At 56.8% G+C, this 163,850-nt stretch carries 183 protein-coding genes and 7 tRNA genes; 54 read left to right on the forward strand and 136 right to left on the reverse strand.

Annotated elements, in window-relative coordinates; translation table 11 throughout:
• Nucleotides 1–131: 131 nt before the first annotated feature.
• On the forward strand, nt 132–1,721 hold the full coding sequence (locus DXY30_RS02930) for a photosystem II high light acclimation radical SAM protein (RefSeq protein ID WP_115093324.1): 1,590 nt from the start codon (nt 132–134) through the stop codon (nt 1,719–1,721).
• 18 nt (nt 1,722–1,739) lie between these two features.
• A complete protein-coding gene (locus tag DXY30_RS02935) occupies nt 1,740–2,387 on the forward strand; it encodes a sulfotransferase family 2 domain-containing protein (protein ID WP_170951112.1) in 648 nt (215 codons plus the stop codon).
• A 6-nt stretch (nt 2,388–2,393) separates the two neighbouring features.
• On the opposite strand, the gene DXY30_RS02940 is transcribed toward DXY30_RS02935, so the two are convergent.
• The 4 genes from DXY30_RS02940 to DXY30_RS02955 are packed head-to-tail and all read right to left on the reverse strand — an operon-like array spanning nt 2,394 to nt 6,301.
• Nucleotides 2,394–3,824: a sulfatase gene (locus DXY30_RS02940; RefSeq protein WP_115093326.1), complete on the reverse strand. Its 1,431-nt coding sequence runs from the start codon at nt 3,822–3,824 to the stop codon at nt 2,394–2,396.
• A complete protein-coding gene (locus tag DXY30_RS02945) occupies nt 3,818–4,702 on the reverse strand; it encodes a CPBP family intramembrane glutamic endopeptidase (protein ID WP_115093327.1) in 885 nt (294 codons plus the stop codon). The genes DXY30_RS02940 and DXY30_RS02945 overlap by 7 nt, the downstream gene beginning before the upstream one ends.
• Nucleotides 4,703–4,706: 4 nt before the next feature.
• Nucleotides 4,707–5,027, reverse strand: coding sequence for an ATP-dependent Clp protease adapter ClpS (gene clpS / locus DXY30_RS02950; protein ID WP_115022714.1), 321 nt, complete (start codon nt 5,025–5,027; stop codon nt 4,707–4,709).
• A 47-nt stretch (nt 5,028–5,074) separates the two neighbouring features.
• Entirely contained in the window at nt 5,075–6,301 is a 1,227-nt protein-coding gene (locus DXY30_RS02955; RefSeq protein WP_115093328.1) for an LL-diaminopimelate aminotransferase, read from the reverse strand.
• 53 nt (nt 6,302–6,354) lie between these two features.
• Between DXY30_RS02955 and DXY30_RS02960 the strand changes: the two genes are divergently transcribed.
• From DXY30_RS02960 to DXY30_RS02970, 3 genes are all read left to right on the forward strand, one after another.
• On the forward strand, nt 6,355–9,018 hold the full coding sequence (locus DXY30_RS02960; protein WP_115093329.1) for a TIGR03960 family B12-binding radical SAM protein: 2,664 nt from the start codon (nt 6,355–6,357) through the stop codon (nt 9,016–9,018).
• Nucleotides 9,019–9,275: 257 nt separating this feature from the next.
• Nucleotides 9,276–11,216 (forward strand): Rne/Rng family ribonuclease, encoded by a 1,941-nt coding sequence (locus tag DXY30_RS02965; protein WP_115093330.1) that lies wholly within the window; start codon nt 9,276–9,278, stop codon nt 11,214–11,216.
• Nucleotides 11,217–11,221: 5 nt separating this feature from the next.
• Entirely contained in the window at nt 11,222–11,821 is a 600-nt protein-coding gene (locus DXY30_RS02970) for a ribonuclease HII (protein WP_115093331.1), read from the forward strand.
• Here the strand turns inward: DXY30_RS02970 and DXY30_RS02975 are convergent.
• Complete coding sequence (locus DXY30_RS02975; RefSeq protein WP_115093332.1) at nt 11,768–12,364, reverse strand: DUF1997 domain-containing protein; 597 nt, start codon at nt 12,362–12,364, stop codon at nt 11,768–11,770. The two genes, DXY30_RS02970 and DXY30_RS02975, sit on opposite strands and share 54 nt — an antisense overlap.
• Nucleotides 12,365–12,395: 31 nt before the next feature.
• Here DXY30_RS02975 and pheA point away from each other — a divergent pair, with 31 nt between their 5' ends.
• Nucleotides 12,396–13,238, forward strand: coding sequence for a prephenate dehydratase (gene pheA, locus DXY30_RS02980; protein ID WP_115093333.1), 843 nt, complete (start codon nt 12,396–12,398; stop codon nt 13,236–13,238).
• A gap of 20 nt (nt 13,239–13,258) precedes the next feature.
• Here the strand turns inward: pheA and DXY30_RS02985 are convergent, their stop codons facing one another.
• The 9 genes from DXY30_RS02985 to DXY30_RS03025 all read right to left on the reverse strand — a co-directional run bounded on the left by DXY30_RS02985 (nt 13,259) and on the right by DXY30_RS03025 (nt 21,752).
• Entirely contained in the window at nt 13,259–14,191 is a 933-nt protein-coding gene (locus DXY30_RS02985) for a methyltransferase domain-containing protein (RefSeq protein ID WP_115093334.1), read from the reverse strand.
• Nucleotides 14,191–14,826 carry an LON peptidase substrate-binding domain-containing protein gene (locus tag DXY30_RS02990; RefSeq protein ID WP_115093335.1) on the reverse strand — a complete coding sequence of 212 codons (636 nt, stop codon included), beginning with the start codon at nt 14,824–14,826 and terminating at the stop codon, nt 14,191–14,193. The genes DXY30_RS02985 and DXY30_RS02990 overlap by 1 nt, the downstream gene beginning before the upstream one ends.
• A gap of 56 nt (nt 14,827–14,882) precedes the next feature.
• Nucleotides 14,883–15,203 (reverse strand): 30S ribosomal protein S10, encoded by a 321-nt coding sequence (gene rpsJ, locus DXY30_RS02995; RefSeq protein ID WP_011363346.1) that lies wholly within the window; start codon nt 15,201–15,203, stop codon nt 14,883–14,885.
• A gap of 121 nt (nt 15,204–15,324) precedes the next feature.
• Nucleotides 15,325–16,524, reverse strand: a complete 1,200-nt coding sequence (tuf, locus tag DXY30_RS03000; RefSeq protein ID WP_115093336.1) for an elongation factor Tu — start codon at nt 16,522–16,524, stop codon at nt 15,325–15,327.
• A gap of 44 nt (nt 16,525–16,568) precedes the next feature.
• Nucleotides 16,569–18,644, reverse strand: a complete 2,076-nt coding sequence (gene fusA, locus DXY30_RS03005; protein ID WP_115093337.1) for an elongation factor G — start codon at nt 18,642–18,644, stop codon at nt 16,569–16,571.
• Between the two features lie 90 nt (nt 18,645–18,734).
• Complete coding sequence (rpsG, locus tag DXY30_RS03010) at nt 18,735–19,205, reverse strand: 30S ribosomal protein S7 (RefSeq protein ID WP_115022733.1); 471 nt, start codon at nt 19,203–19,205, stop codon at nt 18,735–18,737.
• Nucleotides 19,206–19,246: 41 nt separating this feature from the next.
• Nucleotides 19,247–19,621, reverse strand: a complete 375-nt coding sequence (gene rpsL, locus DXY30_RS03015) for a 30S ribosomal protein S12 (RefSeq protein ID WP_006850614.1) — start codon at nt 19,619–19,621, stop codon at nt 19,247–19,249.
• A gap of 72 nt (nt 19,622–19,693) precedes the next feature.
• Nucleotides 19,694–20,020, reverse strand: coding sequence for an AIR synthase (locus DXY30_RS03020; RefSeq protein ID WP_115093338.1), 327 nt, complete (start codon nt 20,018–20,020; stop codon nt 19,694–19,696).
• 34 nt (nt 20,021–20,054) lie between these two features.
• Nucleotides 20,055–21,752 carry a phosphodiester glycosidase family protein gene (locus DXY30_RS03025; RefSeq protein WP_115093339.1) on the reverse strand — a complete coding sequence of 566 codons (1,698 nt, stop codon included), beginning with the start codon at nt 21,750–21,752 and terminating at the stop codon, nt 20,055–20,057.
• A gap of 102 nt (nt 21,753–21,854) precedes the next feature.
• On the opposite strand from DXY30_RS03025, the gene gltB reads away from it, so the two are divergent.
• From gltB to DXY30_RS03040, 3 genes are all read left to right on the forward strand, one after another.
• The gene (gene gltB / locus DXY30_RS03030; RefSeq protein WP_115093340.1) at nt 21,855–26,456 is read left to right on the forward strand and encodes a glutamate synthase large subunit; all 4,602 of its coding nucleotides are present in this window, start codon (nt 21,855–21,857) and stop codon (nt 26,454–26,456) included.
• Nucleotides 26,457–26,732: 276 nt separating this feature from the next.
• Nucleotides 26,733–27,740 (forward strand): hypothetical protein, encoded by a 1,008-nt coding sequence (locus DXY30_RS03035; RefSeq protein WP_115093341.1) that lies wholly within the window; start codon nt 26,733–26,735, stop codon nt 27,738–27,740.
• Between the two features lie 203 nt (nt 27,741–27,943).
• Nucleotides 27,944–28,228 (forward strand): YciI family protein, encoded by a 285-nt coding sequence (locus DXY30_RS03040; protein WP_244281235.1) that lies wholly within the window; start codon nt 27,944–27,946, stop codon nt 28,226–28,228.
• Between the two features lie 3 nt (nt 28,229–28,231).
• Here DXY30_RS03040 and DXY30_RS03045 read toward each other — a convergent pair whose 3' ends face one another.
• The 5 genes from DXY30_RS03045 to lipA all read right to left on the reverse strand — a co-directional run bounded on the left by DXY30_RS03045 (nt 28,232) and on the right by lipA (nt 36,115).
• Entirely contained in the window at nt 28,232–29,131 is a 900-nt protein-coding gene (locus DXY30_RS03045) for a class I SAM-dependent methyltransferase (protein ID WP_170951113.1), read from the reverse strand.
• A gap of 210 nt (nt 29,132–29,341) precedes the next feature.
• Nucleotides 29,342–30,307 (reverse strand): hypothetical protein, encoded by a 966-nt coding sequence (locus DXY30_RS13505; RefSeq protein WP_137006777.1) that lies wholly within the window; start codon nt 30,305–30,307, stop codon nt 29,342–29,344.
• A gap of 973 nt (nt 30,308–31,280) precedes the next feature.
• Entirely contained in the window at nt 31,281–31,997 is a 717-nt protein-coding gene (locus tag DXY30_RS03055; protein ID WP_115093345.1) for a sulfotransferase family 2 domain-containing protein, read from the reverse strand.
• A gap of 5 nt (nt 31,998–32,002) precedes the next feature.
• Nucleotides 32,003–35,185 carry a glycosyltransferase gene (locus DXY30_RS03060; protein ID WP_115093346.1) on the reverse strand — a complete coding sequence of 1,061 codons (3,183 nt, stop codon included), beginning with the start codon at nt 35,183–35,185 and terminating at the stop codon, nt 32,003–32,005.
• Between the two features lie 60 nt (nt 35,186–35,245).
• The gene (gene lipA, locus DXY30_RS03065) at nt 35,246–36,115 is read right to left on the reverse strand and encodes a lipoyl synthase (RefSeq protein ID WP_115093347.1); all 870 of its coding nucleotides are present in this window, start codon (nt 36,113–36,115) and stop codon (nt 35,246–35,248) included.
• Between the two features lie 88 nt (nt 36,116–36,203).
• Here lipA and DXY30_RS03070 point away from each other — a divergent pair.
• A tRNA-Pro gene (locus DXY30_RS03070) sits at nt 36,204–36,277 on the forward strand.
• Between the two features lie 66 nt (nt 36,278–36,343).
• Here DXY30_RS03070 and DXY30_RS03075 read toward each other — a convergent pair.
• The 4 genes from DXY30_RS03075 to DXY30_RS03090 all read right to left on the reverse strand — a co-directional run bounded on the left by DXY30_RS03075 (nt 36,344) and on the right by DXY30_RS03090 (nt 40,888).
• Complete coding sequence (locus DXY30_RS03075; RefSeq protein ID WP_115093348.1) at nt 36,344–36,871, reverse strand: hypothetical protein; 528 nt, start codon at nt 36,869–36,871, stop codon at nt 36,344–36,346.
• A 15-nt stretch (nt 36,872–36,886) separates the two neighbouring features.
• Nucleotides 36,887–37,642: a CsgG/HfaB family protein gene (locus tag DXY30_RS03080; RefSeq protein WP_115093349.1), complete on the reverse strand. Its 756-nt coding sequence runs from the start codon at nt 37,640–37,642 to the stop codon at nt 36,887–36,889.
• Nucleotides 37,643–37,741: 99 nt separating this feature from the next.
• A complete protein-coding gene (cobJ, locus tag DXY30_RS03085; RefSeq protein ID WP_115093350.1) occupies nt 37,742–39,469 on the reverse strand; it encodes a precorrin-3B C(17)-methyltransferase in 1,728 nt (575 codons plus the stop codon).
• Nucleotides 39,470–39,538: 69 nt separating this feature from the next.
• Nucleotides 39,539–40,888, reverse strand: a complete 1,350-nt coding sequence (locus DXY30_RS03090; protein WP_115093351.1) for a hypothetical protein — start codon at nt 40,886–40,888, stop codon at nt 39,539–39,541.
• A 403-nt stretch (nt 40,889–41,291) separates the two neighbouring features.
• Between DXY30_RS03090 and psaA the strand changes: the two genes are divergently transcribed.
• The 4 genes from psaA to DXY30_RS03110 all read left to right on the forward strand — a co-directional run bounded on the left by psaA (nt 41,292) and on the right by DXY30_RS03110 (nt 47,787).
• Entirely contained in the window at nt 41,292–43,595 is a 2,304-nt protein-coding gene (gene psaA / locus DXY30_RS03095; protein ID WP_115022747.1) for a photosystem I core protein PsaA, read from the forward strand.
• 22 nt (nt 43,596–43,617) lie between these two features.
• Nucleotides 43,618–45,831: a photosystem I core protein PsaB gene (gene psaB / locus DXY30_RS03100; protein WP_115093352.1), complete on the forward strand. Its 2,214-nt coding sequence runs from the start codon at nt 43,618–43,620 to the stop codon at nt 45,829–45,831.
• 502 nt (nt 45,832–46,333) lie between these two features.
• Entirely contained in the window at nt 46,334–46,984 is a 651-nt protein-coding gene (locus DXY30_RS03105; RefSeq protein ID WP_206749516.1) for a helix-turn-helix transcriptional regulator, read from the forward strand.
• A gap of 44 nt (nt 46,985–47,028) precedes the next feature.
• Complete coding sequence (locus tag DXY30_RS03110; RefSeq protein ID WP_244281228.1) at nt 47,029–47,787, forward strand: DUF3598 family protein; 759 nt, start codon at nt 47,029–47,031, stop codon at nt 47,785–47,787.
• A gap of 11 nt (nt 47,788–47,798) precedes the next feature.
• Here the strand turns inward: DXY30_RS03110 and DXY30_RS03115 are convergent, their stop codons facing one another.
• The 4 genes from DXY30_RS03115 to DXY30_RS03130 form a co-directional block, all read right to left on the reverse strand.
• Entirely contained in the window at nt 47,799–48,764 is a 966-nt protein-coding gene (locus DXY30_RS03115; protein WP_115093438.1) for a cupin, read from the reverse strand.
• A 41-nt stretch (nt 48,765–48,805) separates the two neighbouring features.
• The gene (locus DXY30_RS03120; protein ID WP_115093354.1) at nt 48,806–51,922 is read right to left on the reverse strand and encodes an efflux RND transporter permease subunit; all 3,117 of its coding nucleotides are present in this window, start codon (nt 51,920–51,922) and stop codon (nt 48,806–48,808) included.
• A gap of 109 nt (nt 51,923–52,031) precedes the next feature.
• Nucleotides 52,032–52,523, reverse strand: a complete 492-nt coding sequence (locus DXY30_RS03125) for a photosystem I reaction center protein subunit XI (protein WP_115022755.1) — start codon at nt 52,521–52,523, stop codon at nt 52,032–52,034.
• A 43-nt stretch (nt 52,524–52,566) separates the two neighbouring features.
• Nucleotides 52,567–52,683: a photosystem I reaction center subunit VIII gene (locus tag DXY30_RS03130; RefSeq protein ID WP_006851672.1), complete on the reverse strand. Its 117-nt coding sequence runs from the start codon at nt 52,681–52,683 to the stop codon at nt 52,567–52,569.
• Nucleotides 52,684–52,773: 90 nt separating this feature from the next.
• Between DXY30_RS03130 and DXY30_RS03135 the strand changes: the two genes are divergently transcribed.
• Nucleotides 52,774–53,241, forward strand: coding sequence for a HEAT repeat domain-containing protein (locus tag DXY30_RS03135; RefSeq protein WP_115093355.1), 468 nt, complete (start codon nt 52,774–52,776; stop codon nt 53,239–53,241).
• On the opposite strand, the gene DXY30_RS03140 is transcribed toward DXY30_RS03135, so the two are convergent.
• Both DXY30_RS03140 and DXY30_RS03145 read right to left on the reverse strand, forming a co-directional pair.
• Entirely contained in the window at nt 53,199–54,161 is a 963-nt protein-coding gene (locus DXY30_RS03140) for a glycosyltransferase family 2 protein (RefSeq protein WP_115093356.1), read from the reverse strand. The two genes, DXY30_RS03135 and DXY30_RS03140, sit on opposite strands and share 43 nt — an antisense overlap.
• A gap of 60 nt (nt 54,162–54,221) precedes the next feature.
• Nucleotides 54,222–54,950 (reverse strand): C40 family peptidase, encoded by a 729-nt coding sequence (locus tag DXY30_RS03145; RefSeq protein WP_115093357.1) that lies wholly within the window; start codon nt 54,948–54,950, stop codon nt 54,222–54,224.
• 17 nt (nt 54,951–54,967) lie between these two features.
• Between DXY30_RS03145 and DXY30_RS03150 the strand changes: the two genes are divergently transcribed.
• Nucleotides 54,968–55,882, forward strand: a complete 915-nt coding sequence (locus DXY30_RS03150; protein ID WP_115093358.1) for a serine hydrolase — start codon at nt 54,968–54,970, stop codon at nt 55,880–55,882.
• Nucleotides 55,883–55,898: 16 nt separating this feature from the next.
• Here DXY30_RS03150 and DXY30_RS03155 read toward each other — a convergent pair.
• Nucleotides 55,899–55,987, reverse strand: a tRNA-Ser gene (locus DXY30_RS03155).
• Nucleotides 55,988–56,024: 37 nt separating this feature from the next.
• Nucleotides 56,025–57,155, reverse strand: coding sequence for an alanine racemase (gene alr, locus DXY30_RS03160; RefSeq protein WP_170951115.1), 1,131 nt, complete (start codon nt 57,153–57,155; stop codon nt 56,025–56,027).
• A gap of 69 nt (nt 57,156–57,224) precedes the next feature.
• Between alr and DXY30_RS03165 the strand changes: the two genes are divergently transcribed.
• The gene (locus tag DXY30_RS03165) at nt 57,225–57,725 is read left to right on the forward strand and encodes an HNH endonuclease (RefSeq protein ID WP_115093359.1); all 501 of its coding nucleotides are present in this window, start codon (nt 57,225–57,227) and stop codon (nt 57,723–57,725) included.
• A 3-nt stretch (nt 57,726–57,728) separates the two neighbouring features.
• Here DXY30_RS03165 and prfA read toward each other — a convergent pair whose 3' ends face one another.
• The 30 genes from prfA to rplC all read right to left on the reverse strand — a co-directional run bounded on the left by prfA (nt 57,729) and on the right by rplC (nt 74,167).
• Nucleotides 57,729–58,826, reverse strand: a complete 1,098-nt coding sequence (gene prfA / locus DXY30_RS03170; protein ID WP_115093360.1) for a peptide chain release factor 1 — start codon at nt 58,824–58,826, stop codon at nt 57,729–57,731.
• A gap of 15 nt (nt 58,827–58,841) precedes the next feature.
• Nucleotides 58,842–59,093 carry a 50S ribosomal protein L31 gene (gene rpmE, locus DXY30_RS03175; protein WP_115022769.1) on the reverse strand — a complete coding sequence of 84 codons (252 nt, stop codon included), beginning with the start codon at nt 59,091–59,093 and terminating at the stop codon, nt 58,842–58,844.
• Between the two features lie 10 nt (nt 59,094–59,103).
• Nucleotides 59,104–59,505 carry a 30S ribosomal protein S9 gene (gene rpsI / locus DXY30_RS03180; protein WP_115022771.1) on the reverse strand — a complete coding sequence of 134 codons (402 nt, stop codon included), beginning with the start codon at nt 59,503–59,505 and terminating at the stop codon, nt 59,104–59,106.
• The gene (gene rplM, locus DXY30_RS03185) at nt 59,502–59,954 is read right to left on the reverse strand and encodes a 50S ribosomal protein L13 (RefSeq protein ID WP_115022773.1); all 453 of its coding nucleotides are present in this window, start codon (nt 59,952–59,954) and stop codon (nt 59,502–59,504) included. The genes rpsI and rplM overlap by 4 nt, the downstream gene beginning before the upstream one ends.
• A 157-nt stretch (nt 59,955–60,111) precedes the next feature.
• The gene (gene truA, locus DXY30_RS03190; protein WP_115093361.1) at nt 60,112–60,993 is read right to left on the reverse strand and encodes a tRNA pseudouridine(38-40) synthase TruA; all 882 of its coding nucleotides are present in this window, start codon (nt 60,991–60,993) and stop codon (nt 60,112–60,114) included.
• A gap of 25 nt (nt 60,994–61,018) precedes the next feature.
• Nucleotides 61,019–61,369 (reverse strand): 50S ribosomal protein L17, encoded by a 351-nt coding sequence (rplQ, locus tag DXY30_RS03195; protein ID WP_006851925.1) that lies wholly within the window; start codon nt 61,367–61,369, stop codon nt 61,019–61,021.
• A gap of 49 nt (nt 61,370–61,418) precedes the next feature.
• Nucleotides 61,419–62,357 (reverse strand): DNA-directed RNA polymerase subunit alpha, encoded by a 939-nt coding sequence (locus tag DXY30_RS03200; RefSeq protein WP_115022776.1) that lies wholly within the window; start codon nt 62,355–62,357, stop codon nt 61,419–61,421.
• Nucleotides 62,358–62,404: 47 nt separating this feature from the next.
• A complete protein-coding gene (gene rpsK, locus DXY30_RS03205) occupies nt 62,405–62,797 on the reverse strand; it encodes a 30S ribosomal protein S11 (RefSeq protein ID WP_006850182.1) in 393 nt (130 codons plus the stop codon).
• A gap of 35 nt (nt 62,798–62,832) precedes the next feature.
• Nucleotides 62,833–63,198, reverse strand: a complete 366-nt coding sequence (gene rpsM, locus DXY30_RS03210; RefSeq protein ID WP_115093362.1) for a 30S ribosomal protein S13 — start codon at nt 63,196–63,198, stop codon at nt 62,833–62,835.
• A 69-nt stretch (nt 63,199–63,267) separates the two neighbouring features.
• Nucleotides 63,268–63,381 carry a 50S ribosomal protein L36 gene (rpmJ, locus tag DXY30_RS03215; protein WP_006850859.1) on the reverse strand — a complete coding sequence of 38 codons (114 nt, stop codon included), beginning with the start codon at nt 63,379–63,381 and terminating at the stop codon, nt 63,268–63,270.
• 46 nt (nt 63,382–63,427) lie between these two features.
• Nucleotides 63,428–63,979 carry an adenylate kinase gene (locus DXY30_RS03220; RefSeq protein ID WP_115093363.1) on the reverse strand — a complete coding sequence of 184 codons (552 nt, stop codon included), beginning with the start codon at nt 63,977–63,979 and terminating at the stop codon, nt 63,428–63,430.
• Between the two features lie 52 nt (nt 63,980–64,031).
• Complete coding sequence (gene secY, locus DXY30_RS03225; RefSeq protein WP_115093364.1) at nt 64,032–65,351, reverse strand: preprotein translocase subunit SecY; 1,320 nt, start codon at nt 65,349–65,351, stop codon at nt 64,032–64,034.
• A 104-nt stretch (nt 65,352–65,455) separates the two neighbouring features.
• On the reverse strand, nt 65,456–65,911 hold the full coding sequence (gene rplO / locus DXY30_RS03230) for a 50S ribosomal protein L15 (RefSeq protein WP_115093365.1): 456 nt from the start codon (nt 65,909–65,911) through the stop codon (nt 65,456–65,458).
• Nucleotides 65,912–65,917: 6 nt separating this feature from the next.
• Nucleotides 65,918–66,562: a 30S ribosomal protein S5 gene (rpsE, locus tag DXY30_RS03235; protein ID WP_011363379.1), complete on the reverse strand. Its 645-nt coding sequence runs from the start codon at nt 66,560–66,562 to the stop codon at nt 65,918–65,920.
• Nucleotides 66,563–66,576: 14 nt separating this feature from the next.
• Nucleotides 66,577–66,945, reverse strand: coding sequence for a 50S ribosomal protein L18 (gene rplR / locus DXY30_RS03240; RefSeq protein WP_115022787.1), 369 nt, complete (start codon nt 66,943–66,945; stop codon nt 66,577–66,579).
• Nucleotides 66,946–66,978: 33 nt separating this feature from the next.
• Entirely contained in the window at nt 66,979–67,518 is a 540-nt protein-coding gene (gene rplF, locus DXY30_RS03245; RefSeq protein WP_115093366.1) for a 50S ribosomal protein L6, read from the reverse strand.
• 14 nt (nt 67,519–67,532) lie between these two features.
• The gene (rpsH, locus tag DXY30_RS03250) at nt 67,533–67,934 is read right to left on the reverse strand and encodes a 30S ribosomal protein S8 (RefSeq protein ID WP_006850769.1); all 402 of its coding nucleotides are present in this window, start codon (nt 67,932–67,934) and stop codon (nt 67,533–67,535) included.
• A gap of 19 nt (nt 67,935–67,953) precedes the next feature.
• Entirely contained in the window at nt 67,954–68,493 is a 540-nt protein-coding gene (gene rplE / locus DXY30_RS03255; protein ID WP_115022791.1) for a 50S ribosomal protein L5, read from the reverse strand.
• 40 nt (nt 68,494–68,533) lie between these two features.
• Nucleotides 68,534–68,890, reverse strand: coding sequence for a 50S ribosomal protein L24 (gene rplX, locus DXY30_RS03260; RefSeq protein WP_115022793.1), 357 nt, complete (start codon nt 68,888–68,890; stop codon nt 68,534–68,536).
• 2 nt (nt 68,891–68,892) lie between these two features.
• A complete protein-coding gene (gene rplN, locus DXY30_RS03265) occupies nt 68,893–69,258 on the reverse strand; it encodes a 50S ribosomal protein L14 (protein ID WP_115022795.1) in 366 nt (121 codons plus the stop codon).
• Entirely contained in the window at nt 69,255–69,551 is a 297-nt protein-coding gene (gene rpsQ / locus DXY30_RS03270) for a 30S ribosomal protein S17 (protein ID WP_115022797.1), read from the reverse strand. Before rpsQ ends, rplN begins: the two co-directional genes overlap by 4 nt.
• Nucleotides 69,552–69,567: 16 nt before the next feature.
• The gene (rpmC, locus tag DXY30_RS03275; RefSeq protein ID WP_038551201.1) at nt 69,568–69,777 is read right to left on the reverse strand and encodes a 50S ribosomal protein L29; all 210 of its coding nucleotides are present in this window, start codon (nt 69,775–69,777) and stop codon (nt 69,568–69,570) included.
• 2 nt (nt 69,778–69,779) lie between these two features.
• Nucleotides 69,780–70,256, reverse strand: coding sequence for a 50S ribosomal protein L16 (rplP, locus tag DXY30_RS03280; RefSeq protein ID WP_115022799.1), 477 nt, complete (start codon nt 70,254–70,256; stop codon nt 69,780–69,782).
• 16 nt (nt 70,257–70,272) lie between these two features.
• A complete protein-coding gene (gene rpsC / locus DXY30_RS03285; protein ID WP_115022801.1) occupies nt 70,273–71,001 on the reverse strand; it encodes a 30S ribosomal protein S3 in 729 nt (242 codons plus the stop codon).
• 20 nt (nt 71,002–71,021) lie between these two features.
• Complete coding sequence (rplV, locus tag DXY30_RS03290) at nt 71,022–71,387, reverse strand: 50S ribosomal protein L22 (protein ID WP_115022804.1); 366 nt, start codon at nt 71,385–71,387, stop codon at nt 71,022–71,024.
• A 3-nt stretch (nt 71,388–71,390) separates the two neighbouring features.
• Nucleotides 71,391–71,666, reverse strand: a complete 276-nt coding sequence (gene rpsS / locus DXY30_RS03295) for a 30S ribosomal protein S19 (RefSeq protein WP_006849645.1) — start codon at nt 71,664–71,666, stop codon at nt 71,391–71,393.
• A 35-nt stretch (nt 71,667–71,701) separates the two neighbouring features.
• The gene (gene rplB, locus DXY30_RS03300; RefSeq protein WP_115022806.1) at nt 71,702–72,565 is read right to left on the reverse strand and encodes a 50S ribosomal protein L2; all 864 of its coding nucleotides are present in this window, start codon (nt 72,563–72,565) and stop codon (nt 71,702–71,704) included.
• A gap of 15 nt (nt 72,566–72,580) precedes the next feature.
• The gene (locus DXY30_RS03305) at nt 72,581–72,883 is read right to left on the reverse strand and encodes a 50S ribosomal protein L23 (RefSeq protein WP_115022808.1); all 303 of its coding nucleotides are present in this window, start codon (nt 72,881–72,883) and stop codon (nt 72,581–72,583) included.
• Nucleotides 72,876–73,511 (reverse strand): 50S ribosomal protein L4, encoded by a 636-nt coding sequence (gene rplD / locus DXY30_RS03310; RefSeq protein ID WP_115022810.1) that lies wholly within the window; start codon nt 73,509–73,511, stop codon nt 72,876–72,878. The genes DXY30_RS03305 and rplD overlap by 8 nt, the downstream gene beginning before the upstream one ends.
• A complete protein-coding gene (gene rplC / locus DXY30_RS03315) occupies nt 73,511–74,167 on the reverse strand; it encodes a 50S ribosomal protein L3 (RefSeq protein ID WP_115022811.1) in 657 nt (218 codons plus the stop codon). The genes rplD and rplC overlap by 1 nt, the downstream gene beginning before the upstream one ends.
• Nucleotides 74,168–74,547: 380 nt before the next feature.
• Here rplC and DXY30_RS03320 point away from each other — a divergent pair, with 380 nt between their 5' ends.
• The 6 genes from DXY30_RS03320 (at nt 74,548) to recA (ending at nt 79,800) form a co-directional block, all read left to right on the forward strand.
• Complete coding sequence (locus DXY30_RS03320) at nt 74,548–75,009, forward strand: NAD(P)H-quinone oxidoreductase subunit N (protein WP_115022813.1); 462 nt, start codon at nt 74,548–74,550, stop codon at nt 75,007–75,009.
• Nucleotides 74,976–76,007, forward strand: a complete 1,032-nt coding sequence (locus DXY30_RS03325; RefSeq protein WP_115093367.1) for an LdpA C-terminal domain-containing domain — start codon at nt 74,976–74,978, stop codon at nt 76,005–76,007. Before DXY30_RS03320 ends, DXY30_RS03325 begins: the two co-directional genes overlap by 34 nt.
• Before the next feature lie 22 nt (nt 76,008–76,029).
• Nucleotides 76,030–77,658 carry an AAA family ATPase gene (locus DXY30_RS03330; protein WP_115093368.1) on the forward strand — a complete coding sequence of 543 codons (1,629 nt, stop codon included), beginning with the start codon at nt 76,030–76,032 and terminating at the stop codon, nt 77,656–77,658.
• Nucleotides 77,659–77,761: 103 nt separating this feature from the next.
• Nucleotides 77,762–77,833, forward strand: a tRNA-Gln gene (locus tag DXY30_RS03335).
• A 9-nt stretch (nt 77,834–77,842) separates the two neighbouring features.
• Nucleotides 77,843–78,592: an HAD family hydrolase gene (locus DXY30_RS03340; RefSeq protein WP_115093369.1), complete on the forward strand. Its 750-nt coding sequence runs from the start codon at nt 77,843–77,845 to the stop codon at nt 78,590–78,592.
• A gap of 86 nt (nt 78,593–78,678) precedes the next feature.
• The gene (recA, locus tag DXY30_RS03345; RefSeq protein ID WP_115022820.1) at nt 78,679–79,800 is read left to right on the forward strand and encodes a recombinase RecA; all 1,122 of its coding nucleotides are present in this window, start codon (nt 78,679–78,681) and stop codon (nt 79,798–79,800) included.
• A gap of 2 nt (nt 79,801–79,802) precedes the next feature.
• Here the strand turns inward: recA and DXY30_RS03350 are convergent, their stop codons facing one another.
• From DXY30_RS03350 to DXY30_RS03360, 3 genes are all read right to left on the reverse strand, one after another.
• On the reverse strand, nt 79,803–80,147 hold the full coding sequence (locus DXY30_RS03350; protein ID WP_115093370.1) for a DUF1815 family protein: 345 nt from the start codon (nt 80,145–80,147) through the stop codon (nt 79,803–79,805).
• 70 nt (nt 80,148–80,217) lie between these two features.
• Nucleotides 80,218–80,466 (reverse strand): DUF2839 domain-containing protein, encoded by a 249-nt coding sequence (locus tag DXY30_RS03355; protein WP_115093371.1) that lies wholly within the window; start codon nt 80,464–80,466, stop codon nt 80,218–80,220.
• A gap of 35 nt (nt 80,467–80,501) precedes the next feature.
• Nucleotides 80,502–81,947, reverse strand: a complete 1,446-nt coding sequence (locus DXY30_RS03360) for a helicase (RefSeq protein WP_115093372.1) — start codon at nt 81,945–81,947, stop codon at nt 80,502–80,504.
• Between the two features lie 83 nt (nt 81,948–82,030).
• Between DXY30_RS03360 and DXY30_RS03365 the strand changes: the two genes are divergently transcribed.
• Entirely contained in the window at nt 82,031–82,912 is an 882-nt protein-coding gene (locus DXY30_RS03365) for a prephenate/arogenate dehydrogenase (RefSeq protein ID WP_115093373.1), read from the forward strand.
• Here the strand turns inward: DXY30_RS03365 and crtD are convergent.
• On the reverse strand, nt 82,896–84,398 hold the full coding sequence (crtD, locus tag DXY30_RS03370; protein ID WP_115093374.1) for a C-3',4' desaturase CrtD: 1,503 nt from the start codon (nt 84,396–84,398) through the stop codon (nt 82,896–82,898). The genes DXY30_RS03365 and crtD overlap by 17 nt on opposite strands.
• Before the next feature lie 50 nt (nt 84,399–84,448).
• On the opposite strand from crtD, the gene DXY30_RS03375 reads away from it, so the two are divergent.
• Entirely contained in the window at nt 84,449–85,336 is an 888-nt protein-coding gene (locus DXY30_RS03375) for a fructosamine kinase family protein (RefSeq protein WP_115093375.1), read from the forward strand.
• A gap of 3 nt (nt 85,337–85,339) precedes the next feature.
• Here the strand turns inward: DXY30_RS03375 and DXY30_RS03380 are convergent, their stop codons facing one another.
• On the reverse strand, nt 85,340–85,726 hold the full coding sequence (locus DXY30_RS03380) for a CAAD domain-containing protein (protein ID WP_115093376.1): 387 nt from the start codon (nt 85,724–85,726) through the stop codon (nt 85,340–85,342).
• A 10-nt stretch (nt 85,727–85,736) separates the two neighbouring features.
• Between DXY30_RS03380 and DXY30_RS03385 the strand changes: the two genes are divergently transcribed.
• The gene (locus DXY30_RS03385) at nt 85,737–86,264 is read left to right on the forward strand and encodes a M67 family metallopeptidase (RefSeq protein WP_115093440.1); all 528 of its coding nucleotides are present in this window, start codon (nt 85,737–85,739) and stop codon (nt 86,262–86,264) included.
• Nucleotides 86,236–87,372, forward strand: coding sequence for a molybdopterin-synthase adenylyltransferase MoeB (gene moeB, locus DXY30_RS03390; protein WP_115093377.1), 1,137 nt, complete (start codon nt 86,236–86,238; stop codon nt 87,370–87,372). Before DXY30_RS03385 ends, moeB begins: the two co-directional genes overlap by 29 nt.
• A gap of 9 nt (nt 87,373–87,381) precedes the next feature.
• On the opposite strand, the gene DXY30_RS03395 is transcribed toward moeB, so the two are convergent.
• Entirely contained in the window at nt 87,382–88,530 is a 1,149-nt protein-coding gene (locus DXY30_RS03395) for a cob(I)yrinic acid a,c-diamide adenosyltransferase (protein ID WP_115022838.1), read from the reverse strand.
• 53 nt (nt 88,531–88,583) lie between these two features.
• Here DXY30_RS03395 and larE point away from each other — a divergent pair, with 53 nt between their 5' ends.
• Nucleotides 88,584–89,411 (forward strand): ATP-dependent sacrificial sulfur transferase LarE, encoded by an 828-nt coding sequence (gene larE, locus DXY30_RS03400; protein WP_115093378.1) that lies wholly within the window; start codon nt 88,584–88,586, stop codon nt 89,409–89,411.
• Between the two features lie 16 nt (nt 89,412–89,427).
• On the opposite strand, the gene speD is transcribed toward larE, so the two are convergent.
• Together speD and recF are read right to left on the reverse strand one after the other, a co-directional pair.
• Complete coding sequence (gene speD, locus DXY30_RS03405; protein ID WP_115093379.1) at nt 89,428–89,895, reverse strand: adenosylmethionine decarboxylase; 468 nt, start codon at nt 89,893–89,895, stop codon at nt 89,428–89,430.
• Nucleotides 89,896–89,926: 31 nt separating this feature from the next.
• Nucleotides 89,927–91,021 carry a DNA replication/repair protein RecF gene (gene recF / locus DXY30_RS03410; RefSeq protein WP_244281237.1) on the reverse strand — a complete coding sequence of 365 codons (1,095 nt, stop codon included), beginning with the start codon at nt 91,019–91,021 and terminating at the stop codon, nt 89,927–89,929.
• A 103-nt stretch (nt 91,022–91,124) separates the two neighbouring features.
• On the opposite strand from recF, the gene DXY30_RS03415 reads away from it, so the two are divergent.
• Nucleotides 91,125–91,198 (forward strand) — tRNA-Arg (locus DXY30_RS03415).
• Between the two features lie 17 nt (nt 91,199–91,215).
• On the opposite strand, the gene DXY30_RS03420 is transcribed toward DXY30_RS03415, so the two are convergent.
• From DXY30_RS03420 to DXY30_RS03455, 8 genes are all read right to left on the reverse strand, one after another.
• Nucleotides 91,216–91,671 (reverse strand): N-acetyltransferase, encoded by a 456-nt coding sequence (locus tag DXY30_RS03420; protein WP_115022843.1) that lies wholly within the window; start codon nt 91,669–91,671, stop codon nt 91,216–91,218.
• A gap of 6 nt (nt 91,672–91,677) precedes the next feature.
• Nucleotides 91,678–94,671 (reverse strand): phosphoenolpyruvate carboxylase, encoded by a 2,994-nt coding sequence (gene ppc / locus DXY30_RS03425; protein WP_115093441.1) that lies wholly within the window; start codon nt 94,669–94,671, stop codon nt 91,678–91,680.
• Nucleotides 94,672–94,703: 32 nt separating this feature from the next.
• On the reverse strand, nt 94,704–95,849 hold the full coding sequence (gshA, locus tag DXY30_RS03430) for a glutamate--cysteine ligase (protein WP_115093381.1): 1,146 nt from the start codon (nt 95,847–95,849) through the stop codon (nt 94,704–94,706).
• On the reverse strand, nt 95,846–97,363 hold the full coding sequence (locus tag DXY30_RS03435) for an anthranilate synthase component I family protein (RefSeq protein ID WP_115093382.1): 1,518 nt from the start codon (nt 97,361–97,363) through the stop codon (nt 95,846–95,848). Before DXY30_RS03435 ends, gshA begins: the two co-directional genes overlap by 4 nt.
• Nucleotides 97,364–97,423: 60 nt before the next feature.
• The gene (locus tag DXY30_RS03440; protein WP_115022846.1) at nt 97,424–97,855 is read right to left on the reverse strand and encodes a photosystem I reaction center subunit II PsaD; all 432 of its coding nucleotides are present in this window, start codon (nt 97,853–97,855) and stop codon (nt 97,424–97,426) included.
• 102 nt (nt 97,856–97,957) lie between these two features.
• Nucleotides 97,958–99,307, reverse strand: a complete 1,350-nt coding sequence (locus DXY30_RS03445; RefSeq protein ID WP_115093383.1) for a sensor histidine kinase KdpD — start codon at nt 99,305–99,307, stop codon at nt 97,958–97,960.
• Nucleotides 99,304–100,542, reverse strand: coding sequence for a rod shape-determining protein RodA (gene rodA / locus DXY30_RS03450; protein WP_115093384.1), 1,239 nt, complete (start codon nt 100,540–100,542; stop codon nt 99,304–99,306). The genes DXY30_RS03445 and rodA overlap by 4 nt, the downstream gene beginning before the upstream one ends.
• A gap of 2 nt (nt 100,543–100,544) precedes the next feature.
• Entirely contained in the window at nt 100,545–101,621 is a 1,077-nt protein-coding gene (locus DXY30_RS03455) for an Mrp/NBP35 family ATP-binding protein (RefSeq protein WP_115093385.1), read from the reverse strand.
• A gap of 115 nt (nt 101,622–101,736) precedes the next feature.
• Between DXY30_RS03455 and hemF the strand changes: the two genes are divergently transcribed.
• On the forward strand, nt 101,737–102,825 hold the full coding sequence (gene hemF / locus DXY30_RS03460) for an oxygen-dependent coproporphyrinogen oxidase (protein ID WP_115093386.1): 1,089 nt from the start codon (nt 101,737–101,739) through the stop codon (nt 102,823–102,825).
• Here hemF and DXY30_RS03465 read toward each other — a convergent pair.
• The 3 genes from DXY30_RS03465 to DXY30_RS03475 are packed head-to-tail and all read right to left on the reverse strand — an operon-like array spanning nt 102,822 to nt 104,665.
• Nucleotides 102,822–103,673, reverse strand: coding sequence for an N-acetylmuramoyl-L-alanine amidase (locus DXY30_RS03465; protein ID WP_115093387.1), 852 nt, complete (start codon nt 103,671–103,673; stop codon nt 102,822–102,824). The two genes, hemF and DXY30_RS03465, sit on opposite strands and share 4 nt — an antisense overlap.
• Before the next feature lie 3 nt (nt 103,674–103,676).
• Nucleotides 103,677–104,231: a cofactor assembly of complex C subunit B gene (locus DXY30_RS03470; RefSeq protein ID WP_115093388.1), complete on the reverse strand. Its 555-nt coding sequence runs from the start codon at nt 104,229–104,231 to the stop codon at nt 103,677–103,679.
• Nucleotides 104,232–104,281: 50 nt separating this feature from the next.
• The gene (locus DXY30_RS03475) at nt 104,282–104,665 is read right to left on the reverse strand and encodes a helix-turn-helix transcriptional regulator (RefSeq protein WP_115093442.1); all 384 of its coding nucleotides are present in this window, start codon (nt 104,663–104,665) and stop codon (nt 104,282–104,284) included.
• A gap of 115 nt (nt 104,666–104,780) precedes the next feature.
• Between DXY30_RS03475 and DXY30_RS03480 the strand changes: the two genes are divergently transcribed.
• Nucleotides 104,781–105,425, forward strand: a complete 645-nt coding sequence (locus tag DXY30_RS03480; RefSeq protein ID WP_115022859.1) for a ribonuclease D — start codon at nt 104,781–104,783, stop codon at nt 105,423–105,425.
• Between the two features lie 2 nt (nt 105,426–105,427).
• Here DXY30_RS03480 and DXY30_RS03485 read toward each other — a convergent pair whose 3' ends face one another.
• Together DXY30_RS03485 and DXY30_RS03490 are read right to left on the reverse strand one after the other, a co-directional pair.
• Nucleotides 105,428–105,685, reverse strand: a complete 258-nt coding sequence (locus DXY30_RS03485; RefSeq protein ID WP_115093443.1) for a hypothetical protein — start codon at nt 105,683–105,685, stop codon at nt 105,428–105,430.
• 19 nt (nt 105,686–105,704) lie between these two features.
• Complete coding sequence (locus DXY30_RS03490; RefSeq protein WP_115093389.1) at nt 105,705–106,925, reverse strand: lipid-A-disaccharide synthase-related protein; 1,221 nt, start codon at nt 106,923–106,925, stop codon at nt 105,705–105,707.
• 54 nt (nt 106,926–106,979) lie between these two features.
• Between DXY30_RS03490 and DXY30_RS03495 the strand changes: the two genes are divergently transcribed.
• Nucleotides 106,980–107,050 (forward strand) — tRNA-Cys (locus DXY30_RS03495).
• A gap of 11 nt (nt 107,051–107,061) precedes the next feature.
• Here DXY30_RS03495 and DXY30_RS03500 read toward each other — a convergent pair.
• Both DXY30_RS03500 and DXY30_RS13880 read right to left on the reverse strand, forming a co-directional pair.
• Entirely contained in the window at nt 107,062–107,535 is a 474-nt protein-coding gene (locus tag DXY30_RS03500; protein WP_244281230.1) for a hypothetical protein, read from the reverse strand.
• A complete protein-coding gene (locus tag DXY30_RS13880) occupies nt 107,535–107,693 on the reverse strand; it encodes a hypothetical protein (RefSeq protein WP_170951116.1) in 159 nt (52 codons plus the stop codon). The genes DXY30_RS03500 and DXY30_RS13880 overlap by 1 nt, the downstream gene beginning before the upstream one ends.
• On the opposite strand from DXY30_RS13880, the gene DXY30_RS03510 reads away from it, so the two are divergent.
• Nucleotides 107,692–108,708, forward strand: coding sequence for an aldo/keto reductase (locus DXY30_RS03510; RefSeq protein WP_170951117.1), 1,017 nt, complete (start codon nt 107,692–107,694; stop codon nt 108,706–108,708). The two genes, DXY30_RS13880 and DXY30_RS03510, sit on opposite strands and share 2 nt — an antisense overlap.
• A gap of 9 nt (nt 108,709–108,717) precedes the next feature.
• Here DXY30_RS03510 and DXY30_RS03515 read toward each other — a convergent pair whose 3' ends face one another.
• Entirely contained in the window at nt 108,718–109,350 is a 633-nt protein-coding gene (locus DXY30_RS03515; protein WP_115093392.1) for a histidine phosphotransferase, read from the reverse strand.
• Between the two features lie 119 nt (nt 109,351–109,469).
• A complete protein-coding gene (gene purM / locus DXY30_RS03520; RefSeq protein ID WP_115093445.1) occupies nt 109,470–110,513 on the reverse strand; it encodes a phosphoribosylformylglycinamidine cyclo-ligase in 1,044 nt (347 codons plus the stop codon).
• A 319-nt stretch (nt 110,514–110,832) separates the two neighbouring features.
• Between purM and DXY30_RS03525 the strand changes: the two genes are divergently transcribed.
• Nucleotides 110,833–111,372 carry a septal ring lytic transglycosylase RlpA family protein gene (locus DXY30_RS03525; RefSeq protein WP_115093446.1) on the forward strand — a complete coding sequence of 180 codons (540 nt, stop codon included), beginning with the start codon at nt 110,833–110,835 and terminating at the stop codon, nt 111,370–111,372.
• Entirely contained in the window at nt 111,369–112,886 is a 1,518-nt protein-coding gene (locus DXY30_RS03530) for a bifunctional pantoate--beta-alanine ligase/(d)CMP kinase (protein ID WP_115093393.1), read from the forward strand. The genes DXY30_RS03525 and DXY30_RS03530 overlap by 4 nt, the downstream gene beginning before the upstream one ends.
• On the opposite strand, the gene DXY30_RS03535 is transcribed toward DXY30_RS03530, so the two are convergent.
• The 9 genes from DXY30_RS03535 to DXY30_RS03575 all read right to left on the reverse strand — a co-directional run bounded on the left by DXY30_RS03535 (nt 112,870) and on the right by DXY30_RS03575 (nt 119,130).
• Complete coding sequence (locus DXY30_RS03535; RefSeq protein ID WP_115093394.1) at nt 112,870–113,346, reverse strand: low molecular weight protein-tyrosine-phosphatase; 477 nt, start codon at nt 113,344–113,346, stop codon at nt 112,870–112,872. The genes DXY30_RS03530 and DXY30_RS03535 overlap by 17 nt on opposite strands.
• 5 nt (nt 113,347–113,351) lie before the next feature.
• Nucleotides 113,352–114,755, reverse strand: coding sequence for a HEAT repeat domain-containing protein (locus DXY30_RS03540; protein ID WP_244281232.1), 1,404 nt, complete (start codon nt 114,753–114,755; stop codon nt 113,352–113,354).
• Between the two features lie 88 nt (nt 114,756–114,843).
• Nucleotides 114,844–115,437, reverse strand: coding sequence for a chromophore lyase CpcT/CpeT (locus DXY30_RS03545; protein ID WP_115093395.1), 594 nt, complete (start codon nt 115,435–115,437; stop codon nt 114,844–114,846).
• Nucleotides 115,438–115,515: 78 nt separating this feature from the next.
• Nucleotides 115,516–116,004, reverse strand: coding sequence for a phycocyanin subunit alpha (gene cpcA / locus DXY30_RS03550; protein ID WP_115093396.1), 489 nt, complete (start codon nt 116,002–116,004; stop codon nt 115,516–115,518).
• A gap of 42 nt (nt 116,005–116,046) precedes the next feature.
• A complete protein-coding gene (locus DXY30_RS03555) occupies nt 116,047–116,565 on the reverse strand; it encodes a phycocyanin subunit beta (protein ID WP_115093397.1) in 519 nt (172 codons plus the stop codon).
• A 176-nt stretch (nt 116,566–116,741) separates the two neighbouring features.
• On the reverse strand, nt 116,742–117,515 hold the full coding sequence (locus DXY30_RS03560; protein ID WP_115093398.1) for a phycoerythrobilin:ferredoxin oxidoreductase: 774 nt from the start codon (nt 117,513–117,515) through the stop codon (nt 116,742–116,744).
• Entirely contained in the window at nt 117,512–118,219 is a 708-nt protein-coding gene (locus DXY30_RS03565) for a 15,16-dihydrobiliverdin:ferredoxin oxidoreductase (protein ID WP_115093399.1), read from the reverse strand. The genes DXY30_RS03560 and DXY30_RS03565 overlap by 4 nt, the downstream gene beginning before the upstream one ends.
• Before the next feature lie 5 nt (nt 118,220–118,224).
• Nucleotides 118,225–118,836 carry a phycobiliprotein lyase gene (locus DXY30_RS03570; protein WP_115093400.1) on the reverse strand — a complete coding sequence of 204 codons (612 nt, stop codon included), beginning with the start codon at nt 118,834–118,836 and terminating at the stop codon, nt 118,225–118,227.
• 60 nt (nt 118,837–118,896) lie between these two features.
• Nucleotides 118,897–119,130 (reverse strand): hypothetical protein, encoded by a 234-nt coding sequence (locus DXY30_RS03575; protein ID WP_115093401.1) that lies wholly within the window; start codon nt 119,128–119,130, stop codon nt 118,897–118,899.
• A gap of 310 nt (nt 119,131–119,440) precedes the next feature.
• Between DXY30_RS03575 and cpeB the strand changes: the two genes are divergently transcribed.
• The 3 genes from cpeB (at nt 119,441) to DXY30_RS03590 (ending at nt 121,121) form a co-directional block, all read left to right on the forward strand.
• Entirely contained in the window at nt 119,441–119,995 is a 555-nt protein-coding gene (gene cpeB, locus DXY30_RS03580) for a class 1 C-phycoerythrin subunit beta (RefSeq protein ID WP_115022906.1), read from the forward strand.
• 61 nt (nt 119,996–120,056) lie between these two features.
• On the forward strand, nt 120,057–120,551 hold the full coding sequence (cpeA, locus tag DXY30_RS03585) for a class 1 C-phycoerythrin subunit alpha (protein ID WP_115022908.1): 495 nt from the start codon (nt 120,057–120,059) through the stop codon (nt 120,549–120,551).
• 135 nt (nt 120,552–120,686) lie between these two features.
• On the forward strand, nt 120,687–121,121 hold the full coding sequence (locus tag DXY30_RS03590; RefSeq protein ID WP_115093402.1) for a DUF2656 family protein: 435 nt from the start codon (nt 120,687–120,689) through the stop codon (nt 121,119–121,121).
• Nucleotides 121,122–121,128: 7 nt separating this feature from the next.
• On the opposite strand, the gene DXY30_RS13510 is transcribed toward DXY30_RS03590, so the two are convergent.
• A complete protein-coding gene (locus DXY30_RS13510) occupies nt 121,129–121,482 on the reverse strand; it encodes a hypothetical protein (protein WP_137006779.1) in 354 nt (117 codons plus the stop codon).
• 135 nt (nt 121,483–121,617) lie between these two features.
• Between DXY30_RS13510 and DXY30_RS03595 the strand changes: the two genes are divergently transcribed.
• Both DXY30_RS03595 and DXY30_RS03600 read left to right on the forward strand, forming a co-directional pair.
• A complete protein-coding gene (locus DXY30_RS03595; protein ID WP_115093403.1) occupies nt 121,618–122,937 on the forward strand; it encodes a HEAT repeat domain-containing protein in 1,320 nt (439 codons plus the stop codon).
• A gap of 77 nt (nt 122,938–123,014) precedes the next feature.
• Nucleotides 123,015–123,653: a HEAT repeat domain-containing protein gene (locus DXY30_RS03600; RefSeq protein ID WP_115093404.1), complete on the forward strand. Its 639-nt coding sequence runs from the start codon at nt 123,015–123,017 to the stop codon at nt 123,651–123,653.
• A gap of 11 nt (nt 123,654–123,664) precedes the next feature.
• On the opposite strand, the gene DXY30_RS03605 is transcribed toward DXY30_RS03600, so the two are convergent.
• Nucleotides 123,665–124,009: a Nif11-like leader peptide family natural product precursor gene (locus DXY30_RS03605; protein WP_115093405.1), complete on the reverse strand. Its 345-nt coding sequence runs from the start codon at nt 124,007–124,009 to the stop codon at nt 123,665–123,667.
• Between the two features lie 402 nt (nt 124,010–124,411).
• Here DXY30_RS03605 and DXY30_RS03610 point away from each other — a divergent pair, with 402 nt between their 5' ends.
• A complete protein-coding gene (locus tag DXY30_RS03610) occupies nt 124,412–125,563 on the forward strand; it encodes a HEAT repeat domain-containing protein (RefSeq protein ID WP_170951119.1) in 1,152 nt (383 codons plus the stop codon).
• A 32-nt stretch (nt 125,564–125,595) separates the two neighbouring features.
• Here the strand turns inward: DXY30_RS03610 and DXY30_RS03615 are convergent, their stop codons facing one another.
• From DXY30_RS03615 to DXY30_RS03645, 7 genes are all read right to left on the reverse strand, one after another.
• Nucleotides 125,596–126,561: a helix-turn-helix domain-containing protein gene (locus DXY30_RS03615; protein WP_115093407.1), complete on the reverse strand. Its 966-nt coding sequence runs from the start codon at nt 126,559–126,561 to the stop codon at nt 125,596–125,598.
• 3 nt (nt 126,562–126,564) lie between these two features.
• Nucleotides 126,565–127,641, reverse strand: a complete 1,077-nt coding sequence (locus tag DXY30_RS03620; RefSeq protein WP_244281233.1) for a helix-turn-helix domain-containing protein — start codon at nt 127,639–127,641, stop codon at nt 126,565–126,567.
• Between the two features lie 177 nt (nt 127,642–127,818).
• Nucleotides 127,819–128,715 (reverse strand): HEAT repeat domain-containing protein, encoded by an 897-nt coding sequence (locus tag DXY30_RS03625; RefSeq protein WP_115093408.1) that lies wholly within the window; start codon nt 128,713–128,715, stop codon nt 127,819–127,821.
• 157 nt (nt 128,716–128,872) lie between these two features.
• Nucleotides 128,873–129,742 carry a phycobilisome rod-core linker polypeptide gene (locus DXY30_RS03630; RefSeq protein ID WP_115093409.1) on the reverse strand — a complete coding sequence of 290 codons (870 nt, stop codon included), beginning with the start codon at nt 129,740–129,742 and terminating at the stop codon, nt 128,873–128,875.
• Nucleotides 129,743–130,092: 350 nt separating this feature from the next.
• Entirely contained in the window at nt 130,093–130,590 is a 498-nt protein-coding gene (mpeA, locus tag DXY30_RS03635; protein ID WP_115022927.1) for a class 2 C-phycoerythrin subunit alpha, read from the reverse strand.
• Between the two features lie 46 nt (nt 130,591–130,636).
• Nucleotides 130,637–131,173 (reverse strand): bleomycin hydrolase, encoded by a 537-nt coding sequence (locus DXY30_RS03640; RefSeq protein ID WP_006850273.1) that lies wholly within the window; start codon nt 131,171–131,173, stop codon nt 130,637–130,639.
• Between the two features lie 176 nt (nt 131,174–131,349).
• Complete coding sequence (locus tag DXY30_RS03645; protein WP_115093410.1) at nt 131,350–132,546, reverse strand: HEAT repeat domain-containing protein; 1,197 nt, start codon at nt 132,544–132,546, stop codon at nt 131,350–131,352.
• 251 nt (nt 132,547–132,797) lie between these two features.
• On the opposite strand from DXY30_RS03645, the gene DXY30_RS03650 reads away from it, so the two are divergent.
• The 3 genes from DXY30_RS03650 to DXY30_RS03660 all read left to right on the forward strand — a co-directional run bounded on the left by DXY30_RS03650 (nt 132,798) and on the right by DXY30_RS03660 (nt 133,697).
• Nucleotides 132,798–133,118, forward strand: coding sequence for a hypothetical protein (locus tag DXY30_RS03650; protein ID WP_115093411.1), 321 nt, complete (start codon nt 132,798–132,800; stop codon nt 133,116–133,118).
• Between the two features lie 2 nt (nt 133,119–133,120).
• Nucleotides 133,121–133,402 carry a Nif11-like leader peptide family natural product precursor gene (locus DXY30_RS03655; RefSeq protein ID WP_115093412.1) on the forward strand — a complete coding sequence of 94 codons (282 nt, stop codon included), beginning with the start codon at nt 133,121–133,123 and terminating at the stop codon, nt 133,400–133,402.
• 61 nt (nt 133,403–133,463) lie between these two features.
• Nucleotides 133,464–133,697, forward strand: coding sequence for a Nif11-like leader peptide family natural product precursor (locus tag DXY30_RS03660; protein ID WP_115093413.1), 234 nt, complete (start codon nt 133,464–133,466; stop codon nt 133,695–133,697).
• A 7-nt stretch (nt 133,698–133,704) separates the two neighbouring features.
• Here the strand turns inward: DXY30_RS03660 and DXY30_RS03665 are convergent, their stop codons facing one another.
• The 11 genes from DXY30_RS03665 to DXY30_RS03720 form a co-directional block, all read right to left on the reverse strand.
• On the reverse strand, nt 133,705–134,010 hold the full coding sequence (locus DXY30_RS03665; protein ID WP_115093414.1) for a CpeR family transcriptional regulator: 306 nt from the start codon (nt 134,008–134,010) through the stop codon (nt 133,705–133,707).
• A 1-nt stretch (nt 134,011) separates the two neighbouring features.
• The gene (locus DXY30_RS03670) at nt 134,012–134,626 is read right to left on the reverse strand and encodes a chromophore lyase CpcT/CpeT (RefSeq protein ID WP_115093415.1); all 615 of its coding nucleotides are present in this window, start codon (nt 134,624–134,626) and stop codon (nt 134,012–134,014) included.
• A 9-nt stretch (nt 134,627–134,635) separates the two neighbouring features.
• Nucleotides 134,636–135,178 (reverse strand): phycobiliprotein lyase, encoded by a 543-nt coding sequence (locus tag DXY30_RS03675; protein WP_115093416.1) that lies wholly within the window; start codon nt 135,176–135,178, stop codon nt 134,636–134,638.
• Nucleotides 135,179–135,460: 282 nt separating this feature from the next.
• On the reverse strand, nt 135,461–136,204 hold the full coding sequence (locus DXY30_RS03685; protein WP_115093418.1) for a phycobilisome rod-core linker polypeptide: 744 nt from the start codon (nt 136,202–136,204) through the stop codon (nt 135,461–135,463).
• Nucleotides 136,205–136,280: 76 nt separating this feature from the next.
• On the reverse strand, nt 136,281–137,927 hold the full coding sequence (locus DXY30_RS03690) for a phycobilisome rod-core linker polypeptide (RefSeq protein WP_115093419.1): 1,647 nt from the start codon (nt 137,925–137,927) through the stop codon (nt 136,281–136,283).
• Nucleotides 137,928–137,982: 55 nt separating this feature from the next.
• Nucleotides 137,983–138,867, reverse strand: coding sequence for a phycobilisome linker polypeptide (locus DXY30_RS03695; protein WP_115093420.1), 885 nt, complete (start codon nt 138,865–138,867; stop codon nt 137,983–137,985).
• Between the two features lie 172 nt (nt 138,868–139,039).
• Nucleotides 139,040–139,753, reverse strand: a complete 714-nt coding sequence (locus DXY30_RS03700; protein WP_115093421.1) for a pentapeptide repeat-containing protein — start codon at nt 139,751–139,753, stop codon at nt 139,040–139,042.
• 1 nt (nt 139,754) lies between these two features.
• Nucleotides 139,755–140,513, reverse strand: a complete 759-nt coding sequence (locus DXY30_RS03705) for a phycobilisome rod-core linker polypeptide (RefSeq protein ID WP_115093422.1) — start codon at nt 140,511–140,513, stop codon at nt 139,755–139,757.
• A 72-nt stretch (nt 140,514–140,585) separates the two neighbouring features.
• A complete protein-coding gene (locus tag DXY30_RS03710) occupies nt 140,586–141,161 on the reverse strand; it encodes a phycobilisome polypeptide (protein WP_115093423.1) in 576 nt (191 codons plus the stop codon).
• Complete coding sequence (locus tag DXY30_RS03715; RefSeq protein WP_115093449.1) at nt 141,158–141,583, reverse strand: hypothetical protein; 426 nt, start codon at nt 141,581–141,583, stop codon at nt 141,158–141,160. Before DXY30_RS03715 ends, DXY30_RS03710 begins: the two co-directional genes overlap by 4 nt.
• A gap of 109 nt (nt 141,584–141,692) precedes the next feature.
• On the reverse strand, nt 141,693–142,349 hold the full coding sequence (locus tag DXY30_RS03720) for a TVP38/TMEM64 family protein (RefSeq protein WP_115022950.1): 657 nt from the start codon (nt 142,347–142,349) through the stop codon (nt 141,693–141,695).
• A gap of 64 nt (nt 142,350–142,413) precedes the next feature.
• Between DXY30_RS03720 and DXY30_RS03725 the strand changes: the two genes are divergently transcribed.
• Nucleotides 142,414–142,887 carry a hypothetical protein gene (locus DXY30_RS03725; protein WP_115093424.1) on the forward strand — a complete coding sequence of 158 codons (474 nt, stop codon included), beginning with the start codon at nt 142,414–142,416 and terminating at the stop codon, nt 142,885–142,887.
• Here DXY30_RS03725 and DXY30_RS03730 read toward each other — a convergent pair whose 3' ends face one another.
• From DXY30_RS03730 to psbB, 11 genes are all read right to left on the reverse strand, one after another.
• Complete coding sequence (locus DXY30_RS03730; protein WP_115093425.1) at nt 142,888–143,127, reverse strand: hypothetical protein; 240 nt, start codon at nt 143,125–143,127, stop codon at nt 142,888–142,890.
• 22 nt (nt 143,128–143,149) lie between these two features.
• A tRNA-Phe gene (locus DXY30_RS03735) sits at nt 143,150–143,222 on the reverse strand.
• A gap of 30 nt (nt 143,223–143,252) precedes the next feature.
• Nucleotides 143,253–143,897: a ComF family protein gene (locus DXY30_RS03740; RefSeq protein WP_115093426.1), complete on the reverse strand. Its 645-nt coding sequence runs from the start codon at nt 143,895–143,897 to the stop codon at nt 143,253–143,255.
• A 54-nt stretch (nt 143,898–143,951) separates the two neighbouring features.
• Nucleotides 143,952–144,227 (reverse strand): DUF2470 domain-containing protein, encoded by a 276-nt coding sequence (locus DXY30_RS03745; RefSeq protein WP_115022958.1) that lies wholly within the window; start codon nt 144,225–144,227, stop codon nt 143,952–143,954.
• 181 nt (nt 144,228–144,408) lie between these two features.
• Nucleotides 144,409–145,647, reverse strand: coding sequence for an FGGY-family carbohydrate kinase (locus DXY30_RS03750; protein WP_115093427.1), 1,239 nt, complete (start codon nt 145,645–145,647; stop codon nt 144,409–144,411).
• Between the two features lie 3 nt (nt 145,648–145,650).
• Nucleotides 145,651–146,901, reverse strand: coding sequence for a methionine adenosyltransferase (gene metK / locus DXY30_RS03755; RefSeq protein WP_115093428.1), 1,251 nt, complete (start codon nt 146,899–146,901; stop codon nt 145,651–145,653).
• Nucleotides 146,902–146,924: 23 nt separating this feature from the next.
• Entirely contained in the window at nt 146,925–147,698 is a 774-nt protein-coding gene (locus DXY30_RS03760; RefSeq protein WP_115093429.1) for an HAD family hydrolase, read from the reverse strand.
• A 6-nt stretch (nt 147,699–147,704) separates the two neighbouring features.
• Nucleotides 147,705–148,796 carry a 30S ribosomal protein S1 gene (locus DXY30_RS03765; RefSeq protein WP_115022967.1) on the reverse strand — a complete coding sequence of 364 codons (1,092 nt, stop codon included), beginning with the start codon at nt 148,794–148,796 and terminating at the stop codon, nt 147,705–147,707.
• Nucleotides 148,797–148,914: 118 nt separating this feature from the next.
• A complete protein-coding gene (gene nrdR / locus DXY30_RS03770) occupies nt 148,915–149,397 on the reverse strand; it encodes a transcriptional regulator NrdR (protein ID WP_115022969.1) in 483 nt (160 codons plus the stop codon).
• Nucleotides 149,398–149,610: 213 nt separating this feature from the next.
• Nucleotides 149,611–149,706, reverse strand: coding sequence for a photosystem II reaction center protein T (locus DXY30_RS03775; RefSeq protein WP_011128841.1), 96 nt, complete (start codon nt 149,704–149,706; stop codon nt 149,611–149,613).
• Nucleotides 149,707–149,727: 21 nt separating this feature from the next.
• A complete protein-coding gene (gene psbB, locus DXY30_RS03780) occupies nt 149,728–151,287 on the reverse strand; it encodes a photosystem II chlorophyll-binding protein CP47 (protein WP_115093430.1) in 1,560 nt (519 codons plus the stop codon).
• Between the two features lie 182 nt (nt 151,288–151,469).
• On the opposite strand from psbB, the gene DXY30_RS03785 reads away from it, so the two are divergent.
• Together DXY30_RS03785 and psbM are read left to right on the forward strand one after the other, a co-directional pair.
• Complete coding sequence (locus DXY30_RS03785; protein WP_115093431.1) at nt 151,470–151,946, forward strand: 2Fe-2S iron-sulfur cluster-binding protein; 477 nt, start codon at nt 151,470–151,472, stop codon at nt 151,944–151,946.
• A 59-nt stretch (nt 151,947–152,005) separates the two neighbouring features.
• A complete protein-coding gene (psbM, locus tag DXY30_RS03790; RefSeq protein ID WP_115022976.1) occupies nt 152,006–152,110 on the forward strand; it encodes a photosystem II reaction center protein PsbM in 105 nt (34 codons plus the stop codon).
• 2 nt (nt 152,111–152,112) lie between these two features.
• Here psbM and DXY30_RS03795 read toward each other — a convergent pair whose 3' ends face one another.
• Nucleotides 152,113–152,961 (reverse strand): universal stress protein, encoded by an 849-nt coding sequence (locus tag DXY30_RS03795; RefSeq protein ID WP_115022978.1) that lies wholly within the window; start codon nt 152,959–152,961, stop codon nt 152,113–152,115.
• A gap of 83 nt (nt 152,962–153,044) precedes the next feature.
• On the opposite strand from DXY30_RS03795, the gene DXY30_RS03800 reads away from it, so the two are divergent.
• The gene (locus DXY30_RS03800) at nt 153,045–153,449 is read left to right on the forward strand and encodes an acyl-CoA thioesterase (protein ID WP_115093432.1); all 405 of its coding nucleotides are present in this window, start codon (nt 153,045–153,047) and stop codon (nt 153,447–153,449) included.
• Nucleotides 153,450–153,488: 39 nt separating this feature from the next.
• On the opposite strand, the gene DXY30_RS14665 is transcribed toward DXY30_RS03800, so the two are convergent.
• The gene (locus tag DXY30_RS14665; RefSeq protein WP_371638586.1) at nt 153,489–153,890 is read right to left on the reverse strand and encodes a hypothetical protein; all 402 of its coding nucleotides are present in this window, start codon (nt 153,888–153,890) and stop codon (nt 153,489–153,491) included.
• Between DXY30_RS14665 and DXY30_RS03805 the strand changes: the two genes are divergently transcribed.
• Genes DXY30_RS03805 through DXY30_RS13885 form a run of 4 tightly spaced genes read left to right on the forward strand, consistent with a single transcriptional unit; the run spans nt 153,837 to nt 156,245 of the window.
• Nucleotides 153,837–154,577 (forward strand): DNA-processing protein DprA, encoded by a 741-nt coding sequence (locus DXY30_RS03805; protein ID WP_371638584.1) that lies wholly within the window; start codon nt 153,837–153,839, stop codon nt 154,575–154,577. The two genes, DXY30_RS14665 and DXY30_RS03805, sit on opposite strands and share 54 nt — an antisense overlap.
• A complete protein-coding gene (prmC, locus tag DXY30_RS03810) occupies nt 154,574–155,461 on the forward strand; it encodes a peptide chain release factor N(5)-glutamine methyltransferase (protein ID WP_244281234.1) in 888 nt (295 codons plus the stop codon). The genes DXY30_RS03805 and prmC overlap by 4 nt, the downstream gene beginning before the upstream one ends.
• Nucleotides 155,461–156,075 (forward strand): L-threonylcarbamoyladenylate synthase, encoded by a 615-nt coding sequence (locus DXY30_RS03815; protein WP_115093434.1) that lies wholly within the window; start codon nt 155,461–155,463, stop codon nt 156,073–156,075. The genes prmC and DXY30_RS03815 overlap by 1 nt, the downstream gene beginning before the upstream one ends.
• Nucleotides 156,072–156,245, forward strand: a complete 174-nt coding sequence (locus DXY30_RS13885) for a hypothetical protein (RefSeq protein WP_170951120.1) — start codon at nt 156,072–156,074, stop codon at nt 156,243–156,245. The genes DXY30_RS03815 and DXY30_RS13885 overlap by 4 nt, the downstream gene beginning before the upstream one ends.
• 9 nt (nt 156,246–156,254) lie before the next feature.
• On the opposite strand, the gene DXY30_RS03820 is transcribed toward DXY30_RS13885, so the two are convergent.
• The 7 genes from DXY30_RS03820 to ctpZ all read right to left on the reverse strand — a co-directional run bounded on the left by DXY30_RS03820 (nt 156,255) and on the right by ctpZ (nt 160,937).
• Nucleotides 156,255–156,326 (reverse strand) — tRNA-Thr (locus DXY30_RS03820).
• Nucleotides 156,317–156,574 carry a response regulator transcription factor gene (locus tag DXY30_RS03825; RefSeq protein WP_115093435.1) on the reverse strand — a complete coding sequence of 86 codons (258 nt, stop codon included), beginning with the start codon at nt 156,572–156,574 and terminating at the stop codon, nt 156,317–156,319. Before DXY30_RS03825 ends, DXY30_RS03820 begins: the two co-directional genes overlap by 10 nt.
• A gap of 18 nt (nt 156,575–156,592) precedes the next feature.
• Nucleotides 156,593–156,880, reverse strand: coding sequence for a cell division topological specificity factor MinE (gene minE, locus DXY30_RS03830; RefSeq protein WP_115022992.1), 288 nt, complete (start codon nt 156,878–156,880; stop codon nt 156,593–156,595).
• 4 nt (nt 156,881–156,884) lie between these two features.
• Entirely contained in the window at nt 156,885–157,697 is an 813-nt protein-coding gene (minD, locus tag DXY30_RS03835; protein ID WP_115093450.1) for a septum site-determining protein MinD, read from the reverse strand.
• Nucleotides 157,698–157,753: 56 nt separating this feature from the next.
• On the reverse strand, nt 157,754–158,392 hold the full coding sequence (minC, locus tag DXY30_RS03840) for a septum site-determining protein MinC (RefSeq protein ID WP_115093451.1): 639 nt from the start codon (nt 158,390–158,392) through the stop codon (nt 157,754–157,756).
• Nucleotides 158,389–159,663: an HD domain-containing protein gene (locus DXY30_RS03845; RefSeq protein ID WP_115093436.1), complete on the reverse strand. Its 1,275-nt coding sequence runs from the start codon at nt 159,661–159,663 to the stop codon at nt 158,389–158,391. Before DXY30_RS03845 ends, minC begins: the two co-directional genes overlap by 4 nt.
• The gene (gene ctpZ, locus DXY30_RS03850) at nt 159,660–160,937 is read right to left on the reverse strand and encodes a carboxyl-terminal processing protease CtpZ (RefSeq protein ID WP_115093437.1); all 1,278 of its coding nucleotides are present in this window, start codon (nt 160,935–160,937) and stop codon (nt 159,660–159,662) included. Before ctpZ ends, DXY30_RS03845 begins: the two co-directional genes overlap by 4 nt.
• Nucleotides 160,938–161,004: 67 nt before the next feature.
• Between ctpZ and petB the strand changes: the two genes are divergently transcribed.
• Together petB and petD are read left to right on the forward strand one after the other, a co-directional pair.
• The gene (gene petB / locus DXY30_RS03855; protein WP_011363493.1) at nt 161,005–161,661 is read left to right on the forward strand and encodes a cytochrome b6; all 657 of its coding nucleotides are present in this window, start codon (nt 161,005–161,007) and stop codon (nt 161,659–161,661) included.
• Between the two features lie 39 nt (nt 161,662–161,700).
• Nucleotides 161,701–162,183 (forward strand): cytochrome b6-f complex subunit IV, encoded by a 483-nt coding sequence (petD, locus tag DXY30_RS03860; protein ID WP_115022998.1) that lies wholly within the window; start codon nt 161,701–161,703, stop codon nt 162,181–162,183.
• A gap of 76 nt (nt 162,184–162,259) precedes the next feature.
• Here the strand turns inward: petD and DXY30_RS03865 are convergent, their stop codons facing one another.
• Entirely contained in the window at nt 162,260–163,717 is a 1,458-nt protein-coding gene (locus DXY30_RS03865) for a glycoside hydrolase 100 family protein (RefSeq protein ID WP_115093452.1), read from the reverse strand.
• Nucleotides 163,718–163,850: the final 133 nt, after the last annotated feature.

Consider the following 163,850-nt stretch of genomic DNA (forward strand, 5'->3'; position numbering starts at 1 on the left):
AGGGCAGGAAAGCCCTGCCTGGTTGCGAGTGTAACGGAAGTTTGCGCTGTGTGTCGCAAGCTTTATGAAGCTCTTGTGAAGAGAGCCTCGGCGCCTTTGGGTGTCGCGCTTGTTAGCGTCCCGAAACCTCCATGGCAGCTGACTTGGCACCACAGCAAGAACGGGTGTTACTGGTGCGGCTGCCCTGCAATCCGATCTTTCCGATCGGTCCGATCTATCTCGCCGACCATCTGCACAAGTGCTTTCCAGAGATGCCTCAGCGCATCCTGGATCTTGCGGCTTTACCAGTGCTCGACGTGCATCGCGTGCTTGACGCGACCGTTGACCAATTTCAGCCCACGCTTCTGGTGTTCTCCTGGAGAGACATCCAGATTTATGCCCCGGTCGACGGGCGAGGGGGCAATCCTCTCCAGAATTCGTTTGAAGTCTTTTATGCCCGCAACCCACTGAAGCGACTCCATGGCGCCTTGGGCGGGCTTCAGTTGATGCGCAGTCATTACGGCGAGCTGAGCAGAAACCAGCGTTTGGTGCGTCAGGGCTTGAAGCGTGCACGCCGTCACCAGCCAAGCGCGCGGGCCGTTCTTGGAGGTGGAGCGGTGAGTGTGTTCTATGAACAGCTCGGAAAGTCGCTTCCCAAGGGCACGATTGTGTCCGTCGGTGAAGGTGAGCCGCTTCTAGAAAAGTTGATACAGGGTCAGTCTCTCGAGCAAGAGCGCTGCTTCGTTGTTGGTGAACCGCCCCGGTCAGGATTGATCCATGAGCAACCGGAGAGTCGTCCCAAGACAGCCTGTAATTACGACTACATCGCCTCGGTTTGGCCCCAGCTCGACTGGTATCTCGAAGGCGGTGACTTCTACGTCGGTGTTCAGACCAAGCGCGGCTGCCCTCATAACTGCTGCTACTGCGTGTACACAGTGGTGGAAGGCAAGCAGGTGCGCCTCAATCCTGTTGAAGAGGTGGTGAAAGAGATGCGCCAGCTCTACGACCGCGGGGTGCGTGGTTTCTGGTTCACTGATGCTCAGTTCATTCCCGCTCGGCGCTATATCGAAGACGCCAAGGAGCTCTTACGCGCGATCAAAGACGAAGGTCTTACGGGAATTCGCTGGGCGGCCTACATCAGAGCCGACAATCTCGATCCAGAGCTTGCTCAGCTCATGGTGGAGACGGGCATGAGCTATTTCGAGATCGGAATAACGTCAGGCTCCCAGGAACTCGTGCGAAAGATGCGTATGGGATACAACCTGCGGACGGTGTTGGAAAGTTGCCGCATGCTCGCGGATGCTGGCTTTCGCGATCACGTTTCGGTCAACTACTCCTTCAACGTGATCGATGAGCGGCCGGAGACCATTCGACAGACCGTGGCTTATCACCGGGAGCTTGAGGCAATTTTTGGTGCTGATCTCGTTGAGCCTGCGATCTTCTTCATCGGTTTGCAACCGCATACACATCTCGAGCAGTACGGGTTCGATCAGGGCTTAATCAAGCCGGGGTACAACCCAATGAGCATGATGCCCTGGACGGCGCGCAAGCTTCTCTGGAACCCAGAGCCGATGGGAAGCACCTTCGGTCGGGTGTGTCTCGAGGCCTTTGATCGCAATCCTGCCGATTTCGGTCGCACAGTGATGTCGATTCTCGAAAGGGATTACGGAGTGGCTCCACTTCAGGAAGCGTTGCGTGCTCCTGTTGCAGGACATGCGGCGATGGCAACAGCTGTTCGTTGATTCCAGGACATCATTGTTGTGATTTCTCACGATAAAAAATGTATTTTTATTCACATTCCTAAGTGTGGTGGGACGTCGATTGAGGATGTGATTTGGCCGAAAGAGCGCGGTCGTACTGAGAAGGATCTTTGGATGGGGTTTGTGAGCCGGTTTGAAAATAAATATCAGACTGGCGGCCTTCAGCATCTTTTGGCTTGGCAGGTTCGCGATGAGGTTGGTCTTGATGTTTTCGGCGCCTACTACAAATTTGCTTTCGTCAGGAACCCCTGGGATCGTATTGTTTCTCAATTTGCATACATGCAGCAAAGGCCAGATTTGATGGATTATCTGGGGATGACTTCAGGGACTGAATTTAAGTCTTACCTTGAATTGATTCGTCTAAAGGAGCATGTGCAGTGGATGCCTCAAGTACAGTTTCTGCTTGACCACGATGGATCAGTTCTCGTTGATCGAATTGGGCGACTGGAAGATTTCAATGAGGACTGCGCACAGATTTTTGCTGTTCTTGGGTTGAATCTGGATCATTTGCCGGGCCATGTCAATCGCTCTAAAAGGCGATCGTTCCGTCACTATTATTCAGACCGCGAAGCGGTTGATATGGTTGCTGATATCTTCTCGGAAGATATATGTTTTTTGGGTTATAAGTTTGTTGATGCTCCTTGGTAATTAGTCTTAGATTTTTGCCTTCCAGGGGTACGACCAAGCTATTGGGGCTCCCAGTCCAGTCTTGGAAATATGCTGTTGGAGTTGATACTTCTCAATGATTTGATCGCTTTCCTCGAAATCATCGTTTAAGTTTTTGAGTTTTGATCGGAGTATTTGTTCTAGCTCTTCTTTGATCCCTTTAGCGGCTTTGTTCTGTATTAGATTGTTCATCTGGAAGGGGTCATTGATGTTGTTAAATAAAAGCCAGGCGCCGCTTTCGTTCCGAACATAGGTATGGCAGCTTGTTCGCACCCCGCGATAGGCCTGTACTCCGTAAAGTTGAAGTGGACCTGCTTGCACTGGTGCACTAAGAAGTCCCGCATCTGAGCTGTTGCCAGGTTTTTGCCCTCGGATGATCATGCTCCAGTCTTGGCCTTGTAAGTGATCCTCCTGTTTGAGGTTCGCTAATCCAAGAAGTGTTGGCATCAGGTCAGGCGCGTCAATAGGTGCATTGCATTGCTGCCCGGCACGATGTTTGCTGGCTGGGTCTCTGATGATGAGCGGGACACGCACAGATTCTTCAAATGGGAATAGCTTTCTGGTTAAGCCATGGCTGAAAATCATGTCGCCATGATCTGATGTAAAGACCACAATGGTTTTGTCTTCAAGATTGCTTTTTTTGAGGCTACGCAGGATGATTTTTAAGCAGTCGTCGAGGGCAGAGATATGGGAGTAGTATCCATGTAATTGATCTCTCGCTTTTTTGTGATGCTCGCTCGGAACATTTTTAGGGATATTGATGTTTGATTTTTCGTATAAGTCTTGATATTCCTGGGGAGCTGAATGATACGGATCATGGGGTGGTCCCCATGAGATGGTGAGGAAAAAGGGTTGCGCATTCTGTGCGAATTTTTTGATCAGTTTTGCGGCGCAACGGCTTTGTGCTATGGCGTCATAGCCCTTCCAGAATTTTTGTTTGGTATCGTCATTCAAGAAGAATGGGGATTGGTTGTAGTTGTGGTTGCATTCATTTCCTTGCCAATGGTCAAATCCTGCGCGATTTTGTCTGGGAATTGGTGCGTTTCTTTGGTCAAATCCTCCGGTTGGTGACCCATGAACGTGCCATTTGCCAATGTATGCCGTTTGATAGCCATTTTGCTTGAAGGCCGAGGCGATTGAATTGTGTTTGGGTTTCAGGCAAGCGTCATTCACAAGGACGCCATGCTGGAGTGGATAAAGACCGCTCAGTAATGAAGCTCGATAAGGGGAGCATTGTGAACAGCCAGAGATCGCGTTTGGAAAGTTGATTCCCTGATTCTTAAATCGATCAAGCGTGGGTGTGTGGCACTGATCAATATCTGCTGTTCCTCGCCACTGATCAGCAAAAATAATTACAACGTTCTGAGGCCTTTGATTGGTCAACCTTTGATGAATCAGTTGCAGTTTTTGCTTCAGCATTGTTGTTCGTCGTAGGCTGAATTTGTCGACTCTCGAAGGCCCGTTGGTTTTGTGGTTTGAATCAGGAGGGTGACAATGGCTGTCAGGCTCAGGATCGCGACCATTCCTCCCAAAGGATTGGCGTTCGGGCTCCCTGGTCCCACCAGCCACATCGGTGCATTGGGATCAATCATCAAAAGGTTTTGATGAGCCAGGAACCACCCCCCCACAAGACCTCCATGAAGTCCGATGCATCCCCATAGAGAGCCTTGATCACGGATCCGGAGCAGGGCCAGGCTCAGCCCCAAGAGGAAGAGCCCCGTTAACAAACCCAGCATGGGCCCAAAGCCGAGGTTGAAGCGTGTGTGAACCAGGCTGAATAGGGCTGCCTGGCCGAGCATGCCTCCCCTGGGGCCGAGCATCCTCGTGAGTTCCTCCCAGAGCCAGGCGCGAAAGATCAGTTCCTCAGCAAAACCAACGCCGAGGGCCAGGAGGAGGCAGTTGAGCAATGCCTTGATCTCGAGATTCCCCTGCCACGAACTGTGCCCAATGAAGACAAGCAAACTCACAATCAAGCCAATGAGGGCGAGAGACATCAACAGGCCAATGCACAGTGAAGTCACGTGAGGAATGCGATTCCTTGGATTGCGACCCACCAGCCCTAGCCGTCGCCAAGGCTGATGTTCAGACCATCGCAGGGCAGCCCATCGGGGCATCACCAGCAGAAACAGCACAAAACTCAGAACGGTTCCTGTGAGCGAGACCTGATGTGCTGGCAGCCCAAGCAGTGTGAGAGGGACAGCTGTAATCCACCCCAACGCATAGAGCAGCGGAATGAACAGAAGCGTGGGCAGCCAGACCGGCTGAAGCAGGAGAAACCTGTCCAGCAGTTGCTTCATCTCACTAACTCTCGGGCTCGATGGAGCTTGTCAGCCCTTTGCCCTTCAGTGTTTCGCAATAGAACTCAGCTGGCTCGATGTCACACACGATCACCAAGCCAACACCTGTGTTGTGGGCTTCCAGCATCACGGCCATGCAGTCCTGCTCGCTGAGTTGGGGCACAACCTGTTGAAGGGTGGAAACCACATATTCCATGGAGTTCACCGGGTCGTTATGCAGAAGCACCTTGTAGCGAGGTGAGCGTTTGCGAACCCGTTCCGGAGCTTTGTCCAGAACAGCCGCACCTCCTGGGTTTTGGCTGGGAGCATCCACGGCCATGACCATTGATCCGAGATTTTTGAAATCTAAGGGGGATGCGAAGGAGGGGCGGCTCATAGAGCCTTGATGCGGGCCATGGCTTCGTCCACATTGGCGCGACTGTTGAAAGCGGACAGGCGGAAATAACCCTCTCCGGCGGCGCCGAAACCGCTCCCGGGCGTGCCGACCACATTGGCTTTGTTGAGGAGATGGTCGAAGAATCCCCAGGAGTCCATGCCTTCAGGGGTCTTGATCCAGACATAGGGAGCGTGTTCGCCGCCATAAACAGTGAGGCCTGCCTCACTGAGTTCGCGGCGAATGATCGCGGCGTTCTCCATGTAGAAGCTCACGAGGGCCTTCACCTCGGCTTGACCGGCTTCGGAGTAAACAGCTTCAGCTCCGCGCTGAATGATGTAGCTCACCCCGTTGAATTTGGTGCTCTGGCGCCGGTTCCATAGCCCCCAGAGTTCAACGTCCTCACCGCTGGCTGCCTTGCCTTTCAGCCCTTTCGGCACCACGGTGAAAGCACAGCGTGTGCCAGTGAAGCCAGCGTTTTTGGAGAAGGAGCGAAATTCGATGGCGCAGTCTCGGGCGCCGTCGATCTCAAAAATGGAGTGGGGGAGGGCTGGGTCCTGGATGAAGGCCTCATAGGCCGCATCGAACAGGATTAGGGCGCCATTGGAACGGGCGTAGTCCACCCAGGCATGGAGTTGCTCCCGGGTGGCGACTGCACCAGTGGGGTTGTTGGGGAAGCAGAGATAAATCAGATCGACAGGTTCACTGGGAATCTGCGCTGCAAAGCCGTTGTCCGCACTGATCGGGAGGTAGCTCAGGCCCGCATAGCGACCGATCTCACCGGCTTCACCGGTGCGGCCGGCCATGACGTTGCTGTCGACATACACCGGGTAGACGGGGTCGGTGACAGCCACCTTGTTGCCCTCGCCGAGGATGTCGAGGATGTTGCTGCTGTCGCATTTGGAGCCGTCGGAGACAAAAATCTCATCGGCACTGATGTCGCAGCCTCGGGATTGGAAGTCGTTCTTGGCGATGGCCTCCCGCAGCCAGCCGTAGCCCTGTTCTGGGCCGTAGCCGTGAAATCCTTCGGCTGTGCCCATCGCATCGATAGCTGTCTTCATCGCCTCACGGCAGGCGAGTGGCAAGGGCTCCGTGACATCACCGATGCCCAGGCGAATCAGTGCTGCATCGGGGTGGTCGGTGCTGAACGCCTTCACGCGCCGACCGATCTCAGGGAACAGGTAGCCCGCCTTGAGCTTGAGGTAATTGCCGTTGACCTGAACCACGGAACCGGAAGCTATGTCTGCGGGGCATCTTGCCGTGTCGGCAGCTCCATACGATGACTTCAGGAGTAAGGACATCCGACGTGGTCGTCTCAACCCCGGATCACCCGGTTGATTTCCATGCCCTGGTGGACAGCGGCATCAACAAACCCGCCCGCTACATGGGGCATGAGTTAGGGGTCGAACCAAGGGATTGGCAAGCCGCATCGGTGCGCTGGGCGCTCACTTACCCCGAGATTTACGAGGTCGGCTCCAGCAATCTCGGCCACATCATCCTCTATTCGATCCTCAATGCCGTGCCTGGGCAATTGTGCGATCGCGCTTATCTCCCGGCCGCCGATCTGGCCGGCCGCTTGCGGGAGCGGAGTCAGGCGCTGTTTGCGGTGGAAAGCCGTCGGCCCTTGCTCTCCTTCGACATTCTGGGCTTCAGCCTGAGTTACGAACTCGGCGCCACCAACATCCTCGAGATGCTGGACCTTGCCCAGGTGCCGATTCGAGCCGCCGATCGCGGCGACTTGCCGCTGAGTGATCCTGCAGCTCCTCCGCTGATCTTCGCGGGCGGTCCGACAGCCACCAGCAATCCAGAGCCCTACGCCCCTTTCTTCGATTTTGTTGCACTGGGGGACGGGGAGGAACTGCTGCCTGAGATCGGGCTAGTGGTGGCTCAGGCCAAAGCCGATGGATTGACCCGATCGCAACTGCTCCGCGATCTGGCCCAGGTCCCTGGCGTTTATGTGCCTTCTCTCTACGAGCTGGGCGCGGACGGAGTCACCCTTCAGCCGCTCCATCCTGATGTTCCGGAGAGGGTTCTCAGGCGTGTTGCGACGCCGATGCCCCACTACGCCATGGGCCTTGTCCCCCATGTGGAAACGGTGCATGACCGTCTCACGGTGGAGATTCGACGCGGTTGCACCAGGGGATGTCGCTTTTGTCAGCCCGGGATGCTGACGCGTCCAGCCCGGGATGTTGAACCAGAGGCGGTGATCGAAGCTGTTGAAACCGGGATGAAACAAACCGGCTACAGCGATTTCTCGTTGTTGTCACTTAGTTGCAGCGACTACCTAGCGCTGCCGGCGGTAGGGGTTGAGTTGCGGAACCGCCTCGCGGATCAGAACGTCACGCTTCAGCTGCCCAGTCAGCGGGTGGATCGCTTCGATGAAGACATCGCGCACATTTTGGGCGGTACGCGGAAAGCGGGCCTGACCTTTGCTCCTGAGGCCGGTACGCAGCGACTCCGCGACATCGTCAATAAGGGCCTGACCGATGACGACCTGCTGCATGGCATCCGCACCGCCATGCAGAACGGCTACCGCAAGGTGAAGCTGTATTTCATGATCGGCCTTCCGGGGGAGACAGATCCCGATGTCCTCGGAATTGCAGAGACCTGCGTGATGCTGCAGCAGCGCTGTCGTGACCTGGGTCGGCTGAACCTCAATATCACGATCAGCAATTTCACGCCCAAGCCCCACACGCCTTTTCAGTGGCACAGCGTCTCAACAGCTGAGTTTGAGCGGCGGCAGACCCTGCTCAGGGAGGCCTTCAGGCGTTTGCGCGGTGTGAAGGTGAACTTCACCGATGTGCGGCTGTCCGCCATGGAGGATTTTGTTGGTCGCAGTGATCGGCGCCTGGCACCGGTGATCGAGGCGGCCTGGAGGGCCGGTGCCGGAATGGATGCGTGGTTTGAGTCGCTGGATCGTGCCTATGCCGCCTGGACCGGAGCTATTTCGGACGCTGGTTTGGAAGGGCGTTATCGGGAAATGGAGGTCGGGGGCTGGAGTGCCGTGGCCGCGCTGGATCGGGAGGACCTAGAAGCCTTCTGTGCCCAGCCGCTCCCCTGGGACCACATCGATACAGGCATCGATAAGGCCTGGCTGACAGATGATCTGCAACGGGCTCTTGCCGCGGCGGTTGTGCCGGACTGCTCCTTTGACGGATGCAGCAGCTGTGGTGTGTGTGGCCCGGATTTGGGGCACAACGTGGTTGTCCCTGCTCCCGAGGTGCCGATCCAAGTGCCCACTCAGGCCCCTTCAAGCGAACGGGTGTGTCGCATCCGGGTGCGATTCGCCAAGACGGGATCGATGGCGCTGCTTAGTCATCTCGATCTGATGCGAATGCTGGAGAGAGCCCTGCGCCGCAGTGCTCTCCCGATCAGCTTCACTGGAGGGTTTCATCCCCTGCCTCGCGTTCAAATCGCTCTGGCCCTTCCCCTCGGCGCCGAGGCCCAGAGCGAGTGGATGGATCTGGAATTCACCGAGGTGCAGGACCCAAATCACTTCTGCAGCACGCTCCAGCCCTTGTTGCCGGATGGGATTCAGCTGTTAGCGGCAGCAGAGGTTCCCGTTAGTGGGAAAAGCCTCTCTCAAGAACTGACGGGCGCCGTTTGGTGTTTTGATCTCGTTCAGGACGAGCAGACGCAGATCCCTGTGGACTGGATTGCGGCTGTCGATCAACTTCTGCAGGCCAAGACCTTGGTATGGCACGACACTGATAAGAAGGGGCGCCCCAGAGAGCGAGATTGCCGCCCAGCTTTGAAAGCGCTTCAAGTGACGAATCAGAACTCCAGTGGGGCCGCTCGCCTTCGGTTGGAAGCAGCGGTGGATGACATGGGCCGAAGCTTGCGCCCTGCTCAGATTCAGCACTGGCTTGCCGAGACAGTCGGGCAGCCCTTGCAAGTACAACGCTTGACCCGTGAAGCTCTGATCCTTAGTGCTCAGTGCTAGTTTGAATACAGAGCAAGTGTTTTGTCCGTCGGGCCCACCCTTGTTCCGGTCTTGTCTGATCCCACACGGATATCGAGGTCCATATCACGGCTTGCGTGGCGGTCTATTTCGGAACCCCCAAGCTTGATTCATAGGAGTGCAAGCTCCGCATCCTTTTGGTCACATTGACCAGCTCAGATCTTTCCATCAACCCGTGAGTGCGGACCGGCAGGTTCCACAACGGATATGGCCCTGAATTGGGCTCAACCAGTCCTCCTATGCCCCAGCAAATTGTCATCGCGGAGCAGCTGCGCATCGCAGCAGTGCTGACCGATGAACGTGTTGACGAATTGATCGTCGCGCAGGGTCGTTATCAGATCGGAGATGTCTATCTCGGAACGGTTGAAAATGTTTTGCCCGGCATTGATGCCGCTTTCGTCAATATCGGTGAAAGTGAGAAAAATGGTTTCATCCACGTCACCGATCTCGGGCCGCTGCGTCTGAAGAAAGGTTCTGCCGGGATCACTGAACTTCTCGAGCCTCGTCAAAAGGTTCTGGTTCAGGTGATGAAAGAACCGACCGGTACCAAGGGCCCACGGCTGACTGGAAACCTTGCCCTTCCTGGGCGCTACCTGGTGCTCCAGCCCCATGGTCAGGGGGTGAACATTTCCCGACGCATCAGTTCCGATGCAGAGCGGAACAGACTCCGTGCCCTCGGTGTTCTGATCAAGCCGCCCGGGGCTGGCCTGCTGATTCGAACGGAAGCCGACGGCATCAGTGAAGATCTCCTAATTGAAGATCTGGAGTCGTTGTTGCGCCAGTGGGAGGCAATTCAGCAAGCAGCTGAGACAGCAGCCCCCCCTGTTCTTCTCAATCGCGATGAAGATTTCATCCACCGGATTCTGCGGGATCACATGGGGCCGGATTTGGCCCGGGTTGTGGTGGACGATGCCGCAGCAGTGGGCCGTGTCAGCAGCTTCCTTGGTGCTGATGCCAGCAATGTTCTTGTAGAAGCCCACGGTGAACCCAGCGAGTTGCTGGAGCACTACAAGGTCAATGCCGCCATCCGCGATGCGCTCAAGCCTCGGGTTGACCTGCCTTCCGGTGGATACGTGATCATCGAGCCCACCGAAGCGCTCACGGTGATTGACGTGAACTCTGGATCGTTCACGCGCTCGGCTAATGCTCGAGAAACCGTTCTGTGGACCAACTGTGAGGCTGCGATTGAGATCGCTCGTCAGCTCAAGCTTCGCAACATCGGCGGGGTGATCATCATCGATTTCATCGATATGGATTCCCGTCGTGATCAGCTCCAGTTGCTGGAGCATTTCACGACAGCCGTTCGTGACGATTCAGCTCGACCGCAGATCGCACAGCTCAGTGAACTTGGCCTGGTGGAGCTGACACGCAAGCGTCAAGGGCAGAACATTTACGAACTCTTCGGACGGGCCTGCCCCAGCTGTGGGGGCCTGGGCCACGTGGCTGTGCTCCCAGGCAAAGATCTTCTCCAGCCCCTGGCGACCGCCACGGGATTGGTTCGTTCCGCTGCTTCTGCCCGCGCTGAAGTGGTTTCTCCCGGAGAGAATGGGGGGAATGGCCGGAGGCGGCGTGGTGGCCGAGGGCGCGGCACGCAGGATGCTGTCCTTCCAGTCGATACCTCCGATACGACCGCTCCTGAGGTGTCGACGCAAGAGGCGCATGAGCCTGCGATAGCCCGTCGTCAGGACCCTGAATTGGTTGCCGTCCCCATGACCGACGAACAGCAGCAGTTGTTTGGCTGGCTTGGTTTGAATCCTGCCCTTTTGCTGGAAGAGCCTCCTGAATCCGACAATGTTGTTGTGAGGGTTGTCAGCCCTGGCGAGGATGAGCAGGAGGTGCTGGAGGCTGCTCGGCAGCAACTGGCGGCAACGGCAGGACGGCGGCGTCGTCGCGGTGGGCGTGGTGGCCGTTCAGGCGCACGTAATGGCGTCAGTCAGCCCGCCGTGACCCCTGCCGCGGAAACTCCAGTTGTCGTGACGTCTTCCACCCCGGATGAGACTGCACCCCTGATGGTGGAGATCACCCCCTTGGAGGCCGTTACCAATCTGACGATCAGCGAACCAGAGCCAACGATCGTTACGGAACCGGTTGAGTCGGAGCCTGCTCCGGTGCCGGAAACGGCTGAGTCAGAGGAGCCCCGCCGTCGTCGTCGCCGCTCCTCTGCTGTCGCCACGGTCTGAACCGGATGACTCCGCAGGAGTTCCTCCCCATCGGGAGGGATGTGGCTGGAGTGGATGAAGTCGGTCGTGGTTGCTTGTTCGGACCTGTTTTTGCGGCTGCTGTCGTGCTGGATGGCGCAGCCGCAGAACGCCTGTTGAAGGCGGGACTGACCGACAGCAAGAAACTCTCCGCCAAACGTCGGGCTGCTTTGGTTCCCTTGATTCATTCGCTCTGTGTTGCCTCCGGCATGGGCCAGGCTTCAGCGCGAGAAATTGATGCCAGTGGTATTCGCGTCGCCACCGAACGCGCCATGTTGCGTGCTCTTCAGCGACTGCCGCAATCCCCTGGCTTGGTGCTTGTGGATGGCAACCTTCCCCTGAGGCTTTGGCTGGGCCCGCAGTGCACTGTTGTTTCCGGCGACAGCCGCTCACCTGCCATCGCTGCCGCCAGCGTTCTGGCCAAGGAGGCCCGGGATGCACTCATTCGGCGTTTGTCCGATCGCTTCCCTGGTTATGGACTCGAGCGCCATGCGGGCTACGGCACGGCACAGCATCGTCAGAGCCTGATGGCCTCAGGTCCCACGCCCCTGCATCGGCACACGTTCCTGAAGCGGTTGCTCGGTTGAGACTTGCTCTTCTGTCTCCCGGCACCAGCTCCGATAGTCGTCAATGAGCTGCTGGCCGACACGGGTTTTGATGCCAATGAGGATGCCGCTCAGGATGGATTCCCCTGTTGACTCCAACACTCGTTTTGGAATCAGCTTCAGCAGGGAGGGTTGACTCACGCTGACTGACAGATGGGCGTTCCCCTCAAGCCCCTCGGGGGTGCAGGCGAGTCGTGCTTCCAGATTCAGCGCAAAGTCATCAACGATCCCTAGGCCTTCCAGTTCGCAATCCAGGGCGCGCATCACCAGAGTGTCCCCTTCCATATGGATCTGAAGCGACACCACGGGCTTCACATGGAGCTGAAAGACCTTCAGGCTGGTTACGACGTAGCGGTAAAGACCCGGCTGTAAGGGGGTGAGCTGGCGTGCATCTAGTAGGGCTCCGAGAACCCGTTCCTCCTCAAGCAAATAGGTGGGCAGCCGCTCTGCTCCGGTTTTGACAGGCAGATCAAGCTTTTGACTGGCTTCGAAGGCCAGGGGCATGGACTTCACCTGACGCGGCATGATCTTATCGAGTCCATGCAGTGCGGCTTCGATGCCTACACGTCTCGCATTCCTTGGTCCAGCCGGGACCTATGGCGAGCAGGCCGCCCGGGTGTTGATCGACCAGGACGCCCTAAATGATGTCCAGTTGATGCCGTGCACCGGTCTTCGATCGGTTGTGGAACAGCTGGCTCAGGGGCAGTGTGATGCAGCCGTTGTTCCGATTGAGAACTCGGTTGAAGGGGGAGTGACAGCGACCCTCGATGCGCTCTGGTCGCATCCTGAGCTTTGTATTCGAAGGGCGTTGGTGCTCCCGATTCAGCATGCGCTGCTGGGGAGTGGTCCACTCAGCAGAGTCACGGAAGTGCTCTCTCATCCGCAGGCCCTTGCTCAGTGCAGTGGCTGGTTGGCGCAGCATTTACCTGATGCCCTGCAGCTCCCTACCTCGTCTACCGCTGAGGCTGCTCGCATGGTGGCCGGCAGTCCGTTTCGTGCTGCGATTGCCTCCAAGACGGCTGCAAGCGAACACGGGTTGGATGAGTTGGCTTTCCCCGTGAATGATGTGGCGGGAAATCGCACCCGTTTTCTCTTGTTGCGCCGTGGTGAACGCAGTGAACATGGAAATGTGGCCAGTCTTGCGTTCTCGCTGCATCGCAATGCACCTGGGGCCCTGCTGGAGGCGCTGGCTTGTTTGGCTCAGCGGGGGTTGAACATGAGCCGAATTGAATCTCGTCCGTCCAAACGGGAGTTGGGGGAATACGTGTTTTTTGTGGATGTGGACCTTCCTGCAGCGCCTTCAACTGCGCTGGCTGAACTCATCGCTCAATTGCAGCCTCTCTGTGAGCATCTCGCCCATTTCGGCGCCTACCCCAGCAGTGACCTCAGTGGCTGTTGAAAATCAGTGGCTGTTGACGATCAGTCTCGACGGATCCGAAAAACGCCAAATTGCATCAGGCCGGTGGCGAAGGCCCAGTGCATTAGCAACAACGTCGGAGTTTCTCTCAGGCCTTGAAGCACTGCTTTGGGTCCCAGGCTGAGCACAGACCAGGGACGTCGGATGCCCTCGACGATGGAGTCAATCCATGAGGGCAGCGTGGCCTGGGTCCAGTCATCGGTGACGATCTGACCACGATGGTGGGCGCTGTCGTCGAGGTTTTGGCGGAACCCCTTGATGCTGGCGAATTCGGGATGGGCCCACTGGTTGAGCAACTGACGCATCACCCAGCGTTCGGGTCGCGTCATGCCGCCGTCGGATGGGTCGCGGCGGTTCCAGTCGGCAACAGCAAGCAGACCATCCGGGCGCATCACCCGTAGCAGTTCATCGGCGTAGCGCTGTTTGTCCGGCATGTGCGGGCCAGCCTCCACACTCCAGACCGCGTCAAAGCTCTGATCGGGCAGCTGAAGATCCAAGGCATCCATCACCTGGAAGCGGCAGGTCAGGCCTGATGGGGTGAGTTGCGTGGCCCGCTTCACCTGCGCCGGGCTGATGCTGATGCCGAGAACGTCCAACCCGTAATCCCGCGCCAGGATTCGGGCACTGCCACCGATGCCGCATCCCACATCAAGGACACGGCTGCCTGTAGGGAGTTGATCCAGACCACTCCAACGCACGAGCTCATGAACGAAAGCCTCCTTGGCTTCGCGGAAGTCGCAGGAGGTCGGTGGGGTTCCGTAATGGCCGAGATGGACATGTTCCCCCCAGAGTTGCTCCAACAAACGGTCTTCCGTCCAGGCGTCGTAGGCGGTGGCAACACTATCCGACGATTCGTAGCGCCGGTCGCGACGAAGCCATAGGGCAAGCCCGGTTGCTCCAGCCGCTCCCGCCACCACAAGCAGAGATCCCAACATCACTTCAGATCCATCAGTACGGTGCGGGCCGCCAACTGGCGTCGGGTGTGGTCCAACATTTCAAACTGCTGACTCAAACGCTCTTGGGTGTCGGTCAGTTCCAGAAGACTTTGTTGCTCCGATGCGGCCTGGTCGAGATGGGCACTGATCCAGAACGACAGCTCCCGCGGTAGATCAGGGAGATCATCAGGGAGTTCCACCTCTCGGTTCTGCAGCTTGCTTGTCAGCTGAACGACGTCGTTCAAGGCTTTGCTGACCTTGTCTCGCAAGCTGTTGAGTGCCTCGACATCGGCCACGGGCTCATCTTCCAACCAGCTCACCATGGCTGTTCGGTAGGGCGTTTCACGGGTGATGTTCAACAGGCGGAACCGCTGTTGGCCCAGCGAAACGATGTAGCTGCGACCGTCTTCAGTGGTTTGGTGCTGGAGAACCTCTGCGCAGCACCCGATTTCGGCCATCTCGCCGTTCTCAGGATTGATGCGAACGATGCCGAATCGTTTGTCGGTCTCCAGAACCGTCTGGAGAAGCATCCGATAACGCGATTCAAAAATGTGCAGCGGCAGGAGCTGCTGAGGGAACAACACGACGTCCGGCAGGGGGAACAGGGGAAGCTCCCTCACGGAAAAATCGGACACGAACGCCGTGTTGTAGGCAACTGAATCCTAGGAAAGTGAAGTCCTGATCGACTGGATCAGAGCTTCACTTCGATGTCCACACCACTGGGGAGATCAAGCTTCATCAGCGCATCGATGGTTTTGGCTGAAGGGCTGTAGATGTCGATGATCCGACGGTGCGTGCGGGTCTCGAAGTGCTCGCGGGAGTCCTTGTCCACGTGGGGGGAGCGCAGAACGCAGTAGATCTTGCGTTTGGTGGGCAGTGGGATCGGACCGATTGCGGTTGCAGCGGTGTTATCGGCCGTTTCAATGATTTTCTCGCAAGACAGATCCAGCATGCGGCGGTCAAACGCTTTCAAGCGGATGCGGATCTTCTGCTGAGCGATGGCAGTGGACATAGGAGAGAGGCGAAAGGGCTTCGAAGACGAAGCAGGACTTCAGTTGTCGAGGTTCTTAGAAATGTAGGAGATGGGGGGCAGAGCCCCTCCATCTCCTGCTTTGCGGTTCAGCTCGCGCTGATCACTCGATGATCTTGGAGACCACGCCAGCACCGATGGTGCGGCCGCCTTCGCGGATAGCGAAACGCATGCCGGTTTCCATCGCAACAGGACAGATCAGCTCACCGGTCATCTGGATGTTGTCACCAGGCATCACCATTTCGACATTGCTGCCGTCTTCAGCGGTGAACGCTGTGATCTGGCCGGTCACGTCAGTTGTACGGATGTAGAACTGCGGGCGGTAGCCAGCGAAGAAAGGAGTGTGGCGGCCGCCTTCTTCTTTCTTCAGCACATACACCTGACCTTCGAATTTGGTGTGAGGGGTGATGGAGCCAGGCTTCACCAGCACCATGCCGCGTTCGATGTCTTCCTTCTGGATGCCGCGCAGCAGCAGACCAACGTTGTCGCCAGCCATGCCCTCGTCGAGCAGCTTGCGGAACATTTCCACACCGGTGACGGTTGTCTTCCGAGGCTCGCGAATACCGACGATTTCGATTTCTTCGCCGACTTTGACGATGCCGCGCTCAATACGGCCGGTGGCCACGGTGCCACGACCGGTGATGGAGAAGACGTCTTCCACAGCCATCAGGAAGGGCTTGTCCACTTCCCGCTCAGGCTCAGGAATGCTGGCGTCAACAGCCGCCATCAGTTCCTCGATCTTGGCTTCCCAGGCAGCCTCGCCTTCGATGGCCTTCAGGCCAGACACCTGAACGACAGGGATGTCATCGCCGGGGAAGTCGTAGCTGGAGAGCAGTTCACGGATCTCCATTTCCACCAGTTCGATGATCTCTTCGTCATCGACCATGTCGCACTTGTTCAGTGCAACAACCAGAGCGGGAACGCCAACCTGCTTGGCCAGAAGGATGTGCTCCTTGGTCTGGGCCATGGGGCCGTCGGTGGCAGCACACACAAGGATGGCGCCGTCCATCTGAGCGGCACCGGTGATCATGTTCTTCACATAATCCGCGTGGCCAGGGCAGTCCACGTGAGCGTAGTGACGAGTCTCGGTCTCGTACTCAACGTGAGCGGTGTTGATGGTGATGCCGCGCTCACGCTCTTCGGGGGCGCCGTCGATGTCGGCATAGTTCTGAACTTCAGCCTGACCCTTCTTGGCGAGCACGTTGGTGATCGCGGCGGTGAGGGTGGTCTTGCCGTGGTCAACGTGGCCGATGGTGCCGATGTTGACGTGGGGCTTGTTCCTTTCGAACTTCTCGCGTGCCATGGGTGTTTAAAGAATCGAGGGTTGGGTTTGGAGGAGTTTAGAGATCAGGAATTGCCCTGATTCTTGGAGATGATGGCCTCGGCCACATTGCGAGGAACTTCGGCGTAATTGTCGAATTCCATCGAGAAAATGCCCCGGCCCTGGGTCATGGAGCGGAGCTCGGTGGCGTAACCGAACATCTCGGCAAGGGGCACCTTGGCCGAGATTTTGGACGTGCCGTCATCGACGGACTGGCCTTCAACCTGACCTCGACGGGAGGACAGGTCGCCGATGATCGAACCGAGGAAATCCTCGGGGACTTCGACCTCGACCTTCATCATCGGTTCAAGCAGCACAGGATTGCACTTCTTGACGCCGTCCTTGAAGGCCATGGATCCGGCGATCTTGAACGCCATCTCCGAAGAGTCGACGTCGTGATACGAGCCATGCACCATCGTGCATTTCACATCGATCAGCGGATATCCGGCGATCACGCCGGATTCGCAGGTCTCTTTCATGCCCTGCTCGGCGGGCTTGATGTATTCCTTCGGAACGACACCGCCCACGATCTTGTTGACGAATTCGAAGCCGGAGCCGGGCTCACCCGGTTCCATTTCGATCACGACGTGGCCGTATTGACCCTTACCACCGGTCTGACGAGAGAACTTGCCTTCGCCACCTGCGGAACCACGGATGGTTTCGCGATAGGACACTTGAGGTGCGCCGATGTTGGCTTCCACCTTGAATTCGCGCAGCATGCGGTCCACCAGGATTTCCAGGTGGAGCTCGCCCATGCCGGCGATCACGGTTTGACCGGTTTCCGCGTCAGTATTGACGCGGAACGTGGGGTCTTCCTCTGCCAAAGACACAAGTGCCTTGGAGAGTTTTTCCATGTCTCCCTTGGTCTTGGGCTCCACGGCCACTGAGATCACCGGTTCGGGGATGAAAAGGGTCTCAAGAACGATGGGATCATCCTGAGTGCAAAGTGTGTCACCGGTGGTGGTGTTCTTCAGACCAAGAACCGCGCCGAGGTCTCCGGCTCGCAGAGCATCGACTTCTTCGCGGTCATCCGCCTTCAGCACCACAAGACGAGAGATGCGCTCCTTCTCTCCCTTGGTGGAGTTGAGCACATAACTGCCTTTCTCCAGCACGCCGGAGTACATCCGGACGAAGGTGAGTTTGCCGTAAGGATCGGCCATCACCTTGAAGGCGAGGGCACTGAAAGGAGCGCTGTCGTCGGAAGGACGCACGGCTGCGCTGCCGTCGGGAAGCACACCCTGGATGGGGGGGACATCGACAGGAGCTGGCAGGTAGTCGATCACGGCGTCGAGCACCAGCTGCACGCCTTTGTTCTTGAAGGCAGAGCCGCAGAGCATTGGCACAAGACCGTGCTTCAGCACGCCTTCGCGAATGCCTTGCTTGAGCTCATCAACGCTGAGTTCGCCGCTTTCGAGGAACTTCTCGATCAGAGACTCGTCGGTTTCGGCGACGGCTTCCATCAAGGTGTTTCGCCATTCGGCCACCTCGTCGGCCATAGCAGCCGGCACCTCAGCCTCTTCGATATCGGTGCCGAGATCGTTCTTATAGATGTACGCCTTGTTGGCAACGAGATCGATGATCCCGCTCAGTTCACCTTCAGCCCCGATCGGAAGCTGGATCGGGACAGCATTGGCCTTGAGGCGATCCTTGATCTGGCCGTGAACCTTGAGGAAGTCCGCGCCGGTGCGGTCCATTTTGTTGACGAACACCATCCGGGGGACGGAGTAGCGATCCGCCTGACGCCAAACGGTCTCGGATTGGGGCTGAACACCACCAACGGCGCAGAAGACGGCGATCACACCATCCAGCACACGCATGGAACGCTCCACCTCGATGGTGAAGTCCACGTGGCCAGGCGTATCAATGATGTTGATCCGATGGTCCTGCCAAGACGTCGAAATGGCAGCTGCCGTGATCGTGATGCCACGTTCCCGCTCCTGGGCCATCCAGTCGGTGACTGCAGCGCCGTCATGCACCTCGCCGATTTTGTGCACCACACCTGAATAGAACAGGATCCGTTCGGTAGTGGTGGTTTTTCCGGCATCGATGTGAGCAGCGATACCAATATTTCTGACGCGTTCCAGGGGGAAGTCGCGGGCCACAGGAAATTCTCCGGGGGTGGGGCGTGAAAAGGCGGGGTGACTCTACAGGTCAGCCATGAACATCTGTGTTGACGGGCTGGCCTGAAAGGCTCAGTAGCGGTAGTGGGCGAAGGCTTTGTTGGCTTCGGCCATTTTGTGGGTCTCTTCGCGCTTGCGAACGGCGCTGCCAGCCTCATTGGCAGCATCCATCAATTCACCAGCCAACTTCTGGGCCATGCTCCGACCATTGCGGGCACGGGAAAAGCTCACGAGCCAGCGCAGCGCCATGGCCGTTCCGCGCTCCTGTCGCACTTCCATAGGCACCTGATAGGTGGCGCCACCAACCCGGCGAGCGCGCACTTCCACCAATGGAGTGGCGTTCTTGACGGCAGTTTCGAACAGCTCGAGCGGATCTCCGCCGGTGCGCTCATTGATCAGCCCGAACGCGTCGGACAGGATCCGTTGCGCTGTGGACTTCTTGCCGTGCTGCATCAGGCGCACCACCATCATCGTGGCGAGGCGGCTGTTGAACTGCGGATCGGGAAGAATCGGGCGCTTTTCAGCGGCGTTGCGGCGGGACATTAGGGATCAGAACGTTGTGGGAATGAGGAAGAAACCGGTGATCACTCCTTGGGAGCCTTGGCGCCGTACTTGGAGCGGGACTGACGCCGGTCTTTCACGCCAGCTGTATCCAGGGTTCCGCGAATGATGTGATAGCGGACGCCAGGGAGGTCCTTGACACGACCACCACGGATCAAAACGACCGAGTGCTCCTGCAGGTTGTGACCGACGCCACCGATATAAGCCGTGACTTCAAAGCCGGAAGTAAGGCGCACACGAGCCACCTTGCGCAAAGCCGAATTGGGCTTTTTCGGCGTTGAGGTGTAAACGCGGGTGCAAACACCGCGTCGTTCCGGACACGATTTCAGGGCCGGGGACTTTGTCTTGGCCTTGAGGCGTGAGCGCTCAGTGCGGATCAGCTGTTGGATGGTTGGCATCGATGGTCGGTGAGCGGTCGGACTCCCGACCTGATTCGACAATCGACCACGATACCGGGTGACGGTCCCCTTTCAGACGCGGCTGAAGGCACTGCCACAGGCACAGGGTTCAACACCGTCGCTGCTGCGGATCAGAAATCCGCCACCACTGAGGTCGCCGCGGTAGTCCAGACAAAGACCCTCGAGCAATTTGCACTGCTCTGCAGGGGCGTGCAGCGTGACTCCATCGGCCCTTGCAATGGCAATACCGGCCAAATGTCCTGCTCGTATGCGCAGCACATGCTGTGCGCATTCCCCTGGAGTGACCTCGAGATGCATCTGCCCGGGTGTTCCCGCCACGGCAGCCTGACGCCCTAGCTCGGCAGCAGCGGCAGCGGTCAGCCGCAAATTGGCAGCCATGCTCAGTTTCTTGGGTTCCCCACTGTCGCAGGTCTCAGAGGGGGATGAGCCCCAGTCCGTTATGAACTCTCGGGGTGCTGCCACGACCGTTCATCACGGTTTGACCTGCCACCACGAGAGTTGTCGAACTGCCGCCATCCATATTCAACGCATCACGTAGGCCCAGTTGTTGGGCTGCCAGTGCTGTTTCCACAAGCGTGGGATCACTGCCAGAGGCACCACGCAGGGTCATTAGCCATTGACCGCTCTGCCCTTGGGCCACCACGGTCCGCGGTGCCGCCAAGCTCATGAAGCCGGGACTAAAGCCTTCTTGGCGTCCATTCAGAACCACCCGCCCGTTCTGCATCAGGAGTGGACCGCCGCCCAGCACATTCGGCTGTTGGGCGAGGGATGAGCTCGCCCGTGATCTCACCAGGATCCGGTCGCCAGGTCGCGCCGGTAGTGGGGTGCGCCCGCGAGCCACCACCAACTCAGCGTCCTGTGGGATGGAAATCCCGCGCTGCAGGTTGGTTTGCTCGAACGTTGCCTCGACGCGGCCACCGCGAATCAAGAGTGCTTCCTCTTCACCGCTCAAGGCTCGGTAGCGGGGGCCCCAGGCCGGTGTGTAAAGGCTCAGTCCTTTTTGGACGTAGCCGCTGTTGATCGCTTTGATCCCCCAGCGCCGACCGTTGTTCACCTGCAACGTCTGGTCCAGGCGAAGTCGGCCGAACTGCAGATCTCCTGACGATCCCCAAGCGATGACGCCGCGGTTCAAAATCGGTCCCGATAGCCAGACCCCCTGGCGCCGCAGGGCTCCCAGGGGGAGTTGATTGATCCGGTTGAAAAACCCTCCGTTCACTGCGACCAGCGCCCCTGCGGGTTGGGAGAGCTGCGGAAGAAACCGCAGGCCCTGTTGTTGTTCGGTCTTGGCCAGGGGCTGCAGGGTGATCCCGAGGCCGCTCAGGTCACCGCCAGCACGAAACACCTGGATGGGTTTCACCCCCACCTTGATCGTGCGTTTCTCCAGCACAAAGCCCCGCCTAAGCAACGCGGCAACAGTTGGATTGTTTAAGGGCAGGCGTGCGCTTGGGGGTTGGCGGCGGCCGCCGACCCGCACACCGTCCAGCACCAATCGCCAGGGAGACGACAGGCTCAAGCTCCGTAGCTTTGTGGCTTGTCCCTGCAGCACAAGGCCGCCGTCGCGACGCTGCTGAGGAGCGAGCCCCCACGCTTTGAGCTGACGTTTCTGTGACGGCGAGACCTTGAGCTCCAGCAACAGGTCACCGTTCAGCTGCTGCACCAAGGCGGGTCCGTTCAGATCAAGCACCAAACGATCTGCTGTTGAACCCTTGCCGCGGCGGAGGTTGTTCACGGTTGGGGTGGGCAGCCGAAGCGTCAGGCTGCTTCCATTCACTTGGGTGGTAACACCGATCTCGGTTAGCCAGTCGCTCACTTCGAGACCGACTTCATCCCCGAGCGAACGGGTCTCGATCGAAGCTAGGGGGACGGTTCGACCGAACCATTCCAGTGCCTCTCCGTCGATGCGAGCCACGCGCCTGAAACCCAGCCTGGATTCCAGGAGCTCCAAGGGCAGCCAGAGTTCCTCTGTTGCTGTCTTTCTGCCCCTCCAAAGCCAAACCGCTTTGCTGCGCTCTAGGCCGATAAGGACTTCATCACCACTTTGCTTCGGCACAAAGCGCAGCTCTGGAGGTGGCGCGGGCGGTGGCGCGGAAAGTGGGGCAAAGGCCAGCATGAAATGCCTTGGCGGAGAGGCGCCTGCCTAGGATCGTCCCTCGAGATGGTTTCTGCAGAGCTCGAAGCTGCAGGCCCATGCGACCGTCCGGTTGAGTTCCCTATGATTGAATCCATCCGTTCCGCTGTCTGGCCTTACTGCGACAGCCCTGCGCCCGAGGTTGTTGCGGGTGAGAAGGATGCTTGTGGCGTTGGCTTTTTGGCCCAGCTCCAAGGGCAGGCCAGCCATTGGGTGTTGGAGCAGGCCCTGCGTGGTTTGGGATGCATGGAGCACCGAGGCGGTTGTGGGGGAGATGGCGACTCCGGCGATGGCGCAGGGGTGTTGTGTCAAATCCCCTGGACGTACCTAAAAGCTGTCTGGCCTGAGGCGGGTGCAGCGCGGGGCCTCGGGATGATGTTCATGCCGACCGATGCCACCCGTCGTGCCGAGGTCCGAGGCCTCTGTGATGACGAGGCCAAGGCGCTCGGCTTGCAACCGCTTGGTTGGCGACTTGTTCCTGTGGACTCTGCGGTGCTCGGCCCCCTGGCCCGCGCCACGGCTCCCGTTATTGAGCAGTGGGTGCTCAACGGCGATGCGGACGATGCAGGGTTTGATGGGCAGCTTCTTCGCTTGCGGCGGCGGATTGGCGCCCGTGTGCGGGCTGCCCTTGGCGCCGAGGTGGCCCAGGACGTTTATGTCGCTTCCCTAAGCAGCCGGACGGTTGTCTACAAGGGCATGGTCCGATCCGAGGTTCTGGCCCAGTACTACGCAGATCTGCAGGATCCGCGTTTTGAGGTGAGTTTTGCGGTCTATCACCGTCGCTTCAGCACGAACACCTTGCCCCGTTGGCCTCTGGCGCAGCCGATGCGGCTTTTAGGTCATAACGGTGAGATCAATACGCTGCTGGGAAATCTCAACTGGGCCAAGGCGTCAGAAGCCAGCCTCGAGAACGTTTGGGGAGAGGCGGCAGACGACCTGATCCCAGTGGTAAATCCTGCGTTCAGTGATTCCGCCAACCTTGACGCAACCCTGGAGCTGATGGTGCGCAGTGGGCGGTCGATCACCGACAGCCTGATCACGCTGGTCCCCGAAGCCTTCCGCAATCAGCCCGACCTCGACAGCCGTCCCGATGTGACGGCGATGTATGAATTCAATGCGGGAATTCAGGAGCCATGGGATGGCCCAGCCCTGCTGGTCTTTGCTGACGGCAAGCGGGTGGGTGCCACGCTCGACCGCAATGGGTTGCGCCCGGCGCGTTGGTGCACCACCGAAGACGGCTTCGTGATCATGGGATCCGAGACCGGCGTGGTGGATCTCAGTGGCAAGACGATTGTTCAGAAAGGACGCCTTGGCCCTGGCCAAATGGTGGCCGTTGATCTTGAACGCGGGGAGTTGCTCGACAACTGGTCGGTCAAGGAAGATGCGGCACGGCGCTTCCCCTATGCCGATTGGCTGCAGCAGCATCGCCGCAGCGTGGCACCGCAGCCATGGACCCAGGACCGGAAGGTGGGTGAACTCGATCTGCTGCGGCTGCAGACCGCGATGGGCTTCACCGCTGAAGACTTTGATCTGATCATCGAAGACATGGCCGCCCTCGGGAAGGAGCCGACCTATTGCATGGGGGATGACATCCCTCTGGCGGTGCTTTCTGACAAGCCCCACCTGCTTTACGACTACTTCAAGCAGCGCTTCGCCCAAGTCACCAACCCTCCGATCGATCCTCTGAGGGAAAAGCTCGTGATGAGTCTGGAGATGCATCTGGGTGAACGCCGTCCCGCTCTGAAGCCTCAGCCGGAAGCGGCTTCCGTGATCCATCTGGAGACTCCCGTTCTGAATGAGGCAGAACTGGCGGCGATCAGTCGCCAGGGCTTGCCCGTCAAGACCGTGTCCACCCAGGTGGCGGTGGAGTCCTGCGCTGGAGGTCTGCAACAAGCCATTGAGGCGCTGTGCAGCATTGCGGAACAGGCGGTGCGGGACGGTGCTCAGGTGCTGGTGCTCTCCGATCGTGTTGACAGCACGGGGGCGGCGGCGCAGCTGTCGCCCATGACGGTGGCAATGCCGGCTTTGCTGGCTGTCGGCGCCGTTCATCACCACTTACTTCGTCAGAAGCTCCGGCTGCAGTGCTCTCTGGTCGTGGATACCGCGCAGTGCTGGAGCACCCATCACATGGCGTGCTTGATCGGCTATGGCGCTAGTGCCGTCTGCCCTTGGCTCACCTGGGAGACCACCCGACACTGGCTGGACCACCCCAAAACCAAGAAGCGGATCGAACAGGGCAAGTTGCCAGCCCTGGATGCCGATCAGGCTCAGGCCAACGTGCGCGAATCGCTGGAGAACGGTCTCCGGAAGATCCTCTCCAAAATTGGAATCTCGTTGCTGGCCAGCTATCACGGCGCCCAGATCTTTGAAGCGATTGGACTAGGTGCGGATGTGGTGGAGACCGCCTTCACCGGGACAACGAGCCGTGTTGCAGGCATGACGCTCTCCGAGTTGGCGAATGAAACGCTCTCGATGCATGCCAAGGCCTTCCCCGAGCTCAACCGCAGCAAGCTCGAGTTCATGGGCTTTGTTCAGTACCGCAGTGGTGCTGAATACCACCGCAATAACCCTGAGCTTTCCAAGGCGCTGCACAAGGCAGTGGCCCAGGGTCCTGCTTATGACCACTTCTCCACCTACCAGGCGCTCTTGGAGAACCGCCCGGTGATGGCCCTGCGGGACCTGTTGGAGTTCAAGCTGGCGCCCACCCCGGTGCCACTCGACCAGGTGGAGAGTGTGGAGAGCATCTGCACCCGCTTCTGTACGGGGGGGATGAGCCTTGGTGCGCTGTCCCGGGAAGCCCATGAAGTGCTGGCCGTGGCGATGAATCGCATTGGTGGCAAGAGCAACAGCGGTGAAGGTGGTGAAGACCCCGCACGCTTCCAGATCCTCAAGGATGTGGATGGGGATGGACGCTCCGCCGCATTCCCCAGCATCGGCGGGCTTCGCAATGGCGACACCGCTTGCTCGGCGATCAAGCAGGTTGCTTCAGGGCGTTTCGGTGTGACGGCTGAATACCTGCGCAGTGGCAAACAACTCGAGATCAAGGTGGCCCAGGGGGCCAAGCCTGGTGAAGGGGGGCAACTGCCTGGGCCGAAGGTCGACAAGTACATCGCCTGGCTGCGCAACAGCAAGCCAGGAGTGGCCTTGATTTCGCCGCCGCCACACCACGACATCTATTCCATTGAGGACCTGGCGCAGTTGATTCATGACCTGCACCAGGTGCATCCTGCTGCTCCCGTGAGCGTGAAGCTGGTGGCCGAGATTGGCATTGGCACCATCGCTGCGGGCGTGGCCAAGGCCAACGCGGATGTGATCCAGATCTCTGGTCACGACGGGGGCACGGGCGCATCTCCCCTGAGTTCGATTAAGCACGCAGGCAGTCCATGGGAACTGGGCCTGACCGAGGTGCATCGCTCTCTGGTGGAAAACGGTCTGCGCGATCGGGTCCTGCTGCGTGCTGATGGAGGTCTGAAAACCGGCTGGGACGTCATGATCGCTGCCCTGCTCGGCGCGGAAGAGTACGGGTTCGGGTCGATCGCCATGATTGCTGAGGGCTGCGTCATGGCTCGTGTCTGCCACACCAACAATTGCCCTGTCGGGGTCGCCACGCAGAAGGAGAACCTGCGCAAGCGTTTCACCGGCATCCCTGAGCACGTTGTCAATTTCTTTTGGTACGTCGCTGAGGAAGTGCGTCAGCTGATGAGCCTGCTCGGCGTCAGCCGCCTTGAGGAGCTGATCGGTCGCACCGATCTGCTCCAGGCCCGCTCGGTTGATCTGGCCAAGACCAAGGGTGTGGATCTCTCCAGCCTGCTGGCTCCGATCAGCGGCGCCGTAGATCGCTCCTGGCTGCGCCACAGCGACGAGGCCCATGGCAATGGACCGATCCTTGAGGATCAGCTCCTGGCTGACGCTGAGCTGATGGCTGCTCTGGAGAACCACGGTTCCCTCAGCCGCAGCATGGAGATCATCAACACCGATCGCAGCGTTTGTGCCCGTCTGGCCGGTGAAATCGCCCAGCGCCATGGCAACCGCGGCTTCAAGGGACAGCTCGATCTCACCTTCCGGGGTGCCGCAGGCCAGAGCTTCGGGGCCTTCCTGGTGCAGGGCATGCAGGTTCGTCTTGAAGGCGAGGCCAACGACTACGTGGGCAAGGGCATGAACAGTGGTTGCATCACCCTGGTGCCATCAGACGGTTGTGCATCTCCTGGTGACCAGGTGATCCTCGGCAACACCTGTCTCTACGGGGCCACTGGCGGTGAGTTGTTTGCCCATGGCAGGGCTGGTGAGCGCTTCGGTGTTCGCAACAGCGGTGCCCGCACGGTTGTGGAGGGAGCTGGTGACCACTGCTGTGAGTACATGACCGGTGGTGTCGTCGTCGTTCTCGGCAGCACCGGTCGCAATGTCGGCGCTGGCATGACCGGTGGTGTGACCTTCCTGCTGGATGAGGAGGGCCGTGTCGCGCCTCGGGTGAACCCGGAGATTGTTGACGTCTGCACCATCACCACCGATGAGCAGGAGTCGCTGCTGAAGGGGCTGCTGGAACGGCATGTGGCGCTCACGGGAAGCGAGAAGGCTGCTGCTCTGTTGGCCGACTGGTCTGCGGCGAAGGGTCGCTTCAAGGTGTTGGTCCCCCCAAGTGAGCGGGAGGCGATGGGATTGGCCGACAAGCAGGCTGTGGCGGCCTAGCGCCGTCGCCAGCCCGTGGCTTGGTTTGTCATAACTAAATACCCTGGTTTCAGTCAAAATTATTCGGGATAGCTCGGCAATTTAATTGACAGAGAATTTGACCAGAAGAGCCGTCAGGCAGCAAGACTTAGCAGATTTATCAATACCATTCGCTTCAAGAAATTATGCTTCCATGGATGGAATTAGTAAATCACATGGATGGATCGCTTAGGTCCTGTGGCGAAGCTCCCATTTAAATTTTGCATATGCTAATGTTTAAGGAAAAATGTAGTGCAGATGAAAAAACTAATAGTCCACATAGGTCTCCCCAAGACAGGAACAAGCTCCCTTAGGGATTTTTTTCGCTTAAATGCTCATTATTTAAATGAAAAAAAAATATTTCTCCCCTTGCTAGATAATATACAGCTTAAGGATGCATTTCTTCAAGACGCGGCTCTTTCTAAGCGCTCTTTTCGGCCTTCGCACTATTCTAGCTGGGAGGACAAGGTTTCAGCAAGTAAAAATAATTATGAAAGGCTTGTTGACTTTGCTGAAAATTTAAACGACGACGATATTTTGATTCTTTCCTCAGAGTTCTTTGCTGGGAAAAAAACAGATATTCCAAAGCTAAAAAAATACGCGGATGATTTTTTTGATGATGTCCGTGTTATTGTTTATTTGCGTGAGCAAGGTTCGTGGGCTGTATCTTCAGCTTCTACTCGTGCTCTAAATGGGAAGGGAATTTCGCTTTTAAGGCCTGGTGAAATGGCCCACATGGACTATAAATATTTACTTTCGAAATGGTCTGCAAGCTTCAGCAAAGAGCAGTTGATTGTTCGCAGATATGGGAAAAATTATTTAAAAAATCAAGATACCATTGCTGATTTTATTGACTCATTAGATTTACCCCTTGAATGCAAAAAAATTAAAAGGCAATCAGATGCAAGAGTCTCCGAGTCAGCAACAGCAATAAAATATTTGTTTTGTTTGAATTATCTATTGCGTCAAGGTGATATCGAGCTTGATGAGCCCAAGCGTAGAAAGTATGCAAGACAAATTTGCGAACTAAATCGGGATGGTTCTGTTCTGACTCTTTCAAGGGAGCTTGCCGATAGTTATAGAGCCTTTTATTCCAGTAGTAATGAGTGGGTTGTTCGAAATTTTTGCAATGATGAATTGTCGGAATTATTTCATCCATTCAAAGTCAAAAGTTCAAATTCTAATAAAGTATTGGATGAAAATAATCTCTTGGTAGACCTAGAAATGATCAACCAAGTGTTGTCATACTTAAAAAGCCTTAATTGATTTGGTTTAGGCCAAAATTTTGAATTTATTTTTCAAGAGCCTTGTTGGTATTCTTGCTGGGTACATTTACCTAAATTAATAGGACGATTGGGCATTATTTGCATCAATTTTATTTTAGATTATAGTATATGTAGAAATTTCAAATCCTATTGCCTTGGTTCGTTAAGAGCGAAGTTTTTACCGCCGTCGCTGCCTCTCTGCCTGTGGAGCAGCGGCGAATCTTTATCCGAGCTCATCGTGAATGGGTAGATCAGGAAAAAGATAAGGGTCGAACAATCCACAGTGGATTTTTAGTTGATGAAAATAGGCTCCCAGGTGGAGGTGGCTTGCTTATTTTTGCGGCCAACAATTTTCAGGAGGCTCTTAATTGGGTTCAAAATGATCCAATGATTAGACAAGGTTTAGTCGTCTGGTCGCTCAGTGAATGGATCGTTGATTGCGAGGAGCCTTTGATTGTGAGGTCGGAGGATTTAAATAAGTGTAAGTAAGAATTAACAGACTTCGAACCAAATACTTGCTCCACCAACTCCATTAGGTGTATCCATTAATTGATCCTTGAATTCTGATCTCGCCAAAAAGTGATTGGCTAATATAGGCTTTAGCTTTCCTTGCGAAACCAGAATTTGGACAAAGTAGTCTTCATACCAATATAATCTGTGCTTTACAAGTTGTTGCCTAGGTCTTCCATAAGGTAAGTATAAATCATGAATATGAACTGTAAGTCCTTTTGGCAATAGTGGGAATAATATGCAGTAAATGAATACCACATCGTTTCCAGTTTTTACTGAATGACTTGAGTCGATAAATAGTATATCTCCCTTGCTAAGTGTCTTCGAAAGTTGGCGAGGGTCAAAATTTTGAATTATTTCTTCTCGAAAGTCAATATTTAAATGATGTAAGTCTGCTCTTGGGGATGGGTCAATGCACTGCAATGTTGATCCGGTGATCTGTGCTGCATTGGCGGCGACTCGAGAACTCCATCCGGAACCTATTTCGAGAATAACTTTAGGCTGGATTTTTTGTATTAATCCCCAATAATGCAATGCGTCACTACGATCAAACTGCCCATTATTCCACTCAAACCCCGTAGAACTGCAGAAATTTGCTAAGTCTTGGAGAGCAAATTTGTTATTTAGGAGACTAAGAAGCTTAAGTTGTTCAGAAATGTTATACAGCTCGCTTGAAAAGACCGGCAGAGATGCACCATCTCTATCGTATTCAAATGATTGATTGATATCTTCTATAGTTGGAGAGCTTGAGTAGAAATTGGCTTTTCGTAATGTCACGCCATTGTCCTTTTCTAAAAAACTTCGTATGTCTTCGTCGCACCACGCATACTTGAGTGCAAGGCGTTTAAGTTCTTTTATTTCTTTCCAGTTGATTTTGTCCAAAATCTTTATTATTGCATACAAATATTCTATCACTAAGCGTCTTGAAGTTGTTGGTTTTCGTTCGGATGTATTTTCTTCCGGGGTACCGCAGGCCAGAGCTTCGGGGCCTTCCTGATTAAGTCAATAAATTTTCAGCCTGATAAATTTAACTTGGCAAATATGTAGGTTGATATTTTCAAATTGTCAGTACAGCGATTTTGAAAAGCATTTCTAAAAGAGCAAGTGAGAATACTTCCCATTCAGAATATTATCGCTAAGTTTTTGATTAATAGATATATTGTGGTTTTTGGAGAGATAATTGATTAAATCATCTTTTATATTGCTTGTCGGCAGGGCAGGATATTTGTCGAAGCATTTGAGAGTTATTTTTCCTAAATTTGAGATTAGTGAATGGTTGTAATCTGATCTTTCTCTTATTTTTATCGCTAATTCACTATTGATTTTGAAAGGCATATTCCACTCCGATTTTACAGTACATAAAGAGGAGAGTGTTCTATAGTCAAACAACTGTTTACCCTTGAAATTAAATAGCAATTTTAAAAAGAATAAATCGCCACCCAAGGATGGATTCATTCTGAAAGAGGCAAGTCTTAGATTAATTTCTGCGATGTTTAAAAAATCGGATATTATATCGTTGTCTAAAAGAGAATTTGAAGAAAACCATTTCATCTTGAAATCACCTATGGAACTCCAATTGCCGATAAATTTTTCCATGCTTCGAAATCTCTTGTTATAGTCGAGGAAATTTATATAATTTGAATTGGCATGTATAAATTGTCTGTAACTTGACACTGCATAGTCAAGATGTTCTCTAAAATAACAAATTATTAATATCGAATGTGGATTGAGCTCTGCTAAAAATTCGCGGACATAAGCAAAATTAGAAATTTGTTGAAAAGCTTCACTCGAAAGTAAAATCGTTTCTTCACTGTTCGTTGCTTCGTTTGATATTTCATTAACAATTGCCTTTATATCAGGTCTATGGCTGAATTTAGGATTCAATATTTTAGCTAGCCGATGATGTGCTATGCCAGCAGCACTACCGTTGCGTCCGAATAGTGGATATAAAATGCCAATTGAAGACAACAGGGATGTATTAGAAGAAAGTGACTTCTGTACAGAACTTGTACCTGATTTATGTCTTCCAATATGAATGATTAATTTCTTGACGTGCATCAAAGAATTAATAAATTACGAGGGAGATTTCTTTTTTGAAATAATGATGGCGCGCCTGAATTTGTCGGATCCTTGCAATTGCTCTCGATGAAAAATTTTAATAAAAGGATTGTTGAGATCAATTTTTTTATCAACTGACTCGGCAATAAGCTTTAGTAAACTGTCGGTTACAAGCCTTACTTCTTTACGATTAAGATTTACTTCTTTGGAAACTTGCTCGATTAATTCTATGTAATTCATAAATTCAGTGTTTCTATTACTATAGGTATTATTATGCGTTTGGTCAACCCCCCAATCTCATCAAGGCTGATGGTTGGTACGCGGCGTGGGGGCATGGAGTCACTAATGAATGAACCCTATTTTAGTGAAGTTAGGCGGTATAGATGAAAACAATTTGGATTACTGGGGAGAACATCTATCTCTTCTCAAACTAGTTCGTTATTTGTTCAAAGAGTATAGTGAGTTGGAATTCCCCAAAAGCTACTTCGCACCCACTTACATCAAATAGCTTCTTTAAGTGCTTTTGTCATTACTCTCTGTGACTGGCTCTATATTTGAGTAATTTTAATTATGATTCAAGCGGTCCAGGTGAAAGGCAAAGGCATGCCATAGCTAATAGTTTCTGCTCGCTCTAATCACATTTATTTCTTTGTTGGATAAGTTTGTCATTTATAGTTCATTGCGCGGTAGCTATCTTCGAATAGTTCCGCCAAGTGGTGCGGATAGGGTTCATCCATTTTTTTACGCTGATTTAAAAAAAGTGCTAAGTCGTTTCATTGGTTGCAATCTATATGAAATATTTTGGCTGATTTACAAAAATTCTGCGAAATTGTCATACTCTCTCGCTTGTAATTAATCGAATTATGCAGCTAATTTGCTGTTAGTTTTTGCGCAATGAATTTTGCTTGAATGAAAACATTGTGCTGCCTTTGAAGCCTGGTATGTCGCTTACTCTTTGAAATCAATTTTTAGATTAATCGCCAAACTCACTAGGCAGCGCCTTGCTCTGCATGATTTCTAATCCTTCAAGCCACAATTTACGGTCATCCTTATTGCATTCATGAAGCAGCTGAGTGAGGGCTGGTCCTAATTCGACATCGGCTTTTGTTGATTGATTTGCATGTGTTGTTTGGATTTTGAAGTCTGGATAGTATTTATTTATCTCTCGCTTTAGTAGTTCCAATGTTGTTTCAAATCTTTCCACGATTCCAACTACAGTTAAATCATCTAGGGCTTCAATTGCACGTTGAACTTTGGGTTGACTGCCCGGTCGCAGCGTTGCTAGGCGTTCAACCTGAAAGTTGCGGCACTGTGCATCGCCCTGCTTTTGCAGTCGTGCCACCACATATTCTTCAAAGGTGGTTTGTTTGGCGAGTTGAGCACCCCATGTGTCTGCATTTTGATTGCGTTCGAACTTGTATGCAGAAGTGATCCTTTGAACCGGTTCACGAAGTATCATGATTGATACTATTATGACATCCGCTATTTTCGGGATTGGGCCTGTCATTGTATGGCTTGAAAATGCTATGGCATCTGGATTAGATAGGATCCAGTCAGAAATCTGATTAGTATTGTTGGATCCGGCAAATTCTCGTGTAACCCACTTGTCTCCAAAATTGTCTTTTAATATTTTATCTATAGATGTTCCAGCATTCTTGAACAAGTGGTAGTGCAGAATGATGGTTCTCATGATTTTTAAGTCAGCGAAGAGTAAATCCCAACCGATTCAAAGATCGTTCTCATGTCTTCGCGTCCTGATTCAAATGAGAAATTAGTTCCCACGAATTCTAAGGCCCTTGTCGCCATTTTCACCCTGAGGCCCTCGCTAGCCATCAATTGATCAATGGCATGCTTCCACTCGTCCACCGTATCGGCAATCATGCACTCCTGCCCATGACGCAATCCAGTGCCCTCTGCGGCAACCGGGGAGATCACCATGGGAATACCATGTGCTGCAGCACTGAGGACTTTGCCCTTGATGCCTGCACCACTGATCAGAGGGGCAACAAAGATCTGATGGGTATCAAAAGCATCATCGATTTGCTCCACAAAGCCAATTGGATTGACATTGTCTGCATTTAAATCTTCCTTGTCTTCATCAGTCATTCCACTCCCATAAATATTTAAAACGACACTTTCATCCAAAAAGGGCATGATATCGTTAACAAACCACTCAATCCCTTCTTTGTTGGGAGGGTGTTTGAAGCTGCCCAAGAAAGACAAGCCATGGCGTTTCGCTGTTGTATCGAGGTTGCGTTTAGGCATGTCAACAACCCATGGGCACTTCAGTGGTTGAATATTGCCCTCTGAATGGCTGAAAATAACACTGTGTTCAACTTCGTTGTAACTGATGACGGCATCAGCTCGCCGCATGATGGCCATTTCATCCTGTTGGGTTTGTTTGGATTTTTCTAAAAGTTCTGGGCTGTTGCTTTTTACAGCTGATCTTAATTCTCGTAGAAAATGAAGGTCTGCGTTGCATAGGATTATTTTGGCGTCGCTGCAAAAGGCCTTGATATTGTCAATCCATTTGGAAAGAACGTTATATCGGGTGACGTAAACCGCGTCAAACTCTTTTCCGCGTTCAGAAAGAAAATCTGGTAGTGAAAGATAAAATGGGGATGTGATAACTTCCACACCATTTTTTTCCAACAGGCTTTTGAATTGGCCTAAATCAGCAAGGTTGGCTGGTAAAAACGTCACCTTGAATCCTAGAGATTGAACCAACTTGATTTCCTGCAATGCTGCGTGTGACCCAGCATCGCGATCGCCTCGGGGAAGTTGGTAATCGATGAACAAAATTCTTCCCACAATCCCTCTGTCTTTTTCAAGATCAGGTTCTTTGCCTGCTACGCCATGGCTGGAAAATGATGCTGCCCAACGCTTTTTGAATTTGGGACGATTGACTTCTTGGTATTTTTTGAAGCCTTGGCTCGTATCAGTTCCACTAGTAACTCCCTCAAAGTGATAAATAATTGACTGTGGTATGAAATATGTTTTATATCCTGCTTCCCTTACTTTGAAAGAGAAATCTGTATCTTCAAAGTACATTGGTTTTAAGTACTCTGATAACCCTCCAACTTCATCCCAGATTTTTTTCGTTGTCATCAGTGCAGCGCCCGATAAATAATCGGCTTGTCTCGCATAGCTGAATCTTGGATCCCAAGGATTTTGCCCATGTCCATAATTCCAGGGATCACCAGAACCCCAGATGATTCCACCTGCATCTTGCAGCCGCCCATCTGGATATAACAACCGAGAACCGACCAATCCAACATTGTCAAACCTCTCAAATCCTTCAATAAGAGAATCGAGCCAGCCGGAGGTGACCTCTGTATCGTTGTTCAAGAGAACAATGTATTCACCCTTAGCCGCTGCAACACCTTTATTGCATGCGCCTATGAATCTCAGAGGTACCTTGTTGTGGAGAACCGTGATCCCTTCGACAATTTTTTCCAGTTCTGTTGTTTCATCACTCGATCCATCGTCAACAACAATCACCTCAAAGTGAGAGTTGTTTTTGGCCAATAATAGTGAGCAGAGGCAATAATAAGTTGTGGTTACTTTGTTGTGAGCTGGTATAATCACCGATACCTTGATTTTTTGGCGATTTGTGAACGAAATTCGATCGAGCTTCAGGTTCTCGTAATTCAGTTCGAGATTCTTGATTGCGTTTTTCAGTGATAAAGGATCCGTGTCCGCAGGCTCGATCAGATTTTTCTTGATTGATTCGAGCCGATGTGCTTCTCTCATCGTGCAATCTCGAGGATATGATTTTTTCCCTTCCGATATTATTACGTCTTCTGGCGTCAAAGTACGAGGGGGAGTGATTTGGACTTGATCCAATATGGTGGATCCGGAGGCATCCGTGAGGCTCAGGATTTCTGGCTCTCCATTGTAGAAATTTGGTGGTATCTGTTCGAATTGTAGCTGCGAACTGGAGCGGATAGTTTTGGCAATGCGGTTGCCTACATACAGGCAATAAATTTGGTTGGTTTTCTCAAAATGTATTTCTACGGTGTGGTGAAAGTTTTGCGTGAAATGAGATTTGTCTTGAATAGCTGAAAACGATCGTTCTGTTTTTCCATTCGACCATTCAAGGATCAGATTGCTATCGCTACTGCCTTTGAATTTTTCAATATGTATTTTGTAGAGATCCAGCTTGTCTTTGCTTTCTGGCTTTCCCTCAAATCGTGCTATCTCCCTGGCGGATGTTGTTTTTGCTTCTTTGGATTTTAGTTTTAAGTCGTTGATGAAATAAAAGCAGTCTTCGGCTTTGGGGGTTGGGCATGTGGCGTTAATGACGCTTATGCGTATTTTCGTTTCTCCTGGATTCAAGTTGATGGGAACAGTGAAGTATTGGTAATCTTCTCTTCTCTTTCCTCCTGTTTTATTCCTATCAAAGTTCACCTTGAATGTCTTCTCTTCAATGGGGTGTTTTGTGAAAACTCGCAAGTGCCCTTCACCTCTGTGGTTAGCAAGGTACCCGCTCAGCATGAATTCTTCTGATTTTTCGAGGTTGACTTTGATGTCTTCGTGAATTAATACTTCTTTTTGTATTGATGGCTCGGTTAATTGGATGGCTGCTGTTGCGCTTCCCTCGATTGACCAGTCTGCCAAGTCAATATGTATGATCGTTGTATAGTCTTGGGCGTATGGTATTAGCGGGGTAAGATTTATGCTCTCGTCAATATCTTTTGAGTTGTTCAAGTTGTTGTAAATGCGCCTTGTTTCGTCTTTTGATGCGATTTTAGGAAGGAATATGATCGACTCTTCTTTGTCTTTTTTGACGCCTATGAGAAATGGTATGTTTTGGTTTTGTTTGCTTTGCTTTTCTACGTAGAGAGTATTGCCGACCAAGCACGTAAAAGTTTGCATTTTAATTTCTAGATATGGTCATTTTAGCGCATGGATTGCCCTCACCCACCCCTCCCCGCCTCATCTTGGATTGGATTTCATCAGCCGCTGCACTTCGCCAGCGTGATAGCTGCTGCGGGTGAGTGGTGTGCTGACCACTTGGAGGAAGCTCAGTTCCTCTTCGCCCACTGTTTTGTAGGTCTCGAATTGAGCCGGGGTTACAAAACGGTCGACGGCCAGGTGTTTTGGTCCAGGAGAGAGGTATTGACCGATGGTGACGATGTCGACCTTGTGTTTGCGTAGATCCCGGAGAGTCTCGATCACCTCTTCATCGGTTTCCCCGAGCCCCACCATTAGGCCTGACTTGCTGTAGGCCTTGGGCCATTGGTCTCGCACCCGTTGCAAGAGCTCGAGGGAGCGTTCATAGATGCCCTGGGGGCGCGCCAGGCGGTACATCCGCGGCACCGTTTCAATATTGTGGTTCAGCACGTGGGGGGCTGCGGCCATCACCGTTGCCAGGGCATCCCAGTTGCCGCAGAAGTCGGGAATCAGCAGCTCGATCGTGGTGAGCGGTGAGCGCTGCTTCACCTGTTCGATGCATGCCACGAACTGGGAGGCGCCGCCATCAGCGAGATCATCACGGTTCACGGAGGTGATCACCACGTGTTTCAGGCCCAGGCGGGCTACCGCTTCGCCGAGCCGTTGCGGCTCGGTTGGATCCAGCGCGCGCACGCTCTTGTCGAAGTCGATGTCGCAGTAGGGGCATGCGCGGGTGCAACCAGGCCCCATGATCAGAAACGTGGCTGTGCCGCCTGCAAAGCATTCTCCGATGTTGGGGCAGCTCGCTTCCTGGCAGACCGTGTTCAGGTTCAAGTCCAGCAACAGGTCGGCCACAGCGCCGATCCGTTCGCGCTGCGGAGCCTTAACACGCAACCACTCCGGCTTGAGCACGGCGAAGTCTCTTCAATCCATGACCCTAGTCCGTATGCCGATGTCCTTGCTGGGATCTCGAAACACCAATCTCCTAAGATTGAAGAGCCGGGATGTGGCGCAGTTTGGTAGCGCACTTCGTTCGGGACGAAGGGGCCGCAGGTTCGAATCCTGTCATCCCGATTGATGCATGACCTTTGCCCAAAACGAGCCTGTGCGGTGGAGTGAGGCAAAGCCCTGGGAGCATGCCTAGTTGAAGATCAGGATTGGGCTGTAAGACCTTCCTGCCCAGAGTGACCACCAACGGGCTGCACGGGCCTCAGCGATCCGACGCGCCTCCACGGCCATTCGGTACTGATGTTCCCGTTGCTCCCGCAGTTTGCGTTCCCGGGTTTCTCTTTTTTGGTCGTAGTTGGCTGCTCCTTCACGCTCCATTTGTTCCCTGGCGGCTGCCTTGAAGGCTTTGAGCTGCCTGAGCTGATTTACTCTTGCGCTGTAGACAGCCTCGATTTCATCCACGCCTTCAATGCCGCGGTTTTTGCTGAGAAAGGCATTGATCCGCGCGATCGTCAGGTCAGCAATCCGATCCGCTTCTTCGAACATCAGGTTGTCGTAAAGCTGTTCGGCCCGGTCCAGTTCCCTGCTGAAGAACTCCATTTGGCCGGCGGAATCCTTTGGAGGGAGCTGGGCAATAAGTGCAGAGCCGGGTTGCTCAACCGCCAGAGCGGGTTGACCTGAGCAAAGAAGCAACCCTGCAATCAGTAAGGGAAGACGCATGGTCAGTGGCCCTGTTCAGAAATCCAGCACATCCTTTGTCGCTTCCCGACGCCGCTGCTCCTTCGAGTCGTATTCAGCGATGCAGCTGTTCTTCAGATACAGAACACAGTTTAGATATTCGCTGATTTCGATCATCGCAGCTCGCACAGCTTTGGAGGCGGGCACTTTCTTGCTCGAGGACTGGCTGTCACTGAATCCGACCCCATACAGGCCCCCAGACGTTGACTTTGATTCTGATGTGGAGGTCGCTTTGCCTTCAATGGTTCGGACGTAAGCGATTTCACCGGTGGTGGTGTCCACGACGCGCACATCCACAGCGACATAAGCCGAGCTGGAGGATGACGACTTGCGCTGGCCGAAGCCCATGATGTTGAAGCCACCGCCACCACTTTTGGTTTCGGTGTTCTCGCGGTAATCGCTGACACTGCCCAGGATGTAGTACTTCGCACCGGTCATGATTCCCTTCTTGGGAGCGGTGGCTTGTCGGGTGATGCCCAACTCAGCTAGTTCCTGCTCGCCGAGCACTTTTTTCAGCCCTTGGCGTTCGACAACAGTGAAATGCCCGGTGCTTTTCAGCTCATTGGCGAGCATTCCTGTGAGTTTGCTGGAGACCGCAGGGCTCCACCACCAGGTTCCTGTGGCCGTGTTGGTGATCTCCTTCACCGCAACGGTGACAGGACCTGACGACATTCCTGAAATCTGAGCCAAGCCGGGTTGCACTGTTGCTCCCGAAACCATCAAGGCTGTGGCGGCGATCCAGGAGAGTTTCATAAACCCCAGGGTGTGACTTTCTAACGCGAAAGGTAGTCACAACCTGCAGAAAAAAACATTCATAGGTTCAAGCCAGTGGGTGTTTGACCTGCACCTCTTCTATTGGAGGCTCGCCCCGGGGTATCCCCGCGGCGTCACCATCCAGTCATCCTCGGCACGGCTGCTGCTGTTCCCGATCAAAACCAAGGTGAGCATGTCCACCGATTCAGGCTCTAAGCGTTCAAGGCAGGTGAGCTGATTTGATTCCTCAGCGCGGCCCAGCTGCCGCGCCAGCATCACCGGTGTGGTTGAAGGGCGGTGTTTCAGCAGGATGTTTTTGGCTTCCCCCAGCTGCCAATCCCTGCCCCTGGAGCGTGGGTTGTAAAGCGCAACGACAAAATCTCCCGCTGCAGCTGCTTCCAAGCGCTGCTTGATCACAGTCCAGGGCGTAAGGCGATCGCTGAGGCTCACGCTGCAGAAGTCATGCATCAGTGGCGCTCCCGCTCTGGCGGCGGCCAGCTGGAATGCTGAAATTCCAGGATGCACCGTGAAGCTGGGTCGGTCCTGCGCGGGTTGCTGAAGCAGCAGCTCCAGAGCTAATCCCGCCATTCCATAGATCCCGCTATCTCCAGAGGAGATGAGAGCAACCTTGGCGCCCTGTTGTGCCAAGCGGAGTGCTTCGGCACAGCGGTCCCATTCCCGGGTGAGCTGGCCGTCGAACCGAATTTGATCCGCCCTCCGCAGGGGCTCCAGCAGATCGAGGTAGAGGCTGTAGCCGACCCAGGCGCAGCATCGCGATAGGGCCGATTTGGCGTCTCCGCTGAGCAGGGATAGATCTCCGGGACCACTGCCGACGAGGTGCAGTTCTCCTCGGCCCGGTGCGTGGGGTAGTGGAGCTTCGGCAATGGCCACCGTGACCGCGCCCTGCTCTCCCGGCGCGGGATGGCTGATTTGCTTTGGCTGGATCAGAACACCTGTGTCGCCTGCCGCCAGCAACGCCGCTGCTTCTGACACTGAAGCTGTTCCCATTTCCCTGCGCACGACCTCGGAGGGGTTCGGCACGTCAATGGAGGCCAGCGTCTGCTCTGCAAAGGTTCGGAACGGCCATGCCCTGGTCTTGCTCAGCTGTTGCAGGGCTGGTTCATCGGATTTCCGCTCTGCGCTGGCGATGCCGGCGACAGCCTCCTTCGCCAGCCCGGCTGTTGCTAAAGCCTCGGCAATGGCCTTTTCGACCAGGGACAGACTCGTGTTGCGCTCGCAGCCGATGCCGATCCAGAGCGTTGCTGGATGCCATTGGCAATCACCCTGAAGGCGCGCTCCGATCACAAGGTCAGCGGCCTCTGACGCCACTTGTTCGAGCAAGTGCTGGCTTTCGGGGCATTGCCAGGCGGAACATCCACTGCTCTGGTGGATGCTGATGCTGAATCCCTGGGCTTGCCGCACCATCAGAGCGCGCCAACCCGCAACCGACCCCCTGCGTCTCCAGCCCCAGCCTTCACCAAAGGCATCCAGGGGGAGACGTCCTTGATGGGCGCAGGCGCCAGTGATCACGGCCTGCCCTCCCAGATCCATGGCGATCTCCCGCGCGCGTTGTTCAGCACCTGCGGAATGGCCTCCCAGCAGCGGGATGATGAAATTCCCTTTTGGGTCGAGAACCAGAACGGCCGGATCCTGCTCCTTGCTTTGGATCCGCGGTGCGATAAGGCGTGTCACCGCTCCCACGGCACCCACGATCAGCACGACGTTCTGCGCCGTCCAGTGCTCATCAAGAGCAGTATTGATGTCTTGGTCGGCCGACTTGATCCGGTCAATGTGGCCGCGCAGCAGCAGACGATCCAAGAGCGGCATGGCGCTTGGGGAGAGTCCTAGGCCCAGAGCGGGTACGTCGGGTGTTGGGTTCAGAGCAGGGAATCCGGGTCAGGGCTTGCGTAAGCGCCCATCACTGTTGAGCAGCTCACGCGCTGATCCTCCCAGGCTGCTGCTCGGCATCAGCTTGGCTTCCGCCTTGGCCTGCTGTTCGAGCGATTCGGTTGGCTTTCCAGCCACCGATGGATTGTTGTCGCTGGTGTTCATTGGAAGATCGTTGTCGTTGTCAGCGGGCTCCTCCTGGGTTGGTGTTGGCTGGCTGGCCTCTGTCGTGGCTTGGTCCTGATCCAGGGGCGACTGTGGCGTCTCTTGATCGCTGTTCTTGGGGGCGATGGGATCGGTCTCTGTCTCTGTCTCTGTCTCTGTCTCTGTCTCGGCCTCTGTCTCGGCCTCGATCTCGACTGGCGTCAGTTGTGGTGGCTGTTCTGCTTTCTGTGGAGCCTCTTTCGGTTGTTCGACCGTTTCCGGCCTCTCTGGCTCAGGTGATCCGCTTAAGCGGGCGAGCTGGCTCTCATTGAGGCGCGATCGCATCCAGCCCGGCTTGGGACCTGATGGAGCCTTCAGGTGAACCAGCTGATTGTTGAACACGGGTGTGATCGGCTCGCCCAGCCCATTCAGAAGTTCCATCTGAATGTCGTGACTGCTTGCGCCATTCGATCCTTTGAGCCACAGGGCCTCCTGGTGATCGACCAGAAAGCTGTCCCCATCAATGCTGATGCGTAGACGCCAGCGTCCATCCCCCTCACGCAGGTTTTGGAGCGGAGCATTCCAAAGGAGCCAGTCCACCAGAAGTGGTTGCAGGCCTTGTTCTCCAGCGGGTGGAACAGGAACCAGCCAAGGTGCATCCCGGTCGGGTTGCGTGCCCTGAAGTTTTTGCCAGAGGTGGACGCGGCCCTGGATGGAGGCCCCTGGTGACTGAACGGCTTCCCCCCAGGGATAAGCAGCCCAGGCGCTGAACCGGTGACTGCCCGCTTCCAGATCGTCAATGCGGACTGTCAGGCGGTTGCCATCGCTATCGCTTAGCCGTAGGGGAGAACGGTCATCGATCTGGATGGCGATGTGGGGGCCCAGACCCAGTTCGGGGTCGTTGCTCAGGGGCCAGTCATCGATCTCGAAACTCAGCTCAAGCTCTTGTGTCGCAACGATGGTGTCGTTTCTTGGATCCACCAACCGCAGGGATGGACGGTGCCGTTGCAGCTCCTGCCGCAGCTGTTGCACCGCCCCTGGTGGGGCCACTTCCTGGAGCTTTCCGCTGGGGCTGGAGCTCGGTAGGGGCTTTGCGCCGGAGCCGACATCGCGGTTGAAGAATCCAGCTCGTGCATGAACTGGCAATCCGGCGCTCAGCAGCACCACAGCTGTCAGCAGAACAGCCCATATCGACTTCAGGCCAGGGCGAAGCATTGGGCATGAACAGATCTGATCATTCTGAACAATCAACCCTTCAATGTCACAGTTTTGGTTATTTAAGGAGAATATTTGCACGAAATTGTATTGCTTACTGGTTGAGATCTTCATTGTTTGACTGATTCTCGGTCTTCTGCAGACGCCTGTCGCTGACTGGCCCGCCATGGGATTGAACCTTTGTAACTCAGTGCCCTTTAACCCCCACCTCCGCACCTATGCTTCCGCCAGCGGTCCCCTCTGTGGGGCCCCAGCTTCAGTGCAGCCAAGGGGTTTCGGCTCCCTGTCTCACTGACGCCCTGACGCCGATTCCCTGTGGATTGGTGTCCGGGGCCCCGGTGAATTCCGATTCGCCGGAGGGGTGGCCCACCACCTCGAATCCCGTCCCTCGAGGAACGACTCGATGACCATCAGCCCACCAGAGCGTGGGAGTGACGCGAAGAGCCAGGTCGAGAAGGTTGACAATCCTGCAACCTTTGAATTGTTCGGCAAGCCCGGACATTTCGACCGCGCCCTCGCGAAAGGTCCCAAAACCACCACCTGGGTTTGGAACCTTCACGCCAACGCTCACGACTTCGACGCTCACACGAGCGACCTGCAAGAGGTCTCTCGGCGGATTTTCTCCGCACATTTCGGCCACCTGGCCGTCATCTTCATCTGGCTCAGCGGTGCCTTCTTCCACGGCGCACGCTTCTCCAACTATTCCGGTTGGCTTGCCGACCCCACCCATGTGAAGCCAAGTGCCCAGCAAGTCTGGGCTGTCTTTGGCCAAGACATCCTTAATGGAGACATGGGTGCCGGGTTCCAAGGCATCCAAATCACCTCAGGCCTCTTCCAGATGTGGCGGGCCTGGGGCATCACCAGTGAAACCCAGCTCATGGCTTTGGCCATCGGTGCTCTGGTGATGGCCGGCCTGATGCTCAACGCTGGTGTTTTCCACTACCACAAGGCAGCGCCGAAGCTGGAGTGGTTCCAGAACGTTGAGTCGATGCTGAACCACCACCTAGCAGGTCTGCTGGGTCTCGGTTCACTGTCATGGGCAGGCCACCTGATCCACGTCTCGGCTCCTGTCACCAAGTTGATGGATGCCATTGATGCCGGCCAGCCGCTGGTTCTCAATGGCAAGACCATCGCTTCGGCTGCAGACATTCCGCTGCCGCACGAATTCTTCAACCAGGATCTGCTGGCTCAGTTGTACCCCGGCTTCAGCGCCGGTGTCGGTGCCTTCTTCTCCGGTAACTGGGCTGCCTACAGCGATTTCCTCACCTTCAAAGGTGGTCTAAATCCTGTGACTGGAAGCCTTTGGATGACGGATATCGCCCATCACCATGTGGCGATCGCCGTGATGTTCATCGTTGCCGGTCACATGTACCGGACCAACTGGGGCATCGGTCACTCCATCAAGGAGATTCACGAAGGCCAGAAGGGTGATCCCCTGCTGTTCCCTGCCACCAATGGTCACGACGGACTCTATGAGTTCATGACCACCTCCTGGCATGCCCAGCTGGCGGTCAACCTGGCCATCGGCGGCTCGGTGAGCATCATCGTCGCTCAGCACATGTACGCGATGCCTCCGTATCCGTACCAAGCGATCGACTATCCGACCCAGATTGGTCTCTTCACACACCACATTTGGATCGGCGGTTTCCTGATCGTTGGCGCCGGCGCTCACGCTGCCATTGCCATGGTGCGCGACTACGACCCCGCGAAGCACATCGACAACGTGCTCGATCGGGTTCTCAAGGCTCGCGACGCGATCATTAGTCACCTCAACTGGGTCTGCATCTGGCTCGGAGCCCATAGCTTCGGCCTGTATGTCCACAACGACACCATGCGTGCCTTGGGTCGTCCCCAGGACATGTTCAGCGATTCGGCTATCTCGATTCAGCCGATTTTTGCTCAGTGGATTCAGAACGTGCACGCCGCAGCTGCCGGTAGCACTGCTCCTAATGCCCTCGCGGGTGTGAGTGAAGTGTTCAACGGCTCTGTGGTCGCCGTGGGCGGCAAGGTCGCCGCGGCTCCCATGCCGCTCGGTACTGCCGACTTCATGGTTCACCACATTCACGCCTTCACGATTCACGTGACGGTACTGATCCTGCTGAAGGGTGTTCTTTATGCCCGCAGCTCTCGCCTTATTCCTGATAAGGCCAACCTGGGCTTCCGCTTCTCCTGCGATGGCCCCGGTCGTGGTGGCACCTGCCAGGTCTCCGCTTGGGACCATGTGTTCCTGGGCCTGTTCTGGATGTACAACTCCCTGTCGGTTGTGATCTTCCACTTCTCTTGGAAGATGCAGAGCGACATCTGGGGAACGGTGAATGCCGACGGTTCCGTCGCGCACATCACCAATGGCAACTTTGCTCAAAGTGCCATCACCATCAATGGCTGGCTGCGTGACTTCCTGTGGGCTCAGGCCGTTCAGGTGATCAACAGCTATGGCTCGAACACGGCTGCCTACGGAATCATGTTCCTAGGCGCTCACTTCGTGTTCGCCTTCAGCCTGATGTTCCTGTTCAGTGGCCGCGGCTACTGGCAGGAGCTGATCGAGTCCATTGTTTGGGCTCACAACAAACTGAAGGTGGCTCCCGCCATCCAGCCCCGTGCTCTTTCCATCATCCAAGGCCGTGCCGTGGGTGTTGCCCATTACCTCTTGGGCGGAATTGCGACCACGTGGGCTTTCTTCCACGCCCACATTCTTGTGGTCGGTTGACCTCACCTGACCTCTCCCTCTAATGGCAACGAAATTCCCTTCGTTCAGCCAGGGTCTGGCCCAGGACCCGACAACCCGTCGTATCTGGTACGGGATCGCCACGGCTCACGACTTCGAGAGCCATGACGGAATGACGGAGGAGCGCCTCTATCAGAAGCTCTTCTCCACCCATTTCGGTCACCTTGCGATCATCGGCCTGTGGGTTTCGGGAAACCTGTTCCACATCGCCTGGCAGGGCAACTTCGAGCAGTGGGTCGCCGACCCCCTGCACGTGCGCCCCATCGCTCACGCAATCTGGGATCCCCACTTTGGTCAAGGCGCCATTGACGCCTTCACTCAAGCGGGTGCTTCCTCCCCGGTGAACATCGCCTACTCAGGCCTGTATCACTGGTTCTACACAATCGGCATGAAGACAAATGCCGAGCTGTATCAGGGTTCCATCTTCATGATGATCCTGTCGGCTTGGGCCCTCTTCGCCGGCTGGCTGCATCTGCAGCCCAAGTTCCGTCCTTCCCTGGCCTGGTTCAAAAACGCTGAATCGCGTCTGAACCACCATCTGGCTGTTCTGTTCGGCTTCAGTTCCATCGCTTGGACCGGTCACCTGGTTCACGTTGCGATCCCCGAAGCCCGCGGTCAGCACGTTGGATGGGACAACTTCCTCAACGTTCTGCCTCACCCTGCCGGTCTTGGACCCTTCTTCTCCGGTAACTGGGGTGTGTATGCCGAAAATCCCGATTCTCTGAATCAGGTCTTCGGTAGTTCCGAAGGTGCCGGCACCGCCATCCTCACCTTCCTTGGTGGCTTCCACCCTCAGACAGAAGCTCTCTGGCTGACGGACATCGCCCACCACCACCTGGCCATCGGTTGCATCTTCGTGATCGCCGGCCACATGTACCGGACCAACTTCGGTATCGGTCACTCCATCAAGGAGATCCTTGAAACCCACAACCCTCCCCAGGGCACTCCTGGTGATCTGGGTGCGGGCCACAAAGGTCTCTACGACACCATCAACAACAGCCTGCACTTCCAGCTTGGTCTGGCTCTCGCCTCCCTTGGCGTGATCACCAGCCTCGTGGCGCAGCACATGTACTCGATGCCGTCGTATGCCTTCATCGCGAAGGACTACACAACCCAGGCAGCCCTGTACACCCATCACCAGTACATCGCCATTGCGCTGATGTGTGGTGCCTTTGCTCACGGTGCGATCTTCTTCATCCGTGACTACGACCCCGAAGCCAATAAGGACAACGTCCTGGCTCGGATGCTCGAGCACAAAGAAGCGATCATCAGTCACCTGAGCTGGGTCTCCCTGTTCCTCGGATTCCACACACTTGGTCTCTACGTCCACAACGATGTGGTCGTTGCCTTCGGTACCCCCGAGAAGCAGATTCTGGTTGAGCCCGTTTTCGCCCAGTTCGTACAGGCCGCCTCTGGCAAGGCCATGTATGGAATGGACGTGCTGCTCTCCAATGCCTCCAGCTCAGCCAGCCTTGCGTCCCAGAACATTCCTGGTGACCACTACTGGCTTGATGCCATCAACGGCAACACCGATGTGTTCCTGCCGATCGGCCCTGGTGACTTCCTTGTTCACCATGCCATCGCTTTGGGTCTGCACACCACCACCCTCATCCTTGTGAAGGGTGCCCTGGATGCTCGCGGCTCCAAGTTGATGCCCGATAAGAAGGATTTCGGCTACTCCTTCCCCTGCGACGGCCCTGGCCGTGGCGGTACCTGCGACATCTCTGCTTGGGACGCCTTCTATCTGGCAGTCTTCTGGGCCCTGAACACCGTGGGTTGGCTGACCTTCTACTGGCACTGGAAGCACCTGGCGATCTGGTCAGGCAACGTCGCTCAGTTCAACGAATCCAGCACCTACCTGATGGGTTGGTTCCGTGACTACCTGTGGCTCAACTCCTCCCAGCTGATTAACGGTTACAACCCGTTTGGAAGCAACAACCTGGCCGTCTGGGCTTGGATGTTCCTCTTCGGTCACCTGGTATGGGCTACCGGTTTCATGTTCCTGATCTCCTGGCGGGGTTACTGGCAGGAACTGATCGAGACCATTGTCTGGGCACATCAGCGCAGCCCCATCGCCAACATGATGGGTTACCGCGACAAGCCTGTGGCACTCTCCATCGTTCAGGCCCGTGTTGTTGGTCTCGCCCACTTCACGGTCGGCTATGTACTGACGTACGCAGCCTTCCTGATAGCTTCGACTTCAGGAAAGTTCGGTTGATTCTTTCCTGATTCAACCTGCTACGAGTCGTTCCTCGTTTCACTTATCCCCATCCGGTCTTCCGGGTGGGGAATTTTTTATGGGAATGTCATTCCATAGAAATTTGGCAACTGATCATGATCTGTCAGTTGTTGCTAGCTAACTTGTTTGAGCTTGGCCTGATCCGCATCTGATCCGTCAAAACGCGCCATCACCGGTTCTGTTGCCCTGTTGCGACCGTTTATTCAACAGTGCTGAGGAGTGTGCACGGTTGTGGAGGCGGCTTGGCTGTGATTACAACGTCGTGCAGGTGTCGTCAGGCCCCCTTCGTGGACGTCTTAGGGTCGACCATCAGGATGGAATTTTGCTTGTTTCGATGCAAGCAGATCAGGCGTTGTTAGTGGAGGGCACACGTAACCCTCGCTGGTTGCCATTCACGATTGAACATACAGATAACTACAGCGATCACCGTCATTTTGGTGAGTCGTTGGCTCCGAATGCCCTGGCTGGATTCAATACCAAGATGAAGGAGACGTTAATGAGAACGTCTCCAGGTGGCAATCGGATTGGTGCTGCTCTTGTCGATCGTCGTCGCGTTGATACCTGGGTCGAACTGATGGGTGCATCCGAGATTGCTCATCGAATGGAGCACAACAACACAGCTATTCTTCCCCCAATAGTTCATCGCAAGTTGCGTCAGTTGATGGTGCTTCCCGCCTGGCAGGGTGCTGATGTGCCACGGCCTTTCCAGGCTGACTTCCTGGAAGCGCAGCTGATCGAGTCTCTTTCGCCAGAGACTTCAGCTCTGCTGCAGCCTGTGCAAAAAAACCATCACAGTGATCTTGTGCAGGAGTTGGTTCGCTTTTCCTTTCGATCGAGCATGACGCCCATCTCACTCAGCTCGGTGTGTGAGGCGCTGTTCACTACCAAGACAACCCTTACCGTGAGTTGTCGTGAAATGTTTGGCTATGGCCCGATGGCATTGATGCGTCGTATTCGGTTGCAGCAAGTGCACGAAGTGCTGTGTAATCCAGAGCTACGGCAACGGCTGGGATGTAACACCGTCCAGCAGACAGCCGAGCATTTTGGCTTTGCCAGTCGGAATCACTTCGCAAGTGCCTATCGCGATCTCTTCTCTGAGACACCGCGCAAGACCTTGTTGGCGTCCCGCTGAAAGATCAAGAAGACTGGCGACGAACTGTTTCCGTCCCCATCGCATTGGCTTTGCCTAGCCTCTGCAGTCGGATCAAGACAAGGCCGATTGTGGATGAATGGGAGCTTCTGTTGCGCAATGTTGGTGAGTGGCGCGGCTGGTTCGACACCATGGATCGATCGCTGCAACGCACCAAACGTCAGCCATCCCTATTGACGCTGCAACCGGCGCTCTCCGGCATCGCTCTTCATCTGACGTTGCTGTTGTGGCCGGAGGGGGAGGGATCTCCCCTCCAAAAACCCGCCGGCGAGCCTGATAAGCGGATCGTTCAAAGCTTCTTGCGCGTTGATCCAGATATGGGGGTCTTCGCTACGGGCAGCTTTTCCAGAGGCACGCTGCACCGGTCCAACTGGAAAACGCTCTATGCCGAATTCGGTTTTCTGCACAACGAACGGCGGCATCGGCTGGTACTGCTTTGGGACAGTGCAGGGCAGTTGGATCGGATCGTTTTGATCCGGGAGTTCCTTGTCGGGAGTTCAGCGGTCGAGTGTCCACCCTTGGAGGCCAATCAACTTATGGGGGACTGGCGTTGCGACATCAACTCACCAGGAGATGGCCTTCGTCTTGAAGCGGATGATCTTGAGCAGTGGGTCTTCTTGCCCGATGGAGGTGCGTTTCTGGCGCCGCTGCAGATTGATCCGAAACAGACATTCAGCATCGAAGCGCTTTGGTTGTCGAGTCCGACGCGTCTCGAGCGAATTGCGCGTCGTTATGCAATCAACGGTGCGCTGACGTCGGTGGATCATCAGCTGCTTACCCGTTGACGTCATTCCCCTCACGGGGTGTTGCTCAATGACTCACGTTCACCCCGTCCTTTATTGCTGAAAGCAATGTCGAGCGTGCGGAGGTAGGTGTGCAGTCCTGCATCCTGGATCGGCAGCACATAGGCGTCTGCGTCGGATTCATTGTGGTGTGAGTGCCAGTAGCCCGGGGGTGTCACGAAGGCTGCACCGGTCACCCAGTCTTCCCGGTGACCATTGCGGATCATTCCGTTCGCGTCCAGTTCGGTGCCAATCATCGTGTAGCACCCCGGTTGGCAGGCCACCGCAAAATCAAGAGCGATCGACTGGTGTCGATGCGGGCGTTGGATCTGACCTGCGGGGAGAATCCCCAACATGGCCCATAGGGTGTGGGTGACGGTGCGTGTTTGAGGGAATGCATCGTTGCCTAACAGCACACTCACCCGATTGGCGTTGGCTCCTCGAGGATTTTTGGCGATGGCATCCAGCTCAGCGCGAGCATCCTGATGGCTGTAGAAGCAGGGTTCAAACACCGGCTTCACTGTGCTGACGCCCAGATAACGAAGCAGGGGGGCATCGTGCACCCAGTAGAGGCCGGCGCGACCCTTGCTGCTATGGATCGCTTCCCCGCCCGCCGGAAGGACGAACGTATCTCCTGCGCTCCAGTGAAAAACCTGACCACAGGCTTCGGTTTGCCCACGGCCTCGGGCAACGAAGAACAGTTGACTGGTTGCATCCGCATTGGTGCGGAGTGCTCCTTGATCCAGTCGAATGAAATTGCCGCAGAGGGATGGACCGGTGGCCGGGCCCTCGCAATGCAAGTCGGCACTCAAATCAAGAGATTGAAGGGCCGTCCCGGCCTCATCAAAGAAACTGGCTGAAAAGCTCCGGTAGGGGATCGTGCTGATCAGCCCCTGCTGCAGGGGATTGGCCGCTGAGGTGTAGTCGAAGAACTGCGCCTGGGAACTGGTTGCCGTCGTTGCCCGCGGGGTGATGGTCATCTTTCCTTCCAGCAGCAGAACCATTGGATCGAGGCCGCACCCTACGCGGTGGGCATTCGATCGCGTTTCAACAGCAGGTAGACGGCAGGGACTGCAAACAGGGACAGCAAAGAGGCCACTAGCAGTCCACTGAAGACCACGGTGCCGATGCTGATCCGGCTGGCGGCTCCAGTGCCCTGGGCGAGCAGAAGAGGCAGGAAACCCGCCAAGGATGTGACCGCTGTCAGCAGGATTGGGCGCATCCGGTTCACGGCAGCGTCGATCACGGCTTGGCGCAGTTCCAGGCCTGCTGCAAGCCGTTGGTTGGCGAATTCCACGATCAAAATTCCGTTCTTGGCCGCCAGGCTCACCAGCACCAGGAGTCCCATCTGGCCGTATACATCCAGTGGAAGGCCCCGCAATTTCAAGCCGATCAGAGCTCCGAGCAGAGCCATCGGCACCGTCAGCAGAATGATCAACGGATCGACGAAACTCTCGTAGAGCGCGGCCAGAAGCAGATACACCACAGTCACCCCAAGGGCGAACAGCACCCAGGTCACCTGCGCAGCCCTTTGTTCTTCCAACGCAAGGCCTGTGAAGGCCAACCCGATGTTGCTGCCTCCAATCCGATCTCCTGCCTTGGTTAGAGCGTCGATGGCTTCACCGCTGCTGACCATTGGAGCGGGGATGGCGGTGATGCGGATCGCTCGGTTGAGTCCGAAATGGCGAATGTTGTTGACGCCCTCCTCCCGGCTCAAGCTGGCCACTGTTGCCACGGACACAAGCTCACCGCTGCGATTCCGCACCATTAGGCCGGTGAGATCTTCGGGGCGACGTCGCTCGCGGCCATCCAGCTGCAGAACAATCGAGCGGATCCGACCGCCGTCGAAGGTGTCGTCGATGTAGCGGCCACCGAAGGCTGTGCCGATTTCCCGCAGTGTTGCGCCGTAGTCGAGGTCGAGAGCGGCCAGTTGGTCGCGATCGAGCTCCAGGCGCCAGCGGGGGAAACTGGCATCGAAGCGGGTGCTCACCCGTTCAAATCTGTCTGTCGCTTGAGCCGTTTGAATGAACTCTTGGGCGACTCGGCCGAATTGCTCCAGGCTTAATTGGCCGCCGCTGCGGTCCAGCAGTTCAAGAGAGAGTCCTGATTCACTGCTGAAGCCCCGCACTGCCGGAGGGGTAATCAGCACGACCCTGGCATCGCCGACCCGTTGCTGAATCTTGCGGTTGAGACGACGTTTGATGGCACCACTGCTCTGCTCAACGCCGGGCCGATCCTTCAGGGCTTGCAGTCGCAGGTAGAAGGAACCTCGGTCTTCTCCGCTCTGTCCGAACGAACTGCCGGCATAGAAGTTGCCGGTGCGCACCAGCGGTTCTTCGCTGACGACGCGCCGGATGTCGTCCATCACGGCCACGCTGCGCTCGAGGCTGGCGCCGTCGGGAAGGGTGAAGTAGCCGCGGATCTGACCTTGGTCGTCATCGGGAATGAAAGCTGTCGGCATCACCGCCAACCCTGAGGCTGTGATGACAAGGCCGCTCAGCAGCACAAAGGCGATGAGCCGCTTTCGCTGCAGCCAGTGCTCGAGGTGCTTCGCGTATTGGCATTGCAGTGTTTGCATTCCCTCCCGAAGCCAGCGGCTGAGCTTGCCGATGGCCCCAGGAAGACGGCCACCACCTGGACCCAACACACGGGCGCAGGCCATCGGGGTGAAGCTGAGCGCATTCAAGGTGGAGAACAGAATCGCTCCGCTGATGGCCAGGGCGATGGGTTGATAAAGGCGTCCAATCGATCCAGGAATGAGCAGCACGGGAAGGAACACGGCTGCCAACACCAATGAGGTGGCCACAACAGCAGTCGCCAGCTCAGCCATTGCGTCTTCCGCCGCCTGTTCGGGGGGGGTGCCCTGTTCGATGCGTCCGGCGATGTCTTCGCTTACGACGATGGCGTCATCCACAACGATCCCGGTGGCCAGCACCAGCCCAAACAGGATCAGGCTGTTGAGGTTGGAACCGCTCAGCTTCACAAGGCTGAGGCTTCCCACCAGCGCCACCGGCACGGCAAGGCCAGGGATCAGGGCGAGTCGCCATCGGCCCAAAAACAGCACCAGCACGACCAGCACCAGCAGCACGGCATCGCGCAAAGTGATGAAGGTGCGATCAAGGTTGGCCTCAACCGTGTCGGCCACATCAACGATCATCGAAAGTTCGATGCCCGGCGGGAAGCTCGGTCCCAACTGCTGCAACTTGCGCTTGATCGCCCTGCTCACCTCCAGGGCATTGGCCCCGTCACGCTGGTAGATCCCCACGGCGACGGAGCGCTCCCCGTCCAAATTCATGGCCTCTCGTCCGTAGTTGCGCTGTCCGAGGGCAACCCGTCCCACATCCTTCAGTCGCAGCAGCCCGCCGTTGTCCAGCCGGCGCAACACGAGATTCTCGAAATCCGACCTGCTGCGGAGGCGCCCCTCCGCTTCCACCGGAAGGCTCAGCAGCTGGCCCGATGGAACAGGGGCCGCCCCAATGCTGCCAACGGCAGCCAAAACATTCTGTTCAGCCAGGGCTCGGCTGACATCGCCAAGGGTCAGGTTGGTTTGTTCGAGGCGTTGCGGATCCAGCCACAGGCGAAAGGAGAGTTCACTGCTGCCGAAGATCTGCACATCGCCGATGCCTGGTGTTGTGAGCAGTGCGTCGCGCAGGGTCTGGTCCAGCCAACCTGTGAGAAAAGTCGGGACGTATTGATCGGGTGGGTGGCTGAACCCCAAGATCATCAACAGGTCTTCCGAGGAGCGACGCACCTGGAGTCCCTGGCGCGTCACCGCTTGAGGCAACCGGCGGCTGGCGAGGTTGACCTCGTTCTGCACCTTGATGGCATTCAGCTCGGGATCTCCCGCGTTGAATCGCATCGAGATGCTGGCGCCGCCTTGCCTGCTGGTTGAGCTGATGCTTTCGACCCCTTCAAGGCCATTCAGCTGTTGTTCCAACACCCGTGTCACGCTCTGCTCCACCACCTCTGGCGAAGCCGCAGGGAAGTTGGCGTTAACGCTGACGCGGGTGGGCGCGAGTGGCGGAAGATCCTCTAGTCCCAGGCCGAACAGCGCTGTGCAGCCCGCCAGAAGGATCAGCAGGCTGCAGACGACCGTAAGGACCGGCCGTCGGAGAAACGGCTGGGAGATCGACCGCACCTGGACGTCTCAAAAGTGTGTGGATCTTGGCAGGAAAAATCCCCCGATTGCCTGCGGGGCAAGCAACCGGGGGATTAATGGTTTGGGTGAAGGGCTCGGGTGAATGAATTCAGCCGACGCTCCAGACACCAGCAGCGATCTTGAACAGATCCTGAACGTGAACGGTGTTGCAGAGGAACCAGGCAAAAACGGCGCCGCCGCAGCCACCAAGCCAGAACCCACTGGTGAAGTCGGACCAACCTGTGCGGGTGAAGAGGTCGGCGGGAGGATTCTCAACCGTGACGTCTGCTGGGGGGATGTTGGGTTGCTTGCCGGGCTGGTTGTACAGCAAGAACAGCAGGCTGAGGATGTGAACAGCACCAATGGCGGCCAGCAGACCGGCGGTTTGCTGATACTCGGTGGCACGCAAAGGGCCACAGATGGTGAACGGTCCGAAGAGCAGATAACCGAAAGCTGCGCCCGTTTCCAGGCCACGGAAGTTCGGGGAAATCCCAGGGCGGTACAGGGGCAGGTTGTTGATCAGTCCCTTGATGAAATAACCGCTGTTGACGGGGGTCGCAAGATTGCCGACGCAGGGATCAGCAGCAGGAGTGACAGTCATGAGTTACGAGTGCTGAGGGGTTGAAACGATCCGCAGTTCGCGGTCACTCGGCAGCGGTGATCACTCGACCAACAAGGACGATGAACACTGCGGGAAAAACGATTCCGGTGATGGGCACAAAAATCGCAGGCAGCCAGGCAGCAGCGAAATCTCCAGTCATGTCGAGGCCAAAAGCTTCGCAGCTACTGTAAGGAGGTCCGATCTGACGACCTGCTTTAGGTCGCACCGGCGACATAAAAGTTCAATCCGCATGCAGAACGTTCTCCTCCCTGGTGCCGTCGTCCTGCTCACGGTGGTGCTCTGGTTGCGCAGGAAACCGCTGAAGCCGATGCTCTCCAGCACCGATGCCAGTGGTGTTGCGCAGCTCAACCGTGCCCAGCTGGAACTGGTGATTGAGCCTGCATTTGTGGGGGATGTCGCTGATGGTTCGTTGGAGTCCTGGACGGCACCAACAAGCGAGCTGGAGCGTCTTGCTTTGCAGCGTCGCTTGAAAGCTGATATGGAGGCTGGGCCAGAGGAACGGTTGCTTGCCGTCCGTTTGGCGGCTCGATGGGGGCATCGTTCTGCGCTCCCCATGCTGCGCCAAGCGCTGCGGGACAGTGATTCACGTGTGGTGGAAGAGGCAGCAGCAGCGATCGCACCTTTTCGCTCTGCTCCAGCTGCTGTTTCGATCCGTCAGCCGGCTCGGCCACCTCGCAACGTTTCACGGATGCGGTAGATCGGCCTGCCCTGGCTTTCGTGATACGTGCGGATCAGCAGTTCTCCAAGGAGCCCGAAACAGAAGAGTTGAATTCCAGCGAGTCCAAGGACAACGGCCAGTGTGAGCAGAGGGCGGTTGGCGATGTCGCCACCCATCATTTTGATCGCCAGTAAGTAGGTGCTGGCAATCAAGCTGGCGGCAATCGCGAGCAAGCCCCCGAAGCCGAACACATACATCGGTCGGGTTAGGAACCGCTTCATGAACCAGACGGTGAGCAGATCCATCAACACCCGGAAGGTGCGGTCGATCCCGTACTTGCTGCTGCCGAACTGACGGGCACGGTGGTTCACCTTGACTTCGGTGATCCGTGCGCCTTCGATGAAGGCCAGGGCGGGAAGAAAGCGATGCAGCTCTCCATACAGCCGCATATCTGCCAGCACCTCCCGTCGATAGGCCTTCAGTGAGCAGCCGTAGTCATGAAGTCGCACGCCGGTCACCCGTCCGATCAAACGGTTGGCCATCCGGGAGGGCAATTTGCGTTGAAGCGCGGCGTCCTGGCGCTGATGGCGCCAGCCACTCACAAGGTCATATCCCTCTCGCAATTTGGCCAACAGCATTGGGATGTCGGCTGGATCGTTCTGAAGATCGCCATCCAGGCTGACGATGACCTCTCCACCAGCAACGTCAAACCCTGCTGCCATGGCTGCGGTCTGCCCATAGTTCTTGCGCAGCAGCACAGCCACTACTTCCGGTACGTCGCTGCTGACTTGTGCCAGCACCTCTGCGGTGCGGTCGCTGGATCCATCGTCGACAAGGACCAGTTCAAATGTCTCACCGGCTGGACGCAGTGCTGAGATGAGCTGGTTAACCAGATGGGGAAGGCTTTCCTCTTCGTTGTACAGCGGCACCACCACCGAGAGATTCAGAGGTGCACTCATGCCGGTCGCGCTGCGAGTCGCTCAACTTAAGCAGGGTCCCTGCCGATCCTGCTGACAGCGTCAGGAGAGATGGGATCCGTCATGGCAACGAACCACACGACCTGCGCTGCGAAATTCAGCTCGGTAATGGCAAGCGACCGGGTGTCGGTTGCGGCTGTGGAGACTGTCGATGCCGATTCCATTGCGCCCATGGGCCTGGCCTGAGCTGTGGCGATAGCGGCCATCGCCGAGATGAAGCCCCACATGGGTGCAACGCCGGCGTGTGCCGAAAAACAGCAGATCTCCCGGTTTCAGCAGGCTGTAATCGTCGGGGAGAGCAGCAATCGGTTGGCAGAACCGTTCTTGTTGGTAGGCGTCTCGTGGAATCCAAATGCCTTGGCTGGCGAAGGCCATTTGCATCAGGCCGGAACAATCCATGTCCGGCTCGGTGGTTCCGCCCCACAGATAGGTATTGGGCTGTTGCTGGGCGGTTTCGCTCCAGGCGAGCACGCCAGGCAGCTTCCGTTCAATTTCCGACTCGCTCAGCAGCGACGGGCTCCAGGGTGAGCATTGCTCAGCTCGCCCCAGGACAGCCTCAAGGTCCAACCAGCAGCGGTAACCATCCTCCAGCAGCTGCACGGCGATCCTGTTGCGCTGCTTCTCCAAGATGCGAAAGCGGCGTCCACGACAGGCCTGCGTGGTCAGATTCTCGCCATTAGGTCGCGCATAACCATTGACGTCCCCGCACAGCTGCCAGCTCGAACCTGCCTGAATCAGGTCTGGGGCCAGCAGGGTGCCTAACGTCGCCATGGCCCAATCGAATCGCTATGGCGTTCTACCGTCCCGATCCCGACATGGCGGCTCGGCTTGAGACGTCACTCGATGCGCTCGATGCAGACGGCCGTCCGGGGCTGCGCAACAGTTTGGCGATCACCTGGGTGCGGTACGCCGATGCTGCACCGGAGGCTGGTCAGGGCAGCGGCGCCTCCTGGAATCAGGACCGGATCCTCTATCCGGCCAGCGTGGTCAAACTGTTTTATGCCGTCGCCGTTGAGCAGTGGTTGCAGCGCGACCTGATCCCAGACGGTGATGAATTGCAGCGCGCCGTGCGCGACATGATCGCCGACTCCAGCAACGATGCCACTGGGCTCGTGGTTGATCTGCTCACGGGCACCACCAGCGGCCCTGCACTCCATGGCGATCGCTGGGAGCTCTGGACCCAGCAGCGTCGCTTGATCAATGCCTGGCTGAAGAGCTTGGCGTGGCCAGAGCTGGAGGCGGTGAATTGCTGTCAGAAGACCTGGGGAGATGGTCCCTATGGCCGGGAGAAAATCTTCTATGGAGCCGACAACAGCAACCGCAATGGCTTGTCCACCGTCGCGACAGCCCGGATGTTGGAGGCCGTCATGACCGGTGCGGTGGTGTCGCCGCCGGCATGTCGTCGGCTGCAAGGTCTGTTGCAGCGCTCGCTGGATCAGCAGCAGCGGCGTGCTGATCCTGAGAACCAGGTGGATGGGTTCCTCGGCGAGGGCTTACCCGAGGAAGCACAACTGTGGAGCAAGGCCGGCTGGATGAGTCAGGCCCGTCATGATGCGGCTTGGTTTAAGGCTCCCGATCAGCAGCCACCGACCTTGCTGGTGGTGTTCACAACGGGTCCTGATCGCGCCAGGGATGCATCCCTTTTGCCGGAGTTGGCACGGCAACTCAGCCAATTCACCAGCTCCGAGGAGCGGGTGAATTAAGCACATGAGCTTGGAACGGAGAGGGAGGGATTCGAACCCTCGACAGAAGTTGCCTCCTGTAACTCCTTAGCAGGGAGCCGCTTTCAACCACTCAGCCACCTCTCCAGCGGCGCACCCAGAGTACCAACTGCTGGGCAGTTGGTCAGACTTCCACGCGGGGCAGGCGTCGTTTGAAACCGCAGAGGATTTCCCAGGGAATCGAACCGCAGTGATCGCTCCAACGTTGAGGGCTCAATTCAAGGTCGCCGTCTCGACCAAGCAAGGTGACGATGTCGCCTTCTTTCAGTTCGGGTGCATCGGTGGCATCAATCAGAAGCTGGTCCATGGTGATGGCCCCCACCTGCGGGAGCAGGCGATTCCGATTTATGGCATGAATGTGCCCGCTGAGAGACCGCAGAACGCCATCGGCATAGCCCAGGCCCACCACCGCTAGTCGGGAGGGGCGCTGAGTGACGAAGCGATGGCCGTAGCTGACGCCTGTTCCGGCGGGGACTGCGCGGATGAGGCTGACCCGGGCACGTACGGCCAGGGCTGGTTGCAGGGGAATGACGTCGCTCAGGTGGGCAGCAGGGGCATGGCCGTACAAGGCCAGGCCGACGCGGACGAGGTCGTGGTGCAGCTCACGATTGAGCAAGGTTCCAGCGGAGTTGGCTAGATGGCGGGTGATGCTGTCGCCCTCTTGTGGCACGGCCGACAGCATGCTGACGAAGCGATCCTGCTGGATGCTTGTCAGGGAATCGTCGGGTTCGTCTGCACAGGCCAGATGGCTGTAGATACCCACCAGATTCAGATGTTCCAGGCTTTGAAGCCCCGCTGCGGTCTGATGACTGTCGCTGAGGGAGCAGCCCAGCCGGGCCATGCCGGTGTCGATCTTCAGCTGCACGTCGAAACGTCGACCACTGTCGGCTGCAAGGGCGTTGCACAGCTGGGCATCGCTGAGGCTGCTCAGGGTGGGCATCAATCGCCAGTGCAGACAGGTGTGTAGGTCGTCCGGTTCGTGGAGGTTGCTCAGCAACAGCACCGGTGCCTCCAGACCAGCCCGGCGCAGCTCGAGGCCTTCCTGGAGTGTGGCTACTCCAAGGCTGGTGGCTCCCCCCTGGAGTGCTGCTCGTGCCACGGTCTCGGCGCCATGGCCATAGCCATCGGCCTTCACAACCGCCATCAACTGGGTGCGAGGGCCAAGGTGATGGCAGAGAGCCCTGGTATTGGCCCGAATCGCTGCAGGTGAGACTTCCACCCAGGCGCGCTGACGTGGATTCAGCTCCGGAATCACAGGCGGTGCTCGGCGCTACCGAGACGGCTTAATGTGGCCGATAGCATGACGCTTATTGAGTGAGCTGGCATGGGCCAGGTTCTCGTTCTCAATGCGTCCTATGAGCCGCTCAATATCACCACCTGGAGGCGGGCGGTGGTGATGATGCTGAAGGGAAAGGCCGAAGGTCTGGAACATGACCCCTGTCGGCAACTTCGTCAGGGCACCCACCTGCCGACCGTGATTCGATTGCGTCAATACGTACGGGTGCCCTTCCGCCAGCTGCCCCTGACGCGTCGCAACGTGTTTCAGCGGGACAACCACACTTGCCAGTACTGCGGCAGTCGTGACGATCAGTTGTCGATCGACCATGTGATGCCACGAAGTCGTGGAGGCGGCGACACCTGGGAAAACGTGACAACAGCCTGCCTCAGCTGCAATGTGCGCAAGGGCAACCGCACGCCAAAGGAGGCTGCCATGCCTCTGAGCCATGTGCCGCGCCGTCCGGCCAGCAGCCTCAGTTTCGAGGCCCGACGTCAGATCCATTCAGGCCATCACCAGGAATGGGCGAAATACGTCATCGGTTCTTGAACGTCAGGCGTCGGTTTGTTCGCTCAGGGCTTCGAGTTTCTGACGTTGTTCTTCGGCGATGCAGGCACCGATCAGGTCCTCCAATTGGCCCTCCAGCACAGGCTCCAGCGTGAAGTTCCGGCCCAGCCGGTGATCGGTGGTTCGGTTGTCCTTGTAGTTGTACGTGCGGATTTTTTCGGAGCGGTCTCCACTGCCGACCTGAGCGCGTCGGTTGCTGCTTTCCCGTTCCGCAGCAGCAGCTTCTTCCCGCTCCAGCAATTTGGCCCGGAGGATGTCCAGGGCCCGTTCCCGGTTCTGTAACTGGGAGCGTTCCTGGGTGCAGAACACGCGGATGCCGGTGGGTTTGTGGAGGAGGTCCACTGCGGTTTCCACCTTGTTGACGTTCTGTCCCCCTGCACCACCCGAGCGGGCGGTGCTGATCTCCAGATCCTTTGGATCGAGCTGAACTTCCACCGCATCGGCTTCCGGCATCACTGCCACAGTGGCGGTGGAGGTGTGAACCCGCCCCTGGGATTCCGTAGCCGGGACGCGTTGAACCCGATGGACCCCCGCTTCAAATTTCAGTTGGCTGTACACGCTGTCGCCGCGTACCGAAAGGATCAGCTCTCGAAACCCTCCCAGGTCGGCCTCCGTGCAGCTCATCGGCTGCACCGCCCAGCCCACCTTCTGACTGTAACGCTCGTACATCCGAGCCAGATCACCGGCCCAGAGACAAGCCTCATCGCCTCCTGCACCGGCTCGAATTTCGAGCATCACACTGCGCTCATCGCGGGGATCCCGCGGTAGCAGAGCCAGGGTGAGTCGCTCCGTAAGCGTTGTGTGCTTTTCCTGGAGGCTGACCAGTTCAACCTGGGCCAGTTCCTCCATCGCGGCATCACCGCGGCTGTCTTTGAGCAGCTGACGCGCTGAATCCCGCTCGTTCTCGAGCTTTTTCAGTTCCTCAAAATCGAGCACAAGCGGCTCAAGCCTTGATCGCTCCCGCGCAATCGATTCGAGCCGCTTTGGGTCAGCGGCTACATCAGGATCAGCCAGCTGCCGCTCGAGGTTGCGGAAGCTGGCTGTGGCCGTTTCCAGCCGAGAAAACAACGTCGAGGCGTCCATGCCCCGTGCTCACCCTCAGGCCTTGGACTCGGCCTGGGCTGGTTCGGCACCTTTCTTTTTGGTGCCCATGCCGTACTTCTTCATGAAGCGGTCAACGCGTCCCTCGGTGTCGAGGATCTTTTGGGTGCCGGTGAAGAAGGGGTGGTTGCCGCTCCAGACGTCGACATGGATTTCCGGCTGGGTCGCACCAGTGGTCATGACCACTTCGCCGTTGCAGATCACCTTGGCGTCGGGATACCAGGTGGGGTGGATGTCGGGCTTTGGCATTGGTAAAAAATCAGCGCTTGGAGAACTGAGGAGCCTTACGGGCTTTCTTGAGACCGTACTTGCGACGTTCCTTGGCACGGGGGTCGCGGCTCAGGTGACCTTCCGTCTTGAGAGGCTTGCGGTTGTCAGCGGAAAGCTCACAGAGGGCGCGGGCTGCACCCTGCTTGATGGCGCCTGACTGACCTGTGAGTCCGCCGCCGTGAACATTCACCAGAATGTCGTATTCGCTAGTAAGACCAAGGGTCTCCAGGGGAGCTTTGACCGCTGCGATGTACGAGGGGTTGTAGTTCAGATAGTTGTCACCGGGACGACCATTGATCGTGATCGTTCCATTGCCGGGAACAAGGCGTACACGGGCGACTGAGGTCTTACGGCGACCGGTGCCCCAGTAAACGACGGAGTTGCTGCTCATTTGGCGGATGCGGAGGGGTTGAGCTGGAGAGGCTGGGGCTTCTGAGCCGCATGGGGATGCTCGGTGCCCTTGTAGACCTTGAGCTTGCGGAACATCTGGCGGCCCAGAGCGTTGTGAGGAAGCATTCCTTTGATGGCCTTCTCCACAATCCGCTCGGGGATCCGTTCCTGCAGAGCTTCAAAGGTTTCAACCTTCATGCCCCCGGGGCGTCCGGAGTGACGGCGGTACAGCTTTTGCTGGGGCTTTCTGCCGGTGACTTTGATTTTCTCGGCGTTCACAACGACGACAAAATCACCGGTGTCCAGATGGGGGGTGAAGCTGGGGTTGTTCTTGCCGCGAAGCACGGCGGCTACCTCAGTGGCCAGGCGGCCGAGGGTCTGATTCTCAGCGTCCACCACGTACCACTGGCGGTCGATCGAATCAATCGGGGGGAGAGAGGTCTTGTTCATCGCGCCGGCATGCCGGTTCGGTTATGTCCCGCCTGTTGCAGCGGAACTGGGCAAAGGGGGTCGGTCCAGAGCTGGACCTGACGGGGCTCAAAGATCGAGCTTACTCTTCAGCCCTCCAGCTCCTTCGAGTTGGGCAGCACTCCGAGTAGAGGCCCGTTTATCCCGGCGTTGAGGGTGGATCCGGAGGTGGATCGCTCTCAGCCAGAAAAAACCACGGCTGACAATCGTACCAGCCTGCTTTTGTGAAGACGGGCTCGGCATAGCCAGCACGCAGCAGGCAGAGGCCGGATGCGGGCGCTGACTCCTTCACCTCGTGGCGTCTTCGCTCTCGCCAACGATCCTCAAAGGCGGTAACGCTGAGACGGTGTTCGCCGACCGCCACCAACTGGGCCATCAACAGTCGCACCATGCCGTACAGGAAACCACTGGCCTGAATTTCGACCCGGAGAAGATCGCCATCACGCTCCACGAGAACCTCCTGCACCGTTGTTCGGGCATGGGCGCGACGGCTGCCTGCCTTCATGAAGGCACTGAAATCGTGCATGCCAAGCATCGTGTTCAGTGCATCCCGCATGCGGGACGCATTCAGTTTGTGCTGGTAGCGGTGCCAGCTCCAGGGGCTGAGAAACAAGTTGGGACGTCGTCCGTTGTAAATCGTGTACCTGTATCGCCGGTATGTGGCCGAATAACAGGCATGCCAATCGAGCGGACGGGCGACGGATTCGCGCACACGAATCGTGCTGGGGAGGCGTCCGTTCAAGGCGGGGGCCCATTTGCGAGCCGGGATCGGACCACTGCAGTCGAAATGCACGACCTGGCCTGCAGCATGAACACCGGCGTCAGTTCGGCCTGCAGCGAAGCTCTGCACAGGCCGATGCGGATCAAGCTGTGCGATGGCGTCCTCCAGCACGGCCTGAACGCTACGACCGTTGCGTTGACGCTGCCATCCACAAAACGAAGAACCCTCGTACTGAAGACTGAGCGCAATCCTCTGAAGGGACGGTGACTCAGGACCTGCAGACGAGGGTTCGAGGTTCAAACGTCAGGACTGACGTGAGGTGTGATCAGACCAGTTCAATAATGGCCATTTCGGCGTTATCACCACGACGGGGAACAGTCCGCGTGATACGGGTGTAACCACCTTTGCGATCGCTGTAGCGATTGGGGGCCTTGTCGAACAAAGCGTGGACAAGCTGCTTGTCGTAGATGTATCCCATGGCCCTGCGGCGGGAGGCGAGGCTTCCGTCCTTTGCCAGGGTGATCATGCGCTCGGCTTCGTCGCGAAGCGCCTTGGCCCGTGCCTTGGTGGTGGTGACCCGACCTTCCCGAATCAGCTGGGTGGTCAGGGCGCGCAGCATTGCCTTGCGCTGGTCAGCTGGGCGTCCCAGCTGAGGAACTCGGCATTGATGACGCATGGTTCTGTCGGTGACGAAGACGAAAAAGGACGTTCAGGCCGTGCTGCAGTTATGCAGAGGTGCGGCTCTGGGGGATGGAGATGCCGATGCGCTCGAGGGCTTCGATCACTTCATCAGCGGATTTAGAACCGAAGTTCTTGATCTCGAGCAGATCCTCATAGCTGAAGCCCATCAGATCAGACACGGAGTTGACCTGAGCGCGCTTGAGGCAGTTGTAGGCACGAACCGAAAGGTTCAACTCTTCCAGCGGAATCTGTGCTTCTGCCGAAGGCTCCGGCTCAGCAGGGACTTCCTCAACAAGAGTGACCGTGGCCAGCGGCTGGAACAGCTCGATCAGTTGATTGGCTGATTGAGCCAGGGCGTCGTCAGGGGTAATGGAACCGTCAGTGACGATCTCAATCCGAAGGCGCTCCCGTGCTGAGCCGCCTTCGGCAACGGCGGTTTCGTCGATGGTGAAGTTGACCCGGGTTACGGGCATGAACACAGCATCGATCTGGAGCAGATCAATCGCACTGGTTTCTTCGTTGTAACGATCAACCGGGCGATAGCCGACGCCGCGTTCCACATGAACTTCCAGCTCAAGGCTGTGTCCATCGGCCACAGTCGCGATCGGACGATCGGTGTCGACCACCTGGACCTGGGAGGAAAACTGAAGGTCGCCGGCCTTGACTTCGGCAGGACCAGCCACAACGAGGCGGCCGATCTCGAGCTCGCCAGAGCGGCTGTTGACAGTGAGCTCCTTGCAGTTCAACAGGATGTCGAGCACGTCCTCACGAACACCAGGAACCGTGGCGTATTCGTGATTGACTCCTGCAATACGAATCGCGGTCACGGCACTGCCTTCAAGCCCACCCATCAGCACGCGACGCAGCGCGTTGCCCAAGGTCGTGGCCTGGCCACGTTCAAGCGGACCAATCAGGAACACACCCGATTGGGCGCGATCCTCGGATACCTGATGCTCAATGCGATCAATCTGGTACTGCAGCACTGTCTGAATCGGGGTAAGTGGAGAAACCGGACGTAAATCAGGTCGGTTCAGACGCGGCGGCGCTTAGGCCGCCGGCAACCGTTATGAGGCAGAGGGGTGACGTCACGGATGAGCGTGATTTCGAGACCAGCAACCTGAAGAGCGCGGATGGCGGTCTCCCGTCCTGATCCAGGACCTCTCACCAGAACTTCGATTTGGCGCATCCCTTGATCAAGGGCACGACGAGCCGCTGCTTCGGCAGCTGTTTGGGCAGCGAAAGGGGTTCCTTTGCGTGCACCTTTGAAGCCACTCGCACCTGCGGACGACCAGGAAATCACTTCACCGGCAGTGTCGGTGATCGAAACGATGGTGTTGTTAAAGGTGCTCTGGATGTGAGCAACACCGTTGGGGACGTTGCGCTTGGCCTTCTTGGGCCCGGATTTTTTGACGGTTTTTGCCATGGCCGAATGCAGTCAGGGTTAAGGACGTTGAGGGCTTACTTCTTCTTGCCGGCCACAGTTTTCCGCGCGCCGCGGCGGGTCCGAGCGTTGGTGCGGGTGCGCTGTCCGCGAACTGGAAGGCTCATGCGATGGCGACGGCCACGAAGGCAACCAATGTCCTGCAGGCGCTTCAAGGCCATGCCTTCCTGCCGGCGCAGGTCACCTTCAATGGTGTATTCCTCCATGGCATTCCTGAGCTTCTGAAGATCTCCGTCCTCGAGATCTTTGACCCGGATGTCAGGGCTCACACCGGCTTTGGCCAGAATGGACTGCGAGCGGGTGAGACCAACTCCGTAGATATAGGTGAGGGACACTTCAACCCGCTTGTCGCGGGGAATGTCAACGCCGGCGATCCGTGCCACGGTTGTTCAATTGAAAAGGACAGATGCCTCCGAGGTCCTGGAGGCGAGGATGTTCAGAACAGCGGGGGATCAGCCCTGGCGCTGTTTGTGCTTGGGGTTGGCGCAAATGACCATGACCTTGCCGTGGCGACGGATCACCCGGCATTTGTCACACATTTTCTTGACTGAGCTGCGCACCTTCATGAGGCGTGGCTCTCCAAATTTCCAAACGGCAACGTTACCATGCGGGTCAACCAAGCACTAATTCGATCCGCTTGGTGATCTCCTCTACAGAGCCCTGGGCGGGGACGGACACCAGCAGCTCCTTATCGCTGTAGAAGCGAATCAGAGGTGCTGTCTTCTCCCGGTACACCTCCAGGCGGTTGCGGATCACAGCTTCGTTGTCGTCGGCGCGACCCCGCGACAGCAGCCGTTCAATCAAAACAGCGTCATCGAGCTCCAGCAGAACCACGGCTTGGATGGGTTGCTTCAGTTCGGCCAGAAGTGGTTCCAGCGCTTCAGCCTGGGGGACCGTGCGGGGAAACCCATCGAGAAGCCAGCCGTCTGTGGTTAGATCCTTCATTTGGCTTTCGACGATGGCCAGCACGAGGGCGTCACTGACCAGTTCGCCACGGTTCATCACCGCTTCAGCTTCTTTGCCCAGTTCGCTGCCTGCTGCGACTTCGGAGCGCAGCAGATCACCTGTAGACAGGTGCTTCATGCTGTTGGCATCGCACAGCCGAGCTGCCTGGGTGCCTTTGCCGGCTCCAGGAGGACCAAGAAAGAGCAAGCGATTTTTCATGGTTGCGTAATCGTGAGGTTGAGAGAACGGAAGGTGCGCTGCTCAGCAGCGCTCACTGGCGAACGAGCCCTTCGTAGCGCTGCGAAATCACATAGGTCTGGACTTGCTTGGCCGTGTCGATGGCCACACCAACCAGGATCAACAACGACGTGGCTCCAAGGCCTTGGAAGGTCTGCACATTGGTGGCGCGTTCGACGCCAGCTGGAATGATCGCGACGGCGCCGAGGAACAGACCACCCAGCAAGGTGAGACGGTTTTGGACGCCTGAGAGATACGTGGCGGTGGCGCTGCCGGGGCGAACGCCTGGAATGGCGACCCCCCCCCGTTTCAGGTTCGTGGCAATGTCAGCCGGATTAACGGTGAGTGATGCGTAGAAATACGAGAAACCCAGGATCAACGCAAAAAATGTGAGCGCATAGGGCCAGGGGTTAGCGGCTCCCGGGTTCAGGGCGCTGGCTGCGCGGATCAACAACTCGCTTTTGGTCAGATTGGCGATGGTGACAGGAAGGAAAATCAGGGCCGAGGCGAAAATGATTGGCATCACTCCGCCAGCGTTCAGCTTGAGCGGCAGGTAGCTCTGACGTGTGGGTAGAACTCCAGCACTACCGACCTGGCGCTTAGCACTCACGATGGGGATCCGGCGCGCTCCTTCCTGCACGAAGATAATTCCGACGATTGTGGCCAGGAACACCAGCACCAGAACGACGATGCCAAGAACGGTGTCGCGGTCACCGGTTTGAGCGGCTTCGATCGTCGCACCAAGCGTGCGAGGCAGTGTTGCGACGATGTTCAGGAAAATCACCAGGGAAGCGCCTTGGCCAATGCCCCGCTCTGTGATGACTTCACTAAGCCACATCACCACCATTGACCCGGTGACCAAGGCAAGCGCTGTCTGCACGACAAAGACCACTTCGCTCAGGCCTTCCACGGCGTACTGGCGCAGGATCATTGCGAAGACCACGCTCTGGACGAGACCCCAGCCCAAGGCGACATAACGGGTGATCTGGGCGATCTTTCTCCGACCTGCCTCCCCTTCATTCTTCTGCAGATCCTCCAGCTGAGGCAAAGCTGCGGTTAGCAGTTGGAGGATGATCGAAGCATTGATGAATGGCAGGATCCCTAGGGCAAAGATGCCCAGGGTGGAAATACCACCACCAGTGAAAATGTCCAGGAAGCCGATCAGTTGTCCGCCCTGATCGATGAACTGCTTGAACGCTTCTCGATCAATTCCTGGCATCGGGATGTAGATCCCAAGACGCACCAACAGCAGCAGCCCGAGCGTGGTGAGCACGCGACTGCGTAGCCCAGGGTTGGTGATCAGCTGGCTGATCACTTCGGAGGCGTTGGGGTTGCGACCCCGACTGACGAGCATGTCTGGAGGAAAGTGAAGTTGGGCGAAAAGCCAAGAAGCCGCCCGTGGATCGAAATCCAGCGGACGGCTCAGACCCTAGGGCTGACTTGGGGACGAGCCCCCGTTTAGTCGAGGGTTTCGCAGGTGCCGCCTGCAGCTTCGATCTTGGTGCGGGCGGAGGCGGTGAACGCTGAGGCCTGAACTGTCAGCTTTTTGGCTGTCAGTTCGCCATTACCGAGCATCTTCAGCGGATGCTTGGGGCTGGTCACAATGCCGTCCTTGACCAGGGAATCCAGGTTGACGGTGCTGCCCTCCTTCACTGTGTTCAATGCCGAGACATTGAGCACAGTGAAGTGCTTGGGATTCACCAGGGGGAAGTGCTTCAGCTTCGGTACCCGGCGGTACAGAGGCATCTGGCCACCTTCGAAGCCTGGACGAGTGGGGCGGCCAGAGCGGGACTTTTGACCGCGCATACCGAAGCCGCAGCTGGCACCCTGACCTGCGGCGATGCCGCGACCTTTGCGCAGTTTGCGGCGACGAGCGCCCTTATTGGATTTGAGGGAATCGAGTCGGAGAGTCATCGCGAATCAGGAGTAGATCTGCTCGAGGGAGATTCCCCGTTCCTTGGCCGTCTCCTTGTGGGTGCGGAGAAGCGACAGGGCCACCATGGCAGCCCGGGCATTGTTCAGGGGTGTCTTGCTGCCCAGGCGCTTGGCCAAGACATTTTTGATGCCGGCGAGTTCGAGCACCGTGCGGATGGATCCGCCGGCGATCACACCAGTACCAGGGGCTGCAGGGCGAATGAGCACGCTTGCTGCACCATCGCGACCGTTGGAGAGGGTCGGGATGGAGTTGTGACGGGTCAATGGCACTTTGACGAGGTGCTTTTTGCCGTCGGCCACACCCTTGCGCACGGCGCCGATCACATCACCAGCTTTGCCGACACCAACGCCGACTTGGCCTTTTTCGTTGCCGACGACGACGATGGCGCGGAAGCTCATCTTTTTGCCGCCTTTCACGGTCTTGGAGACGCGGCGGATTTGCACCACACGCTCCTGCCATTCGGAGTCGCGCTCTTGGCCGCGGCGCCCGCCGCGACGGTCTCCACGACGACCATCACGGTCGCCACGACCACGGCGTTGTTCCTGTTGCTGCTGCCCTTCGGCTGCCGCTGGAACGTCGGCCGCACCCGGTACGGCATTGGGATTGGATTGGGGGGAGGAATCTGTCATGGGTTAAGCAGGAATCAGAACTGAAGGCCCGCTTCCCGGGCGGCGTCGGCAAGGGCTTTAATCCGGCCGTGGTACAGATTGCCGCCACGGTCGAACACCACCTGCTGGATGCCTTTGGCGATGGCTCGCTTGGCCACCAGTTCGCCGACGGCGACGGAGGCGTCGCAGCTACCAGCAGGAGCCTTGAGACCGGTACGCAGCTCTTTGTCGACGGTGGACGCAGAGCAGAGAGTGCTCTGGGCCGCGTCGTCGATGACTTGGGCGTAGATGTGATTGTTGGAACGGAACACTGCCAGCCGCGGACGGTCTGGGGTGCCAGTGATGTGGCGGCGCAGACGCCGGTGGCGTTTCTGCGTTTGTTGTTTGCGGGAAAGTTTGGACATGGTGGGTGAAAGGAAGGAACGTCAGGACAAGGCTTATTTCTTGCCGGACTTGCCCGCCTTGCGCAGGATGTGCTCGCCCTCGTACTTGATGCCCTTGCCCTTGTAGGGCTCGGGGGGACGGACGGCGCGGACCTTCGCGGCTTCGTTGCCCACCAGCTCCTTGTCGATGCCGGAGACGATCACCTTGGTGTTGTTTTCAACCTTGAAGGTGATGCCTTCAGGGGCCTCCAGCTCCACGGGGTGGCTGTAGCCAGCACTTACCACGAGGGTTTTGCCTTTGACCTGGGCACGGGAGCCCACGCCGACGATCTCCAAAGCTTTGCTGTAGCCGTTGCTGACCCCTTCGATCATGTTGGCGACCAGGGTTCGGCTCAGGCCGTGGCGCTCTCGGGAGATGCGCTTGGTGCTCGTGGGGGAGACCACGATGGAGTCGTTGTCCTGACTGACGCTGACGCCATCAGGAAGGGTGCGTTCCAGTTCACCCTTGGGTCCTTTCACCTTGACGGTGAGTCCGTCGAGGGAAACCGTGACCTTCTCAGGGATGGGAACGGGGTTTTTGCCGATTCGTGACATGGTTCAGCTCCGGATCAGTAGACGTAACAGAGCACTTCGCCACCGACGCCCTCACGGCGGGCGTCGCGGTCGCTCATCACACCCTTGGAGGTGGAGATGATCGCCACGCCCAGTCCTCCGAGGACTTTGGGCAGGCCGCGAGTGTTTTTGTAGATGCGGAGACCGGGCTTGCTGACCCGCTGCATCGAGCGGATGGTGGGCAGCCTGTGCTTGCCGCTGTACTTGAGGGCGAGCACCAGTTCGGTGCGAACGCCTTCACCCTGCTCGCTGATCTCGGAGATGAAGCCCTCCTGCTGCAGCACCTTGGCGATGCTGCGAGTCATCCGCGAAGCGGGGATCTTGGTGGTTTCGTGACGTTTCTCACTCGCATTGCGAATGCGGGTGAGCATGTCGGAAATGGGGTCGTGGTTGGCCATAGGTGTCGACGGGGAGGGCTCAGTTGCTCTGGAACGGCATTCCCATCTCGCGGAGGAGGGCCCGGCCCTCTTCGTCCGAACGGGCGGTGGTCACGATGGTGATGTCCATGCCCCGGATTGCATCGATCTTGTCGAAGGAGATCTCAGGGAAAATGATCTGTTCGCGCACCCCAAGGGTGTAGTTGCCGCGCCCATCGAAACTCTTGGGGCTGACCCCGCGGAAGTCGCGGATGCGAGGCAGCGCCAGGTTGATCAGGCGTTCGAGGAAGGCGTACATCCGATCACCACGGAGGGTGACGGCACAGCCGATCGGCATGCCCTGCCGAATCTTGAAGCCGGCGATGGCCTTCTTTGCACGGGTCACCAGGACCTTCTGGCCGGTGATCTGCGCCAGCTCATTGACCGAAGCCTCGAGGGACTTGGCGTTGGCGGCGGCTTCGCCGAGACCCCGGTTCACGGTGACTTTCACCACCTTGGGGACTTCATGGATGTTATTGAGGGAGAGATCCTTCTTCAGCTTGGGCTGAATGGTCTCCCTGTAGCGCTTCTTGAGTGACATAACGGGTTGGGGTGCTTCTGGACGTGGTCAGAAGTCGGGATCAGTCGAGGACTTCACCGGTTTTCTTCAGCCGGCGCTTTTTGGTGCCGTCCTTCTCGACGACGATTTCAACGCGGCTTGCCACCTTTTTGGCGGTGGAATAAAGCATCACGTTGGAGGCATGCAGGGATGCTTCCTCGGTCACGATGCGGCCGGTCTCGCCCTCCTGGGTGGGCTTTTCGTGGCGGGTGCGCATGTTCACCCCTTCCACGACGACACGGTTCTCGTTGGGCAGGGTGCGCAGAACGGCACCGGTCTTGCCCTTGTCCTTGCCGGCGATCACCTGGACGGTGTCACCCTTGCGGATGCGCATTTTGATGCGCTCGGTGGCCTTGGCCTTGGTGGTTGCAGTCGCCATGGTCAGATCACCTCCGGAGCGAGGGACACGATTTTGGTGAAGCTGCGCTCGCGCAGCTCACGGGCCACCGGTCCGAAGACGCGGGTGCCTTTTGGGTTCTTGTCGTCGTTGATGAGCACGGCGGCGTTGTCGTCAAACCGGATTGAGTTGCCGGTTTCACGGCGCATGGTGGCTTTGGTGCGCACCACAACAGCCTTGACGACGTCGGATTTCTTGACGCCCATGTTGGGGGCGGCATCCTTTACCGCGGCAACGATCACGTCGCCCACGTGGGCATAGCGACGGTTGGTGCCGAGGACGCGAATGCACTGGATGCGCTTGGCGCCACTGTTGTCGGCAACGGTGAGATAGGACTCCTGCTGGATCACTGCTTCACCTCCTGAGCTTCAGCCTTGCTGGCTTCCTCAGCTGCAGCCTTTGGGCTGTGGCTGAGAACCTCGGCAATGGCCCACCGCTTTTGGCGGCTCATGGGACGGGTTTCAGTGATACGAACGCGGTCTCCGACGCGACAGGTGTTGTCTTCGTCGTGAGCCTTGTAACGGGTGGTACGGCTGACCGTCTTTTGATAGATGGGGTGAGGGAAGCGGCTTTCCACCGCGACCACCACCGTTTTCTCCATCTTGTCGCTGACGACGGTGCCGACCCTTTCCTTGACTGCCATGGTTACGGAGGGGGGATCAGGAGGCGGTGGAGCGCTGGCGCTCCGACTGCACCGTCAGCAGCTGGGCCAGCTTGATGCGGACCTCTTTGAAACGGTGCGTGTTGGCGAGCTGGCGCGTGGCCTGCTGGAAACGGAGTTGGAACAGTTCGCGGCGCAGGCCGTCGATCTGTTCGGTGATGTCCGAATCGGAGAGGCTGCGCACATCTGCGGCGTTGGGACGGGCCATGGTCAGGACTCCACGGTGACGGCTTCAGAAGCTGCCGGGGCCTTGGCACCAGCTGGCTTCTCCTGCTCATCCAGCTGGATGAACTTGGTCTTCACGGGAAGCTTGTATTGCGCGAGGCGCATGGCTTCCTTGGCGATTTCGGGGGTGATTTCATCACCGCCCATCTCAAACAAGATCCGGCCGGGCTTGATCACCGCCACCCAGAATTCTGGGTTGCCCTTACCGGAACCCATCCGGGTTTCGGCAGCGCGCATGGTGACTGGCTTGTCGGGGAAGATCCGGATCCAGATTTTTCCGCCACGTTTGACGTAACGGGTCATGGCACGACGGCTGGCCTCGATCTGGCGCGAGGTGATCCAGCCACATTCCTGTGCCTGCAGCGCGAACTGTCCGAAGGCAATGGTGTTGCCCCGGGTGGCGACGCCGCGCATGCGGCCTCGCTGCTGCTTACGGAATTTGACGCGTTTTGGACTCAGCATGGTTCAGGCCTCCTGTTCAACCCTCGTTGGAGCGGTCTTCGAACTGTTGGGGCCGACGGCTGGCCCGGCGCCGGGGGGCGGCACCCACCGGCATGGGCTGAGCCTGTTCGCTCAGCACCTCGCCCTTGAACACCCACACCTTGATGCCAAGCACGCCGTAGGTCGTACTAGCCACTTTGGTGGCGTAGTCGATGTCGGCACGCAGGGTGTGCAGGGGAACTCGACCCTCACGGGTCCACTCCGTCCGAGCAATCTCAGCACCGTTCAGGCGACCGGAGACCTGGATCTTGAGACCCAGTACACCGGCACGCTGGGCGCGCTGCACAGCCATGCGGATGGTGCGGCGGAAGGCCACACGCTTTTCCAGCTGCTGGGCGATGTACTCGGCCAAGAGGAAGGCATCACCGTCGACGCGTTCGACCTCGACAACATTGATCCGCACCTGACGACTGGAGTCGCCGACGGTCTTCTGAATGCCGGAGCGAAGTTCTTCGATACCGCTGCCTTGACGGCCGACCAGCACACCGGGGCGTGCGGTCTTGAGTTCAACTTCCAATTGATCGGCCTTGCGGGCGATCAGCACATCGCTGATGCCTGCCGAGCCGTACTTCTTGTGGATGAACTTGCGAATCCGATCGTCCTCTTGAAGGAGGGCCGGATAACTCTTGCTGGAGGCGTACCAGCGTGACCGGTGTTCCTGGGTGATCCCCAGGCGCAGACCGGTTGGGTGGATTTTGTGTCCCATTGGGTCAGAGTCCTCGGGGGTCAGGAATCGGTCTGAGCCGCCACAGCAATGCTGATGTGGCAGGTCTGTTTCTTGATCTGGAAGGCCCGGCCCTGGGCGCGGGGGCGATAGCGCTTCATGGAGGGGCCCATGTCAGCGCTTGCGCTCGCGATCACCAGAGATGAGGGGTCGAGACCGAGATTGTGCTCAGCGTTGGCCACTGCAGACCGGAGCACCTTGGTGATGGGTCCGGTGGAGCGGTAAGGCATGAACTCGAGCATGATCAGTGCGTCGCGGTAAGTGCGGCCACGGATCTGGTCAAGCACACGGCGCACCTTCGAAACGGAACCTCGGATGAAGCGTCCGTGAGCTTGGGCAATAGGTGCCGTTGGGGTAGACGATGTCATGGATTAGCGGCCTCCTTTCTTGTCTCTGATGTGGCCCTTGAAGGTGCGGGTGGGAGCAAACTCCCCCAGCTTGTGACCGACCATTTGCTCGGTGATGAACACCGGCACGTGGGTTCGGCCGTTGTGTACCGCGATCGTGTGGCCAATCATCATCGGCAGGATCGTGGAGGCCCGTGACCAGGTCTTGATCACGGACTTGTCGTCGTTGTCGTTCTGCTTTTCAACCTTGCGAAGCAGGCTGTCGGCAATAAACGGACCTTTTTTGAGTGAACGTCCCATAACGGTTTAAGCAAGCGGCAAAGTGATGGTTTGCATCAGGAATCGCGTCCGCCACGGCTCCGCTTGGAGGTCTTGCGACGCTTCCGGAGCACGTATTGGTTGCTGGGTTTGTTCCGCTTGCGGGTCTTGAGACCGAGGGCGGGTTTGCCCCAGGGAGTCACCGGACCGGAACGGCCGATTGGTGCACGACCCTCACCACCACCGTGGGGGTGATCGCAGGGGTTCATCACACTGCCTCGAACCTGAGGACGACGACCCAACCAGCGGCGACGACCAGCCTTGCCCAGGCTGGTGTTGCGCATCTCGGAGTTGCCGACCTCGCCGAGGGTGGCGTAGCACTCGCGGCGCACCAGCCGAACTTCGGTGGAGGGAAGTTTGAGAGCGACGTAGTCGCCTTCCTTCGCCATCACCTGGGCGCTGGCACCAGCGGTACGGACCATCTGGCCGCCGCGGCCGGCGTAGAGCTCGACGCAGTGGACGCTGGAACCAAGAGGCACCGCTGAAAGCGGCATGGCGTTGCCGTTTTCAATCGGGACATCAGGGCCGGAGACCACGGTCTGGCCGACCTGCACTCCTGCGGGAGCCAGGATGTAGCGCTTCTCGCCATCGGCATAGAAGAGCAATGCCAGGCGTGCGTTGCGGTGCGGGTCGTAGTGGATTGCCGCAACTTTGGCGGAGACACCGTGCTTATTGCGACGGAAATCCACCACGCGGTAGAGGCGTTTGTGACCGCCACCGCGGTGGCGGCAGGTGATCACACCGCGGTTGTTGCGGCCCTTGCGGCGGTGTTTAGCCACCACCAGGGTCCGCTCCGGTTTGCGGCTGGTGATCTCACTGAAATCAGTGACCACCCGGGTGCGGGTACCGGGGGTGTAGGGGCGGAAATTACGGATTGCCATGACGATTCAGACCCCTCAGGACTCAGGGAAGAGTTGGATCGAGTTGCCCTCCGCAAGGCGCACCACGGCTTTCTTCACTTGGGCACGTTTGCCAGCGAAGCGCCCCATCCGACGCGAGCGTCGAGGGGGATTCATGGTGCTGATGCCGGTGACCTTCACATCGAAGAGCTGCTCAACGGCGGCCTTGATGTCGGGTTTTGCGGCGCGGTGGTCGACCTCGAAGGTGTACTGGTTGATTTCGAGGGCTCGTGTGGCCTTCTCGGTAATCAAGGGACGGCGGATCACATCCGCCAGGCGGCCTTGGAAACGTTCAGTCATCGCCGTAGACCTCCTGGATGGTTGCGAGAGCTTCCTCGCCCAGCACCAAAGCATTGGCATGGAGCAGGTCGAAGACGTTCAGCTGATCCGCGGAGATCAACTTGACTTTCTCCAGGTTGCGCACGGAGCGGCGAACAACATCGGAGGGGTTCGTCAGAACGATGAGCACCTTGGAACCGGCAGCGACACCGAGGCGTCCCAAAGCATCCGTGATCTCACGGGTTTTGGGGGCTTCCAGCGAAGCAGCAAAGTCCTTCACGACAGTCACATCGTCAATGCGGGCCATCAGCGCTGTGCGCAGGGCCAGACGACGCTCCTTGCGGTTCATCGCAAGGTTGTACGTGCGGGGCTTGGGTCCGAAGATGATGCCGCCGCCTGGTTTCAGGGGAGTCCGGATGGATCCCTGGCGGGCTCGTCCAGTTCCTTTCTGCTTGTAAGGCTTGCGACCGCCACCACGTACTTCTGAACGGGTGAGGGTGCTGGCGGTTCCTTGGCGTGCATGGGCCTGCTGACGCAGAACAGCCCGGTGCATGAGATCAACCGCGGTGGTCTCCTTGGCCACCTTCAGGTCCAGGGTTGCCTTGCCGGCTTCCTTGCCCTGCCAATCACGAACGACACAACTGGCCATCACTTACCTCCTTTGGCGGGCTTGGCGCCCACGCGCACGGCCGGGCGGATGTTGAGCAGCGCACCGGGTTTGCCGGGCACGGATCCCTTCACCACCAGCAAATTGTGCTCGCTGTCCACCTTGAGGATGGTCAGACCGCGGGTGGTGATTTTCTTGCCGCCGTAGCGACCGGCCATCCGCTTGCCGGGGTAGATGCGGCCCGGGGTTGTACCGGCACCGGTTGAACCCGGTTCGCGGTGGTTCTTGGAGCCGTGGGTCATCGGACCCCGGCTGAAACCGTGGCGCTTTTGGTAGCCAGCGAAGCCTCGGCCCACGGTGTCACCGCTGACGTCCACTTTCTGACCGGCTTCGAAATCGCCGACGGTGATGGATCCACCTAGTTCGAGCCCTTCAACGCTGTCGATGCGGTATTCGCGCAGATGACGAAGAAGACCCTCACCGGATTTGGTCAGGTGACCCTGGGCGGGTTTGTTGATCAGCTTTTCGCGGGATTCGCCAAAGCCGATCTGCACTGCGGAATAACCGTCAGTGTCGTTGTTTTTGAGTTGGGTGATGCGGCAGGGGCCGGCTTCGATCAAGGTGACCGGAACAGCTCTGCCCTGCTCGTCGAAGAACTGGGACATACCCAGCTTCTTCCCGAGAATGCCGATGGACATGGGTGGGGAGGAAGCGCCAGCGTGGACAACCACCAGGCGGAGATCCGCATGGGGTCAGGTGCTGATCGATTGGACGCAGACGTGGTTCGAAGCTGAACTCCCGAGGGAGTGGATTCGAATGGGCTAGCGAACGATGCAGCGAGGCTGGGACTTGCATCTGCACGGTGTGCTGTTGCAGTTTCCCGACGGGGATTTCCGAAGAAAGCCTCCGTACTGGCCTAGAGATCCGACGCAATCGTCGAATCTGTTCTGTCGACTGGAGGCCCGGCTAGCGGACGGGCACAGAAACACAGAACAAACAACGAACCTACACCACCGCCCTTGCAGCTCCACTGATCCCTCTGCCTGCTGCCAGAATCACCCCAATCCCTGTAGATGCCATGCCTCTGCTTCTCACCGGTCAGGCATTTCGCCGCGATCTCGAAGCCAATGGCTGCCTGGCTGTTCAGGCCCCGCTCGAGGGTGGTGCAGAAACGCGCTTGCTGCGCCGTTTGCGAGGCGCTGGATACCGCACCCGCATGACATCAGCTCGCGGACTCGGTGATCCGGAGGTGTTCCTCACCCAGAAGCACGGCATCCGTCCTCCCCATCTCGGTCATCAAAGCGTGGGTCGTGGTGCTGCTGTGGGAGAAGTGCAGGAGGTGGCTCCCCAGCTCGGAGACCTGTTTGAGGGTGATGCCCCTGTGGCTCTCTGGCTTCTTGAGGGTCAGGTGCTGTCGCGTTCGGAACTTCTCTCGCTTTGCGACCTCTGCAAGCGCGAACCCCGTTTACGCATCATCGTGGAGATGGGTGGTGCCCGAAGCCTGAAGTGGGAACCGATGACCACACATTTGAACGCCTGACACCTGACGAAGCCCTCGATCAGGGCCGCTGGGTCAAGCTCATCTGTGGGGCCAGCAATCAGGATTTGCCTGCCATTGCCGATTTGACCGCTGTTTTTGCGGCTGTCGGTGTTCATTGCATTGATGTGGCTGCCGATCCAGCGGTTGCGCTTGCAGCCCGTCGTGGCCTCGACTGGGCTGAAGCCCACACGGGCCATCGTCCCTGGCTCATGGTCAGCCTCAGCGATGGCATGGATGCTCACTTCCGCAAGGCTTGGTTCGACGCCGACCGCTGTCCCGCGGACTGTCCGCGTCCTTGCGAAAGGATTTGCCCCGCCGCAGCAATTCCGCCCGGTGCTGGGATCGACCAGCAGCGCTGCTATGGCTGCGGTCGCTGCTTGCCGGCCTGCCCCCATGGGCTAATCGAGGAACGCGACCATCGACTGGCTCCAGAGCAGGTGATCACGCTGCTGAAATCCATTCAGCCCGATGCAGTGGAGATTCACACGGGGTCTGGGCATGAGGAGGGCTCCACGATGCTGATCCAAAGCCTTCAGCAGCACAACGTTCCCTTGCAGCGCTTGGCCGTGAGCTGCGGGTTGGAGGGGCATGGCGTGAATGCTGATCAGTTGGCTCGGTTGCTGTGGCATCGCCATTCCTGTTTGCGGCAAGCCGGTTACAGGCCCCTCTGGCAATTGGATGGGCGGCCGATGAGTGGTGATGTGGGAGCTGGAACAGCGCGGGCTGCGGTTCAGCTCTGGCGTGCCATGCGTCTTCTGGCACCACCTGGTCCGCTGCAGCTTGCCGGTGGAACCAATGCCGCAACGGTGGATCTCTTGCATTCGAGGGAGCGGCCGGCCGGCATTGCCTTTGGTGGTGTGGCGCGTCGCTTGCTGATGCCCGTGCTCAATGAGGCTCAAACCCGTGGATCTGCTCTGTGGCAATGGCCCGAGGGTTGGGAGCTTGCCCTCTCCCTTGCGCGTCCATTGGTTACTCCATGGCTGCGCCGCTCTTGCTAGAAGGCTGAAACGCGCAGTTCCCATGGGCACGCAACGGGTCACCGACGATCTGGATCGCCTTCTCGAACTTCTGCCGGATGCCGTGCAGGAGCAGTTGCGGGCGGAGGAGGCTCGACAGCAGTTGCTTGAGGTGGTGCTCGATCTCGGTCGACTCCCGGAAGCGCGTTATCCAGGTCGTGCCTTGGCACTGGGCTCCACGCCCTTGTCTCGGGAGGACCTTGTGGCGGTGGTGGCCAGGATTGGTCAGTTCGGAGGCGATAACCGGGCAGGCATTGAAAGGACCCTTCACCGGATCAGCGCGATCCGCAACCGCCAGGGTGAGGTGGTTGGTCTGACCTGCCGTGTGGGGCGTGCCGTTTTCGGCACCGTTGCCATGGTGCGGGATCTTTTGGATGGAGGGCAGTCCCTGCTGTTGATGGGGCGCCCGGGTGTCGGCAAGACAACGGCATTGCGGGAGATCGCCCGGGTGCTCGCTGATGAGTTGGAGCGGCGCGTTGTGGTGATTGACACGAGCAATGAGATCGCCGGTGATGGCGACATCCCGCATCCCGCGATTGGCAGGGCCCGCCGCATGCAGGTGGCCAGGCCTGAACTGCAGCACCAAACCATGATCGAGGCGGTGGAAAACCACATGCCTGAAGTCATCGTGATCGATGAGATCGGCACCGAGCTGGAGGCGCAGGCGGCTCGCACCATTGCTGAGCGTGGCGTGGTGCTGGTCGCCACAGCTCATGGCAATGCCCTGGCAAACCTGATCAAGAACCCCACCCTCAGTGATCTGGTGGGTGGAATTCAGGCGGTCACCCTCGGGGATGAGGAGGCCCGGCGGCGGCGCAGTCAGAAGACGGTGCTCGAGCGCGCGGCTGACCCAACTTTTCCGGTTGCGGTTGAAATGCACAGTCGTCACCGCTGGGCCGTGCATACCGACGTTGCTGCCACGGTGGACCAGTTGCTCAGGGGCCTGCAGCCCAGAGTTCAGGAGCGCGAGCTGACTGCTGAGGGTGGTGTTCAGCTTGTTGATCCCCCGCAGTCGTCGGGTTTGCTAACCCCTCCTTCTCCTCGACCGTCAGCTGGACGGCCTGTCTCTGTTCCTGTGTCTGTGCCTCAGACCAGTGCAGCAGAAGCTTCTCCTCCTGCCCCTCCTGAGAACACCGACGTTTTGCAGGTTCTCTGTTGTGGGATCACCCCCCGGCTTGTGGACGAAACCATTCGTTCTCACGGCTGGACTGCGCGGGTGGTGGACGATTTAAGTGAGGCGGATGTTGTGTTGAGCATTCGGCTGGGACTCAGTCGTCAACCGTCTCTGAGGCGTCAGGCTAGGGATCTTGGGATTCCAATCCTGGTGATCAAGTCCGACACCCTGCCCCAGGTGACCCGTGCCATGGCTCGCCTCTTGAGTCGTCGGGCAAGTGAAACGGCTGCGGATGCCATCGCTCCCGATCGGGCGTCAAAGGACGATGAATTTGCTGCTCTTGAGGAATGCCGGCTTGCAGTGGAACAAGTGGTGATGCCGCAAGGCAGGCCTGTGGAATTGTTGCCGCGAACGGAACGCGTGCTTCGCATGCAGGCGGATCTTGTCAGTCGTTACCAACTGCGTAGTGATGTTTTCGGTCAAGCCGAACAGTCGCGTTTGCGGGTCTTCCCTCCCTGATTGCCCTTCGCTTGATTCGCTCGGTGGATTGACGAAGGGTTGGCTGCTATGAGTAACTATTAGTGCTCCGGTGAGCCACAGGTTGTGGTCTTTTCCGGTTCAGTGGGCCGTCGCCAAGCGGTAAGGCAGCGGGTTTTGGTCTCGCCATTCCTAGGTTCGAATCCTAGCGGCCCAGTTTTTGTCCATGAACCATCGACCCTTGCTGGTGTTCGATTTCGACGGGGTCATCGTCGATGGCATGGCCGAGTACTGGTGGAGTGCTTGGCATGCGTGTCTTCGCCTTGACGCCTCTCCGACAGGATTGACTCCCGACCGGGTGCCTGATGCGTTCCGTCGGCTGCGCCCATGGGTGCATCACGGTTGGGAGATGGTGTTGCTGGCCGCTGAGCTGCCTGTTCTGGACCCTCAGGTTTGGATGCAGTCCTACGACGAAGCCCAGGCGCTCGCTTTACAGCGTCACGGATGGGAGCCGGAGCAGCTGCAAGCCGCCCTGGATGCGTCCCGTGATGAATCTGTTCGGCAGAACCGCCCCGCTTGGTTGGCATTGCATCGGCCCTTCCCAGGGTTGGTGGCAAGGCTCCGCCAGCTTGAGGCTGAGGGCGTGGACTGGGCTGTCCTGACCACCAAGACCCAGGCCTTTACCGCTGAGCTGCTGAACAGTCTTGGTCTGCATCCCTGGCGTTTGGACGGTCGCGAAGCTGGAGCAAAGCCCCAGGTTCTGCTTCAGCTTCAGCAGCAGCGAACGTTGTGTGGCTTCGTTGAAGACCGTCGGGCGACGCTGGAGGCTGTGCGGTCCACGCCAGGGTTGGAACGACTGCCCTGCTTCCTGGTGAGTTGGGGCTATCTTCGCCCCCAGGATCAGAGCAATCTTCCTCCCGGGATTGCGTTGCTCCATCCGGATCGTTTCCGGGCCCCCCTGGCGCAATGGCCCTGATTCGCTACGGTACGCTTGTACTACCTGAGACGATTCGTCGCTTCTGTGGCATTGGATCTCTCGTTCCTTAGTTTCAGGTCTCTTCCATGCCTGCAGATATGAAATCCAGTGCTTCCGACCCCCGCTCCTCCGGTGAGAAAGACAAGGCGCTAAATCTGGTCCTAGGTCAGATCGAGCGCAACTTCGGTAAAGGGTCGATCATGCGGCTCGGCGATGCCTCCCGCATGAGGGTGGAGACGATCTCCACCGGTGCGCTGACCCTCGATCTTGCCCTGGGTGGTGGTTACCCGAAGGGCCGGGTGGTGGAGATTTACGGCCCAGAAAGTTCTGGTAAAACCACTCTCACCCTGCATGCGATTGCTGAAGTGCAGAAGCGTGGTGGTGTGGCGGCCTTCGTGGATGCGGAGCATGCTCTGGACCCCGTTTATGCCGCTTCGTTGGGTGTGGATGTTGAGAACCTTCTGGTCTCTCAGCCCGATACCGGTGAGATGGCTCTGGAGATCGTCGATCAACTGGTGCGATCGGCGGCGGTTGATCTTGTCGTTATCGACTCGGTGGCCGCTCTCACGCCCCGCGCCGAGATCGAGGGAGAAATGGGAGACCTGGCGGTTGGCAGTCAGGCGCGTCTGATGAGTCAGGCCATGCGCAAGATCACCGGCAACATCGGCAAGTCGGGTTGCACCGTCATCTTCCTCAACCAGCTGCGTCTCAAGATTGGTGTGACCTACGGCAATCCAGAGACGACCACTGGAGGCAATGCGCTCAAGTTCTATGCCTCGGTTCGCCTCGACATCCGTCGGATTCAGACGCTCAAGAAGGGGACGGAGGAATTCGGGATCAGGGCCAAAGTGAAAGTGGCGAAAAACAAGGTGGCGCCACCCTTCCGCATTGCTGAATTCGACATTCTTTTTGGCCGCGGCATCAGCACCCTGGGCTGTTTGCTTGATCTCGCCGAAGAGACAGGCGTGGTTGTGCGCAAGGGCGCTTGGTACAGCTACGAGGGAGACAACATCGGGCAGGGTCGCGACAACACCATCACCTGGATGGAGGAGAACCCGGAATCTACGGCCACGATTGAGACGCTCGTGCGTCAAAAGCTGACGGAAGGTTCGGAAGTGAAGTCGAATTCCATGCGGCCCCTGGCGGCTGCTGCGAAGGCGACTGTCGATAAGTCGACTCCGGGTAAGGCCCCGGAAGCGGCTGCTTGATCTCAGCCGGGTTGGGTCAGTGACTGCTTGCCGCAGACCTGGCCCTGCTGAGCCAGTTCAGCCATTCGCTGTAGTTCCTGGATGGCTTCAGCCCCCTCCAGTTTCACGAGTTCTCGGCCATTGCGGGATTCCACCCAGCTGATGCCGAAATCGGAGACAAGAAAGCGCACGATGTGGCCATCGCCGATGTCAGCCACAAACGAGGCGCCATGGCCATCGCGGCCGTCGCCGCAGGAGTAGCAGGTGGCTGTGACACCGGCACTTTCGAGGCTGTCGGCAAGGGCCTGCAGGCTCATCACCAAGTCTTCGACGACAGATCTGTAATGCTCGGCTAAACGCGGAAACATGATTGAGTCTCCAATGAGACTAATCCTAAAAGTTTTCTTTCGTTTTCGCGTGTTTGGTCCGGCTGGCCGATCAGGGGGTATCCGAGAGCGTCCACCAGCCTGCGGCGGGTCCGATGAATCGCACCGTGATCCATAGGACCACCATGGCGCCGATTCCGATCCAGGCGCCGCGTGTGGTCACCGCCATGAACTGCTGTGTCTGATTGCGCGTCAGAGGAAGCCAGGACACCACTCGCGGCGATGTATCCGGTGCTTTTGTGTTGGCCTTGGACTGACGAGGGGGCAGGCCCTGTGCAGCTCGGCGGCGTGCTTCTCCCATGCACTTCTGCGCGTTGAACGGAGGTTAGGCGTTGTTCAGTCCGGCAGCAGTCGCTGCAGTGGAATCCAGGGCTCAAGCCGATGCAGCACCTGATCACCCCAACTGCGCCCTCGGAGACGACCATCAAGGATGGCTAGGCGTCCACCGCTGCGTCGCAGTGGTGCAATGGCTGCTGGGATCAAGCTCAATGCTTCCGGCAAAAGCAGGGTGCGGAACCAGTCTTCGCCCTGTTGTTTCAAGCGTTCCACCCTTGCTGAGGTGAGTGGATTGTCCAGGCTGGCGAGGGGAAGCATGCCGATAATCAGCTGCGCTGGGGAGGGGAGATGCTCCTGATGCTCAAGCCACCAGTCCCAGCTGCAGGTCACCACACCATTGCTTTCGGGTGCAGTCGATTCATGGTCTACACGCCGTCCGAATTCGGCAGCCAGGGAGCTGGTGAGCTGGCGCCGTAGTTGGTCGTCATTGATCAGCAGGATGGTCATTCCCGCCTGACCAAGGATGAGCCGTCTGCTCTCCTCAAGGAGATGTTGGGAATAGATCCGTGTGTTCGGCAGCGGCTGGCGGCGGGGGGCATAGAGAGGGAGGGGTTCATTGAGCTCCCGTTCACGCAGTGTTGCGCGGACGTCGGGGACCACCCCCGCCTGCTCAAATTCCAGATCCAGCCTTGCGTTATCTCCATTGCTGCTGAACATCAGGCAGGGGTGATCATGCAGAACCCCCCGCAGAAGTTGAAGGGGTTCCAAGGGGGCCAGCTGCCAGCGCCATTGGAGCAACCGGTGATCGAGTTCAGCCCACTCCGTCCAGTCCGCCGGGTTGATCTTTCGGAGCTTGTCCCAGGGCTCAGGGCTCGATGGCATCAGCTGGAGGAGGTCACGCAGCGCTTGCCCTGCTGAGCCCTCGAGTCGCACCGCGCCCCCTGGTCGCGTGGCTCCAGCGAACAGCTGTCGGCTCATCCGGTCATGCAGCTCCATCAACCCGGCTTCAGCCTGTGGGCAGGCCTGGCGAAGCTCGTCCCAGTGATGGGGGGTGATCTCAAACGTGAGGGCGTTGCGCATTCGACGGCTCAACTGATCCATCTCCGGGATCAGCAGTTGTCGCGTGCCCAAGTGCCCATCCCGATGGGCCTGAATCAGCTCTGCAACATCCATCAACCAGAGCTGTGGCCCCTCAGGTGGGGTTGTCCCTTGCCAACAGGGAAGGCGTAGGCCCTGGTTCCGTAAACGGGGCAATTCCAACTGGAGCAGGCGCCGACGCTGGGGAGCCGTCAAGACAAGAGCCCCAGCTTCGGGAGCCAGACAAAGCGGTACAAGAAGACCGAGCCACCAACGTTCGCTGCTGCTGGGGGGGAGTTGGACGAGCGTTGTATCGCGACGCCTCAGGCTTCTGGCCACCAACCGGCTCAGGGTCAGGTGGTGGGGCCAATCCGATTCCTCCTGGCGGAGCAGGGTTTTGATCTGATGGTGGGCCTGGGCTTCCAACATCGTCAAACCCTAAGCAGGGCTCCCCCTGTGATTGGTTCATGGCAATCCATCCATCAACATGGCTTCACGACCCTGCAGGAGTGATGGCGGTGCAACCGGGAAGGGTGGGGATCGTTGGCCTTGGATTGATTGGGGGATCCCTCGGTCTCGATCTCCAGGCGCAAGGTTGGACGGTGCAGGGTCTCGTGCATCGTCAGATCACGGCGGATCGTGCCATGGCCCGGAGGCTGGTGGGAACGGTGTCGACGGATCCGCGCTGCCTCGCGGATTGTGATGTGGTGATCCTGGCCTTGCCGATTCCCTTATTGCTGAACCCACCTGATGAGTTGGTGGCCGCCCTGCCTGCATCAGCGGTGGTGACCGATGTCGGTTCGGTTAAACAGCCCGTTTTGGAGGCTTGGCGCCAACGGCATCCACGCTTTGTGGCGAGTCACCCCATGGCGGGTACGGCCCAGGCGGGCGTCGATGCCGGTGTGCTGAATCTGTTCCGAGGCCGCCCTTGGATTGCAACTCCGGATGCTCAAACGGACCCCATCGCCCTGGACCAAGTTCGTGATCTTGCCCTCAGCGTGGGTGGACATTGGCTGACGTCCAACGCCTCTCAACACGACCAAGCCGTTGCTTTGATTTCGCATATGCCGGTGCTGGTCAGTGCCGCACTGCTGCGTGCGGTGGGCGATGAGCGGGATCCGGAAATCCGGCAGCTGGCGATGGTGCTGGCCTCCAGCGGCTTTGCCGATACCAGTCGCGTGGGTGGAGGGAATCCGCAGTTGGGGGTGGCGATGGCCTCCACCAATCGAGATGCGGTGTTGCGCGGATTGGCGGCGTACCGCTGGAGCCTCGAGCAGCTCGAAGATGCCGTTCTCCAGCAAAACTGGTCTCAATTGGAGTTGGAATTGCTCCGAACGCAAACCCTGCGCCCAGATTTTTTGAGGGCACCTGGTGGGGTCAGCTCCGAAAGCTGAGGGGCTGTCCCCGTTCCGCCATGAGCTGACGGCAGGCATTGAGGGCAGACAGGCTGACCCCCGCTGTGCCCTCGCCTGGGTGAAGGCTGTCGCCGCAGAGCCAAAAACCTGGCATGGGCGTTCGTCCTGCCAGGCCAAAGGGGCCAAACCGGCTGGGATGCTGCCCGAGTCCCCCAACCATTCCATTGGGACGACCCGTCCAGCCGGCGAAGCCCCGTGGCGTTGCCAGCTCAGCGTGCAACCAGGCATCCTCCCGAAGGTTTAGCCAGCTGTTCAGTTCTGCTTGGATCAGGGTCAGCATTTCTTGCTTTCGCTGCTGATAGTCCGGCTCCGGCAAGCGGCACCAGTCACCCGTTGGAGTGAACACGCTGGCGATCAAGGTGGCCTGTCCCCGGGGTGCGCGCCCGTCGCCGTCGCGGCTGACAGAGACAAATAGGGATCCCGGGGATGCGCAGCCGCGCTGGAGATGGCCTGGGCAGGGATCGGGCAGGGCATTACGAGATACCGCTCCGTAGAGAACCAGCGCACCACTTGGTTCATGCAGGTTTTCTAGTCGCCTTCGATATCCCTTGGGCAGCTGATTCAGATCGATCAGTTTCAGCAGGCACTGGGGGGGAAGGCTGCAGACCACATCGCGACTGTTGAGTTGTTTGTGCTCGTCTCCGGCCGTGGTGACATGCACTTGCCAACCGGATGAGCAGGGCTGCAGCTTGGTAACCCGATGCTTCAGAAGCACGTTGCCGCCGTCGCGCTTAATGGCGGCCACCAGCTGGTCGCTCAGCACCTGCATTGATCCCTCCAGATGCCAGAGCCCCAGTGGCGCTTGAGCCATCTGTAGGACTGTGGCGCCGTAGAGAGCGGCGGTGCGATTGGCCGGCTCCTGGGAGTACAGCTTCAGCTGGAGGTCGAGAAAGCGTCGGAGCCGTTGATCTTGGCCGCACCCACAAAGCTGCAACAGATCGGCGATGGTGAGACCTGTGAACAGCCCTGATGCCAGCGTCGCGGGACGCAGGGCCCGCAGCATGGTGCCGAGATCCCAGAGGGAACGCGGAGTCACCACGGGATCTTGGTTGGCGAACTGCCAGTTGCTCGAATGCAACTGATGGCAAAGGCTCCAGAAAGGTTTGCTGCCAGGAAACTGATGCTCCCGTTCAGCGGCCCACGCTTCCGGGTCATGCCAAAGGGGAATGGGAGGGGAGCCATCGCCCAGGTCCACCACACAACCCGGGTTCAAAATCTCCGCTGCGGGAAGAGGCACGTTCAGATGCTTCAGCAGTCGTGCATGACTGCCCCCCGGCTCCAGACCGGCGACCTGGGTCGCCCCAACATCGAACACCCATTCACGGCGACGGAATGTTCCGGCACATCCCCCTGTTTGGTGGTGCGCTTCCAACAGCGTGACCTTGACGCCATCGCGGGCCAGCAGTGCCGCTGCGGTTAAGCCTGCGATGCCACCGCCCACCACGATCACGCTGGAATCGCTCACGACGCTCTGAAGAATCGAGCCATGCTGGCAAGAGAGGGGGCCTGATGAGGATGAACAGCGAACTGCGCCTCGAACTCACAGCGGAGGGTGGCCCGTTGGCGGGGGCTGACATCGCTGATGTCTCGCCCGTGGGTGGCGGTTGCATTCATCAGGCCTGGAAACTGCGTCTCAGTAATGGCCAGGTGTTGTTTGCCAAAAGCGGCGGCTTAAGCGCGCTGCCCCTCTTTGAGGTGGAGGTGGAGGCCCTTGAGGCCTTGCATGCCCATTCAGACAACACGTTTTTGGTTGTCCCGCAGCCCTTGGCTCTGGCAGAACTGCCCCATGGTGCGGTGCTGCTATTGCCTTGGTTGGATTGTCGTGGCAGCGACCAAGCAGCCCTCGGCCGGGGGTTGGCACTGTTGCACCAGTCGTCCATGGCATCCAGCCCAGGACGTTTCGGCTGGCACCGTGATGGCTTCATCGGTGCTGGTCCCCAGCCAGGTGGTTGGCGGGGCGATTGGGGATCTGCATTTGTGGAGTTGAGGCTGCGCCCCCAACTCGAGGCCCTTGATGGGTTGAATCAAGCTTCAATCGACTTGGACCCGTTGTTGTATCGCCTTGCAGAGCACCTGAATGAGCATCAGCCGCGTCCTGCGTTGGTGCATGGCGATCTATGGGGTGGGAATGCCGCCAGCCTCGCGGATGGTCGGGGAAGCATTTTTGATCCCGCCAGTTGGTGGGCTGATCGGGAAGTCGATCTGGCCATGACCCAACTGTTCGGGGGCTTCGGGGAAGATTTCCGATCTGCTTATCGGAAAGTGCTTCCTGAGGTTCCAGGCGCTGACGGTCGGGTGGAGATCTACAACCTGTACCACCTGCTCAACCACGCCAATTTGTTTGGGGGCGGTTACATCAACCGATGCCGAGCCAGTCTTAGAGATCTGGCTCGGCGGCTTTGAGAATCAGCCCAGGTACTCCTGTCGGAGAGTTTGAACACGCTGAACGAGGGCGTTGCGCTTGTCGCTGGTGGTCAGGTTCTGCCAACTCCACTGGCCGACCACGACCACGCCGAGCAGTTCCAGCAGGCCTGGAACGATCGGCAGCAGATTGATCGTGTCGAGGATGCCCTTGATCAGAATCTGGGCAATGATCACGGCGGCAAAGATGCCAACGATCTTGCCGATGCGTCCCATCTGACTCCAGTCGACCTGGTCAAGGGTGTCATTCACCTTGCCCAGAACGTCGCTGTAGCGCTCAGCAAAGGAGGTTGTGTCGTCCTGAGCAGGAGCGTTGATGGGTGTCGTCACGGTTGCGTCGGCATCCTTGACTTCAGTGGGGGCGTCACTCATGGAAACGACCATGTCATTCGCTATTTCAGCTGAGGGTATCGGTGAGACGCGGTATACGCCATCCGTGCTGCAAATTGATTACCGATGCCACACGGATCTGTGCTGCACGCTCCTGGCACCTCACCCCGAGGAGGGTTGTGCATTGCTGCTTGGCGAACGGGTCTCCCCAGAGCTCTTGAGACTTCAAACGGCCTGGCCCTGTTGCAATGTCTGGGGGCGAGGAGGATCAGAGCAGCAGCCCGTCATCGACCGCCGCCGCAGATTTCTGGTGGACCCGAGAGAACAGCTTGCAGCGCAGCGTTGGGCTCGTGCACGCCATCAACGTTGTCTTGGCGTGGCTCACTCCCATCCGGCTTCCCCCGCAGTGCCATCACATCACGATCGGCTTTGCGGAGAGAGTGAAAGTCTGATGCTGATTCTTTCGGCTTCGGTTGGGTTGCGTGCCTGGTGGCTGCATGGCGACCGCACCGTGGATGAAATTCCCATCCAGCTTTGGGACACTCACAACCATGCAGGACCGATCGATGCTGAGTGCTGATGAGCGGGGTCGCTATGCCCGCCATCTGATCCTTCCCGAGGTTGGCCCGGCAGGCCAGCTCCGGCTGAAATCTGCTTCTGTGCTGTGTGTTGGCAGCGGGGGGCTGGGATCTCCTCTGCTGCTTTATCTGGCTGCGGCAGGCGTCGGCCGCATCGGAATCGTTGATGGTGATGTGGTGGAGCTCTCGAACCTCCAGCGACAGGTGATCCACAGCTCAAGTGGGGTGGGCTGCTCCAAGGCACGCTCGGCTGCGGCACGGATCCATGACCTCAATCCCCACTGCCAGGTCGATGTGCACGAACACATGCTTGATCTGGATAACGCCTTGGATCTCATCGGTGCCTATGACCTGGTGTGTGACGGCACGGATAACTTCCCCAGTCGCTATCTGATCAACGACGCCTGCGTGTTGCTTGGCAAGCCACTTGTTTATGGATCCGTGCAGCGCTTTGACGGCCAGGTCAGCGTGTTCAACCGCACACCGATGAGCCCTAACTACCGCGATTTGCTGCCAGAACCTCCGCCGCCTGAGTCTGTTCCGTCTTGTTCAGAGGCTGGGGTGATGGGCGTGATGCCGGGGCTGATCGGTCTGCTTCAGGCCACGGAAGCGATCAAGCTGATTACGGGGATTGGTTCCTGTCTGGATGGTCGGCTGCTGGTGGTGGATGCCCTGGCGATGCGATTTCGGGAACTCACCCTCCGCGTTGATCCCGATCGCCCGAAGATTGAAAGCCTGGTTGACTATCGCGAGTTCTGCCGTCCGGCGACATCGGAGATGGAATCCATCAATGTCATGGAGCTGAAGGCCCTGCTCGACTCCGCTCCAGGCGAGATTGCGCTTGTCGATGTGCGTAATCCTGCTGAGGCAGAGGTGGCTTCGATTGAAGGAAGCCACTTGGTTCCCTTGGCCTCGCTGGAGAGTGGAGAGGCGATCGATCAAATCCGCTCCCTTTCGGAGGGTCGGCGCCTTTTGGTGCACTGCAAACTCGGGGGGCGCTCTGCGCGTGCCGTTGAGCTGTTGGGGCAGCAGGGCATCTCGGCCACGAATGTGACCGGTGGGATTGATGCCTGGTCGCAGCAGGTGGATCCTGCGGTTCCCCGCTACTGAACTCCAGGCTTAGTAATCCACCCCTCGCTTGAGATCGACACCCTGTTCGGCGTAGTGCTTGTGGCACACCATCTCTGAATGGATGCTCGCTAGATCGAAATAGGCGGGAGGGTTTTTGCAGCGACCGGTAATGATCACTTCGGTTTCCGCCGGTTTTCGGAGCAGTGTCTGCAGGATCGGTTCGACCGGCAGCAGCTCTAAGTCCACTGTGGGGTTCAATTCATCGAGGATCACGGTCTTGTAGAGGCCACTGGAGATGGCTGCCCTTGCGATCTCCCAGGCCCGCTCGGCTTCCACGTAGTCAATCGGTTCCTGCTGGCCCCGCCAGACGATCGCATCACGGCCGGAGCGGAGGTGGTCCACCAGATGGGGATAACTCTCGCGAAGGGCGGCGATCGCCGCGTCTTCGGTGTAGCCGCTCCCGCCTTTCAGCCACTGCAGGATCAGAACCCGATGGCTCTTGTCTTGGCTAATGCCCCGACCGATGGCCTGCAGGCCCTTCCCGAGCGCACTGGTTGATTTGCCTTTGCCTTCCCCGGTGTAGATCTCGATGCCGCTGCTCACGTTGAGAGGCACGACGCGGTTGTCGTTCATGCCCGGACGGCGATGGGCCCGCATCTCGGAGTGGAGGTCGGCTTCACGCACCAATGGGGCAGGGGCGGCCCGACCGGTGACGATGATTTCCATCCCCTCCGGCCGGTTGCTGAGGGTACGGACCACATCCTCAAGATCCAGCAGGCCGAGGTCCAGCACAGGATTGAGTTCGTCAAGCACCACCACCGAGTAGAGGGCACTAGCGATCGCGCCTTTGGCGATCACCCACCCCCGCTGCGCTTCCTCTCGGTCGAAGCGGGTGGCTTCCTCCGCCGTGAAGTGGTCGGCCCTTCCGGTGCGTAGGTGGTCGATCAGGTGTGGGAAGCCCTGCTGCAAGGCCTCGATGGCCGCATCCTCGTCGTAGGCACGGCCGGGACCCTTGAGAAAGCGCAGCAGAAGCACACGGGTCTGCCGCTGCTCGCAGATGCCGAGTCCGATGGTGCGCAGCACAACCCCAAGGGCGGCTTGGCTTTTGCCCTTGCCCTCGCCGTCATAAATGTGCAGCTGTCCATGGCTGCGCTCGCGACTGTCCGCTGCGGTGACGATGCCGATGCTTTGAGGCATGGGGGCGGCTCTTACCGTTGGAGCCTACAGAGATCAAACGATTTTCCCCGCTGATGTTTCGGTTGCAGGAGCCTTTGGCCGATCGTGAGCAGCAACAGCTGGCTGAATTGCGGCAATGGATGGATGCGCAGTCCGCACTCTGTGTGGCCTATTCCGGTGGGGTCGACAGCACCCTGGTGGCGGCAATCGCTTATGAAGCCAAGGGCAGTTCAGCCTTGGCGGTAACGGGCGTATCTCCTGCACTGGCTCCTCATCTGTTGCGGGAGGCGCGTGACCAGGCTGCCTGGATCGGCATTCAGCATCGTGAGTGTCCTACGGCCGAGTTGAGCGACCCCGACTACAGCAGTAACCCCGTCGATCGATGCTTTGCCTGCAAGCGGGAATTGCATCACCATCTCCAGCCCATTGCCGCGGTGGCCGGCGATGCGTTGGTGATTGATGGGGTCAATCTCGATGACCTGGGTGATCATCGCCCGGGTATCGAGGCCGCCCAACAGGCTGGGGTTCGATCCCCCTTGGCTGAATTGTCGATCGACAAAGCAGCGATCCGTCTGCTGTCGCGGGCCCTCGGTTTCCCCTGGTGGGACAAACCAGCGCAGCCGTGCTTGGCGTCTCGCTTCCCCTACGGCGAAAGCATCAGTGCCGAACGGCTGAAGCGGGTTGGCCAGGCGGAAGCCTGGTTGATCGCCAGGGGCTTCAGCACAGTCCGTGTGCGATCCCATGGTCTCGCTGCGCGCATTGAGGTGCCCAGTGAACAGATCCGCGATGTGCTCACGCTTGCGGAAGCTGATGCTCTGGTGCAAGCCTTTCGCTCGCTTGGATTCACCTCCGTCAACCTGGATCTCGAAGGTCTGGTCAGCGGCAAGTTGAACCGCCGCTGAACTCTTGCCGGTCTGTTCAGCTGGGGAGCTGGGTCGGTGTCTCCACGGGTTCTCTCACTCCACTGGCAATAGCTGCAGGCGTTTCGCGCAGGAAGTTTTTCAGCGCATGGCGTTTCGCTTGAAGCTCCGTGCAGAGAATCGCGCAGGCCTGCTCCGGCATGGTGTGGTCACCACAGGTGAACACATCAACGGCTGCGTAGCCGGATTCCGGCCAGGTGTGGATGGAAATGTGGGATTCCGCCAGCAGGGCCAGACCCGTGACCCCCTGGGGCTGGAATTGATGGGTGATCAAGTTCAACAGCGTTGCACCAGCGCCTTTGGCTGCTGAGGTGATCGTTGTGCGGATAAAAGCTTCGTCGTCGAGCCGGTTTGGATCGCAGTCGTAGAGCTCGAGAATGCAGTGTTTACCGACCATGTCGGTGGCATGAATCTCAGTTGCACCCCATCCCGGGTTGGGATGCAGTTCAGAGAGGGTCTGCTCCATCAGGCGATGAGAGAAAAACAAGGCCGCCAGACTATCTGATGTCCAGGTCTGGTCTCAGGTCTCTTGCTCCGAGAATTTGGGCCTGCTGCTGCCACCCGCCGCCAAAGCCTTCGAGGTGGGTGGCGCTCACCAGGCATTGATGCGATTCGCCCACGGCTTCGAGCAAGAGCTGCTGTCGGGTTGGATCCAGTTCGGCGAGCACATCATCGAGAAGCAGCAGCGGTGGCTCTCCGCACAACTGGGTCACCAACTCCAGTTCAGCCAGCTTCAGCCCCAGCACCAGCGACCGCTGCTGCCCAGCGGATCCAAACCGTCGTGCTGGGCTGCCGCCCAGGAGCAGGGCGATTTCATCCCGGTGTGGGCCCACGCGGCAGTTGCCGAGGCGTTCCTCGTCTTCCCGCTGCTCGCGCAGTTGCTCCTCAATGGCGAGTCGCCATGGTTCTTCGGCGTCTTCTCCGTCGAGTCGGCTGCCTGGTTTGTATTGCAATTCCAGAGCTTCTGTCCCACCGCTGAGGTGGGCCTGCCAGCGCTGGGCAATGGGTTCCAGCCGTTGCAGGGCCCGTTGACGCCGCCGGTGAATTCTGGTGCTGACCAGCGCCATCTGGACGTCAAAAGCGTCGAGCAGCGCATGGCGTTCGGCGCTGCGGGTCTGTCTCTGGCGCCAAAGCTGGCTGCGCTGTCGCAACAACCGGTTGAGCCGTGCCATCAGATCGGCATAGACCGGTTCGAGCTGCAGCACGACGCGGTCAAGCCACTGCCGGCGCAGGCCGGGTTCGCCTCGCACCAAATCAAGATCCAGGGCGCTGAAGCCGATGCAGCGCAGCGGACCAATCAGGTCCAGCTGCCGATCCAGCAACTTTCCGTTCCGCTTGGCCTGACGCCCTCCCTGGCGACGAAGTTCCAGTTCCAGACGATCACCATCCCCCACGTCGGCACGGATCAGGGCCTGGGGTCTGTCCCACTGGATGAGGTCCCGATCATTGCTGCAGCGATGGGAGCGCAGGCTGCCCAGTAACTCAACCGCCTCGAGCAGGTTGGACTTGCCAATTCCGTTTGGTCCGATCACCAGCAAGCGCGGCTGCGTCAGTTCAAGCTGCAGAACGGTGTGGTTCCGGAAGCCCTGCAGCTGGAGCCTGTGTAGCCGGATGGGTGCAGGGGCGAACAGTGAGTAAGGTACCTGTATCGGGTCGGTTGCCGCTCGATATCACTGCGGCTTACCGCCGATCAGTGGGCATGTAGCTCAGTTGGATAGAGCATCAGATTCCGGTTCTGAGGGTCGGGGGTTCGAGTCCCTCCATGCTCGTGTTTGATCTCAATGTCTCAGCTCAGGCTGAGTCCCATGGCTCGGATGCCATTGGGATCAATCAGAAAACCTTGCTCTTTGAGAGCCTGGAGGGCATCTGCAGGTGCTGAGATCGAAAGGCTGCAGCCTGGTAGATCCCGACGCAGGATTTGCAGGGCACGATGCACCAGAACAGCGAAGAGGATCGCTTGGTTTGGCCCCGGTTTCGCTGCCAAATTCCAAAGATTGGCGTTGAGGGCTAGATCACTCGTGGCCCGCACAAATCCAATCAGTTCCCCATTCGACTCATCCAGGATGCTGATTTGCCACAGACTGCGCTGAAGCGCGAGCTCCCAGCGTTCTTCAGGGTGGGTTGATTCCCCACAGGACATCAGCAGGGTGTTGAGCTGTTCAGACGTTGGAGGAGTCGATGTCTCAAGTCGCGTGCCCTGGGGCAACGGTGGAATCGAGGGTTGTTGAAGGAATGACAGCACAATGGCTCAACCGGTGTTGCGCATGCCGGCTGCAATGCCATTGAGGGTGAGCAGTGCACCCCGCAGCAGCTCACTGCGGCTGTAGGTGCGTGTGTCTTCGGGCGCTCCCGGGGTTTCGCTCATGGGCGGTTGCCGGTTCTGATCACGCAGTCGCTTCAGCAGCGCAACCTGGAGAAAGCCCAGGGGAACGATGGTGCGATTGCGCAGATCAACGGACAACTGCAGCCCTTGATCAGCTCCGAGGAGTCGGTTTTGTCCCGTGATTTCCAGCACCAGCTTGCGGGTGAGTTCGTATTCCTTGGCGATCACCTGGAAGATTGCTTCAAAGGCCTCTCGCTGTTCGGGGTGCCCCAGGCTGTTCATGTAGTGATGAGCCAGGTCGAGATCCACCTTGGAGAGGGTCATTTCTACCTTTGAAATGAGCATCCGGAAGAACGGCCAGCGTTGATGGAGGCGGCGCAGCAGATCAAGTTGTTCCGAGTCGCTGCCCACTTCTTCCGACAGAGCTGTGCCGAAGCCAAACCAGCTCGGCAGAAGAAATCGGCTCTGGGTCCAACCGAAGACCCAGGGGATCGCCCGCAGACTGGACAGGTCTTTTGCGCCTGTTTTGCGTCGGGCCGGTCTGCTGGAGATCTGCAGTTTGCTGATTTCCTCGATCGGAGTGACTTGCTGGAAGAACGCCACCAGATCGGGATTGTCGTGAACCAAAGCCCGGTAATGCTCCCTTGAACGGGTGGCGAGACGACTCATCAGCTGATTCCAGCTTGGCGTCGCATCCAGCTGGTTGGTTACCAGGCTGTTCTGAACCACGGCCGTGGTCACGGTCTCCAGGTTGTACAGCGCCAACTCGGGCAGGCTGTACTTGGAATTCAGTACCTCACCCTGTTCGGTGATTTTGATCCGGCCCTGCAGCGTGCCGCTGGGTTGGGCCAGGATCGCCTGGTAAGCCGGCCCCCCTCCACGACTGACAGACCCACCGCGGCCGTGGAAGAGGCGAAGCGCCACATCCTGGCGGCTGGCGAGTTCCTGAAGTGCGATTTGAGCCTGGTGAATCTCCCAGTTGCTGGAGAGAAAGCCGGAATCCTTGTTGCTGTCTGAGTAGCCCAGCATGAGCTCCTGCAGCGGCTGTTTCTGTTGGCCTGCAACCGGTAGGAGTTCGCGGTAAAGCGGCGTTTTAAACAATCCCTCCATCACCGCGGGGGCCCGTTGGAGATCCTCCACGGTTTCGAACAGCGGCACCACCAGTAGGGAGGCCCGTTTGTTCGGCGGGTCCACCAGACCCGCCTCTTTCGCCAGCAGCAGAACCTCCAAGAGATCCGATGCCGTGTGGCTCATCGAAATCACATAGGAGTTGCAGATCCGCTGGCCGAATTCTTCCTGGAGGCGCTGCAGCATTCGGAACACCGCCAACGTCTCTGATGTCGGCGCTGACCAACTGGTGGCTGGCGGGATTAGGGGCCTGCGGGTCTGCAGTTCCTGGAGGAGCCATGCCATCCGCTGCGTTTCATCCATGTCCCCGTAGGCCTGGGGCAGTTCCAGGTTGCGGGTGAGTTCATCGATCGCATCGCTGTGGCGGGTGCTCTCCTGACGGATATCAAGGCTGGCCAGCGAAAACCCAAAGATGTGCACCTGGTGCAGCAGCGTGTCGAGCTGTTCGCAGCTCAATTCGGTGCTGACGAGGCTGTTGCGGACCAACTCAAGGTCACTGCGGAACTGATCCACCGAGGTGTAGTGGAGAACATCGGCTCCGCCGAGTCCGTCCTTGGGATCGGTCAGGGCTTCACAGGGCATCTGCCAGCCCGCCTCCGACAGCTGATTGTTGCGGGCAAGCGTGCGCTCAAGCTTTTCGAGCACGTAGCAGAGCTTCAGCCGGTAGGGCTCCAGTCGGTATCGAGCTGCTCTGCGCTCGTAGATCTCCGGGAACCGGAGCCGATCCATCTCCAGGGACTCCAGCAGTGATGGCGCCACCTGACTCCACTGCATGGAGATGCTCAGCTGCTGGCGTAGCGACTGGACGGAGTGGATGTACAGCTCCAGCATCAGCTGACGCTGGTAACAGGCTGTTCGCCAGGTGATCTCGGGTGTCACCGAGGGATTGCCGTCCCGATCGGATCCCACCCAGGAGCCAAATGTGCAGAAGGATGCCTGGGGGACCTGGACATCGGGATAATGCCGATGCAAAGCAGCGGTCAGCCTCTTACGCAGTTTCGGCATCGCGTCAAACAACACCTGCTGGAAGTAGTGCAAGGTCGAATCCACCTCATCGATCACGGTGGGTTTGAACTGGTGGAGTTCATCGGTACGCCACCACAGTCGGATTTCCTCTTCCAGTTGGTCGCGACAGTCCTCGCGCAGCTGATTCGCGAGAGGGTTGTCTGATTGAAGTTGCTGGAGCAAGTTGGCCACACGCCGCTGCTTGTGACGCACTGTGTGCCGAACGATCTCCGTGGGATGGGCGGTGAACACCAGACGGATATCCAGCTCCCGCAGCAGGTGTTCCACCTGTGCGGGGGGGACGTTCATCCGACGCAGCCGCTCGAAGACTTCTCCAAAGGTGGCTGGATCAGTCTGATTGGCGAGGGGGGGAGCAAAGGGATCAAAGGCGTCCCGTTGAGCCGACTCAGCACTGAGATTGGGCCGCAGGCTGTCGAGATAGCTGTCTTCCTCGATCCGCTGCTCAAGGATGTTGATGAGCTGGAAATAGAGCGAAAAGGCGCGGGCCGCTGAGATGGCTTCTGAAAGATCCATGGCTCGGATCAGCTCGACGATCGCTTCGCTCGTGCTGTCGCCGTCCCGTCCCTCTAAGGAGACAGGGTCACTGAGTTGTTTGAGTCGCAGCAGACGTTCGCTCTGCTCCGGTGGGCACTCACTGCGCAGCACCGTCTTCCACAGGTCTTCAATCAGATCCAGACGGTGCTGAAGAAGCTGCCCGGCACCGGATGCACCACCGTTCAAGCGTGCTGTCTCGTTGTCGGAGACATGGGTGGTGGACTCGGGCATGAAGTCTCCACGCTGCGACGGACTCGACATGATCATCCCAAACAGGGTTCCCCGGTGGTCATCTGTTGTTCTTCCTGCTGCATCAGCTGGATCCCCTCCTGAAGCAAGTCATCGATGGATTGGCCCCGGGCATGAGCCGCTTCCCAGCGCATGGCCTGATTGCCGTGGGTCAGCAGTGCATCCAACGGCTTCAAATAAGCACTGAGCTGGAGGGATTCGGCGAGGGGAGCGAGCTCATCAAGCAGCTCCTCAAGCCAGTCCTTGCAGGTGATCGCACGGCCATCCCGCCAATGCTTGAGTTCAGCGTTCAGGCTTGATTGAGCGACGGCTGCATCATTGCTGTCAGCCAGCTGGGCCAGCTCATCCGCGGATAGGACGCTGCTGCTCAGGGGATCGAGGCGAGTCATGTCCTGTCTGAGGGCCAGCAGCCGTAGCTCAAGCAGGCAGGTGATCGCCAGCAGCTCATGGGGATTGGTGATGAGATCGCAGATGCGTAATTCCAGTCGGTTGAGGTCGTACGGGCGTCGCGGACCGTTGGGACGAACGGACGTCCATAGGTGACGTTCGTTGCGCATGGCCCCCGTGGCCAGTTGCTCCTCCACCCACTGGATGTAGTGGTCGTGATCCCGAAATAAGGGAACCGATTGCGGCGTTAGGGGGAATTGATGCCATCTCTGGGAATGGTGGCTTGTGCTGCGCCCATCCAGAAAGGGGGAACTGGCGCTCATGGCCAGCAGGAGAGCGGCTTCGCAGCGCACAAGCCGGACCGCTGCAAACAACCAGTTCAGATCTGTGATGCCGAGGTTGATGTGAATGCTGGCCGTCACGACCCTGGTGCCGTAAAGCCGCTCGATGAGAGCGTGATAAGCATTGCCGGGGTCCGAGCGTTCGAACCGGCTGCTGTCTCCCAAACTCATGGTGCTGCCTGGCAGAAGAGTGAGCTCCCGCTCGCGCAGCCACCGCCGCAATGTCCGCCGGGGAGCGAGCAGTGCCTCGGGGAGTTCGGCGTAATCCCTGATCGGGTCGGTGACGTATTCGAGATTGCGACAGTCCGGTTCTGTTACGAAGCCAGGCAGTTCCCTGGCAACGTCGGTGGCGACGCCGACGTTGGCTCCGTTGGGCTGACCGGTGAACAGTTCGACCTCGAAGCCTTTCAGTAGAAGGTGTTGTGCTGTCATCCCGGCGGGTTCAGGCAAGCCAGTGCTGTCAGCATTCCCCTTGCTTTGTTCAGGGTTTCCTCGAATTCAGCCGTCGGTTGTGAATCGGCAACGATGCCGGCCCCGGCCTGAACTTTGACCCGGCATCCACCGCCGTCTCGTGGTTGCACGACCATGGTGCGGATCGTAATGGCCGTGTTGAGGGCTCCGGCCAGATCGACGGATCCATAGACCCCGGAATAAGGGCCGCGCGCATCGGGCTCGAGTGTATGGATGAGTTGCATGGCACGGATCTTCGGTGCACCGCTGACGGTGCCGGCGGGAAAGGCCGCCATCAGCAAATCCCACACATCGTGCGTCGGGGCCAGGCGTCCTTCGACTTGGCTGACGATGTGCATGACGTGTGAATAGCGCTCGATCACCATGAGGTCTTGCACCGCCACGCTTCCGGGTTGGCAGACCCTGCCGAGGTCGTTGCGTCCCAGGTCAACAAGCATCACGTGCTCAGCGCGCTCTTTGGGGTCGGCCAGCAGATCAGCTTCCAGCTCTCGATCCTCTAGTGGCGTGGCTCCCCGTGGCCGGGTTCCCGCGATGGGCCGCAGGCTGGCATGGATGCCATCTGCTGCAGGCTCGGCTTGAACCATCACCTCCGGGCTTGAGCCGATCAGTTGCCAGTCCCCAAAGTCGAAGAACGCCATGTAGGGAGATGGATTCACCATCCGCAAACTGCGATACAGCTCCAGGGGCGACTGAGGAACGTCGGTCTCAAGGCGCTGACTGATCACCAGTTGAAAGACATCGCCGGCCGCGATGTGTTCTTTGGCAGTGTCGACGGCGGCTTCGAATTCATCGCGGCTGCGGTTGGAGCGCACTGCGGGAAGTTCTTTGCTTCTGGCATCCCAGGTCAGCGGTTGGACGGCCGGAAGAGGTGCATCCATCCGTTGGCGCAGGTCGTCAATCCGTCCGATGGCGGTCCGCCAGGCCTGTTCCTCATCCGCGCCATCGGACAAGTCGCCGAAGGCGACGGCCGTGATCTGCCGTTTCACCTGATCAAAGATCAGGAGCGCGTCCATCAGCATCCAGATCCCGTCCGGGGGATCGGCCGCGGCTCGGGGATGCACCGCAACGGTTGGTTCAATCCATTGGATCAGTTCGTAGCCCCAAACGCCATAGAGCTGTCCCAGAGGGGGCAACCCCGGCAGGTTGACGCAGGCGTAAGGAGCTAAGCAGTCGCGGAGTGATTCAAACGGGTTGCCCGTGAACTCGTCTTTACGACCATCGCGCCAGGTGCGTGTCAGACGGTCATTCCTGGCTGATGCTGTCCAGAGGGGATCGCAGGCGATCACACTCCAGCGACCGAGAGTTTCACCTCCTTCGACGGACTCCAGCAAAACACCTGGAGGCCTACCCTCTCCCACCTTGATCCAGGTGGTGAGGGGTGTTTCAAGATCTGCGGGCCAACTCTGAGCCAGAGGGATCAGGTTGGCACCACTGCAAACCGCCTGATGAAAGGCGTCGCGATCGGGACTAAACATCTCCTGATCATCGCAGCCAAGACCCGAAGATCACGACCTCCGGGCTTGGAGATTGATCGTTCAGGAGTCGAAGGTGTTGCGGCCGCTGAACTTAATGTTGGCAGGGTTGACGTTTTCGCCGATGCGACGGGCGTTGTGCCCAACCATGGAACGTCCTTCGTTCACTTTTTCGGGGAAAACACCATCCTTGGGATGCAGGAACTCGGTGTCACCACCGGGGTAGATCCGGTAGATCTTGTAGTCCTCGATCCGGGGCTTGAATTTGGTGCGCAGTTGGGTGCCGAGGGCGAGGCACTGCTCTTTGCGGGCGAAGTACATCAGGTTTTCGCCTGAGTTCATCAGGGCAGCTCCACCGGTGGGGAGCTCGAAAGCCTGTTCTGTCTTGCTGGTCCAGGTGATCGCGTATTTCTCTTCAGTCTCTGCTGAGTTCAGAAGTCCGCCAGTGCTGGCGATGTGCTGAGGAAGTTGACCATTCAACGCCGTTGCTGCCATGGCTGAAGGAATCCACAAGAGCCGTTACGACTGGAAAGTAGCACCGTCATCGGTTGCTCTTTTGCTCTCCGAAAGCAAGCTTCACACCCGACAACATATTGATCAGTTCCCTGGGGTGTGCACGGGGAAGAAAACGGTGATGTCGCGATCACGTCTGGACTGATAGCGCCCCCCCAGGCTGGCCATCATTTGGCGGGTTGCATCCTGACTCAACTGCAGGCTCCCAGTGCTGGGATCCCAGCTCAGGACGGTCCCTACTTCCTCGCGTTGGGGAGCTGTGCCGGGCTCGGTGGCTGAGGTTCTGTTGGGATGCTCCACATGGAGTTGAAGCTTCACTCGCGGGCCCGCCGCTTGGAGATGAAGTGTCAGCTGACTGCAGGGGGCTAGCCCTCTGGTGCAGCGGTCGATCAGACCTCCCAACATTGGTTCCAGCCGTCGGGAGTCACTGAGAATGGCCGGCAGGTCAGCGGTGAGGTCCAGCTCAAGGCTGATTCCTCTCCGATCCAGTTGCTCTGTCCAGCTGGGTGCAAGGGCGGTGAGAATGGCGTGTAAATCCGTGCGGGCCAAATTGGCTTCGTTGGGCTCCCGTTGAAGCTCGGCGGCATGGAAGATCAGGCCAAATCGGTCGATCTGTTCGCTGCATTCAACATCGATCTGACGCAAGCGATTCACGACGACGTCGGGCAGATCCTTCCGCCGCAGCAGAGACCGGATCAATGTTCTGATCGTTGCTAGAGGGGTTCTCACTTCATGGGTGATGGCTTCCAGCAAATTCAGATCGCCATGGCTGGGGTCTTCTGGTGGGCGCTCGGCCTGGATGGGTTGCAGCATCAGCCCCGGAGCTGTCCCGGTGAGCCGTTCTGTGAGGCGGGGCCAGAACTGTTCTGACCAGGATCCATCGCCCTGAAGGGTGCCGATGGATTCGAGTGCTTTGCGGAGCTGATCGGCCTCTGCCGGTGACTGATGCTCCAGCCGACGCCCTAGCTGCAGCAGAACATCACTGAGTGTTTCCGGGTCAGAACGCATCAGCAACTGGCGTTTCTGGGCGGGGCCGTGCAGGGCCAGGGCGACTTGGACCTCGGGCGTGATCACTAGCAGCAGGGGATCATCTCCGTCATCGCGGCGCAGTGACAAGCGTTGGCATCTCTGCAGCGTGCCTGGTTCATCGCTGCTTGACCGTCCAGGTAGTGCCGTTGGATGAGGACTCAATTGATCCAGGCGCTCTGGAGCCCAGACCCATCCCTGCAGATGTTTCAGCAACTCCGGTTCGTAGAGAGCTGGCAGGGGTGCCGCTAGCCAGATCCCACGCTCAATGCCGCGCTCCAGCAGGTCCTGTTGCAGGGTCTCCAGAGCTGCCCACCAAAGCCGTCGGACACCGATCTCATCGCAGCGACCCTGGGGCACATCCTGCGCCAGTCGTTGCCGCAGGTCGGTAAAGGTTGGCCCTGTCAACGGAGTTGTGCCAAGGAGCGACGGCTCTGCCGAACCACAGACAGGCAGAGGCCGAGAGCGATGAAATTCACAACCATCGCTGAGCGCCCATAGCTCAGGAAGGGCAGGGGGATTCCAGTGACAGGGCCCAGGCCAATGGTCATGAAGATGTTGACCACCACTTGAAACATCAGCATCGTGCCGATTCCGATCACCACGAGCGATTCGAAGTCGGAGCGGGCATTTCGCGCGACTTGAAGCAACCGCGCCATCAATGCAGCAAAGCCAAGCACCACCAGGAGACACCCAACAAACCCCGTCTCCTCGCCTAGAGCGCTGAAGATGAAATCGGTGTGCTGTTCGGGAATGAACCGCAGTTTGGTCAGTTGCCCTTGAAGAAGGCCCGTCCCCAAGACGCCGCCTGAACCGATGCCCACAGTGCTCTGAAGGAGGTGATAACCCCCGCCGAGGGGATCCTTGCTGGGGTCAAGGAACAGCACCAAACGATCCCGTTGGTAGTCCTTCAGGCCATGCATCCAAAGCCATGGCGTCACTGCAGCCATGGCGCTGTGGATGGCCAAGGTTGCTGTTGCCGCCAGGCGCTTCCAGGGCAGGGAGCGGTAGGCGACAACGACCATCAGTGGGATCCAGATCCCCATGGCCCAGGGGAGAAGCCCTGACAGAAGGGCAGTCACCAGCGGTGACAGCAAAAGAATCACCCACTCAATTGGCATTCCCGACCAATAGAGCATCGTGAGCAACAGGGCGCCGAACACAAGGGATGTGCCCAGATCAGGCTGGATGAACACCAGGAGCCAAGGCACGGCGATCACGCCCAGCGGACGCATGAGATCGATTGGTCGTTCCACCGGGTGTCGTGACAACACCGCTGCCACAAGCAGGATCGCGGCGATCTTGGCGAATTCCGACGGCTGAATATGAACCCCGCCGATGCTGATCCAGCGTTGGGCCCCCAGCGCCGTGGTTCCAATGACCCTTACCGCCACCAGACTGATCACGGTCAGGCCATAGACGGGAACCAGCAGTGGTCGGAGCCGCTGAAGTGGCAGGCGTTCCAGTCCCAGCGCCAGCAGCACCCCAAAGGCCGCGGTGATCCAGTGGTGATACCAGTCGGCGTAGTCCGCCTGGCGTTGTGTGCTGGCGATCAGCACCCCGGCGATGGCGATCATTCCGATCGGAACACCCCAGAGCACCCACTCCCTGTGCGGTCTGCGGCGGTCACGTCGGCTGAACATCGTCAGGCGGGCTGGGTGACGGCCTTCAGCACTGCATCTGCGAGCCCGTTGAACTCTGCGGCGCTGGCTGATTCGCTGCGATTGATCACGATCGGCCGTCCTGTGTCTCCACCTTCCTGAACAGGCATTTCCATCGGAATTTGGGCCAGAAGAGGAACGTCGTAGTCGGAGGCGAGTTGGGCTCCGCCGCCACTGCCGAAGAGGGCATAACGGCAGTCGGGACGATCCGGAGGAATGAAGGCGCTCATGTTCTCCACCACGCCGAGGACGGGAATGCCCATCTGCCGGAACATGGCAAGACCCCTTCGCGCATCTTGCAGTGATACCTGCTGCGGTGTGGTCACGATCACAACTCCTGCCATCGGAACTGCCTGGGCCAGGGACAACTGCGCATCACCGGTGCCCGGCGGCAGGTCGACGACAAGAACGTCCCTCTCACCCCATTCGGCCTGGTAGAGAAACTGACGAATGATGCCGTTCAGCATCGGGCCACGCCAGATCACGGGCTGGTGATCATCGATCAGCAGACCCATGGACACCATGGCGATTCCGCAGGTTTCGATCGGGACAATCCGCTGCTGATCTCCGCTTCCCTGCACCTCCGGCGTTTGATCAGCCACACCCAGCATGGTTGGTGCGTTGGGTCCGTAGATATCGGCGTCCAGGAGCCCAACCCGCAGGCCGGTCTGGGCGAGTGCGCAGGCCAGATTGACGGCCACGGTGCTCTTGCCGACGCCTCCCTTGCCGCTGCTCACAGCAATCACCTGGCGCACTCCTGGGATCGACTGCCGTTCAGCCGGCTGTCCGTGGCCTGCTTGGCCAATCCCCCCCTGGCTCGGTGGTTGGCCGATCTCAATCTGGACGTCGTCGATGCCGTCGATGCTCAGCAGAGTTTCCCGTGCCTCGGTCACGATTCGGTCTCTCTGCTCTTGGGCGAAGCCGGGAAGGCTGAGGCGAAACACGGCCCGCGGCGGGCTAATGCGGATTTGTTCGATCCAGCCGAGCTCCAGTGCCGATTTGCCACTGCCGGCATCTTTGACTTGCTGGAGGGCGTGGTTGGCCTGCTCAACCGGGTTCATCGGTTTCATTAGGGCAAGCCGGATCCTAGGGGCGTCGCCCGTGACAGTCCCTCACGGATGCTTGTCCAGGCCTGGGGTGACTTGGTTAGGTTTCGATGTCTTCAGTCTCTGACACATGGTCCGCTCCCTGATTCGCCGCGTCCTCGGACGCCAGGACGTGGGTGTCAGCAACTCCACCCTCGAGCTTCCTCCCAGCGACTCCAGAGATCGGGCTCGGGCAATGGTGATGGGGCTTCAAGACGAGATCTGCTCTGGCCTGGAAGCTCTCGATGGTGAAGGCCGCTTTGCAGAGGAAAGTTGGGTACGGCCTGAAGGGGGTGGTGGCCGCTCCCGGGTGATGCGTGAGGGCCGCGTCTTTGAACAAGGCGGCGTGAATTTCTCAGAGGTTCAAGGGGAAGAACTGCCCCCATCCATCCTCAAGCAGCGTCCGGAGGCCAAGGGTCATCCCTGGTTCGCCACGGGAACGTCGATGGTGCTGCATCCGCGCAACCCCTACATCCCGACGGTTCACCTTAATTACCGCTACTTCGAAGCTGGCCCGGTGTGGTGGTTTGGAGGGGGCGCCGACCTGACCCCCTATTACCCCTTTCTTGAAGATGCACGCCATTTTCATCGCACCCATCAGGCGGCCTGTGATTCGGTTCATCCGGATCTGCACAAGGTCTTCAAGCCCTGGTGCGATGAGTACTTCTTTTTGAAGCACCGTGGTGAGACCCGCGGCGTCGGCGGCATTTTTTACGACTATCAAGACGCCAACGGCACGCTTTACAAGGGACAGGACCCGGCGGGCCCAGCCGCTCAGGTGTCTGCACGTTTGGGGGCCAGGCCATTGAGCTGGGAGCAGCTGTTCTCGCTCGGCCAGGCCAACGGCAGAGCCTTCTTGCCCTCCTATGCACCCATCGTTGAGAAGCGTCACCCGATGGCTTATGGCGACCGCGAGAGAGAGTTCCAGCTCTATCGCCGTGGCAGGTACGTGGAATTCAACCTGGTCTGGGATCGCGGCACGATTTTCGGATTGCAGACCAATGGGCGTACGGAGTCGATCCTGATGTCTCTGCCTCCGCTCGTGCGCTGGGAGTATGGCTACACCGCAGAGGCCGGATCAAGGGAGGCCCTGCTGACTGAGCTGTTCACCAAGCCTCAGGATTGGTTTGGGGATTCCAGCCTCGACGACCGCTGCCGCCCCCATGGAGCGATCAACTAACTGACGCCCTGAACGAGCGCGTTCACCACGCGCTCGGCTAGGCAATTCACGGTTTGCTCCCTTGTGCTCGTATCCCTGAGCTTCGTTTCAAGGGGGGGTTCAAGCATGGCGATTTCAAGAATCCCGATGCCGCGCCTTGGACCTCCAAGGCCTCCTCGAAAATTCCGTGGGAATCGTCCAAAGGCCTTGGCCAAGCTTTCATCGACGACATTGAGTGCACGCACGTTCGCGAGCACGGGAATCAGGCCTGAGCCGAAGCCATGGGGCCGGTAGGCGTCGAAATGGATCTCTAGTACATATTCCCCGCGTTCGGAAAACACTTTGGCTTTCGACCAGTTGGTGGCAGGGTCGTTGTCGTTCGCGATGGTGATTGAGGGAGGGGTGTAAGACCGGATGTTCAACCCACGTGCTTTGCCTTGGCTGACAACAGCAGCCTGAACCTCGCGGTTCCAGAACAGCTCATCCCGAATGCCCGGTTGCATCGGCGGACGGTTTTGCTGATCCACGGCATAACCCGGTGTTCCGGGACTGGCGGTGCCCTGGGAGTCGGCGTGTCCTGCCATGACGACGATCGGCAAGTTGGTTTGAACAGGGCTGCTACCGACCCAGCTCCCGGATTCCTTCGTGCGTGGGCCCAGCAATGGGTCTGGGGTGGCCGGCGCGGGGCAGGGTTCTGGCGCTGGCGGTGCCGGCGCTAGTTGCTTTGCTGGTTTCTCTGTCAACCCGGGTGCGCTCAGCCAATTGCGCTGTTCAGCAGCCTTGGTCATGGCGAGCGTCACCAGAGACAGCCCTGTGATGGCAAGGCCTGTGGCAAAGCGACGCCGTTGAATCCAGGCCGGCAGACGCATGGTTCAGATGGGGGAGGAGAGCAGGGATCCATCACTGGCGAGTTCAAGGGTCTCGGCCAGTTCCAGTTCGATCGCGATTAATTCATCGCGATGGGCCCGCAAGCGAATGGCGCTGCCTTCTCCCTCTGGAGGAGGCAGCAGCTGCAGTTCTAAGGCTTCTGTGCGTGCCGCCCGCCGTGTGTAAAGAGCTCCAGCCATAGGTCCGAAGCCAATCAACAGCAGGGGCCACCAGTGCAGTTGTGGTGACAGCTGACGCAGAACCAGGGCGAAGCAAGCGGAGCCGATGGCAGCCAGTAGGGACAGCAGGACGGCCAGGGGTTGGCTGGATGCCACCTTCCCCTTAAAGCGGAGCACCTGCCGCTCTGCATCTCCGCCATCTCGGCTCCAACCGCGAGCCTCCAGCCAAGCGCTTAGACCGTCGAGAACGGTCAAGGGCGGTTGGGGAGACATCACATCCACAACAGTGGTTCGGTCTTTGCTTGCTGCCCGCAGGAAGAACACCAGACCAATCGCCAGCAGAACGGTCAGCAGGAGAGTGGATTGGAATCCTGCAGGCATGGCGTCCCGATCGTGATGAACCTTTTTAAGCCTTGCGCAGGCTGAATCGCTTAGTTCAACGCGAATCGGTGTGCGTCCAGCCAGCTGCGCCAGGGGGCCATGAGTCGCTCGGCTTCATTGCGGGCATCCGATTGAAGATGCAGCATGCGCCGTGGTCGTCCACGACTCGGGCAGCGTTGGGTGTAGCTGCTAATTGAGCCCTGTTGCTCGAGAAAATCCAGAGCCTGTTGCAGCACGGTTTCAGAGAGCCGCAGTTGTGGCTCTTCCTGGATCAATTTCTGCAGGAGCCCGGAGGGATAGTTGTCGTCTTTGAGCAGGCACTCAAGGATCCAGCAGACAGCCAATTCCAGGTCGAGAAATTGTGGCGGTGGCTGGTGGAAGTACTGCTCGATGTCTGCCAGGCAGGTGCGCGATGGCTTTCTGCGGGAGAACACAGGCGAGGGATAACTCCCCCAATCAAATGCGATCTCATTTCGAGATTCAAGAGGAGAGTCTTGAGACTTGCTGTAGAGGCGGTTGGCCACACTGGCCATATCCATCCTTGAAGCCATGGCTGAGCAGTCCTCGTCCCCTGCGGAATTCGCCGTCTTTGATCGCGATCTCGATGCAGCTTGGACGGAGCGCTATTTGCAGTGCCCGCGGCTTGCGGTCGATACCGAAGCGATGGGACTGATCCATGGCCGTGACCGGCTTTGTCTGGTTCAAATTGCGGACGCAGAAGACCGTGTCGCCTGCGTCCGCATTGGCTTGGGCCAGACCGAGGCGCCCAACCTGAAGCGCCTGTTTGAGGCTTCCACTGTGGAGAAGGTGTTTCACTTCGCACGGTTTGATGTGGCAGCTCTCGCCGCCGGTCTGGGGATTGCGGTGGATCCTGTCTTCTGCACCAAGGTCGGGAGTCGGCTCGGGCGGACTTACACCCCCCGCCACGGTCTCAAGGATCTGGTGATGGAATTGGTGGGTGTTGAGCTTGATAAGGGCGCCCAGAGCAGTGATTGGGGCCGTGTGGACGAACTCACGGATGCTCAGCTGGCCTATGCCGCTAACGACGTCCGATATCTCTTGCCGGCCCGGGAGCGTTTGGAACAGATGCTGCGACGGGAAGGGCGCTGGGATCTGGCTCAGCGCTGTTTTCAATGCGTTCCGGTGGTTGCCGAGTTGGACCGGCAGCGTTTTCACCAGATCTTTGAGCACTGAAGTCAGTCTTCAAGCATGAAATTGCCATCTCCTTCGCTGTGCTCCAACAACGTGTTCAGCTGACGGGCGTGATCACCGTTGTCGTTGTCGAGGGCGGCCAGCATGGATTCTGCGGTCGCCCGTCGCCCCCGCACATCGCGATGACCTTCACGGGCCGCAGCTTGCTCGACCTGGCGACGGGCGCTGGCGAGGCTGATGCTCAATCGACTCGCCAGCTGAGCGCAAAGTTTGACGAGGGTGGGGTCTTGAATCGCAGCCATCGCATCCAACCGAGGGTCTTCAGTATCCGTTGAAGCGATCCAGGATTAAGCGTGCCAGCTGATCGCTCCCTCCTGCAGGTCCCATCCGCTGAGCACCGATACGTCCCAATTCTGTTCGTATTGCGGGGTCTTTTAGCAGTTGTTCCAGTCGCGCGGTGAGCTCGGCTTCGCCAGAACATGGACGAACAGCTCCGCCTAGGAGACGACTTTGGCGGCGGGCGAAGCCTGGCTTGAATTGCGGCCCTGCTCCAGGCAGGGACAGGGCTGGAATGCCCAGACCCACCAATTGTTCTGTTGCCGTTCCGGCCGTTGCAATGCCGGCTTCCGCCCAGCCGGCCCACTGATCAAAGCAACCTCGACCGATCAGCACGAGGCAAGCTCCTTTTACCCAGCACGCTTCGGCATGCAGTTGATCCGAAGGAGGAAGGCTCCGTCGAAAACCCAGCTGTTCAAGACTGTCATTCAGGGCTGCTGCATCGGGTTGGGCGCCCACCGCCACGAGCAGTGCCATTGGGACACGGCCGGGCAGGGCCATGGCGCTGCGCATCAATCGCTGCAGGTTGCGCTGGGCTTCCGGCATGCGACTGCCGCAGAGCAGAAGCACCCGGCGGCAGCGTTCCAGGGCTGATGGCAGGGGTTGGATCCGAAGGCCATCCATCATCGGATTGCCCGGCGCTAGCGCATCCACTCCTTTGCGTTGCAGGCCACGGGCCGTGAGCCGATCACGCATGGCCACCAGTCGACAGCGCCGCGAGCGCATCAAGCGCCATTCCCAGGGATCCCACTCACTGCCTTTGAGCCGGTGATAGCAATCGCTTCTTGACCGTCCGGGCCCGCTGCGCCAGGTGTAGTCGCTCTTGGGGGTGCCGATGAAACCGAAAGGGGAGCCACTGCTCCAGGCCATCAGCAGCGGCAGCAGATCGCCGACGGCAACGATGGGTTGGTGTTTATGACCCAGGCGACGCACGAGACGCCACTGGGTCCAGCTCAGGGTTGGAAGACCAGCGCTGAGGTCCGTCAGCAGTCCCCGCAGGCTTTGGTTGCTGAATCCACCGCTTGGTAGAGCCGCTTTCGGCCCCATGCGCGTTAACCATCCCTGCTGAACTGCAGCATCAAAAACACGGCCCGTTCCCACCAGAGGAAGCACGGATAGGGAAAGTCGGGGAGCACGTCGATGGAGGGCCTGGATGATCCGCAGGGTGATCAGGTCTTCTCCGTGGCCGTTGCAGAGAAACAGCAGAGAGCCAGGGGCATGGCTGATACGATCCCCTGATGGGAGCGGCTGTTCCCCAGCGGCGGCATGGCCAAGTGGTAAGGCAGAGGATTGCAAATCCTTTATCCCCAGTTCGAATCTGGGTGCCGCCTTTGAATCCTCGTCACAGTTGAGCCTCCGCTCTCATTGCGGGAATGTTGCGTGAGTGACTCTCGCAGTTGACGGTTTCGGCATCAATCCAACAGCTGCCAGTGGCTGTGCGTGCCACTGGCAGGCCCGTGGGGAGTCCTCTGGCGTCAAAGCGGCCCCATGCGGTGCTGAGCAGGCTCGCGCTCCAGCTGCGCTGATCCAAGCGGCAGCCGGAGCGGTCACAGAGAAGCGGACTGCCCTGGTCTCTATCAAGGCTCACGAAGCTCAATTGAAAACTGCCCCCCGTCGCCTCATCGTCTCCGATGAAGCGAAGCCGCAGGCCACTACTTCCGTTCGCACTGATCTGGAGGCGCTGGCAATCCAAGGGACGCCCGTCGACAACGATGCGGCATTTTGAAGGCGTGTGCTCCAAGCGGCCAAAGGTCAGCATTGGATTGGCCGTTGCAGGAACGGCGAGCAGCAGGGAAGCCAGCCACAGGCGGATCATCAGTAATCGCTGTCGGCGACGCACATGCCCAGGCATCGAATCCCGTTGCTGGCGGTTCTTCGGCAGTGGTTGCAGAGGATGCGTTCCTCGTTGGCAGACGATCCCTCCACAGCCTGATCGGGCGATGTCGCAGGCTCCTGTGGGGGGGAAGCGGTCATGACACAGCGGGATGGGATGAAGGCGATCATGGCTGGCAGCAGCGTCGCCCCGTTGAACGGCATCGGTTTTGGCACCTGGGCCTGGGGTAACAAGGCGGTTTGGGGATACGACCCCGAGCGGGACGATGGTCGACTGCGCGATACGTTTCGACAGGCCCTTAGTTCTGGGCTCAACCTGGTGGATACAGCGGATTCCTATGGCACGGGGAGGCTGAATGGGCGCAGTGAAGAGCTTCTTGGCGAATTCATTGCTGAGTTGCCAGCCCTTCGTAGATCCCAGTTGACCGTCGCGACAAAGTTGGCACCCTTCCCCTGGAGATGGGGCCGTCGAGGATTCGATGCCGCCTTTGAGGCCAGCCGAAAGCGTCTCAAAGGGCAGCTCCAGCGGGTGCAGTTGCACTGGAGCACCGCGCGCTATGCGCCTTGGCAAGAGGCAGGCCTTCTCGATGGCTTGGCTGAGCTCGTGCTTTGTGGCCGGGTCTCCGAGCTGGGGCTCTCCAATTTGGGCCCCCAGCGCTTGGAGTTGATCCATAGCCGTCTGTTGGCGCGCGGTGTTTCCCTGCGCAGTGTTCAGGTTCAGTGTTCACTTCTGGCGCCTGGGGATGATCAGCTGCACGAGTTGATTGCCTTCAGCAGGGACCGGGATGTGGAGGTTTTGGCTTACAGCCCTCTGGCCTTTGGCGTCCTTGGATGTCCTCCCGGGGCTGAGCAGACGCTTCCCGCAACCTGGTTGAGACGTCGTCTGTTCCGGCGACTCCTCCCCGCAAGTTTTGAGCTGCGCAGTGTGATGAATGCCATCGCCATCGAGCATGGGGCAACGATGGTGCAAGTCGCCTTGAATTGGTGCAGAGCAATGGGTACGACTCCGATCCCTGGGCTGCGAACTCCTCACCAAGCAAGGGATGTTGCCGGTGCACTGCAGTGGTCTTTGTCGACGCAGGAACGCCAGCGTTTGGATGCTGCCCGATGCAGTTGCAGCGAGCGGATGCCCGCTAATCCATTCCAGAGTCGCTAAGCGAGATGCTCAGGCCTCCGAGGCGGATTCGGGGGCTGGACTCACCACGACTGGGAGGCTGTCTCCGTTGGTGCGAATCGGAATGACCTTGTCTTCGGAGGTTTCCCGGGGAGTGGGAGCGGGGGAGGCCTCCTGCTGTTGTGCGCAGGCGGTTAGCGCTTCTTGCAGGAGTGAATCGAAGGTTGCTCCGGGCAGTCGATGCCGGGCGACCTCCAGAAATGTGCGAGGCAGGGATTCGCTTGCAGCGCTCTTTAAAGCAGGGTTGTTCTGACGGTTCTCCTGCTCATCCTGAATGGCGCGGATGAATCGACGGGTGACGTCGCGTTTAGTGGACGCCTTGATCAGGGTGTCGCGCTCCTGAGGGCCATGACTGAGCTCCTGCTCCATGTCTTGAATCCGCCGCTCAAGGCTTTCCAAAACCTCTTGGGCTTCTTTCCCGATGTGGGCCAACTGCCCATCTGAGAGGTATGGCATGTCAGCCACGAAGACCTTGCCGTGATCTCGCAATGTGAGGAACGTCGGCCTTGCACCCTGCCTATAGCCCTGCTGCCTGTCTTGTCCGGAAGCTAAAGGGCGTCTTGGTGGAACCGGTCCTGCAGACGATCGACGTCGCGTGATGCGCTGAGGCTTATCAAAAGGCATTGAAAAATAAATGTATTGACATTGCTATCGGAAAAGATCCCGATGTGCTTGGCAGCAGCCTATTCGATCCTTTCCGGTCTGGTGCTCAGCTGCCTTGAACCCGTCTGAAACTGACGCAATCAGGAGGGCACCCCCTCCAATGCCGGGGTGTTGCCCGGGTCGTTGGACTTGGACGCCACGTCGCCAATCACCCAGGCCTGATGTTGTTTGACGCGGCAGTAATCGATGACAGTGCCTTCGCTCCCTGCCGGCACAACCAGACAGAAACCGATGCCGAGGTTAAACGTGTGCCAGAGGTCCCGTTCGGGAATGTCTCCTGCGTCCTGAAGCCAGCGGAAGAGTGGAGGCCTGGTCCAGCTGGTGGCGTCGATGCGAGCAGATAAGCCTTCTGGCAGGCACCGCGGCAGGTTTTCCGGTAGTCCCCCGCCTGTGATGTGGGCCATGCCGTGGAGCTCACATCCGCCCTGCAGCAGATGTTGCACGAGGTCGGCATACAGGGTTGTGGCTGCCAGTAGGTCGTTGATCAGAGGCCGCTGGTCAGCGCCATAGACGGTGCTCGCATCAGCATTGGCGCGTTGCAGCACCTTGCGCACCAAGCTGAAGCCATTGCTGTGCACGCCGCTGCTGGCCACACCGATCACGCTGTCGCCAGGCTGGATGCGCTGGCCGTCAATGAGTTGGTCTTCTTCGACGACGGCCACGCAAAAGCCGGCGAGGTCGTAGCGCCCCTTGGGATAGAACCCCGGCATCTCCGCGGTTTCTCCACCGAGCAAGGCACAGCCGCTTTGCCTGCATCCATCGGCGATTCCCTCCACAACCTCAGCCATCGCCGACGGCGCCAGCGCGCCAGTGGCCATGTAATCCAGAAAAAAGAGAGGCGCTGCTCCTGAGGTGATCACATCGTTGACGCACATCGCCACCAGGTCGATGCCCACGCCGTGATGGCTGCCATGCTCTTGGGCCAGTTCCAATTTGGTTCCGACGCCATCGGTGCCCGACACCAGCAGGGGCTTTCGCAGGCCGCTGGGGAGGCGCATCAGCCCCCCAAATCCCCCTAGGCCTCCGATGACCTCCGGTCGGTGGGTGGCTTCCACAGACGCCTTGATGCGCTGCACGAACGCACGTCCGGCTTCGACGTCAACTCCAGCGCTCTTGTAATCCATGGAATGAATCCGTTGCAATAATCCTGCAATGCCGGGGCGCCTGTGCGGCTTGAGCTGCCGGCACAGCTTCTGATTCGATCTGCTTATCGGCCCTTTATTCCCGGCTTATGAGTGGGGGCTTGCTTTTGGGCGTTGATCTGCCAGTCAGTGCGGGGATTGCCGGTGCAGTCGGGCTTTGGTTGTTGTGACGGTCGTGGCGATGGGGCCCCATTTTCTTTCGGGAGTGGTTTTTTTAGGTTCCCAGGCAACTGTTTGATTAGGCCAGTCAACGCTCGAGAACTGCCACTTCAGTTCAGTTTCGTTGGTCACGCCGCTCTGCATGCGAGTCCTTCTGACGGTGGCCACGCTCTCCGGAGCGATTTCAGGGAGTGCTGCACTTTTGCCGGTGGTGGCAAGCGATTTTCTCGCTGTTGATGGTGCAGAACCCCTGGATCCCCTCGATTTGGTCGTCGAGCCCCAGGTGTCTGAGTTGCAGGCAACGCTCTCCCCTTTAGAGGTAAAGCAAGTCGATGCACCCCCTGCAGCGGAGCTCCCCAAGCCCAAGCTGAAGGTCGTCCCTGAAGTCGTCAAAGTCATCACCGGAGAAGCCAGTTGGTATGGCCCCGGTTTTTATGGCAACCGAACAGCGAATGGCGAGGTCTATCAGCCCGGCACGATGACGGCGGCCCATCGCACGCTCCCCTTCGGCACCAAGGTTCGTGTGACCAATCTTTGGAACGGGCGAAGCGCTGTTATTCGCATCAATGATCGTGGGCCCTTCGTTTATCACCGTGTGATCGACCTCGGCCACGGCGCCGCCTCCGATCTTGGGCTGACCGCCTCTGGAATTGCCCAAGTCAAGCTTGAGGTGCTGCGCTGAGCCTTGTTGTTCTCTCCACGCAAGCCGAGCTGGAGATCTTCCGGACTGGCCTCCATGGACCGCTTCAATTCGTGCCCACCATGGGTGGTTTGCATGAAGGCCACGGCCAGCTGATTCGCCGAGCTCGCCAACAAGGTCCTGTTCTTGTGAGTGTGTTCGTCAACCCACTCCAATTCGGTCCTACCGAAGATTTTGACCGCTACCCCCGCGCTCTTGAGGCGGATCGGGTTTTAGCCCAGGGCAGTGGCGCCAATGCCCTCTGGGCTCCGACTGTCGACACGGTCTACCCCGGTGGACTCAATGCAGCTGTGCCCCGGTCAGCGCCAGCCGCCCTCCAGTCCCATCTCTGTGGCGCATCCCGTCCAGGTCACTTTGATGGTGTGGTCACAGTCGTGGCACGTCTCCTGCAGCTGGTGAAGCCCTCATGTCTTTGGCTGGGTGAAAAGGATTGGCAGCAGCTGGTGATTCTGCGCCGGCTGGTCGCTGATCTTGATTTGAACCTGTTGGTGCAGGGGGTTCCCACGCTTCGTGAAGCCGATGGCCTGGCATTGAGTTCCCGCAACCAGTACCTCTCTGCTGCGGATCGTGAGCGTGCTTCTGCTCTGCCAGCAGCTTTGCGCCGTGCTGATCAGAACGAACCCAAGGATTCAGTCCGCAGGAGCCTGTGTGATGCAGGGCTTGAGGTGGAGTATGTAGAGAGGGTCGATCCCCTCAGTCTTCAGCCCTGTGGGTCTGAAACCGCCATCTCGCTGCTGGCCGCTGCGGTGCGCTGCGGGACGACCCGTTTGATCGATCATGTCTTCCTGATGACTCGCCAGCCTCTCGTTGCCATTGATGGCCCGGCCGGTGCCGGGAAAAGCACCGTTACTCGGGCTTTTGCTGAGCGGTTGGGGCTGGTCTATCTCGATACCGGCGCGATGTACCGGTCGGTGACCTGGTTGGTGCAACAAAACGGTGTGGACCCCCAGGATGCGACGTCCATTGAGGCTCTCTTGAACGTCTTGGATCTTCAGCTGCGGTCGCTGCCCGGTGGCGGCCAGCAGGTGTTGGTGAATGGGCAGGACGTGAGCGATGCGATTCGTTCTCCTGAAGTCACAGCGTCGGTCTCGGCTGTGGCGGCTCACCGCTGCGTGAGGCAAGCGCTGACGGCACAGCAGAAGGCGATGGGTGCCAAGGGTGGCTTGGTGGCGGAAGGTCGCGACATCGGCACGGCTGTTTTTCCGGATGCTGATCTAAAGGTGTTTCTGACGGCCACGGTGGGCGAGCGCGCCCGGCGTCGAGCCCTTGATCTCGAGCAGCGGGGTTTCCCGGTGCCTGAGCGATCTGAGCTCGAGGCACAGATCGCCGAACGGGACCATCTCGATAGCACCCGCGAGGAAGCCCCCTTGGTGCAGGCAGAGGATGCTGTGGAGCTCGTCACCGATGGCATGAGCATTGTGGCTGTGATCGACGCCCTGGTGACGGAGTTCCGCTCTCGGGTCGCCGAGGAGGCATGGCCTACGCCGGAGGGCTGAGTTCGTCGAGCAGGTTGGAACAGGCATCCTCGAGCAGGTCGAGCACATGCTCGAAGCCCGCTTCGCCTCCGTAATAGGGATCTGGAACCTCCGTTTCAGAGAAGCTGCGGGCGTAGCTGAGCATCGGTTTGATGGTGGCTGTCGCCCTTGGGCCAGCTTCCCTGGCCAGTCCTTGCACGGCGGTGAGATTGTCGTCGTCCATGGTCAGCACCAGATCGAAACTCGAGAAATCGTCGAGGCTGATCTGTCGTGCGCGGCTGGGCAGCTGAATGCCGCGGCGGTTGGCCGCTCCCTGCATCCGTCGGTCCGCCGGATTGCCCACATGCCATCCGCCTGTTCCGGCGGAATCCACCACGAACTGATCGCTGAGACCACGTTCCTGCAGCAGATGCAGAAACACGCCTTCGGCTGCTGGAGAGCGGCAGATGTTGCCAAGGCAGACGAACAATACTTTCATCATTAGCTTTAGAGAACTTTTTTGTTTTCGATGTGATGGATAGAAGTCTTATTTTTTGATTTTAGTATTGCCTTGTCAAGGCGTGCAGAGAGGACTGGATCTGTTTCGTTTGCTTTGGCTTCACTTAAAAGTTCAATTGAATTGGCATTGCTAATTCCTTCCAGCGCCAAGCATGCGCTGTAGCGCAAACCCCAGTCTTCAGGTGAATGAAGTGTCCATTCAAGTTTGTTGAAAACGGCATGCAGTGATTGCGACGAAATCTTTGCGTTCCAATTGATATCGCCAAGGGCACACGCAGCGACGCGTCGAATGTTTCCTTGGCAATGATTGCCAATTTCGACACCAATGGCATCAATCAGTGCGTTTGCGTAATCGGGATTTTTGAGTTCAGCCATGGCCTTGATCAGCCCCATTGTGATGTCTTGATCCGATTCTGAGAAGTACAGATCAAGAAGATCGATTTTGAAATGATCAGCGCCACGGACGAGTTGTTTTATGCCTGCTTTTCTGCTCGTCAAGGATGGTGACCTTAGGTTGTCGAATGCATCTGAAAGTAGATCGCTTTCTATTGAGTCGTCTCCTGAATAGGTTTCTGGAATTTGGTTGTCTTGCTCAATCAATAGGTTCCCCGAAAAGTTGTCTCTGGCGAGACTGTCAAGTGCTTTGAAGAGAGAGGAATGAATTGATGCGAGGTCGCTATCTGGAATAGAATCTGCTTGATTGCTTCGGCTGAGTGATTTATTGAGTATGGCTTTTATGGCAAACATCTTGACGTTGTTGGGGATCCTGGAAGTCAGGATTGGATCTGTTGCCTTGATTGTTCCGATACGGGCTAGGTCGAATGCAGCGGATTGCCTGATGAAGCGATTCTGGTGATCAAGAAGTGAGATAACTTTGTTTAAATAAGTTATATCACCTGTGTAGCTGTAGAAAAAAGCTGCGGCAGAGCCAACAATCCTCTCAGATTTATCCTTAAGAAAGGGTTGGATCTTTTCTGAAATATCCCACAGTCTTTGCTCTGTTAAAGCTTCTATAAGCGCTTCTATTGGTTTGTTGGGAATGTCTCGCTCAAGGTAGCTTATGAGTGAGCTTGAGCATTGATCACTCTTGATTTCAATTAGGGCTCTAAGTGTTGCTTCATGCAATTGCACGTCATCTGTTTCTAGTGTTTTAAGAAGCTCTGGTAAACAGCGTGAGTCTTTGATCATTCCCAGTGATCTTGCTGCTTGCCTTCTTAGGGGGTATCCACCTGTACATGTTTTGTCCCTTTCGTCTAAAAGGCATTCCACCAATCGTGGTACTCCCTCAACCGATCTGTTTTTCCCGAGCCACCAAGCACCGTGATAACGCACACCCGCATCTTGGTGGTCGAGGGCTTCAAGAGCGGCTGTGACTGAGTCAATTGGAATCAAAGTAGTTTTGTTTAACAAAACTTGCTTTGCATTCTATAGGCTTGCCCCACTGTCTCAGGCGCTTAAGAAATGGTCTTTGTATCTATGCTCATGAATGAATGTCTTGCTCCCACTTTGCTTCCCATGATTTTGTTCGTCTGAATTGAAATTCTCCTGCAATGGCGCCCCAAAGTCTTTCATTCGTTTTTGGGTCATGACCACGGTCAAGAGTTTTTAATGAGTCCTCCTGGAGGTGAAAAGTGCTGACCAGGACTGTTTCTTGCCCATTTCGGGTAACCATACACTGACAGCCTGGTTCGATCGATCCATGATATCCGTCGCTCTTGTGTTCAACTTGGTAGTGACATTGGTCAAGGCAGATCAGGTCGCTGTCTTGAATGGTCTGTCGACATTCTTTGTCAAAGGTTGCTTTGGCAAATCTTGATGGCTCGCGGAAGGTATGGTTCCACAACTTAATAATTCCAGGTGATTGTTCCTCTGCTCTGATCATGCGTAGTCGGTAAGGATTCTTTGGGTCAACTGCATAGCTTTGCTCTAACAAAATAGACCCGGGTTGGAGATGTTCTAAAGGTCGGTATCTCAGGAAAATATGTGCAAAGAAAGGCGGGTTATCCAATGCTTGCTTCTGATTGCTGTATTCGCCGCAAAGCAAGCTGAGAAAGTTCTGCTCTGTTGGGGTCATTTTTAGAATCCTGGCCCAAGCTGTTTGAACAAAAAAAAGCCCTCCATGAGGAGGGCTGTCAGATTGTGATCTAACCGATCAGGTCAGAGCATTGATGGCGTAGTCGATGTAGCTGTTGGCTTCAGTGGCAGCGTCGCCAGAGAGGCCGTGGTTCGCCTTGATGTGCTTCAGAGCTTCCACGTACCAGGAAGGGGAGAGCTCAAAAGTACGGTTGATTTCGGCCAGACCGGCAATCAGGTAGTCGTCCATGGGGCCAGTACCACCAGCGACCAGGCAGTAGGTGATCATGCGCAGGTAGTAGCCCACGTCACGGGAACACTTGGCCTTGCCTTCGGGAGTTGCTGAGTAATTTGGCCCCGCCATCTGAGTGGTGTAGGGGAACTTGGTGTACACAGCTTGAGCTGCGCCATTCACCAAGGAATCGGCTTTACTCGTGAGGGCTTTGGCCGCTTCGAGACTGGCTTTGGCGCGATTGAAACGGCCGGAGGCCGCCTGAACTTCGGTGTTGCTCAGGAAACGACCCTGGGAATCAGCTGCTGCAACAGCTTCGGTAAGAGGGGTTTTCATTGGTTGATAGGAGAAGTGAAAGACGTCGGATTAACGCGTCGATCAGGCGACGGATGCTGCGGCCTTATCGAAGTAGGTGCCGATCTCGCTACTCAACGAGGCGCAGTCGCCATTGGAAATACCTGCTTTGTCGTTAACGATGGAGAGGGCAGCCTCCTTCATCAGGTTGACGCCGGCTGCAACCGAAGCACCAGGGGTACCAAGAGCCAGATAGGTCTCACGCAGGCCATTCAGGCAGCGGTCTTCCATCACGGAAGCGTCGCCGGTGAAAGCGGAGTAGGTGACGTAACGCAGGATGATCTCCATGTCACGCAGGCAAGCGGCCATGCGGCGGGAGGTGTAAGCGTTACCGCCTGGTGAAATCAGCGCAGGCTGCTGGGCAAACAGCTGGCGGGCAGCCGAAGCAACAATGCTGGAAGCGTTGCTGGAAATGCGGTTAACGGCATCCAGACGCTTGTTGCTGTCGGAAACCATGGCTGCGAGAGCATCGATCTCGCTGGTGCTGATGAATTGTCCCCGGGCATCGGCCTGGGCGACAACCTTGGTGAAGGCGTCGAACATGGTTGTTGTTCCTGTGAACTACGTCTGGAGGGGGAATCTCAGACATGAAAGGGATGAGCTGAGGCTATTGCCTCCATCCCGTCGCCTGCGATTCTGACCAACAGCTCGGGAGGCTCCCGAAAGCTGTTCATAATGCTTAACTCCCTTGCTACAACAAGGAAGTGGCGAGGCTTTTCTCAAAGATCGAAAAGCACCTCGTGGATGTATGCCTCAGTCCACTCACTGCCGTGAAAGCGGGTCAACATTCCGCGGGCCGGGTCTTTTTCGGCGCGATAGTCGGTGTAACGACGTTGACCAGCGAAGAGAACCTCAGAGCGCTGGTCAGAGACAGGTTCAGCCGTGGCCGCAAGCCGCAGATAAAGAGACAAGTACTCATTGAAAGCAGGTCGCACCACGTTTTCGATCAGGTGAGCCCCTTCGTCCCCAAGCGGAAGACGGGTCCAGAGAAAGCCAGGAGAGAAGAAGGGCTGGGCTTCCTCGGGGATCGGTCCGCCGTCAGGTAATTTTTCGCGCCATCGCTCAAAAATTGGCATCAACTGATCCCAAACCGGCCGCGTGTGCTGCTCATCACTTTTATCGGCGGGCTGAAGGTCAAGTGCAAGTAGATGACCACCCGGCAGGGTGACGAGATCACCTCCAAAAAAGGGCAAGTCGAACTTGGAGGATGGATTAATGACGAAATTCAGCACCGATGCTGCGTCACCACCATTCACACACGCAGCACGAACTTGCCGGAATTTTTCAGTGCGGCAAGCCCATGTCGCTGTGGTCACGGTGACTGGCTTGGCCTTGGAACCGATTTGTCCCTGCTTGAATAAAAAATCTTGCTCAATTGGGTACGGCTCTGGCTCAAATGAATCGAGTGCCGCAACCGCGTCATCAAGAAAAGGCTGCCATGACCAGCCCGGTATTGCGAGCCGATCAGAGCTATTAGTGCGCTGGAGAGTCATGGTTTAGCAGATTCAGGGAAGAGAAATTCGTGCAGGAAACGATCAGACCATTCACTGCCAAAATGACTGCTGAAAAGGCCATGCGCAGGATCTCTCTCGGCGCTGTAGATGTCGTAGTTTTTTTGAAGTTGCTCTACTTTTTCAGGATTGATGAACGATGAGTTTTTAACTGCTTCGTCGTGCAAGTTCCAATAAGCTTTTAGGAAAGCGCTAAAGGCAGGAGGCAGTGATGTTGTGGCCTGTTCCGAGCCGCCACGGCAGAAAAGCAACCATGAGGAAAAATACTGATTTGGGTCGAAAGACCGCATGGTTTCCTCTCCATTGAGATCCGGAAATTCAGCGTTCAGTGACTTCAGCCCATCGAAGTAACGTTCTAAGTAATCCTTGTCTTGAACAAGGGGCTGGAAATCTAGAACTGCCACTAACTTCTGCTTGGCTCCGAACCAGAGAAGATCAACTCCCATCAGAGGATGGTCGTAGGCGTACTCGGGATAGGCAACTGAATTCAGCACCTGGAGGCTGTCGCCAGCATCCAATCTTGTGACACGCCAACGACGAAATCCAGGAACGTCCCAAAGCCAGCTTTGGATCGTGCTGGAGCGCTTGGATGATTGATTGTGTTCCAGACCAGGGGGAACCTCAATTGGCACAGCGCCCCGGGCTTTGATCCCTGAATGCAATTCATCAAGAAATGGATCAAACATGATGTTCAGTCTTTGCTGGTAGAAGTCGCCATGGCCAAGTTCTGTGAACGCTCGGAAATGCCGGTGATTTCAGCATCGGTAGGACATCGAAACTCAGTGCAATATGTGGTCATTGCAACGCCGTCTAAACACTGAACAGAACTTACTCTCATTCTGATCTGATCTGTCACAAACCAACACCGTTCAATACCAACATTGGTGTCGTATCGCGTCGTGATTGTTACCACTCCATCGTCTGCAAAGGTGTATGTGCTTAGTACGGATTGTTTCTCGACGTAGCCTACATCTCTGAGCAGAAAACCCTTGCGGGAATCATCGTGGGAGGGGACGTCGATCACAACTGCCGCATAGTCATCGTTGCGGACGCCCTTCTTGATGTTGCTTTCCCACCAAAACCGAGCTCCACCCGAACTGTCTTCGGTCTTGATATTTAAAGAATCACAGATTTTGGATACGACTGGGTCATCTGAGTTAAAAGGTTCAATTATTAGATTCGAGTCGGCTGCTTCGTCATCTTGGTGGTCGAGGTGATGGACAGCGCGCCTGTTCAACCAAGTTCCGCGGCTGGCTTGAAAAAAATCCGCCATCGTCATCGGTGGGGAAAGTGTTTGGACCATTGGCTTGAACCTGTGGAATAGATTAATTCAAGTCGACGAACGAATTATTGCCTAAGCGGATCAAGATTGTGCCTGCTGAGCATTCTTTTGGGCGACGAGTTGTGACATGACTTCGTCGAGCCGTTGTAGCTCTGGATGTGCCGCTACCGTCGCGTCGATCTTTTTCTGTGACAGACGCAGTTTTTTGCCTAGACCAATTACATCTTGAAAAAGTCGTTCTCGGTAGGCAGCTAATTCCTCAATAGACTCTTGCAATTCTTTGAGGCTGGGTAAATCGGACGCTGCGTTGTCCATGCATTTCACATGTTGACCCTGGCGATACTAAGCCTCCAACTCGCCTGCTCAAGGCTTTTGTGAACCTTCGCTCAGCATTGCTCAAGCAAAGGAAAGAGTGCTGTTGAAAGAGCCCTGTTCAGCTGGAGGAATTCCTTGCTATTGCCGCAAGGTGACAAACTTTTGCGTAAAGGGGTCTGTTTGCAAAGCCAGCTGACAACTGAGTTTAGCCTTGGTCAGCGCTTCCACCACCCTTGGGCTACCAGGTCTTTAAGGCCTGCTCACCCTTCGGTCCCCGAAGCACTGCATCCCCCAAACTGTCTGGCCCCCAATGCTCGACGCATTCTCCCGCACAGTCGTCAGCGCTGACGCCAAAACTGCACCTGTTGGTGGTAGCGACCTCGCTAGCCTCCGCTCCTATGTGCAAGATGGCAACAAGCGTCTGGACGCTGTCAACGCCATTACCTCCAACGCTTATTGCATCGTCTCCGATGCGGTAACCGGAATGATCTGCGAAAACACAGGTCTCATCCAGGCCGGCGGCAACTGCTACCCCACGCGTCGCATGGCTGCTTGCCTTCGCGATGGTGAGATCGTGCTTCGCTACATCAGCTATGCCTTGCTGGCTGGTGACGCTTCCGTGCTGGACGACCGTTGCCTTAACGGCCTCAAGGAAACCTACATCGCTTTAGGTGTTCCTACTCAGTCTGCCGCCCGCGCAGTTGCGATCATGAAATCCGCTGCTACGGCTCTGATTGGTCAGACCAATACCCCTGCAAGCGGTGGTGCTAAGTACCGCAAGATGGAAACCACTCAGGGCGACTGCTCTGCACTGGTGTCTGAAGCAGGTTCCTACTTCGATCGTGTGATTGGCGCTATCAGCTGATCTGCGGACGAACAAGTCTTCTCTTTTTACCTTCTCAGCACCTTTTACCTAAGGATCTCAAATGAAATCCGTCGTCACCACTGTTGTGACCGCTGCTGATGCAGCCGGTCGCTTCCCTTCTCAGAACGACCTTGAGGCTGTTCAGGGCAATATTCAGCGAGCTGCTGCTCGTCTGGAGGCTGCTGAAAAGCTGGCCGCCGGTCTGGACAACGTCACCCGCGAAGCTGGTGATGCTTGCTTCAACAAGTACGCCTACCTGCGGCAACCCGGTGAAGCCGGTGATAGCCAGGTGAAGGTGGACAAGTGCTACCGCGATCTCGGCCACTACCTGCGCTTGATCAACTACTGCCTCATCGTTGGTGGTACCGGCCCTCTCGATGAGTGGGGCATTGCTGGAGCACGTGAGGTGTATCGCACCTTGGGTCTTCCCACCAATGCATACATTGAAGCTCTCACCTACACCCGTAACCGCGGTTGTGCACCTCGTGATATGAGCCCCCAGGCTCTGAACGAGTTCAAGAGCTACCTTGATTACGCGATCAACGCTCTTTCTTGATCCGCTCAAGCTTCTAGCTGGAGGGGGGGGGCACTTTGCTCCCCCCTTTTTTGTATCCGTTAGATGGAAGACCTTGAATCACCCATCACAGACAAGCTTAAATTCCATTAGATTTCTCAAAGAAACTGTTTTTTGATGACAACGTTTGTTCTATCTCATAACTTACAAGTTCAATCAGATCACGTGCCTGCATTGAATTTTGAGGAGCTTGCACAAGCACTTAAATCTCTTTCAGAAAATATTTCATCAACTGCAGTTCTCGATCATCCTCATTGGAAACTCTCAATATCATCTGATTTGTCGCCGCAAGAACTGGCTGCTGATCTAGTTCAGACTTGGTCTCAATACCGTCGACAACTTGGGCATGAGATGAACCACGTTGTATTGGCACTCGGTGGAAGGAAGGATTCCCAAGCTTCTCCTGGAGCTCCACTCCAGGAGGGATATTGGGGTGTTGATTTAGTTGAAACAACCGATGAAGTTGCTTTTCTTCAGGCGATCAATTGGGATGTTCTTAAATCTGGGCGTCCAGAAGATTCCATTTTTCAGGTTTCCTCAGCATCCCTATAAGCAGTCTTTAAGAATGCTTCCGGCGATTTTTGCGACGACCAGAGCTTTTTTTGGTTTCTTTACTTTCTTCTATCTTGCCTGAAGTTTTCTTGCTAGAAGAAGACTCTGAAGTCGACGTCAATTTTTCAACTAATTTTCGTACCTTTGAAGTCGATTCTTTCGTTTTAGGTGTTGTTATTAATGGACGATGCTCGGCTTTGCTCCACCCGACAAATGTGATCGATGTTTTGCAACTTCTAAAAGCTTGCATCCATTGCGCCATGAATCGGGTGTCCACACCAACTGTGTGTGGCGTTGAGGGCCTACAGCCGTCCATCACTCCTGTCGAAACCTGAATCATTCGTCCTGGAAACGGTCCCATGATTTTTTATAGTGGATAAAAGGAATTTTGCCCCTTGTGTCGTCTATTGGCAAGCTCGCTAATACTTTCTTATCTTGACGTGAAGCATTTAATCATCTACTGCATGTAGAATCATTGAGAAGTTGGCTATTTCTGATGTCCGGTGTTTTTGATAATATTCATGCCGGTCTTGATCAAAGCGAGGCCGTTAATATCTTGTCTAAAGAAGTTGATGATTTAGAGAGTGAAAGTGATTATTATATGGCCGTTTCCCACCTGATCAATTTTCCTGACCCAATAACAAGCCAAGCATTATTAATTTTTCTCGATAGGCCGTCTACAGTTACACCTATAGGTCTTGCACAACGAAAAGCTGTAGAAGTTCTTGCGCGATTAGGGGTGACAGAAGCCAAACCTAAAATTGCGAGTTTTTTAGATAGTTCTGATATTTATATGGTTGAGAATGCTGCTTGGGCTTTGGCTCGTCTGAATTGTCAAGACCCTGAAGTGCATCAACGCATGATTTATTTGGTGGATGACACTTGTCAAAACCAAAGAGTCTTAATTCAAAGTCTATCGAAGCTTTCTGTTAAGTCAGCAATTTCAACGATTTCGGCTCTTACAGCTCATGAAAAGCCTTCGGTGCGTGGTGCTGCCATCGCTGCCATGATTCAGCTATCTGGAGATCATTCACATCTGGCTGATCTTTCAGATCATTTGTACAGTTCCAATCAAATGGATCGTCAGTCGGCTGTACAAGATGTGATCGACGCGAATGCTGTTGAGCTTTTATCTGATTTAGTCCAGGCACCAATTTCCCCTGCATTTCGGATGCGAGCTGTTCGAGCTTTATTTGATAACCCTTTAAAAAAACTCTCAAATGATCACGCAATAACAGCAGTTGATCAACTTTTTTTTGATGATCCTCGGACGATAACTGTTCTTCATCATTACGCTGAATCTATGCCTACACAGCTTTTGGTAGAGGGCCTGTTTCACCCAGATTTCAGTCGTTGTTATCTTGCGATGCAAGCGCTCTTAAACTGCGATGCTCAAGAGACTTGGATTGCTGTTGACAATTGCTGGCAAGAAAAAGCCCATAATGACTATGGTGCGCACTATTTTTTGATGCGTTTGTTTGGACTGAAGGCAGGTTGGAGTGATGAAGCACTTGTTCAAATATCTAAAATCCTCTCGGATGCGATTATAGATAAGCGCCCACAATTTAGAAAATCACCACCTGCGGCTTTGTTGTCATTCGCTAAATTATTTCCTGGTCAATACGATTGTATTCTGGACAATTGCTTGTCTCTGGAAAATAAGCCTGGTTGGGATATGTGTTATGCAGGCCTCCTCTTGATCCAAGCTGATCAGACAGATCGTCTGCAAATTCGATATCAACGTCAGCTACAACAGCTTGTCGAATCTGATGTCGACAGTTTGCTGCGTCTGAAAGCACAGGCAGTTATTGGGTAGTTGAAACCCTAATTCCAATTTCTTATGACCCGAGACATCCAATGCTAATATGGAAAACTCAATGGTTAGTCTATTAAGTGAGCGACGATTCAATTATTCCATCAATTGATGCATTATTTGAGGATCTAATGCATCCCAACCCTAGGATTCAGGAAGAAGCCTGCTTGATTCTTTCTGAGCACTATCAGGAAGAGGCGATGCCAAAATTATTAGAACTATTCTGTCATCATGATCCCAAAGTATATAGAGCGGCTGTTAAAGGAATTGGTTTTTTTGGGAGTTCTGCATTCGATCCTTTGATCGAACTTTATGCAACAACTGAGAATCAAACCGCAAGGCGTTGTTGTCCGAAGGCATTCGTGCAATTGTTCAAGAACTTTCCTGATCAGCCTTTTCCTGATTCAGTGATGGAGATGTTGGAACAAGGGATTGATGATACAGATATGGTGGTCGTACAGGGTGCTTTGATGTGTCTCGGTCAGATTGGTAAGCAACAATTTAAGTCTGAAGAGGCAATAAGACTTCTGGCAAGGTCTCTCAGCAGTCAAAATGTGGCTTTGATCTTTAGTGCATCTCAGGCTCTTGCCGATATCCCGAATCCTATGGCTGAAGATGCTTTACAGAAACTTCAAGAAAACAATGATGATCCATTGATTCAGGAAGCAGCTCAGTCTGCATTGGCACGACTTCAGAATCTATTAAATTCTAGGAGTTAACATCTTTTCCTTTATCCAGTTACTGTTTTTACTCCTTCATAATAGCCTCCAGCACGAAAATCAAAACGTTCTACTTTATCCTCTTTGGCACATGTTGTCTGTGAATAATGTAGGAGTGTGCTAAATCCTTCCGGCACCATTTTTGGGCATAATCTTCCCACATCATTAGCAAATGGGCAGAAATAGACACCTGCCCATCGATTCAGGAAACGACCCTTTATTTCATCCGAAAAGATAAATCCATGTTCATCTGCGAGCTTGAGGATTTCCTCGGGCTCAGCTTCCTGGAAAAGAGCTCTGAATGGCAAATCTTCTTCTAGAACTTCAAGAAAGCGTATGAATTCAGCACGCGACATAGAGAATCTAGTTGCTTATCCATATTTTACCAGCATGCATCCGCTTCTTATCAGGGTTGTTTTGCTTATTGTGAGTACAGTGGTCTTTTCATTTTCCTTGGATGTAAGGCCCCTTCCGCTTTGTCAGGCTTCTGTGTAAAGAGTAAAGTATTAACCAAGCATGATTTTGAGGTTGGCTTATTTCTGCTTGGTGCCTATGCCTTTGATTAAATTCTCATCGTGCTCTGATCACTTGCTTCCCTTTATTCTTCTTAAGCTAGATATCCACTAATTATCAATTTTGCCGGTGCATGGGTCAATTCTTACCAATTCATCTTTACAGATAAATTCCGCTGTTAGAAATAAATATACGCGTTTCGCATGGTGCCTAACTCGCAGAGATTTGATACTTTGTTTTCGTGGATGGATGAACAGCAGGCCATTGAATTGCTTTCACAAAATATTAGTACTCTCGATAATCCTGGCATTAAATATATTGCAGCGACAAGGCTGGGAGCTTGTTCTTCGCGAGACTCTCTTGACGCGTTAGTTTTAGCTGCCACTGGGGACAGAGAAAATATTTTTGACTCTATTACACGCCGCAAATCTATTGAAGCACTAGGACGTCGACGTGATCTCAGTACATTGCCTACCATTTATCATGCTATGTCTAGCAGCGATGAGCAGACGATTGTTAATGCAGTTGATACGTTGATTAATTTTGGCGTTCCACTTGATTCTCAGTTTAAATCATCTCTTTTAAAGATCATTCAAGATGGCTCAGATGTACTTAAGCGTGTTGCAATTCAGTGCTTTAGTCGTTTGGAGATGCATGACAGTAATGGGATAATCTCTAAGCAACAGAGCAATCCAAATATATTGGTTAATGGCGCATCTATCGCTTATTCAATAAGAGTTGAAGGTGATAAGAGCAAGTTGCAGATTCTTGCAGATCACCTCGAAAATACCAATGTTATTTATCGGAGATCGTCGGTTATTGATATTGGTGATGCTGGTGAGCCGTGTCTTTTGTCGAATATTGCAAAAGTAGCCGTTTCAATGCCCTTAAGAGCTAAAAGTGCGTTCAAGATAACTCCAAAGATTAAAACTGAATCCCAAAGAAGCCTGATCAATCAAATGTTGCAGGATGATTCTCGTCATCTCTGTTTCACGCAAAGTGTTGATCTACCTGTTGATTTAAAAGAAGTCTGCGACTTACTAAGGCATAGAGACGAAGAACGCCAGTATTCGGGTGCAAAAACCTTGTTTACTTGGCCGGTTGCTGGTCTAACGGAGGCAATCAACTCTATTTGGGAGAATCACGGCTCCGACTATGGCGTTCACTATCAAGTCAACTGTTTGATCTCTCAACTTGGATTAACAGAATTATCTTTCATTACCAAGGAATCATTATCAGAGTCAGCTCCACAGTATGCAAAATCAAAAATTGCAGCCACTTGGGGATGTTTAAACTTAGGTTTATCCGAATGTCGCAGCGAGATTGAAAATCTATTTATGATGTCTAGTTGGGAACCTCTTCGATGGACATGTGCAGAGGTTTTACGCAAGTTGTAGAAGGTTGATCCTTTATTGTTTTGATTAGTTGTTTAGAAAGGTAACTTGTACCGCCTCGACTTTTCTATAGTTTGACTTGGAAGTTCGCCAAAGGCAGTGTAGTAACGTCGCGCATATCTTCCTTGATGTTTAAACCCATATTTAATCGCAATATCGCGAATTGAGTATAGTTTTAATTTCTGACGAGCTTCCTTGTTGAGCATCATTCTCCTCGATTCTTCTAGCCTAATATGTGTCATCAGCTCAATGATCCCCATGCCAAAGAATTCCTGACAGACGCGATATAATGATGCCTGGCTTGTGTTGATATATTTGCACACTTCAAGCAACGATAGAGGAGATTCCATTGACTTTTGGTTGTGGGCAAGGTTGATGATTTCCCTTAATTGACCGATGTTCTTTTGTTCGTGACTATTTTGTTCACTCATTGGTTCTTCGAGGCATGCTATTACTAGGTCAAAGTATTTTTCCGGCGTCTGAATTCCTGACGATACCTCTTTTCTCGCTAATCTTTTGAGTTGGCCTAGGGCATTATTATTGGAATAAACTCCCTGATCACTCGTGAGTCTTTCGAGTCCATCGTATGCTTTGCAGTTTTTAAGCAATTCAAGGAGTAGTTTTTTATCAATCATGCAACCAGTACTAGAGCATTCACTGGAATATTTTCCCCATGCATTCCCTGGTACTGAGTTAATGGTTCCAAACCCAGCTAGGCTATTTTTGGCCATTTTAAATCCATCACAATATCCAAAGGTATCTTGAATGTCTATTTTTGGGGTAATCCAATTGAAGTCGATGGTAACACCATTGCCCCATCCCTCGTACAACAAGGTTTTGTTGGCAGATATTTCTGCAAGTGATACTTTATTGTCAGTTGCGGCTTGCATCGTATAGATACCATTGCCACCATCTAGCTGCGTTATTTTTGTAAGTTGACCAAGTTTTGCAAGCTCTTCAGAAATCTCTAGTGGATCTCGAAATTCAAAAGTTGTTTTCATGTTTTATTCTCCCTTCCAAGCACTGAATGAATATATATTCCTGTTTGATCGATCTATTGTTTGACTGGGAGTTTCTCCATAATACGAAGAGTAGGAGTGCTCAAACTTTTTCCAGTTTTTGAAACCATAGTAAAGTGCCGTTCTTTTCTTTGTAAATTCTTTGAGTCCGGTTGAGGAATGGGGAGTTAAAAATGCCTTGCGGGTCTGCTCCAAACGTATTCTTCTGACAAGCTCAATTACATCCATGTTGAAAATTCTTCGACATGTAGTATTTAGAGAGTCTCTGTTTGAATTGAGGTATTCAGTAATTTCTTCGAGTGTGATTGGCGGCATTCCTGCACGATCTTCGTGAATCAGTTTGACCATGTCTTCTATGAGGTCTGTTGACTCACACCGATGTGCATCAAATGTTGATTCATTATCTTCGTTGTCAAGAAATATGATTGCTAGATCGTAAAAGGAATTCGGTTTCTTTGATGGCTGGCCATTGAAATGATCATGGAATAATTTTTTGAGTTGAGTGCTGGCATGATCATCCGAGTCAATTCCAATGCATTCTTCGAGCCTTGCATAGGCATTAAAGGCATTCAATTTATTTATTCTTTCTTGTAATTTATTCCATTTTAAACTCATGCAGCAAAGCTCTTCATTAGCTCCCACAATGTCCCAGATATTTCCTCCTGTTTTATTGATCCGATTGAATCCGGCAATACTATTTCTCGTCATCTGGTGGCCGCTTATCGTTGTAAGCACCTCCTCATCTTTTGTCGCTAAACTATCTAGCCAGCAGAACGATACTGATTTTGTATTGGCTTCTTCCTCGTAGAGCAGTGTTTGGTTGGATTTGAAAATTTCAAGATGGACATCTTGAATTGGTGAGCAAGTGGTCTGCGTTTCTAGAATCCCGGTGCTTAACTGAGTTACATTGCAGCCGAAGCTTGAGGTTGAATGATATTCCTCGAAATGTGCCTTGCAAAACTCTTCCATTTCGAGCGTATCGCAAAAAACATAATTTCGCGATCGTTTTCTACGCAAGATCTTTCGGCTTATTTTTTCTATTCTATGTTTTTTGCGGCTCATGTGTACGAAGCTTGATGTTTTTCTTGAAGATTAAATTTTCACTTGCTGCTGTCCGATTCTTATCAGCTTTGCTCGAATTTCTTCTGTTTATGTTAAGCGGAGTAGGGGTTGGTCTGCTTAGGGCATCCTTTTAATGCTTTAGCCCTCTTATTCGTATTGGTGGTTGCTCCTGTGTCCTTATGAATCTCTACTTAGTATGTTGATTGCAACATTGAATACTGCCTGTACTGACTCATCTGTTTCAGCTGACTTTGCCCTTTCTATGCTTTCGACTGAATTATATGCTTCTAATTTCATCAGCGCCATTGCAGTATTCTTGCGTACCTGACCGTCTTCGTCCATCAGCTTTTTGCACAGCATATGTTCAACATCTTCTGCATCGCATGATTTTCCAATCAGGGTAACTGCTTCTGCTCTCACCTCCGGTGAGATGTCATCTAGTGCTTTGAATACTCTGATTTGTGCCCGAGGATCATCACTCTTTTGTATTTGATCTCCTAAAGCTGAAATTGCAGCAACTCGAACTTCAGCCACGTCTGAATCTGCAGCCTCTAGCAATGCCTCGGGTGCTTTGGCACCGATGAAACTTAGCGCCAGGTTGATCAAGCCAACCTGAAATGGTGTGCAGTCTGGATTTTTTAGGATTCCTAGTAAGGAATCCATGGCGTCGGGTCCAATTGTTGCCATTGCTCCAGCAGAAGATCCGAGTACAACTGGATCACTATCTTCTAAAAAGGCTTCAAGCAGATAAGGTAACGCTTCCTTGCTGCCAATTAAATTGAGCGTTTTTGCTGATGCTCTCCTGACAATGACATTCTGGTGACTTCGAAGTGCTTTACAGAGAATGGGTATAGCTTTATCTCCTACTGCGCCAAGACTTTTTGCAAAGGTGAGTCGCAGAGCTCCTCTTGCATCTCCGAGACCTGCGACCATTCGCTCGAGTGAATCTGCATCTGATTGAGGGATTTCACCTTCACCTAACTGTGTGCTGAGCTCATCAGCAAGCTGTTGTGCTTCTTCTTCCGTGAGTTGGCTTTCGCTGATTGATGAGATATTGCTGAAATCCTGGAGCACGGTGGACGTCCAACTTCGTTGAGTCGCAATCTAAGCGACTCTGATCAGGTACCTACCGGCTTGTGGGGCTTTGCAGTGTCGCCGCGTGGGCACAAAAATGCCCCCTTCCTGGAAAGGGGGCAGAAGTGATGGCATTTCGGTGCCTAACTCATCTTCATCAATATGGCAATGGCTTAACGCCGAAGGGACGGAAGGGAGCAGCGCCGGTTCTCCTGGGAGGCTGATGTCCACCGTACTTTTGTTGGGGCAGCGTTGGTGCGCCCTTAAAGATCGGCTTCATCCTGCTGATCGCTGCCGCAGCCAGTTGCGTCGTGGTGCGACTCCGACGTCCTTGTGCGTTGTCACTAACGGCAACCTTTGTGCCGGCAAGCTCGCGCATCATGTTGAAGGAGCTGGTCATCATTCCTGCGTAGGAATCGCCTGCTCGCATGTAAGGAACGATGTCTGATCCAAACACCTCGGCATATTCTGCGCAATCTGTGAGGCTGTCGATCAGAGCATCAAATCCCTCTTCTGCTTGAAGTTTGATGCTGTTTTGAACTTCCTCTTGAGTGAGGGGTGCCCGTCCTAGCAGGTGTTTGAAGTTCAGTTCAATCCCACGTTGGGGGGCGACACTATGGAAATAATTTTCCTTGTAGAAAGGAGATTTTGCCAGGCCGTTAACAAAGTCCCGGACTGTAATTTCTCCGTTCATCAAGCGCACCTCAAGGGAGGTGCAACGCTCGTTTTCTGTTGGAGGCAGATTTCCATACACTTGCCTGTATGCGGCAATGATTGTGCGCTCTAGAGCTTCATTACTGTTTGGGTGGTACTCGTCGAAAGTCACCGCAAAGGGACATTCGCTGTGAAGCCGAGGACCAATGCCAAGGCCCATCTGGGAACAGGTGTTGCGTTTGAACTCAGCAATGGCTCCAGCAACAGTCCGATGAACTGTGTTTTTTCCAGCCTTGCTGGGCATGGAGTAAGACGCTGGTTTGGTGCGGCTTGCTGCAGCCATACCTGCTGGACTAGTTTGTGTGCTTAGCATAGGGGAAAATAGTGAATAGATTAATAACAGTGACCTTTTCCAACGTGCTTAGAAGCTCACGAATTTCGTCGTTACTTGCAAGCGAGCTGGAAAATTAAATTCTGTGACGCTTCATCTAGCATTAAATGAAGACCTTTCACTCGAGGTCACCTTGAGTAATCATTGTGTCGAAGAATGTTCTCACTACTGCCTGGTTGGCTATTAGTATCTTGGCTTTTGTGGCCTTTTGGTGTTATTGACTGAGTATTTCTGACTTGTGAATGTCAGATTTTTGATCTTGAAAATAAAAAGGGGTGGGCTTTTGGCCCACCCCTTGGTTAGATCAAAAAATCACTCAGCTTGACTGATGATCAGCCCAGGGAGTTGATCACGTAGTCGAGCAGCTGGTTGTAAGCGGTCAGAGCCTGAGCGCTCATGTCGCGAGGGGCGCAACCACGGGAACGGATGTGGGAGAAACCAGCCACGTAGGTACCAGCATCGATGCTGAGAGCCTTGTAGACCTCTTTCTGACCATTGATGGCCAGTTCGTCCAGAGGGCCGGTGCCGCCGGTGACCAGGCAGTAGTTGATCAGACGCAGGTAGTGAACGAAGTCACGCTTGCACTTCTCTTTGCCTTCGGTGGCGCACTTACGGGGCTGACGGCCGGTGGCACCGTTGGGGTACTGGCTGTAGACAGCGTCAACAGCTTCCTGAGCGACCTGGTCGTAGTTGCTGGCGAGTTTCTCAGCAGCTTCCAGACGAGCAGAAGCACGCTGGATGGAGCCCTGGACGGACTCCATGTCGGAGGCGGTGGGGAAGCGGGAAGCGCTGTCGGCTGCGCCGACGACGGTGGTGATGACGGACTTCATGATTAAGAAGAAGGGTGTTCAGGTGTGCAGAAAATTAATCTCTGGCTCAGCTGATGGCGCTGATCACCATGTCGAAGTAGCTAGCCGCTTCACCAGACAGGCTGGCGCAGTCACCAGAAGTCAGAGCCATCTTCTTGGGCTGGCTGTTGGTGTTGGTGATCAGAGCACTGGCGGCTGCCTTCATGATGGCAACAGCGCGAGCGGCGGATCCGGTAGGAACGCCCAGAGCTGCATAGGTCTCGCGGAGACCGTTCAGGCAGCGGTCCTGCAGCACAGAAGCGTCACCGGCGAGCAGTGCGTAGGAGACGTAGCGCAGAACGATCTCGCCATCGCGCAGGCAAGCAGCCATTTTGCGGTTGGTGTAAACACCACCGTTAGGGGCTGTCAGGCCGGTGTTCTCGCAGCAGATGCCGGCGACGGCGTCTGACACGATGCAGCTGGCGTTGGAAGTGATGGCGTTCACAGCGTCAAGGCGCTTGTTGCCATCAGCAATGAAGGACTTCAGAGAGGCAAGTTCGCCGCCACCAATGAAGGAGCCGCTGGAATCGGCCGAGACAGCAGCCCGGGAGAATGCGTCGAGCATGGGGTTGTGGAATACGTTGTTTGGGGAGATGCATTCCGCATCACGAATGAACATACCCCTGCTTTCCAGACCGACTTCCTGAACACCGTCGTCAGGACACACAAGTTGACAAAGGAAAAATTAGTGAAGTTTTTCTGCCAACCATCCTTTGACTATTCATCTCTTTGCGCCCCGCTTTATGACATCTGTTTAAGGACTTGTTGGCAGCTCCATTTCAGTGGTAGCCAGAAGGCATTGGCCGAAAGCTCCTCCAGCAGAGGCTTCTGGTCCACAAGGCCCAAGCGGAGGCATCCCCAGGCCGCCGCAATTCGGGATTTTGTGTATTGAGGAATCGTTTCAGCCAAGGCAAGCCTGATGAGTTCGCTTCGCTCTTCCAAACCCTGAAGGCTTACAACGGCTGTTAGGTAATAGTGCGTTACATAATCGCTCCATAGTTTTTCTTTGATGTCGTCAATCAAGATCAGTCTTTCTGGCATGGCCATGGCCATCAAGCTTGAAGCTCCTCCGTACTGACGTGCTTCATCGCGATGCTGGAGGTTGTTTTCGATCTCCGTCGGTTCGACGGCGCAAATCCACTCCTGCCTAAGTTTCAGTTGTTGGGGGTTGTCTTGTAGGAGTTGTGTGATCAACTCGGTATACCTATCGGGAATTTGACATTTTTTGTCTGGATCGACCAACTGAAATGCACTCCTAGCGCGCAACGACATCGAGACAGGTGCGGTTACGAGAGCCTCTAGTCTTGATACATCGCCAGCATCACCGAGGTCGATAACGGCAGAACGCCTTCTCCCTGCGATTGGATCGACTAATTGAGGAATGAGTACATCAAGCCCTTTGGATTGCAGGGTCACTTTTGATAAGTATGCTCTTGCTGCACCAGCCACCAGTGGATTGCATTCTTCAGCAAGTGGTCTGATGCTGTCGATGACTCCGGAGACTCCCAAGCGACAGAAAGCCTGAATGACAGCTCTTTTCTGAATATCTTCTCCTTCAAGTGCACCCAGTAATTGTTCTTGGTCTGTTTCAGTTAATGGAGCTCCTATTTTTGTAATTGCCTCTACTGAATTGATGACTGCTGCTTCGTCACTACAGGTTAATGCTCGAAAAAGAGAGGGCAGAGCTTTTGTACTCCTTCTTCTACCAAGGGCGTCGATTGCCTTGCGTCGGGTGATGCGATTATAGAGATGTTCTGGATCTAACTCTGAAGCTTTAATCAGTACTTCGAGAGATTCTTCTGTGTTGCTCGCGCCGAGTCTTGTCGCTGCCATGTATTTATCAACTGGCCTCTCAAGTGAGTCTGGATCAGCCAAGATGACAGCCAGAGCCTGTTCCTCTGTCAAGCCTTCAACCAAGTTGTCGAATCTCTCGGTCATGTCTCAGGGGTCGTTAAAGAAAAATCTGGATTTCGTTGCCAGCTGCTAGAGGAGCTCCAAATTGAGCTTGATCATGTCTGAGTCTGTGAACCTGCAGCGACTTAGGAGTTCCATTGTCCTTTTAACCATAGCATCGATATATCCCGAGTAGAGATCATTCTTTCATGATTGAATGTATATCACTGTTCTTTTGGTTTTAGCTCTAACACATCCTTCCCTTCTGTTATTGTAGTCAAGAGAAGTTTGACACCATGCCTGTTTCGCCTGAGCTTGAGCAAGCACTTCCAAGGTTCGTGCAAGCTGTTCAGAGTTCTATTGAGATTCAAAATCAACTGAACTTGGTTGTTGAGTTGGCGCAATTGACAGATATTGTTAAGCAGGTGGAACCCACACTCACTGGTTCAGCACTGATTCCTTACGAGCAGGCAACGAGCCCCCCTAAAATTACTATTGATTCTGGTGTGTTGGAGAAAAATATTCCCTGGCGTTTGTTGCGATGCCCTGGAGGCCCTTTGGTTCTGCAGATGATTTGTGAAAAGGTCAATTTTGCACTTTGGATTGAAAGCTGCTGACGATGTCCAATTCTGTTATTGAGCAGTTTATTAACCTGGTTGTGTACGACCATGCCATGGCCACTGGATTAAAGGCCTGTGAAACTGATCAAGATATTGTGGATTATGCAGCTTCTCGTGATTATGTGTTTTCAATTACGGCTTGGCTTCAGTATGTCGAATCAGATGCAGTTGTCTTGTCTGAATCTGAAGTCTTAGCCATTCAAACCATTACGAACGATCATTGGTCATGGGCTTTCCGTAGGGTTGCTCCTTGGAGAGCCATGTTGATGGATGGTGCCTAGTTGTACTGTCTGTTTGCAGTCGTTCCGTCTAGACTAATTCCTATGATTTCAGAGGCTCTAGATGACCAATTCTGCCCTTAGCGCAAATCAAGACAATGCTTTAGAAGCTTTTATTGCTTTGGTTCGCCAAAATCCTGACCTAAAAGCTCAAATTAAAGCCGCTCTTAATCAAGATCAAGTTATCGATATCGCAGCCGCTAATGGTTTTGAAATTGACTCTTCTGCAATTTTGAGAAAGTGGAGCAAACATACTGACTTTACTCAGGATACGTGGATGGGATGGTTTGAAGAGTAAGAATTCGTCAAGAATTGATTTCTGAATATCTTGTTGATTTGCTGCCTTTTTTGGCCCAATATGTGACAAGATCTTCTCCTCCTGGTCTGGGTACACTTGCGGTAGCTTGTAGTATTTTGAATGATCGCCTTGGTCCCATTGGCCAATTCCCGATAGCTTTAACTCTTCTAATTCTTCCGCCAATTGCTTGTATGCAGCCATCAAACTTTTCTAGCTGTGTTTGATCAACAGTTTCGAAGATAAAGTCAGTCCCGACGCATATTAGATGCTGAGAACGTATCCATGCTTTCATTTGTTTTTGTGTATCCTGCATCTCAGGCTTTGCTATTTAGCCACTCATCAGTGATTTCTTCGGAGAAACTTTTAATTCTCTTGAATTTTAGAAGGCCATGCTCGGATCCCCAGATCTGTTCATCTGTTTTGGGGTCAAATCCTCGATCACGGCTGATCCAATTTTCTTGATCTACTTCAACTTCGCTAACAAGATAAGTTAGTTTTCCATCGCGTGGAACTAAGCAGTTTTTTCCCGGTTCAACTTTTCCGATGTAATGACCTGCTTTTTCTTGTTGGAAATGCATTGCACAACCACACCGTTTTTTTAAGGTTGCAGTGTTGATGTCTTTCATGAGTTCGGCATCACGACCTGCTCCAGCCAATCTTCTCGGGTTAGCGAATCCGTAGTTTTCTACTATGAATGATTCTTTGCTTGCAGTTAAACGATGAATTCCCTGTCTATAGGGATCCCAAGGTGCATAGTCGTAACATTGTTCAGAATAAAAGCCAGGCCCTTGGAAGACGTGCCACGGTAAGGGTCGAAAAAAGATATTGATTCGAGCAAAATCCTTTGGGTTTTGTTGTGACTGCTCGATGTTGTCGTAAACACCAGCGAGAGTCTTCGCGAATTCGGCAATGGCTAAATCCATCTTCATCTTGTGTCTCTACGCATTAATGCGTCTGACTTCGGATGCAAACGAAGTTTGTAGTATCCCTGATCCAGCAGATGTTCTCAAGACGGAGGATCTACAGCGAACATTTTCTGAAACAAACCAGATTCTTTCTTCCGCAATTGATTGCTCGTATTGAGTTGTAAGGGTAAACGTACCATCATCCAAAAAGTGATATTCGGATATTGCTGCCTCAGATTCTGCGTATCCAACGCTTCTGATTAATTTTCCTGAGTAATTGTCTTTTGTTAGAGGAACAATAATGCAAGATCCTGATGACACTTCTGACGGATCTTCGGGTTCCCAGTCGCTTTCAGCGCACCACTCCATCCTGAATGGTGATGTAACCAAGTGGTCATCTTGGCTCGTGATAATTGATGATTCAATTAGCTGTTTTACCGCGGTGTTTTCTTTATTGATTTCTTCTATTGTGACTTCGCTAAGAACTTCTTCAAACTGCTGAAAGGCTAGAGAGTGCCCTGATCGCATTGAGCGCCACTTGCCTGAACTTTGAGCAACAAATTGCTCAATCGTCATGCGAGGTTGTGTTGCTTTCTGGGTAGAGCTCATCCAGTGAAGGACGGTTTATCTGCATCATGTTAACCATTGAATCGACCATCATGGACATGGCCATGGGAGTCGACGCTACAGATTGCAGGAATGTTGTGTTCCTGCTTGGGTGTTCACTGGATGGTGGGCGCAGAATAGGCATGTTTAGAAAGGTTGTTGCTCCTGTAGTTGGCGGCCGGACCGAGGCTTTGACTGATCTTTGATTATCTTGCCATCATCACTGATGAGCCAGCGATAATTCTACGAAAATCAAAAGGAGTTAACCTTCGCAATAGAAAGGATCTTGCCTCCCTGAGACAAGATTGTTTTGATGGTTGCCGACATGGACGTTTGGTTCACAACCGATTTCTGGACCGCTCTGCGATTGGCACCAACCTGTCGGGGGGATGTCCAGTTAATGGTCAATGTGCCGGCATTACCAACACCTCTACGATCTTGTGCCTCAGGTGAGCTTTCAGTGCAGAGACTATTCAAGAGTTTTGAATCTGTTTCCGCGTTGTCGTATCCGGCATAACCGGCATCCAAAGCTCTTGCTCGTGTGAAGTAGAGCGTGCTTCCGCCAACGACGCTCTGTGTGGCTCGGTTGTAAGGGACTTGGTCGATCCCAAAGGCCGCAAGATATTCATCGCTGTAGGTGTAACTAGCGATCTCTGCTTCATATCCTTCTTCTTGCAGTAGGCGGACATGACTCATCAATTCTGCTTGGTCACGGGGTGGACGGCCAAGGAGATGCTTGAAGTTCAGCTCAACAAACCGGTAAGGGCTATTGCTTTCCAGAAAAAGCTTTTTGTATGTTTCTGACTGTGCGAGGGCAGTTACCAATCCCTGAACTGTCAGATCCCCATTCATGAACAATGCCTCAATCGAGGGGTTCACATCGAGTTCCATCAGGTGCCGATTTCCAAAAACCTGGCGGTAGGCCTGGCTAATCACATCTGCCGCATGTGTTGTGTCGACATTGGCAGCTGAGGAAAGAGTTGTTGGCTCAGTCATGGGGATCTGATGAAAAGGTGATGTGGGAGAGCTGTTTCCTAATGAAGCAGCTCCCAGTTGCAGCAATGGAATGCTTTTACATCACCTCAGTGATGGAAACGATCTTGCCTCCGCGTGCATGGATGTACTTCATCTGGCTGCTCATGTCTTTGCCGGACACGACGTAGCTGTTTCCGGCTGTGCGTTGACGTGAACGAGCTGCCTGAGAGGCAACAACAATGCGGAAACGCTTTTTGGTGGGATCTGGGGCCCCAGACTGTGTACCGGTGCGGTTCGCCCGGCTTGTGGTGTTGCTCCACCCACTGGGAACCATTCCTGTGGCCACAGAACCCACCAAAGCAGAGCTGCTGACAACGGTGTCGCTCGCTGCAAAGCCTTCTGCCAGGCTCAGATGACGGTTGAACGCAACCTGAGAACGGCCGCTTTCGGTGAGAATTCGAGCGAACGGAACAGTGTCTTCACCAAAAGTGTTCTGGTATTCCGCGCTATCGACATAGCTGCAGATTTCAGCCTCGAAACCGCCTTCGGCAAGGATCTTGGTGTGCTCGCTGATTTCGGCCTGGGACTGCGGAGCCCTTCCCAGGAAATGTTTGAAGTTCAGCTCGATGAACCGATACGGAGCACTGGTTTCGAAAAAGCGGCGCTTGTATTCGGCTGAAAGACCAACGGCTCGAACGAATTCACGTGTGCTTAGGAAGCCGTCGATGAATTTGCTCTCAGCGGAACCTACGCGCTCGAACTCCATCAGATGGGGGTTGCCCATTACTTGCTTGTACGTGGAGCGAATCAGCGCAGCCAGTTGATCGGGGCCGTCACCTGGGCAACGTTGATAGGTCTCTTGCTCCCGCTGGCCAAGACCGAAGGTGACATACACGTCGCCGCGCATGGGTCCTGAGTCTTTGCCTGACGTGATGCCAGGTGACTTGCTGTTGAATTGGGTGGAGGTGTAGCTTCCGGACGATGGACGCAGGCCGACAGGCTGACTTGGGAGACTGATCCGTGGCGCAACGCCGTTGGCGAGGCTGCGGGTCAGCGCTGGACTTCCACCGCGGGCACTATCACTGCCAGCAAAACTCCTTTGAAGAGCCGCCAGCATCGGGAAGGCAGCTGTTGACAGGTCAGCGGGTGAAGACCATGAACGGGCATAGGGCACAACATCGCTACCGAAGACTTCGAGGTACTCCGCGGAGTCAACGATGCTGTCGACCAAGCCGTCGTGACCGTGTTCTGCCTGCAGGGCGATTTTGGCTGAGATCTCGGCCTGTGTTTCAGGTGCACGGCCCAACAGGTGCTTGAACGTCAGCTCGACACCCCGCTGTGGGGCAACGCTTCTGAAGAAACGGTCCTTGTAGAAGCTGGACTTGGCCAGACCACGAACGAATTCACGCACGGTCAAACGACCGTCCCGAAGCTGAGCTTCCAATTCCGAGCAACGCTCGAAATCCATCACATGGGCGTTGCCAAAAACCTGTCGATATGAAGCACTGATCACCGTTTCCAGTGACGCCACATCTTCTGGGCTGTAGCACTCGCTCGTGACGCGATGGGGGCAGTCCTCGTGAGTGCGTGGACCAACCCCAATCGCCATCTGATCACACGACTGCTTCAGGAACTCACCAATGGTGAGGGCAGCGGTTTGGTCTACTCCCCTGCGCTGGAAGCGAACAGGATCACTCCACTTGGTGGTTGTGCCGAAGCCAAGAGAAGATTGATTGCTGGCCATTGTTTTGCTGAGGGGAGAGGGGGCGTGGGCGTCGAGATGAGTGCGGTTGAGGCTTTTAGGTCACCGGCGTAATGCTGGCAATCTTGCCGCCTTCGTTATGGATGCGTTTGAACTGCTCTGAGAGCTTGTCGAACGGAACGTAGAAGACCCTGTTGCCGCGGGTGTAGCGGGAAATTCGCCTGACGTTGTTGGCTTTGTAGGCCGTGACCTCGACCCTATACGTGAGGCCTTGATCGCTTGCGCCAACCCCGAGGCGCGTGGGTGCGTCCTGAAGGTTGGGGGAGGGGCGGAAACTCCAGCCAGCGGTTTCTTGGGAGGACGGGGGAACCACTGGGATGGCTCGGTTGAGATAAGCCGAACCTCCCAGCTTGCTGCTGTTGCCTGCAAGATCACCCTTGAGGCTGCTGCTGCTATTGCCGCGCAGCAACTGGAAGCTCCAGGTGAATTCCTGCAATGTGGCACAACTCTCGGTCTTCCAGCCCCGCTGATAAGGGACAGTCCATTCGCCGAAGTTGTTTTGGTATTCCTCACTATTGAGGAAGCTGTCGATATCAGCTTCGTATCCCTGGCTGTCCAGGCGATCGGCGTGCTCACGCATTTCCGCGTAGTCGGCAGGTGCGCGGCCTAAAAGATGGCGGAAGGCCAGTTCGATGTAGCGGTAACGCGCGCAGTTATCGAAGAAGCGGCTGCGATAGAGGTCGCTTTTGGCGATGCGGCCCACCAGCTCTCTGACGCTGATTTCACCAAGCTTGAACTGGGATTCTTCAACGATCTGGCGCTCGCTGTCCATCACATAAGCGTTGCCAAGCACTTGCTTGTAAACGGCTCGGATGATCTGTTCCTTCGTGGCGTCCTCATCGCCTGGGATCAGCTCGAGGGGGGCTTCACTCTCCTCAGAGAAGCGTTCGACCCCTAGAAGCGAGGCTGGACCGAAAGGCATGAATTCACACGCAGTGGTTCGACCAATATTCCTTCAGAAGTTTCCGCTCGAAGAGCATTCTTTATAAACCTCAATCAATTGTGTCCGACTGTTGCGTCACGGAAGGATTTCTCGGCCGCGACAGCGATCTCGGCGGGTTTTGTAGGAAAAGTTTTGATTCGGAACGTTCGCCTTAGGTGTCTTCCCCGTTGATCAGGGATTCAAGGCTTCCTCTTGTCGTGGAGCGGGTGATCGGATTCCAGCAGTCGAGTTCTTCGACTGATCGGCTCAAAAGAGTGGCAATTTGATCCTTCAGCCCGGTGCACAGGGAAAAGTCTGCTCCGCGAATCGACGTGACCGTGTCGAGAGCCGCCCCCTCAAGGTTGGCGCCGCGCAGATCGGCCATGTCCATCTCGCAGGTTCCGAATCGGGTTCCCCGGCACATTGCTCCGCGAAATGTGGCTGATCGCAGGTCCGCGCCTGCTAGGGAAACTCCATCTAGCAAAGCTCCGCTCAAGTCTGATCCACTCAAATAGGCACCCATCAGCACGCTGCCTCTGAGGTCCATTCCGCGCAAATCGGTGCTGTTGAGAAAAGCCCCATTCAGTTTGGCCCCCGGGCCAACGGCTCCGCTCGTGTTTAGTGCGAAGTCCTCCGGTACCAAGGTTGTCTGGTCGTAACGGGCTAGGCGGAAGTCAGCTCCTTCGAGTTGGCACTTGCTGAGATTCGTGCCGCGTAGATCACATCGACAGAGTTTGGCGTCTCTAAGGTCGAGTGCTCCTAAGTCCTGCCCACTCCAGTCGGCTCCTCGAGCATCGACTGGACTGTTGGCGGAGCTGGTTGCTCCGCACTGTTCGGGTGCCGCCCATTCACGCAGATTAAGAGCCCCAGATTTGGGCATCGACATCTCAGTTGCGGAGCATGGCAACAACGATCGTAAGGAGCACCCGCACGATTTCGAATCCACCGACGGCAAACAGACCAAGCCAGAGCTTCAGTGCGAAGGCAGGCGGTTCGTTGTTCACCCATGTGGCGGCGGCGTCCAGTCGTTGTGCCTCTGCGCCCTGCTGGCTGGGCGCTCGATCTTGAAGGGCGTCGCGCCAGTCGGTTCCGTAGCGCGGGAATTGTTGGTAGATGGGGATTTCTCCGAGACCCCGTCCGGGCAAAACGCGGGACCTTTGCTGCGGAACAAGGTCATACCCGAAGCAGTTCATGTATTCGGGACTGTCCAGCAGGGCGTCGACAAAGGATGTGAAACCCTTTTCGCCGATCACGATGGACCAGGCACGGCGTTCAGCGTCGCCATGGGTCGGGCGGCCGAGTACTCGGCCTACGACCTGGTCCACCATGCGGTAGTTCGAACTGCACTGGTAATAACCCTGCTGGAAGCGTTCTGACAGGAGTAGGCCACGGATGAAATCCCGAACGGTGATGTTTCCGCTGCGCAGCTGTGATTCAAGGAACGGTTCGCGATCACTGCGCATCGCATGGAAGAACACCTGCCGATAGGCCTGCTCAATCAAGCTGTCGATCTCGACTCTGGATGTGTCATCGCCTGCAGCACAGGAGGCATACGTTTGAGGCTTGATGGTGCTGCTGTCACCGGCGAGATTGCTGACGCGACCGTTCTGTGTGTTGAGCGGATACCCAAGAAGCGGGATGGCCATGGCGTGCCCCGTGAGTAGAAATACTTGGGTGTGATCTTCCCTTGATAATTGGGTGTGAGGTGGCACCGCTTATCAGCTCTTAACTGCAGATTTGTTGAGCTCCGCACTTAGGTGCTGGAAGCAGTCGTTGATCAGCTGCCGGTCGCTTGGTCGCAAAATCCCTTTCAAGGCTTGCTGTCTCAGCTGGTCGAGGGCGATGTTCATCCCCTCGATGGGCACATTCATCCGCCTGTAGAGCTCCCGCAGGGCCGCCATCCCGTTGGGGTTTGTAAAGCGGCTGTGGTTGCATGCCACCGCATAGATGATGACGCGCAGAAAGTTCCAGCAGTCGCGCCAGCAGGCCTCTGCTCTGTCCTGCGGGTGGAGAGCCCCGCCCGGCTCCACGAGTTCTGGCTGGGTTTCAAGCAGGTGGCCCCTCGCCTGATTCACCAAGTCATTCGTCCTGTTCGACAGGTTGCCGGGGAGCGTGCAATCCACTCCAGACGACTGGCAGATGTTGGCCAGTTCATCGGGTGTGAGCAGTCTTTGGCCCTGGTCGGCACGCTCGAGGATGGCGCGCGTGGCCTGGGGCAGTGCCTCGCTTTTGCTCAGGCCCTGAACTTGCGCATCCTGCACCAGGGTCTTGAAATCGATGTTCTGGAGGTTCAAGTGTTGACGGTGGCCACAGGTGTGGCGATGAGCCAGCCGTGGCGTTCCAAGTAAAAGGCCCACACCAAGTCTTGGCCAAGCCCAGGGCAACGGCTGATTGCAGCTTCGGTGAGTTCTGCCGGTATGCCCAATTGCGACAACAGAACAGCAACGGCGTCTGCATTGGAGGCCGTCGCTGTGCGGATGGCTGATCCGACCACCCACGTCAGCCGGGTGTCTTTCAGGTCGCCGCTGCTTTGTTCGCAAGCCAGCAGAAGATTGGCTGGCGAGGTGTGTTGATCAAACGTCTCTTGCCAGAGCTCTATGTTTTCATCGCGAAGATTGATCCGAAAACAGCCATCTCCTACCGGTAGATCCAGTTCACCGCTGCTGCCGGCCTGGTCCTGAAGGACAACAATTCTCGGATCTGCCAGTGCGCTCATCAAGAAACGCCGCTCAACATGAATGTAACCAGTGTCCTGGAATTTCCCCGTGCAGGTGATCGGTTCGTTGGAATCGACATGCATCAGCAGTGATCCCTGAGGTTTCGCGTCAGGGGGTGTCGTCTGAGGGCACCGCTGAGGAGTTCTTTTTGAGCAGGCCCGTGACAGTGGCCAGGGCAAACATCGCTAGCAGAGCCAAGCCCAGGGTGAGGCTTGCGCCCTGAGCCACGCCAGCGCCGACGGCCACCAGGATCGAATCGCTGATCAGCACGCTGATCACCAGAGCAGGGGCAAAGATGCGCCAGTGGGTGCGGCTGATCCCGATGGCATAGCTAAGGAAATCAAACAGTCCGGTCATCAGCAGACCCGTCATCAAAAAGAAGTTGCCTTCCAGTTGGTTTTTGCTGAAGCCATCGATCCGTTTCATCGCGCTGGCCCCCACCAGACGGCTGACCGGGCCGCGTCCCCAGCGGCGGGCGATGAAAAACGCCGCGCTGCAGAACACCAGGTCCGAGAGGATGATCGTGAGGTAGCCGACCTTGAACCCCAGCAGAGAGCCGGCCAGTAAGGAATAAACGGAACTCGGCAGCGCCGGCAGGATGATGCTCACCCCCCGCAGCAGAAAAAGACCGAGTGGGGCCCAGATGCCCATGTCATTCACAGCGCTCTGCAGCGGTGCAATGCCGTAACGCTGCAGATAAACGACGGCAACAATGAAGACGGCGACCCAGGCGCTGACCTTCAGCCCTGTCTTCAGCCTTGACATCTCCTCTCCTCAATCGCTCGAAAGCCCTGGGGAATGTAGGCCAGTCGCGGCTTTCCCCAGGGCCGTGGACACGAAGCTCAGCATCGATACCATCGGCGAAATCTCTCGACCCGAGGCCTGTCCGGTGACCACCTCCTCTCCGCGCACCGCGTTCGAGCAACAGCTGTGCACCCATCTGTTCAGTCTCAGTGAGGTGGTGGAAACACTGGCTGATCGCCTGATGGAGCTGGAGACGAGGTTGGCCGACGTTGAGGGGCAGCAGGTGGTTGATGCGGAGATCGCCGCTGTCAGCGATGACGCCGGCGAACTGCTTTTGGCGAGCGAAGAGAAAGTGCGGATGCTTCGGGATCGTCTGACCCCAGGCCAGGTCGTGGCTTTCCACGCCGAGGCTGCGCCAGCCGCTGACGATCTTGAGGTTTCTGAAGACCCTGGGATGGAGGGAGACGAGCGCGTCGAGGACGAGGCCCTCAGTGACGACGCCATCAGCGACGACACCGAATATGTGGATGATCCTCAGATTGATCTGCTGTCTGCCTGATCAGGTCAGCTCAAGCAGACGAATCCGGAAGGCGGCCACCTGTCTTGCCATGTCGGGGGAACTGATCAGAAACGGGTGATCTGCCATCGCCTCAAACACGGCTTCCAGGTGCTGCTCTTGGCTGACCTCGCCGCTGTTGCTGGCTCGCAGTTGTTTCCAGGTGCGATCGAACACCATCGCGAAGCTGTCCGCGTTGTCAAAAACACGGTCTGTGCCTGCATCTGGAGAGATGAATGACACGGCAGTTTTGGCATCGATGTGATGCCAGGACCCAGATTTGAACTGGGGACACGGCGATTTTCAGTCGCCTGCTCTACCAACTGAGCTATCCCGGCGCGTCGCCTTAGCGACCTCGCAATCTTAAATCACCGCCTGCGCTGTCTTGCGGGTGTGCGTCCCAGGCAGATCAATCCAGCCACCCCATGGCCGGCCTCTTCAAGCGCCTGGCGAGCCGCCAAAGCGGTGGACCCTGTCGTGAGGATGTCATCCACGAGCCAGACCGAGGTGAGGGCGGTTGCTGGGTTGTGCGGACTGGCCCGGAACGCGCCGATCAGGTTCGTCTGGCGTTGGCTTCTGTTCAGATGGTGTTGGCTCAGCCCGACACGGGTTCGTTGCAGCAGGTCTGCTGTTGGTCGGTCCAAGCCCATGGCAATGCGCTGAGGCAGGCGGTTGATGCGCTGCCGTTTCCAGCTTGGAATCGGCACCAACACCGCTGTGGAAGGCAAGCTCAAGCTGTCAGACAGCATCTGAACCAACGTCGAAAGTGCGTTCTGTTTGGTTGGCTGACGCACCTTCAGCAGCAGCTGGCGCAGGGCGCCCTCATATGGCCCAAGCGCGCTCCATCGCAAGGGCTCGAGGCCCTTGATGCCATCAGGAGGAAGCTGAAGTGCGTCTCGGCAGTGTCTGCAGGGAGATGTCGGAGCCTGTGGCTCTTGCCAAGGTCCATCACAGATCGGGCAACGGGGCTCGATCAGCAGGGTCTGGGCGAAGGCCAGGAACGCTCGATGCACAGCGGGAAGCTCGGTGCATCGAGCGTTCCACTGCTGAATCAGATTGTTCCTTGCTTAGCCGTTCTCCTTGGGCATCGCCCGAAGCATGGCCACCAACGTGCGATGGGCGTCTTCGCTGTCGGTGAGGGTGTGATCGAAAGCGATGCTGATGCTCGCGCCATCCACCTCTAGTTCCATGGTCTCTGCTTTCACAGACACCATGCGTGCGGCGGCGGGATTGCTGACGCCGCCGTAGTGCTTGGCGTAGGCGAGCACCGCTTCCGCATGGTCGTCGTTCATGTGTTTGCAGATCCGTGTGCTGACGGCATCAGTGAGGGCGTCTGCAGGCATCGGTATGAAACGAGGGGAATGCAATCTTTGCAGTGATTGGTTCAGGCGAAGCGCTCGATCAGCAGAAGGCCGAGGCGGATGCCGCTGAATCCCACATAACCGGCCAACACGACGAAGAGCCCCATCGCCAGAATTTCGCGGAGATTGGAGGGCATGGCTGGCTGGCTTGTTGCCCGAATTCTCACCCGACTAGGGCCTGTTGGGCCAGTCGCGCCACACCTGCAGCGGGGGGTGTTTGACAACTGGTCACAGGACAGCCAAGACGGCGTTCTCGAAGCCGTCTCCATTGGGGATTGCGCGCTCCTCCTCCGATGCTGATGATCCGTTGGGGCGCGGCGGCACCCAGAGCCTGGAGGCGTTGCCAACCCTGCGCTTCGATCTCGGCCAGGCCTTCGAGTAGTCCATGCAGGTAGAGGGCATCACTCACCGGGCGAGGTTCCAGCACCGGCAGCAGCTCAGGATCATCGACAGGGAAGCGTTCGCCTGGGCCTGGCAGGGGGCGCAGTGACAGGCCGCTATTGGTGTCAGGGTCGATTTGGCGGCTGAGCTCCGCGAGCTGGTCGTCGCTGTAGAAGCGCCGCAGCACGCCTGCCCCTGCGTTGGAGGCGCCTCCACAGAGCCATCGCTCACCAATGCGATGACTGGTGACGCCGGGGGCTTCCAAGGGCGTTTCTGTGAAGCACTTCATCACCAACGTGGTGCCCAGCACGGTGACCCCGTCTCCTGGTTGGGGATGGGCGGCCAACACAGCGGCGTTGGAATCCGTCGTCCCGGCCACGATGATCAGATCGTCAGCCAAGCCCAAGGCTTTGGCCTGGTTTGGTGCGATCGTTCCCAGAATGCTGCCGCTGCGACGGATGTCGGGAAGTGTTTGCTTCCAGGGTTGTGTGGCAAAGCTGGATGGCCAGCTGTTGGTGATGAGATCCCAGCCCAGTCGGAGATTGTTGCCTTCTTCCCCCCAGCTCCAGTTGTTCAGCAGCCATCCGCTGATCCAGTCCGCTTGATGACGCAACAGGATCTCGTTGCCGAATCTGGCTATCAGCCGAAGTGCCCTCGCCAGGCTGCTGCTGCTGCTTTGCGCAAGGTTTCCGGTGCCCACCAGCCCTTGCAGAAGGGGAGCCACCTCTGGACAGGCCAGTGAGTAAGGCAAGGCTTCCCCGAGGGGGAGACCATGGGAGTCGCAGGCCAGGATGGTGCCTGATGTGCCATCAACTGCGAGCGCCCTGAGCCGAGATTGAAGGCGGTTGGGGATGGCTTGAAGCAGCTCGCGACAGGCCTCACGCCAAGACTCGGGGTCGCAAAACGAACCGTGGTAGCTGCTGGCCTGGGTGTGGTGCAGCACACCATCCATGCCCAGCACAGCAATGCGAACACCACTGGTGCCCAGGTCGATGCCTAGCACCAGTGGTGGTTGTCTCATGACCTACGCAGCTACACCCTGTGCAACCTTCGCTTGGCGAAGTTCCTCGCTTTTGGCACTGACGTCTTCCCAGGGCGCCTGCAAGTCGTTACGTCCGAAATGGCCGTAGGCGGCTGTGTCCTGATAGAAGCGACCGCCGCGTTGTTGGGGGAGGTTGCGTAGGCCGAATATCTCGATGATGGCGCCGGGGCGCAGATCGAAATGCTCCTGAACGAGGGCGGTCAGGGCGTCGTTGTCCAGTTGGCTGGTGCCGAAGGATTCCACGAGGATCGACACAGGCTTGGCGACGCCGATGGCGTAGCTCAGCTGCACTTCGGCACGTTCGGCGAGCCCTGCGGCCACAAGGCACTTGGCCACATAGCGCGCGGCATAGGCGGCCGAGCGGTCCACCTTGGTGGGGTCTTTGCCGGAGAAAGCGCCACCGCCGTGACGGGCATAGCCGCCGTAGGTGTCCACGATGATCTTGCGGCCGGTGAGGCCGGCATCTCCCTGCGGGCCGCCCACCACGAACTTGCCAGTTGGATTCACCAGATATTTGGTGGCCTCGCGGGAGGGCTTGAGCGCCAGGTCGGCTGTCGCTGGCTCCACGACATGGGTCCAGAGGTCTTCGGTGATGCGTTCGCGGATGCCCTGTTCATCGCTGATCCCATCGACTTCCGCCGTGTGCTGGGTGGAGATCAGGATCGTGTCGATTGAAACGGGCTTGTCGTTTTCGTAGACAACGCTTACCTGTGTTTTGCCATCAGGAAGCAGGTAATCCAGGGTCCCGTTGTGGCGCACTTCGGCAAGGCGGCGCGACAGCCGGTGGGCGAGGCTGATCGGCAACGGCATCAGCTCAGGTGTCTCGTTGCAGGCATAGCCGAACATGATTCCCTGGTCGCCTGCTCCCACCAGATCGAGCGGATCGCCTGCGTGGTCGTCCGCTTCGTTAACTCCCTGGGCGATGTCGGGGGATTGCTGGTCGAGAGCCACCAGCACCGCGCAGCTGTTGGCATCGAATCCACCGGCCCGGGCGCCGCTGTAACCGATCTCCTTGATCACATTGCGAACCAAGTGGATGAAATCCACTTGTGCTTTGGATGTCACCTCACCGGTGATCATGCAGAGACCGGTGTTCACGACGGTCTCGCAGGCCACGCGGCTGGAGGGATCCTGGGCCAGCAGAGCATCGAGAACGGCGTCGCTGACCTGATCGCAGATTTTGTCGGGATGCCCTTCCGTAACGGACTCGGACGTAAAGACGTAACGGCTCATTCGAGGCTCCAGATGGCGCGACTTTACGCGGCTGGGCTGAGGGCGAGGTCGTGCCAGTTGTGGAGCAGATGCTGGGCTGAATGCAGTTCGGGGGAACGACTCCAACCACCGGTGAATCCGATCACGCAGCCAATTCCAGCCTGAAGAGCCATTTGAAGGTCGGTTTCAGCATCCCCGATCAATGCACAACGCTGGGGTGGAAGGCCCAGGCAGTCGCACAGCTCCAGAACGGCTTGCGGATCGGGTTTTCGCGGATGGTCGTCAGCACTCCAGATGCCATCAATGCATGCACTGAGCTCATGGTGATCCAGGAAGTCATCAATGCCGGATCGGGTGTCATTGCTGATGACAGCAGTGGTCACATTCAGTTGATTGAGGGCCCGTAGGAGTCCTTCTGCTCCGTTGAGCAAGGGGCTGGGGGTCGCCTTGATCAGGCCGCTCTGGTCAACCTCGTCGAAGCAGGCGTGGGCCATGGCCAGGGCCTGGGGCCATGAGCAGCCAAGGAGGCAAAACACCGTTGCGGTTGAGGCGATGTTGTCCTGTCTGGAGGCAACAGCAAGGGTTCCGCCTGGATGGAGCATGCCGTTGCTCACACCGAACGCTCTGCGCAAGGTGTCTCTCAGCGCAAAGGCTTCAAGTGGTGGGGCCTGGTCTTGGCCGATTTCAATAGCTCTGTTGATGCGTCCCTCTGCCAATGCCAGCAGATGAGGCTCACTATGGGAAAGGGTGCCGTCCTTATCGAACAGCACCCCGTCAATTGAGCTGATGGGTGTTCCCTTCAGCAGAAGTGTGGCCATTCAGGCTCAGATCATCATGGAGTTGATCGGGTCTTCGCCTTCCTCAGCCTGCTCGAGCAGCATTTGCTTGTAGCGCGCGGCCATCTCTTCGGCCTTCTCAAACACCTTCTGAGGATCGGTGAGCATGTCGCCGGGTTCTGGCTCCAGGGCCTTGGTGGAGAGAGAGATCCGGCCGCGCTCGGCATCGAGATCAATGATCATCACTTTCATCTGATCATTCACGTTCAGCACCGAGTGGGGGGTCTCGATGTGCTCGTGGCTGATCTCGGAAATGTGCAGCAGACCGCTGACACCACCGATGTCGATAAAAGCGCCATAGGGCTTGATGCCGCGGACGGTGCCGACCACGACTTCGCCCACTTCCAGGCGGTTCATCTTCCGCTCCACCAGGGCGCGGCGGTGGCTAAGCACCAGACGATTGCGCTCTTCGTCCACCTCGAGGAATTTCAGAGGCAGGAAGTCGGCGACCAATTCTTCCTTCGGCTTGCGGGTGCTGATGTGGGAGCCGGGGATGAATCCCCGCAGGCCTTCCACGCGCACCAGGGCACCACCACGGTTGGTGGCAAACACCTCGGAATAGATGGTGGCATCTTCCTTCTGGAGCTGGCGAACCCGCTCCCATGCCCGTTGGTATTCGATCCGACGGATCGACAGCGCCAGCTGACCGTCCTCGTTCTCCTCACTCATGATGAAGAACTCACGGATCTCGCCGGGCTGCAGCACGTCGCTTAGACCCTCGACCCGGTTGATCGACACCTCTTGAAGAGGCATGAAGGCAGCCGTCTTGGCGCCGATGTCGATCATCGCGCCTTTCGATTCCAAGGCGAAGACCGTGCCATTGACGATGTCGCCTGGCTTGAAGTTGTAGTCGTACTTGCTGAGTAGAGCCGCGAACTCATCAATGGTGAAGCCGGCGTCGTCCAGGTTGCGGCTGGTGGCTCGGCTGCTGGGATCATCCGCTGTGGGGACGTCCTCAGGAATGCTTAAGTCCTCACCCTCAAACGCCTGTTCAACGGCGGAGTCTTCTGGTGAGGCTTCCGTAGCGTTCGCCTCTTGAACTTGATCCTGGATCTGTTCTTCTGTCGGAGTCGCAGACATGGGGGGCTGGCGGTCTACCTCAGGTGGGTAGTACGAAAAATTCGCGTAAAACGCCCGCCGACGTTCCACGGAGAATCAATGACTTTACAGACCTGAGGGACTGAATCTGACTCCCGATTCAGCGCACGCTGGCCAGATGGTTCTGTTCCTGATCGGCGTTGAGCGTCTCCAGCGTCGAGACGAAGTCGTCAATGCCACGGAACTGGCGGTAGACGGATGCGAATCGGATGTAGGCCACCTCGCTGATTTGCTTGAGATCTCGCAGCACGAACTCACCGATCTCAACGCTGCTGACTTCCTTGCCAGAGCGTTGCTGAAGCTTCAATTCGAGTTCTTCAACAAGGGATTCCAGGCGTGTTGTATCGAGGCCAGTTTTCTCGCAAGCTCGATTCAAGCCATGCAGCAACTTGCTGCGACTGAAGATTTCCCTGTTGCCGTTGCGTTTGATCACCGTGATCGGCACGGTTTCCACCCGCTCGTAGGTGGTGAAGCGAAATTCACAGTTCAGGCATTCGCGACGTCGTCTCACGCTGCGTCCGCCATCGGCTGCCCTTGATTCAAGAACGCGACTATCTGTGTTTTGGCAGGAGGGGCACTGCATCCCCGAAGGAGTTAATAAGTTGCACCAACTGTAGACAGTGATTTGAGACTTGAGAAGGGCCTGTAGGACATCAGTCTCATTTGCGGATTCGGTTGACGGCTGTCAGTGACTTGAGACTGCTTTGATCTGTTCTGGTGGGCGAGACCATCTTGCGACGACCGGCGTGCCAAGGCATAAAAAAACCCCGCTGGAGCGGGGCTTTGAAGGTTTAGATCACTTACCGATCTTCGGCGGATCGCGGAATGCGATTGCAAAAAAGAGTGTGGCAATCGCGAGGGTAAGGATGAGGACGTAAGCGAAGCTTTCCATCGTGTTGTTCCTGAAGGGCGATCAGTTGAGGGGGGTTCCAGCAGGGGGAACGTAGCCCTCGGGCAGGCGACGGGTGGTTTTGTCACCCAGCTTGGCAAAGAGGCCAAACTCAACCTGATCACCGAGGTCGGGATCAATACCTGCAAACACATCGCGGTAGAGGGTGCGAGCACCGTGCCAGATGTGACCGAAGAAGAACAGCAGCGCGAAGGTGGCGTGGCCGAACGTGAACCAACCTCGCGGTGAACTGCGGAACGTGCCGTCGGAGTTGTAGGTCTCGCGATCGAAGTCGAACGCTTCGCCGAGTTGTGCTTTGCGTGCAAGACGCTTCACATCAGCAGGGTCAGTGAAGGTCTGACCATCAAGCGCTCCACCGAAGACTTGAGCAGTGACGCCCTGTTGTTCGAAGGAGTACTTGGCTTCGGCTCGTCGGTAGGGGATGTCCGCACGGACATTGCCCTGGGAGTCTTGGAGAACAACCGGGAAGTTCTCGAAGAAGTTCGGAAGTCGCCTGACTTCCAGTTCTTCGCCGGTCTTATCAGTAAAGACGATGTGACCAATCCAGGAGGTTGCTAAGCCATCGCCATTGACCATCGGACCAACCCGGAAGAGGCCGCCCTTGGCGGGGCTGTTGCCGACGTAATCGTAGAAAGCAAGCTTTTCAGGGACTGCCTCAAAGGCTTCTTCACGGGTCGCGCCATCGTCCATGGCAGTTTGGACGCGACGGTTGATTTCTGTCTTGAAGTAGTTCTGATCCCACTGATAACGAGTGGGGCCAAACAGCTCAACAGGGGTCGCTGCTGCTCCGTACCACATCGTTCCAGCAACGATGAATGCGGCGAAAAACACTGCCGCAATGGCACTGGCCAGCACAGTTTCGATGTTGCCCATCCGTAGAGCCTTGTAAAGACGCTCTGGCGGACGTGTGGTGATGTGGAAGATGCCAGCAATGATGCCAACGATTCCAGCCGCAATGTGGTGGGCAACGATTCCACCGGGATTGAAGGGGTTGAATCCCTCTGGACCCCACGACGGCTGAACCGCTTCTAGGTGACCGGTCAGTGCATACGGGTCAGAGACCCACATGCCTGGTCCAAAGACACCAGTGAGGTGGAAAGCGCCAAATCCGAAGCAACCAAGACCAGCCAGAAGCAGGTGGATGCCAAAGATTTTGGGCAGGTCAAGAGCAGGTTCACCCGTACGAGGGTCTTGCCAGATCTCGAGATCCCAGTAAGTCCAATGCCAGATGGCAGCCAGCATCAGCAGGCCAGAAAAAATGATGTGAGCGGCAGCGACGCCCTCGAAACTCCAGAAACCGGGATCAACACCCGTTTCGCCGGTGATGCTCCATCCACCCCAGCTACCAGTCACTCCCAGACGGGACATGAAGGGCATGACGAACATGCCCTGACGCCACATTGGGTTGAGGACAGGATCGGACGGGTCAAAGATGGCCAGCTCATAGAGAGCCATGGAGCCGGCCCAGCCGGCTACGAGGGCTGTATGCATGAGGTGCACAGCCAGAAGGCGGCCCGGGTCATTAATGACGACGGTGTGCACCCGATACCAGGGCAATCCCATGGGTCAGGTTCGGGGGACAAGACTGCTAGTGCAGTCAGACATGGGCGATCGTAAGGGCTTCTGCTCGACGGGCGGGAGAAAAGGGATGTCCTCGCAACGGTCAGTGACATGAAAGTTGAGCAGAAGCTGTTCACAAATCGAAATGCTTGAGCCCATGATGGAGGTTGGTTGCTTGTGGACTCATGCCCGTTATCCGGTTTGTTCGTGAAGGGCGTGATGTGGAGTGTTATCCAGGTGAAAACCTGAGGGAGGTGGCCCGGCGTGAGGGCATCGAGCTCTACGGATTGAAGGGGCAGTTGGGCAACTGCGGTGGTTGTGGCCAGTGCATCACTTGCTTTGTTTCGGTCGTCGACGAGAACTCTGTTGATGCGTTGACAGCTCGAACTGCAGTCGAAGAAAACAAGCTGCGTCGCCGCCCCCAGGAGTGGCGCTTGGCCTGTCAGGCCCTTGTGGAGAAATCCGTCATGGTTCTCACCCGTCCTCAGGTGCGGCTCGCTAATGCGGACTCGAGGTTGGCCGCGGCTCGACAGGCACCGCTCCCCGCCGGGCCCACCGCATGGCCTGCGCCACCGGTCAGTGAGCTCGATGACGAGGATCAGGATGCGATCGATGGCGACGGCACGGATGCCAGGGCTGCTACCGCCGGTGACGAGGGCTAAGGGAGACGCTCCTTAGGCCTCTTGTCGGTGATACCTTCGCCTTGATCCCTCCAACGGCCATGGAAACCAACGATCTCGGATTCGTCGCCAGCCTCCTGTTCATTCTGGTTCCGGCGATCTTCCTGATCGTGCTCTACATCGGCACGCAGAACAAAGAGGCCTGAGCTCAGCCCTGTTCCGGTTCACGCACCAGCAGCACAGGCGCTGGTGCGTGAACGCGGATGTAATCGCTGACCGACCCCCCCAGCAGCTTGTCGAGGTCCACCAGCCCTCTGGCAACAAGAGGTCGTCGGTCTTGAGATGCGATGACCACAAGGTCGGCGTTGCACTCAGATGCGGCCATGCAAACGCTGCGACCGATGTCTTTCCCTTCGGTGTGAATGGCTTTCATGTCAACACCGAATCCCCTCGCACGTTGAACAGCAGCGTCAAGCACTTCGTCTGCTTTGGTGCGGCCTCCCCTGGACGGTGCTGACTCCTGGCGAACGACATGAACGCCGGTGAGGGTTCCGCCGGGGATTTCTCGAACCAGTTCGCAGGCTGTGCGAAGGGCGTCGTCCCCGACCCCTGTTCCGTCGACCGTCACCATCACGCGATTGACATGCTTCACGTAGAGGTCGTCACGGACCAGCAGCATTGGGCGCGTTGAGAGTTGGAAGACGTACTGGCTGGTGCTGTTGGCCAGAATGGATTGAAGGCGTCCGAGTCCTCGGGACCCCATCACGATCAGGTCGGCCTGAACTTCATCGGCAACCTTGAGAACGGTCTGCTTGGTGTCGCCCTCCCGAATCAATGTGCTCACGCTCGAGGCGTTGAGCCCCATGCGTGTTACTGCACTGCTCAACAGGTTTTCTGCTTCATCGCGATGGCCATCGGATTGCGATTTGCTCTGCTCAGAGACCACATGCAGGAGATTGATTTTCGCGGACTTCAGGCTTGGAATGTCCTGGAGCATGCGGATCATTTCCTCGACGTGACCCTTGCCCGAGTCGGCAATCAGAAGGTTCCTGAACACAGGGTTATGAAGCGGTCTCTGCGGAAGCCTATGGGGAGGATTCCTGCGTAGCGACAAGCTGATGGCACAGCGTTACGCAGACCATGTGGACCTTGACCAAGCGTGTGCTTCCGCAGCACACCGATTACGCCGGTGTGATGTGGCATGGAGCGTATGTGCAGTGGCTGGAGGAAGCCAGGGTTGAGGCCTTGCAGGCTGCTGGTCTGGGTTACGCCGCAATGACCGCGATGGGCGTTGACATGCCAGTGGTGTCTCTGCAGCTGGAGTACCGCCATCCCCTCCGGCACGGAGATGAGGTGTGCGTCGAAAGTCGGTGCTCAGCACAAAAGGGTGTGCGTTGGCCATGGGCCTCTTGCTTTATCCGTGGAGACACGGTGGTTGCCGAGGCGAACGTGCAGCTGGTGATGTTGCATCAGGGTCGCGTGCTCAGGCGCGTGCCATCTGAGTTGCAGTTGGTGATGCAAAAGCTTGTTAGCCACGGCTTGTGAGCTGGGCCTAGGGCGAAGCGTAATTGTGCTAGTACAAAATTACTTGCGGCGAGCCGGTGCGGGGTTGGTGGTGGCGATGGAGTTGTTGTCCCGGCCTGGGGAATTCACGAATGGCGGATCTGCGTACTTTCTGCCGTGACCGATCCATTGGGCCGGATCAGCTCTGGGGCTGGCCGATAGAGCGTCTTTGCCGAGCGCTGGGGTGGCCGTCGCACTGTCAGCGCGCCGTCGATCGATACAGATGTGAGCAGGGGTCGGCGCCCGATCTTGAGGTCCCCAACTGTGTTCTTCTGCCAGGTGATCCTGCCTGGCCAAGCTGTTTGGACCAGGCGGACCCCCCCTCCGGCTGGGCTGTTTGTCCAGGGGGCTCGATCGCTGCTCCGGCATCTGAATGCCCGCGAAGCGATTGCGGTGGTTGGCACGCGTTCTGCCTCTGAGCATGGCCTTGCAATGGCGGAAGAGCTGGGTCGCGCTCTCGCCGAAGCCGGTTGGCCTGTGCTCAGTGGGCTTGCGGAAGGGATCGATGCTGCAGCGCACCGTGGCTGTCTGGCCAGGAACGGAGCACCCATCGCGGTCTTAGGGACGCCGTTGGATCGTGTTTATCCGACCCACCATCGATCCCTGCAACAGCAGGTCGGTGAGCAAGGGCTGCTGCTGAGCACAACCCGGTCTGGCTGTCGGGTTCATCCAGGGCACTTCGCGGCTCGGAATCGTTGGCTGGTGACCTTTGCGAAAGCCCTTGTACTGGTGGAGTGTCCGCAACGAAGTGGAGCCTTGATTTCGGCAGGCTGGGCGAGCCGGATGGATTGCCCTCTATGGGTCGTCCCTGGTGATGCCCGCCGTTGGTCCTGTCGGGGCAGCAATGCACTGCTTCGGGATCGAGCGACAGCTCTGATTCATCCCGAGGATCTCCTGCGGTGTCTCGGTGATGGTCCTTTGAGGTCGAAGGATTCTCGCCTCATGAGCCGCAAGCTGTTGGGGGCTATCGGGACCGGGGCTTCCTTGGATCAGCTGGTGCATCGCTTGCAGTGTTCCCATGCTGAGCTGGCCCCTCAGCTGCTGGCTCTCGAGTGCCAGGGCGAATTGCTATGTGAGTCTGGACTGCACTGGCTCAAGCGTCGGCCTTGACAGACTGCAGCACGCTTACTGGCACTGAACTTTTGCAGTGGCGGCGCAGACAACTCGCCCTAGGTGGGACCGCTGCGGATCTCGATTGGTTGATTGATCTGGCAGGTGGTATCCCCTGGGCAAGCTTGCAAAGGCTGCTCCTGGATCCATCACGCACCATTGCCATGGTGCAGTCCCTCGATGTGCTCACTCAACTTTGGGAGCGCCATCTTCAGGAGAACGTTCCCCTGCAGCATTTGGTCGGGCTTTGTCCATGGCGGGACCTTCTGCTCGAGTCGTCCCCCGCTGCGCTGATTCCCCGTCAGGAAACTGAACTGCTGGTGGATCTTGCCCTGAGCCACTTGAAGGCGGCTCCTCCCGGTCGCTGGGCTGACCTCGGCACCGGCTCGGGGGCCATCGCTGTGAGTTTGGCCCTCGCCTGGCCGACGGCATTGGGGCATGCAGTCGATCTAAGTTGCGATGCTCTGCGCTTGGCGGCACGCAATTTCAAGCGTTGTGCCCCGAACCACAACTGCTCGCTTCACCTCGGGTCGTGGTGGATACCACTCAAGAGCTGGTGGGGAACCCTGGATCTGGTGATCAGCAACCCTCCCTACATCCCGATTTCAGTGGTTCATGGTCTCGAGACCGTTGTTCGAGACCATGAACCACATTTGGCGCTGAGTGGAGGAGAGGATGGGCTTGATGCGATTCGCGCTGTGGTGAACGGAGCACCAAAGGGGCTGGCGCCTGGGGGTTGGCTTCTGCTCGAGCACCACCATGATCAGAGCGCTCTGGTCATGCAGCTGATGCGTGATGCGGGTTTGGTGGAGGTCAGCGCGGCTGCTGATCTTGAGGGGACGCGTCGCTTCGCTTTTGCCCGAAACCGTGCTGCAGCGTGCTGATGAAGGAACGATTCATACCCCCTCTGATCCTTGAAGCCACCGCATTGGTGCAGCGTCTTCGTGCTGGTGAAGCCGCCATCATCCCCACCGATACCCTGCCCGGGCTCGCGGTGATGCCCGATCAAGCGCAGACCCTCTGGCACTTGAAACGTCGACCTGCTGATAAACCCCTGATCCTCATGGGGGCAACGGTTGATGATTTGCTCCAGGAGGTCGATGTCTCGTGTCATCGGGAGGTTGAAGCGTTGGCTGAGCACTATTGGCCTGGAGCGCTCACCCTTGTACTACCTGCTTGTGATGGTGGTGCTGCTTGTCATCTCAACCCAGGGGGCAGAACCCTCGGCTGCCGCATCCCTGCCTGCAGGCAGACCCGTGAGTTGCTTCAGATCAGCGGGCCGTTGGCCACCACCAGTGCCAACCGCTCCGGAGAACCGGCGAGCATGACCTCAGCAGATGCGTCGCGGTATTTCCCTGATATCGCTCAACTGGGGCCCCAGCCGTGGTCCCAACCCTCAGGTCAGGCAAGCACGGTGTTGGTCTGGGTCGAGGTCGGACGCTGGCGCATGGCGCGACGGGGTGCTGTGATTCCTGCAGGGCTTGAGGTGTTCGAGTGATCCCACTGGTCGGGCTCTGCCTGCTGGTGATGACATTGCTTCATTGGGTGTTGGAGCCCCTTGAAGCCCTCTTCACCTGGACGCTTCAACTGAATCTTCTTCCCTGGCTGCTGGGATTGATCCTCATCTGGATCTTTGCGGGTGAGACGGATCGCAGGCCATTTCCCTGATCCAGATCAAGCCGGCTAACGGATTTGAACCGATGGCCTTCGCTTTACAAAAGCGCTGCTCTACCACTGAGCTAAGCCGGCATGGGGGGCATCGTACCTTCGCGTCGTTGGCGATCCAATGCAGGGCCTCCATTCCTGATCAGCCAAAGCGCCAGCTCGAGCCGGTTTCGACAACCGCTCTTGGAGAGTGCCCGGCTGATGTGGCACTCAACAGTGCGGTTACTAATCACCAATCGGTGGGCGATGGCTCGGTTCTCGAGGCCTTCAAGCAACAAGAGCACCACCCGCTTTTCGGCAGGAGTGAGGTGATTTAAAGGGCTAAGAGGCAAGCTTGAACAGGTCGCTGCTCAGAGGGTTCCACCCTTGGATGGTTGGGTGATCGGGCGACGGATGGGAAGGTTGGCCACCAGGGCAGTGACGCGGTCTTCCGTCTCCAGGCTCACATCTCCTTCCTCAAGGTCGATCTCCACGTAGCGGGCCACCACTTCGAGGATCTCGCGCCGCATCTGCTCAAGCAGCTCCGGATTGAGGTCACTGCGGTCGTGGGCGAGCACCAGCTGGAGACGCTCCCTTGCTGTTTCAGCACTGGCGGGCTGACGGCCCAGGAGTTTGTCGATGAATTCTTTGAGTGTCATCGCCTCAGAAAATCCGGGTTTGCATCAGCTTGCGCATCCTGGCGCGTAGGCCGCGGCGGGCCTGGGATGGATCCATCAGAGGAATGTCTTCGCCCTGAAGCCGTTGAGCGATGTTGCCGTAAGCCTGTGCCGCGGGTGATGACGAGTCGGTCAGCGTCAAGGGTTCACCGCGGTTGGTGCTCACAATCACCTGCTCATCTTCAAAAACAAGACCCAGGAGAGGCAGCGCCAGGATGTCGGTGACGTCATCCACCGAGAGCATTTCCTGGTTCGACATCATTTTCGGGCGGACTCTGTTGAGCACAAGCTGCACTGGCTGCACCCCCTGGGTATTCAGCAGTCCGATCACGCGATCAGCATCCCGAACCGCTGCTACTTCCGGCGTTGTGATCACGACAGCTTCACGCGCTGCGGCAGCCGCATTCTTGAATCCGTCTTCAATCCCGGCCGGACAGTCGATCAGCACGTAGTCGAACTGGCGCTCGAGCAGCGAAACGATGGCCTGCATGTCCTTGGGGGTCAGCCACTCCAGCATCCGGGGGTTTCCCGCTGGCAGCAGAGCCAGATTGGGCTCCTGCTTGTGTTTCACAAGGGCTTGCTCAAGCCGGCAGGTCTCGGCCAGCACCTCCTGAGCGGTATACACGATGCGGTTTTCAAGACCCAGAAGCAGATCGAGGTTTCTCAGTCCGAAGTCCGCGTCGAGAACCACTGTTTTGGCACCTTGGCGAGCAAGAGCGATGCCGAGGTTCGCTGTGGTCGTTGTTTTTCCGACACCGCCCTTGCCAGAACAGATCAGGATGGTTCGGGTCGTCGACACCAGGGTTCTGCTTTGGTGCGGCCAGAATAATCTGGCTTCACGCTCTGACAACGGCGTCAGCGTTTTTGAAAGCTTTGGATGACGGCAGGTTCAATGGCAATCACGCCATCGTTGAGTTGCGCTTGCTCGGCTAAACCATCCTGCGGCAGATCCTCAGGGCCTCGCGCTACCACGTCGGCAATCCGGAGCTGCAGTGGTCGCAGCTGCAGGGCGACGATTTTCGCTGTCGTGGACCCCTCGCATCCAGCGTGGGCTATACCTCGCAGGCGCCCCCAAACCAGAACATCAGCAGCTGAGCTGATCCGTGCTCCGGGATTCACATCGCCGCAGAGGAGGATACTCCGGTCACTCTTGAGATGATCGCCGGAGCGGAGTGTGCCCTGGTGGAACAACACCTCTGTAGGGCCCGCTGGGATCGAATTCGTCTGGGCTTTACGTTTTAAAGATGCGTGATCAGGGCTTGCGTCCAGGCCAAGCGCTGAGGCACTTACGACGGTTTCCAGTGCTCGGCTTGTGATCCTTCCGAGTTGATGGCCTGCATCGGCAACCAAGGCACATAGGTCCGTCAGATCGGTGCAGCTCAGGATCCAGTCTTCGCAATCGAGATCAACGATCGTTTCGGAGCAACTGTTCAAGAGATCAGGCAATCGATCCCTCCAGTGATAAAGGCGCTGGTCGGGAAGCTTCAGTGTCATGGCTGCTTCACCTTTGCTGATCGGGGCCATTCAATGTCCATTTCTTCCCTGAGCTCGGAACTGATGTCACGGGGGTGAATCAACCAGGACGTCGCCGCAGGTGTGGCCAAACTGGCAACAAGTGGCGATGCCTGTTCCAGAGCCTGGAGTTGACGTCCATCCCACAGGCGCAAGCCGCCTCTGTAGGGGTGATACCCACGGAGTTGTTGATGACGCAATCCGCAGCAAAGTTCCGGGTCATGGCCATGACGATCGGCCAAACGCCTGGCTGTCGCGAGCAGTTGCAGTTGATCAGCCCGGGGGAGATGTTCGACGGCCGTAGCTTTGAGTAGGCGTCGATCTAAAAAACGACCGCTGAGTTCAGCGAGGGGCGCTGGGGCTTCAGATTGCCATCGCTGAAGGTGGTAGCCGGTGCGTTGGTCGTCGTTGGCAAGGAAGTTCTCAAGGCTGATCATGTTCGGTTGCCAGAGCCAGCTGGCCATCACTTCATCAGCCCACACCTGCTCAGGACCAAGTTGTCGTGCCGTCAGGATCAGTTTTTCCAGCAGCCAATTGCACACCACATTCAGCCGGTGGTTGTAGACGCTCCTGTACATCAGATTCCTCACCACCAAGTAGTGCTCAACAGCCATCAGACCTTTGGGGTGAATGGCCATCTCACCATCAGGGGCAAGGGTCAGTGCTCCCAGAATTCGGTCGAGATCCAGCTGCCCGTAGCGGGTTCCAGTGCTGTAGCTGTCGCGCAGGAGATAGTCCAGGCGGTCGCAATCCAGTTGGCTGCTGACCAGGTGTTTGACCAATGGGTGTGGGCTGAGGCCATGCTCAAGAAGATCTGCCACCGCATCTGCTGTACCGGATTGATGGCTCTCCAGACATTCACGGATCTTTGGGTGAAGCCGGATCACCCGTGCTGACCATTGTTCGTGGCGCAGGCCGAACATTTCCTCGCCGGTATGGCTCAAGGGGCCATGGCCGATGTCATGGAGCAACGCAGCGCCATAGAGCAACCCGCGGTGCTGCTCCAGAGCCGGCGCCAACGGCAACATTCGCTCAAACGCACGACGCGCCAGATGAAAGACGCCCAGCGAGTGGGTGAAGCGACTGGATTCGGCGCTGTGGAAGGTGAGGTATGCCGGTCCGAGCTGCCGAATACGACGCAGGCGCTGAAAAGGCGTCGTGTCCACAAGGTCCATCACCATCCCTTCTGCTGGGGCTTGTCGGTCAAGACCGATGCCCCGATGCAGAGGGTCGTGATAGGTGCGCTGGCTCATGCCTCGATGTCGTCTGCGGATTGTTCAAGCAGTGCTTCCATCCATTGCTGCGCTTCGGAGAGCCAGCGGTCGCCATCGCCGCCGGGATTCAGCGGCTCCGGATCGGACAGCGCACGATCGGGTTCGATCCCCTCTCCCTGAATATCCCGTCCTCTGGGTGTCACATACCCCGCGACAGTCACCGCAAGTCCGCTGCCGTCACTCAGGTTGGTCAGCGTTTGAATCAGACCTTTCCCAAACGTTTGGCCTCCGAGCAACGTGGCTCTTTCATTGTCCTGAAGTGCTCCTGCCAGGATTTCACTGGCGCTGGCTGTTCCCCCATTCACCAGGGTGACCATTGGTCCGTCGAAGACCGTCTGGAGACTTGCCTGGATGGTGTCATTGATTCCGTCACGGTTGCGGGTTTCGACGATGGCGCCACCGGAAAGAAAGTCGTCTGCGACTGCCAATCCAGCACTCACCAAGCCACCTGAGTTGTTGCGTAGATCGAGAACCAATCCTTCGATGTCCTTGTTCTGAAGTTGTGCGAGTGCTTCCTTTACCTGTTCAGGTACGCCTTCGCTGAATTGGGTGATTCGCAGGTAGCCGAGGGTGTGGCTGCCGTTGCGCAAGCGCCGTGTACGCACCGGCCTGAGATCAACGCTGCGGCGCTCAAGGGTCAGTTCGTTCGACTCGCCATTGCTGTTTCCCAGAGTCAGAACCACCTGTGAGCCCACGTCTCCCCGCAACGCTGCCACCGTTCCCTCGAGACCTAAATCCACCACGGCTTTGCCATCAATGGACAGCAGCTGCGTTCCACTGGTGATGTCTGCCTCTCCGGCTGGCGAGCCTTCCAGGGCTGAAATCACCACAACGCCATTGCCGCCTTCGTCCGGTCCCAGTTGCAATCCCACCCCGCTGAGATTTCCGCTGGTGCTGTTTTTCAGAGCTGCGTAGTCCTCCGGACGGAGCAGCCGGGTGTAGGGGTCTCCCAGCTGAGCGAGCATGGTTTCGATGGCCGCGTAGGCATCGTCACTACTCTCGATGCTGCGTTCCATGGCCTTCTGGCGTTGACGTCGCCAGCGGACCGCATCGAGTTGCTCGGGGTTCCAAAAGCCCTGGTTCACGAGGCGCCAGCTGTCCACCACGAGCTGTTGTGTATCGCTGAGTGCAACGGCTGTGCACACGTTCCCCAGCACCAAAAAGCAGCAAAGAGCAGCTGTGATCAGTTGGCGCAGCGCTCGAAACCCTCTGCGCCGCAGCCTGTCTGAAAGATCGTTAACAGTTGGATACATCGCGGGGGGTTCGCCTCGATGGCAGAAGCGTGCTCAGTAGACTTTCGCAACTCGAGCCCGCTTGTGCATGGCGAACTCATCACCGGTTTACGACTGGTTCCAGGAACGTCTGGAAATCCAGGACATTGCAGACGACATCGGCTCCAAGTACGTGCCTCCCCACGTCAACATCTTTTATTGCTTGGGTGGGATCACGTTGGTGTGCTTCCTGATCCAGTTCGCGACCGGTTTCGCGATGACCTTCTATTACAAGCCCACCGTCGCGGAGGCTTACAAGTCGGTCGAGTATCTGATGACCGATGTCAGCTTCGGCTGGTTGATCCGCTCCGTGCACCGCTGGAGCGCCTCAATGATGGTGCTGATGCTGATCCTCCACGTGTTCCGGGTTTATCTCACCGGTGGCTTTAAACGCCCCCGTGAGCTCACCTGGGTCACTGGCGTCACCATGGCTGTCATCACGGTGTCCTTCGGCGTGACCGGATACTCCCTCCCCTGGGATCAGGTCGGTTACTGGGCTGTGAAAATCGTCTCCGGAGTTCCCGCAGCCATTCCAGTGGTTGGCGACTTCATGGTTGAACTGCTTCGCGGTGGCGAGAGCGTTGGTCAGGCCACCCTTACTCGCTTTTACAGCCTGCACACTTTCGTGATGCCTTGGCTGCTGGCTGTTTTCATGCTCATGCACTTCCTGATGATTCGGAAGCAGGGCATTTCCGGTCCCTTGTGATCTGCGTTCCTACTGTTCCCTCAACACCTGGACTAACCGATGCACATTCTCAAGAAGCCTGATCTCTCCGATCCGAAAATGCGGGCCAAGCTCGCTAAGGGCATGGGTCACAACTATTACGGCGAGCCCGCCTGGCCCAACGATCTGCTCTACATCTTTCCGGTGGTGATCCTCGGCACCATCGCTTGTGTGGTGGGTCTGGCTGTTCTGGATCCCGCGATGCTCGCCGACAAGGCTGATCCCTTCGCGACACCCCTGGAAATTCTTCCAGAGTGGTACCTCTATCCGGTCTTCCAAATTCTGCGGGTTGTTCCGAACAAACTTCTGGGCATTGCACTCCAGACACTGGTTCCCCTCGGTCTGATGCTTGTTCCTTTCATTGAGAGCTTCAACAAGTTCCAGAATCCTTTCCGTCGTCCCGTTGCAATGACTGTGTTCCTTTTCGGAACCGTCACCACTATCTACCTGGGTATCGGCGCTGCACTCCCTATCGACAAGTCCCTGACTCTCGGACTGTTCTGATCAATCGCAAGATTTCAGATCTCTTACCCCGACTCATGGAGTCGGGGTTTTTTTGTGCTCATGGATTGGAGCTTGGTTAGTGACCCATGGATTCGTCCAGATTCAGCATCAGGACGTCGTCTGGGTTGACGTGGAGGAAGTGGTGCATCAACAGAAAACCAACGATGGTCCAGGTCTGATAGGTACGTGACTGCTGTCCAACCCATGTCCCTGTCGGTCCGTCGAAGTATTCGGCCCACTGCTGACGGGGCAGTTGGTTGAGATGGCTCCAATAGCACTCGTCCAACAGGGTTTTCATTTGCCCCATAAGCAACACGTCGGCTTGGGGGTTCAGGCGTTCATGGAGAAGGATGGACGCTCCGAAAAACCAGAGCAGGCTCGGCCAGTGGCCGCCGTTGTGATAACTCCATGGCCAGTTTTTGGGATCAGACCCTGTCTTGTTCTCCCACTCCACCCCTTCCATGGGTGGATGACAGATGCGCATCGGCATCTGGGCCATGAGGTGATCCCGGTTGTGCAGAACCAATCGGAACATGGCCCGTTGCTGCGGCGCGGTCAGCAGCCCGAACAGGGATGCCAGGGAGTTTCCCAGGGAATAGAAGCGGAAATCCGGTCGTCCGGTTCGCATGTTCCCGATCATGTAACCGCCTCGGTTTTCGAGCCAGTCCTGCAACCAGTCCGGGATGACCTGCGGTTGAACGTTGAACTCGTTCTGATGCTGGTTTTCTCCGTACTGCTCCGTCGGACGTCGTCGAAGCACTTGCATGGTTTTACTGGTGACCCAGTAGTGCTTCAGCAGGAACTGCCGCAAGTCATGGGTCCACTGCCGGCTTAAGCGCAGCCGTTCTCCTAAAAGAACACTGTTCTCCTGGCGTTGGCACAGCTCCATCAGTCCCACGCAGCTGCGGAGTGCAGCAAAGAGCAACACTTCCACTTCCAATGGAGCACCCCATACGTCCATGGGGCGGTCAATCATGAAGGCGCAGTCCGGAACGAACAGCACCGGTGTTCCCTCGAAACTTGGGTGAAGAACGAGATCGAGCAGCAGTTGCAAACCACGCTGCACCTCAGGACTTCGACCGAACTCCGTGTCTCCACTTCGCTTGACGTAGATCCAGCAAAGAATCGGCCACCACAGGCTTGCATCCACGGAGGTGATGCGACCGATTGAGCGTTGGCCGTAGTCCGCAACGAGTTCCCCTTCCTCTTCAACGAAGCTGGTGGGAAAGACACCGCGCGTTTGAACACTGGTGCTTTGCAGGTGAAGGCTGACGCTTAGAAACTGCTTCACGATGGCGAAGCGGCCTTCCAGCATCAGATAGATCATCACGGGAACGTTGTCCCGTAGGAAGATTTCTCCGTAGTTGAGAGCTTCGTCAGAGCGACGATGCTCCATCGCCGCCACGCTCCCGGCGAGTTCCCCTTGTACGCCGATCAGCGTGGCTTCGAAGTGTTCACGTGCTTTTTGCAGCACCTGCTCTTCGTTTGAGTTGGGCCGGAAACGCTGGCTCTGTTCGGTGAAGCGCGTTGGCATCGCGGTGACCTCCATCTGAAACGTAGTTCTTGCAATGGGTTTCGCCAGTGGAAGCAACTCTTCAGATCTGTATGCGATGTGCCCCTTGCGAGGGGGGGAGATGTGGTGTTATGGTTTTGTCTTGCGCGGGAGC

Origin of the sequence: Synechococcus sp. UW106 (genome assembly GCF_900474015.1) — a bacterium.
In the GTDB taxonomy this organism is placed as follows: Bacteria; Cyanobacteriota; Cyanobacteriia; order PCC-6307; family Cyanobiaceae; genus Parasynechococcus.

What these genes read in the sequence shown, in the direction of transcription:
- DXY30_RS03055 (WP_115093345.1), bottom strand. Translation starts at nt 31,997, where the DNA reads ATGAGAACCATCATTCTGCACTACCACTTGTTCAAGAATGCTGGAACA.
- DXY30_RS03690 (WP_115093419.1), bottom strand. Translation starts at nt 137,927, where the DNA reads ATGGCCAGCAATCAATCTTCTCTTGGCTTCGGCACAACCACCAAGTGG.
- prfA (WP_115093360.1), bottom strand. Translation starts at nt 58,826, where the DNA reads ATGGACGCCTCGACGTTGTTTTCTCGGCTGGAAACGGCCACAGCCAGC.
- DXY30_RS03620 (WP_244281233.1), bottom strand. Translation starts at nt 127,641, where the DNA reads ATGAGCCGCAAAAAACATAGAATAGAAAAAATAAGCCGAAAGATCTTG.
- DXY30_RS03305 (WP_115022808.1), bottom strand. Translation starts at nt 72,883, where the DNA reads ATGACTGAACGTTTCCAAGGCCGCCTGGCGGATGTGATCCGCCGTCCC.
- petD (WP_115022998.1), top strand. Translation starts at nt 161,701, where the DNA reads ATGCACATTCTCAAGAAGCCTGATCTCTCCGATCCGAAAATGCGGGCC.
- DXY30_RS03785 (WP_115093431.1), top strand. Translation starts at nt 151,470, where the DNA reads ATGCCCGTTATCCGGTTTGTTCGTGAAGGGCGTGATGTGGAGTGTTAT.
- DXY30_RS02930 (WP_115093324.1), top strand. Translation starts at nt 132, where the DNA reads ATGGCAGCTGACTTGGCACCACAGCAAGAACGGGTGTTACTGGTGCGG.
- rpmC (WP_038551201.1), bottom strand. Translation starts at nt 69,777, where the DNA reads ATGGCCCGTCCCAACGCCGCAGATGTGCGCAGCCTCTCCGATTCGGAC.
- DXY30_RS02945 (WP_115093327.1), bottom strand. Translation starts at nt 4,702, where the DNA reads ATGAAGCAACTGCTGGACAGGTTTCTCCTGCTTCAGCCGGTCTGGCTG.
- DXY30_RS03640 (WP_006850273.1), bottom strand. Translation starts at nt 131,173, where the DNA reads ATGCTCGACGCATTCTCCCGGGCTGCTGTCTCGGCCGATTCCAGCGGC.
- DXY30_RS03515 (WP_115093392.1), bottom strand. Translation starts at nt 109,350, where the DNA reads ATGCCTTTTGATAAGCCTCAGCGCATCACGCGACGTCGATCGTCTGCA.
- DXY30_RS03775 (WP_011128841.1), bottom strand. Translation starts at nt 149,706, where the DNA reads ATGGAAAGCTTCGCTTACGTCCTCATCCTTACCCTCGCGATTGCCACA.
- DXY30_RS03440 (WP_115022846.1), bottom strand. Translation starts at nt 97,855, where the DNA reads ATGGCAGCAACGGCGTTGAATGGTCAACTTCCTCAGCACATCGCCAGC.
- DXY30_RS03320 (WP_115022813.1), top strand. Translation starts at nt 74,548, where the DNA reads ATGCCTCTGCTTCTCACCGGTCAGGCATTTCGCCGCGATCTCGAAGCC.
- rpsI (WP_115022771.1), bottom strand. Translation starts at nt 59,505, where the DNA reads ATGAGCAGCAACTCCGTCGTTTACTGGGGCACCGGTCGCCGTAAGACC.
- DXY30_RS03500 (WP_244281230.1), bottom strand. Translation starts at nt 107,535, where the DNA reads ATGATCCGCCTGTGGCTGGCTTCCCTGCTGCTCGCCGTTCCTGCAACG.
- cpeB (WP_115022906.1), top strand. Translation starts at nt 119,441, where the DNA reads ATGCTCGACGCATTCTCCCGCACAGTCGTCAGCGCTGACGCCAAAACT.
- DXY30_RS03340 (WP_115093369.1), top strand. Translation starts at nt 77,843, where the DNA reads ATGAACCATCGACCCTTGCTGGTGTTCGATTTCGACGGGGTCATCGTC.
- rplO (WP_115093365.1), bottom strand. Translation starts at nt 65,911, where the DNA reads ATGACTCTCCGACTCGATTCCCTCAAATCCAATAAGGGCGCTCGTCGC.
- rplC (WP_115022811.1), bottom strand. Translation starts at nt 74,167, where the DNA reads ATGTCCATCGGCATTCTCGGGAAGAAGCTGGGTATGTCCCAGTTCTTC.
- minE (WP_115022992.1), bottom strand. Translation starts at nt 156,880, where the DNA reads ATGACACTCAAAGAATTCATCGACAAACTCCTGGGCCGTCAGCCCGCC.
- DXY30_RS03330 (WP_115093368.1), top strand. Translation starts at nt 76,030, where the DNA reads ATGGGCACGCAACGGGTCACCGACGATCTGGATCGCCTTCTCGAACTT.
- recA (WP_115022820.1), top strand. Translation starts at nt 78,679, where the DNA reads ATGCCTGCAGATATGAAATCCAGTGCTTCCGACCCCCGCTCCTCCGGT.
- DXY30_RS02975 (WP_115093332.1), bottom strand. Translation starts at nt 12,364, where the DNA reads ATGCCGCGTCAGGTGAAGTCCATGCCCCTGGCCTTCGAAGCCAGTCAA.
- DXY30_RS03360 (WP_115093372.1), bottom strand. Translation starts at nt 81,947, where the DNA reads ATGTTGGAAGCCCAGGCCCACCATCAGATCAAAACCCTGCTCCGCCAG.
- DXY30_RS03590 (WP_115093402.1), top strand. Translation starts at nt 120,687, where the DNA reads ATGACAACGTTTGTTCTATCTCATAACTTACAAGTTCAATCAGATCAC.
- DXY30_RS03685 (WP_115093418.1), bottom strand. Translation starts at nt 136,204, where the DNA reads ATGACTGAGCCAACAACTCTTTCCTCAGCTGCCAATGTCGACACAACA.
- DXY30_RS03130 (WP_006851672.1), bottom strand. Translation starts at nt 52,683, where the DNA reads ATGACTGGAGATTTCGCTGCTGCCTGGCTGCCTGCGATTTTTGTGCCC.
- DXY30_RS03615 (WP_115093407.1), bottom strand. Translation starts at nt 126,561, where the DNA reads ATGAAAACAACTTTTGAATTTCGAGATCCACTAGAGATTTCTGAAGAG.
- secY (WP_115093364.1), bottom strand. Translation starts at nt 65,351, where the DNA reads ATGCTCGTCAGTCGGGGTCGCAACCCCAACGCCTCCGAAGTGATCAGC.
- DXY30_RS03090 (WP_115093351.1), bottom strand. Translation starts at nt 40,888, where the DNA reads ATGCTTCGCCCTGGCCTGAAGTCGATATGGGCTGTTCTGCTGACAGCT.
- DXY30_RS03565 (WP_115093399.1), bottom strand. Translation starts at nt 118,219, where the DNA reads ATGTTTGATCCATTTCTTGATGAATTGCATTCAGGGATCAAAGCCCGG.
- DXY30_RS03605 (WP_115093405.1), bottom strand. Translation starts at nt 124,009, where the DNA reads ATGTCGCGTGCTGAATTCATACGCTTTCTTGAAGTTCTAGAAGAAGAT.
- hemF (WP_115093386.1), top strand. Translation starts at nt 101,737, where the DNA reads ATGGTCCGCTCCCTGATTCGCCGCGTCCTCGGACGCCAGGACGTGGGT.
- nrdR (WP_115022969.1), bottom strand. Translation starts at nt 149,397, where the DNA reads ATGCAGTGCCCCTCCTGCCAAAACACAGATAGTCGCGTTCTTGAATCA.
- DXY30_RS03525 (WP_115093446.1), top strand. Translation starts at nt 110,833, where the DNA reads ATGCGAGTCCTTCTGACGGTGGCCACGCTCTCCGGAGCGATTTCAGGG.
- rpsL (WP_006850614.1), bottom strand. Translation starts at nt 19,621, where the DNA reads ATGCCAACCATCCAACAGCTGATCCGCACTGAGCGCTCACGCCTCAAG.
- DXY30_RS03610 (WP_170951119.1), top strand. Translation starts at nt 124,412, where the DNA reads ATGGATGAACAGCAGGCCATTGAATTGCTTTCACAAAATATTAGTACT.
- rplF (WP_115093366.1), bottom strand. Translation starts at nt 67,518, where the DNA reads ATGTCACGAATCGGCAAAAACCCCGTTCCCATCCCTGAGAAGGTCACG.
- DXY30_RS03800 (WP_115093432.1), top strand. Translation starts at nt 153,045, where the DNA reads ATGTGGACCTTGACCAAGCGTGTGCTTCCGCAGCACACCGATTACGCC.
- metK (WP_115093428.1), bottom strand. Translation starts at nt 146,901, where the DNA reads ATGAGCCGTTACGTCTTTACGTCCGAGTCCGTTACGGAAGGGCATCCC.
- tuf (WP_115093336.1), bottom strand. Translation starts at nt 16,524, where the DNA reads ATGGCACGCGAGAAGTTCGAAAGGAACAAGCCCCACGTCAACATCGGC.
- DXY30_RS03705 (WP_115093422.1), bottom strand. Translation starts at nt 140,513, where the DNA reads ATGGCCATCCCGCTTCTTGGGTATCCGCTCAACACACAGAACGGTCGC.
- DXY30_RS03700 (WP_115093421.1), bottom strand. Translation starts at nt 139,753, where the DNA reads ATGTCGATGCCCAAATCTGGGGCTCTTAATCTGCGTGAATGGGCGGCA.
- DXY30_RS03745 (WP_115022958.1), bottom strand. Translation starts at nt 144,227, where the DNA reads ATGCCTGCAGACGCCCTCACTGATGCCGTCAGCACACGGATCTGCAAA.
- moeB (WP_115093377.1), top strand. Translation starts at nt 86,236, where the DNA reads ATGCAGGACCGATCGATGCTGAGTGCTGATGAGCGGGGTCGCTATGCC.
- DXY30_RS03035 (WP_115093341.1), top strand. Translation starts at nt 26,733, where the DNA reads ATGAAAAAACTAATAGTCCACATAGGTCTCCCCAAGACAGGAACAAGC.
- DXY30_RS03845 (WP_115093436.1), bottom strand. Translation starts at nt 159,663, where the DNA reads ATGAGCCAGCGCACCTATCACGACCCTCTGCATCGGGGCATCGGTCTT.
- DXY30_RS03560 (WP_115093398.1), bottom strand. Translation starts at nt 117,515, where the DNA reads ATGACTCTCCAGCGCACTAATAGCTCTGATCGGCTCGCAATACCGGGC.
- DXY30_RS03455 (WP_115093385.1), bottom strand. Translation starts at nt 101,621, where the DNA reads ATGAACCCGGTTGAGCAGGCCAACCACGCCCTCCAGCAAGTCAAAGAT.
- speD (WP_115093379.1), bottom strand. Translation starts at nt 89,895, where the DNA reads ATGGAGCAGACCCTCTCTGAACTGCATCCCAACCCGGGATGGGGTGCA.
- DXY30_RS03695 (WP_115093420.1), bottom strand. Translation starts at nt 138,867, where the DNA reads ATGCCTTTCGGTCCAGCCTCGCTTCTAGGGGTCGAACGCTTCTCTGAG.
- psbM (WP_115022976.1), top strand. Translation starts at nt 152,006, where the DNA reads ATGGAAACCAACGATCTCGGATTCGTCGCCAGCCTCCTGTTCATTCTG.
- cpcA (WP_115093396.1), bottom strand. Translation starts at nt 116,004, where the DNA reads ATGAAAACCCCTCTTACCGAAGCTGTTGCAGCAGCTGATTCCCAGGGT.
- DXY30_RS03465 (WP_115093387.1), bottom strand. Translation starts at nt 103,673, where the DNA reads ATGCGTCTGCCGGCCTGGATTCAACGGCGTCGCTTTGCCACAGGCCTT.
- rpsH (WP_006850769.1), bottom strand. Translation starts at nt 67,934, where the DNA reads ATGGCCAACCACGACCCCATTTCCGACATGCTCACCCGCATTCGCAAT.
- DXY30_RS03665 (WP_115093414.1), bottom strand. Translation starts at nt 134,010, where the DNA reads ATGCAGGATACACAAAAACAAATGAAAGCATGGATACGTTCTCAGCAT.
- purM (WP_115093445.1), bottom strand. Translation starts at nt 110,513, where the DNA reads ATGGATTACAAGAGCGCTGGAGTTGACGTCGAAGCCGGACGTGCGTTC.
- DXY30_RS03715 (WP_115093449.1), bottom strand. Translation starts at nt 141,583, where the DNA reads ATGAGCGCACTGGCAGATCCGAGAATTGTTGTCCTTCAGGACCAGGCC.
- DXY30_RS02965 (WP_115093330.1), top strand. Translation starts at nt 9,276, where the DNA reads ATGCCCCAGCAAATTGTCATCGCGGAGCAGCTGCGCATCGCAGCAGTG.
- rplV (WP_115022804.1), bottom strand. Translation starts at nt 71,387, where the DNA reads ATGACATCGTCTACCCCAACGGCACCTATTGCCCAAGCTCACGGACGC.
- DXY30_RS03645 (WP_115093410.1), bottom strand. Translation starts at nt 132,546, where the DNA reads ATGACCGAGAGATTCGACAACTTGGTTGAAGGCTTGACAGAGGAACAG.
- DXY30_RS03670 (WP_115093415.1), bottom strand. Translation starts at nt 134,626, where the DNA reads ATGAAGATGGATTTAGCCATTGCCGAATTCGCGAAGACTCTCGCTGGT.
- DXY30_RS03570 (WP_115093400.1), bottom strand. Translation starts at nt 118,836, where the DNA reads ATGGTCCAAACACTTTCCCCACCGATGACGATGGCGGATTTTTTTCAA.
- DXY30_RS03675 (WP_115093416.1), bottom strand. Translation starts at nt 135,178, where the DNA reads ATGACGATTGAGCAATTTGTTGCTCAAAGTTCAGGCAAGTGGCGCTCA.
- rplR (WP_115022787.1), bottom strand. Translation starts at nt 66,945, where the DNA reads ATGTCCAAACTTTCCCGCAAACAACAAACGCAGAAACGCCACCGGCGT.
- DXY30_RS03655 (WP_115093412.1), top strand. Translation starts at nt 133,121, where the DNA reads ATGTCCAATTCTGTTATTGAGCAGTTTATTAACCTGGTTGTGTACGAC.
- rplM (WP_115022773.1), bottom strand. Translation starts at nt 59,954, where the DNA reads ATGAACAAGACCTCTCTCCCCCCGATTGATTCGATCGACCGCCAGTGG.
- DXY30_RS03650 (WP_115093411.1), top strand. Translation starts at nt 132,798, where the DNA reads ATGCCTGTTTCGCCTGAGCTTGAGCAAGCACTTCCAAGGTTCGTGCAA.
- DXY30_RS03595 (WP_115093403.1), top strand. Translation starts at nt 121,618, where the DNA reads ATGTCCGGTGTTTTTGATAATATTCATGCCGGTCTTGATCAAAGCGAG.
- rplE (WP_115022791.1), bottom strand. Translation starts at nt 68,493, where the DNA reads ATGTCACTCAAGAAGCGCTACAGGGAGACCATTCAGCCCAAGCTGAAG.
- rodA (WP_115093384.1), bottom strand. Translation starts at nt 100,542, where the DNA reads ATGTTCAGCCGACGTGACCGCCGCAGACCGCACAGGGAGTGGGTGCTC.
- DXY30_RS03395 (WP_115022838.1), bottom strand. Translation starts at nt 88,530, where the DNA reads ATGCCTCAAAGCATCGGCATCGTCACCGCAGCGGACAGTCGCGAGCGC.
- rpsQ (WP_115022797.1), bottom strand. Translation starts at nt 69,551, where the DNA reads ATGGCAGTCAAGGAAAGGGTCGGCACCGTCGTCAGCGACAAGATGGAG.
- DXY30_RS14665 (WP_371638586.1), bottom strand. Translation starts at nt 153,890, where the DNA reads ATGCTCAGAGGCAGAACGCGTGCCAACCACCGCAATCGCTTCGCGGGC.
- DXY30_RS02970 (WP_115093331.1), top strand. Translation starts at nt 11,222, where the DNA reads ATGACTCCGCAGGAGTTCCTCCCCATCGGGAGGGATGTGGCTGGAGTG.
- DXY30_RS13510 (WP_137006779.1), bottom strand. Translation starts at nt 121,482, where the DNA reads ATGGGACCGTTTCCAGGACGAATGATTCAGGTTTCGACAGGAGTGATG.
- rpsC (WP_115022801.1), bottom strand. Translation starts at nt 71,001, where the DNA reads ATGGGACACAAAATCCACCCAACCGGTCTGCGCCTGGGGATCACCCAG.
- cobJ (WP_115093350.1), bottom strand. Translation starts at nt 39,469, where the DNA reads ATGCCGCTCTTGGATCGTCTGCTGCTGCGCGGCCACATTGACCGGATC.
- DXY30_RS03630 (WP_115093409.1), bottom strand. Translation starts at nt 129,742, where the DNA reads ATGCTAAGCACACAAACTAGTCCAGCAGGTATGGCTGCAGCAAGCCGC.
- DXY30_RS03720 (WP_115022950.1), bottom strand. Translation starts at nt 142,349, where the DNA reads ATGTCAAGGCTGAAGACAGGGCTGAAGGTCAGCGCCTGGGTCGCCGTC.
- DXY30_RS03815 (WP_115093434.1), top strand. Translation starts at nt 155,461, where the DNA reads ATGAAGGAACGATTCATACCCCCTCTGATCCTTGAAGCCACCGCATTG.
- rpmE (WP_115022769.1), bottom strand. Translation starts at nt 59,093, where the DNA reads ATGCCAAAGCCCGACATCCACCCCACCTGGTATCCCGACGCCAAGGTG.
- clpS (WP_115022714.1), bottom strand. Translation starts at nt 5,027, where the DNA reads ATGGTCATGGCCGTGGATGCTCCCAGCCAAAACCCAGGAGGTGCGGCT.
- rplB (WP_115022806.1), bottom strand. Translation starts at nt 72,565, where the DNA reads ATGGCAATCCGTAATTTCCGCCCCTACACCCCCGGTACCCGCACCCGG.
- DXY30_RS03365 (WP_115093373.1), top strand. Translation starts at nt 82,031, where the DNA reads ATGGCGGTGCAACCGGGAAGGGTGGGGATCGTTGGCCTTGGATTGATT.
- DXY30_RS03660 (WP_115093413.1), top strand. Translation starts at nt 133,464, where the DNA reads ATGACCAATTCTGCCCTTAGCGCAAATCAAGACAATGCTTTAGAAGCT.
- DXY30_RS03350 (WP_115093370.1), bottom strand. Translation starts at nt 80,147, where the DNA reads ATGTTTCCGCGTTTAGCCGAGCATTACAGATCTGTCGTCGAAGACTTG.
- DXY30_RS03435 (WP_115093382.1), bottom strand. Translation starts at nt 97,363, where the DNA reads ATGTTTAGTCCCGATCGCGACGCCTTTCATCAGGCGGTTTGCAGTGGT.
- gshA (WP_115093381.1), bottom strand. Translation starts at nt 95,849, where the DNA reads ATGACAGCACAACACCTTCTACTGAAAGGCTTCGAGGTCGAACTGTTC.
- DXY30_RS03535 (WP_115093394.1), bottom strand. Translation starts at nt 113,346, where the DNA reads ATGATGAAAGTATTGTTCGTCTGCCTTGGCAACATCTGCCGCTCTCCA.
- DXY30_RS03380 (WP_115093376.1), bottom strand. Translation starts at nt 85,726, where the DNA reads ATGAGTGACGCCCCCACTGAAGTCAAGGATGCCGACGCAACCGTGACG.
- rpsG (WP_115022733.1), bottom strand. Translation starts at nt 19,205, where the DNA reads ATGTCCCGCCGCAACGCCGCTGAAAAGCGCCCGATTCTTCCCGATCCG.
- rplP (WP_115022799.1), bottom strand. Translation starts at nt 70,256, where the DNA reads ATGCTGAGTCCAAAACGCGTCAAATTCCGTAAGCAGCAGCGAGGCCGC.
- DXY30_RS03075 (WP_115093348.1), bottom strand. Translation starts at nt 36,871, where the DNA reads ATGCGTCTTCCCTTACTGATTGCAGGGTTGCTTCTTTGCTCAGGTCAA.
- DXY30_RS03135 (WP_115093355.1), top strand. Translation starts at nt 52,774, where the DNA reads ATGCAGAACGTTCTCCTCCCTGGTGCCGTCGTCCTGCTCACGGTGGTG.
- rpsJ (WP_011363346.1), bottom strand. Translation starts at nt 15,203, where the DNA reads ATGTCCACTGCCATCGCTCAGCAGAAGATCCGCATCCGCTTGAAAGCG.
- DXY30_RS03060 (WP_115093346.1), bottom strand. Translation starts at nt 35,185, where the DNA reads ATGCAAACTTTTACGTGCTTGGTCGGCAATACTCTCTACGTAGAAAAG.
- rplX (WP_115022793.1), bottom strand. Translation starts at nt 68,890, where the DNA reads ATGGCGACTGCAACCACCAAGGCCAAGGCCACCGAGCGCATCAAAATG.
- rplQ (WP_006851925.1), bottom strand. Translation starts at nt 61,369, where the DNA reads ATGCGTCATCAATGCCGAGTTCCTCAGCTGGGACGCCCAGCTGACCAG.
- DXY30_RS03125 (WP_115022755.1), bottom strand. Translation starts at nt 52,523, where the DNA reads ATGACTGTCACTCCTGCTGCTGATCCCTGCGTCGGCAATCTTGCGACC.
- DXY30_RS03145 (WP_115093357.1), bottom strand. Translation starts at nt 54,950, where the DNA reads ATGGCGACGTTAGGCACCCTGCTGGCCCCAGACCTGATTCAGGCAGGT.
- gltB (WP_115093340.1), top strand. Translation starts at nt 21,855, where the DNA reads ATGATTGAATCCATCCGTTCCGCTGTCTGGCCTTACTGCGACAGCCCT.
- DXY30_RS02985 (WP_115093334.1), bottom strand. Translation starts at nt 14,191, where the DNA reads ATGTTGGGATCTCTGCTTGTGGTGGCGGGAGCGGCTGGAGCAACCGGG.
- rpmJ (WP_006850859.1), bottom strand. Translation starts at nt 63,381, where the DNA reads ATGAAGGTGCGCAGCTCAGTCAAGAAAATGTGTGACAAATGCCGGGTG.
- petB (WP_011363493.1), top strand. Translation starts at nt 161,005, where the DNA reads ATGGCGAACTCATCACCGGTTTACGACTGGTTCCAGGAACGTCTGGAA.
- psbB (WP_115093430.1), bottom strand. Translation starts at nt 151,287, where the DNA reads ATGGGATTGCCCTGGTATCGGGTGCACACCGTCGTCATTAATGACCCG.
- DXY30_RS03485 (WP_115093443.1), bottom strand. Translation starts at nt 105,685, where the DNA reads ATGGCTGCGATTCAAGACCCCACCCTCGTCAAACTTTGCGCTCAGCTG.
- ppc (WP_115093441.1), bottom strand. Translation starts at nt 94,671, where the DNA reads ATGCCCGAGTCCACCACCCATGTCTCCGACAACGAGACAGCACGCTTG.
- DXY30_RS02960 (WP_115093329.1), top strand. Translation starts at nt 6,355, where the DNA reads ATGACTTCAGGAGTAAGGACATCCGACGTGGTCGTCTCAACCCCGGAT.
- DXY30_RS03105 (WP_206749516.1), top strand. Translation starts at nt 46,334, where the DNA reads ATGAAGGAGACGTTAATGAGAACGTCTCCAGGTGGCAATCGGATTGGT.
- DXY30_RS03865 (WP_115093452.1), bottom strand. Translation starts at nt 163,717, where the DNA reads ATGCCAACGCGCTTCACCGAACAGAGCCAGCGTTTCCGGCCCAACTCA.
- DXY30_RS03765 (WP_115022967.1), bottom strand. Translation starts at nt 148,796, where the DNA reads ATGTCTGCGACTCCGACAGAAGAACAGATCCAGGATCAAGTTCAAGAG.
- DXY30_RS13880 (WP_170951116.1), bottom strand. Translation starts at nt 107,693, where the DNA reads ATGACCGCTTCCCCCCCACAGGAGCCTGCGACATCGCCCGATCAGGCT.
- DXY30_RS03115 (WP_115093438.1), bottom strand. Translation starts at nt 48,764, where the DNA reads ATGACCATCACCCCGCGGGCAACGACGGCAACCAGTTCCCAGGCGCAG.
- DXY30_RS03480 (WP_115022859.1), top strand. Translation starts at nt 104,781, where the DNA reads ATGGCTGAGCAGTCCTCGTCCCCTGCGGAATTCGCCGTCTTTGATCGC.
- mpeA (WP_115022927.1), bottom strand. Translation starts at nt 130,590, where the DNA reads ATGAAGTCCGTCATCACCACCGTCGTCGGCGCAGCCGACAGCGCTTCC.
- DXY30_RS03760 (WP_115093429.1), bottom strand. Translation starts at nt 147,698, where the DNA reads ATGGCCACACTTCTGCTGAAGGGAACACCCATCAGCTCAATTGACGGG.
- DXY30_RS03375 (WP_115093375.1), top strand. Translation starts at nt 84,449, where the DNA reads ATGAACAGCGAACTGCGCCTCGAACTCACAGCGGAGGGTGGCCCGTTG.
- DXY30_RS03140 (WP_115093356.1), bottom strand. Translation starts at nt 54,161, where the DNA reads ATGAGTGCACCTCTGAATCTCTCGGTGGTGGTGCCGCTGTACAACGAA.
- ctpZ (WP_115093437.1), bottom strand. Translation starts at nt 160,937, where the DNA reads ATGTATCCAACTGTTAACGATCTTTCAGACAGGCTGCGGCGCAGAGGG.
- DXY30_RS03355 (WP_115093371.1), bottom strand. Translation starts at nt 80,466, where the DNA reads ATGGGAGAAGCACGCCGCCGAGCTGCACAGGGCCTGCCCCCTCGTCAG.
- pheA (WP_115093333.1), top strand. Translation starts at nt 12,396, where the DNA reads ATGCCTACACGTCTCGCATTCCTTGGTCCAGCCGGGACCTATGGCGAG.
- cpeA (WP_115022908.1), top strand. Translation starts at nt 120,057, where the DNA reads ATGAAATCCGTCGTCACCACTGTTGTGACCGCTGCTGATGCAGCCGGT.
- larE (WP_115093378.1), top strand. Translation starts at nt 88,584, where the DNA reads ATGTTTCGGTTGCAGGAGCCTTTGGCCGATCGTGAGCAGCAACAGCTG.
- minC (WP_115093451.1), bottom strand. Translation starts at nt 158,392, where the DNA reads ATGACACTGAAGCTTCCCGACCAGCGCCTTTATCACTGGAGGGATCGA.
- psaB (WP_115093352.1), top strand. Translation starts at nt 43,618, where the DNA reads ATGGCAACGAAATTCCCTTCGTTCAGCCAGGGTCTGGCCCAGGACCCG.
- DXY30_RS03025 (WP_115093339.1), bottom strand. Translation starts at nt 21,752, where the DNA reads ATGCTGGCCTTTGCCCCACTTTCCGCGCCACCGCCCGCGCCACCTCCA.
- DXY30_RS03165 (WP_115093359.1), top strand. Translation starts at nt 57,225, where the DNA reads ATGGGCCAGGTTCTCGTTCTCAATGCGTCCTATGAGCCGCTCAATATC.
- DXY30_RS03385 (WP_115093440.1), top strand. Translation starts at nt 85,737, where the DNA reads ATGTCATTCGCTATTTCAGCTGAGGGTATCGGTGAGACGCGGTATACG.
- DXY30_RS03545 (WP_115093395.1), bottom strand. Translation starts at nt 115,437, where the DNA reads ATGACCCCAACAGAGCAGAACTTTCTCAGCTTGCTTTGCGGCGAATAC.
- DXY30_RS03220 (WP_115093363.1), bottom strand. Translation starts at nt 63,979, where the DNA reads ATGAAAAATCGCTTGCTCTTTCTTGGTCCTCCTGGAGCCGGCAAAGGC.
- DXY30_RS03575 (WP_115093401.1), bottom strand. Translation starts at nt 119,130, where the DNA reads ATGGACAACGCAGCGTCCGATTTACCCAGCCTCAAAGAATTGCAAGAG.
- DXY30_RS03555 (WP_115093397.1), bottom strand. Translation starts at nt 116,565, where the DNA reads ATGTTCGACGCCTTCACCAAGGTTGTCGCCCAGGCCGATGCCCGGGGA.
- DXY30_RS13505 (WP_137006777.1), bottom strand. Translation starts at nt 30,307, where the DNA reads ATGCACGTCAAGAAATTAATCATTCATATTGGAAGACATAAATCAGGT.
- DXY30_RS03470 (WP_115093388.1), bottom strand. Translation starts at nt 104,231, where the DNA reads ATGCCTGCAGGATTCCAATCCACTCTCCTGCTGACCGTTCTGCTGGCG.
- rpsE (WP_011363379.1), bottom strand. Translation starts at nt 66,562, where the DNA reads ATGACAGATTCCTCCCCCCAATCCAATCCCAATGCCGTACCGGGTGCG.
- DXY30_RS03510 (WP_170951117.1), top strand. Translation starts at nt 107,692, where the DNA reads ATGACACAGCGGGATGGGATGAAGGCGATCATGGCTGGCAGCAGCGTC.
- rpsS (WP_006849645.1), bottom strand. Translation starts at nt 71,666, where the DNA reads ATGGGACGTTCACTCAAAAAAGGTCCGTTTATTGCCGACAGCCTGCTT.
- rplD (WP_115022810.1), bottom strand. Translation starts at nt 73,511, where the DNA reads ATGGCCAGTTGTGTCGTTCGTGATTGGCAGGGCAAGGAAGCCGGCAAG.
- DXY30_RS03020 (WP_115093338.1), bottom strand. Translation starts at nt 20,020, where the DNA reads ATGGCTGCCAATTTGCGGCTGACCGCTGCCGCTGCTGCCGAGCTAGGG.
- DXY30_RS03750 (WP_115093427.1), bottom strand. Translation starts at nt 145,647, where the DNA reads ATGAGACAACCACCACTGGTGCTAGGCATCGACCTGGGCACCAGTGGT.
- DXY30_RS02940 (WP_115093326.1), bottom strand. Translation starts at nt 3,824, where the DNA reads ATGCTGAAGCAAAAACTGCAACTGATTCATCAAAGGTTGACCAATCAA.
- DXY30_RS03080 (WP_115093349.1), bottom strand. Translation starts at nt 37,642, where the DNA reads ATGAAACTCTCCTGGATCGCCGCCACAGCCTTGATGGTTTCGGGAGCA.
- rpsK (WP_006850182.1), bottom strand. Translation starts at nt 62,797, where the DNA reads ATGGCAAAAACCGTCAAAAAATCCGGGCCCAAGAAGGCCAAGCGCAAC.
- psaA (WP_115022747.1), top strand. Translation starts at nt 41,292, where the DNA reads ATGACCATCAGCCCACCAGAGCGTGGGAGTGACGCGAAGAGCCAGGTC.
- DXY30_RS03150 (WP_115093358.1), top strand. Translation starts at nt 54,968, where the DNA reads ATGGCGTTCTACCGTCCCGATCCCGACATGGCGGCTCGGCTTGAGACG.